The sequence below is a fragment of the Paraburkholderia sp. Cpub6 genome, from assembly GCF_014201065.1.
GTDB lineage: Bacteria > Pseudomonadota > Gammaproteobacteria > Burkholderiales > Burkholderiaceae > Paraburkholderia > Paraburkholderia tuberum.
The window spans coordinates 227631-455877 of record NZ_JACHDM010000002.1; the positions used below are offsets into that span (position 1 = coordinate 227631).

The 228247-nt window shown below is 64.2% G+C and carries 208 protein-coding genes, 3 tRNA genes and 5 pseudogenes (2 of these 216 only partly in view); 109 read left to right on the top strand and 107 right to left on the bottom strand.

Annotated features, from left to right (window positions below):
* On the bottom strand, nt 1-1169 hold the 5' portion of the coding sequence (dacB, locus tag HDG33_RS05820; RefSeq protein ID WP_409258972.1) for a D-alanyl-D-alanine carboxypeptidase/D-alanyl-D-alanine-endopeptidase. It extends 415 nt beyond the left edge of the window; the window shows 1169 of its 1584 coding nt (coding positions 1-1169); it begins with the start codon at nt 1167-1169; its stop codon lies beyond the left edge, outside the window.
* A 310-nt stretch (nt 1170-1479) separates the two neighbouring features.
* Here dacB and HDG33_RS05825 point away from each other — a divergent pair, with 310 nt between their 5' ends.
* From HDG33_RS05825 to HDG33_RS05850, 6 genes are all read left to right on the top strand, one after another.
* Complete coding sequence (locus tag HDG33_RS05825; protein WP_090801714.1) at nt 1480-2142, top strand: response regulator; 663 nt, start codon at nt 1480-1482, stop codon at nt 2140-2142.
* 4 nt (nt 2143-2146) lie between these two features.
* Entirely contained in the window at nt 2147-3445 is a 1299-nt protein-coding gene (locus HDG33_RS05830) for an ATP-binding protein (RefSeq protein WP_184023012.1), read from the top strand.
* 168 nt (nt 3446-3613) lie between these two features.
* Entirely contained in the window at nt 3614-5131 is a 1518-nt protein-coding gene (locus HDG33_RS05835; protein ID WP_184023013.1) for a DegQ family serine endoprotease, read from the top strand.
* Between the two features lie 278 nt (nt 5132-5409).
* Complete coding sequence (locus HDG33_RS05840; RefSeq protein WP_184023014.1) at nt 5410-5904, top strand: carboxypeptidase regulatory-like domain-containing protein; 495 nt, start codon at nt 5410-5412, stop codon at nt 5902-5904.
* Between the two features lie 147 nt (nt 5905-6051).
* Nucleotides 6052-6432 carry a DUF427 domain-containing protein gene (locus HDG33_RS05845; protein ID WP_184023015.1) on the top strand — a complete coding sequence of 127 codons (381 nt, stop codon included), beginning with the start codon at nt 6052-6054 and terminating at the stop codon, nt 6430-6432.
* 34 nt (nt 6433-6466) lie between these two features.
* Nucleotides 6467-7189 (top strand): CoxG family protein, encoded by a 723-nt coding sequence (locus tag HDG33_RS05850; RefSeq protein ID WP_018421687.1) that lies wholly within the window; start codon nt 6467-6469, stop codon nt 7187-7189.
* Between the two features lie 107 nt (nt 7190-7296).
* On the opposite strand, the gene HDG33_RS05855 is transcribed toward HDG33_RS05850, so the two are convergent.
* Nucleotides 7297-8292, bottom strand: coding sequence for a helix-turn-helix domain-containing protein (locus tag HDG33_RS05855; RefSeq protein ID WP_184023016.1), 996 nt, complete (start codon nt 8290-8292; stop codon nt 7297-7299).
* Between the two features lie 171 nt (nt 8293-8463).
* On the opposite strand from HDG33_RS05855, the gene HDG33_RS05860 reads away from it, so the two are divergent.
* A complete protein-coding gene (locus HDG33_RS05860; RefSeq protein WP_184023017.1) occupies nt 8464-9102 on the top strand; it encodes a cysteine hydrolase family protein in 639 nt (212 codons plus the stop codon).
* 92 nt (nt 9103-9194) lie between these two features.
* Here the strand turns inward: HDG33_RS05860 and HDG33_RS05865 are convergent, their stop codons facing one another.
* Nucleotides 9195-9836 (bottom strand): TetR family transcriptional regulator, encoded by a 642-nt coding sequence (locus HDG33_RS05865; protein WP_184023018.1) that lies wholly within the window; start codon nt 9834-9836, stop codon nt 9195-9197.
* A gap of 428 nt (nt 9837-10264) precedes the next feature.
* Between HDG33_RS05865 and HDG33_RS05870 the strand changes: the two genes are divergently transcribed.
* From HDG33_RS05870 to HDG33_RS05880, 3 genes are read left to right on the top strand one after another with little or no spacing between them, the layout of a single operon-like run.
* Nucleotides 10265-11488: an efflux RND transporter periplasmic adaptor subunit gene (locus tag HDG33_RS05870; RefSeq protein WP_184023019.1), complete on the top strand. Its 1224-nt coding sequence runs from the start codon at nt 10265-10267 to the stop codon at nt 11486-11488.
* An 18-nt stretch (nt 11489-11506) separates the two neighbouring features.
* Complete coding sequence (locus HDG33_RS05875) at nt 11507-14737, top strand: efflux RND transporter permease subunit (RefSeq protein WP_184023020.1); 3231 nt, start codon at nt 11507-11509, stop codon at nt 14735-14737.
* Between the two features lies 1 nt (nt 14738).
* Entirely contained in the window at nt 14739-16259 is a 1521-nt protein-coding gene (locus tag HDG33_RS05880; RefSeq protein ID WP_184023021.1) for an efflux transporter outer membrane subunit, read from the top strand.
* Nucleotides 16260-16374: 115 nt separating this feature from the next.
* Here the strand turns inward: HDG33_RS05880 and HDG33_RS05885 are convergent, their stop codons facing one another.
* Entirely contained in the window at nt 16375-17784 is a 1410-nt protein-coding gene (locus HDG33_RS05885; protein ID WP_184023022.1) for a nucleobase:cation symporter-2 family protein, read from the bottom strand.
* Nucleotides 17785-18250: 466 nt separating this feature from the next.
* Here HDG33_RS05885 and HDG33_RS05890 point away from each other — a divergent pair, with 466 nt between their 5' ends.
* The 3 genes from HDG33_RS05890 (at nt 18251) to fghA (ending at nt 21855) form a co-directional block, all read left to right on the top strand.
* Nucleotides 18251-19717 carry a xylulokinase gene (locus HDG33_RS05890; RefSeq protein WP_184023023.1) on the top strand — a complete coding sequence of 489 codons (1467 nt, stop codon included), beginning with the start codon at nt 18251-18253 and terminating at the stop codon, nt 19715-19717.
* Nucleotides 19718-19881: 164 nt separating this feature from the next.
* The gene (locus HDG33_RS05895) at nt 19882-20988 is read left to right on the top strand and encodes an S-(hydroxymethyl)glutathione dehydrogenase/class III alcohol dehydrogenase (RefSeq protein ID WP_184023024.1); all 1107 of its coding nucleotides are present in this window, start codon (nt 19882-19884) and stop codon (nt 20986-20988) included.
* A gap of 15 nt (nt 20989-21003) precedes the next feature.
* Nucleotides 21004-21855, top strand: a complete 852-nt coding sequence (fghA, locus tag HDG33_RS05900) for an S-formylglutathione hydrolase (RefSeq protein ID WP_184023025.1) — start codon at nt 21004-21006, stop codon at nt 21853-21855.
* 82 nt (nt 21856-21937) lie between these two features.
* Here fghA and HDG33_RS05905 read toward each other — a convergent pair whose 3' ends face one another.
* From HDG33_RS05905 to HDG33_RS05920, 4 genes are all read right to left on the bottom strand, one after another.
* A complete protein-coding gene (locus tag HDG33_RS05905; protein ID WP_090801692.1) occupies nt 21938-22720 on the bottom strand; it encodes a metal ABC transporter permease in 783 nt (260 codons plus the stop codon).
* Entirely contained in the window at nt 22713-23663 is a 951-nt protein-coding gene (locus tag HDG33_RS05910) for an ABC transporter ATP-binding protein (RefSeq protein WP_184023026.1), read from the bottom strand. The genes HDG33_RS05905 and HDG33_RS05910 overlap by 8 nt, the downstream gene beginning before the upstream one ends.
* Entirely contained in the window at nt 23660-24646 is a 987-nt protein-coding gene (locus tag HDG33_RS05915) for a metal ABC transporter solute-binding protein (protein WP_184023027.1), read from the bottom strand. Before HDG33_RS05915 ends, HDG33_RS05910 begins: the two co-directional genes overlap by 4 nt.
* A 91-nt stretch (nt 24647-24737) precedes the next feature.
* Entirely contained in the window at nt 24738-25235 is a 498-nt protein-coding gene (locus tag HDG33_RS05920; protein ID WP_184023028.1) for a Fur family transcriptional regulator, read from the bottom strand.
* Nucleotides 25236-25533: 298 nt separating this feature from the next.
* On the opposite strand from HDG33_RS05920, the gene HDG33_RS05925 reads away from it, so the two are divergent.
* The 6 genes from HDG33_RS05925 to HDG33_RS05950 all read left to right on the top strand — a co-directional run bounded on the left by HDG33_RS05925 (nt 25534) and on the right by HDG33_RS05950 (nt 31604).
* On the top strand, nt 25534-26313 hold the full coding sequence (locus tag HDG33_RS05925) for an L-iditol 2-dehydrogenase (protein WP_184023029.1): 780 nt from the start codon (nt 25534-25536) through the stop codon (nt 26311-26313).
* Between the two features lie 97 nt (nt 26314-26410).
* Nucleotides 26411-27733 (top strand): sugar ABC transporter substrate-binding protein, encoded by a 1323-nt coding sequence (locus HDG33_RS05930; RefSeq protein ID WP_184023030.1) that lies wholly within the window; start codon nt 26411-26413, stop codon nt 27731-27733.
* 168 nt (nt 27734-27901) lie between these two features.
* The gene (locus HDG33_RS05935) at nt 27902-28837 is read left to right on the top strand and encodes a carbohydrate ABC transporter permease (RefSeq protein ID WP_026226016.1); all 936 of its coding nucleotides are present in this window, start codon (nt 27902-27904) and stop codon (nt 28835-28837) included.
* The gene (locus HDG33_RS05940; RefSeq protein ID WP_090801681.1) at nt 28834-29709 is read left to right on the top strand and encodes a carbohydrate ABC transporter permease; all 876 of its coding nucleotides are present in this window, start codon (nt 28834-28836) and stop codon (nt 29707-29709) included. The genes HDG33_RS05935 and HDG33_RS05940 overlap by 4 nt, the downstream gene beginning before the upstream one ends.
* Nucleotides 29706-30407 carry an HAD family phosphatase gene (locus tag HDG33_RS05945; RefSeq protein ID WP_184023031.1) on the top strand — a complete coding sequence of 234 codons (702 nt, stop codon included), beginning with the start codon at nt 29706-29708 and terminating at the stop codon, nt 30405-30407. The genes HDG33_RS05940 and HDG33_RS05945 overlap by 4 nt, the downstream gene beginning before the upstream one ends.
* A gap of 87 nt (nt 30408-30494) precedes the next feature.
* On the top strand, nt 30495-31604 hold the full coding sequence (locus HDG33_RS05950) for an ABC transporter ATP-binding protein (protein ID WP_184023032.1): 1110 nt from the start codon (nt 30495-30497) through the stop codon (nt 31602-31604).
* Nucleotides 31605-31750: 146 nt separating this feature from the next.
* Here HDG33_RS05950 and HDG33_RS05955 read toward each other — a convergent pair whose 3' ends face one another.
* Together HDG33_RS05955 and HDG33_RS05960 are read right to left on the bottom strand one after the other, a co-directional pair.
* Nucleotides 31751-32038 carry a contact-dependent growth inhibition system immunity protein gene (locus HDG33_RS05955; RefSeq protein ID WP_184023033.1) on the bottom strand — a complete coding sequence of 96 codons (288 nt, stop codon included), beginning with the start codon at nt 32036-32038 and terminating at the stop codon, nt 31751-31753.
* A 9-nt stretch (nt 32039-32047) separates the two neighbouring features.
* A complete protein-coding gene (locus HDG33_RS05960) occupies nt 32048-32881 on the bottom strand; it encodes an RNase A-like domain-containing protein (RefSeq protein WP_184023034.1) in 834 nt (277 codons plus the stop codon).
* A gap of 294 nt (nt 32882-33175) precedes the next feature.
* On the opposite strand from HDG33_RS05960, the gene HDG33_RS05965 reads away from it, so the two are divergent.
* Genes HDG33_RS05965 through HDG33_RS05975 form a run of 3 tightly spaced genes read left to right on the top strand, consistent with a single transcriptional unit; the run spans nt 33176 to nt 34690 of the window.
* Nucleotides 33176-34006 carry an RNase A-like domain-containing protein gene (locus HDG33_RS05965; RefSeq protein ID WP_184023035.1) on the top strand — a complete coding sequence of 277 codons (831 nt, stop codon included), beginning with the start codon at nt 33176-33178 and terminating at the stop codon, nt 34004-34006.
* 15 nt (nt 34007-34021) lie between these two features.
* Nucleotides 34022-34432, top strand: a complete 411-nt coding sequence (locus tag HDG33_RS05970) for a hypothetical protein (RefSeq protein ID WP_143037119.1) — start codon at nt 34022-34024, stop codon at nt 34430-34432.
* 21 nt (nt 34433-34453) lie between these two features.
* Nucleotides 34454-34690 (top strand): contact-dependent growth inhibition system immunity protein, encoded by a 237-nt coding sequence (locus HDG33_RS05975; protein WP_184023036.1) that lies wholly within the window; start codon nt 34454-34456, stop codon nt 34688-34690.
* Between the two features lie 122 nt (nt 34691-34812).
* Here HDG33_RS05975 and HDG33_RS05980 read toward each other — a convergent pair whose 3' ends face one another.
* The 3 genes from HDG33_RS05980 to dalD form a co-directional block, all read right to left on the bottom strand.
* A complete protein-coding gene (locus tag HDG33_RS05980) occupies nt 34813-35760 on the bottom strand; it encodes a sugar-binding transcriptional regulator (protein ID WP_184023037.1) in 948 nt (315 codons plus the stop codon).
* Between the two features lie 77 nt (nt 35761-35837).
* Nucleotides 35838-37319 carry a xylulokinase gene (xylB, locus tag HDG33_RS05985; RefSeq protein ID WP_184023038.1) on the bottom strand — a complete coding sequence of 494 codons (1482 nt, stop codon included), beginning with the start codon at nt 37317-37319 and terminating at the stop codon, nt 35838-35840.
* A gap of 67 nt (nt 37320-37386) precedes the next feature.
* Entirely contained in the window at nt 37387-38808 is a 1422-nt protein-coding gene (gene dalD / locus HDG33_RS05990) for a D-arabinitol 4-dehydrogenase (RefSeq protein WP_184023039.1), read from the bottom strand.
* Nucleotides 38809-39186: 378 nt separating this feature from the next.
* On the opposite strand from dalD, the gene HDG33_RS05995 reads away from it, so the two are divergent.
* The 7 genes from HDG33_RS05995 (at nt 39187) to HDG33_RS06025 (ending at nt 47245) form a co-directional block, all read left to right on the top strand.
* A complete protein-coding gene (locus HDG33_RS05995; RefSeq protein WP_184023040.1) occupies nt 39187-40164 on the top strand; it encodes an AraC family transcriptional regulator in 978 nt (325 codons plus the stop codon).
* A 111-nt stretch (nt 40165-40275) separates the two neighbouring features.
* Complete coding sequence (locus HDG33_RS06000) at nt 40276-41229, top strand: substrate-binding domain-containing protein (protein WP_184023041.1); 954 nt, start codon at nt 40276-40278, stop codon at nt 41227-41229.
* A gap of 62 nt (nt 41230-41291) precedes the next feature.
* Entirely contained in the window at nt 41292-42812 is a 1521-nt protein-coding gene (locus HDG33_RS06005) for a sugar ABC transporter ATP-binding protein (protein ID WP_184023042.1), read from the top strand.
* Nucleotides 42799-43806, top strand: coding sequence for an ABC transporter permease (locus tag HDG33_RS06010; protein ID WP_184023043.1), 1008 nt, complete (start codon nt 42799-42801; stop codon nt 43804-43806). Before HDG33_RS06005 ends, HDG33_RS06010 begins: the two co-directional genes overlap by 14 nt.
* Before the next feature lie 40 nt (nt 43807-43846).
* A complete protein-coding gene (locus HDG33_RS06015; RefSeq protein ID WP_184023044.1) occupies nt 43847-44935 on the top strand; it encodes an alcohol dehydrogenase catalytic domain-containing protein in 1089 nt (362 codons plus the stop codon).
* 31 nt (nt 44936-44966) lie between these two features.
* Entirely contained in the window at nt 44967-46511 is a 1545-nt protein-coding gene (locus HDG33_RS06020; RefSeq protein WP_184023045.1) for an FGGY-family carbohydrate kinase, read from the top strand.
* Nucleotides 46508-47245, top strand: coding sequence for an SDR family oxidoreductase (locus HDG33_RS06025; RefSeq protein WP_184023046.1), 738 nt, complete (start codon nt 46508-46510; stop codon nt 47243-47245). Before HDG33_RS06020 ends, HDG33_RS06025 begins: the two co-directional genes overlap by 4 nt.
* Nucleotides 47246-47337: 92 nt before the next feature.
* Here the strand turns inward: HDG33_RS06025 and HDG33_RS06030 are convergent, their stop codons facing one another.
* The 5 genes from HDG33_RS06030 to kynB all read right to left on the bottom strand — a co-directional run bounded on the left by HDG33_RS06030 (nt 47338) and on the right by kynB (nt 51542).
* The gene (locus tag HDG33_RS06030; protein ID WP_184023047.1) at nt 47338-47622 is read right to left on the bottom strand and encodes a contact-dependent growth inhibition system immunity protein; all 285 of its coding nucleotides are present in this window, start codon (nt 47620-47622) and stop codon (nt 47338-47340) included.
* A gap of 20 nt (nt 47623-47642) precedes the next feature.
* Nucleotides 47643-48473, bottom strand: a complete 831-nt coding sequence (locus HDG33_RS06035) for an RNase A-like domain-containing protein (protein WP_184023048.1) — start codon at nt 48471-48473, stop codon at nt 47643-47645.
* A 190-nt stretch (nt 48474-48663) separates the two neighbouring features.
* Complete coding sequence (kynA, locus tag HDG33_RS06040; protein ID WP_184023049.1) at nt 48664-49590, bottom strand: tryptophan 2,3-dioxygenase; 927 nt, start codon at nt 49588-49590, stop codon at nt 48664-48666.
* 10 nt (nt 49591-49600) lie between these two features.
* On the bottom strand, nt 49601-50851 hold the full coding sequence (gene kynU / locus HDG33_RS06045; RefSeq protein WP_184023050.1) for a kynureninase: 1251 nt from the start codon (nt 50849-50851) through the stop codon (nt 49601-49603).
* Nucleotides 50838-51542 (bottom strand): arylformamidase, encoded by a 705-nt coding sequence (kynB, locus tag HDG33_RS06050; protein ID WP_184023051.1) that lies wholly within the window; start codon nt 51540-51542, stop codon nt 50838-50840. The genes kynU and kynB overlap by 14 nt, the downstream gene beginning before the upstream one ends.
* 130 nt (nt 51543-51672) lie before the next feature.
* Here kynB and HDG33_RS06055 point away from each other — a divergent pair, with 130 nt between their 5' ends.
* On the top strand, nt 51673-52188 hold the full coding sequence (locus tag HDG33_RS06055; protein WP_013090375.1) for an Lrp/AsnC family transcriptional regulator: 516 nt from the start codon (nt 51673-51675) through the stop codon (nt 52186-52188).
* A 79-nt stretch (nt 52189-52267) separates the two neighbouring features.
* Here HDG33_RS06055 and HDG33_RS06060 read toward each other — a convergent pair whose 3' ends face one another.
* Together HDG33_RS06060 and HDG33_RS06065 are read right to left on the bottom strand one after the other, a co-directional pair.
* A complete protein-coding gene (locus tag HDG33_RS06060) occupies nt 52268-52777 on the bottom strand; it encodes a flavin reductase family protein (protein WP_090801653.1) in 510 nt (169 codons plus the stop codon).
* A gap of 51 nt (nt 52778-52828) precedes the next feature.
* Entirely contained in the window at nt 52829-53077 is a 249-nt protein-coding gene (locus HDG33_RS06065; RefSeq protein WP_184023052.1) for a hypothetical protein, read from the bottom strand.
* A gap of 199 nt (nt 53078-53276) precedes the next feature.
* Between HDG33_RS06065 and msrA the strand changes: the two genes are divergently transcribed.
* A complete protein-coding gene (gene msrA, locus HDG33_RS06070; protein WP_184023053.1) occupies nt 53277-53816 on the top strand; it encodes a peptide-methionine (S)-S-oxide reductase MsrA in 540 nt (179 codons plus the stop codon).
* 63 nt (nt 53817-53879) lie between these two features.
* Here the strand turns inward: msrA and HDG33_RS06075 are convergent, their stop codons facing one another.
* From HDG33_RS06075 to pdxH, 3 genes are all read right to left on the bottom strand, one after another.
* A complete protein-coding gene (locus HDG33_RS06075) occupies nt 53880-55211 on the bottom strand; it encodes a DUF72 domain-containing protein (RefSeq protein ID WP_184023054.1) in 1332 nt (443 codons plus the stop codon).
* A 96-nt stretch (nt 55212-55307) separates the two neighbouring features.
* Nucleotides 55308-56522 (bottom strand): cyclopropane-fatty-acyl-phospholipid synthase family protein, encoded by a 1215-nt coding sequence (locus HDG33_RS06080; RefSeq protein WP_184023055.1) that lies wholly within the window; start codon nt 56520-56522, stop codon nt 55308-55310.
* Nucleotides 56523-56671: 149 nt separating this feature from the next.
* Entirely contained in the window at nt 56672-57313 is a 642-nt protein-coding gene (pdxH, locus tag HDG33_RS06085) for a pyridoxamine 5'-phosphate oxidase (protein WP_090801646.1), read from the bottom strand.
* A 266-nt stretch (nt 57314-57579) separates the two neighbouring features.
* Between pdxH and tcdA the strand changes: the two genes are divergently transcribed.
* Complete coding sequence (gene tcdA, locus HDG33_RS06090; protein WP_184023056.1) at nt 57580-58437, top strand: tRNA cyclic N6-threonylcarbamoyladenosine(37) synthase TcdA; 858 nt, start codon at nt 57580-57582, stop codon at nt 58435-58437.
* A 68-nt stretch (nt 58438-58505) separates the two neighbouring features.
* Here the strand turns inward: tcdA and trxA are convergent, their stop codons facing one another.
* Together trxA and HDG33_RS06100 are read right to left on the bottom strand one after the other, a co-directional pair.
* Nucleotides 58506-59354, bottom strand: a complete 849-nt coding sequence (trxA, locus tag HDG33_RS06095) for a thioredoxin (protein ID WP_090801643.1) — start codon at nt 59352-59354, stop codon at nt 58506-58508.
* Between the two features lie 88 nt (nt 59355-59442).
* Nucleotides 59443-60318, bottom strand: a complete 876-nt coding sequence (locus tag HDG33_RS06100; protein WP_184023057.1) for a pirin family protein — start codon at nt 60316-60318, stop codon at nt 59443-59445.
* 165 nt (nt 60319-60483) lie between these two features.
* Here HDG33_RS06100 and HDG33_RS06105 point away from each other — a divergent pair, with 165 nt between their 5' ends.
* The gene (locus tag HDG33_RS06105) at nt 60484-61365 is read left to right on the top strand and encodes an EamA family transporter (RefSeq protein WP_184023058.1); all 882 of its coding nucleotides are present in this window, start codon (nt 60484-60486) and stop codon (nt 61363-61365) included.
* Between the two features lie 82 nt (nt 61366-61447).
* On the opposite strand, the gene HDG33_RS06110 is transcribed toward HDG33_RS06105, so the two are convergent.
* Together HDG33_RS06110 and tsaE are read right to left on the bottom strand one after the other, a co-directional pair.
* Nucleotides 61448-63055: an N-acetylmuramoyl-L-alanine amidase gene (locus HDG33_RS06110; RefSeq protein ID WP_184023059.1), complete on the bottom strand. Its 1608-nt coding sequence runs from the start codon at nt 63053-63055 to the stop codon at nt 61448-61450.
* Nucleotides 63037-63633, bottom strand: a complete 597-nt coding sequence (tsaE, locus tag HDG33_RS06115; RefSeq protein ID WP_184023060.1) for a tRNA (adenosine(37)-N6)-threonylcarbamoyltransferase complex ATPase subunit type 1 TsaE — start codon at nt 63631-63633, stop codon at nt 63037-63039. Before tsaE ends, HDG33_RS06110 begins: the two co-directional genes overlap by 19 nt.
* 17 nt (nt 63634-63650) lie before the next feature.
* Between tsaE and queG the strand changes: the two genes are divergently transcribed.
* From queG to xerD, 3 genes are all read left to right on the top strand, one after another.
* Nucleotides 63651-64961: a tRNA epoxyqueuosine(34) reductase QueG gene (queG, locus tag HDG33_RS06120; RefSeq protein ID WP_409258973.1), complete on the top strand. Its 1311-nt coding sequence runs from the start codon at nt 63651-63653 to the stop codon at nt 64959-64961.
* A 261-nt stretch (nt 64962-65222) separates the two neighbouring features.
* Nucleotides 65223-65693, top strand: a complete 471-nt coding sequence (locus HDG33_RS06125; RefSeq protein WP_090801634.1) for a methylated-DNA--[protein]-cysteine S-methyltransferase — start codon at nt 65223-65225, stop codon at nt 65691-65693.
* Nucleotides 65690-66646, top strand: coding sequence for a site-specific tyrosine recombinase XerD (gene xerD, locus HDG33_RS06130; protein ID WP_184023062.1), 957 nt, complete (start codon nt 65690-65692; stop codon nt 66644-66646). The genes HDG33_RS06125 and xerD overlap by 4 nt, the downstream gene beginning before the upstream one ends.
* 33 nt (nt 66647-66679) lie before the next feature.
* Here xerD and HDG33_RS06135 read toward each other — a convergent pair whose 3' ends face one another.
* Nucleotides 66680-68242: a class I adenylate-forming enzyme family protein gene (locus HDG33_RS06135; RefSeq protein ID WP_184023063.1), complete on the bottom strand. Its 1563-nt coding sequence runs from the start codon at nt 68240-68242 to the stop codon at nt 66680-66682.
* Nucleotides 68243-68393: 151 nt separating this feature from the next.
* Between HDG33_RS06135 and ybaK the strand changes: the two genes are divergently transcribed.
* On the top strand, nt 68394-68885 hold the full coding sequence (ybaK, locus tag HDG33_RS06140) for a Cys-tRNA(Pro) deacylase (protein WP_090801630.1): 492 nt from the start codon (nt 68394-68396) through the stop codon (nt 68883-68885).
* Nucleotides 68886-69027: 142 nt separating this feature from the next.
* Nucleotides 69028-69663, top strand: coding sequence for a glycerol-3-phosphate 1-O-acyltransferase PlsY (gene plsY, locus HDG33_RS06145; protein ID WP_184023064.1), 636 nt, complete (start codon nt 69028-69030; stop codon nt 69661-69663).
* Between the two features lie 93 nt (nt 69664-69756).
* Here the strand turns inward: plsY and HDG33_RS06150 are convergent, their stop codons facing one another.
* Nucleotides 69757-70242, bottom strand: a complete 486-nt coding sequence (locus tag HDG33_RS06150; RefSeq protein WP_018421633.1) for a YajQ family cyclic di-GMP-binding protein — start codon at nt 70240-70242, stop codon at nt 69757-69759.
* A gap of 283 nt (nt 70243-70525) precedes the next feature.
* On the opposite strand from HDG33_RS06150, the gene murB reads away from it, so the two are divergent.
* Entirely contained in the window at nt 70526-71566 is a 1041-nt protein-coding gene (gene murB, locus HDG33_RS06155) for a UDP-N-acetylmuramate dehydrogenase (protein ID WP_184023065.1), read from the top strand.
* Between the two features lie 135 nt (nt 71567-71701).
* Here murB and argF read toward each other — a convergent pair whose 3' ends face one another.
* Nucleotides 71702-72631: an ornithine carbamoyltransferase gene (gene argF / locus HDG33_RS06160; protein ID WP_018421631.1), complete on the bottom strand. Its 930-nt coding sequence runs from the start codon at nt 72629-72631 to the stop codon at nt 71702-71704.
* A 505-nt stretch (nt 72632-73136) separates the two neighbouring features.
* Here argF and HDG33_RS06165 point away from each other — a divergent pair.
* Nucleotides 73137-73478: a DUF3579 domain-containing protein gene (locus HDG33_RS06165; RefSeq protein ID WP_184023066.1), complete on the top strand. Its 342-nt coding sequence runs from the start codon at nt 73137-73139 to the stop codon at nt 73476-73478.
* 156 nt (nt 73479-73634) lie between these two features.
* On the opposite strand, the gene rpsT is transcribed toward HDG33_RS06165, so the two are convergent.
* Nucleotides 73635-73913: a 30S ribosomal protein S20 gene (gene rpsT, locus HDG33_RS06170; protein ID WP_184023067.1), complete on the bottom strand. Its 279-nt coding sequence runs from the start codon at nt 73911-73913 to the stop codon at nt 73635-73637.
* Between the two features lie 508 nt (nt 73914-74421).
* On the opposite strand from rpsT, the gene murJ reads away from it, so the two are divergent.
* Complete coding sequence (murJ, locus tag HDG33_RS06175) at nt 74422-75972, top strand: murein biosynthesis integral membrane protein MurJ (RefSeq protein WP_184023068.1); 1551 nt, start codon at nt 74422-74424, stop codon at nt 75970-75972.
* Nucleotides 75973-75977: 5 nt separating this feature from the next.
* Nucleotides 75978-76820 (top strand): SirB1 family protein, encoded by an 843-nt coding sequence (locus HDG33_RS06180; RefSeq protein WP_184023308.1) that lies wholly within the window; start codon nt 75978-75980, stop codon nt 76818-76820.
* A 128-nt stretch (nt 76821-76948) separates the two neighbouring features.
* Here the strand turns inward: HDG33_RS06180 and HDG33_RS06185 are convergent, their stop codons facing one another.
* The 5 genes from HDG33_RS06185 to lpxK form a co-directional block, all read right to left on the bottom strand.
* Nucleotides 76949-77707, bottom strand: coding sequence for a 3-hydroxyacyl-CoA dehydrogenase (locus tag HDG33_RS06185; protein ID WP_184023069.1), 759 nt, complete (start codon nt 77705-77707; stop codon nt 76949-76951).
* Between the two features lie 259 nt (nt 77708-77966).
* Nucleotides 77967-78632, bottom strand: coding sequence for an adenylate kinase (gene adk / locus HDG33_RS06190; RefSeq protein ID WP_184023070.1), 666 nt, complete (start codon nt 78630-78632; stop codon nt 77967-77969).
* A gap of 211 nt (nt 78633-78843) precedes the next feature.
* The gene (kdsB, locus tag HDG33_RS06195) at nt 78844-79638 is read right to left on the bottom strand and encodes a 3-deoxy-manno-octulosonate cytidylyltransferase (protein WP_184023071.1); all 795 of its coding nucleotides are present in this window, start codon (nt 79636-79638) and stop codon (nt 78844-78846) included.
* Nucleotides 79639-79845: 207 nt separating this feature from the next.
* Nucleotides 79846-80049, bottom strand: a complete 204-nt coding sequence (locus HDG33_RS06200) for a Trm112 family protein (protein WP_007180583.1) — start codon at nt 80047-80049, stop codon at nt 79846-79848.
* Nucleotides 80030-81046, bottom strand: coding sequence for a tetraacyldisaccharide 4'-kinase (lpxK, locus tag HDG33_RS06205; protein WP_184023072.1), 1017 nt, complete (start codon nt 81044-81046; stop codon nt 80030-80032). Before lpxK ends, HDG33_RS06200 begins: the two co-directional genes overlap by 20 nt.
* Nucleotides 81047-81595: 549 nt before the next feature.
* On the opposite strand from lpxK, the gene xseA reads away from it, so the two are divergent.
* The 3 genes from xseA (at nt 81596) to HDG33_RS06220 (ending at nt 84939) form a co-directional block, all read left to right on the top strand.
* On the top strand, nt 81596-82975 hold the full coding sequence (gene xseA / locus HDG33_RS06210; RefSeq protein ID WP_184023073.1) for an exodeoxyribonuclease VII large subunit: 1380 nt from the start codon (nt 81596-81598) through the stop codon (nt 82973-82975).
* A gap of 215 nt (nt 82976-83190) precedes the next feature.
* Complete coding sequence (gene sodB, locus HDG33_RS06215) at nt 83191-83769, top strand: superoxide dismutase [Fe] (RefSeq protein WP_013090345.1); 579 nt, start codon at nt 83191-83193, stop codon at nt 83767-83769.
* 618 nt (nt 83770-84387) lie between these two features.
* Nucleotides 84388-84939 carry a glycine zipper family protein gene (locus tag HDG33_RS06220; RefSeq protein WP_184023074.1) on the top strand — a complete coding sequence of 184 codons (552 nt, stop codon included), beginning with the start codon at nt 84388-84390 and terminating at the stop codon, nt 84937-84939.
* A gap of 121 nt (nt 84940-85060) precedes the next feature.
* Here the strand turns inward: HDG33_RS06220 and HDG33_RS06225 are convergent, their stop codons facing one another.
* The 3 genes from HDG33_RS06225 to HDG33_RS06235 form a co-directional block, all read right to left on the bottom strand.
* Nucleotides 85061-86614 carry an NYN domain-containing protein gene (locus HDG33_RS06225; protein ID WP_184023075.1) on the bottom strand — a complete coding sequence of 518 codons (1554 nt, stop codon included), beginning with the start codon at nt 86612-86614 and terminating at the stop codon, nt 85061-85063.
* A gap of 164 nt (nt 86615-86778) precedes the next feature.
* Nucleotides 86779-87426, bottom strand: a complete 648-nt coding sequence (clpP, locus tag HDG33_RS06230; RefSeq protein ID WP_184023076.1) for an ATP-dependent Clp endopeptidase proteolytic subunit ClpP — start codon at nt 87424-87426, stop codon at nt 86779-86781.
* 90 nt (nt 87427-87516) lie between these two features.
* Nucleotides 87517-87663: a hypothetical protein gene (locus tag HDG33_RS06235; protein WP_184023077.1), complete on the bottom strand. Its 147-nt coding sequence runs from the start codon at nt 87661-87663 to the stop codon at nt 87517-87519.
* Nucleotides 87664-87687: 24 nt separating this feature from the next.
* Between HDG33_RS06235 and HDG33_RS06240 the strand changes: the two genes are divergently transcribed.
* Nucleotides 87688-88743, top strand: coding sequence for a sigma-70 family RNA polymerase sigma factor (locus HDG33_RS06240; RefSeq protein WP_184023078.1), 1056 nt, complete (start codon nt 87688-87690; stop codon nt 88741-88743).
* Here the strand turns inward: HDG33_RS06240 and HDG33_RS06245 are convergent.
* The 3 genes from HDG33_RS06245 to HDG33_RS06255 form a co-directional block, all read right to left on the bottom strand.
* Nucleotides 88699-89973, bottom strand: a complete 1275-nt coding sequence (locus HDG33_RS06245) for an EAL domain-containing protein (RefSeq protein WP_184023079.1) — start codon at nt 89971-89973, stop codon at nt 88699-88701. The genes HDG33_RS06240 and HDG33_RS06245 overlap by 45 nt on opposite strands.
* A 320-nt stretch (nt 89974-90293) precedes the next feature.
* Nucleotides 90294-91754, bottom strand: coding sequence for a multidrug transporter subunit MdtD (gene mdtD / locus HDG33_RS06250; protein WP_184023080.1), 1461 nt, complete (start codon nt 91752-91754; stop codon nt 90294-90296).
* Nucleotides 91755-91883: 129 nt separating this feature from the next.
* Nucleotides 91884-93302: a PLP-dependent aminotransferase family protein gene (locus tag HDG33_RS06255; protein WP_184023081.1), complete on the bottom strand. Its 1419-nt coding sequence runs from the start codon at nt 93300-93302 to the stop codon at nt 91884-91886.
* Between the two features lie 182 nt (nt 93303-93484).
* Here HDG33_RS06255 and HDG33_RS06260 point away from each other — a divergent pair, with 182 nt between their 5' ends.
* Complete coding sequence (locus HDG33_RS06260; protein ID WP_184023083.1) at nt 93485-93790, top strand: DUF2917 domain-containing protein; 306 nt, start codon at nt 93485-93487, stop codon at nt 93788-93790.
* Nucleotides 93791-93825: 35 nt separating this feature from the next.
* On the opposite strand, the gene HDG33_RS06265 is transcribed toward HDG33_RS06260, so the two are convergent.
* On the bottom strand, nt 93826-95067 hold the full coding sequence (locus HDG33_RS06265; RefSeq protein WP_184023085.1) for a citrate synthase family protein: 1242 nt from the start codon (nt 95065-95067) through the stop codon (nt 93826-93828).
* A gap of 126 nt (nt 95068-95193) precedes the next feature.
* Here HDG33_RS06265 and HDG33_RS06270 point away from each other — a divergent pair, with 126 nt between their 5' ends.
* Nucleotides 95194-96603, top strand: a complete 1410-nt coding sequence (locus HDG33_RS06270) for a CoA transferase (protein ID WP_184023087.1) — start codon at nt 95194-95196, stop codon at nt 96601-96603.
* A 66-nt stretch (nt 96604-96669) separates the two neighbouring features.
* Here the strand turns inward: HDG33_RS06270 and HDG33_RS06275 are convergent, their stop codons facing one another.
* Nucleotides 96670-97416, bottom strand: a complete 747-nt coding sequence (locus tag HDG33_RS06275; RefSeq protein ID WP_013090333.1) for a GntR family transcriptional regulator — start codon at nt 97414-97416, stop codon at nt 96670-96672.
* A gap of 195 nt (nt 97417-97611) precedes the next feature.
* Between HDG33_RS06275 and HDG33_RS06280 the strand changes: the two genes are divergently transcribed.
* Nucleotides 97612-98457 (top strand): aldo/keto reductase, encoded by an 846-nt coding sequence (locus HDG33_RS06280; protein WP_184023089.1) that lies wholly within the window; start codon nt 97612-97614, stop codon nt 98455-98457.
* 93 nt (nt 98458-98550) lie between these two features.
* Here the strand turns inward: HDG33_RS06280 and HDG33_RS06285 are convergent, their stop codons facing one another.
* The 6 genes from HDG33_RS06285 to HDG33_RS06310 form a co-directional block, all read right to left on the bottom strand.
* Nucleotides 98551-99012: a Rap1a/Tai family immunity protein gene (locus HDG33_RS06285; protein ID WP_184023091.1), complete on the bottom strand. Its 462-nt coding sequence runs from the start codon at nt 99010-99012 to the stop codon at nt 98551-98553.
* A gap of 326 nt (nt 99013-99338) precedes the next feature.
* On the bottom strand, nt 99339-100172 hold the full coding sequence (locus tag HDG33_RS06290; protein WP_184023093.1) for a hypothetical protein: 834 nt from the start codon (nt 100170-100172) through the stop codon (nt 99339-99341).
* Between the two features lie 418 nt (nt 100173-100590).
* On the bottom strand, nt 100591-102780 hold the full coding sequence (locus HDG33_RS06295) for an ABC transporter ATP-binding protein (protein WP_184023095.1): 2190 nt from the start codon (nt 102778-102780) through the stop codon (nt 100591-100593).
* Entirely contained in the window at nt 102777-103673 is an 897-nt protein-coding gene (locus HDG33_RS06300; protein WP_184023099.1) for an ABC transporter permease, read from the bottom strand. Before HDG33_RS06300 ends, HDG33_RS06295 begins: the two co-directional genes overlap by 4 nt.
* Nucleotides 103670-104698 (bottom strand): ABC transporter permease, encoded by a 1029-nt coding sequence (locus HDG33_RS06305; RefSeq protein ID WP_184023101.1) that lies wholly within the window; start codon nt 104696-104698, stop codon nt 103670-103672. Before HDG33_RS06305 ends, HDG33_RS06300 begins: the two co-directional genes overlap by 4 nt.
* Before the next feature lie 41 nt (nt 104699-104739).
* Nucleotides 104740-106413 carry an ABC transporter substrate-binding protein gene (locus HDG33_RS06310; protein WP_184023103.1) on the bottom strand — a complete coding sequence of 558 codons (1674 nt, stop codon included), beginning with the start codon at nt 106411-106413 and terminating at the stop codon, nt 104740-104742.
* 222 nt (nt 106414-106635) lie between these two features.
* Between HDG33_RS06310 and HDG33_RS06315 the strand changes: the two are divergent.
* Nucleotides 106636-106782: pseudogene (locus tag HDG33_RS06315) on the top strand (transposase); the annotation flags it as partial.
* Nucleotides 106783-106843: 61 nt separating this feature from the next.
* On the opposite strand, the gene HDG33_RS06320 reads toward HDG33_RS06315, so the two are convergent.
* The 6 genes from HDG33_RS06320 to HDG33_RS06345 form a co-directional block, all read right to left on the bottom strand.
* Complete coding sequence (locus tag HDG33_RS06320) at nt 106844-107863, bottom strand: HoxN/HupN/NixA family nickel/cobalt transporter (RefSeq protein ID WP_184023105.1); 1020 nt, start codon at nt 107861-107863, stop codon at nt 106844-106846.
* Nucleotides 107864-107901: 38 nt separating this feature from the next.
* Nucleotides 107902-108429 (bottom strand): cupin domain-containing protein, encoded by a 528-nt coding sequence (locus HDG33_RS06325; protein ID WP_184023118.1) that lies wholly within the window; start codon nt 108427-108429, stop codon nt 107902-107904.
* 203 nt (nt 108430-108632) lie between these two features.
* On the bottom strand, nt 108633-110738 hold the full coding sequence (gene fusA / locus HDG33_RS06330; protein WP_184023122.1) for an elongation factor G: 2106 nt from the start codon (nt 110736-110738) through the stop codon (nt 108633-108635).
* A 318-nt stretch (nt 110739-111056) separates the two neighbouring features.
* Complete coding sequence (locus HDG33_RS06335) at nt 111057-111572, bottom strand: DUF192 domain-containing protein (RefSeq protein WP_184023124.1); 516 nt, start codon at nt 111570-111572, stop codon at nt 111057-111059.
* A gap of 144 nt (nt 111573-111716) precedes the next feature.
* On the bottom strand, nt 111717-111905 hold the full coding sequence (locus HDG33_RS06340) for a hypothetical protein (RefSeq protein WP_018421598.1): 189 nt from the start codon (nt 111903-111905) through the stop codon (nt 111717-111719).
* Between the two features lie 495 nt (nt 111906-112400).
* Nucleotides 112401-112970, bottom strand: coding sequence for a pseudouridine synthase (locus HDG33_RS06345; RefSeq protein ID WP_018421597.1), 570 nt, complete (start codon nt 112968-112970; stop codon nt 112401-112403).
* A 261-nt stretch (nt 112971-113231) separates the two neighbouring features.
* Between HDG33_RS06345 and icd the strand changes: the two genes are divergently transcribed.
* Nucleotides 113232-114488, top strand: a complete 1257-nt coding sequence (gene icd / locus HDG33_RS06350) for an NADP-dependent isocitrate dehydrogenase (protein ID WP_090801579.1) — start codon at nt 113232-113234, stop codon at nt 114486-114488.
* A 182-nt stretch (nt 114489-114670) separates the two neighbouring features.
* On the opposite strand, the gene HDG33_RS06355 is transcribed toward icd, so the two are convergent.
* Nucleotides 114671-114877 carry a cold-shock protein gene (locus tag HDG33_RS06355; protein WP_007180614.1) on the bottom strand — a complete coding sequence of 69 codons (207 nt, stop codon included), beginning with the start codon at nt 114875-114877 and terminating at the stop codon, nt 114671-114673.
* A gap of 555 nt (nt 114878-115432) precedes the next feature.
* On the opposite strand from HDG33_RS06355, the gene clpS reads away from it, so the two are divergent.
* Both clpS and clpA read left to right on the top strand, forming a co-directional pair.
* Entirely contained in the window at nt 115433-115747 is a 315-nt protein-coding gene (gene clpS, locus HDG33_RS06360; RefSeq protein WP_008919570.1) for an ATP-dependent Clp protease adapter ClpS, read from the top strand.
* Nucleotides 115744-118041: an ATP-dependent Clp protease ATP-binding subunit ClpA gene (gene clpA / locus HDG33_RS06365; protein WP_090801577.1), complete on the top strand. Its 2298-nt coding sequence runs from the start codon at nt 115744-115746 to the stop codon at nt 118039-118041. The genes clpS and clpA overlap by 4 nt, the downstream gene beginning before the upstream one ends.
* A 143-nt stretch (nt 118042-118184) precedes the next feature.
* On the opposite strand, the gene dut is transcribed toward clpA, so the two are convergent.
* From dut to HDG33_RS06395, 6 genes are all read right to left on the bottom strand, one after another.
* Nucleotides 118185-118631, bottom strand: coding sequence for a dUTP diphosphatase (gene dut / locus HDG33_RS06370; RefSeq protein WP_018421593.1), 447 nt, complete (start codon nt 118629-118631; stop codon nt 118185-118187).
* Nucleotides 118632-118696: 65 nt separating this feature from the next.
* A complete protein-coding gene (locus tag HDG33_RS06375) occupies nt 118697-119713 on the bottom strand; it encodes an LLM class flavin-dependent oxidoreductase (protein ID WP_184023126.1) in 1017 nt (338 codons plus the stop codon).
* An 81-nt stretch (nt 119714-119794) separates the two neighbouring features.
* Complete coding sequence (gene coaBC, locus HDG33_RS06380) at nt 119795-121012, bottom strand: bifunctional phosphopantothenoylcysteine decarboxylase/phosphopantothenate--cysteine ligase CoaBC (protein ID WP_184023128.1); 1218 nt, start codon at nt 121010-121012, stop codon at nt 119795-119797.
* Nucleotides 121013-121136: 124 nt separating this feature from the next.
* The gene (lspA, locus tag HDG33_RS06385) at nt 121137-121643 is read right to left on the bottom strand and encodes a signal peptidase II (protein WP_090801573.1); all 507 of its coding nucleotides are present in this window, start codon (nt 121641-121643) and stop codon (nt 121137-121139) included.
* Nucleotides 121643-124480 (bottom strand): isoleucine--tRNA ligase, encoded by a 2838-nt coding sequence (gene ileS / locus HDG33_RS06390; RefSeq protein ID WP_184023130.1) that lies wholly within the window; start codon nt 124478-124480, stop codon nt 121643-121645. Before ileS ends, lspA begins: the two co-directional genes overlap by 1 nt.
* A 168-nt stretch (nt 124481-124648) precedes the next feature.
* The gene (locus tag HDG33_RS06395) at nt 124649-125644 is read right to left on the bottom strand and encodes a bifunctional riboflavin kinase/FAD synthetase (RefSeq protein WP_184023132.1); all 996 of its coding nucleotides are present in this window, start codon (nt 125642-125644) and stop codon (nt 124649-124651) included.
* 138 nt (nt 125645-125782) lie between these two features.
* Here HDG33_RS06395 and purN point away from each other — a divergent pair, with 138 nt between their 5' ends.
* The 6 genes and pseudogenes from purN (at nt 125783) to nadC (ending at nt 132548) form a co-directional block, all read left to right on the top strand.
* Nucleotides 125783-126436 (top strand): phosphoribosylglycinamide formyltransferase, encoded by a 654-nt coding sequence (purN, locus tag HDG33_RS06400; protein ID WP_184023135.1) that lies wholly within the window; start codon nt 125783-125785, stop codon nt 126434-126436.
* Complete coding sequence (locus HDG33_RS06405) at nt 126433-127692, top strand: RsmB/NOP family class I SAM-dependent RNA methyltransferase (RefSeq protein WP_184023137.1); 1260 nt, start codon at nt 126433-126435, stop codon at nt 127690-127692. Before purN ends, HDG33_RS06405 begins: the two co-directional genes overlap by 4 nt.
* A 90-nt stretch (nt 127693-127782) precedes the next feature.
* A pseudogene (locus HDG33_RS06410) lies at nt 127783-128958 on the top strand (mechanosensitive ion channel family protein).
* A gap of 200 nt (nt 128959-129158) precedes the next feature.
* Nucleotides 129159-130355 carry an acyl-CoA desaturase gene (locus HDG33_RS06415; protein WP_184023139.1) on the top strand — a complete coding sequence of 399 codons (1197 nt, stop codon included), beginning with the start codon at nt 129159-129161 and terminating at the stop codon, nt 130353-130355.
* Nucleotides 130356-130485: 130 nt separating this feature from the next.
* Nucleotides 130486-131625, top strand: a complete 1140-nt coding sequence (gene nadA / locus HDG33_RS06420) for a quinolinate synthase NadA (protein WP_184023309.1) — start codon at nt 130486-130488, stop codon at nt 131623-131625.
* Complete coding sequence (gene nadC / locus HDG33_RS06425) at nt 131625-132548, top strand: carboxylating nicotinate-nucleotide diphosphorylase (RefSeq protein ID WP_184023141.1); 924 nt, start codon at nt 131625-131627, stop codon at nt 132546-132548. The genes nadA and nadC overlap by 1 nt, the downstream gene beginning before the upstream one ends.
* Nucleotides 132549-132672: 124 nt before the next feature.
* Here the strand turns inward: nadC and nadB are convergent, their stop codons facing one another.
* The 4 genes from nadB to radC form a co-directional block, all read right to left on the bottom strand.
* Entirely contained in the window at nt 132673-134271 is a 1599-nt protein-coding gene (nadB, locus tag HDG33_RS06430; RefSeq protein ID WP_184023143.1) for an L-aspartate oxidase, read from the bottom strand.
* 226 nt (nt 134272-134497) lie between these two features.
* The gene (gene rpmG / locus HDG33_RS06435; protein WP_008919555.1) at nt 134498-134665 is read right to left on the bottom strand and encodes a 50S ribosomal protein L33; all 168 of its coding nucleotides are present in this window, start codon (nt 134663-134665) and stop codon (nt 134498-134500) included.
* 10 nt (nt 134666-134675) lie between these two features.
* A complete protein-coding gene (gene rpmB / locus HDG33_RS06440; RefSeq protein WP_007180631.1) occupies nt 134676-134909 on the bottom strand; it encodes a 50S ribosomal protein L28 in 234 nt (77 codons plus the stop codon).
* A 210-nt stretch (nt 134910-135119) separates the two neighbouring features.
* Nucleotides 135120-136034, bottom strand: a complete 915-nt coding sequence (gene radC, locus HDG33_RS06445) for a RadC family protein (protein ID WP_184023311.1) — start codon at nt 136032-136034, stop codon at nt 135120-135122.
* 206 nt (nt 136035-136240) lie between these two features.
* Here radC and HDG33_RS06450 point away from each other — a divergent pair, with 206 nt between their 5' ends.
* From HDG33_RS06450 to HDG33_RS06480, 7 genes are all read left to right on the top strand, one after another.
* The gene (locus tag HDG33_RS06450; RefSeq protein ID WP_090801560.1) at nt 136241-136696 is read left to right on the top strand and encodes a peptidylprolyl isomerase; all 456 of its coding nucleotides are present in this window, start codon (nt 136241-136243) and stop codon (nt 136694-136696) included.
* 2 nt (nt 136697-136698) lie between these two features.
* Nucleotides 136699-137658, top strand: a complete 960-nt coding sequence (gene ispH, locus HDG33_RS06455; protein WP_184006365.1) for a 4-hydroxy-3-methylbut-2-enyl diphosphate reductase — start codon at nt 136699-136701, stop codon at nt 137656-137658.
* A 543-nt stretch (nt 137659-138201) separates the two neighbouring features.
* A complete protein-coding gene (locus tag HDG33_RS06460; protein WP_184023145.1) occupies nt 138202-139404 on the top strand; it encodes a branched-chain amino acid ABC transporter substrate-binding protein in 1203 nt (400 codons plus the stop codon).
* 228 nt (nt 139405-139632) lie between these two features.
* Nucleotides 139633-140583 (top strand): branched-chain amino acid ABC transporter permease, encoded by a 951-nt coding sequence (locus HDG33_RS06465; RefSeq protein WP_184023147.1) that lies wholly within the window; start codon nt 139633-139635, stop codon nt 140581-140583.
* 26 nt (nt 140584-140609) lie between these two features.
* On the top strand, nt 140610-141779 hold the full coding sequence (locus HDG33_RS06470; RefSeq protein ID WP_184023149.1) for an ABC transporter permease subunit: 1170 nt from the start codon (nt 140610-140612) through the stop codon (nt 141777-141779).
* Nucleotides 141780-141799: 20 nt separating this feature from the next.
* Nucleotides 141800-142591, top strand: coding sequence for an ABC transporter ATP-binding protein (locus HDG33_RS06475; RefSeq protein ID WP_184023151.1), 792 nt, complete (start codon nt 141800-141802; stop codon nt 142589-142591).
* Between the two features lie 17 nt (nt 142592-142608).
* Complete coding sequence (locus HDG33_RS06480) at nt 142609-143313, top strand: ABC transporter ATP-binding protein (RefSeq protein ID WP_409258974.1); 705 nt, start codon at nt 142609-142611, stop codon at nt 143311-143313.
* Nucleotides 143314-143432: 119 nt separating this feature from the next.
* On the opposite strand, the gene HDG33_RS06485 is transcribed toward HDG33_RS06480, so the two are convergent.
* The 4 genes from HDG33_RS06485 to HDG33_RS06500 all read right to left on the bottom strand — a co-directional run bounded on the left by HDG33_RS06485 (nt 143433) and on the right by HDG33_RS06500 (nt 147011).
* Nucleotides 143433-143726 (bottom strand): GYD domain-containing protein, encoded by a 294-nt coding sequence (locus tag HDG33_RS06485; protein WP_018421572.1) that lies wholly within the window; start codon nt 143724-143726, stop codon nt 143433-143435.
* A gap of 262 nt (nt 143727-143988) precedes the next feature.
* Nucleotides 143989-144462 (bottom strand): GNAT family acetyltransferase, encoded by a 474-nt coding sequence (locus HDG33_RS06490; RefSeq protein ID WP_184023155.1) that lies wholly within the window; start codon nt 144460-144462, stop codon nt 143989-143991.
* A gap of 19 nt (nt 144463-144481) precedes the next feature.
* Nucleotides 144482-145666 carry an acetylornithine transaminase gene (locus HDG33_RS06495; RefSeq protein ID WP_184023157.1) on the bottom strand — a complete coding sequence of 395 codons (1185 nt, stop codon included), beginning with the start codon at nt 145664-145666 and terminating at the stop codon, nt 144482-144484.
* 313 nt (nt 145667-145979) lie between these two features.
* Nucleotides 145980-147011, bottom strand: coding sequence for a CDP-6-deoxy-delta-3,4-glucoseen reductase (locus HDG33_RS06500; RefSeq protein ID WP_184023160.1), 1032 nt, complete (start codon nt 147009-147011; stop codon nt 145980-145982).
* A 95-nt stretch (nt 147012-147106) separates the two neighbouring features.
* On the opposite strand from HDG33_RS06500, the gene HDG33_RS06505 reads away from it, so the two are divergent.
* Entirely contained in the window at nt 147107-148138 is a 1032-nt protein-coding gene (locus HDG33_RS06505) for an SDR family NAD(P)-dependent oxidoreductase (protein WP_184023162.1), read from the top strand.
* 112 nt (nt 148139-148250) lie between these two features.
* Here the strand turns inward: HDG33_RS06505 and HDG33_RS06510 are convergent, their stop codons facing one another.
* Both HDG33_RS06510 and HDG33_RS06515 read right to left on the bottom strand, forming a co-directional pair.
* The gene (locus tag HDG33_RS06510; protein WP_184023164.1) at nt 148251-148439 is read right to left on the bottom strand and encodes a hypothetical protein; all 189 of its coding nucleotides are present in this window, start codon (nt 148437-148439) and stop codon (nt 148251-148253) included.
* Between the two features lie 167 nt (nt 148440-148606).
* A complete protein-coding gene (locus HDG33_RS06515; RefSeq protein ID WP_184023167.1) occupies nt 148607-149317 on the bottom strand; it encodes a pseudouridine synthase in 711 nt (236 codons plus the stop codon).
* A 94-nt stretch (nt 149318-149411) separates the two neighbouring features.
* Between HDG33_RS06515 and HDG33_RS06520 the strand changes: the two genes are divergently transcribed.
* Nucleotides 149412-150680, top strand: a complete 1269-nt coding sequence (locus HDG33_RS06520) for an MFS transporter (RefSeq protein ID WP_184023169.1) — start codon at nt 149412-149414, stop codon at nt 150678-150680.
* A 533-nt stretch (nt 150681-151213) separates the two neighbouring features.
* Here the strand turns inward: HDG33_RS06520 and HDG33_RS06525 are convergent.
* Both HDG33_RS06525 and HDG33_RS06530 read right to left on the bottom strand, forming a co-directional pair.
* Complete coding sequence (locus tag HDG33_RS06525; RefSeq protein WP_221311306.1) at nt 151214-155290, bottom strand: autotransporter outer membrane beta-barrel domain-containing protein; 4077 nt, start codon at nt 155288-155290, stop codon at nt 151214-151216.
* A gap of 909 nt (nt 155291-156199) precedes the next feature.
* Nucleotides 156200-157207, bottom strand: coding sequence for a hypothetical protein (locus tag HDG33_RS06530; RefSeq protein WP_184023173.1), 1008 nt, complete (start codon nt 157205-157207; stop codon nt 156200-156202).
* 356 nt (nt 157208-157563) lie between these two features.
* Between HDG33_RS06530 and HDG33_RS06535 the strand changes: the two genes are divergently transcribed.
* From HDG33_RS06535 to HDG33_RS06570, 8 genes are all read left to right on the top strand, one after another.
* Entirely contained in the window at nt 157564-158655 is a 1092-nt protein-coding gene (locus tag HDG33_RS06535) for a MurR/RpiR family transcriptional regulator (protein ID WP_184023176.1), read from the top strand.
* Entirely contained in the window at nt 158652-159641 is a 990-nt protein-coding gene (locus HDG33_RS06540; RefSeq protein WP_184023178.1) for an isoaspartyl peptidase/L-asparaginase family protein, read from the top strand. The genes HDG33_RS06535 and HDG33_RS06540 overlap by 4 nt, the downstream gene beginning before the upstream one ends.
* A 70-nt stretch (nt 159642-159711) precedes the next feature.
* A complete protein-coding gene (locus HDG33_RS06545) occupies nt 159712-161634 on the top strand; it encodes a dipeptide ABC transporter ATP-binding protein (RefSeq protein WP_184023180.1) in 1923 nt (640 codons plus the stop codon).
* Between the two features lie 123 nt (nt 161635-161757).
* Nucleotides 161758-163320, top strand: coding sequence for a glutathione ABC transporter substrate-binding protein GsiB (gene gsiB / locus HDG33_RS06550; protein WP_184023182.1), 1563 nt, complete (start codon nt 161758-161760; stop codon nt 163318-163320).
* 116 nt (nt 163321-163436) lie between these two features.
* Nucleotides 163437-164357 (top strand): glutathione ABC transporter permease GsiC, encoded by a 921-nt coding sequence (gene gsiC, locus HDG33_RS06555; protein WP_184023184.1) that lies wholly within the window; start codon nt 163437-163439, stop codon nt 164355-164357.
* Between the two features lie 7 nt (nt 164358-164364).
* Nucleotides 164365-165270 carry a glutathione ABC transporter permease GsiD gene (gene gsiD / locus HDG33_RS06560; RefSeq protein WP_184023186.1) on the top strand — a complete coding sequence of 302 codons (906 nt, stop codon included), beginning with the start codon at nt 164365-164367 and terminating at the stop codon, nt 165268-165270.
* Nucleotides 165267-166382, top strand: coding sequence for a P1 family peptidase (locus HDG33_RS06565; RefSeq protein WP_184023188.1), 1116 nt, complete (start codon nt 165267-165269; stop codon nt 166380-166382). Before gsiD ends, HDG33_RS06565 begins: the two co-directional genes overlap by 4 nt.
* Complete coding sequence (locus HDG33_RS06570) at nt 166379-167212, top strand: M55 family metallopeptidase (RefSeq protein ID WP_184023190.1); 834 nt, start codon at nt 166379-166381, stop codon at nt 167210-167212. The genes HDG33_RS06565 and HDG33_RS06570 overlap by 4 nt, the downstream gene beginning before the upstream one ends.
* A gap of 24 nt (nt 167213-167236) precedes the next feature.
* Here the strand turns inward: HDG33_RS06570 and HDG33_RS06575 are convergent, their stop codons facing one another.
* A complete protein-coding gene (locus tag HDG33_RS06575) occupies nt 167237-168130 on the bottom strand; it encodes an alpha/beta fold hydrolase (RefSeq protein WP_184023192.1) in 894 nt (297 codons plus the stop codon).
* Nucleotides 168131-168357: 227 nt separating this feature from the next.
* Between HDG33_RS06575 and HDG33_RS06580 the strand changes: the two are divergent.
* Nucleotides 168358-168594 (top strand): annotated as a pseudogene (locus HDG33_RS06580) (aromatic amino acid transporter AroP); the annotation flags it as partial.
* 235 nt (nt 168595-168829) lie between these two features.
* Entirely contained in the window at nt 168830-170092 is a 1263-nt protein-coding gene (locus HDG33_RS06585) for a glycosyltransferase family 87 protein (protein ID WP_184023194.1), read from the top strand.
* Nucleotides 170093-170587: 495 nt separating this feature from the next.
* On the opposite strand, the gene HDG33_RS06590 is transcribed toward HDG33_RS06585, so the two are convergent.
* The 3 genes and pseudogenes from HDG33_RS06590 to HDG33_RS06600 all read right to left on the bottom strand — a co-directional run.
* Nucleotides 170588-172750: an EAL domain-containing protein gene (locus HDG33_RS06590; protein WP_184023196.1), complete on the bottom strand. Its 2163-nt coding sequence runs from the start codon at nt 172748-172750 to the stop codon at nt 170588-170590.
* 470 nt (nt 172751-173220) lie between these two features.
* Nucleotides 173221-173754: a GNAT family N-acetyltransferase gene (locus tag HDG33_RS06595; protein WP_184023198.1), complete on the bottom strand. Its 534-nt coding sequence runs from the start codon at nt 173752-173754 to the stop codon at nt 173221-173223.
* Between the two features lie 115 nt (nt 173755-173869).
* A pseudogene (locus tag HDG33_RS06600) lies at nt 173870-174268 on the bottom strand (tyrosine-type recombinase/integrase); the annotation flags it as partial.
* A gap of 300 nt (nt 174269-174568) precedes the next feature.
* Between HDG33_RS06600 and HDG33_RS06605 the strand changes: the two are divergent.
* Both HDG33_RS06605 and HDG33_RS06610 read left to right on the top strand, forming a co-directional pair.
* On the top strand, nt 174569-176332 hold the full coding sequence (locus HDG33_RS06605; RefSeq protein ID WP_184023200.1) for a serine hydrolase: 1764 nt from the start codon (nt 174569-174571) through the stop codon (nt 176330-176332).
* A gap of 251 nt (nt 176333-176583) precedes the next feature.
* Nucleotides 176584-177585, top strand: a complete 1002-nt coding sequence (locus HDG33_RS06610; RefSeq protein ID WP_184023202.1) for a hypothetical protein — start codon at nt 176584-176586, stop codon at nt 177583-177585.
* 197 nt (nt 177586-177782) lie between these two features.
* On the opposite strand, the gene HDG33_RS06615 is transcribed toward HDG33_RS06610, so the two are convergent.
* Nucleotides 177783-178640, bottom strand: a complete 858-nt coding sequence (locus tag HDG33_RS06615; RefSeq protein ID WP_184023204.1) for a PA4780 family RIO1-like protein kinase — start codon at nt 178638-178640, stop codon at nt 177783-177785.
* A gap of 631 nt (nt 178641-179271) precedes the next feature.
* Between HDG33_RS06615 and HDG33_RS06620 the strand changes: the two genes are divergently transcribed.
* A complete protein-coding gene (locus HDG33_RS06620; RefSeq protein ID WP_184023206.1) occupies nt 179272-180048 on the top strand; it encodes a hypothetical protein in 777 nt (258 codons plus the stop codon).
* A 10-nt stretch (nt 180049-180058) separates the two neighbouring features.
* Entirely contained in the window at nt 180059-180475 is a 417-nt protein-coding gene (locus HDG33_RS06625; RefSeq protein ID WP_184023210.1) for a DUF4279 domain-containing protein, read from the top strand.
* A gap of 239 nt (nt 180476-180714) precedes the next feature.
* Here the strand turns inward: HDG33_RS06625 and HDG33_RS06630 are convergent.
* From HDG33_RS06630 to hemN, 3 genes and pseudogenes are all read right to left on the bottom strand, one after another.
* A pseudogene (locus HDG33_RS06630) lies at nt 180715-181467 on the bottom strand (tyrosine-type recombinase/integrase); the annotation flags it as partial.
* Nucleotides 181468-181668: 201 nt separating this feature from the next.
* Nucleotides 181669-181753: transfer RNA gene (locus tag HDG33_RS06635), tRNA-Leu, on the bottom strand.
* A gap of 123 nt (nt 181754-181876) precedes the next feature.
* Entirely contained in the window at nt 181877-183262 is a 1386-nt protein-coding gene (gene hemN / locus HDG33_RS06640) for an oxygen-independent coproporphyrinogen III oxidase (protein WP_184023215.1), read from the bottom strand.
* 178 nt (nt 183263-183440) lie between these two features.
* Here hemN and HDG33_RS06645 point away from each other — a divergent pair, with 178 nt between their 5' ends.
* The 3 genes from HDG33_RS06645 to HDG33_RS06655 all read left to right on the top strand — a co-directional run bounded on the left by HDG33_RS06645 (nt 183441) and on the right by HDG33_RS06655 (nt 185348).
* Nucleotides 183441-183743 carry a YkgJ family cysteine cluster protein gene (locus HDG33_RS06645; RefSeq protein ID WP_184023217.1) on the top strand — a complete coding sequence of 101 codons (303 nt, stop codon included), beginning with the start codon at nt 183441-183443 and terminating at the stop codon, nt 183741-183743.
* Nucleotides 183744-183827: 84 nt separating this feature from the next.
* Nucleotides 183828-184421, top strand: a complete 594-nt coding sequence (locus HDG33_RS06650) for a DUF1439 domain-containing protein (RefSeq protein WP_184023219.1) — start codon at nt 183828-183830, stop codon at nt 184419-184421.
* A gap of 90 nt (nt 184422-184511) precedes the next feature.
* Nucleotides 184512-185348: an undecaprenyl-diphosphate phosphatase gene (locus tag HDG33_RS06655; RefSeq protein WP_184023221.1), complete on the top strand. Its 837-nt coding sequence runs from the start codon at nt 184512-184514 to the stop codon at nt 185346-185348.
* A 71-nt stretch (nt 185349-185419) separates the two neighbouring features.
* On the opposite strand, the gene trmB is transcribed toward HDG33_RS06655, so the two are convergent.
* Both trmB and HDG33_RS06665 read right to left on the bottom strand, forming a co-directional pair.
* A complete protein-coding gene (gene trmB, locus HDG33_RS06660; protein WP_184023223.1) occupies nt 185420-186226 on the bottom strand; it encodes a tRNA (guanosine(46)-N7)-methyltransferase TrmB in 807 nt (268 codons plus the stop codon).
* 126 nt (nt 186227-186352) lie between these two features.
* Nucleotides 186353-186426, bottom strand: a tRNA-Gly gene (locus HDG33_RS06665).
* A 224-nt stretch (nt 186427-186650) separates the two neighbouring features.
* On the opposite strand from HDG33_RS06665, the gene HDG33_RS06670 reads away from it, so the two are divergent.
* A complete protein-coding gene (locus HDG33_RS06670; RefSeq protein ID WP_184023225.1) occupies nt 186651-188234 on the top strand; it encodes a methyl-accepting chemotaxis protein in 1584 nt (527 codons plus the stop codon).
* 58 nt (nt 188235-188292) lie between these two features.
* On the opposite strand, the gene HDG33_RS06675 is transcribed toward HDG33_RS06670, so the two are convergent.
* From HDG33_RS06675 to HDG33_RS06685, 3 genes are all read right to left on the bottom strand, one after another.
* Entirely contained in the window at nt 188293-188856 is a 564-nt protein-coding gene (locus tag HDG33_RS06675) for a YggT family protein (RefSeq protein ID WP_018421532.1), read from the bottom strand.
* 157 nt (nt 188857-189013) lie between these two features.
* Nucleotides 189014-189334 (bottom strand): EthD family reductase, encoded by a 321-nt coding sequence (locus HDG33_RS06680; RefSeq protein WP_090801500.1) that lies wholly within the window; start codon nt 189332-189334, stop codon nt 189014-189016.
* Between the two features lie 85 nt (nt 189335-189419).
* Nucleotides 189420-190355 carry a Rossmann-like and DUF2520 domain-containing protein gene (locus tag HDG33_RS06685; RefSeq protein ID WP_184023227.1) on the bottom strand — a complete coding sequence of 312 codons (936 nt, stop codon included), beginning with the start codon at nt 190353-190355 and terminating at the stop codon, nt 189420-189422.
* A 276-nt stretch (nt 190356-190631) separates the two neighbouring features.
* On the opposite strand from HDG33_RS06685, the gene HDG33_RS06690 reads away from it, so the two are divergent.
* From HDG33_RS06690 to HDG33_RS06700, 3 genes are all read left to right on the top strand, one after another.
* Nucleotides 190632-190793 (top strand): hypothetical protein, encoded by a 162-nt coding sequence (locus HDG33_RS06690; RefSeq protein ID WP_167368604.1) that lies wholly within the window; start codon nt 190632-190634, stop codon nt 190791-190793.
* Nucleotides 190794-191180: 387 nt separating this feature from the next.
* Entirely contained in the window at nt 191181-191492 is a 312-nt protein-coding gene (locus HDG33_RS06695; RefSeq protein ID WP_184023229.1) for a hypothetical protein, read from the top strand.
* A gap of 206 nt (nt 191493-191698) precedes the next feature.
* On the top strand, nt 191699-192664 hold the full coding sequence (locus HDG33_RS06700; protein WP_184023231.1) for a threo-3-hydroxy-L-aspartate ammonia-lyase: 966 nt from the start codon (nt 191699-191701) through the stop codon (nt 192662-192664).
* 71 nt (nt 192665-192735) lie between these two features.
* Here HDG33_RS06700 and HDG33_RS06705 read toward each other — a convergent pair whose 3' ends face one another.
* Together HDG33_RS06705 and HDG33_RS06710 are read right to left on the bottom strand one after the other, a co-directional pair.
* On the bottom strand, nt 192736-193416 hold the full coding sequence (locus HDG33_RS06705; protein ID WP_184023233.1) for a LysE family translocator: 681 nt from the start codon (nt 193414-193416) through the stop codon (nt 192736-192738).
* Between the two features lie 46 nt (nt 193417-193462).
* The gene (locus HDG33_RS06710; protein WP_184023235.1) at nt 193463-195037 is read right to left on the bottom strand and encodes a UbiD family decarboxylase; all 1575 of its coding nucleotides are present in this window, start codon (nt 195035-195037) and stop codon (nt 193463-193465) included.
* 615 nt (nt 195038-195652) lie between these two features.
* Between HDG33_RS06710 and HDG33_RS06715 the strand changes: the two genes are divergently transcribed.
* Nucleotides 195653-196867, top strand: a complete 1215-nt coding sequence (locus HDG33_RS06715; protein ID WP_184023242.1) for a transglycosylase SLT domain-containing protein — start codon at nt 195653-195655, stop codon at nt 196865-196867.
* Between the two features lie 95 nt (nt 196868-196962).
* On the opposite strand, the gene HDG33_RS06720 is transcribed toward HDG33_RS06715, so the two are convergent.
* From HDG33_RS06720 to ribBA, 4 genes are all read right to left on the bottom strand, one after another.
* Nucleotides 196963-198159: a pyridoxal phosphate-dependent aminotransferase gene (locus HDG33_RS06720; RefSeq protein WP_184023244.1), complete on the bottom strand. Its 1197-nt coding sequence runs from the start codon at nt 198157-198159 to the stop codon at nt 196963-196965.
* Between the two features lie 159 nt (nt 198160-198318).
* Complete coding sequence (gene nusB, locus HDG33_RS06725; protein WP_184023246.1) at nt 198319-198753, bottom strand: transcription antitermination factor NusB; 435 nt, start codon at nt 198751-198753, stop codon at nt 198319-198321.
* Nucleotides 198750-199262: a 6,7-dimethyl-8-ribityllumazine synthase gene (gene ribH / locus HDG33_RS06730; RefSeq protein WP_013090228.1), complete on the bottom strand. Its 513-nt coding sequence runs from the start codon at nt 199260-199262 to the stop codon at nt 198750-198752. The genes nusB and ribH overlap by 4 nt, the downstream gene beginning before the upstream one ends.
* Nucleotides 199263-199310: 48 nt before the next feature.
* Complete coding sequence (ribBA, locus tag HDG33_RS06735; RefSeq protein ID WP_184023248.1) at nt 199311-200444, bottom strand: bifunctional 3,4-dihydroxy-2-butanone-4-phosphate synthase/GTP cyclohydrolase II; 1134 nt, start codon at nt 200442-200444, stop codon at nt 199311-199313.
* Between the two features lie 328 nt (nt 200445-200772).
* On the opposite strand from ribBA, the gene HDG33_RS06740 reads away from it, so the two are divergent.
* The 7 genes from HDG33_RS06740 (at nt 200773) to catA (ending at nt 208029) form a co-directional block, all read left to right on the top strand.
* On the top strand, nt 200773-201894 hold the full coding sequence (locus HDG33_RS06740; protein ID WP_184023250.1) for an enolase C-terminal domain-like protein: 1122 nt from the start codon (nt 200773-200775) through the stop codon (nt 201892-201894).
* Nucleotides 201895-201922: 28 nt separating this feature from the next.
* Entirely contained in the window at nt 201923-202960 is a 1038-nt protein-coding gene (locus HDG33_RS06745; RefSeq protein ID WP_184023252.1) for a hypothetical protein, read from the top strand.
* On the top strand, nt 202957-203622 hold the full coding sequence (locus tag HDG33_RS06750) for a gluconate 2-dehydrogenase subunit 3 family protein (RefSeq protein ID WP_184023254.1): 666 nt from the start codon (nt 202957-202959) through the stop codon (nt 203620-203622). The genes HDG33_RS06745 and HDG33_RS06750 overlap by 4 nt, the downstream gene beginning before the upstream one ends.
* Nucleotides 203612-205255 carry a GMC family oxidoreductase gene (locus tag HDG33_RS06755; protein ID WP_184023260.1) on the top strand — a complete coding sequence of 548 codons (1644 nt, stop codon included), beginning with the start codon at nt 203612-203614 and terminating at the stop codon, nt 205253-205255. Before HDG33_RS06750 ends, HDG33_RS06755 begins: the two co-directional genes overlap by 11 nt.
* A 305-nt stretch (nt 205256-205560) precedes the next feature.
* Complete coding sequence (locus HDG33_RS06760) at nt 205561-206697, top strand: muconate/chloromuconate family cycloisomerase (RefSeq protein WP_184023262.1); 1137 nt, start codon at nt 205561-205563, stop codon at nt 206695-206697.
* 27 nt (nt 206698-206724) lie between these two features.
* Nucleotides 206725-207015, top strand: coding sequence for a muconolactone Delta-isomerase (catC, locus tag HDG33_RS06765; protein WP_184023264.1), 291 nt, complete (start codon nt 206725-206727; stop codon nt 207013-207015).
* Nucleotides 207016-207093: 78 nt separating this feature from the next.
* A complete protein-coding gene (catA, locus tag HDG33_RS06770; RefSeq protein WP_184023266.1) occupies nt 207094-208029 on the top strand; it encodes a catechol 1,2-dioxygenase in 936 nt (311 codons plus the stop codon).
* Nucleotides 208030-208121: 92 nt separating this feature from the next.
* Here catA and HDG33_RS06775 read toward each other — a convergent pair whose 3' ends face one another.
* From HDG33_RS06775 to HDG33_RS06795, 5 genes are all read right to left on the bottom strand, one after another.
* Nucleotides 208122-209660, bottom strand: coding sequence for a TonB family protein (locus tag HDG33_RS06775; RefSeq protein WP_260330331.1), 1539 nt, complete (start codon nt 209658-209660; stop codon nt 208122-208124).
* A 155-nt stretch (nt 209661-209815) separates the two neighbouring features.
* A complete protein-coding gene (locus HDG33_RS06780; protein WP_184023270.1) occupies nt 209816-210451 on the bottom strand; it encodes a riboflavin synthase in 636 nt (211 codons plus the stop codon).
* A gap of 15 nt (nt 210452-210466) precedes the next feature.
* Nucleotides 210467-211618: a bifunctional diaminohydroxyphosphoribosylaminopyrimidine deaminase/5-amino-6-(5-phosphoribosylamino)uracil reductase RibD gene (ribD, locus tag HDG33_RS06785; protein ID WP_184023272.1), complete on the bottom strand. Its 1152-nt coding sequence runs from the start codon at nt 211616-211618 to the stop codon at nt 210467-210469.
* 63 nt (nt 211619-211681) lie between these two features.
* Nucleotides 211682-212965 carry a glutamate-1-semialdehyde 2,1-aminomutase gene (gene hemL / locus HDG33_RS06790; protein ID WP_184023276.1) on the bottom strand — a complete coding sequence of 428 codons (1284 nt, stop codon included), beginning with the start codon at nt 212963-212965 and terminating at the stop codon, nt 211682-211684.
* Nucleotides 212966-213122: 157 nt separating this feature from the next.
* Nucleotides 213123-213593 carry a hypothetical protein gene (locus tag HDG33_RS06795; protein WP_090801467.1) on the bottom strand — a complete coding sequence of 157 codons (471 nt, stop codon included), beginning with the start codon at nt 213591-213593 and terminating at the stop codon, nt 213123-213125.
* Between the two features lie 282 nt (nt 213594-213875).
* Here HDG33_RS06795 and HDG33_RS06800 point away from each other — a divergent pair, with 282 nt between their 5' ends.
* From HDG33_RS06800 to HDG33_RS06810, 3 genes are all read left to right on the top strand, one after another.
* Complete coding sequence (locus tag HDG33_RS06800) at nt 213876-215096, top strand: Bcr/CflA family multidrug efflux MFS transporter (RefSeq protein ID WP_090801465.1); 1221 nt, start codon at nt 213876-213878, stop codon at nt 215094-215096.
* A gap of 214 nt (nt 215097-215310) precedes the next feature.
* Nucleotides 215311-215541 (top strand): hypothetical protein, encoded by a 231-nt coding sequence (locus HDG33_RS06805; RefSeq protein ID WP_090805429.1) that lies wholly within the window; start codon nt 215311-215313, stop codon nt 215539-215541.
* A gap of 82 nt (nt 215542-215623) precedes the next feature.
* Nucleotides 215624-216028, top strand: coding sequence for a RidA family protein (locus HDG33_RS06810; RefSeq protein WP_184023278.1), 405 nt, complete (start codon nt 215624-215626; stop codon nt 216026-216028).
* A 146-nt stretch (nt 216029-216174) separates the two neighbouring features.
* On the opposite strand, the gene HDG33_RS06815 is transcribed toward HDG33_RS06810, so the two are convergent.
* Nucleotides 216175-216591, bottom strand: coding sequence for a DUF4279 domain-containing protein (locus HDG33_RS06815; RefSeq protein ID WP_184023280.1), 417 nt, complete (start codon nt 216589-216591; stop codon nt 216175-216177).
* Nucleotides 216592-216663: 72 nt separating this feature from the next.
* Between HDG33_RS06815 and HDG33_RS36905 the strand changes: the two genes are divergently transcribed.
* Nucleotides 216664-216903 (top strand): hypothetical protein, encoded by a 240-nt coding sequence (locus HDG33_RS36905; RefSeq protein WP_221311326.1) that lies wholly within the window; start codon nt 216664-216666, stop codon nt 216901-216903.
* A 181-nt stretch (nt 216904-217084) separates the two neighbouring features.
* On the opposite strand, the gene HDG33_RS06825 is transcribed toward HDG33_RS36905, so the two are convergent.
* The 3 genes from HDG33_RS06825 to HDG33_RS37160 all read right to left on the bottom strand — a co-directional run bounded on the left by HDG33_RS06825 (nt 217085) and on the right by HDG33_RS37160 (nt 218667).
* Nucleotides 217085-217504, bottom strand: a complete 420-nt coding sequence (locus HDG33_RS06825; RefSeq protein WP_090801462.1) for a DUF4279 domain-containing protein — start codon at nt 217502-217504, stop codon at nt 217085-217087.
* 11 nt (nt 217505-217515) lie between these two features.
* Nucleotides 217516-218292, bottom strand: coding sequence for a hypothetical protein (locus HDG33_RS06830; protein ID WP_184023282.1), 777 nt, complete (start codon nt 218290-218292; stop codon nt 217516-217518).
* A 240-nt stretch (nt 218293-218532) separates the two neighbouring features.
* Entirely contained in the window at nt 218533-218667 is a 135-nt protein-coding gene (locus HDG33_RS37160) for a hypothetical protein (protein WP_260330332.1), read from the bottom strand.
* Between the two features lie 15 nt (nt 218668-218682).
* On the opposite strand from HDG33_RS37160, the gene HDG33_RS06840 reads away from it, so the two are divergent.
* The 4 genes from HDG33_RS06840 to HDG33_RS06855 all read left to right on the top strand — a co-directional run bounded on the left by HDG33_RS06840 (nt 218683) and on the right by HDG33_RS06855 (nt 221861).
* Entirely contained in the window at nt 218683-219525 is an 843-nt protein-coding gene (locus tag HDG33_RS06840; protein WP_184023324.1) for a hypothetical protein, read from the top strand.
* Between the two features lie 4 nt (nt 219526-219529).
* A complete protein-coding gene (locus tag HDG33_RS06845) occupies nt 219530-219730 on the top strand; it encodes a hypothetical protein (protein WP_184023284.1) in 201 nt (66 codons plus the stop codon).
* Between the two features lie 211 nt (nt 219731-219941).
* Nucleotides 219942-220604: a hypothetical protein gene (locus HDG33_RS06850; protein ID WP_184023286.1), complete on the top strand. Its 663-nt coding sequence runs from the start codon at nt 219942-219944 to the stop codon at nt 220602-220604.
* Between the two features lie 921 nt (nt 220605-221525).
* Complete coding sequence (locus tag HDG33_RS06855; protein ID WP_184023288.1) at nt 221526-221861, top strand: hypothetical protein; 336 nt, start codon at nt 221526-221528, stop codon at nt 221859-221861.
* Between the two features lie 127 nt (nt 221862-221988).
* Here the strand turns inward: HDG33_RS06855 and HDG33_RS06860 are convergent.
* The 4 genes from HDG33_RS06860 to rph all read right to left on the bottom strand — a co-directional run bounded on the left by HDG33_RS06860 (nt 221989) and on the right by rph (nt 224756).
* A tRNA-Ser gene (locus tag HDG33_RS06860) sits at nt 221989-222078 on the bottom strand.
* Nucleotides 222079-222133: 55 nt separating this feature from the next.
* Complete coding sequence (hemW, locus tag HDG33_RS06865) at nt 222134-223363, bottom strand: radical SAM family heme chaperone HemW (protein WP_184023290.1); 1230 nt, start codon at nt 223361-223363, stop codon at nt 222134-222136.
* Nucleotides 223360-224022 (bottom strand): RdgB/HAM1 family non-canonical purine NTP pyrophosphatase, encoded by a 663-nt coding sequence (gene rdgB / locus HDG33_RS06870; protein WP_409258975.1) that lies wholly within the window; start codon nt 224020-224022, stop codon nt 223360-223362. Before rdgB ends, hemW begins: the two co-directional genes overlap by 4 nt.
* Entirely contained in the window at nt 224019-224756 is a 738-nt protein-coding gene (gene rph, locus HDG33_RS06875; RefSeq protein ID WP_090801456.1) for a ribonuclease PH, read from the bottom strand. The genes rdgB and rph overlap by 4 nt, the downstream gene beginning before the upstream one ends.
* A 199-nt stretch (nt 224757-224955) precedes the next feature.
* Between rph and HDG33_RS06880 the strand changes: the two genes are divergently transcribed.
* The 4 genes from HDG33_RS06880 to HDG33_RS06895 all read left to right on the top strand — a co-directional run.
* Nucleotides 224956-225879, top strand: a complete 924-nt coding sequence (locus HDG33_RS06880) for a YicC/YloC family endoribonuclease (RefSeq protein ID WP_184023292.1) — start codon at nt 224956-224958, stop codon at nt 225877-225879.
* Between the two features lie 19 nt (nt 225880-225898).
* Entirely contained in the window at nt 225899-226582 is a 684-nt protein-coding gene (gmk, locus tag HDG33_RS06885; RefSeq protein WP_090801453.1) for a guanylate kinase, read from the top strand.
* 60 nt (nt 226583-226642) lie between these two features.
* Nucleotides 226643-226846 (top strand): DNA-directed RNA polymerase subunit omega, encoded by a 204-nt coding sequence (gene rpoZ, locus HDG33_RS06890; protein WP_008921215.1) that lies wholly within the window; start codon nt 226643-226645, stop codon nt 226844-226846.
* 98 nt (nt 226847-226944) lie between these two features.
* A protein-coding gene (locus tag HDG33_RS06895) for a bifunctional (p)ppGpp synthetase/guanosine-3',5'-bis(diphosphate) 3'-pyrophosphohydrolase (protein ID WP_184023294.1) crosses the window boundary here: on the top strand, nt 226945-228247 show its 5' portion. Its footprint extends 1058 nt past the window's final position; the window shows 1303 of its 2361 coding nt (coding positions 1-1303); it begins with the start codon at nt 226945-226947; its stop codon lies off the right edge, out of view.

Below are 228247 nucleotides of genomic sequence, written 5' to 3' on the forward strand. Positions count from 1 at the left end.
GAGCCGTTATCGAGCGAAAGGTATTCGGTGTTCAGGCTGTCGCGCGTCAGGAAAGCTTCGACCGCGTGCGCGGCTTTCGCGGGCGTGGCGGGCGGCCTTTCTTCGGCGGCGCCGATTGTCAGGAACAGGTTGCGCGCCATCGTGTTGTTGCTGAACTTGTTGATGTCGCGAACGATGTCCGACAGCATCGGCCCCTCGTGCCTGGCGACGAGCTTCGCGCCGGGGGGCACTGCGCCTTCGCGGGTCGCGCCCGTGAATGTGCCGCCGGTTTGCTGCCACAGCGCGAGGAAGCCGCGCGCGAAGAACGTCGAGTGATCGAGCACGGCGACGTTTACCGTGCGCGCGTCGCAGCGCACCGGAAAGTCGCCGATGAACGACGCGACGAGCGTGCCGTCAGGCTCCGGCGTGACGGTCGGCGTCGGCAACTCGCCCCGGCATGGGCCGCTCGTCGCACGCAGCTGGTTGTCGATGCGCAGTTGCGCGAGCGCGGGCAGCACGTCGATCGCCACCGTGCCATCGGGCGACGGCGTCAGCGTAAAAGACAGCGATTTGAACGCGTACAGCAGCGGATCGGGGCCGACGTTGTACGGCGCGTTCACGTCGTCGTCGAACGCGGGCAGGTCGCGAGTCGACGGATCGAAGTAGCGCTTGTCGAGCACCAGCGCGCCGTCGATACCGTTGATGCCCGCCTTGTGAATCTTCTGCACGAGGTCGATCAGTTCTTCGGGCACGAGCTTCGGGTCGCCGGTGCCCTGGATGTACAGATTGCCGTGCAGCACGCCGCTCGCGTCGAGCGGGCCGTCCGCGTACGCGCTGGTGCGCCAGCGGTAACCGGGACCGAGGATCGACAGGGCCGAGTAGGTGGTGACGAGCTTCATGGTCGAGGCGGGCATCATCGGCTTGCCGGCGTTCAGCGCGAGGATCGGCGTGCGATCGCCGACCTTTTCGACGACCACGCTGATCGACGACAACGGCACGTGCGCGCGCTGCAGACCGACCATCACCGGCTGCGGCAGTACCGTCGTGACGTTGACGCTCGGATGCGTGGCCTTGACGCGTGCCTCCCCCGTCAGCGGCAGTAGCGTGCCTGCGCCGAGCGCGGCGGCGCAGAGCCAGACGGCTGCGCGCGGCACGACGCGGTTAGGCATGAAGGCTGCGCGATCGAACATACGGCGCGAGTGCAGCGCCATACGGCGTGCGACGGAAGACAGAAAAGCGTGCGTCATGAACGGGTGAACGGGTGAACGGACGAGCAGGATTTCAAGGTGTGCGGCGAGCGGCGTGCGAGGGACGATGGAACGGCAAGCTGGGCGCCTTGACGGCGCGGTAGCGCGTCGCGGTCTACCGGCCGTCGCGCGACGCAAAGCGCCCATTGTAGTGACATCCCGCGAGGCTGCGGTGAAAAAAGCGCCACACGCCGCACGGGTCGGAAGCGGGCGCTAGAATGCGGCATCATCGAATGTTTTGGAACGGACAACCATGCGCATCCTGCTAGTCGAAGATGACCGGATGATTGCCGAAGGCGTGCGCAAGGCGCTGCGCGGCGAAGGCTTCGCCGTCGATTGGGTCGAGGACGGCGAAGCGGCGCTGCGAGCGGCGGCGGCCCAGCCTTACGACCTCGCGTTGCTCGACCTCGGTCTGCCTAAGCGCGACGGTCTCGAGGTGCTGCGCGCACTGCGTGCGCGCGGCCATGCGCTGCCGGTGCTGATCGTCACCGCGCGCGACGCGGTCGCCGATCGTGTCAAGGGTCTCGACGCCGGCGCTGACGATTACCTTGTCAAACCTTTCGATCTCGACGAACTCGCTGCCCGGATGCGCGCGCTGATCCGGCGCCAGTCCGGCCGCAGCGATTCGACGATTCGCCACGGCAATTTGACCCTCGATCCCGCGTCGCACCAGGTGACGCTCGATGGCGCCCTGGTCGCGCTATCCGCGCGCGAATTCGCGCTGCTCGAGGCGCTGCTCGCGCGACCCGGCGCGGTGCTGTCCAAGAGCCAGCTAGAGGAAAAGATGTATGGCTGGGGCGAGGAGATCGGCAGCAATACCGTCGAGGTCTATATCCACGCGCTGCGCAAGAAGCTCGGCGCCGATCTGATCCGCAACGTCCGCGGGCTTGGCTACATGATCGCGAAGGACGCCTGAGCCGATGCGCTCGATTCGCCGACAACTGTTGTTCTGGCTGCTCGCGCTCGTGCTGCTCGGCGTCGGCATCGCGGGCTGGCTGATCTACCGGCAGGCACTCGCCGAAGCGAACGAGTTGTTCGACTACCAGCTCGAGCAGATCGCCGCGGCGCTGCCGGCGGAACCGTTCTCGCAGGTGCTCGGCCGCGACACCGGCGACGAGGGCATCGTGCTGCAAATCTGGAACCGCAACGGCATGCTGATGTATTACTCGCGGCCGCGTGCGCCGCTCGCGCCGCGCGCCGAACTCGGTTTTTCGACCGAGCGCACCGACCGCGGCGAATGGCGCGTATATGGCGCGATCGTCGGCGACAACGTCGTGCAGCTCGCGCAGCCGCTGTCGGTGCGCAACCGGCTCGCCGCCAATGTCGCGCTGCGCACGCTGTGGCCGCTGATCGTGCTGCTGCCGCTGCTCGGACTCGCGGTATGGGTGATCGTCGGTCGCGGGCTGCGGCCGCTGCGGCGCGTGACGAGCGCGCTCGATACCCGTCATCCCGAAGCGCTGGATCCATTGCCTGATCAGCGCCTGCCGCTCGAAGTGCGGCCGCTCGTGCGTGCGCTGAACGGGCTGCTGCAGCGGCTCGCGACCGCGCTCGATATCCAGAAGGCGTTCGTCGCCGATGCCGCGCACGAATTGCGCACGCCGCTTGCCGCGGTACAGATTCAGGCGCAACTGGTCGCGCGCGCGAAGGACGACACGGCCCGCAGCGAGGCGCTCGCCGATCTGCAGGCGGGTGTCACGCGCGCGACGCGCCTCGCCGAGCAACTGCTCGCGCTCGCGCGCGCCGAGCCGGACGGCGCCGCCGGCGCAGTGATGCTCGATCTGCGCGAGCTGCTGCAGGAGTGCGTCGCGACCTACGCGCCGCTCGCGATGAATCGCGGCGTCGACCTCGGCATCGAGGCGAGCGAGGCCGCCAGCGTGACCGGCGACGCCGAAGCGCTGCGCGTGATGTTCAACAACCTCGTCGACAACGCGACCAAGTACACGCCGCGTGGCGGCCGCGTCGACGTCAGCCTGCATGTCGAGGACGGCCATCCGGTCGTGCGGATCGCCGATAGCGGCCCCGGTATCGATCCCGCCGATCGCGAGCGCGTGTTCGACCGGTTCTATCGCGCGGGAGCGGGCGCGAATCGCGCGCGCACCGACGTGGCGGGCAGCGGCCTCGGTCTCGCGATCGTGCGTCGGATCGCCACCCAACATCATGCGCAAGTGTCGCTCGATGACTCGCCGGCCGGTGGTTTGCAGGTCGTCGTACGCTTCTGATCATGGTGATTTACTGTTCGGCCAACGCCGGCGTTCGTGCTGACGCGGCGGTCCGCAGCGGCCGGTCCGATAAGGTTCCCATGATCTGGCGCTGCTTAAGACTCTTTTAAGTGATGCCCCTTACGCTCCTCGACATCCAAAGTCACTTTGTCCAGTCAGGAGCTCATGATGAACGCGAAAACCTTGTCCCGCGGCGCCGTTGCGGTAGCTGTGGCCGCTGCGCTTTCAGCCGGCTATGTGGCGGGCCATCGCGACGTGCCAGCACCGCAGATCATCTCGCCGGCGCAAGCCGCCGCGATGATGCCAGCCGAAGCAGCCGCCAAAACCGGTATCCCCGATTTCTCCGGTCTCGTCGAAACCTACGGACCGGCCGTCGTCAACATCAGCGCGAAGCACGTGGTCAAGCAAACCGCGATGCGTGGTAATGGCGGCAACCTCAACGGCAACCAGCTGCCGATCGATCCGAACGATCCGTTCTATCAGTTCTACAAGCGGTTCTTCGGCGGCGTGCCCGGCATGCAGGGCGGCGATGGCGGAGACGCGCCCGACCAGCCGAGCGCGAGCCTCGGCTCGGGCTTCATCATCAGCAATGACGGCTACATTCTGACGAACGCGCACGTGGTCGATGGCGCGAACGTCGTCACCGTGAAGCTCACCGACAAGCGCGAATTCAAGGCGAAGGTGGTCGGCGCCGACAAGCAGTCCGACGTCGCCGTGCTGAAGATCAACGCGAGCGATCTGCCGACGGTGAAGATTGGCGATCCGCGCCAAAGCAAGGTTGGTCAGTGGGTCGTCGCGATCGGCTCACCGTACGGCTTCGACAACACCGTGACCTCGGGCATCATCAGCGCGAAGTCGCGTTCGCTGCCCAACGAGAACTACACGCCGTTCATCCAGACCGATGTGCCGGTGAACCCTGGCAACTCGGGCGGTCCACTCTTTAATCTGCAAGGCGAAGTGATCGGCATCAACTCGATGATCTACTCGCAGACGGGCGGCTTCCAGGGCCTGTCGTTCGCGATCCCGATCAACGAGGCGATCAAGGTCAAAGACGATCTCGTCAAGACCGGTCACGTGAGCCGCGGCCGCCTCGGCGTCGCAGTACAGGGCTTGAACCAGACGCTCGCCGAGTCGTTCGGCATGCAGAAGCCGCAAGGCGCGCTGGTCAGCTCGGTCGACGCCAACGGGCCAGCGGCCAAGGCTGGCTTGCAGCCGGGCGACGTGATCCTGTCGGTGAATGGCGACGAAGTGAGCGATTCGACGGATCTGCCGGCGAAGATCGCAGGTCTCGCGCCGGGCAGCTCGGCGACGCTGAAAGTGTGGCGCGATAAGGCCAGCAAGGACGTGAAGGTGACGATCGGCTCGTTCTCGGACGCAAAGGTTGCGTCGGCGAACAAGACCGATCAGCAGGCCCAGTTGCAAGGCCGTCTCGGCGTCGCGGTGCGGCCGCTGACGCCGGAAGAGAAGAGCAGCGCGTCGGTGTCGCACGGTCTGCTCGTACAGCAGGCAGGCGGCGCGGCGGCGAGCGCCGGCATCCAGGCGGGCGACGTGATTCTCGCGGTCAATGGCCGTCCGGTCACGAACATCGATCAGCTGAAGCAGATGATTTCGGGCGCAGGCAACAGCATTGCGCTGCTGATCCAGCGGGATAACGCGCAGATTTTCGTGCCCGTAGATCTCGGCTGATCCAGTATCCGGGCGGTTCGAGCGGATCGCCCACCCCAGTTTGAGCTGTAGCAGCGATTGCCGGTCCTTTGCATTTACTGCAAGGACCGGTTTTTTTTCGCCTGTCCGCACCGTGCTACGGCGAGCGGCGCGGACAGGGCGAAACGCGCCACGCGGCTTGTTGTCACGGTCGCGCATGTCCAGTCGACGCAACCGGATGGTTGGCACGCAGGTTGCTTCGACCTTGATTTGGGCCTGTTCGGGGACTGGGCAAGGACTGCAACAAGGAGAGCGAACCGATGAAAACCCAACGCAATCAGCAAAGGATCGTAGCCGTCGCGCTGTGCGCGGTGCTCGCGCTCGGACTGGCGGGCGGTGCGTACGCGCAGCAGGCGGGCGTGACCGGTGGCTCGACGACCGACAATACCAGCGCGGGCAACACCAAGGGCGGCGGTCTGCCGCAAGTCCAGCAGCAGGGCGACGTGTCGTACGTGTCGGGCGGCGTCGGCCTCGACGAATCGCGGGCGTTGCGACAAGCGCAAAGCCAGTGGCCACTGACGCTGCGCTTCACCGGACCCAACGCCGAGTTTCTCGCGGATGTGCACGTGCGTATCGTCGATGCCCATAACGGCGAAGTGCTGAACACGACATCGCGCGGACCGTTCATGCTGGTGCGCTTGAGCCCCGGCCGCTATACGGTGCACGCGAAATACAACGACAGCGAGCAAACCCGCTCGGTTAGCGTGCCGGCGCACGGCAACGTCAAATCCGCGTTCATCTGGAACGCGAAGTAACGGGTCGATCCGTCCGCCGCCGCGCAGCAAGCTTGCGCAATCGGCCGAAGTTTGGCCGATAATGAAGCCACGGGCAGTTCCCGTGGCTTTGCCGTTCCGGCGGCAACAGCCGGCAGTGCAGCACCCACCCCATCACGGAGCCTGGACATGAGCGATGCGTCGACATCTGCGGGACGGCTGGACGGCCATACCATCGTGATCCGCGACAACGGTCACCGCGTGCGCGTGATTCACGGCGGCGTGACGATGGCCGACACCCAGGCCGCGCTGACGCTATCGGAGACCGGCCTCGCCGACGTGTTCTATTTCCCGCGCGAGCACGTGAACATGGCCCGGCTCGAACGTTCGACGCACACGTCGCATTGCCCGTTCAAGGGCGACGCGTCGTACTTCCATCTGCGCACCGAAGATGGCGTGATCGAGAACGCGGTGTGGTGCTACGAGGCGCCGTTCGAGCAGGTCAGTCGCATCAAGGGCTATCTCGCTTTTTACGCATCGCGCGTCGACCGCATCGATCAGACGTCCTGATCCCGCAGTCGGCGCGTTCATCGGGGAGGTTGTCATGGAACTGAACGACGCGTTACGGATTCCGCTGGCGCCGTCCGAGGTCTGGGACGCGTTGCAGGACCTCGCGCTGTTGCGTGCCAGCCTCGACAACTGCGAGTCGTTCGTGCGTCTCGCCCACGGCGAATACGCGCTGACGATGACCGTGCCGCTCGGCCCGTTGCGCGCGCATTATCAGGCGCGCGCGCACGTCGCCGGCCAGGATTCCGGCCCGGCGGACGCGCAGCGCCGCACCATCAACTTCAAGGCCCTGGCCGAGGGCATCGGCGCGTTGCGCGGTCAGATCGAAGTGCGTTTGCGCGCGGACGAGGGGCGGGAGCGCGGCACGCGCATCGACTACACACTGTGGGCGACGTCGTCGGGACCGCTCGCCGAGCTGCCGACGCGCCAGCTCGAGAACGCCTTGCGTCAGATCGCCGACGATTTTTTCGCCGAGTTCGACGCGGTCGTGCGCGCCAAGCACGGCAAAGGGCCGAACCGTGCGCGTGGCACGGCGCCGCGTCGCCAGTACGTGTTTTTGCGGCCGATCACCCTCGGCGGCATCGCGCGGCGAGCGCGCATCGAGCACAGCCATGCGCTGTCGGGGCGCGCGGCGAGCGCGTCGCATAGCTGGTCGCATCACGAGCCCGGTCAGCATGTCGTGCCGTACTGGGCGTGGGCCGGGATGATCTTTCTGGTCGCACTATTGTTGTATGTCGCGCGCTGGTTCAGCGAGCATTGAGGCCGCGAGCCGCGCGCAGCCCCTGATGGAACGCGCGACAAACGTCCCGCGCGACTACGAAATCCCGGTGACGCACTACGAAATAGCGGTGCTCCCGCCGCCTTCATCTAATCCCCGCGAAACTCCCGCCGCCACGCGCTCGGCGACGTGCGAAACGCGTCCGCGAAATGCTGCCGCAGCGATGCGGCCGAGCCGAATCCGGCGCTCGCTGCGATCGCTTCGACCGACTCGTCGGTGCTTTCCAGCAGCTGTTGCGCACGCGCGAGCCGCTGCGCGAGCAGCCACGCGCCGACGGTGGTGCCGGTCGCGAGCAGGAAGCGCCGCGTGAAGGTGCGGCGGCTCATCAACGCGCGCTCGGCGAGCGTGTCGAGCGTATGCCGCGCGGCCAGGTTGCCGCTCACCCAGTCGAGCAGGCCGGACAGGCGATCGCCGCGCGGGTTCGGCGGCATCGGCTGCTGCACGTATTGCGCCTGGCCGCCTTGGCGATGCGGCGACACGACCAGCCGGCGCGCGACGTGGTTCGCCACCCGCGCGCCGCAGATCTTGCGCAGCACGTGCAGGCAGCAGTCGAGGCCGGCGGCGGTGCCGGCCGAGGTCAGCACGTTGCCGTCGTCGACGTACAGCACGTCGGCGTCGAGCCGCACGCGCGGGTAGCGGCGCGCGAAGTCGTCGGCCCAGGCCCAGTGCGTCGAAGCGGGCCGTCCATCGAGGATGCCCGCGGCGGCCAGCACGAAAGCGCCGAGGCACAGGCCGACGAGCAGCGCGCCGCGCGCATGCGCGGCCCTCAGCGCGTCGAGCAGCGCGGCGGGCGGGGTTTCGGCGGGATCGCGCCAGCTCGGCACGATGATCGTCTGCGCGTCGGCAAGCGCTTCGAGTCCGTGCGTGACCGCGATCGAAAAGCCCGCGGTCGTCGCGAGCGCGCCCGTCTCCGCGGCGCAGACGCGGAAGTCGAAGTCGGGAACACCGCCGCCGCGACGGTCCTCGCCGAACACGACGCACGGCACCGACAGATGGAACGGGCTGATGCGGTCGAACGCGACGACGGCGACGACGTGGCGCGGCGCCTGATCGGAGACGTCGTCGGAAGGTGCGAAGGTGGTCATGCCGGGCGCCTCATGAAAGCCATAGGTATGGCCCGATTCTAGCGAAGGTTGTCATTCGGGCCGCTGGTCGACAGGCGGGCAGCGGAGCAACAATGCCGTCATTGCCGTTGCGCCGCCGCCACCGCGCTGGGCGCGCACCATCGACCGCTTTTTCTGACAAGGAGCCTTGCCATGAGCACACCCGCGCCGCGCCGTGCGCTGATCGTCATCGACGTGCAGAACGAATACGTGAGCGGCGACCTGCCGATCGAATTTCCGGACGTGCGCACGTCGCTCGCCAACATCGGTCGCGCGATCGATGCAGCGCGCGCCGCCAGTGTGCCGGTCGTGGTCGTGCAGAACCTCGCGCCCGCCACCTCGCCGCTGTTCGCGCGCGGCAGCGCGGGCGCGGAACTGCACACGGTCGTGAGCTCGCGCGCTCATGATCATTTCGTCGAGAAGTCGCTGCCGAGCGCATTCGCTGGGACCGATCTGGCCGACTGGCTCGCCGCCCGGCAGATCGATACGCTGAGCGTCACCGGCTACATGACCCACAATTGCGATGCCTCGACGATCAACCACGCGGTGCATGCTGGCCTCGCCGTCGAGTTCCTGCACGACGCAACCGGCTCGGTGCCGTATGAAAACAGCGCGGGCTTCGCGAGCGCGGAGGAGATTCATCGCGTGTTCAGCGTGGTGCTGCAGTCGCGCTTCGCGGCGGTCGCGAGCACCGATCAATGGATCGCGGCGCTAAAGAGCGGCGCGCCGCTCGAGCGCGGCAACATCTATGCGTCGAATCAGGCGGCGCGAGCGCGCCGGGCGGTTGCCTGAACCCGGCGCAGGGGCGGTGGTCCGGTCCAAAAACAGAAACGGGCGGTTCACCGAACCGCCCGCTGTTCCAATCCGTCACCCTGGCGCGCCTCCTACGCCGCCTTCCTGCGCAACGCCGGACTCAGGCGCAAGGCGTCGAACATCGCTTCCACCATCTGCTGCGCTTGCGCGCCGAAGTCGGTCGCGTCGGGCAAAAACAGCATGTCGCGCAACGAGCCGCCGACGAACGCGTGGACCATCGCCGCGGCAAGCTTCGTGTCGAGGTCGGCGGGCATCTGGCCTTTGGAGATCGCATTGCGCAGACCGCCCTCGATCTTCGCGAGCCCCTCGCGCATATTGGTCTGATACCGTTCCATCACCGGCCCCATATCTTCGACCAGCTCGCACTTCAGAAACAGAATGTCGAACACGCGGCGGCGGCGCGGATCGTTGGCAGTGTCGCGCAGGCAGACCACGCAGACTTCAATCAGGCGCCCGAGCGGATCAGCTTCGTTGGGATCGAGCGACGCCGCCTTCAGTTCGTCGAGCGGCAGCAGCACGCGGTCGAACATTTCGGTGAACAGCTCGCTCTTATGCGCAAAATGCCAATAAATGGCGCCACGCGTGACGCCCGCGGCCTGCGCGATATCGGCCAGCGACGTGCGCGATACACCCTTCTCGAAGAAGACCTGTTCGGCCGCGTCGAGAATCCGGTTGCGCGTCTCCAGCGCCTCTTCTTTGGTTCTTCTGACCATATTGGTGTAGCCTGCGCTGATCCTGGGGTTTATGCGGACAGTTTTAAGTCAGTCTGATGACGCTTTGACTACTTCTGAAGCGAATTGCGACGCGAATCTGCAGTACCCCAGCCTCGGAAGATATGAATGCACTTTTACATGCATTCATGAATGTATATATAATAGCACCCCACGATCGGATAGCCCAAGCCGTGACGAGCGGTTAATATCCGTCACTGTTGCCTTTCGAAAGCGCTTTCGCGGCCGCCAAACGGCGGCGCTGCGTGGCATTCCCCGGTATGGCGCATTCGTAGCAGGGTGCCCCGCAGGCGCAGGTTTGCATCCATGGGCTTCCGGTCGAGCGTCGCGAGACGCTTGTGTGCGCTGTCGTCCCCGGGGTAGGGATGCGCGCACTTTTTCATTACTCAGTCTTTGACAGAGGTCGCTCCATGCGCGTCGAACGGGTTCCATTCCGCTTAATCAGTGCCGCGACGGCTGCCATCTTGCTGGCGGCGTGCGGACCAAAACAATCTGCCCCGCCGCCACAGACGCCCGAAGTCGGCGTCGTCACCCTCCAGCCGACGACCGTGCCCGTCGTCACCGAACTGCCCGGCCGTACCAGTGCCTTCCTCGTCGCGCAGGTGCGCGCGCGGGTCGACGGCATCGTGCTGCGCCGCGAGTTCACCGAGGGTAGTGAGGTCAAGGCCGGCCAGCGTCTGTACAAGATCGATCCGGCGCCGTACATCGCGTCGTTGAACAACGCGAAGGCATCGCTCGCGAAGGCGCAGGCGAACCTGGTGACGACCACCGCGCAGGCCAATCGCTACAAGGTGCTGGTCGCGGCGAACGCGGTCAGCAAGCAGGACTACGACAACGCGGTTGCCGCCGAAGGCCAGGCCGCCGCCGACGTCGCCGCGGGCAAGGCCGCGGTCGATACCGCGCAGATCAACCTCGGCTATACCGACGTGACCTCGCCCGTGACCGGTCGGATCGGCGTGTCGCAGGTCACGCCGGGCGCCTTCGTGCAGCAGAGCGCGGCCACGCTGATGGCCACGGTTCAGCAGCTCGACCCGGTGTACGCCGACCTCACGCAATCGAGCCTCGAGGGTCTGAAGCTGCGCCGCGACATGCAGGAAGGGCGTCTCAAGACGACCGGCCCGGGCGCCGCGCAGGTCACGCTGGTGCTGGAAGACGGCCGCGTCTACTCCGAGAAGGGCAAGCTGCAGTTCACCGACGTGACCGTCGACCAGGGCACCGGCTCGGTCACGGTGCGCGCGATCTTCAAGAACCCGAACCACGTGCTGCTGCCGGGCATGTTCGTGCGCGCGAAGATCGACGAGGGCGTCAACCAGAACGCGCTCATCGTGCCGCAAGTCGGCGTCACGCACGACCAGAAGGGTCAGCCCACCGCGCTCGTCGTCGGCAACGACAACAAGGTCGAGCTGCGTCAGCTCGTCACCTCAGGCACCTTCGGCTCGTACTGGGTGGTCTCGGACGGCCTGAAGGCGGGTGACCGCGTGATCGTCCAGGGCACCGACAAGGCGCGTCCCGGCCAGCAGGTCAAGCCCGTGCCGGCGCAGCTGCCCGGCAACCCGGCTTCCGACGCCGCCGCAAACGGCGCCCAGACAGGTCAACCCGCGGCTCAGCCTGCCTCCGCCGCTTCGGGCGCGTAATAACAGGGAGCCCGCCTCATGGCAAAGTTCTTTATTGATCGCCCGATTTTTGCATGGGTGATCGCCATCATCCTGATGCTCGCGGGTCTCGCGTCGGTGTTCACGCTGCCGATCGCGCAATACCCGACCATCGCGCCGCCGTCCATCCAGATCAGCGCAACCTATCCGGGTGCTTCGGCGAAGACGGTGGAGAACACCGTTACGCAGGTGATCGAGCAGCAGATGAGTGGTCTGGACCACCTGCTGTACCTCGCGTCGACCTCGGACGACACGGGCACGGCCACCATCACGCTGACGTTCGCGGCCGGCACCAACCCTGACATCGCGCAGGTGCAGGTGCAAAACAAGCTGCAACTCGCCACGCCGCTGCTGCCGCAAGCGGTGCAGCAGCTCGGCACCAAGGTCACGAAGTCGAGCAGCAGCTTCCTGCTGGTGATGGCGTTCGTGTCGACCGACGGCAGCATGAACAAGTACGACCTCGCGAACTACGTCGCGTCGAACATTCAGGATCCGATCAGCCGTATCGACGGCGTGGGCACGGTGACGCTGTTCGGCTCGCAGTACGCGATGCGCATCTGGCTCGACGCGAACAAGCTGAATAACTTCGGTCTGACGCCACTCGATGTCGAAACCGCGCTGCAGGCGCAGAACGTGCAGGTCGCGGGCGGCTCGCTCGGCGGCACGCCGTCGGTGCCGGGTCAGGTGCTGCAGGCCACGATCACGCAGGCCACGCTGCTCAATACGCCCGAGCAGTTCGGCAACATCCTGCTGAAGGTGAACCAGGACGGCTCGCAGGTGCGTCTGCGCGACGTGTCGCACGTCGAGCTCGGCGGCGAAAACTACAACTTCGACACCAAGTACAACGGTCAGCCGACGGCAGGCTTCGGTATCCAGCTCGCCACGGGCGCGAACGCGCTCGCCACCGCGAAGGCGGTGCGCACGAAGATCGCCGAACTGTCGAAGTACTTCCCGCACGGCCTGGTGGTGCAGTACCCGTACGACACGACGCCGTTCGTGCGCCTGTCGATCGAGGAAGTGGTCAAGACGCTGCTCGAAGGTATCGTGCTGGTGTTCCTCGTCATGTACCTGTTCCTGCAGAACCTGCGCGCCACGCTGATTCCGACGATCGCGGTGCCGGTGGTGCTGCTCGGTACGTTCGCGATCATGAACGTGGTCGGTTTCTCGATCAACACGCTGTCGATGTTCGGTCTCGTGCTCGCAATCGGCCTGCTGGTGGACGACGCGATCGTGGTGGTGGAAAACGTCGAGCGGGTGATGCAGGAGGAGGGCTTATCGCCTCGCGAGGCAACCCGCAAGGCGATGGACCAGATCACCGGCGCTCTCGTCGGCGTGGCGCTCGTGCTGTCGGCGGTGTTCGTGCCGGTGGCATTCTCGGGCGGCTCGGTCGGCGCGATCTACCGGCAGTTCTCGCTGACGATCGTCGCGGCGATGGTGTTGTCCGTGCTCGTCGCGTTGATTCTGACGCCGGCGCTGTGCGCGACGATCCTGAAGCCGATTCCGAAGGGTCATCACGAAAAAGCCACCGGCTTCTTCGGCTGGTTCAACCGTACCTTCAACACGAGCCGCGACAAGTACCACTCGGGCGTGCACCACGTGATCAAGCGCTCGGGCCGCTGGCTCATCATCTACATGGTGGTGATCTTCGCGGTGGGGCTGCTGTTCGTGCGTCTGCCGAAGTCGTTCCTGCCTGACGAAGACCAGGGCACGATGTTCGTGCTGGTGCAAACGCCGTCGGGTTCCACGCAGGAAACCACCGCGCGCGCCCTCAAGGACGTGTCGGACTACCTGCTGAACGAAGAGAAGGCGATCGTCGAATCGACCTTCACGGTGAACGGCTTCAGCTTCGCGGGTCGTGGCCAGAACGCGGGTCTCGTGTTCGTGCGGATGAAGGACTACGCGCAGCGCCAGCACGCGGACCAGAAGGTGCAAGCGCTGGTGGGCCGTCTCTACATGCACTTCAGCACCTACAAGAACGCGACGGTGTTCCCGGTCAATCCGCCGTCGATTCCTGAACTCGGCACGGCTGCGGGCTTCGACTTCCAGTTGCAGGATCGCGCGGGTATCGGTCACGCGAAGCTGATGGAAGCGCGCAACATGCTGCTCGGTCTGGCGGCGAAAGATCCGACGCTCGCGCAGGTGCGTCCGAACGGCCTGAACGATACGCCGCAGTTCAAGGTGAGCATCGACCACGAGAAGGCTTCCGCGCTCGGCGTGTCGCTCGCCTCGATCGACCAGACGTTCTCGATCGCATGGGCCTCGGCGTATGTGAACAACTTCCTCGACACCGACGGCCGGATCAAGAAGGTCTACCTGCAGGGCGACGCGCCGTTCCGGATGAAACCGGAAGACGTGAATGCCTGGTTCGTGCGCAACGGCGCGGGCGCGATGGTGCCGTTCTCGGCCTTCGCGAGCACCGAGTGGACCTTCGGTTCGCCGAAGCTCGAGCGCTACAACGGTATTTCGTCGGTGGAAATCCAGGGTGCGGCCGGGCCGGGCAAGTCGACCGGTCAGGCGATGGCGGCGATGGAACGGATCGTCACCAAGCTGCCGGCGGGAGTCGGCTACGAGTGGACGGGTCTGTCGCTGCAAGAGCGTCAGTCGGGTTCGCAGGCGCCGATCCTGTACGGCATCTCGATTCTCGTCGTGTTCCTGTGTCTCGCGGCGCTGTATGAAAGCTGGTCGATCCCGTTCTCGGTGATCATGGTGGTGCCGCTCGGCGTGATCGGCGCACTGCTGGCCGCGACGCTGCGTGGGCTCGAGAACGACGTGTTCTTCCAGGTCGGTCTGCTGACCACCGTGGGTCTGTCGGCGAAGAACGCGATTCTGATCGTGGAATTCGCGCGAGAACTGCAGCAGAGTGGAGGCATGGGACCGATCGAAGCCGCGCTCGAAGCGGCGCGTCTGCGGTTGCGTCCGATCCTGATGACCTCGCTCGCGTTTATTCTCGGCGTGCTGCCGCTCGCGATCAGTAACGGCGCGGGGTCGGCCAGCCAGCACGCGATCGGTACCGGCGTGATCGGCGGCATGTTGACGGCGACCTTCCTCGCGATCTTCATGATCCCGATGTTCTTCGTCGTGATTCGCGCGAAGTTCGGCGGTGAGAAGGAAGACCCGGATGAGGCGCTGCGCCACTATGAACAGCACCATCCGCACGATCCGCAAGGCGGCGCGGCGGGTGGCACGACCGACGGGTCGGATGGCAATGGCTCGGGCAAGGATGGGCATTGAGATGCAAAAACACTCTTTGATTGCAGTGGCGATCGCGCTGCTCGCCACGGGTTGCACGCTGGCGCCGCACTACCAGCGGCCCGCGGCGCCCGTGACGGCGACTTTCCCGACGGGCGGCGTGTACGACCAGCAACCGGGCGCGCAGGGCGCGCGCAGCGCGAACGGCCAGGCCGCCTCGGACATCGGCTGGCGCGACTTCTTCGTCGATCCGCGTCTGCAGCAGCTGATCGAAATCGCGCTGAAGAACAACCGCGATCTGCGTGTGTCAGTGCTGAACATGCAGGCGTCGGCGGCGCAGTACCGTATCGTGCGCGCGGGCCTGTTCCCGACGCTCGACGCCGCGGCTTCGCAAAGCCGGCAGCGCACGCCGCGCGATCTGCTGGCGTCGCCCAACGGCCCGACGATTACCAACACGTATTCGGTGGGCTTGAACGCGTCGTGGGAAATCGACTTCTTCGGGCGCGTGCAGAGCCTGAAGGATCAGGCGTTGGCCACGTACCTCGGCACCGCGCAGGCGCGCAAGTCCGCGGAAATCGCGCTGGTGTCGCAGGTGGCGAACCAGTACATGACGGTGCTCGAACTGGACGATCTGCTGAAGGTCACGCAGAACACGCTGAAGACGGCACAGGAGTCGTTTCGGATCACCAAGCTGCAGTTCGACAACGGCACCGGTTCGGAACTCGATCTGCGCCAGTCGCAAACGGTCGTCGAAACCGCGAGCGCGGACCTGCAGGCGCAGATGCGATTGCGGGCTCAGGCTGACAACGCGCTGGTGCTGCTGCTCGGCGAGCCGTTGCCGGCTGATCTTGAGCCAGGCCTGCCGCTGAGCGACCAGAGCCTGCTCACGGATATTCCGGCGGGCCTGCCGTCCGATCTGCTGACGCGCCGTCCCGACATCATGGAGGCCGAGGAAAATCTGCTCGCGGCCAACGCGAACATCGGCGCGGCGCGCGCGGCGTTCTTTCCGAAGGTCACGCTGACCGGCAGCGCCGGCACGCTGAGCCCGACGCTCGGCGGGCTGTTCAAGCCGGGTTCGGCGGCGTGGAGCTTCGCGCCGTCGATCACGCTGCCGATCTTCGAGGGCGGTCAGAACATGGCCAACCTCGATCTCGCCAACATCGAGAAGAACGTGCAGATCGCCACGTATGAAAAGGCGATCCAGACGGCCTTCCGCGAAGTGGCGGACGGACTGGCCGCGCGCGGCACGTACGACGAGCAGATCGCGGCGCTCGAGCGGGATGTCGCGGCCGAGCAGCGCCGGCTGGATCTGTCGACCCTCCGTTATACGAACGGTGTCGACAGCTATCTTTCGGTGCTGACCGCGCAGACCTCGTTGTACGTGGCTCAGCAGGCGCTGGTCACCGCGCGCATGGAACGTCTGCAGAACCTGGTCACGCTGTACCAGGCGCTCGGCGGCGGCTGGATCGAGCACAACGGCGACCATCCGCGTCCCGCCGACGCGCCGGTCGACTACGGTGCGGCGAGCGCACCGGTCGCGGCTTCGGCGGCGACGGCAGGGTAAGCGCTGCGGCTCGACGAACCGCTGAAGTAAAGCAAAAACGCCACGGCATGCCGTGGCGTTTTTGTTGATCCGCGGCGATCGGTGCCGCTCGCCGCATCATCGCTGCATCAAAAGCTCAATGCAGATCCGCCGCCCGCAGCATCTCGTTGCTCTGCGGTGCGCCGCCCGCGCTGGCGTCGAGATCGTGCCCGGCGCGGCGAAGCTCGCTCTTCGCCATCTTCTCGCCCTTCACGCCGTTGAAGATCAGGTTCAGCGCGACCGCCGACACCGACGCGAGCAGAATCCCGCTATGTAGCAGCGGCGACAACGCCGGCGGCAGTTGCGAGAAGAAGTGTGGCGAGACGACCGGCACGAGGCCGAGCCCGATGCTGACCGCGACGATGAAGAGGTTGTGCTGATTCCTCACGAAGTCGACGCGCGACAGCACCTTGATGCCGTTCGCCGCGACCATGCCGAACATCACGATGCCCGCGCCGCCGAGCACGAACGCCGGCACCGACGCGACCACCTGCGCCATCTTCGGGAAGAGGCCGAGCAGCACCAGGATCACGCCGCCCATCGCGCACACGAAGCGGCTCTTCACGCCGGTCACGCCGATCAACCCGACGTTCTGCGAGAACGACGTATGCGGGAACGAGTTGAAGATGCCGCCGATCAGCGTGCCGAGACCGTCGACGCGCAAGCCACGCACCAGCGTTTTCTGATCGACCGGACGATCGACCATGTCGCCGACCGCGAGAAACATGCCGGTCGATTCGATGAACGTGACGAACATCACGGTGACCATCGTCGCGATCGACAGCGGATCGAAGTGCGGCAGACCGAAGTGGAACGGCATCACGAAGCCGACCCACGGCGCGTGCATGACGCCGTCCAGGTTGACGCGGCCGAGCATCAGCGCGATCGCGAAGCCCGCGACGATGCCGAGCAGCACCGAGATATTGGCGACGAACCCCCTGGCAAACCTGTTGATCAGCAGGATCAGCGTCAGCACGAGCAGCGCCAGGCCGAGATATACCGGATTGCCGTAGTCGGGATTGCCGACACCGCCGGCCGCCCAGTTGATGCCGACCTCCATCAGCGACAGGCCGATCACCGAAATCACGACGCCGATCACGACCGGCGGGAAGAAGCGCAACAGCTTGCCGACCGCGGGCGCGAGCAGAATGCCGATCACGCCGGCCGCGATCGTCGAGCCGAAGATGTCGAGGATGCCGAGCGAAGGATTGGTGCCGATCGCGACCATCGGGCCGACGGCCGCGAACGTGCAGCCCATGATGACGGGCAGGCGGATGCCGAAGATCCACAGTCCGAGCGTCTGGATCAGCGTGGCGATGCCGCAGGAAAACAGATCGGCGCTGATCAGGAAGGCGACCTGGTCTTTCGGCAGCTTCAGCGCCGCGCCGATGATCAGCGGCACCGCGACCGCGCCAGCGTACATGACCAGCACGTGCTGGATGCCGAGAGTGAGCAACTGGCCCGCCGGTAGGCGCTCGTCGCACGGGTGAACCGTGTTCGCTTGCATATCGTCTGTCTCCACCATCTCGTTTTGGGATGACTCCAAGGTATCGGGGACGAAAAGTCGCAACAAGACCATACGTGGCTATTCCGGCATTCCCGGCGACGATATGCAGAGACCTGTTTTGAAAGGCAAATTAAAGCCACGAATGGGACGGATCGGCCGTCGGACGCCAAAGAATCCTATGCAGTGGGGGCCGCGGGCGGTACATGGCGTGCGCGGCGCGGGTTCGTCGCGCGAGGGGATATGTGTGAGAATCAATGACGTGTATCACGCTTCACGCATAGTCCTGTTTTGATGACGCTCGCAGCACGGCGGGGTTAACCCGCGAATGGTTTTTTTTCGCGTGTTTTCCGAGCTGTTTGTTCAACGTTCGCGGCGTCTGTGCAGCTTCGCCTTTGAGCTTCGCTTTCCCACTTCGTCGCCAGTCTCGCTGGCTCCTTCTTCACCTCGTTTCAACGTCCCTGCGCTCATGAGTTTTCTCGGCATCGATCTCGGCACCGGCTCCCTGAAAGCGGCAATCGTCGACGAACATGGACGCGAGCAGGCGGTATCGAGCGTCGCTTATGCGCTCGTTACGCCGCACGCGGGTTGGGCCGAAATCGACGTCGAGACCTGGTGGAGCGCGCTCGTCCATGCGATGGCGGGCCTGCCGCGCGAGCTGCGTGACGGCGTGCGCGCGATTGGCTTCTCTGGCCAGATGCACGGCGTCGTGCTGCTCGATGCAAACGGCGCAGCGGTGCGGCGCGCCATGCTGTGGCCGGACTCGCGCGCGCTCGCCATGCTCGACGCGTGGCCCGAGCCGCAACCGAATCCGGTCGCGCCCGGCATGGCCGGACCGCTGCTGCGCTGGCTCGTGCTGCAAGAGCCGGATGCCGCGCGCCGCACGCGCTGGGCGCTGCAGCCGAAGGACTGGCTGCGCGTCGCGCTCGGCGGCGCGTGCGTGACCGATGCGTCCGACGCGTGCGCGACCGCGCTCGCCGATCCCGCCGGCGCGTGGGACACGGCGCTGCTGCAACGCCTCGAGATTCCGCCTGAGTGGTTCGCGCCTGTGGCGCCGTCATATGCGGCGGCGGGCGCGCTGTCGCCGCAGGCCGCGCAGGCACTTGGCTTACGGGCCGGTATCGTGCTCGCAACCGGCGCCGCGGATACGCCGTGCGCGGCGCTCGGCAGCGGACTCGTGCGTGACGGCGACGCGCTGCTGACGACCGGCACCGGCGGACAGATCGTCGTGCTCGCGAACGACGAGCCTGCGCCGCTGAAGGGCTTGCATCGCTATCGCGCGGCGAGCGATCACTGGTATCGGATGGCGGCGATGCAGAACGTCGGCATCGCGCTGGAGCGGGTGCGCGGGTGGCTGTCGTTTGGGTGGGCGGAGGCTTACCGGGAGGCATTTGACGATGCGGCTGATGCAAGCGCTCATGCCGCCGCTGAAGTGGCGTCGACGCTGAGCTTCCTGCCGTACCTGACGGGCGAGCGCACGCCGTGGCTGAACCCGCAGGCGCGCGGCGGCTGGCTCGGTTTGTCGCTCGAGCATACGCGCGGCGCGATGATGCGTGCCGCGTTCGAGGGCGTCGCGTTCTCGTTGCGCGCGGGGCTCGACGCGATTCGCGCGAGCGGCGCGCCGGTGAGGGCGCTCAGGCTCGCGGGCGGCGGCTCCGTCGATGCGCGCTGGCGACAACTGCTTGCCGATGCGCTCGACGTCGACCTGCATGCGGTCGATTGCCCGAACGCGGCGCCGCGCGGCGCGGCGATCCTCGGCGGTCTCGCGTGCGGCCACTGGCAGACGCGCGATCTCGCCGCGCTCGCGCCGGGCGCGACGCGCGTCGCGGGTCCACGAGGCGATGCGGCGCTTGCTGAACGCTATGCGCGCTTCGTCGATCTGTATGTCCGGGTCGAGCCGTGGTTCGGTGGTAGCGCGCCGTGCGAAGCGCAGTGACAGCGACGGCGTTGAACACGGTGCCGAGCGCAGCCATCGGCGAGGCAGCCTTCACGCACTATGCAATACCATGACGCTTTTCGCGCGCAACGCCGTCGCCCGGCACGCGATACCATTTCGCATTCACGCACTCACGGACTCACAGACTCACAGGAGCATTGACGATGAAGACCAAAGCAGCAATCGCATGGAAAGCCGGCGCCCCGTTGACGATCGAGGAAGTCGATCTCGAAGGTCCGCGCGCCGGTGAAGTCCTGATCGAAGTGAAGGCGACGGGCATCTGCCACACCGACTACTACACGCTGTCGGGCGCCGATCCCGAAGGCATCTTCCCGGCGATTCTCGGCCACGAAGGCGCGGGCGTGATCGTCGATGTCGGGCCGGGCGTCGGCACGCTGAAGAAGGGCGATCACGTGATTCCGCTCTACACGCCCGAATGCCGTCAGTGCAAGTTCTGCCTGTCGCGCAAAACGAATCTCTGCCAGGCGATCCGCGCGACGCAGGGCAAAGGCCTGATGCCCGACGCGACCTCGCGCTTCTCGCTCGATGGCAAGCCGCTGTTTCACTACATGGGGACGTCGACGTTCTCGAACTACATCGTCGTGCCGGAGATCGCGGTCGCGAAGGTGCGTGAAGACGCGCCGTTCGACAAGATCTGCTACATCGGCTGCGGCGTGACGACCGGCGTCGGCGCGGTCGTGTATTCGGCGAAGGTCGAGGCGGGTGCGAACGTGGTGGTGTTCGGGCTCGGCGGTATCGGGCTGAACGTGATTCAAGGCGCGAAGATGGTCGGCGCGGACAAGATCATCGGTGTCGATCTCAACCCGGGCCGCGTCGAACTCGCGAAGAAGTTCGGCATGACGCACTTCATCAACCCGAACGAAGTCGAGAACGTCGTCGATCACATCGTGCAGCTGACCGACGGCGGCGCCGACTACTCGTTCGAATGCATCGGCAACGTGAAGGTGATGCGCCAGGCGCTCGAATGCACGCACAAGGGTTGGGGGCAGTCGTTCATCATCGGCGTCGCGGCGGCGGGCGAGGAGATCAGCACGCGGCCGTTCCAGCTGGTGACGGGCCGCGAGTGGAAGGGCTCGGCATTCGGCGGCGCGCGAGGCCGCACCGACGTGCCGAAGATCGTCGACTGGTACATGGAAGGCAAGATCAATATCGACGATCTGATTACGCACCGTCTGCCGCTCGAGCGCATCAACGAGGGCTTCGAGCTGATGAAGAAGGGCGAGTCGATCCGCTCGGTCGTGCTCTACTAAGCGAGGAGCGTCGCGATGCTCGAACTACTATCGTCGCACGCCTGCCACGGCGGCGAGCAGCGCTTTTACCGGCACGAGTCGCGCACCATCGGTCTGCCGATGCGCTTCTCGGTCTATCTGCCGCCGCAGGCGTTGCGGGGCAATGCGAAGGTGCCCGCGCTGTTCTACCTCGCGGGGCTGACCTGCACAGAAGAGACGTTCGCGATCAAGGCCGGCGCGCAGCGCTTCGCGGCCCGGCACGGCATCGCGCTGATCGCGCCGGATACGAGCCCTCGCGGCGCGGGCGTGCCAGGCGAGAGCGATGCGTGGGACTTCGGCGTCGGCGCGGGCTTTTATGTCGACGCGACCGAGCAGCCGTGGGCGCGGAACTACCGCATGTACTCGTACGTGCGCGACGAGCTGCGCGAAACGGCGCTTGCGAACCTGCCGATCGATGGCGCGCGTCTCGGCGTCTTCGGTCATTCGATGGGCGGCCACGGCGCGCTGATGCTCGCGCTGCGCAATCCGGACATTTACCGGTCGGTGTCGGCGTTCGCGCCGATCGCGGCGCCGATGCGTTGTCCCTGGGGCGAAAAGGCGTTTAGCGGTTATCTCGGCGAGAACCGTGAAGCGTGGAAGCAGTACGACGCGAGCGAGCTGGTTACGCGCGCGACGCACAAGTTCGCGGAAGGGATTCTTGTCGATCAGGGGCTCGCGGATCAGTTCCTGCCCACGCAGCTCAATCCCGACGTATTCGAAGCGGCGTGCAAGGCCGCGGGTCAGCCACTGACGTTGCGCCGGCATGCGGGTTACGACCACGGCTACTACTTCATCTCGACGTTCGTCGAGGATCATCTCGCGCATCACGCGAAGGTGTTGCTCGGCTGAACAACGTCGTAAAACGCGGGGCAAAAAAAACGGCGGCACTTCATGTGCCGCCGTTTTTTCGTGTGATCGGCGTAAGCGCCGCTCAATGCCGCTTCAACAGACTCCCGCCATACACCACCGCCGACAGCGCGGTGATCCAGAAGCTCGTCGGGCAATCGGTATAGAACGCGAGCGTCAGCCCGAGCCACGCCTGCGCGAGCGCGAACACGGCCGCGAGCACGAGACCCGTCGACAGCCGCGTGCTCAGGTTCTGCGCGGCGGCGGCCGGCCCCACCATCAGCGTGAACACGAGCAGCACGCCGACGATCTGCGTGCAAGCGGCGACGGCCAGCGCGGCGATCGCGAGAAACAGCACCGACACGCGGCGCAGCGACACGCCCTTCGCTTCGGCCAGCTCCGGCTGCAGCGACGCGAACAGCAGCGGCCGCATGATGGCCGCGAGCGCGGCCAGACTGACGACGCCCAACGCCGCGAGCACACCGAGCGTCGCTGCATTGACGCCGAGCACGTTGCCGAACAGCAGCGCCGTCACCTGTGTCGCGTAGGCGGTGAAGAAATGCAGAAACAGCAGCCCAAAGCCGAGCGACAAGGAAAGGATTACGCCGATCGCGACGTCGCGGCCGGCGAGCCGTTCGCCGAGCGCGCCCATGCCCACACCGGCCGCGAGCGTGAAGCCGATCATCCCCCAGATAGGCGAGATGCCGATCAGCACCGCGCCGGTCGCGCCGGTGAAGCCGACGTGCGACAGCGCGTGGCCCGCGAACGTCTGTCCGCGCATCACCAGAAAATAGCCGACCACGCCTGCCAGCACCGCGACGATCCCCGAGGCCGCGAATGCGTTCACCATGAAATCGTATTCAAACATCGTGCGTGTGTCCGTCGCGTAAGTCGTGCGGGTTTGGGCGACTGTGTGAGTGGCCGTGCGAATGCGTATGTCCGCCGTCCTCGTCGTGTTCGTGCTCGTGATCGTGCTTCTCGACTTCGACGCCGCCCGACATCACGAAGATGCGGCCGTTCACGCGCATCACGTCGATCGGCGAGCCGTACAGACGCGACAGCACCGGCCGCGTGATCACTTCGTCGACGGTGCCGAGCGCCGCGACGCCGCTGCCGAGATACAGCACGCGATCGATCGAGTTCAGCAGCGGATTGAGTTCGTGCGCGGAGAACAGCACCGCGATGCCGAGCTCCTGCTGCACGCGCCGCACCAGTTCGACGACGCTCTTCTGGTGATGCGGATCGAGACTGATCAACGGTTCATCGAGCAGCAGCAGTTTCGGATTGCCGAGCAGGCATTGCGCGAGCAGGAGCCGCTGCCGTTCGCCGCCCGACAACTCCGACAGTGGCCGCTTCGACAGATTCGTCCCGCCGACGAGTTCGAGCACCCGATCGACGTCCGCGCGCGTTTTTGCATCCGCATGCGGCAAGCCCCAGCGATGACCATCGGCTGCCATCGCGACCAGATCGCGGCCGCGCACGCGACGGCCGGCGAGCGCGCTGCGCGTCTGCGGCATATAGCCGATCGACGCGTTGCCGCGCTCGACCGTCTGCCCGAGCACGCGGATCGCGCCGCCCACGGCCGGCACGAGGCCGAGCACCGCGCGCATCAGCGTCGTCTTGCCCGCGCCGTTGGGCCCGAGCACGCCGATGAACTCGCCCTGGTTTACGACGAAGCTGGTGTCGCGCAGGATCGTGCGGCCGCCCAGATCGAGCGTCGCGTTGTCGAGTTCGAGCACAGGCCTGTCGCCGCGCGCGGTGGGTGCGCCTGATTGCGCACCTGCTGGCGTTTGATGGCCAGTCGGAATCATGGAGCCTTTCCTTGCGCGTTCGCGCTGGTCGCGCCAATCGCGCCGTTCGTGTCACCCGCCGCGAGCGCTTTCTGCAACGCATCGAGCTGCGTCAGCATCCACGTCTGATAGGTCTTGCCGGCCGGCAGGGTTTCGGTGACGCTCATCGTCGGTACCTTCGATTGTTGCGCGAGCTTCAGCATCCGTTGGGTCAGCGCCTCGGTGGCCTGGCTGTTATAGATCAGCACGCGCACGCGCCGCTCGCGCAGATCGCGTTCGAACGCGGCGATATCGGCCGCGCTCGCTTCGGTGTCGTTCATCGTGGCGAGCTGGAAGCGCTGGTTGCGCATGGCGAGGCCAATCGCGTCAGACATATAGCCGAACACCGGCTCCGTCGCCGTGACCGGCAAGCCCGCATAGCGGCCGTGCAGCTCGGCGACCTTCGCGTCGATCGGCTTCAGCGAATCGAGAAACTTCGCGAGGTCCGCATCGTACGCCGACTTGTGCGCCGGGTCAGCAGCGCTGAGTGCGTCGCAGACCGCGCGCGCGACTTTCGGCATCGTCGCCGGGTCGTACCACAGGTGCGGATTGTCGCCGCCTTTTTTGCCGACGAGGTCGGCCGCGACGATCACTGTGCGATGCGCGCCTTTCGACGCGGCCAGCAGCTTCGCCATCCACGGATCGTAGTCGGCGCCGTTGTAGACGACGAGGCTCGCGTGCTGCAACGCGCGCGCGGTGGCCGGGCTCGCTTCGAACAGATGCGGGTCCTGGTCCGGGTTGCTGAGGATGCTGGTCACGTCGACGCGATCGCCGCCGAGTTGCCGGACCACGTCGCCATAAAAGTTCTCCGCGGCGACGACCGGAATTTTCGCGTCGGCGGCGAACGCGTTGTGGCCGAAGCCGAGCGCCGCGATCGCGAGCAGACAGGTGCACAGGGTGCGCGCAGACGTCGAACGCTTCAGCGCGCGGTGCGCTCTGGACAACATCGAGCCGATTGTTTTCATCGTTGTTTCCTGCTGGGTGAGAGTTGAATCAGCCACTCGCGGTGGCAAGGCCAAATACGGGGTGGCGCTTAGCGCGGCGCCGCGCGCCTGATCACGACGAAGTGCCTGCTGCGCCGCCGGCGCCGCCAGGCTTCGCCGCTCGCGCACATGGCCCGCACAGTCCACTTAGCTCGATCACCTGACGATGCACCTCGAAGCCATGCGCGGGTGCGCTGTGCGACAGGCGGTCGGCGAGCTCGTCGCCGGGAATCTCGACGGTCGCGCCGCAACCGTCGCACATCAGGAACTGGCTGCGATGCGGCACGCCGATTTCGCAGCAGGCGACGAACGCGTTCTTCGATTCGATCCGGTGCACGAAGCCGTGCGCGACGAGGAAGTCGAGCGCGCGATAGACGGTGGTCGGCGGCATGCGACCGCGCTCGGGGGCGAGCGCGTCGAGCAACTCGTACGCGCCGACAGGCCGCTCGCTCGCGACGATCGCCGCGTACACCTGGCGGCGCAGCGGCGTCAGCGCGAGCCCCTGCGCCGCAGCGTGCGCGTCCGCATGCGCGAGCCGCATGGCGTGCTGTTCGGCGAGCGAGGTAGTCATCGGCGTGAATCTCCTGACATGGCGGCCCCCGAGCGGGCTGCAAGGTCGAAATGATATAACGTATCGCGGTTTTTTGTCAGCGGCGCGAATCTTCGCACGGCGGCACGCAGCGAACGCGTCGTGGCGACCCGTGGCGCAATGGGCTTGCTCCTGCCGCGCTGCACCATCGAAATCCGTCCGCGTGCCTTGACATGATCCGGTCCGTATCCGATCATTCGATCACTAGCCGAGCAATTGTTCGCGTGATGAGCGTTCGCTCACCGCGCGCCAACATGTAAAAACGAAGCGGAGACAGGCAGTGGCACGATTGCAGGACAAAGTCGCCATTCTGACGGGCGCGGCCAGCGGTATCGGTGAAGCGGTAGCCCTGCGCTATCTCGACGAGGGCGCGCGCTGCGTGCTGGTCGACGTGAAGCCGACCGACGGCCTCGGCGGCGCGCTGCGCGGCATCTACGGCGAGCGCGTGTTGAGCGTCAGCGCCGACGTCCGGCGCCGCGAGGACATCGAGCGCATCGTCACGAGCACGCTCGGCTGCTTCGGCCGGATCGACATCCTGTTCAACAATGCGGCGCTGTTCGACATGCGCCCGCTCCTCGACGAATCCTGGGACGTGTTCGACCGCCTGTTCGCGGTCAACGTGAAGGGCATGTTCTTCCTGATGCAGGCGGTCGCGCGGCAGATGGTCGAGCAGGGCCGCGGCGGCAAGATCATCAACATGTCGTCGCAGGCCGGGCGGCGCGGCGAGGCGCTCGTGTCGCACTACTGCGCGACCAAGGCGGCGGTGTTGAGCTATACGCAGTCCGCGGCGCTCGCGCTCGCGCCGCATAAGATCAATGTGAACGGCATCGCGCCGGGCGTCGTCGACACGCCGATGTGGAACGAGGTCGACGCGCTGTTCGCGCGCTACGAGAACCGGCCGCTCGGCGAGAAGAAGCGCCTCGTCGGCGAGGCCGTGCCGCTCGGCCGCATGGGCGTGCCCGATGACCTGACCGGCGCCGCGCTGTTCCTCGCGTCGGCCGATGCCGACTACATCACCGCGCAGACGCTGAACGTCGACGGCGGCAACTGGATGAGCTGAATAAAGAGCAGGGAGCGGGCACGTTGACTGCTCTGAGCGGCGCGTCATTCCGTCAAACGAACGCAGCATCACATAACGTACGAGAAAGGAGACAACGATGAAACCAGCTTTCAAATTCGCACTGAAGGCGGCCGGTGCCGGCGCGGCCACCTGCTTCGCGCTGAGCGCATCGGCGGCGACGGTGACGATCGCGACGCTGAACAATCCGGACATGATCGAGTTGAAGAAGCTGTCGCCCGCGTTCGAAAAAGCGAATCCGGACATCAAGCTGAACTGGGTGATCCTCGAGGAAAACGTGCTGCGTCAGCGCGCGACGACCGACATCACGACAGGCAGCGGCCAGTTCGACGTAATGACGATCGGCGCGTATGAAACCCCGCAATGGGGCAAGCGCGGCTGGCTCGCGCCGATCACGAACCTGCCGGCGAGCTATGACCTCAACGACGTCGTGAAGACGGCCCGCGACGGCCTGTCCGCTAACGGCCAGCTGTACGCGCTGCCGTTCTACGTCGAAAGCTCGATGACCTATTACCGCAAGGATCTGTTCGACAAGGCCGGTCTGAAGATGCCCGACCAGCCGACCTACGACCAGATCGGCCAATTCGCCGACAAGCTCACCGACAAGTCCAAGGAGCAATACGGCATCTGCCTGCGCGGCAAGGCGGGCTGGGGCGAGAACATGGCGTACGCCACGACGGTCGTGAACACCTTCGGCGGCCGCTGGTTCGACGAGAAGTGGAACGCGCAGCTGACGTCGCCGGAATGGAAGAAGGCGATAACGTTCTACGTCGATCTGCTGAGGAAGGACGGTCCTCCGGGAGCGAGCTCGAACGGCTTCAACGAAAACCTGACGCTGATGTCGTCGGGCAAGTGCGCGATGTGGATCGACGCGACGGTCGCGGCCGGCATGCTGTACAACAAGCAGCAGTCGCAGATCGCCGACAAGGTCGGCTTCGCGGCCGCGCCGATCGAGGTCACGCCGAAGGGCTCGCACTGGCTGTGGGCGTGGGCGCTCGCGATTCCGAAGTCGTCGAAGCAGCAAGATGCGGCGAAGAAGTTCATCGAGTGGGCGACCTCGAAGGAGTACATTGACATGGTCGCGAAGGATGAGGGCTGGGCCTCGGTGCCGCCGGGCACGCGCGAGTCCACCTACGCGCGCCCCGAGTACAAGCAGGCCGCGCCGTTCGGCGACTTCGTGCTAAAGGCGATCCAGACCGCCGACCCGGATCATCCGACCTTGAAGCCGGTCCCGTACACGGGTGTGCAGTTCGTCGGAATTCCCGAATTCCAGTCGTTCGGCACGGTGGTCGGGCAGAGCATCTCCGGCGCGATCGCCGGTCAGATGACGGTCGACCAGGCACTCGCGGCCGGCAACGCGGCCGCGAATCGCGCGGTCAAGCAGGCGGGTTATCAGAAGTAACCCGGCAGGGCCGCCGCATCGACCGATGCGGCTCATGCAGCAGGGCGGCCGTTCGTCTGCGCCCGATGCGATGCGGCGCGTGTCGTGCGCCATTCAGGCACGGCACGCCGCGTCGCACATACGCGGCTCCGGCGAACGCTCCGCGCATTACCGAACAGGTGGTCCATCATGCGTCCTTTGCGCCTACCTCTGATGCAAACCCATCCCCAGACAGAAAAAGAACGCGAGGAGCGTAAGGCCAATTCGGCCCGCTGGCTCGTGGCGCCGTCGGTCGGCGTGCTCGTGCTGTGGATGGTCATTCCGCTCGCGATGACGATCTGGTTCTCGTTCTCGCACTACAACCTGCTCAATCCCGATCTGCGCGGCTTCGCCGGCTTCGACAACTACCGCTATCTCGCGACCGATCCGTCGTTCGGTCCGTCGATCGCGCATACGATCGAGCTGATCGTGTGGGTGCTCGTGATCACCGTGGGCGGCGGCGTGCTGATGGCGATCCTGTTCGACCGCAAGTTCTACGGGCAGGGCGTGGCACGCCTGCTCGCGATCGGCCCGTTCTTCGTGATGCCGACGGTCAGCGCGCTGATCTGGAAGAACATGATCCTGCACCCGGTGTACGGCCTCGTCGCGCAGGGCATGCGCGCGCTCGGCATGCAGCCGATCGACTGGTTCGCCGACTATCCGCTGACCGCGGTGATCATGATCGTCGCGTGGCAGTGGCTGCCGTTCGCGTTCCTGATCCTGTTCACGTCGATCCAGTCGCTCGACCAGGAGCAGAAGGAAGCCGCGAAGATCGACGGCGCCGGTCCGTTCTCGATGTTCTTCTACATCACGCTGCCGCACCTGCGACGTGCGATCGCGGTCGTCGTGATGATGGAGACGATTTTCCTGCTGTCGATCTTCGCCGAGATCTATACGACCACGGGCGGCGGTCCGGGCAACGCGACCACCACCCTGTCGTACCTGATCTTCGCGCTGGGCCTGCAACAGTTCGACGTCGGTCTCGCCTCGGCGGGCGGTATTCTCGCGGTCGTGCTGGCCAACATCGTGTCGATCTTCCTCGTGCGGATGCTCGCGAAGAACCTGAAAGGGGAGTACGAAAAATGAGCCACGTTGCCTCCACTACGGCATCGACGACGCAGCCGGTCGCGGTGCCGACCAAATCGCCGTTCGACACGATTCGTCGCGGCATTCCCGGCGTGATCGCGTGGCTCGTCGCGCTGCTGCTGTTCTTCCCGATCTTCTGGATGACGATCACCGCGTTCAAGACCGAGCAGCAGGCCTATGCGTCGTCGCTGTTTTTCGTGCCGACGCTCGACAGCTTCCGCGAGGTGTTCGCGCGTAGCAACTACTTCGCGTTCGCGTGGAACTCGATACTGATCTCGGTCGGCGTCACACTGCTGTGCCTGATCCTCGCGGTGCCGTGCGCGTACGCGATGGCGTTTTTCCCGACGCGCCGCACGCAGAAAGTGCTGCTGTGGATGCTGTCGACGAAGATGATGCCGTCGGTCGGCGTGCTGGTGCCGATCTATCTGCTGTGGAAAAACACCGGCCTGCTGGATACCGTGTCGGGCCTGATCATTGTCTACACGCTGATCAATCTGCCGATCGCGGTCTGGATGGCGTTCACGTACTTCGCCGAGATTCCGCGCGACATTCTCGAAGCCGGGCGCATCGACGGCGCGGCGACGTGGCAGGAGATCGTCTATCTGCTGATGCCGATGGCGCTGCCCGGGCTCGCGTCGACCGCGCTGTTGCTCGTGATCCTGTCGTGGAACGAGGCGTTCTGGAGCATCAACCTGTCGAGCTCGAACGCGGCGCCGCTGACCGTGTTCATCGCGTCGTATTCGAGTCCTGAAGGTTTGTTCTGGGCCAAGTTGTCGGCCGCTTCGTTGCTGGCGGTCGCGCCGATCCTGATCGTCGGCTGGCTGTCGCAGAAGCAGTTGGTGCGCGGGCTCACGTTCGGGGCCGTCAAATGACGGCTGGCCCGGGCATGGTGCGCTATGCGTTGATCTGCGATTGCGACGGCGTGCTGATCGACAGCGAAGCGGTGGCCGCGCGTATGCTGGTGCGCGAACTCGAGGCGCGCTGGCCCGGCATCGACGTCGCGCCGGTCGTGCTGCCGCTGCTCGGGCTGCGCATCGAGCGCGTGTTGCAGGACACGGCGACTCAGCTCGGCAAACAGCTCGGCGCCGACGATATCGATGCGATCCGCCGCGCGGTCGAAGCGGCGGCGATCGAGGCGCCCGCCGTCGACGGCATCGAGATGGCGCTGACCCAGGTGCCGCTCGTCAAAGGCTGCGCGAGCAATAGCTTCCGGCCCTACGTCGAGACGGTGCTGGCGCGCACGGGCCTGAAGCGTTTCTTCGGCGAGCGGCTGTTCTGCGCCGACGCGGTGCCGAATCCGAAGCCCGCGCCGGACGTGTACCTGGCGGCGGCGCAAGGCTTCGGGCTCGCGCCGGGTGCGTGCCTCGTCGTCGAGGACAGCGTGACCGGCGTCACGGCGGCGGCCACGGCGGGCATGGCGGTGCTGGGGTTTATCGGCGGCGGTCATGCGAGCGATGCGCAGATCGATCGATTGCACGCGGCGGGCGCGCGTCATGTGTTCGAGGACATGCGGCAGTTGCCCGACCTCGTCGCGCAATGGACGCTCTCCGCGACGGCCGCGGCGCCATGAGCGCACGAAGGCGCGCGACGTGACACGGCATCAGGTAGCAGCATGAAGTAACGAGCAGCATCGAACGGCATTACACGGAGACACATCATGGCAAGCGTAACCTTGCGCAACATCAGAAAGGCCTACGACGAAAACGAAGTGATGCGCGACATCAATCTCGACATCGCCGATGGCGAGTTCGTCGTGTTCGTCGGGCCGAGCGGTTGCGGCAAATCGACCCTGATGCGGATGATCGCGGGCCTCGAGGACATCACGGGCGGCGATCTGAACATCGACGCCGTGCGCATGAACGACGTGCCGCCGGCCAAGCGCGGCATCGCGATGGTGTTCCAGTCGTACGCGCTGTATCCGCACATGACGCTGTACGACAACATGGCGTTCGGCCTGAAGCTTGCCGGCGCGAAGAAGCCGGAGATCGACTCAGCCGTGCGCAATGCGGCGAAGATCCTGCACATCGACCATCTGCTCGATCGCAAGCCGAAGCAGCTGTCGGGCGGGCAGCGTCAGCGCGTCGCGATCGGCCGCGCGATCACGCGCAAGCCGAAGGTGTTCCTGTTCGACGAGCCGCTGTCGAATCTCGACGCCGCGCTGCGCGTGAAGATGCGCCTCGAGTTCGCACGCCTGCACGACGAGCTGAAGACGACGATGATCTACGTGACGCACGACCAGGTCGAGGCGATGACTTTGGCCGACAAGATCGTCGTGTTGTCGGCGGGCAATCTGGAGCAGGTCGGCAGTCCGACGATGCTGTATCACGCGCCGGCGAACCGCTTCGTGGCCGGCTTCATCGGCTCGCCGAAGATGAACTTCATGGAAGGCGTCGTGCAGTCGGTGTCGCACGACGGCGTCTCGGTGCGTTACGAGACCGGCGAGACGCAGCGCGTGTTGGTCGAGCCGGGCGCGGCCAAGCAGGGCGACAAGGTGACGGTCGGCATCCGCCCCGAGCATCTGCACGTCAGCACGACCGAGGATGGTATCGAGGCACGCACGATGACGGTCGAATCGCTCGGCGATGCCGCGTATCTGTACGCGGAGTCGAGCGTCGCGCCCGATGGTTTGATCGCGCGGATTCCGCCGCTCGAACGGCATGCGAAGGGCAATACGCAGAAGCTGGGCGCGACGCCCGAGCATTGCCATCTGTTCGACAGCGAAGGTAAGGCGTTCCAGCGCAAGATTGTGGAGGTGCTGGCGGCGTGATCGCGCGATGACGCATTGCAGGAGCAGGCGGCGCACGCAAGGCGCTGTCCGTGGAAGGAGTTAGGCGCGTTCGCTTGCCAAGGTGAAACGAACGCGCGAAAAAACTACCGGACGGCGGGGAGTCGTCCGGTTCGGGGAAAACGAGGTTACTCGCTCATGAGACGCTTAAGTTCATTAAGAAAAGACTCGGTGGTGTGTCCCCACAGTGTCGGATCAAAACCCGCTCCATAGCCTGTTTCAAACGCAGAATCCAGATCGGTCGAGTGCTCATCCATGAACGAATTGATTTCACGAATCAAATCCGAATATGTGTGGGGACTGTCCTTCTTGTAACAAGCCACGATTTCGGCAATGGTTTCGCCAAACAGGTCAAAATCCTGACCAAAATACACGTGAAATATGCGGCGCATCGCCGGGTAGCGTTCGGGCGACATCGTTTCCCTTCAGTCAATGTAAGCGGTAAGCACGTAATATGACATGCCATTATAGGGTTCGTACTTTAGAAAGACTGTTACCCTGTTCATCGTCGTTAGCTTTCCTGTTGCCCTCGATATCCCATATCCAACGTCACCCGCGACGTGCTTAATCAGTGTGAGAGTAAAATCTCGCGTCGGATTCTGCGCCCACGTGCGGATTCTACCTACGTTTGAAGACATAACTTCCGATATAGCCCATTCCGCAGTCCCGCGGCTTGTGAACGACGACACGATTTTCCGCTTCGGCTCATTTACCAATCTTTCCCGCAACTGCGCTTCGGTCCGTCCGACATGTTTCAAGAGCGTATGTCCACCGATCCGGCTGCCCGCCTTCGCCTCATGCATGTCCAGGTTGATCCGGCCCATCGTGACGCGCGCAGCGCGTGCCGCCTTGATCGAGCCGGCAAAGCCGAATGGCACGGCGATATCGAGCGACAGGCCGATATTGTTCGCCATGTCGGGGCTCGCCTTCATCGCTTCAGCGAGTTTCGTCGTGCCCTGCTGGGTCAGCGTGGCCGTATCCTGACCAGTCCAGACCTGCCGCAAGCCAGCCGCCGCCGAGTCGGAGCCATGTACCCCGAACACGACACACCCGGCTTTGCTCGCCATCGTCGGGTCGGGCAAAACGCACAGCGCACCCGCACCGACCATTTCCAGCACGCCGCCGACGAGCTGTAACCCGCCCCAAAGCCGGTTGGAAAGCATCTCGGTCTGGCTGATCGACTGGCGGGATAGCACGGCCGCGAGTTGCGGAGCGCTCAGTACAACCTTCACTCCGTCGGCATTATCTGCACCGGGCATATCGAACCCCTCTGATGTTTTTATGGGGTTCCGATGCTGCCGTGCGGACCGTCTCTCAAGATTCGGAAGACTCCGAATTTTCCGTAGCTCGATGCACGGACCTGTTGTGCATCGGGCGGGACTAGGCGCAACATCACGCACGCCGCGATTTTCCGGTCATATCCTGTCCTGCATCACTACAGCGGGCCGCTACACCAGGCTTTCCCCTTCTCTCCGAATCATCCTTCGCCCATAGCCGGACAGTGAATCCACCGGTTAATGTGAAAGCCCGAGAAAAAAGAAGAGGACTTTCGCATGTCACAGGTGAATGAGTCAGACGGCGTCCGCGTCGTACTGAGCGCCCCGCAAATGGCGGCCGTTCTGGTTCGTCAGTCGATTAGCCAGACTGAGATGCTTTCGAACCGTTTATGGGGCGGTTTGCAGCTTGTCGGCGGAGTATTGGAAATGGTCGGCGCGGGTGCGTTATGCGTGCTGCCAGAGCCGACGATGGCAAGCAAGGCCGGGTGCATTGTGTTTGGCGTGCATGGCTCGGATACCGCAGCAGCAGGTCTGCGACAGGTTTGGACCGGGCGAGATTCCTCCACGCTGATCCAACGCGGTACGGCAAAGCTGGCCGAAACTATGAAGGCCAGCCCCGACATGGCCAACAATATCGGCCTGTCGCTCGATATCGCAGTGTCGGCAGGCGTGGCGGGATCGATCAAGGCGGTGCGGGCGTCCGAGATCACATTGGGCCGGATCAACTTGATGATGCACGAAGCGAAGGCGGGCAGCGGGATTGGCGGGCACACGCTGCTGAAACATGTGGGGCGCACTGAGGCACAATTGTCAGAGAGATTGTTGAAGGAACCGTGGCGAGATCGGGTCTCGTCATTTGCGAATATTGCTGCGGCGGAATGGGCCATCTCGGAGACGATGCAGGCGAACGCCATTGCGCTAAAGTCGTGGGTTGCTTCACCATCACGAGATTTGGCTTTAAAGAAAGATGTCGGGAAAAATGTTGGCTACACCTTGTTTAAAAAATCAGAAAAATTGATAAGTTCGAGCAAGGTCACTGTTATTCTTCGACATCAGGCATACAATGGAATGCCATACTATATTCTCACCGCTTATCTGGATGCCTAATTTAGGGAAATGAAAATGAGTTTAATCGCGGATATCCTCGCGGCGAGAGGCCCAACGATGGTTAGAATTTCCAATGTACTGGACTATTCAAATGACCTGTCCCTGGTACTGTCCAAATTCGGCCTGACTCAAGATGAGGCGATGCTTGTGCGCCATGATAGAGCCGGGGCCATTGCTATTCTCACGAACCTGCTATGGAAAGGGCAGGCTTATGATTGTGAATGCATGGGCAGGAGTAAAGCGGAAGAGCTTGCTGAAAAAATAATTTCTGAAAATGAATCAAAAGAAAGTAGGTATTTTTCAAACAAGGAATCACCGTCATCGGATTCGTGGAATGGTCTTACGGGCTCGACCTTTGACTCAGGTATTGTGATAAGTAGTGGGGATGGGCGATATTTCTGTATCTGGCTTGAAGATGAAGATTAATTTGACGTCTTCAGTTAAGTCATGAAAAACCAGTCAACTTATCCAGAGCTTGGTCATTTCTTCGGAGCCTACCTCAATCAGGATTACGACCTTTCAGGAGACACACTCGCGGAGGTCGTTGAATGCTACAAACAGGGGACGCCTGTGGACGCGCATGAAAGGATGCTGTCCGAGATAGAGCGATTCAAGGGCGAACATCCAGACCTGGACGAGGCATTTGAGGAGGCTTACGGCCAAGATTGTTCGCCAGACCTGTGAGGTCACACGACCGCCTCGCTTCTTATGGAGTTGAAGCAGATCCCGAGCGAGTAAGACTCTCGGCTACGCCAACTTACGGCGCGTCTACACCGATCGCGCCCGCTTCTTCTGCGGGCACCGTTTCACGCCTCCAACGCCGCCCGTGCACACAACTCATCGGTCACGAGCCCCGACAACCACCCCCCCTTGAGCACCGCGATCAGCGCCTCGCGCTTACGCAGCCCGCCCGCGAAGCCGATGGTCGGCCGGCGTGGCGGCGTGTCGAGCGCGATGCTCGTCACGCGTCGGCCGGTCGGCGATTCGACGTGCGCGCCGGCCGCATCGATCGGCAGGCCGAGCATTTCGGCGACCGCGCCGTTGTGCATCAACTCGTTCACCTCGCCTTCCGTGATGAAGCCGTCCTCGTGCAACGGACAGGTCATCCCAATGTTGCCGATGCCGACGAACGCGACATCGGCCTGCGCCGACAGCGATTCGACGATCCGGTACAGACGGTGATTGCACCACTGCGCGCGCTCGGCCTCGCTGTCGGCGAGCAGCGGCGCGGGCAGCAGAAAATGCTTGCCCCCGGTCTTTTCGGAAATGTGCAGCGCGACGTCGTAGCGGTTCGAGGAGCCGTCCTGCGCGATCGCGCCGACCATCGATACCAGCCGATGCTGCGGACGGTCTAGCTGCGCGATCTGATCGACCGCGGCCTTCAGCGTGCGGCCGCTGCTGACCGCGACGACCATCGGCTTTTCCTCGCTCAGATAGCGCTCCATCACCTGCGCGCCGGCCACCGCGAGCTTACGGTCGACTTCCTCGGAGGTATCGCCGTCGATCGGCACGATCTCGCACATGCTGAGGCCATAGCGCTTCGACAGCTGATCGGCGAGCGACAGGCAATCAGCGAGCTTGTGATCGACCCGCACGCGGATCAGGTTCTTTTCGACCGCGAACGCGACGAGCCGCTGCGCGACCGGCCGCGATACCTGCAGCTTCTCGGCAATTTCGTTCTGGGTATTGCCCGCGACGTAATAAAGCCACGCGGCGCGTGTGGCGAGATCGAGTTTTTCTGTGGACCTGGGCACGATGAGGTTTCGGTTGAAGTGCGCCGATGATAGCGGCCGGCGGCGCGTCTGTCGCGCGGGCCGGCCGCGGTTGACGCTCAGGCGAGCGGTGCGCGCGCGGGATCGAACAGCGGCCGTACGTGGCGATACAGCGCGCGATACGCTTCGAGCCGCGTGCGCAACTGCGCGTGGCGGCGCGGATTCGGCGTGAACTCCTTTTCGACAGGCGGCTTGGTCAGCACGGTGGCTGGCTCGCCACCGGCGGCGAGCCAGCCGAGACGCGCCGCGCCGAGCGCCGCGCCGGTTTCGCCGCCGCCGTGCTTGACGGTGACGGTGTCGAGCGCATCGGCGAGCAACTGGGCCCAGTAGTCGCTGCGTGCGCCGCCGCCGAGCAGCGACAACACCTTCGCCTCGGTGCCGGCCGCGCGCAGCGCGTCGAGGCCGTCGGTCAGCGCGAGCGTCACGCCTTCGAGCACCGCGTAGCCGAGCAGCGCGCGGTCGGTTGCGTGAGTCATGCCGAAGAATACGCCTTGCGCATAGGGGTCATTGTGCGGCGTGCGCTCGCCCGACAGATACGGCAAAAAGAGCGGCGCGGTGGGCAAGGCCTCGGCGGGCAGCGCCTCGATTTCGGCGAGCAGCGTCGGCTCGTCGGTCGACGTCAGCTTGCAGACCCAGCGCAAACAGCTCGCCGCCGACAGCACCACGCTCATCTGATGCCAGCGGTCCGGGATCGCATGACAGAACGCGTGCACGGCGGAGGCCGGGTTCGGGCGGAAGCTGTCGCCGACCACGCACAGCACGCCCGAGGTGCCCAACGACACGAAGCCGTCGCCCGGTTGCGTCGCGCCGATGCCGATCGCGCTGGTCGCGTTGTCGCCGCCGCCGGCCGCGACGATCACGTCGTCGCGCAGGCCGAATTCGCGCGCGAGTTCCGGCAGCAGCGTGCCGGCCGGCGCGCTGCCTTCGCGCAGCGCCGGCATCTGCGCGCGCGTCATGTTGCAGGCAGCGAGCAGCGAATCGGACCAATCGCGTTTCGCGACGTCGAGCCACAATGTGCCGGCCGCGTCCGATGGATCGGACACCTTGCCGCCCGTCAGTTGCAGGCGCAGATAGTCTTTCGGCAGCAGCACGCAGGCAGTCCTCGCGAAAATCTCCGGCTCGTGACGCGCGACCCACAGCAGCTTCGGCGCCGTGAAACCGGGCATCGCCAGATTGCCGGCGACGCTGTGCAGTTCCGGCGCGCGCTCGGTCAGCTCCGCGCACTCCTTGTCGCTGCGCATGTCGTTCCACAGGATCGCGGGCCGCAGCACGCGGTTTTCCGCGTCGAGCAGCACCGCGCCGTGCATCTGCCCCGACAGGCCGATGCCGCGAATCTGCGCAAATTCGTCGGGATGACGCGCGCGCAACGCGGCGAGCGCCGTGCGCGTGCCGGCCCACCAGTCTTCGGGATTCTGCTCGGCCCAGCGCTGGTGCGGACGCGAAACGGTGAACGGCGAGCCTGCGGTGCCGATCACGCGGCCGTCGGAGGCGAGCAGCAGAACTTTCACTTCGGACGTGCCGAGGTCGATGCCTAGGTACATGGGAGCGAAACCTTCGTCGTTGGGGATGCGCTACTTTAGCGGTTCATCGCGCGCGCTGTCATGCGCATTAAGCCTGGCTAGTCGCGCCGCGTTCGGCGAGCCATGCGTCGACCCGCGCGAGCGCGCCCGCGAGCGCCGCTTCGAGCTCGGGCGTCTGCGCCATGCCGCCCCACAGCAGCCGGTCGGCCGCGAACGCGCGCAGCGGATCGGGCGCCGTGAAAAAGGCGTGCGCGACGCGCTCTTCCATCACGCCGTCCTGATACGCGTAGGGCAGCTTGCCCGTGTGCCAGCGTTCCAGAAAGCGGAAGAACAACGCGGGCAGCATCGCGCTCGCCGCCGGCGTGACGCCGCGCTCGAAGCATTCGGCGAGTGTCGGCGCGATGAAGCCGGGCAACTTCGAGAAGCCATCGGCGGCGACGCGCTGGTTCGTGTCGAGGATATGCGGGTTGCTGAAGCGCTCGAGCACGACGTCGCGATAGCGTTCGAGATCGAGCGGACTCGGTGTCAGACACGGGATCACGTCCTCGGTCACGTAGTCGTACGCGATCTGGCGGATGTCGGCATCGAGCGTGCCTTCGTGGATGTAGTTCAGGCCGACCAGCGTGCCCGCCCACGCGATGCAGCTATGCGTCGCGTTGAGAATGCGGATCTTCGCTTCCTCGTACGGCAGCACCGAATCGACGAGTTCCGCGCCGACCTTCTCCCAGGCCGGCCGTCCCGCGATGAAGCGGTCTTCGATCACCCACTGGATGAACGCCTCGCCCATCACCGGACTCGCGTCGTCGACGCCGGTCGCGGCCTTCACGCGCTCGCGCACGTCGGGCGTCGGACGCGGCGTGATGCGATCGACCATCGAACACGGGCATGACGTGTTGTCGTCGAACCATTGCGCGAGTTCGTTCGCGCCGCGTCGTTCGAGAAACTCGCTCATGCCCGCATGAAAGCGCTCGCCGTTGCTGCGCAGGTTGTCGCAGGTCTGCAGCGTGACGGGTCCCGCGCCGCGCTTCACGCGCGCGTCGAGAATCGCCGCGAGCGCGCCGTAGATCGTCGTGTGGCCGCCGGCGAGGTCGGCGGCGAGATCGGCATTCGCGGTGTCGAGCCGGTCGTGTTCGTCGAGGTAATAGCCGCCTTCGGTCACGGTGAACGCGATGATCTTGCAAGCCGGATCGGCGCCCGCTTCGATCAGTCCGTCGAGGCTTTCGCTCCACGGCAGCACGCGCTCGATCGAGCGGATCGTCTCGTAGGCGCGCTCGCCTTGCGGCGTGACGGTTTCGAGCGTGTAGACGCCGTTCTGCGCGGCGAGCGCTTCGAGCACCGGGTTCATGTCGCCGCGGATATTGCCCACGCTCAGCGACCAGCGCGGCTCGCCGGCCGTGCTCGCCTCGTTCAGCCGGTGCAGATACCACGCCTGATGCGCGCGATGAAACGATCCCGCGCCGATGTGCAGGATCACGTGTGCGGCCGCGCCGCTGCCTTGCCCGCTGTTCATGTTGTGTCTCCAAAAACTTGTCCGCGGCGCTCGCGGCGCGCGTTCTGTGCGTGCAGAGCATTTGCTCTGTATGTGAGCGAATGATCGTACCCGGAGAAACGAAAGTCAAGGCAAGGGGGCGGGCTTTTGATGGCGCAGCGCGGCATGGGCGATGCGCCGGCGGGAGCGAGGAGCGCCCGAGGCGAGAAAACGGGTCGCGCCACTCCTATTGCATTGCATCAAATTTGACCGCGCACGCGTCGGGGCTAACCCGAATACAAAAAAGTATCGGTCCGCGGTTTCTTTTAAAGTGGTCGCCAACGCGTTTGGCGGTTACTTTTCGCTTTACAAGATCAAGATCGGCGGCGCCTCCCGCGCGCCGCTTCATGGAGGCAGACAGTGCAACCTGATCTCGAAATCGTGGCCGTACGCCACGACGAATCGTTCAAAGTGTGGTCGCATGGCTATCCGTATCGCACGGTGCGCTGGCACTTTCATCCGGAGTACGAAATCCATCTGATCGTCGCGACGACCGGCAAGATGTTCGTCGGCGATCACATCGGCAGCTTCGCGCCCGGCAACCTCGTGCTGATGGGGCCGAACCTGCCGCACAACTGGGTCAGCGACGTGCCCGAAGGCGAGAGCGTCGCGCAGCGCAATCTGGTCGTGCAATTCGGCCAGGAGTTCGTATCGAACTGTCTCGAGAGTTTTCCGGAGTGGCGTCAGGTCGAGGCGCTGCTAGCCGATGCGCGTCGCGGCCTGTCGTTCGGTCTGGAGACATCCGCGCAGATCAAGCCGCTCTTTCTCGAACTGCTCGCGGCGCGCGGGCTGCGCCGGCTCGTGCTGTTCATGTCGATGCTCGAGATCCTGATCAACGCGCCGGATCGCGACACGCTCGCGAGTCCCGCTTATCAGGCCGATCCGACCAGCTTCGCGGCGACCCGCATCAACCACGTGCTCGCGTATATCGGCAAGAACCTCGCGAACGAGTTGCGCGAGTCGGAGCTTGCGCAACTCGCCGGCCAGAGCGTCAGCGCGTTTTCGCGATATTTCCGCCGCCATACCGGGCTGCCGTTCGTGCAGTACGTGAACCGCATGCGCATCAATCTCGCGTGCCAGTTGCTGACCGATGACGAACTGAGCGTGACCGACATCTGCTTCAAGGCGGGCTTCAACAACCTGTCGAATTTCAACCGGCAGTTTCTAGCGATGAAGGGCATGGCGCCGTCGACGTTTCGCCGTTATCAGCAACTGAACGATGCGAGCCGCGATGCTTCCGAGCAAGCGGCCGCGCATGGCAGGGGCATCGACAACGCGCCGGCGATCGTGCTCGCGCCGGGCTTGCCGCGTAGCGGCGTCGCGTACCCGGTCACATAGTGCCCGCCCGGTAGTTCACCACTTTATTCCACTCGCGTTTCAACACGCATCGATCGCGCTGTGCGCCCACAGCGCGAGGGGGCGTGCTCACTTCAAAAAATGGAGACAACCATGAAGCCGTCTACTCTTTCGCTCAACCCTTCGATGATGTTCGCGCGCCGCGTCGCCGCGCTCGCGTTCGGTTTGTCGCTAGTCGCTGTGTCGGCAGCGCAGACCGCGCAGGCCGCGCCGCTGAAAATCGGCATGACGTTCCAGGAACTGAACAACCCGTACTTCGTGACGATGCAGAAAGCGCTGAACGACGCGGCCGCGTCGACTGGCGCGACGGTCGTCGTCACCGACGCGCATCACGACGTCAGCAAGCAGGTCAGCGACGTCGAAGACATGCTGCAAAAGAAGATCGACATCCTGCTCGTCAATCCGACCGACTCGACCGGCATCCAGTCGGCGGTCACGTCGGCGAAGAAGGCGGGCGTCGTCGTGGTCGCGGTCGATGCGAACGCGAACGGTCCGGTCGATTCGTTCGTCGGCTCGAAGAACTACGACGCGGGTGTGATGGCGTGCGACTACCTCGCGAAGTCGATCGGCGGCAGCGGCGAAGTGGCGATTCTCGACGGCATTCCGGTCGTGCCGATTCTCGAACGCGTGCGCGGCTGCAAGGCGGCGCTCGCGAAGTCGCCGGGCGTGAAGCTCGTCGATACGCAGAACGGCAAGCAGGAACGCGCGACCGCGTTGTCCGTCACCGAGAACATGATCCAGGCGCATCCGAATCTGAAGGGCGTGTTCAGCGTGAACGACGGCGGCTCGATGGGCGCGCTGTCGGCGATCGAATCGTCGGGCAAGGACATCAAGCTGACGAGCGTCGACGGCGCACCGGAAGCGATCGCCGCGATCCAGAAGCCGAATTCGAAATTCGTCGAGACGTCTGCGCAATTCCCGGCCGACCAGGTGCGCATCGCGCTCGGCATCGCGCTCGCGAAGAAGTGGGGCGCCAATGTGCCGAAAGCGATTCCGGTCGACGTGAAGATGATCGACAAGAGCAACGCCAAGGGCTTCAGCTGGTAACGCAAGCGCAGGCCGCCGCGCGTGCGGATCATGCGCGGCGGCGCGCGGCACAGGAACATGCGATGGACACGATTCTGAAGCTCGACAACATCAGCAAGAGCTTTCCCGGCGTGAAGGCGCTGCAAGGCATTCACCTCGAGATCGCGCGCGGCGAGATTCACGCGCTGCTCGGCGAGAACGGCGCGGGCAAGTCGACGCTGATGAAGATTCTGTGCGGTATCTACCAGCCGGACGAAGGCACGATCACGCTCGACGGCGAGCAACGCCACTTCGCGAACTATCACGACGCGGTGGCCGCGGGCGTCGCTATCGTGTTTCAGGAGTTCAGCCTGATTCCGTATCTGAACGCGGTGGAGAACATGTTTCTCGGCCGTGAATTGCGCAATCGCTTCGGTCTGCTCGAACGCGGCAGAATGCGGCGCGCGGCGGCGCGGATTTTTGAGCGGCTTGGCGTAGCGATCGATCTGTCGGTGCCGATCCGGGAACTGTCGGTAGCGCAGCAGCAGTTCGTCGAAATCGGCAAGGCGTTGTCGCTCGATGCGCGCGTGCTGATTCTCGACGAACCGACCGCGACGCTGACGCCCGCCGAGGCCGCGCATCTGTTCACGATCATGCGCGAGCTGAAGCAGCAGGGCGTCGCGATGATCTTCATCTCGCACCACCTCGAAGAGATTTTCGAGGTGTGCGACCGCATCACGGTGCTGCGCGACGGCCAGTACGTCGGCACGACCGAGGTCGCGCAATCCGACGTGAGCCGGCTCGTGCAGATGATGGTGGGACGCCGCATCGAAAGCAGTTTTCCGCCGAAGCCGCCGCCGCGCGCCGACGCGAAGGTCGTGCTCGACGTCGCGCGCTTGCAGCTGTTCAAAGACAGCCCCGAGCTGAGCTTCACGCTGCGCGAGGGCGAGATTCTCGGCTTCGCGGGACTCGTCGGTTCGGGGCGCACCGAGACCGCGCTCGCGGTGATCGGCGCGGACCGTGCGTACGCGAAGGACATTCGCGTCAACGGCGCGGCCGCGAAGCTCGCCGATCCGGCCGATGCGCTGCGCGCGGGCGTCGGCATTCTGCCCGAGAGCCGCAAGACCGAAGGGCTCATTACCGAGTTCTCGATCAAGCAGAACATCTCGATCAACAACCTCGGCAAGTACCGGTCGCTACGTTTCTTCATCGACCAACGTAGCGAAGCGCGCGCGACCGCCGACATCATGAAGCGCGTCGGCGTGAAGGCCCCAACCATGCACACTGAAGTCGCGACGCTGTCGGGCGGCAATCAGCAGAAGGTCGTGATCGCGCGCTGGCTCAATCACCACACCAACATCCTGATCTTCGACGAACCGACACGCGGCATCGACGTCGGCGCGAAGGCCGAAATCTATCTGCTGATGCGCGAACTGACCGCGCGCGGCTACTCGATCATCATGATCTCGTCCGAGTTGCCGGAGATCGTCGGCATGTGCGACCGCGTCGCCGTATTCCGGCAGGGCCGCATCGAAGCGCTGCTCGAAGGCGACGCGATCGAATCGAATGCCGTGATGACCTATGCGACCGCCGGTTCGCTCGGAGCCTCTCATGAACATGCCTAATCCTTTCTCTTCGCCGAAAACATCGAGTGTCAACAGCGACACGCCGGGCGCGCCGGTGCGCTTCACGTGGGCCGCGCTGAAGCGCTCGACGCTGTTCTATCCGTTCATCGGCCTGCTGGTCGTCTGCATCGTGATGGTGTTCGCGAGCGACAGCTTTCTGTCGGCCGCGAACATCGAGAACGTGCTGCGCCAGGTGTCGATCAACGCGATCATCGCGGTCGGCATGACCTGCGTGATCCTGACGGGCGGCATCGATCTGTCGGTCGGCTCGGTGATGGCGCTCTCGGGCACGCTGTCGGCCGGGCTGATGGTCGCCGGCATGAATGGGGTGGCCGCGCTTGCGGTCGGCCTCGCGGTCGGTCTCGGCTTCGGCGCGGCCAACGGCTTTTTCGTCGCGTTCGCCGGCATGCCGCCGATCATCGTCACACTCGCGACGATGGGTATCGCGCGCGGCCTCGCACTGATCTACACGGGCGGCTACCCGATCGACGGTCTGCCCGACTGGGTCAGCTTCTTCGGCAGCGGCAAGATTCTCGGCGTCCAGGCACCGGTCGTGATCATGGCGGTGATCTATCTGATCGCGTGGGTGCTGCTCGAACGGATGCCGTTTGGCCGCTATGTGTATGCGATCGGCGGTAACGAGCAGGCGACGCGATTGTCCGGCGTGCGTGTGGCGCGCGTGAAGCTGATCGTCTACACGATCGCGGGTTTGACGTCCGCGTTCGCCGCGATCGTGCTGACCGCGCGCCTGATGAGCGGCCAGCCGAACGCGGGCGTCGGTTTCGAACTCGACGCGATCGCCGCCGTCGTGATGGGCGGCACGTCGATCTCCGGTGGACGCGGCTCGATCATCGGCACGCTGATCGGCGCGCTGTTACTCGGCGTCCTGAATAACGGCCTGAACATGGTCGGCGTGAATCCGTACGTGCAGAACGTGATCAAGGGCGGAATCATTCTGCTCGCGATCTATATCAGCCGCGAGCGCAGAAAGTAACGCTGTCTTCCCCACATCCCTCTTTTCGCAGGACCATGCAATGACGACTCAATCCGACCAGCAGAACATGACCGCCATCGTCTGTCATGCACCGAAAGACTATCGCGTCGAGCAGGTTCAGAAACCACGCGCGCGCGCGCACGAACTCGTGATCCGGATCGCCGCGTGCGGTATCTGCGCGAGCGACTGCAAATGCCATTCGGGCGCGAAGATGTTCTGGGGCGGCCCGAGCCCGTGGGTCAAGGCGCCGGTGATTCCGGGCCACGAGTTCTTCGGCTATGTCGAGGAACTGGGCGAAGGCGCGGCCGAGCATTTCGGCGTGCAGAAGGGCGAGCGCGTGATCGCCGAGCAGATCGTACCGTGCGGCAAGTGCCGCTATTGCAAGTCCGGCCAGTACTGGATGTGCGAAGTGCACAACATCTTCGGCTTTCAGCGCGAAGTCGCGGACGGTGGCATGGCCGAGTACATGCGCATTCCGCCGACCGCGATCGTCCACAAGATTCCCGACGGCATCTCGCTCGAAGACGCCGCGATCATCGAGCCGCTCGCGTGTGCGATTCACACGGTCAATCGCGGCGATCTGCAACTCGACGACGTGGTCGTGATCGCGGGCGCGGGGCCGCTCGGTCTGATGATGACGCAGGTCGCGCATCTGAAGACGCCGAAGCAGCTCGTCGTGATCGATCTGGTCGAAGAACGGCTCGCACTCGCGCGCGAATATGGCGCGGACGTGACGATCAATCCCCGGAAGGACGACGCGCTCGCGATCATCCATTCACTGACGGACGGCTACGGCTGCGACGTCTATATCGAAACGACGGGTGCGCCGATTGGGGTGAATCAGGGGATGGACCTGATCCGCAAGCTCGGGCGCTTCGTCGAATTCTCGGTGTTCGGCGCGGATACGACGCTCGACTGGTCGGTGATCGGCGATCGCAAGGAACTCGACGTGCGCGGCGCGCATCTTGGGCCCTATTGCTATCCGATCGCGATCGATCTGCTCGCGCGCGGACTCGTCACGTCGAAGGGCATCGTCACGCACGGCTTTTCGTTGGAAGAATGGGACGAAGCGATCAGGATCGCGAACTCGCTCGATTCCATCAAAGTGCTGATGAAGCCGCGCGCGTGAATCTGGGGCACGGCGTTTCAACGGAGACTCTATGAACTACGTCATCGGCGTCGATATCGGCACGCAGAGCACGAAGGCGCTGCTGGTCGACGAGCACGGCGCGATCGTCGCGCAGCATGCGTCGAGCTATCAGCCCGATACGCCGAAGCCATTGTGGGCCGAGCAGTGGCCCGCGGTGTGGCTGAAGGCCGTGGTCGAATGCGTGGCCGCGTGCGTCAGCGAGGCGAAGGCGGCCGGCATCGCGCCGGGCGCGATCAAGGCGCTGTGCGTGAGTAGCCTGTACGGCGGCTCGGGCATTGCGGTCGACAACGACATGCGGCCGCTCGCGCCGTGCCTGATCTGGATGGACCGGCGCGCGACCGCGCAGGTCGACTGGGTGCGCGAGAACGTCGATCTCGAACGGCTCCATACGATCACCGGCAACGGGGTGGACAGCTACTACGGTTATACGAAGATGCTGTGGCTGCGCGAGAACGAGCCGGACGTGTGGGCGCATACGCGCTATTTTTTGCCGCCGAACGCATACGTGATCTACATGCTGACCGGCGAGGTCGCCGTCGATCACAGCTCGGCCGGCAATATCGGCGGCGTCTACGATATCGCGCGGCGCGACTGGTCGGACGAAGCGCTCGACATGCTCGGCATTCCCGCGACGATGATGCCGGAGCGGCTCGTCGAATCGTCGGAGGTGGTGGGCGGGCTGTTGTCGCAATGGACCGCGCAGCTCGGGCTCGACGCGGGCACCGCGATCGTCGCGGGTGGCGTCGATGCGGCGACGGCGACGTTCGCGGCCGGCGTCACGCGCGCGGGGCAGCACGTCGCGATGATCGGCACCAGCATGTGCTGGGGTTACATCAATCAGCGTGTCGACGCACGGCACGGTTTGATCAGCATGCCGCACGTTTTCAACGGGCAGCACGACATCTACATATTCGGCGGTGCGATTACCGCGGGCGCGTCGGTCACTTGGTATCGCGAGCAGTTCTGTCACGCGGAGATCGAGGCCGCGCGCGCGACACCGCATGGCGATCCGCATCGGCTACTCGAAGAGAGCGCCGCGCAAGTGCCGGCCGGCGCCGACGGCGTGCTGTTCCTGCCGTATCTGATGGGCGAGCGCAGCCCGGTGTGGGATGCGAAAGCGAGCGGCGCGTTCGTCGGGTTGTCGCTGTTTCATACGCGCGCGCATCTGTATCGCGCGGTGCTCGAAGGCGTGTCGTTCGCGCTGAAGCACAACATCGAGGCGGGGCGCAAAGGCGCGCAATCGCTCGACGACAAGCTGATCGTGGTCGGCGGCGCCGCGCATTCGGACCTGTGGATGCAGATCATCGCCGACGTCACCGGCTATCCTGTCTACACGATCGAGCAGGACGTCGAAGCCGCGATGGGCGCCGCGCTGCTCGCCGCGCTCGGCGTCGGCCTCGTGTCGCGCGAAGCGGCGCAAGGCGGCTGGGTCACGCTGATCGAGCGCGCGCAGCCCGAGGCACGGCGCATGGCGCTATACAAAGAGCGCTTCGGCGTGTACACGGACCTCTATCCGGCGTTGAAGCCGGTCATGCATCGCTTGCAATCATCATGAACGCTACTTTCGATTTTTCCGGCCGCTCGATTCTGGTGACGGGCGCCTCCAGCGGCATCGGCCGTGCGACGGTCGAGGCGCTGTGCGCGAGCGGCGCGTCGGTCGTCGCGGCCGCGCGCAACGTGAACGAGCTCGCGCGGCTCGCCGAGGAAACCGGCTGCGAGCCGTTGAGGCTCGACATCAGCGACGAAGCCGTGATCGACGAAGCAATGGCCTCGCTCGAACCGTTCGACGGTCTGGTGAATTGCGCGGGCATCGCGTTGCTCGAACGCGCGGTGGAAACGACGGCCGCAAGCTTCGATCGCGTGATGGCGGTGAATGCGCGCGGGGCGGTGCTGGTCGCGAAGCACGTCGCGCGTGGCATGCTCGACGCGGGGCGCGCGGGCAGCATCGTCAACGTGTCGAGCCAGGCCGCGCTCGTCGCGCTCGACGATCATCTGAGCTATTCGGCGTCGAAGGCCGCGCTCGATGCAGTCACGCGCGCGTTGTGCATCGAGCTGGGGCCGTACGGAATTCGCGTGAACAGCGTGAACCCGACGGTCACGCTGACGCCGATGGCGGTGCTGGCGTGGAGCGATCCTGTCAAACGCGATCCCGCTTTGCAGGCGATTCCGCTCAGGCGCTTTGCCGAATCCGACGAAGTTGCCGCGCCGATTCTGTTTCTGTTGAGCGACGCGGCGTCGATGATCAGCGGGGTGTGTTTGCCGATCGATGGGGGTTATACGGCGCGTTAGAGGGTGTCTGGCTTTGTCGGTTGCGGGGTGAAATGAAAGTAAGCGGGGCCCCACCAGACGGTGTGGGGCCGTTCGGTGCTAGGAAACGTAGGCTACTCGCTCAGAAGAAGACGCTTCAGTTCGTCAAGAAAAGACTCCGCTGTATGGCCCCACAGTGCCGGGTCGAACTGCCCGCCAAAATTCTCCTCAAAGGCTGCGTCAAGATTTCCAGCATGATCGCTCTTGAATTGGTCTATCTCGGCCACCGTGGCGTTAATCATTTCTGGCGTGCCTCCGCTTGCACAAGCCCGGACCAACTCTTCAATTGTGTTTCCCCAGTAGTCGAAATCTTCATTGAAGTAACCACCGATCAATTGATCGAGATTAAAGTATTTCATATATCAATATCCGCGCGAAATCAGTCACTGAGCATAGCCGTGAGGATGTAGTACGGCATTCCGTTATACGGTCCATACTTCAAGACAACCTCCACTTTACTGCTATCTACCAACCTGTCGGTCTTCCTGACCAATGCGTAACCTACTCTTCTTCCAACGTCCTTTCTCAGCGTCAAAACCCAGTTTGGTGCTTTTGTCCATGTGTTAATCAGCAAGGCATTTGCGTGTATCGTTTCCGATATGGCCCACTCCGCCTCCTCAAGATTGACGAAAGACGAGACTACTTTCTTTCCCGGCTCCAGCCTGAGCCTTTCACGCAACTGCGCTTCAGTCCGTCCGACATGTTTTAAAAGCGTATGTCCACCAATCGAGCTTCCCGCCTTCGCCTCGTGCATTTGCAGGTTAATCCGGCCCATCGTGACACGTGCAGCGCGTGCCGCCTTGATCGAGCCAGCGAAGCTGAATGGCACGGCGATATCAAGCGACAGGCCGATATTGTTCGCCATATCGGGGCTCGCCTTCATCGCTTCAGCGAGTTTCGTCGTGCCCTGCTGGGTTAGCGTGGCCGTGTCCTTACCCGTCCAGACCTGTCGCAGGCCCGCCGCCGCCGAGTCGGAGCCATGTACCCCGAACAAGATACATCCGGCTTTGCTCGCCATCGTCGGATCCGGCAAAACGCATAGCGCACCCGCACCGACCATTTCCAGCACGCCGCCGACGACCTGTAACCCGCCCCAAAGCCGGTTGGAAAGCATTTCCGTCTGGCTGATCGACTGGCGGGATAGCACGGCCGCGAGTTGCGGAGCACTCAGTACAACCTTCACACCGTCCGTGTTATCGGAACCGGGCATATCGAAACCCTCTTATGTTTTTCTGGGGTTCCGATGCTGCCTTGCTGACCGCTCCTGAAGACTCGGATAACTCCGAATCTTTCGATGCCTGATGCACGAAACCTGTTCTGCATCGAGCGGGAATAGCCGCAGCAATACGCTCGCTCGGGGTCTCCGAACGTCAGGAAAGCGAGCTTATGCGAGCTAACCGTTACAGCACCGTCCGCACGTGCCACAGCTCGGGAAACAGCACCACGTCGAGCATCTTGCGCAGATACTGCGCGCCGCTGGTGCCGCCGGTGCCCTGCTTGAAGCCGATGATGCGCTCGACCGTCGTCACGTGGCGGAAGCGCCACTGGCGGAACGCATCCTCCAGATCGACGAGTTCCTCGGCCATCTCGTACAGATCCCAATGCTCGGACGGATTGCGATACACCTCGAGCCACGCCGCTTCGACCGATGCATCATGTTCGGTCGGCTTCGTCCAGTCGCGTTCGAGCCGCGCGGGCGAAATCCTGAAGCCGCGGCGCGCGAGCAGCCTCACCACTTCGTCGTAGAACGACGGCGCTTCGAGTGATGCCTTCACTTGCGCGTACACGTCGGCGCGATGCTCGTGCGGCTTCAGCATCTGCTCGTTCTTGTTGCCGAGCAGGAATTCGATCTGCCGGTACTGATACGACTGAAAGCCCGACGAACTGCCGAGGTACGGCCGCATCGCCGTGTATTCGGACGGCGTCATCGTCGCGAGCACGCTCCACGCCTGCACCAGCTGCTCCATGATTCGCGACACGCGCGCAAGCATCTTGAACGCGGGCGGCAGGTCGTCGCGATGTACGGCCACGAGCGCCGCGCGCAGTTCGTACAGCGCGAGCTTCATCCAAAGCTCGCTCGTCTGATGCTGGATGATGAACAGCATCTCGTTGTGATCCGGCGACAACGGATGCTGCGCGTCCAGCACCGTGCCGAGCGACAGATAATCGCCGTAGCTCATCGACTCCGAGAAGTCGAGCTGCGCGTCGTGCCAGCCGCTGTCGGCCGCGCTCGCGGACGGCGCCGACGCCCTCCGTCCGTGCCCGAACGGGCAGCCTTGTGCCGCCGGTTCTTCTGGCAAGCCCGGCGTGTGCATGTGATCGGTCATTCTGTCGTCCTCAGGTAACGGCGCCGCGCTGGGCGAATTCAGGGGCCCGCCAGGCCTCGCGGGTGAGCACGTCGCGCAAGATTTCGACGGCGTCCCATACGTCGACGAAGCGCGTGTACAGCGGCGTGAAGCCGAAGCGCAGCACGTGCGGCTCGCGATAGTCGCCGATCACGCCGTGCGAGATCAGCGCCTGCATCACCTCGTAGCCGTGCGGATGTTCGAAGCTCGCGTGCGAGCCGCGCTGCGCATGCTCACGCGGCGTCACGAGCTTCAGTGGAAATTCGCTGCAACGTGTCTCGACGAGTTCGATGAACAGATCGGTCAGCGCGAGCGACTTCTGGCGGACCGCCTGCATGGACGTTTGCAGGAACACGTCGAGCCCGCATTCGACGAGCGCCATCGACACCATCGGCTGCGTGCCGCACAGGTAGCGGCCCACGCCGTTGTCGGGCTGATACGTCGGGTTCATCTCGAACGGCGCGCGATGCCCCCACCAGCCCGACAGCGGCTGCGCAAACTCGTTCTGGTGACGTCGGGGCACCCACACGAACGCGGGCGAACCGGGACCGCCGTTCAGATACTTGTACGTGCAGCCGACCGCGTAGTCGGCACCGACGCCGTTCAGATCGACCGGCACCGCGCCCGCCGAATGCGCGAGATCCCACAGCGCGAGCGCGCCCCTGTGGTGAATCAGCTTCGTCAGCGCGGCCATGTCGTGCATGTAGCCGGTGCGGTAGTTCACGTGCGTGATCATCGCGATCGCGGTGTCCTCGCCGATCGCGTCGGGCAGTTCGGACGGATCGTCGACGAGGCGCAGCTCGTAGCCGCGATCGAGCTGCTCGATCAGGCCCTGCGCGATATACAGATCGCTCGGGAAGTTCGAGCGCTCGGACACGATCACGCGACGCTTCGGATCGCGCGCATTGGCGAGCCGCACGGCGGCCGACAGCAGCTTGAACAGGTTGATCGAGATCGTGTCGGTAATCACGACTTCGTCTTCGGCCGCGCCGATCAGCGGCGCGAGCTTGTTGCCGAGTCGGCGCGGCAGCGCGAACCAGCGGGCATTGTTCCAGCTGCGGATCAGTCCTTCGCCCCATTCGGCGGCGATCACGGTCTGCGCGCGCTGCGCGGCGGCGGCCGGCGGCACGCCGAGCGAGTTGCCGTCGAGATAGATGGTCGTCGGCGACAGCGCGAACTGGTCACGCAGCGCTGCGAGCGGTTCGGCGCTGTCGAGCGCCACGGCTTCATCACGATGGTTCATGGTGGTTCGATGGGTTGGGTTGTCGGGTAGATCGCTCGCCGGGGAGCGTGGCTGAGCGCGTGCCGGGCAGTGCACGCAGCACCGCGCGCACCGGGCTCGCGTCGAGCGTGGTCAGCTTCAGCGGCAGCGCGATCAGTTCGTAGTCGCCGGGTTCGACCGCGTCGAGCACGATGCCCTCGAGAATCGCCATCCGGTGCGCGCGAATGCGGTGATGCGCATCCATCGTCTTCGATTCCTGCGGATCGAGCGACGGCGTGTCGATGCCGAGCAGCGTCACGCCGCGCGCGGCGAGCAGGTCGACGGTCTCGGGCGCGACCGCGCAGAACGCACTATCCCACTCGCGCGTCGGCGCTTTTCTGTAAGTGTGCAGTAAGACTCGCGGCGGCAAATCGTCGAGCGAGCTGGCCAGATGTTGTGGCGTCACAACAGGCGACGCGCCGATACAGTCAATCACTCTGCATAAACCGAGATATGCGTCGAGCGGCACGTTGCCGATCGCGGCGCCGTCGGCGTCGTAGTGCAGCGGCGCATCGGTATGCGCGCCGGTGTGCGGCGAGATCGTCAGACGCGCGACATTGACCGGCGAGCCAGCCTCCATGCGCCAGACGCGCTCGATGCCGACCGGCGTGTCGCCCGGCCAGACGGGCGTGGCGGTATCGACGGCGGGGGTGATGTCCCAGAGTGCTCGCATGACGGTGTCGACGGTTGGTAACTATCTCTAAATGATAGAGGTCAAGCTGTGAAATGTGATTGCGAAAAAATCTCCTTACCAGCCGTGTCTTGGAACATAATTTGAGTCAAACCGGAAAGGGAGACCGAATATGAACGCGATCTCGCTCGACGCCACCGATTGCCGTATCTTGACGGTGCTTCAGCAGGAAGGACGGATCAGCAATCTCGACCTGGCGGAGCGCATCTCGCTCTCGCCATCGGCCTGTCTGCGACGCCTGCGTCTGCTGGAAGAGCAGGGCGTCATCGAACACTACCGAGCGTGCCTGAACCGCGAAGTTTTGGGGTTCGAGCTGGAAGCGTTCGTGCAGGTATCGATGCGCAACGACCAGCAGAACTGGCACGAGCGCTTTGCCGAAGCGCTGCGCGACTGGCCCGAAGTGGTCGGCGCTTTCGTCGTGACCGGCGAAACCCACTATCTGCTGCGCGTGCTCGCGCACAACCTCAAACACTATTCGGACTTCGTGCTCAATCGCCTGTACAAGGCGCCGGGGGTGATGGACATCCGCTCGAACATCGTGCTCGAAACGCTGAAGGAAGATTCGGGCGTGCCGGTGTCGCTCGTGAAGAAGAACAGTGGGCACGGAGCCACGCATAGCGACCGTTGAGGATGATGAGGGCGGGGCGCGCCGTTTTCGACGCGTCCGACCGACAGGCGCTACAGACGCCAGGGAAGCGCCGCGCCGCTCAAAGCGGCTTCAGGCCGTGGAACTGCGCGCTCTGGAACACGAGCGGCAGCATGTCCGCGGCATTTTCGTGCACACCGCAGCGCTCCACTTCGCCGACGAAAATCACGTGGTCGCCCTCCTCGTAGCGGCTGCGGTTATGGCATTCGAACCACGCGAGTGCGCCGTCGAGCACCGGCATGCCGCTGTCGCCCGCCGCGTGCGACACGCCCTCGAAGCGGTCGCCCTTCACGGTCGCGAAGCGCTTGCACAGATCGAGCTGCGTCGAGGCCAACACATTGATCACATAGTGACTGTTGGCGCGGAACACCGGCATCGACGCGGAGCGCGTCGCGAGACTCCACAGCACGAGCGGCGGAGAAAGCGACACCGAGTTGAACGAACTGGCCGTGATGCCGATCAGTTGGCCGGACGCGGCGCGCGTCGTAATCACGGTGACGCCGGTCGCGAACTGGCTGAGCGCCTGTTTGAACGCGGACGGGTCGAAGTTGGGTGGGCTCGCGCGCTTCATCGGGGCGAGGCCCCCGTCGCGCGCCGTGTGAAAGACCGACTGCAGCGCGAATCAAGGCGCGAATTGAAGCGTATACCCGCGCGGCGGGAAGCGGATGTTTCGAAAGTCATGGTGAAAATCGTTGATTTCCGCCAATTTTAACTGCAATCGCCGCGCGCGCCGCACCACGATTCGTGCGGTGCGCGGCAGCCGGGCGGCTGCATCGGCGATCTCCTCGAAAGGCTGCACCCGAAAATTTGCCGATCGTGCTGGATCGAGGCGCGGGCGCGGCGCTTGCGTGTGTGAGGCACGGTTATTCACACGTCGCGTGCCGGCGTTTCTATACTCGATATCTGCACGGCCGGATTTGCGGTCATTGCGCGACGGGTGCCTGACTCGTGCCTGACTGCGCCTTTCGGAACGCGTTTTCGGCCATATATTCGGATGCGGTGGCAGATACGGCGGCGCTACGCAGGCCGGCTGCCGATCATTGTGCGAATCTGATCCTGGGGTGAAGCTTATGAACGAGACAGCAACGCTCGGCGGTGGATGTTTCTGGTGCCTCGAAGCGGTGTATCTGGGCGTCGAGGGCGTCAATGCGGTGGAGTCGGGTTATGCGGGCGGTCACACGCGCCATCCGAGCTACGAGCAGGTCTGCGACGGCGACACCGGTCACGCGGAAGTGGTCAAGGTCGACTTCGATCCGGCCAAGATCAGCTATCGCGAGATTCTCGACATCTTTTTCGCGATCCACGATCCAACCCAGCTGAACCGGCAGGGCAACGACGTCGGCACGCAATACCGCTCGGTGATCTTCACGGATTCCGACGCGCAGCGCGAAACCGCGCTGCAGGCGATTCGCGAGATCGGCGAACAGCGCATCTACGACGGCAAGCTCGTGACCGAGGTGCTTCCGCTCGGCGACAACTACTGGCCCGCCGAGGCCTACCACCAGAACTATTTCGCGCAGCATCCGAATCAGGGCTACTGCTCGTTCGTGGTAGCGCCGAAAGTCGCGAAATTCCGCCAGAAGTTCGCGCATCGGATCAAGGCGGGTTAACGGCGCAGCGCGGGGATTGGAGTCGGCAACGGGCGGATGCGTGAGACCGCCCGCTGCTGTTCGTCACTGCGGTTCCTGTGCTCGCGATGGCACCTCGTCGCCGTTATCGCCGCGTCCCTGCGTGACACGCACGCAGGCTTCGACGATTTCTCCGGCCAGTTTCACGCAGCTGAGCGGCGCCGATCCCTCCGCCTTGTTGTTGACCGCGATCACGACCGGCTGACCAGCGAGCGCGTAACGCGCGGCCAGTTCGGCGAGCGACGCGCGCGTCGCCGGATCTTCGTCGACGAGCCGGTTGAACGGCTCGTACTTCGCCTTCGCCTGTTCGTACTTGAAACCGCCGTGCAGGCTCCAGCGCACGATCAGCGGACCGGCCGGCTCGCCATCGAGCAGCGCGAGCGCCGCGGCCTGGCGCAGCGGATCGGGCATCCGCGCATGAATGCCGACGCAGTAGCGCACGCCAGCCGTCTTCAGCATGCGGATGAAGCGCGGCGTGAGCAGGCTCGCGTCGCGAATCTCGACCGCGTAGCAACTGCCGTCGGGCAGCGTGGGCAGCGCGTCGAAAAACTCTCCCAGTCGTTCGATGAATACCGCCGGCTGCGCGAGCATCTGATCCGGCAGCGGCGAGAACTGGAACACCAGCGCGCCGGCCTTTGCGCCGAGGCCTTCGAGGCAGGGCGTGACGAAATCGTCGAGCGCCATCCGCGCGTTCAGGAAGCACGGGTTCAGCGACACCGGCTCGCCGCGCTCGGCGCGCACGGTGGCGTCGGTGATCGTCATCGGCGCCTTGACGATGAAGCGGAAGTGCTCGGGCACCTGCTGCGCATAGCGCAGGTATTCGGTGACCGTCAACGCCTGGTAGAACGAGCGGTCGATGCTGACCGTCTTCAGCAGCGGATGTGCGCCGTACGCACTCAAGCCCTCGCGCGACAGTTTGCTGTTGCTGTAGTCGTCGCCGTAGACGATGCCTGTCCAACCCGGGAACGACCATGTCGACGTGCCGAGGTGGATCTGCGGCGGCAATTGCGCCGCGAGCGCGAGCAGCTCCGGCGACGGCGGTGCAGCGAGCACGGCGCGGCTGCGGCGCTTTTTCGGGGCGTCGGCGGAGACCGGGGCGCAGTCTGGTTCAGGAGCGGGGCTGTCGGGCGGGGTGCCGGCTTCGAACAGCGACGCGTTGGATACTGCGGTCTTCGGCGTGCGCTTGTGCTCTGGCTGCGCGGCAGCGCTTGCGGCCGAATCGGCTTCACGTGCGGACATGGCCGGCGCTTCTGCCGCGGCCTCCACCGGCATCCCGAACAGATCGAACTGCTGCGTGGCCTGATGCGCCGCATCGTCCGCGCTGCCGTCCTTGCCGTTCAACGGCTCTTCAACGTCATTCGTCCTGCTCTGGTCCATCAATGTCCGGCCTGCTGTTCATCAGAATTGCGCCGCGGCGCGCGCTCCATGCACGCCGCCGCGGCGCGACCGGTCACAACCCAGGTCACAGCCGGGTTACAGCGGTTTTTCGTACATGTAGCGGCGCGACCACGGCAGGGTTTTCGCGCTGCGGCCGGCTTTGCGGCACACGACCTGGAAAATCGACACGTCGTCGTTTTCGAACGCATACGCGCAGCCGGCCAGATACACGCGCCAGATGCGGAATTTTTCGTCGTCGACGAGCTTGCGCGCCTGGTCTGCGTGGGCTTCGAAATTTTCCGCCCAGATGTCGAGCGTGTGCGCATAGTGACGGCGCAGGCTTTCGACGTCAACCGGTTCGAGCCCGCCGCGCTGCATCGATTCGAGCGCGAGGCCGATGTGCGGCAGCTCGCCGTCCGGGAACACGAAGCGGTCGATGAACTCACCGCCGCCGAGCGCGGTTTCGCCGCTATCGGCGTCGCTCGACGTGATGCCGTGGTTCATCGCGATGCCGTCGTCGGCGAGCAGATCGTGCATCTTCTGGAAATAGCCGGGCAGGTTCTTGCGGCCGACGTGCTCGAACATGCCGACGCTCGTGATGCGGTCGAACTGCCCCTTGATGTCGCGATAGTCCTGCAGGCGGATATCGATCTGGTTTTCGAGGCCCGCCGCTTTCACGCGCGCGGTGGCGAGATCGAACTGGTTCTGCGACAGCGTGACGCCGACGCACTTCGCGCCGAACTTCTGCGCGGCGCGCAGCACGAGCGCGCCCCAGCCGCAGCCGATGTCGAGCAGACGCTGCCCGGGCTGCAGCTGGATTTTGGTCAGAATGTGATCGATTTTCTTCAGCTGCGCGGTCGCGAGGTCTTCGGTGCCGGTCTCGAAGTACGCGCAGGAGTAGACCATGTTCTCGTCGAGCCACAACTTGTAGAACTCGTTCGACACGTCGTAGTGATACTGGATCGCTTTCTTATCCGACGTCTTCGAGTGATTGAAGTAGCGCCGCACGCGCGCGAGCTTGCCGGCGCTCGTCACGGTGCTGCGCGCGAGCTGATAGCCGATATTGATGATGTCCGACAGCTTGCCCTCGATGTCGATCTTGCCTTTGACATAGGCTTCGCCAAGATTGTCGAGGCTCGGTTCGAGCAGATAGGGCAGCGCGGTTGCGCTCTTCACGTGTAGCGTGACCCGGGGCGCGGCGAACTGCCCGAAGTCGTGTTGCTGACCGTCCCACAGCACGAGGCGTGCGGGCAGGTTAGCTGTGGTTTTGACATCTTCAACCCACTGCGCCAGCTTTTTCTCCCAGAACATGTGATCTCTCCGTGTTCGTTGATTTAAAGCAAAGCTATGTGGATCGCGATACGGCGCGGCGCATTCCGCGGGCCGCGCAACGCAATCCCGCCGACGCGCGCCGCTACGCTGGCGCCGCCGCCGGCCTCATTCGTCCGGTCATCGACCGGTCAGGGCGACAGGCGTGCGATCAGCCAGTTGGCGCTTTCTTCCGCGCGCGTGTAAAGCAGACGATCGTGCAGCCGAGACGGCCGCCCCTGCCAGAATTCGATCGCGTCGGGCACCAGACGGTAGCCACCCCAGTGCGGCGGACGCGGAGGATTTTCGCCATATTGCAGGCTGATTTCGCGTTCGCGTACTTCGAGCTGCGAACGGCTTTCAATCACCTGACTCTGATTCGATGCCCATGCGCCGATCCGCGAGCCGAGCGGACGAGACGCGAAATACGCGTCACTGTCTGCCTCGCTCGTTTTGACGACGCGGCCCTCGATGCGCACCTGGCGTTCGAGTTCGATCCAGTGAAACAGCAGGCTCGCGTAGGGGTTCACGTTCAGTTCGCGGCCCTTGCGGCTTTCATAGTTGGTGAAGAATACGAAACCGCGCTCGTCGACGCCCTTGATGAGCACGATGCGTGCCGAAGGCCGGCCGCGCGCGTCGACCGTGGCCAGCGTCATTGCATTCGGCTCGGGCAGCTTGGCGTCGATGGCCTGCTGGAACCACGTGTCGAATTGACGGAACGGATCGTGGTTGACGTCGGCAACGTCCAGTGAGCCCAGCGAGTAGTTTTTTCGAAGCTCGGCGAGTGAGATCATGTTCTTATGCGAACGCTACAGTGTGGGCCAAGTATAGCTAAGGCGTCAGGTTTTTGCGCGCGAGCGGAGCAACGTATGGCGCGGCGCATGTTGCGCCAGCGCAAGCCTGCAACATTGCGTCGCTGCTCGTGGTCCTGCGCGGCTGTTTTCACGTGTTCAGGCAAAATACGGGCTGCGCGCCCCATTTGCCAAAGCAATTTGCCCAGGCGATTTGCCAGAGCGACGCCGCTTGCTTTGTTCCGCCTGTGTTTTCGAGCCCTGCCATCATGTCCAGCACCACCGCGCAATCCGATCTTACTACCAGCCTCGACGCGAACGAAACCGCCGACCGCGCGCGCCGTTTCGGCGGCATCGCCCGTCTGTATGGCGCGCCCGCGCTCGCCGCATTCGAGGGTGCGCACGTCGCGGTGATCGGCATCGGCGGGGTGGGGTCGTGGGTCGCGGAGGCGCTTGCGCGCAGCGCGCTCGGCACGCTGACGCTGATCGATCTCGACAACGTCGCGGAAAGCAACACGAACCGGCAGATTCACGCGCTCGACGGCAACTACGGAAAACCGAAGGTCGAAGCGATGGCCGAACGCATCGCGGCAATCAATCCGTACTGCGAGGTGCGGCTGATCGAGGACTTCGTCGAGCCGGACAATTTCGCGGCCACGCTCGGCGGCGGCTTCGACTATGTGATCGACGCGATCGACAGCGTGCGCACGAAGACCGCGCTGATCGCATGGTGCGTCGAGCGCAAGCAGCCGCTGATCACGGTCGGCGGCGCGGGCGGTCAGCTCGACCCGACGCGGATCCGCATCGACGATCTCGCGCTGACGATCCAGGACCCGCTGCTGTCGAAGGTGCGCGGGCAGTTGCGCAAGCAGCATGGCTTTCCGCGCGGGCCGAAGGCGAAGTTCAAGGTGAACGCCGTGTATTCCGACGAGCCGCTGGTCTATCCGGAAGCGGCCGTCTGCGATATCGATGAAGAAGCCGAGCACGTGAGCACGTCGCCGGGGCATACGGGGCCGGTCGGCTTGAACTGCGCGGGGTTTGGCTCCAGCGTGTGCGTGACCGCGAGCTTTGGTTTTGCGGCCGCGGCGTACGTGTTGCGGGAGCTGGCGAAGAAGGCGACGGTTTAGGTGGCAGCCCGGGCGGCGGTTTCAACCGCGCTGACCCAGGCTGCCATCGGGCAAAACATCACAATCGATCAATACAACGACGCGCTCAGCCTGCGCCGCCACTGCGACACCAGCTCCGGCTGATGCGCGGCCAGATCGAACACCGACAACATCGTCTTGCGGCCGATATCGTCGCGGAACGCGCGGTCGCGTTGCACGATCGCGAGCAGATGTTCGAGCGCCTGCGCGTATTTGCGTCGCGCGATAAACGCATTCGCAAGATCGAAGCGTGCTTCGAGATCGTCGGGGTGGCCGGCGACGCGCGCTTCGAGCGCATCGGTGGGCGGCAGGTCCGCGGCGGCGTCCACCGCGTCGAGCCGCGTCTTGATCGCGTTGAAACGCGCGTCGATGCCTTGCGTGGTTTTCGGCGACAGCAGATCGACTTCGTTGCGCGCCTCATCGATGCGGTTGTCTTCGAGCAGTAACTCGATGCGGTCCATGCGCGCGTCGTCGAAGCCCGGGTCGTAAGCGAGCGCCGCTTGCAGCAGGTCGTAGGCGTCGTCGCGGCGGCCTTCGGCGAGCGCGGTCTGCGCTTCGATGCGCGCGGCCGGCGCCCCTTGCGGCACGAGCCGGTCGAGGAACTCGCGCAGCTGTCCTTCCGTCAGCACGCCGACGAACTGATCGACGGCCTGGCCGTCGGCGAACGCGATCACGTGCGGAATGCTGCGCACCTGGAAGTGCGCGGCCAGCTCGTGGTTCTCGTCCACGTTGACCTTCACGAGCTTCCATTTGCCGGCGGCTTCGGCTTCGAGCTTTTCGAGCATCGGGCCGAGACTCTTGCAGGGGCCGCACCACGGCGCCCAGAAATCGACCAGCACGGGGGCCAGCATCGACGCCTTGATGACGTCCTGTTCGAAAGTGGCCAGAGTGGTGTCCATTGCGTCCTCGTCGATAGAAACGGTTTGTGCTTAGCTGGGGCCGAATCGCACGAATTCAATGCCCACCCTGGCGTGCGGGCCGGCGCGGTTACTTGCGCTGCGGCAGCGGAATCCATTCGGTTTCGCCGGGCACATGGCCCATTTCCTGATTGGTCCACGCGAGCTTCGCGGCTTCGATCTTCTCGCGCGAGCTCGCGACGAAATTCCATTCGATGAAGCGCTCGCCGTCGAGCTTCTCGCCGCCGAGCAGCATCGCGCGCGCGCCGTGCGTGCTCGCGAGCGTGACGGTTTCGTCGAGCGCGAGCACGGCCATCTGGCCCGCTTCGAGCGGCGTGCCGTCGATCTCCAGATCGCCTTCCACCAGATATACACCGCGCTCCTCGTGCTCCGGTTCGAGCGCGAACGCGCTGCCCGGCGTGAAGTCGGCGGCGACGTACAGCGTGCCCGAAAACGTCGCGACCGGCGACATCGCGCCGAACGCGGTGCCCGCGATCACGCGCAGCGTCACGCCGTTGCGCTCGACGACCGGCAAGGTCGCCGCCGCATGATGCGCGAACGACGGCTCGGCGTCTTCATCGGCGAGCGGCAGCGCGACCCAGGTCTGGATGCCGTGAATCGTCTGGCCGCGCGCGCGGTCTTCCGGCGGCGTTCGCTCCGAATGGACGATGCCGCGCCCGGCCGTCATCCAGTTGACGTCGCCGGGGACGATCTTCTGCTCGGAGCCGAGGCTGTCGCGATGCATGATCGCGCCGTCGAACAGATAGGTGACGGTCGCGAGGCCGATATGCGGATGCGGGCGCACGTCGAGGCCGCTGCCGGGTTCGAGGGTCGCGGGGCCCATGTGGTCGAAGAAAATGAACGGGCCGACGAGGCGCGCCGCCATCGCAGGCAGCACGCGCCGCACGGTCAGATTGCCGATGTCGCGTAAGTGCGGTTTGAGGACGGCTTTGATCGAGGAAGTCATGGGCAGGCTCGACGGGAAAGTGAAGGAGAAGGCTCGAATGGTCGATTCTACTGCGCGTCGCGCGCGGCCGAGGCATCGGCGCACGCTCGCCATGAGCGGGCGCACCGAAGCGAATTTGCGGCCTCCGTTACACTGCCAGACCGAACCATTTCTTTGGAGACCCGGATGTCGCCCAGGGACTTGCTGCTCGCGCTCATCGTCGTGCTCGCGTGGGGCGTCAATTTCGTCGTGATCAAGGTCGGCCTGCACGGCGTGCCGCCGATGCTGCTCGGCGCGCTGCGCTTTACGCTCGCTGCGGTCCCGGCGGTGTTTTTCGTCAAGCGGCCGCAGATGCCGTGGCGGTGGCTGTTCGCCTACGGCGCGACGATCTCGTTCGGGCAATTCGCGTTCCTGTTCTCGGCGATGTACGTCGGCATGCCGGCGGGGCTTGCATCGCTGGTGCTTCAGGCGCAGGCGTTTTTCACGCTGATCTTGGCGGCGCTGTTTCTGCACGAGCGCTTCCGTTTGCCGAACGTCGCGGGTCTGCTGATCGCCGCGGCGGGGCTTGCGGTGATCGGCCTGCAAGGCGGCCATACGATGTCCGTCGCTGGTTTCCTGCTGACGCTGTGCGCCGCGTGCATGTGGGCACTCGGCAACATCGTTACGAAGAAGGTCGGCAAGGTCGATCTGGTCGGACTCGTTGTGTGGGGGAGCCTGATTCCGCCGCTGCCGTTTTTCGCGGCGTCGTTCGTGTTCGAAGGGCCGCGCGAGATCGCCGCCGCGCTGACCGGTATCAGCGCGCTGTCGATCTTCGCGATCGTCTATCTGGCGTTTATCGCGACGCTGCTCGGCTATGGCTTGTGGAGCCGTCTGCTGTCGCGCTATCCGGCGAGCCAGGTCGCGCCATTCTCGCTGCTGGTGCCAATCGTCGGACTCGCGTCGGCGTCGCTACTGCTCGGCGAGCAACTGTCTGCGATGCAGGTGGCGGGCGCGTTGCTCGTGATGGCGGGGCTCGCGGTCAACGTGTTCGGCGGGTGGGTCGTGCAGCGCTTGATACCGGCACGCTGAGCAACCGTTGCGCCACGGGTTGCGAGCGTGAATAACAAAACGGCCGCGAGGCCGTTTTGTTATTGCTTCGTGCGTGCCGACATCACGTCATGCGGCCCTTTGCGAGCGGCGGATTCGCCGCGAAATAGCGCTTGATGCCGGTCAGGATCGCGCTGGCCATCTTGTCGCGATACGCGTCGTCGTTGAGGCGGCGCTCTTCGTCCGGATTGCTGATGAACGCGGTCTCGACGAGGATCGACGGAATGTCCGGCGCCTTCAGCACCGCGAAGCCGGCCTGCTCGACCGAGCCCTTGTGCAGCTTGTTGATGTCGCCGATCTCTTTGAGCACGAAGTTGCCGTAGCGCATCGAGTCGCGAATCTGCGCGGTGGTCGACATGTCGAACAGTGCGCGGTTCACGGTGGCGTCGGCGGACTTGATGTTGATGCCGCCGATCAGATCCGACGAGTTCTCCTTGTTCGCCATCCAGCGCGCGGCCGCGCTCGACGCGCCGTGCTCCGACAGCGCGAACACCGAGGAGCCCTTCGCCTCGGGGGTCGTGAACGCGTCCGCGTGGATCGACACGAACAGGTCCGCGCCAACGCGGCGCGCTTTCTGCACGCGCACGTTCAGCGGCACGAAGAAGTCGGCGTCGCGCGTCATCATCGCGCGCATGTTCGGCTGCGCGTCGATCTTCGCGCGCAGCTTCTTCGCGATGTCGAGCGCGACGTGCTTCTCATAGGTGCCTGCGCCGCCGATCGCGCCCGGGTCCTCGCCGCCATGACCCGGATCGATTGCGACGGTGAGCAGTCGCACGGTGTTGCTGCGGCTCGACTTCGGTGTGGTGAATGCGTAGGTGTCGCCGCTGTCGCCGAGGTTGTCGTTGTTGCTGTCGAGACCGCGTGCGGTGCTGTTGCTGTTGGCGTTGCCACCCTTGTTGCGCGCCAGTGCGGCAGGCGGCGCGGAGGGCGCGGACGGCGCCGCCTGCCTGCCGGCAATGACCGGCGCGGACGGCGCCGTCGTGCCATGCGTGGGCGGATGCGGTACGCCCGCGGCGCCATTGCCCGCGCCACCGTTCTGCGCGTAGTGCTCGAAGAACGCTTCGCTGTTGTCGACCGGCGGCGCCGTGCCGGGGCCGGCAAGCGTCGCGGGCGGCGCGCTGTTTTCTTCGTTGAGCGCCTGCTGCTTGCGCTCGGTCTGCGCGAGCAGGTCCATCAACGGATCGGGCGCGACAGCCGGATACAGGTCGAACACGAGCCGGTACTTGTACGCGCCGACCGGCGGCAGCGCGAACACCTGCGGCTTCACCGAGCCTTTCAGGTCGAAAACCATGCGCACCACGTGCGGCTGATACTGCCCGACCCGCACCGACGAAATCTGCGGATCGTTTGGTGTGATCTTCGAGACCAGCTCCTTCAGCGCCTGATCGAGGTCGAGGCCGTTCAGATCGACGACGAGCCGGTCCGGTCCCTGCAGCAGTTGCTGCGTGTTCTGCAGCGGCTGATCGGATTCGATCGTCACGCGCGTGTAGTCGCGCGCGGGCCACACGCGCACGCCGAGCACCGAGCTCGCAAACGCGAGACGCGGGGCGACGAGGCCGAGCACCAGCGTCGACGCACCGGCGCGCAGGATCTGCCGGCGCCGCCAGTTATGCGTTGCGCCCGCCGCCGATTCGATCGAATGGAATGGTTTGATTAACATCTTTCGAGACATGCCTTTCCTGATTCGCTATAAGCGCGTGCGACGAGTACGCGTGCGTCCGCGTTTGCGTCTGTGTTGCCGACGAGCCCGAGCGAGAAGACGAGATCCGGCACGCCGAGCAGCGGTCCCGCGCGTTGCGGCCATTCGACGAGGCAGACCGCGCCGCTGTCGAAATATTCGCGAAAGCCCGCGTCGGCCCATTCGGCCGGATCGGTGAATCTGTACAGATCGAAGTGATAGAGCGCGAGTTCCCCGGCGGGCCGCTCGAGGACATACGGCTCGACGAGCGTGTAGGTCGGACTGCGCACGCGGCCGGTGTGGCCGAGGCCGCGCAAGGTCGCGCGCACGAGCGTGGTTTTGCCGGCGCCGAGGTCGCCGACCAGTTGGACTTGCAGGCCGTGGAACGCGAGGCTGCTTACAGCGCCAGGTTGGGCTGGCTGTGCCTGATGCGAGGCCGCGCGCACGCTTTCGATCGCCTGTGCGAAGCGCGCGCCGAACGCCTGCGTGGCGGCTTCGTCCGCGAGCGCGACAGAGCGTTCGAGCAGCACGGGAGCGGACGGTAGGGGCGCGTGATCGGGATTGACAGGCATTCTCGTAAAATGGCGTGATGAACCGAAGTCCGAAGTCCCCTGTTTTCTGCACGCCCGCATCGGCCGATGATGCCATGCGAGCTTCTGGCGCAACGTCCCGTTTCGACGAGGCGGCGCTTCGTGCGCTCGCGCTCGACATCAAGACGTGGGGCCGTGAACTCGGTTTCGGGGCGATCGGCATTAGCGATACCGATCTGTCGGCCGCCGAAGCGCCGCTTGCAGCGTGGCTCGAAGCGGGTTGCCACGGCGAGATGGATTATATGGCCAAACACGGCATGAAACGCGCGCGGCCGGCCGAGCTTGTGGCCGGCACGCGACGCGTGATCACCGCGCGCATCGCCTATTTGCCTGCGCAGACGCTGGAAGCAGAGGCGGCTGAAGGGGCGCATGAAGGGGGACATGAAAGCGCGCCTGAAAGCATGCCGCAAGACGTAACGCAACCCGTCTCACGCGCGACACCCTGCGCGCGCGACTGGCGCGCGGCCGAGCACGCGCGGCTCGCGGACCCGTCGACGGCGGTCGTGTCGATCTACGCGCGCGGCCGCGACTATCACAAGGTGATGCGCCAGCGCCTGCAACAACTGGCCGACCGGATCGAAGCGGTGATCGGGCCGTTCGGCTATCGCGTGTTCACCGATTCGGCGCCGGTGCTCGAAGTCGAGCTTGCGCAGAAGGCCGGCATCGGCTGGCGCGGCAAGCACACATTGCTGCTGCAGCGCGACGCCGGCTCGCTGTTTTTCCTCGGCGAGATCTATGTCGACGTCCCGCTGCCGACCGACGCCGAAACCTCACCCGAGGCCGCGCCCGAAACGCCGGGCTCGCATTGCGGCAGCTGCGCGCGCTGCATCGGCGCCTGTCCGACAGGCGCGATCGTCGCGCCGTACAAGGTCGACGCGCGGCGTTGCATCTCGTATCTGACGATCGAGCTGAAGGGCAGTATTCCGCTCGAGCTGCGGCCGCTGATCGGCAATCGGGTGTACGGCTGTGACGATTGCCAGCTCGTGTGTCCCTGGAACAAGTTCGCGCAGGCCGCACCGGTCGCCGATTTCGACGTGCGGCACGGGCTCGATCGCGCGTCGCTGGTCGAACTGTTCGCGTGGAGCGCCGAGGAGTTCGATACACGCATGCAGGGCAGCGCGATTCGCCGCATCGGCTACGAGAGCTGGCTGCGCAATCTCGCGGTCGGCATGGGTAACGCGTTGCGCGCCGCGCCAGGAAGTCTCGACCTCGACGCTCGTGGCGCGATCGTGCTGGCTTTGAGGCAGCGAGCCGACGATCCGTCGGCGGTCGTGCGCGAGCATGTGGAGTGGGCGCTCGAAGCGGCGTAAAGTCGTGGCAATTCGGTGCCGGCAATCTGGCACGCTAGGGTCTGTTTACATATGGAACGCACCCCATTACCTGATTTCATTCCAGGGGAATGCCCGCTATCGGCCGCATGGCGGCGTCGCGCGTCGCTCACGTGGCGCGGCCACGCAGCGCTCCTTGCTCCTTGCCCTGCGCCCCGAAGGAAGTCCCCTTGGGGGACGGCCGATAGCGGGCATTCGCACGTGCGTTCCATATGTAAACAGACCCTAGAGGAGCAGGCAATCATGTTCAACGCAGTGATCGATGCGCCGTTCGGCAAGATCGGCATCCGGCTCGAAGGCGAAGCCGTGCGCGAGATCGTCTATCTGCCCGACTCGACGCCCAACGTCGCGCCCGACACGCCGCTCGCACGCGAGGTGGCCGAACAGATCGAGCGTTATTTCGAGCACGCGTCAGCGAAATTCGAGCTGCCGCTCGCCGAGTGCGGCACCGCGTTCCAGCGGCGCGTGTGGCAGGCGATCAGCGACATCCCGCCCGGCGTCGTGCTGACTTACGGACAACTCGCGAAGCAGCTCGGCAGCGTGCCGCGCGCGGTCGGCCAGGCGTGCGGGGCCAATTTCTTTCCGATCGTGATTCCGTGTCACCGCGTGGTGAGTTCGAGCGGCATCGGCGGCTTCGCGCATGATGGCGGCGACGGCTTCTTCCGCAACGTGAAGCGCTGGTTGCTCGCGCATGAAGGTGTGCCGTACGTATGAGCACGAGCACCACCACCAATACCGCTGTACACGTCGAAGACACGGCCGCCGCATCACCGCTGCTGCTGACCAGCTCCGCATCGATCGACGCCTTCTGCGACGCGCTGTGGCTCGAGCATGGCCTGTCGCGCAACACGCTCGACGCGTATCGCCGCGACTTGCGGCTCTTCTGCGAATGGCTCGCGCACGCGCGCAACGCTTCGCTCGACACCGCGAGCGAAGCCGACCTGAGCGCCTACAGCGCGGCGCGGCAAAAGGACAAGGCGACCTCGGCGAACCGCCGGCTGTCGGTGTTTCGCCGCTATTACGCGTGGGCGGTGCGCGAGCATCGCGCGGCCGCCGATCCGACCTTGCGCATCCGCTCGGCGAAGCAGCCGCCACGATTTCCTTCGACGTTGAGCGAGGTCCAGGTCGAAGCGTTGCTCGGCGCACCCGACATCGACACGCCGCTCGGCTTGCGCGATCGCACGATGCTCGAGTTGATGTACGCGAGCGGCTTGCGCGTGACCGAACTGGTCACACTGAAAACCGTCGAGGTGGGACTCAACGAAGGCGTCGTGCGCGTCACTGGCAAGGGCTCGAAGGAGCGGCTGGTTCCGTTCGGCGAAGAGGCGCACGCGTGGATCGAGCGCTATCTGCGCGAGGCGCGCCCGGCGCTCCTCGGCCCGCGCGCGGCCGATGCGCTATTCGTGACGACACGCGCGGAAGGCATGACGCGCCAGCAGTTCTGGAACATCATCAAGCGACACGCGCAGGCCGCGGGCGTCCATGCGCCGTTGTCGCCGCACACGCTGCGGCACGCGTTCGCGACCCATCTGCTCAATCACGGCGCGGATCTGCGCGTCGTCCAATTGCTGCTCGGTCACACCGATATTTCGACGACGCAGATCTACACGCACGTCGCGCGAGAGCGGCTGAAATCGCTGCATGCGCAGCATCATCCGCGCGGGTGAGCACGACGTGAAGCGCGCGGGTGCCCGCGCGCTTCACACGAACTCGCGTAACCGGTGCTTGAGAATCTTGCCGGTCGATGCGGCCGGCAGCGCCGCGAGCACCTTCAGCTCGGCTGGCCGCTTATACGGCGCGAGCCGCTCGCCGCACCACGCGATCAACTCCGCGGGCGTGACCGTCGCGCCGGAAACCAGTTCGACGAACGCGATCACCTCCTCGTTGCCCTCGACCGCGCGTCCGATCACCGCCGACTGCACGACCTGCGGATGCGCGTTCAGCACGTGCTCGACCTCGGCTGGATACACGTTGAAGCCCGAGCGGATGATCAGCTCCTTGCTGCGCCCGACGATATGCAACGCGCCGTCCGCGGCCTGCCGCGCGAGGTCGCCGGTCTTCAGCCAGCCATCCTCGGTGACGCTCGCGCGGGTCTGCTCGGGGTTGCGGTAATAGCCGAGCATCACGTTCGGCCCGCGCACCCATAGCTCGCCGATCTCGCCCGGCGCGGCTTCGGCGCCGTCGAGCCCGACGAACTTCACTTCGACGCCCGGAATGACCTCGCCGACCGAGCAGTCGACGCGTGGCGCGTCGACCATCGTCTGCGACACGGTCGGGCTGCTTTCGGTCATGCCGTAGCCGTTGTGCAGCGGCAGACCGTACACGGCTTCGACCTGCGCCTTCAGCGCGGCGTCGAGCGGCGAGCCGCCCGAGTACGCGAAGCGCAGTCGCGGCGCGGACCATGCGTGGCCGTGCGTGTGCAGATGTTCGAGCAGCTTCGCGTGCATCGCCGGCACGCCCTGGAAGATCGAGACGTGCTCGGTGGCGAGGGCGAGGCGCACCGCTTCCGGCACGAAGCGCGGCGCGAGCCGCAACGTCGCGCCCGCATGCAGGCTGCCGAGGCACACCGACGCGAAGCCGTACACATGCGAGATCGGCAGCACCGCATAGACGACGTCGTCGGGCCCGACCTGGCGCAGCCGGCTCGACACGGCCGCGATGTACAGCAGATTGCGATGCGACAGCATCACGCCTTTCGGCGTGCCGGTGGTGCCGGTCGTGTAGATCAGCGCCGCGCATTGGCGGTCGCTGGCGGCTTCGACGGCTTCGGCTTGCACGCTGCTGTCCACCGCATACGACCATGCGCCGATGTCCGCCAACAGCCTGGGTGCGTGCGTCGCTCGATGCCGCTCGGCATGCTGGCGCGCGTCGGACGAGCTTTCGAGCGCATACGCGACGACGCGCGGTTGCGCATGCGCGCGGATCGAATCGAGTTCGGCGGCCGACAGTCGGGCGTTCGACACGAGCGCCCACGCATCGAGCTTCGCGGTCGCGAACAGCAGCACGATTTGCGCGATGCTGTTCTCCGCGACGATCATCACGCGATCGCCGCCGCGCACGCCCCAGTCGCGCAGCAGCGCGGCGGCCGCATCGACGGCCTCGCGCAGTTGCGCGTTGGTGAGGCGGCGCGCATCTTCGATCAGCGCGACATGCCGCGGATCGCGTGCGGCGGCGAGCGCCGGAATGTCGCCGATGCGCGCGGGCAGGGCGGCGAGCAGCACGGGGATATCGATCGTGGAACGGATGGATGAAGCCTGCTTCAACACTGTCTCCTCTTTACCAATTCGTAGCCCTGCGCGCAGTATCTCGCACCGCGCCGGCATATTTTCGAACGATCGTGCCACAAGTGTCGAACCCGCACAATTGGCCATCCGGCAAATAGCCGTTGTGCAAACTCGCCATTACAATGCGCCGATGAGCAAATCCAGACATGTGTCGGAAACACCCGCCACGCAGCTGCTGCGCCGTCACGGCGTCACGTTCGGCGAGCATCCTTACGACTACGTCGAGCATGGCGGCACCGCGGAATCGTCGTGCCAGCTCGGCGTCGACGAGCATCACGTCGTGAAGACGCTGGTGATGGAAGACGAGCACGCGAAGCCGTTGATCGTGCTGATGCACGGCGATCGCACCGTCAGCACCAAGAACCTCGCGCGGCAGATCGGCGCGAAGCGCGTCGAGCCGTGCAAGCCCGAGGTCGCGAACCGGCATTCGGGTTATCTGATCGGCGGCACGTCGCCGTTCGGCACGCGCAAGCAGATGCCGGTGTATGTCGAGTCGACCATTCTCGAGATGGACAAAATCTGGTTGAACGGCGGGCGGCGCGGCTTTCTCGTCAGCATCGAGCCGAAGGTGCTCACCGATCTGCTCGCGGCAAAGCCGGTGCAATGCGCGAGCGTGGACTGACGCCGATGAGCGGGTTGACGTTTGCCTGAATGTTTTTCGCGCGGACGCCTTCGGTAAAATGTGCGCCGCCCTGATTCGACGGGCATGCCCTGTTGCGGTTGGGGTATCGAATGTCAGACCGCGATCCTTATAAGAGTCCCAGATGCAAAACCTGATCGTCGCTGTCGTTGCCTATCTGATCGGTTCGTTGTCGTTTGCCGTGATCGTGAGCGCCGCGATGGGTCTCGACGACCCGCGCTCGTACGGCTCGGGCAACCCGGGCGCCACCAACGTGCTGCGCAGCGGCAGCAAGAAGGCCGCGATTCTGACGCTGATCGGCGACGCCTTCAAGGGCTGGCTGCCGGTATGGCTGGTCGTGCATTTCGGCGCGCGTTACGGGCTCGACGAGCGCGCGATCGCGATTGCGTCGCTTGCGGTGTTTCTCGGTCACCTGTATCCGATTTTCTTCCGCTTCAAGGGCGGCAAAGGCGTCGCGACCGCCGCGGGCGTGCTGCTCGCGATCAACCCGACGCTCGGCGTCGCGACCTTGCTAACCTGGCTGATCGTCGCGTTCTTTACGCGCTACTCGTCGCTCGCGGCGCTGTGCTCGGCGCTGTTCGCGCCGCTGTTCTACGTGTTTCTGTTCGGGCCGCGCATCGTCGCGCTCGCGGTTCTGGTGATGAGCCTGCTGCTCGTGTGGCGGCATCGCGGCAATATTGCGAAGCTGATGCGGGGGCAGGAGAGCCGTATCGGCGACAAAAAGAAGGCAGCCGGTCCGGCGGCGGGCAACGATCTTTGAAGTGGGCTGAGCGCTTCGCCCGGCCCGATGGCCCGATGCGAAGCGCTTCCGGGTCCGCGTGAGGCTGGTTGCAAGCCAGGCGCGTCGTGCCGCTTAGTCGCGGAAGTTGTTGAAGTCGAGCGGCGTGTCGGTCACGTCCTTGCGCAGCATCGCGATCACGCTTTGCAGATCATCGCGCTTCGCACCGGTGATGCGCACCGCATCGCCCTGAATGCTCGCCTGCACCTTGATCTTGCTGTCCTTCACCAGACGCACGATTTTCTTCGACAGATCGCCCGAGACGCCCTTCTTGATCTTGATGACCTGCTTGACCTTGTCGCCGCCGATCTTCTCGATCTTGCCGTAGTCGAGGAAGCGCACGTCGACGTTGCGCTTGGCCATTTTCGACAGCAACACGTCCTTCACCTGGCCGAGCTTGAAGTCGTCGTCGGCGTACGCGGTGATTTCGTTTTCCTTGTGTTCGACGCGCGCGTCGGACCCCTTGAAGTCGAAACGCGTCGAAATTTCCTTGTTGGACTGCTCGATCGCGTTCTTGACTTCGATCATGTTCGCTTCGCAGACGACGTCAAACGATGGCATTGCTTTCTCCCAATAGTGCGGCAGTGCGCGACACAGCCGGTCGGCTGAGCGCGAGGCACTCGCTATAATCACGGACCGGACGTCATTTTACCGATGCCGCTCTCTTTTGCCCAAGGCCGCCGCGCGGCGTCGCGACGGCGCGCGATCCCGCGTCGGGCGGCGCCGCTCGTGTCGTCAGGCGCGTCATGGGTTGTTTTTGTCGTTTCCTGTTGCTTCCCGTCGTTGCCCTGTTGCCATTCCGATGTCCCAATCCGCTCTTGCCGCTCCCGCCGTCGCATCCCTCATGGCCGGCTATCCGCTGAAGGCCCACAACACGTTCGGCTTCGACGTACGCGCGCAGTTCGCGTGCCTGATCGAGCGTGAGGAACAGTTGCTCGCCGCGGTGCGCGATCCGCGCGTCGAGGGCCTGCCGCGCCTCGTGCTGGGCGGTGGCAGCAACGTCATGCTGACCGGCGACTTCGCCGGGCTCGTGCTGCTGGTGGCGCTGCGCGGGCGCCGCGTGGTGCGCGAGGATCAGGATGCGTGGTATGTCGAGGCGGCTGGCGGCGAGCCGTGGCACGAGTTCGTCGCGTGGACGCTGGCGCAGGGCATGCCCGGCCTCGAGAATCTCGCGCTGATACCTGGCACGGTCGGCGCGGCGCCAATCCAGAACATCGGCGCGTACGGGCTCGAAATGTGCGAACGCTTCGCGTCGCTGCGGGCGATCGAGCTCGCGACCGGCGAGGCCCTCGAACTCGACGGCGATGCGTGCCGGTTCGGCTATCGCGACAGCCTTTTCAAGCGGGAAGGGCGCGAGCGCTTCGTGATTGCGTCGGTGACGTTCCGTTTGCCGAAGGCGTGGCAGCCGCGCGCGGGCTACGCGGATCTCGCGCGCGAGCTGGCGGCGCGCGGTCATGCGGCGAGCGCTGGCCAGGCCGAGGGTGCGGCCGCGCAGCCGACCGCGCAAGCCATTTTCGATGCGGTCGTCGCCGTGCGGCGTGCGAAGCTGCCCGATCCGCTCGAACTGGGCAACGCGGGGAGCTTCTTCAAGAATCCGGTAATCGATGCCGCCCAGTTCGAGGCGCTGAAGCGTCGCGAGCCGGAAGTCGTGTCGTATGTGCAAGCAGATGGGCGGGTGAAGCTGGCGGCCGGCTGGCTGATCGACCGATGCGGCTGGAAGGGCCGCGCGATGGGCGCGGCGGCCGTGCATGAGCGACAGGCGCTGGTGCTGGTGAATCGCGGTGGCGCTAGCGGCACGGAAGTGTTGGCGCTGGCACGGGCGATCCAGCACGACGTGTTCGAGCGATTTGGCGTGGAACTGGAGGCGGAGCCAGTTTGCCTGTGAGCGACAGTTCTCTCTTTTCGCGCTGAGTTGCCCCGCGGAGCGTCGCCGCCGACGAATGCAAAAGGCGCCGGGAGTTTCCTCCCGGCGCCTTTTTTGTGCCCGCGGTTCCGGCGCGTGTATGGACCAGCGGCTCGCTCAGTGATTGAGCTTGCCGAGCAGCAGGTATTCCATCAACGCCTTCTGCACGTGCAGGCGGTTTTCCGCCTCATCCCACACGACGCTCTGCGGTCCGTCGATCACTTCCGCGCTGACTTCTTCGCCGCGATGCGCGGGTAGGCAGTGCATGAAGAGCGCGTCGGGATTCGCGCGCGCCATCATGTCGGCGTCGACGCACCAGTCTGCGAAGGCCTTCTTGCGCGCTTCGTTCTCGGCCTCGAAGCCCATGCTGGTCCACACGTCGGTGGTGACGAGATCGGCGCCCGTGCAGGCTTCGTTCGGGTCGTCGAATTCCTCGTAGAACGACGCGCTTTCCGCCGCGACGAGCGCACGGTCGAGCTTGTAGCCGGGCGGCGTGGACAGGCGCAGCCTGAAGCCGAGAATCTGCGCGGCTTCGATCCACGTGTACAGCATGTTATTCGCGTCGCCGACCCACGCGACCGTCTTGTCGCGAATTGGACCGCGATGCTCGAAGTACGTGAAGATGTCTGCGAGCACCTGACACGGGTGGTATTCGTTCGTGAGCCCGTTGATCACCGGCACGCGCGAATTCTCGGCGAAGCGCTGGATGATGTCCTGGCCGAACGTGCGGATCATGATGATGTCGACCATGCGCGAGATGACCTGCGCGGCGTCTTCGATCGGCTCGCCGCGGCCGAGCTGCGTGTCGCGCGTGCTCATGAACACGGCGTGGCCGCCCAGCTGGAAGATGCCGGCTTCGAACGACAGGCGCGTGCGTGTCGAATTCTTTTCGAAGATCATCGCCAGCGTGCGGTCATGCAGCGGGTGATAGGTCTCGTAGTTCTTGAATTTGCGTTTCAGGATGCGCGCGCGCTCCAGCACGTACTCGTAGTCTTCCAGCGAGAAGTCCTTGAACTGCAGGTAGTGGCGAATTTTCTTGGCGGTCATGAAACAAATACGGCGGTCTCACCCGGCAGGGTTGCCGGACTGCGCCGCCGTCGGTTTGGTGGTAACTCCATGCAGCATAAAGGATTTCGCCTCGTTTGACGAGTCGGCGGGAAGGCGCCGCAAGCGATTCGAAAGCGTCGTATCGGGCTTCGCGGGGTCATCGGAAGGCGCTTGTGTGCGCTGCGGAAAAGGGCCCGCTGCGCTATAATCTGCGGGTTATCCCAAAGCCCAGCAGGCCGGCGTTTCGCATGAAGAAACGCGGCTCGCGCGGCGCGGAAAGCCTGTCAAGGCGTGGCCGTCATGACAGACGCCAGAGCGGTTCAGCCGGTTCGCCGCAGCGGTTCTCGTGGTGCGGTTCGTCATTGTTGCGTTAGCGCCAGATCCCACGCACGTCGCAGGTGGCTGCAAGCGCTTGCCGCACATGCCGCTTGCGGTGAGTTCGAGCGTACAACTGGCGTCGCCGGTTGGTCGTCATTCCGCTGGGCAGTCACACAGGTATTTCTACATGGCCGAAGCAGCTCCAATCGAATATTTCATTCAGGGCATTACGTCGACCGGAAAAAGATTTCGGCCGAGCGACTGGTCGGAGCGGCTCGCGGGCGTCATGTCGTCGTTCGGGCCCGGCGTGAGGAAGGGGCCGAACGCCTATATGCAGTACTCGCTGTACGTGCGGCCGACCATGATCGGCGACCTCAAATGCGTGATTCTCGATTCGCGGCTGCGCGACATCGAACCAATGGCCTTCGATTTCGTTATGAACTTCGCGAAAGACAACGACCTGCTGGTCACCGAGGCGTGTGAACTGGAGCTCGCGCCTGCGCCGCAAGCCAAACGGCACGTCATCTGATGTAAGTCGACCAGATCGGCAAAAGCAAAAAAACAAAAACCCGCAAGCAGCGGGTTTTTTTGTGGCTGGCAATTCAACCAAACAAAAAAGCCCGCAAAAGCGGGCTTCTTGTGCAGCGGAAACAGGAGGTAGCCCGCCGAAGCGGGCCGACCGGAATTACTGCGCTGCGGGCGCTTGCAGACCCTTGACGGCTGCAGCGAGGCGGCTCTTGTTGCGAGCTGCCTTGTTCTTGTGAACGATGTTCTTGTCGGCGATGATGTCGATGGTCTTCGACGATGCCTTGAAGATTTCGGCGGCCTTAGTGTGATCGCCTGCGTCGATTGCCTTGCGGACAGCCTTGATAGCCGTGCGGAACTTCGAGCGCAGTGCCGAGTTGTGCGAGTTTGCCTTCGCGGCCTGGCGGGCGCGCTTGCGTGCTTGTGCGGAGTTAGCCATGACGGTTCCTTATCCTGTTCCTGTTTCCAGTACCCGGCCTTCAATGATGAGGCGAGGTGCTGCTTCTCGATCCGAACCCTTGGAAGCGATTGCCCAAGGGCGCAAAAGTGTCGAAAAAATCGATCGAACTACGCGAAGGCGGGCCCGTGTTTCAAGGCATCCGGATGTATTGACAGGCGGCGCTGCGCCAACCTGAGAACCGCGTCCGAAGACCATTCGAAAACTGAGCAAGCTTCGAAACCGACGATTATAGCAACAAAATCAGGCACGTGACAACGGAAAACACGCGCCGGCGCCACAATGACCGGAGCGGCGTCATGTCGGCGCGTATGTGCTGGCCCTCCTGCGAGGGCGCCGATGGAAGGCGAGGGCACTGCCGGGAAGACCGCAGAAAACACAAAGAATCGCGCTTTCCAGCCGATCGCGGCGAACGTCCGCGTGGCAAATCGGTCCGAATCGCGTTCTGGCTCGTCGCCCGCATTGGCGGGACCCGTATAATAAGCGCCCCATGAATCTATTACGAGCCCTGCTGACGGTCAGCGGCTTCACGCTGCTGTCGCGCGTGACCGGACTGGCCCGTGAAACGCTGATCGCCCGTGCGTTCGGCGCCAGTCAATACACCGACGCTTTCTACGTCGCCTTTCGCATTCCGAACCTGCTGCGTCGCATTTCCGCCGAAGGCGCGTTCTCGCAGGCCTTCGTGCCGATCCTCGCGGAGTTCAAGAACCAGCAAGGCCACGACGCCACCAAGGCGCTCGTCGACGCCACCTCGACCGTGCTCGCGTGGGCGCTCGCCGTGCTGTCAGTGATCGGCGTGGTCGGCGCGTCGGGCGTCGTGTTCGTCGTCGCGTCGGGCCTCGCGCACGAGGGCCACGCGTACCAGCTTGCGGTCGCGATGACGCGCATCATGTTCCCATACATCATTTTCATCTCGCTGACCTCGCTGGCGTCGGGCGTGCTGAATACGTACAAGAACTTTTCGTTGCCCGCGTTCGCGCCCGTGCTGCTGAACGTCGCGTTCATCGTCTCCGCCGTATTCCTCGCGCCGCGCCTGCAAACGCCGGTCTATGCGCTCGCCTGGGCAGTGATCGTCGGCGGCGTGCTGCAATTCGTCGTGCAGCTGCCGGGCCTCAAGAAGATCGACATGGTGCCGCTCATCGGCCTGAACCCGCTGCGCGCGCTCGCGCATCGCGGCGTAAAGCGGGTGCTCGCGAAGATGGTGCCGGCGATGTTCGCGGTGTCGGTCGCGCAGATCAGCCTGATCATCAACACCAATATCGCGTCGCACATCGGCCCCGGCGCGGTGTCGTGGATCAACTACGCCGACCGGCTGATGGAGTTTCCGACCGCGCTGCTCGGCGTCGCGCTGGGCACGATCCTGCTGCCGAGCCTGTCGAAGGCGCACGTCGATGCCGACTCGCATGAGTATTCGTCGTTGCTCGACTGGGGACTGCGCGTCACGTTCCTGCTCGCCGCGCCGAGCGCGATCGCGCTGTTCTTTTTCGCCCAGCCGCTGACAGCGGTGCTGTTCAACTACGGCAAGTTCGACGGCAATGCGGTCGTGATGGTGAGCCGCGCGCTCGCCGCCTACGGAGTCGGCCTGATCGGCCTGATCCTGATCAAGATCCTCGCGCCGGGCTTTTACGCGAAGCAGGACATCAAGACGCCAGTGAAGATCGGCATCGGCGTGCTGGTCGTCACGCAGTTGAGCAACTACGTGTTCGTGCCGGTGTTCGCGCATGCGGGTCTCACGCTGAGCGTCGGGCTCGGCGCTTGCGTCAATGCGTTGCTGCTATTCATTGGTCTGCGCAAACGTGGCATTTATATGCCGTCGAGCGGCTGGCTCAAGTTTTTCGTGCAGTTGCTCGGGGCGTGCCTCGTGCTCGCCGGCGTGATGCGCTGGCTCGCGATCAGCTTCGACTGGATCGGCATGCATACCCAGCCGGTCAGCCGCATGGTGTTGCTCGGTGCATGTCTCGTGCTGTTCGCCGCGCTGTATTTCGGTATGCTTTGGCTGATGGGCTTCAAGTACGCGTATTTCAGAAGGCGAGTGAAGTGATCACCATGTCGCGGGTTCTCGATTATTTCAGTACGCTCGTCGCCGAAGACGAGAGCCTGCCGCTGACCGAGACGGCGCTCTCGATCGCGCAGGATGCCTATCCCGACCTCGATCTGCAGTCGGTGCTCGCCGAGATCGACGAGCTGGTGCTGCGGCTGCGGCGCCGCATGCCCGACGATGCCGACATCCGTCAGAAGGTTGGCATCCTCAACCGTTTCTTTTTCCGCGAACTCGGTTTCGCGAGCAACCTGAACGATTACTATGACCCCGACAACAGCCATCTGAACGTCGTACTCAAACGTCGCCGCGGCATTCCGATTTCGCTCGCGGTGCTCTATCTGGAGATGGCCGAGCAATTCGGCGTTCCTGTGCGTGGGGTGTCGTTTCCAGGCCACTTCCTGCTGCGCGTGACGATGCCCGACGGCGACGTGATGCTCGATCCGACCACCGGTCATTCGCTGTCCGAAGCGCAGATGGTCGAGATGCTCGAGCCGTACGTCGCGTCGGCTGGCGATTCGGTCGGGCGCGCGCTACGCATGCTGCTGCAACCGGCCACGCATCGCGAGATCGTCGCGCGGATGTTGCGCAACCTGAAGGCGATCTATCTGCAGACCGAGCGTTGGCAACGTCTGCTCGCGGTGCAGCAACGGCTCGTCATTCTGCTGCCGGACAATATCGAGGAAGTGCGGGATCGCGGTTTCGCGTATGCGCGGCTCGATTATCTGCGGCCCGCGCTCGAGGACCTCGAAAGCTATCTCGGCGATCGCCCCGATGCGGAAGATGCCACCGTGGTCGAGTCGCAGTTGCATGAATTGCGGCAGCGCACGCGGCATGATGGCGGCGAATAGCGACGCGCGTTTTCACGCTGCATAAAACACAAACGCCTGCACATGTCGCACATGCACAGGCGTTTTTTTTATCGCCGTATGCCGGCCTTGGCCTGGCATCGGCGACCAGATCGATCGCTAAGCGATCCTCACTTCGGCTGCATGCGGATCGCGCCGTCCAGCCGGATCACCTCGCCGTTCAGCATCGGATTGTCGAAGATCTGCCTGGCGAGCATCGCGTATTCGGCCGGTTTGCCGAGGCGCGGCGGGAACGGCACCATCGCACCGAGCGCGTCCTGCACTTCCTGCGGCATGCCGAGCAGCATCGGCGTTTCGAAGAGGCCGGGGGCGATCGTCATCACGCGGATCGCGTTGCGCGACAGGTCTCGCGCGATTGGCAGCGTCATACCGACCACGCCGGCCTTCGACGCGGAGTAGGCCGCCTGGCCGATCTGGCCGTCGAACGCGGCGACCGATGCGGTGTTGATGATCACGCCGCGCTCGCCGTTGGCGTTCGGCTCGTTCTTCGACATTTGCACCGCGGCGAGCCGGATCATGTTGAACGTGCCGATCAGATTGATCGAGATCGTGCGCGTGAACAGATCGAGCGCATGGGGGCCATCCTTGCCGACGGTCTTCGCGGCCGGCGCGACGCCCGCGCAGTTGACGAGGCCGCGCAGCGTACCGAGCTTCGTCGCGGCTTCGACGGCCTGTTGCGCGTCCTCTTCCCGGCTCACGTCGCATTTGACAAAAGCGCCGCCGAGTTCCTTTGCGAGCGCCTCGCCCGCGTCCAGATTCAGGTCGGCGAGGACGACTTTGCCGCCGTTCTCGACGAGCAGGCGCGCGGTGGCAGCGCCGAGCCCTGATGCGCCGCCGGTGATCAGGAACACGTTGTCACGAATTTCCATGTCTTCTCCTTTGCTACGGTTGTTCAGTGCGGTCTCGAGCGAAGCATTTTTCGACGACGATCGATTGTAGCGGCTGTGCTGCGCTGCGGAAAGCGAAGCGGGCGGCGGCATGCAAGCGCTATGGAAACCTAACTGGTTCCGCTGGGCGTTCCCCACCGCTTGCCGCTTTTGGTTTGCACCGAGCCAAATAAAAAAACCCGCCCAACGTGGGCGGGTTTTGGTCAAACGGAAACAGCGGTAATGTTTGGACCAAGCCGGCTTACTTCAGCGCGTCGAACGCGCGGGCGCGAATTTCATCGACGCTGCCGAGGCCCGAAATGCGGCGATATTGGGGCGCCTTCACCGAGCTCGACGTATCGCCGTTCTTCGCCCAGCCGTTGTAGTACTCGATCAGCGGCTTGGTTTGCGATTCGTACACTTCCAGACGCTTCTTGACCGTTTCTTCCTTGTCGTCGTCGCGCTGGATCAGCGGCTCGCCGGTCACGTCGTCGACGCCCTCGACCTTCGGCGGATTGAACGTCACGTGATAGGTGCGGCCCGACGCGGGGTGCGAGCGACGGCCGCTCATGCGCACGATGATCTCGTCGAACGGCACGTCGATTTCGAGCACGTAGTCGATCGCGACACCGGCCTGCTTCATTGCTTCGGCTTGCGGAATCGTGCGCGGGAAGCCGTCGAACAGATAGCCGTTCGCGCAGTCCGGCTGCCGGAGACGTTCCTTCACGAGGTTGATGATCAGCTCATCCGTGACGAGCTCGCCGGCGTCCATGAAGCGCTTTGCTTCGACGCCGAGCGGCGTGCCGGCCTTGACGGCCGCGCGCAGCATGTCGCCGGTCGAAATTTGCGGGATGCCGAACTTTTCCTTGATGAAGTTGGCCTGAGTGCCTTTGCCGGCACCCGGTGCACCCAACAGGATCAAACGCATGGATATCTCCAGATCTATGTGAATTCTTTGTTGACGCGGCATGCTTCCCGGCGATTCTCGCAGGTTCCGCATCGGCTACCGTTGGCTACCTCGCGCTGCACGTCGAATACGACGGCGCTGCAAGATCCGCACGGCGCGACCGGGATAACCCGAGTGTCGCCTGCGCTGGGAGGCGCGCATAACCGTTCGATTATGCCACGGCTTCCCGCGCTCAAGACCCGAATAAGGCCCGTACGCGCGCGAGATCGGCGGGGGTATCGACCCCCGCCAACGGTACGTCTTGCGTGACGAGGACAGCGATGCGCTCGCCATGCCACATCGCGCGCAGTTGTTCGAGCGCTTCGACCTGCTCGATCGGCGAGATCGCGAGGCTCGGGTACGTGCGCAGAAATTTCGCGCGATACGCGTACAGGCCGATGTGCCGGTATACGACGGCGGGCGCGGCCGGCGTCGGCATCGACGCGACGTTGGGCCAGTGCGGTTGCCATGCGTCGCGCGCCCACGGGATCGGCGCGCGCGAGAAATACAGCGCGACGCCGCGCGCATCGGGCACGACCTTGACGACATTCGGATTGAAAATTTCGGCGGGATCGGTGATCGGATGCGCGGCCGTCGCGATCGCGCAGTCGCTCGTCGTTGCCAGATGCGCGGCGACGCCGCGCACGAGCGCCGGGTCGATCAGCGGCTCGTCGCCCTGCACGTTGACGACGATCGTGTCGTCGCTCCAGCCGAAACGCGTTGCCACTTCCGCGAGACGGTCGGTGCCCGACGGATGGTCGGCGCGCGTGAGTACCGCGTCGAAGCCGTGGTCTCGCGCCGCGTCGAGCACTTCCTGCGCGTCCGACGCGACCAGCACCTGTTGCGCGCCCGATTCGCGCGCGCGCTCCGCGACGCGCACGACCATCGGTTTGCCGCCGATGTCCGCGAGCGGCTTGTTGGGCAGACGCGTCGACGCGAGGCGGGCCGGCACGACGGCGATAAACGGATGAGGGGTGGTGTGGATCATCGGATCAGGAACGGACGGCGATCAGGCCGGAGGAAGAGGCTGCGCGCGCGACGCTCACGCAGGGTCGGACATGAGCCGGAGCGGCGAAGACGGCTGCGGATCGATATTGGAGCGCATGCAGGGAGGGGGCCGGTGGCATCGATGAAGCCTGCCTTGACCCGCGCGCGAGCGAGACGTCGCGGCGCCTCGGTGCCGCGACGCGGCGGGTCAGGCGACCGAGCCTGGATTCAGATCGACCGGCGTGCCTTCGACGGTCTGCCGCGCTTCGTCGACGAGCATCACGGGAATGCCGTCGCGGATCGGATAGGCGAGCTTGTCCGCGTTGCAGATCAGTTCCTGCGCGGCGCGGTCGTAGCTGAGCGGGCCCTTGCAGATCGGGCAAACGAGGATTTCAAGCAGGCGAGCGTCCACGGACTTTCTCCACAACTAATGCAGTGAGGCGGTGATCAAGCGCGGCTTCGACCGGGACTACCCAGATGCGCGCGTCGTGCCAGGCCCCCAATTTTACCGCATCCTTTTCCGTAATCAGGATCGCGTCGGCGTCGACGTCGGTGAACGGATTGCGCTCGAACGCGTAGTGGTCGGGCAGCGCGCGCGTCGTGGGCGCGAGGCCGGCCGCGCGCACTGTCGCGAAAAAGCGTTCCGGCGCGCCGATGCCGGCCGCGGCCAGCACGCGTTGACCGGCGAATTGCGCAAGCGGGCGGCGCAGTGCGGGATTGTCGAGATGCCACGCGTCGGCAGGGGCGAGCTGAAGTGCGAACGTGTTCGGCCACGCGGGCAGCGTGCGCGCGTATGGATCGTTGATCAGCGTCGCGTCGCGGCGGCGCGACAGCGGCTCGCGCAGCGGCCCGGCCGGTAGCAGGAAACCGTTGCCGCCGAGCCGGTGATCGAACACGACGAGTTCGACATCGCGCGCGAGGCGATAGTGCTGCAAGCCGTCGTCGCTGACGATCACGTCGACGTCGCGATGCGCGGCGCACAGCGCCTGCGCGGCGGCGACGCGGTCCGGACAGACCCACACGGGTGCGCCGGTGCGGCGCGCGATCAGCAACGGCTCGTCTCCGCCGACCCGTGCCGACGAACCGGGCGTGACCTGGGTCGGGGTGCTCACGCGCGCGCCGTAGCCGCGCGACACGATGCCGGGCGTTAAGCCCGCGGCGCGCAACGCTTCGACGAGCGCGATGACGGTCGGCGTCTTGCCAGTACCCCCGACCGTCACGTTGCCGACCACCACCACCGGCACGCCGACGCGCACCGATTTGAGCCAGCTAAGCGAAAACGCGGCGCGGCGCGCGGCCGCGACTGCGCCGAACACGCAGGCGAGCGGCGTCAGCGCCCAGGCGAGCGGTCCACGCTGCTGCCATTCGCGCGAGAGGCGCGCTCCAAGACGGTCGCTGAGTTCGCTCATGGGCGGGTTGCGTGCACGGACTGCGCGCCGTGCGCACTACGCGGGGTCAACATCAACGCGGTTCTCCGGGCAATCGAATGCGGATACGGGTCGAAAAATGAGGTGCGAGCGGCGCGGCGAAAGGGCCCGCGCCCAGTGGCCTCGGGCCGGGCAAGCTCTCCGCCGCGCTGCGCGATCGACATACCGTCGAACCCGGCACTGTAGCGCGCGGGCGTCCCGCCCGGCAAGTCGCGTAAGGTCCAACGCACGCCGCTCCACGCTATGTGCGGTTGCTCACAGTCTGTGGATAACTTTGTGGAGAACCTGCTGTCCGATCGTCCCGAAGGGCCATTCCGTGCGCTTTGGATCGTAGTACTCGCTCGCTATCGAGATGCAAACGCCATATAAATCAAGGCTCTGCCAGGAATTTATTGACGTTGGCGGGCGTTCTGGCGGAATTCGTCAGGCGGTTCCCGCCATGTGGACACTTTTAACAATCCTGCGATTCCGGCTGGACGCCGCTCTTCGCTCGGTCTATCGTCTGTCCGGCCAGCGCTATTAAATCCTTGCATGAACCCCGAAAATCCTTTTGCTTCTGCGGCCACACCTGGCGGTGAGGTCGTCGTTCCCGTCTCCGCGCTCAATCGCGCGATCGGCACGATGCTCGAACGCTCGTTTCCACTCGTTTGGGTCGCGGGTGAAGTGTCGAACTTCACGCGCGCCGCGAGCGGCCATTGGTACTTCTCGATCAAGGACGCGCAGGCGCAGATGCGCTGCGTGATGTTCCGCGGTCGAGCTCAGTACGCCGAATTCATGCCGCGCGAAGGCGATCGCATCGAAGTGCGCGCCCTCGTCACGATGTACGAGCCGCGCGGCGAACTGCAGCTAAATGTCGAAGCGGTGCGCCGCACCGGCCAGGGGCGTCTGTACGAAGCGTTTCTGCGGTTGAAGGCGCAACTCGAGGCCGAGGGGCTGTTCGCCGCCGAGCGCAAGCGCGCGCTGCCGACGCATCCGCGCGCGATCGGTATCGTCACGTCGTTGCAGGCGGCCGCATTGCGCGATGTGCTGACGACGCTGTCGCGTCGCGCGCCGCATATTCCGGTGATCGTTTATCCGGCGCCGGTGCAGGGCGCGGGCGTCAGCGCGAAGCTCGCGGCGATGGTCGAGGCGGCTGGCGCGCGCCGCGAGGTAGACGTGCTGATCGTGTGTCGCGGCGGCGGCTCGATCGAAGATCTGTGGGCGTTCAACGAAGAAGTGCTCGCGCGCGCGATTGCGGAAAGCGTCATACCCGTGGTGAGCGGCGTCGGTCACGAGACCGATTTCACGATTGCCGATTTCGCCGCCGACGTACGCGCACCGACGCCGACCGGTGCCGCCGAACTCGTCAGTCCACAGCGCGCCATGCTGCTGCGCGAACTTGATCATCGGCACGCGACGCTCGCGCGCGCGTTCGGCCGCATGATGGAGCGGCGCGCGCAGCAGCTCGACTGGCTGGCGCGCCGGCTCGTGTCGCCCGCCGAGCGGCTCGCTCGGCAGCGCACGCATATGCAGCAGTTGCGCGTTCGGCTCGCGTCGGCGGGCGGCCGGCCGGTGCGCGACGCTCGTGCGCGATTTTCGCTGCTGCAGATGCGCTGGCAACGCTGGCGTCCGGATCTCGCGGCCGAGCGCACGCGCGTCAACGTGCTGGCGCAGCGTCTGAATGCGGCGCTATCGCGCCGGCATGAACGACAGGTCGCGCGCATCGACATGCTCAGCGCGCGACTCGAAGTGCTGAGTCCACAGCGCACGCTTGAGCGCGGTTATGCGGTCGTGCTCGATGCGCAAAGCGGTCGGGCGATTCGCACGCCGTCGTCGTTGAAGCCTGGACGTCGTCTGACGATGCATCTCGCCGAAGGCTCGGCCGATGTCGCGCTTGCCGACGTGCAGGCGCGTCTGACCGACGGTTTCTGACGTTTCGCCGGTGGGCGCGTGGCGCCCGTTTACTGTCTTCCGACGAGCCGGGCACGCGCCGTGCGCGCCCTTCTCAAGGGCCTTGCGCACGGCGTGTTCGACATGCCGGACATAAAGGCCGTTGGTTTGCGGGGTTATTCCAACTCGCCTACAATCGAGTGCTCGATAGCGTCATCCGCAGACTCCCCACAACAGATACAGAGAAGGAAAGCACCATGGAACATACGCTCCCGCCGCTGCCGTTTGCGAAAAACGCGCTCGCTCCGCACATGTCGGAAGAGACGCTCGAGTTTCACTATGGCAAGCATCACCAGACCTATGTGACCAACCTGAACAATCTGATCAAGGGCACCGAGTTCGAGAACCTGTCGCTGGAAGAGATCGTCAAGAAGTCCTCGGGCGGTATCTTCAACAATTCGGCTCAGGTGTGGAATCACACGTTCTTCTGGAACAGCCTGTCGCCGCAAGGTGGCGGCGCACCGACCGGCGCGCTGGCTGACGCCATCAACGCGAAGTGGGGTTCGTTCGACAAGTTCAAGGAAGAGTTTGCGAAGACCGCGGTCGGCACGTTCGGCTCGGGCTGGGCATGGCTCGTGAAGAAGGCTGATGGTTCGCTCGACCTCGTGTCGACGAGCAACGCCGCCACGCCGCTCACCACCGACGCGAAGGCTCTGCTGACGATCGACGTGTGGGAGCACGCTTACTACATCGACTATCGCAATGCGCGTCCGAAGTTCGTCGAGGCGTACTGGAACATCGTCAACTGGGACTTCGCAGCGAAAAACTTCGCTTGAGATTGCCGGTTGCTGCTCGCCGTCTGATGTCGTGATCCTTGCGGTCGCGATTGAAGATGGTAGCCAGAGAAGAAAGCCCTCCATCGCGAGGGCTTTTTCTTTCCGGAGGCGATTGGAAGGGGAGGGATTGCATTGCTTACCACCGAGGGATGCCCTACTTACGCGCTTCTGAAAGAAGTTTGTCACAGTTGGTAACTGCGGTTTGGCGGGGCGCGGCCCTAAGTGAAATTGCCCTGCGGCTAATCGTCGGGGCCAGAATTCGTGGACATCTGTCGATGCCGATGAGCCCGATCCCCGCCCGTCGACTTCGCCGAACTGGCCGGGGGCGGGCACTGGCGGGGGATGGTTCATGTACTGGAAGTTCTGCGCGTTCGCGGCGCTCGGGAAGGTCGTCGTGCCCGGTTGCTGGAGTACGACGTCCGGCGCGGCCGGCGTCGTGTCAATCGATTGCCAGCTCATCTACAAGCATTACTTGATATAACGTACCAATCGCCGCAGCGACTCGCAGCAAGGTCGAGGCCAGCCAGCCGGGCAAAAAACTTTCTGTAACTGAGCCGTAACCACGGAATTTCGCGACTAGCCTAACGTTTGAATTCCAATCCTCCGAAGTGCACCACCATGATTCCCAGCAATAAAACGATCAGCCTGGCGATTCCCGCCGCCGTCATCGCGCTCGCGCTAGGCGGTTGCGCAGTGGCGCCACCGAGCGGCCCGAGCATAGCCGCGATGCCGCGCAGCGGCGAGCCGCTCAGCCAGTTCCAGCAGAACGACTACGCGTGCCGCGACTACGCAAATCAATCGACGAATCCGTCCGGCGCTGCGCAGGCGGCCACCACGAACAGCGTGAACAGCGCGGCGCTCGGCACGCTCGGCGGCGCGGCGATCGGCGCGCTGTTCGGCGCCGCGGCGGGCAACGCCGGCGCGGGCGCGGCGATCGGCGCCGGCAGCGGTCTGCTGATCGGGGGCGCGAACGGCGCGAATGGCGCCCAGTATTCGGCGGCCGGCATGCAGGCGCGCTACGACACCGCCTACGCCCAGTGCATGACCTCGAAGGGCGAGACGATCGTTCAGCCGCAGCCTTACTATTCGACGCAGCCGGTGTACGTCGCGCCCCATCCTTATTACGCGCCGCCTCCGCCCGTCATGTACGCGCCTTATCCGGCTTACTGAGCGGTGATAGCTGAGGCCGGCCGGCTTGCTTGTCTTGCATTGTCGGCCGGTACTGCGTTTCAACTCCGAAGGACGGTTGGGTGGTAGCTTCTAGCGACGATCGTCGAATCCGTGCCGCTCCTTATTCCGCGCTGTCGGTTGATGCCGCTTTGCGCGGGCGACGGCTCCGGGACGCCGTTTTACGGGCTGCTGCCTTCCTGGCGGCCTCAGACCCTTCTTCCGAGTTGATTGCTGGAGGAGGGGGCGCGGCCGGCGCTGCGATCTCAGGTACCTCCTCGATCGTGCCTGGCGTGCTTTTCTTCACCTTCTTCGCGGCCGTTTTGCGCGATGCGCGCTTTTTGGCGCTCTGACGCTGCGCCGATTGGTCGCTGTCGGTGGAATGGTCGGTTCCTTGGCCGAAAACGACTTGTTCAGCGGCTGTATCCGCTTTCGCTGTTACAGCGCGAGCTTTGGACTCTTCAGCTATCGGTTCAGTGACGAGCTCATGTGGGAGCGGCTCGTGTTCACGCGGTTCCTGCCGCTCGACCTCTTCGGCGGGTTCCGCGTGTTCGGTGAGAGCCGGAGCGGTAGCCGCATGCTCTTCATCAGCCGTTTCGTGGTGACCGCGCTTGCCGTGCGCGGCCTCCTGCTGACCCCGCCCCAGCTTGCGGTTGTTGCGCTCCTTGCGCCGCGACTTGTGCTTGCCGCCCGACTCGGACGCGGCCGCTTGCGCCGCCTGCGCTTCATACGAATGTTCGGCCGCCTGTTCGGCCGATACCGCTTCAGCCGACCCCGTTTCGGCAGACTCCGCCGCGGTTTCGCCGATGGTTTCACTTGCCGCTTCACTCGCAACGTTCACGGCTGTGCTTCGATAGACGTACGCGCCTGACTTTTCATCGCGGCCGAATTCGAGCAGCCCGCGCGCCTGCGCTTCTTCCAGCAGATTGCCGAAAGCACGAAACCCGTAATACGTCTCGTTGAAATCCGGTTTGCGCCGTTTGATCGCGTTCTTCAGCACGGACGCCCAGATCTTGCCGCTGTCGCCACGTTCGGAAGCGAGCGCGTCGAATGTCTGCACCGCAATTTCAACGGCCTTGCTGCGGCGCTTCTCCAGATCTTCCTTGGGCGGAGCCTTCTCTTCATCAGGCGCACGTTTGGCTGCCTGCTGGGTGTTCTGCTGCTGACGCGACGATTCGGGCCTCGCGACTGCGCGCTGACTTTCGCGTACAAGATCGTCGTAAAAGAAGAACTCGTCGCAATTCGCAATCAGCAGATCCGAGGTGGACTGTTGCACACCGACGCCGATGACCTGTTTGGCGTTCTCGCGCAGCTTCGACACGAGCGGCGAGAAATCCGAATCACCACTGATGATGACGAACGTATTGACGTGCGATTTCGTATAACAGAGATCGAGCGCATCGACGACGAGCCGGATGTCGGCGGAATTCTTGCCCGATTGGCGCACGTGCGGAATTTCGATCAACTCGAAATTGGCCTCGTGCATCGCGCCTTTGAAGCTCTTGTAACGATCCCAGTCGCAATACGCTTTCTTGACGACGATGCTGCCCTTCAGCAGCAGGCGCTCGAGCACCAGCTTGATGTCGAACTTGTCGTACTTCGCGTCGCGCACGCCAAGCGCGACATTCTCGAAGTCGCAGAACAGCGCCATGCTGACGTTTTCGTTGGATGACGCCATGTGTATCTCCATTGAAGCGGTCGTCGAAGTCGACGAATCGCGACATGATAGCGATTCCAGCGAAGGTGAGCAGCTTTTGTGGTGCGCTCGCACCGATCGGTACGTGGGAATTTGCAGCCAGCGGTCCAACCGGTGGTCCAGCGGGCGGCTCGATGTCAGTTCCGTTACAGGGTGTCGCGACGGCCTGCGTTGTTCCATGTCGCGCGAGCTTCCAGCACGTCATCGATCAATCCGTATTCCCTCGCTTCGAGCGCCGACATGAAGTTGTCGCGGTCGGTATCGCGCGCGATTTCTTCGATGCTGCGTCCGGTCCGCTCGGCCATCATCGCATTGAGACGCGCTCGTACATACAGCACCTCCTTGGCCTGGATTTCGATGTCCGCCGCGGTGCCCTGACCGCCGCCCGACGGCTGGTGAATCATGATGCGCGCATTGGGTAGCGCATACCGTTTGCCGCGTTGACCCGCGGTGAGCAGAAAGGTGCCCATGCTCGCGGCAAAACCCGTGCACAAGGTCGAGACCTCCGGCGTGATGAACTGCATGGTGTCGTAAATCGCGAGGCCGTCATACACGGAGCCGCCGGGCGAGTTGATGTAAAAAGAAATATCCTTGTCGGGGTTCTCCGATTCGAGAAACAGCAATTGCGCGACGATCAGACTGGCTGACTGCTCGTTCACGGGCCCGACAAGAAAGACGATGCGCTCGCGCAGCAGGCGGGAGTAGATGTCATAGGCACGTTCGCCCCGGCCGGACTGTTCGATCACCGTGGGCACAAGGCCGAGGCCGGAGACAGACGGGTAACTGGAAGGCATGGATTCCTCGTTCAGGATGGATGGCGCGGGCATTCCGGGATGCGCAGGCCGCCGCGGATCAGAAGCCGCGTGACATGCGCCGGTTGTTGCTCATTTGACGAAGCAGCCGCTGGCGTTGTGACAGAGAATTTTTTTGCGCCGCGCTGTCACATCACCGGTTGCCCATGCGTCAAGCTCAGGAATACCGAGCATGACGCGCGCCTGAGCCATGCCACCGGTATGCAGCCGCTTTTTCACCACGCACCATCGGGAGGTCTACGCATGACGGAACAGGGAATCGACAAGGCATCCAGTTTCGAGGCCGCGCGCGCCCGTCTGCTGGCACTCGCATATCGGATGCTCGGCAGTCGCGCGGAGGCGGAAGACGTGGTGCAGGATGTCTGGCTCAAATGGCACCTGGCCGATACGCAGGCGGTGCAAACGCCGGTCGCGTGGCTCACCACGCTCACCACGCGCACGGCGATCGACCGTCTGCGTCATGCACGGCGCGAGCGTGCGTCACAGGCTAGCGGCTGGTTGCCGGAGCCGTGGCTCGACGAGGTCGCACCATCGGCGGAGGAGTTGGCGTTGCGAGCGGCAGATATGTCGTACGGCGTGATGCTGCTTCTCGAACATCTGAAGCCAGACGAACGTGCGGCGCTCGTCCTGCATGAAGCGTTTGAGTGTGGTTATGCGGAAATCGCCTCGATTCTCGAGCGCACACCGGCCGCTTGCCGGCAAATGGTTCATCGCGCCAAGGAGCGTCTGAGACGTGCGGGGGCGCCGTTGGAGCGGCCCGATCCGGCGGTGCATGGGCGAATCGTCGAGCGTTTGCGCGCGGCGCTCGAAGCGCAAGACCGGGCGGGCCTGCTACAGCTTTTCAGCGATGCGCCGCAACTGATCAGCGACGTACCTTTGTACGCTCCGCCCCCTCGGTTCCCCACAGCCAACCCGGCCCTTCGAGCACAAGGGCCAACGCCTGAAACCGAAGCGCAACGCGACCGCGAACCGGGTTCAGGTCCGAAGTGGATGGCTGTAGTCACATCGCTCGCGCAACAGGCGAGCCATGCCGAGGTGGTGTCGATGGCGGGTGCGGTGTGCATCGCACTGTTCTGCGACGGCGACATCGTCGGGTTAATCGACGTGGTGACGGATGGCAAAACGGACCTTTCGGCGAAAATCGTCTCGCTGCGCATCCTGACCAGCGCCGCGCATCTGCAGGCGGCCAACCGGATGCTGGGCCGTGATGCGGTCACGGAACTGCTTGCCCGCATCAAGGACCATACGGCGGCGTCAGTTACGGTGAGCCGCGACTTCCCAGTTGATGTCGACGCATAGCACCTGCGTACCATGCGACGTGTGCGCGGCAATCGAGGCGGTCACGCACAGATGCGCTTCGTTGATCGACAGATACGGCGGCGTCAGATGAACCCGCCCCGGTTGACGCATCGCCTGAATGAAGTACGGGCGGCGCTCCCAACTCGCGCCTTCGGAATGCAGCAGCGGGCTGAAGCGCTTTGCGCGTTGCGATGTGCGCCCCGGCGGCAGCACGTTGTCGCCGATCTGCCGCCCCGAACCGTCCAAAACAAAGCAGCGCGCCGTTTCTCCGAGCGCGAGCAGAGGTGCGGTCGCCTGCGTGATCGATTCCCCGGCAACCAACTGCGCGGCGGCTGCCTCGAGCGCCGTGACATACGGCGCGAGCCGCGCGGATTGCGCTTTCTCTCGAGCGGCAACGCGTTCGCGCAGCGAAGCGGAGAGCGAATCCATCAGGCCAGCGGCAACTTGCGGCTTCACGGGTTCGACGCTCGGACCCGCGAAAAATGCGCCCTGGACGAAGTCGACATTGCATTCGAGCGCGATCAGCGCATCACGTTCGGTGCTCAGACCGCCCATCAGCACCAGTTGCCCAGACTCGTGCAACAGAGAGACGAGGCCCGGCAACACGCGCTCGATATGCGAGTGTTCGCTCGCTTGCGCGAGGATGCAGCGGTCGAGCGTGACGATGTCCGGCCGCAGATTCCACACCCGGTCGATGTTCGAATGCTTGGCGCCAAAGCCGTCGAGCGCGATCAGGAAACCGGACTTGCGCAGCGAATCGACGATTTCGGCGAAGCGCGTGGTTTCGCCGCCAGCCTGTTCGGATACTTCGAGCACCACGCGCTGCGGCGGCAGCCCGAGCGCCTTCAGGCTGGCAAGCAGCGCGTCGCCGTAGCTGGTGTCCATCAGTGCGGCCGGATGCAGGCTGAGGAAGAGCCATTCGTCGTGGCTGTCGAATGCGTTGAAGTTGCCGAGGTGCAGCGATTCGGCCAGCCGTCCGAGTTCCAGCAGATCGCCGCGTCGCGCGGCCTGCGTAAAGACTTCGTGCGAGGGCACTTGCCGCTCATGCTCGTCGTGCACGCGCAGCGACGCGTGATACCCGATCGCGCGCCGGTGCGATACCGAAAAGACCGGCTGAAACACGCTGAAAACGGTGTAGCCGCCATAGAGAACGGTACGCCGGGAGCCTTCGTCGCCGGCCATCGGGCGTGGTGGCTGGAAGCCGGGAGGATCGAGTTCGATCATGCTCATCGTGTCAGTCGTGTGGAAATGGCGGCGCTTGCTGGGCCAGGCAGGAGTTCGCGCGCGCAGACCAAGAGTTTACAGGATAGACGAGCAAGAACTATGCGCGTGTTCGAACAAAGCTCGAGCGTCCACCAGCAATGCTCCGAGGAAATCATTGTGTGCCCGCCGCGGTACGAAGGCGATAACGCGCACTTCGCTGGTGCGGGACGCGCCCTGTTGCGGGTCGGCGACGCTGTGCGAGGGTGCTGCGTGCGGCGCGCGTGGAGCGATGCCCGGAAATCCGTTCGCGAGTGCACGAGGATGCGTCGTCCTGGCTCGTGCGGCTTTCAAGCACGCTCCGAAGGATCGGTCTTTTTCGCGGGCGTGCGAATCTCCGGCGACAACTGCGCAAAGATCCATGACGAGCATGCGGTGATGATGCCGACACAGAGGAACGTCGCATGAAACGCGGGCAGCGAATTGGCGCCGGTCACGCGTTGCATGATGCCGGTAAAGGTTGTCAGCAACGCACCGGCCACCGTCACGCCGAGACTCATCGAAAGCATCTGCACGAGCGAAAACAGGCTATTGCCGCTGCTGGCGCCGCCGGTGCCGAGGTCCTTCAACGTCAACGTGTTCATCGCGGTGAACTGCATCGAGTTTACGCCGCCGAAGATCGCCAATTGCACGAGCCGCAGCCACAGCGGCTGATGCGTGCTCGTGAGCGCGAAACTCGCCATCATCAGGCCGACCAGAATCGTGTTCGCCATCAGCACGCGCCGGTAGCTGTACTTCAGAATCAGCTTCGTCACGAGGCGCTTCGTCGCCATGCCCGTGGCCGCCACGGGCAGCATCATCAGCCCGGCTTCGAATGCGCTATAGCCGAGGCTCACCTGCAACAGCAGTGGAATCAGGTAGGGCATCGAGCCGCTGCCGATCCGCGCGAACAGATTACCGAGCAGCCCAACGCTAAACGTGTGGATCTTGAACAGATCGAGCGGGAAGATCGGCGCGGGCTCGCGCACCGCGTGCAGCCCATACGCAACGAAGCACGCCATGCTCAGAATCAGCAGCACCAGCACCGTCGCATGTTGAATGCCGAACTCGGTGCGGCCGTCGAGCGCGAACGAAATCGCCACCATGCCCACCACCAGCAACAGGTAGCCGCCAAGGTCGAATTTGCCCGTGTGTTCGTTGCGGCTATCCGGCATGAAGATAAACGTCGCGATGCAGCCCACGATGCCCACCGGCACGTTGATCAGAAAGATCCAGTGCCACGACGCGATCTTGACGAGCCAGCCACCGAGCGTCGGTCCGATCAACGGTCCGATCAGCCCCGGAATCGCCACGAACGACAACGCCGGCAGATAGCGCTCAGCCGGAAAGGTTCGCAGCACCGCGAGCCGCCCAACCGGCAGAAGCATCGCGCCGCCCACGCCTTGCAGAACACGAAAGAGCACCAGTTGGTTCAGCGTATGCGCGTTCGCGCACAGCAACGAGCCCACCGCGAACACGAGGATCGCACTGAAGAACACGCGCCGCGTGCCGAGTCTGTCGGCGAGCCAACCGGACACGGGGATCATCACCGCCATCGTCAGCGAGTAGGCGATCACCACCGATTGCATGCGCAGCGGCAGCTCGCCGAGGCTTGTCGCCATCGCGGGCAGCGCGGTGTTGACGATCGTCGAATCGAGCGTCTGCATGAAGAAGCCGGTGGCGACCAGCCACAGCATCACGGTCAGCGAGCGGGGCGAAGGACCCGAGGGAATATCGGGAGCGAGGGCGGGCGGAGGCGGCGTCGTGGACATATGAGGCGGCTGGGCGCGCTCGGTCGGGCTGGGACTCGCTATTCTAGGGAAAAGCGGGTCCCGGTGCAGCGGGCGGCGCAGCGTTGCGCGGGTATCGGCGCTGCGCCACGGCCGCGCTCCGCGCCGTGTTCACGCATCAGGTGGCAACTGCGCTGCCGCATGAAAAAACGCCTGTGCCCATGGCTCGTTGCCAAACGCCACATGAATCCTGATCCACGGGCTCACCTCCCGGTTCGGCCTGAAGTGTTGGCCAGGCAGCACCGTCACTCCGAGGGGCACGCCGCATTCAACGAGCCGCTCGGCGTCCGCGACATGCGGCACGCGTGCCCACACGAACTTGCCGCCCGCTGGTTCTTCGAAGATCTCCCAGCCGGCATCTTCGAGTGTCTGGACGGTCGAGCCGAGCGCGCCGCGCATCTGGCGGCGCAGTCGCTCCAGATATTTGCGATATGCGCCGCGCTCCAGCATCGACACCGCCACCGCTTCGGCAAAGCGCGAACAGCCGATGCTCGTCAGCATCTTGATGTCGACCAGGTCCTTGATGATCGCGTGACTCGCCACCACGCAGCCGACCCGTAGCGAAGACGACAGCGTTTTCGACAATCCGCCGATGTAGATCACCTGTTCGAGTTGGTCGAGGGTGGCCAGGCGGTCGGTGAGCTCGGTCTGAAAATCCGCGTAGATATCGTCCTCGATGATCTGGAAGCCATGCTCTCGCGCCATTTGCAGCAAACGGAATGCGACCTGCGGTGCGACCGTGGTGCCGGTCGGATTGTGGAACACGGTGTTGACGAGCAGCAATCTGGGCCGGTGCAGCTTCAGTTGCGCCTGCATCGCGTCGAGGTCGGGACCATTGCCGGTGCGTGGAATGCCGATCAGCTTCATGCCGTGCAGGCGCAACAGGCCGTACAGGTTGTAGTAACCGGGGTCCTCGACAAAAATCGTGTCGCCTGGCTTGAGCATGTAGCGCACCAGCAGATCGAACGCCTGGCTCGCGCCATTGGTGATCAGAATCTGCGATGCGTCTGCCTGGATGCCCAACTGGCCAATGCGGCCGCGCAACTGTTCGCGCAAGACCGGGTTGCCGAGCGGCGTCGCGTACTCGACCATGCTAGCCGGATCGGTTCGCGACACGTGGCGGATCGCCTGCGCAATGCCATCGATGTCGCGCCAGCTTTCGGGGATGAAACCGGTGCTGAGCTTCAGCGTCTCGCCCGGAAAGTTGAATTGCTCGAGCAGATGGTCCGACTCGACATCGGCGCGGCGCGGGTCCGAAGTGCCCTGGCAGCGCATGTCGGTCGGTTGGCGATCGGCGACGTAAAAGCCGGAGCCGTGGCGCGAGTCGACATAGCCGAGCGACACCAACCGGTCGTATGCCTCGATCACCGGAAAGCGGCTTACGGCGAAGTCGGCGGCGAACTGGCGGATCGACGGCAGCTTTGAGCCAGGATGCGCATTGCGCGAGCGGATCCACGCCGAGACGCCCGCGACGATCTGCTCGGTCAGCGGCACGCCGTTGTCCCGATCGAGCTGGATTTCGAGTTTCATACGCTTGCCTTCTGTCGCCGGCCTGCGAACGCGAAAGTTTTAAACCTGCGCCGCACGAGCCATGCCAACTGTTCGGTTTTTTGACTGAACAGTTCCGATGAAAGTGTTCGGAACTGTGCATGGGTCTCCGATCATCGCACGTCAATAATCGGTACAACAGAAGTTCATCGAGGAGAACGGCGATGCGAGAAGTGCGAGTTTTCGAGCTGGAACATGGCGAGCCCGTCACGGCCTGGCGCGTTGCGCGTCCGACGATTTTCAAGGTGATCAGCGGCAACGTCTGGCTGACCGTCGAGGGCGAGCATGAGGATCACTGGCTGGCGGCGGGGCAGTCGATCGAGTTGGCGCGTGGATCGGTGGCATGGATCAGCGCCGGGCGGGCCGGGGCGCGTTTTGCGCTGGCGAGCGGCTCGGAACGCAGGTTGCCGACGCTGCTATTCGGCTGGCCGATGCCGGCTTGGCTGGCGCGTCGGCCGGGCGTGGTCTGATGCAGGGCGAACGGCGAGCCGCCTCTTCCTGGCCCCTAAGCAGCACCTCCCGCCTCATACTCCCCGATATACCGCGCCCGCGGCCGGATCAACCGGCCATCGCGCGCCTGCTCCATCGCGTGCGCGATCCAGCCGACCACCCGCCCGAGCGCGAACAGCGTGAACGCGGCCCCGCTCGGCAAGCCGAGCACGCGCTCGATCGCGGCAAGCGCGAAATCCACCGTCGGCTCCGCGCCGGTCGTGTCGCGCACCGCTCGCGCGACCTGCAGCACCTCGCTGAGCGGCGAGCGGGCTGGCGCGCAGTCGGCGAGCATCGTCAGCAATAGCCGCGCGCGCGGATCACCGTCCGGATAGAGCGGATGACCGAAGCCCGACAGCACCGGCCCTTGCGCGCCGTGCTCGTAGCGCGCGAGACGGTTCGCCAGATAGCGGTCCAGCTCGGGCGAGCGCGACGCCTCATCGAGCAGCGCGGCGATGCGCACGGTTTCGCCGCCGTGACGCGGCCCGGAAAGCGCCGCGAGCCCGCCCGCGACCGCACCGAACAGGTGCGTGCCCGTCGACGTGATACAACGGACCGTGAACGTCGACGCGTTCAGCTCGTGATCCGCGCAGGCGACCAGGGCCGCGCGCAGCAGTCCGCTTTGCTGACGGCTGCGCACCCGCCAGGCCGTCGCGATCTGCCGATGCAGCGGTTCGTTCGACGGCGCCGCCGGCAGCATCGCGGCGGCCAGCAGCCGCATCACGGCGCACGCGGTGTCGAGCTGCGCATCGCGGCCGAGCGCCCACACGCGCGGCATCTGCGCGGCGGCGGCCGGCAGCAGCACCAGCGCGCGATCGAGCGGCGTGCTGTCACTCCACAGCTTGAGCCACGCGGCCCATTGCGCGGGGGCGAGCGGCACGATGGGCGCATCGGCGATGCGCCGCGCGCTGCATTCCCACAACAGCGCCGCGACGTCTTCGAGTGACGCACTGCGCGCGAGCTCGATCGCATCGTGCCCGCGATACAGCAGCCGACCGTCCGCGACCAGCGTGATCGACGATTCGAGCACCGGTACGCCCCAGTCGAGCACCTTCTGCGCGACCTTGCCGGTGCGTTTGCCGTCCGCCTTGCGACGCGCGAGGCGGCGCACCTCGGCGGCATCGTAGAGCCGATGCCTGCCTTGCGCATCCGGCGACGAGCCGAGCATGCCTCGGCTCACATACGCGTACAGCGTTGGCAAGCTGACGCCGAGCGTTGCGGCCGCTTCGGCGGCGCTCAGGTAAATCGGGGCTGGCATAAAAGTGCGTATAAACCGAAGAAATCAATATATGTTGATTATCATAATCAAGATTGATTGCGGCAAGGCGCAAATTTAGACTCGGTGTACCTGCTTCCTGTCCGCGCGGCCAGCGCGCCCGATCTCATGACGCCCGAACTCGCCCTCAAGCACATCTGGACCCTCGCCGGCTGCGATCCGGTCGCGCTGCACGCCGTGTCGCTCGCCGGCGCGGATCCCGGCTTGCCGTCGGTCTACCGTGTCGGCAGCCTCGCGGCGTCGACCATCGCCGCGACGGGCCTCGCCGCCGCCGAATACTGGCGCTTGCGCAGCGCTCGCCTGCAACAGGTGTCGGTGCAGATGCGTCGCGCGCTGGCGGCGTTTCGCAGCGAACGCTATTTGCGGATCGACGATGGGCCGCCGCCCGCGCTGCGCGATCCGGTCACCGGCTTCTATGAAACGGGCGACGGCCGCTGGATCCAGCTGCATACGAATTTCGCGCATCACCTGAAGGGCGTGCTCGAGGTGCTCGGCTGTGACAATGGGCGGCACTCGGTGGCGGCCGCAATTCGCGGCTGGGAGGGCGCGACGCTCGATCAAACGCTCGCCGACGCGGGCCTGTGCGCCGCCTTGATTCGCACGCCCGACGAATGGGCCGCGCTCGAGCAGGCCAAAGCGATCGCGCGCTTGCCGCTGTTCGAGATCGAGCGCATCGGCGACGCCCCAGCCGAGCCGCCGCGCCTCGCCGCCGCTGACGTTGACTCCGGCATCGACCGCCCGCTCGCGGGTGTGCGGGTGCTGGATCTGTCGCGGATCATCGCGGGACCGGTGGCCGGCCGCGCGCTCGCGCATCATGGCGCGGACGTGTTGACGATCAACGGGCCGCATCTGCCGAACATCGCGCCGCTCGTGATCGACAACGGCCGCGGCAAGCGTTCGGCAATCGTCGATCTGCGCGAGGCGGCAGGCTGCGACACGTTGCGCGGACTAGCGCGCGATGCCGACGTGTTCCTGCAGGCCTATCGTCCGGGCGCGCTCGAGGCGCGCGGCTTTGGGCCGGACGAGCTTGCGCGGCTGCGGCCCGGCATCGTCTATGTTTCGGTGTGCGCGTACGGGCACACAGGGCCGTGGGCGGAGCGACGCGGCTTCGATAGTCTGGTGCAGTCGGCGAGCGGCATCGCGTGGACCGAGCGCGCGGCGGCGGGTTCGGCCGAGCCGCGGCATCTGCCGTGTCAGGCGCTCGATCACGCGACCGGCTATCTGGCCGCGTTCGGCGCGATGGTCGCGCTCGCGCGGCGCGCTCGCGAGGGCGGCAGCTGGCATGTGAAGGTGTCTCTTGCGCAGACGGGGCGTTGGCTGCGGTCGTTCGGGCTGCTGGCCGATGGGCAGCAGGCGCCCGAGGTGTCGCTCGACGATGTGCGCGATTGCGTCGCGAGCGTGCAATCGGAGTTCGGGCGTGTGCTTGGCGTGCTGCCGGCGGAGGAACTGGAGCAGACGCCTGCGTTTTATGCGCTGCCGCCAGCGCGCATCGGCGCGCACGAAGCCCGGTGGCCGTGACGGTTGGAGCGGGCGGCGCGTTCAGGTTGGGAACGCGGCGTACCTAACCGCCCACCGTGGCGCAGCTTACTTTCGCAACTCCGCCACGAAGTCGTAGTAATCGTTGCGGCAGTACGTGTCCGTCAGTTCGATCGCCCGCTGATCCGCCGTATATCCGACGCGCGTGATCAACAGCAACGCCTCGTTCGGCGCGATGCTCATCTGCTGCGCGATCTCGTCGCTCGCGTTGACCGCGCGGAAGTGCTGCAACGCGCGCACGATCGTCAGTCCGCGATTCTCCAGATACGTGTACAGCGAGTCGCCGATTGCCTGTGGATCGGGAATCACCGCGGCCGGAAACGTCGAATTCTCGACCGCCATCACGATGCCGTCGGCGAGCCGCAGCCGCCGCAGCCGCGTGACCGCTGCGGCCGGCGACAGACCCAGTTGGATCACCTCGTCGCGATTGGCCGGCGAGATTTCGCGCGACAGCCACTTCGAACTCGGCGTGAAGCCGCGCCGCCGCAGCATTTCGCTGAAGCTCGACAGACGCGACAACGGATCTTCGTAGCGCGGCGTGATGAAGCTGCCCGCGCCTTGAGTGCGGCGGATCAAACCCTGCTCCACGAGCAGCGCGATCGCCTTGCGCGACGTGATGCGCGACACGCCGAGCGCCTCCGACAGCACGCGCTCCGAAGGCAGCGCCTCGCCGGCGTTCCAGCGGTTTTCGTGGATCGCGCTGCCGAGCTTGCGGGCAAGTTGCAGATAGAGCGGCGTGTCGTTTTCCGGGTCCGGGCGCAGGTCGCGCCAGCGGTCTTCCGAGGCAGAGGTCATGGGGCTCACGCAGGATGGGCAAGCGGCAATTTTAAAACATCGGCGCGTCCCGTTATAGCGGGCTTTTGCCAGGCGCGCCGTTGCGAGGCCGCGGAACCGCTAAACTCATCGCCAGGTTTTTCGTAGCATGCGTTGCGTGATGAGGCGGCGGGCCAGCGCATCGCATCTGGATCGAGGCACTTTCGAGGAGTCAGCATGACGAGCGAGATCGCAAGCGTGAGCCTACCGGGCGGCGAGCGCATGCCAGCACTGGGGCAGGGCACGTGGGAGATGGGCGAGCAGCGGGCACGACGCGCGGCGGAAATCGATGCGCTGCGCTGCGGCATCGAACTCGGCATGACGCTGATCGATACCGCCGAAATGTACGGCGACGGCGCGACCGAGTCGCTGCTCGGCGAAGCGCTCGCGGGTTTGCGCGACAAGGTGTTTCTGGTCAGCAAGGTGTATCCGCACAACGCCAGCCGGCGCGGCGTGATCGCCGCGTGCGAGCAGAGCCTGAAGCGTCTGAAAACGGACCGGCTCGATCTGTATCTGCTGCACTGGCGTGGCTCGGTGCCGCTCGCGGACACCGTCGACGGCTTCGAGGCGCTGCGGCGCGCGGGCAAGATCCGTCACTGGGGCGTCAGCAACTTCGATACCGACGACATGGAAGAACTTGTCGCGACGCCAGGCGGCGACGCGTGCGCGACCAACCAGATTCTGTATAACGTGGCGCGGCGCGGGCCGGAGTTCGATCTGTTGCCGTGGCTCGCCGCGCGCGGCATGCCGGCGATGGCGTATAGCCCGGTCGATCATGCGCGGCTGCCGAAACGCTCGCCGCTCGACGATATCGCCGACGCGCGCGGCGTCTCGGTGTTTCAGGTGGCGCTCGCGTGGGTGCTGGGCAAGCCCAATGTGTGCGCGATTCCGAAGGCGGCCCGCGTCGAGCATGTGCGCGACAACCATCGCGCGTCGCAACTGGTGCTGGAAGCCGGCGAACTCGCCGCGCTCGACGCGTACTTCAAGCCGCCGCGCGGCAAGCGTGCGCTGGAGATGTTGTAAGCGCCGGCGCGGCCGCCGTCCGTTGCGCAACGGCGGCGCGCGAGGCTCGAAGCGCTGTGGGCGTCGATGACGCCGCTCGCGCTGACGCGGCGCTCAGGTGCAGGGATGGTGCTGATGCACGGAGCCGAGCACGGCGACTTCGGCGGGGGTGTGCTGCAGCGCGTCGTCCGGCACCTGGGCGGCATCGGCGAGGAAGTCGTCGACGATCGACGACACCGCCACGTCGCGCAGGCATAGCGACACGCGCTGCGTTTCGTTGGCGGGGAGGGTTGCTCGTTGCGAGAGGAACAGCACGCCGTATTGATAACCGTGGATGATGCCGCGGATCGCGCCGACGCATTGCCCTTGCGCGACGTTGTCGTGGCGCTGTTTGCAGCTCTGGACGAGCGAGTAGGCGGAGAAGCTCGGGTCGACCGGTGGTGCCGCTTGCGACAAGGTTTGCGCCATTGGCTGCGCGGGTGTTTGCGCATTGGCGAGCGATGCGAGGCCCAGGGCGGCAGCGGTCAGCACGGCGGCTGCCGTGCGGGTCGCGGAGGGGGGGACGCTTCTATGCATGTTGTGGGCCCTCATATCGAACGATGAATTTGATATGAGGCGGTCGTCTCGGATTGGTTCCATAACACTCGCACGCAATGGAGGTTGTGTTCCCGTCGCTCGCGGTGCGGTTCGCGCGATGGCGCGAGGCGCGGCGCGCGCTCTCCGAGCCATTCCGTCAGCGCGCGCCGAAGGCGGGCGGGCCGCTCCGACCGGCCTCCGGCGGTGACGCCCGACCGGGGGATCGGGACATCACCGCCGTTGCCAGCGGATAGCGGACAGCGTGCCGGGACATGTCGCCGGCGGGTAGGGCGCGGGGGCTCCCTACCCGGGGCAACGGGCGACGCCTAGTGCCCGTTCCCGCCACCGTTGCCACTGCCGCCACCCTTGCCTCCGTGACCGCCGCCGAAGCCTCCGCCAAAGCCTCCGCCGAACCCGCCACCGAAGCCACCACCGAAGCCACCACCGAAGCCACCACCGAAGCCACCACCGAAGCCACCACCGAAGCCACCACCGAAGCCACCACCATTCGCACCGCCGAAACCACCGCTAGGGCCACCGCCAAAGCCACCACCTGGGCCACCGCTGGAGCCTCCGCAACCGCAGCCGCCGCTCCCGCTGCCGCCGCTGCTTCCGCCTCCACCGCTGCCTCCTCCGCCGCTGCCTCCTCCGCCGCCGCCACCGCCGCTTCCACCTCCGCTTCCTCCGCCGCCACCACTACCGCTATTTCCCTTACCGCCCGTGCCCGCACCGCCACTCCCACTTCCGCTCCCTGAACCCGCCGCCCCGGCGCCGCTGTTGCCGCTTGCGCCAGCACCGCTATTGCTCGAACCCGCCGCGCCGCCATTACCGCTGCCGTTGCCACTGCCGCCGCCGAGCCGCCCGCAGCCCGGACCGCCGAGCCCGCCGCAGCCGCCCGGCGCGAACACCGAGGCGGTGTCGTCGGCGGCTGTGGCCGTGCCAGCCTCGGCGCCGGTCGCCGCGCCGTCGTTCTGCGCGAGCAGCAGCGGCGTTGAATCGTCGGGTTGCGCCCGCGACGCGTCGGCCAGCACAATCGAGCGAGGGATCACGTCCGTCGACGCCCCGTACGCGGTCCCGCCCGCCAACACCGCGACCCCCGCGAGGACCACCGCGCCGCGCATCATTGCACAGTAGTAGTGATCTGATTTTCCGGTCTTCATCGCGCGTCTCCAGAGCGAAGGACGGTACCTCGCTGCCGCCTTCGCGAGCTGCCCAGCGCCGGCCGACCTGTCTGCACGCGGTTCTTGTCGAACCCCCGGTCCGTTGTGTCGAAGTTGTCCGTGCGTCGCTGCCGTGCTGATCGCGCGAGGTCGCGCCATCGCGTGGTGACGCTCGTCGTGCGGATATGCGCGGCGTTGCGCGCCCGGTTTGGCTTCGAATCTCTGGCCGCTAATTTAGCGATATCCATGCCACGCGCCGCAAAGCCTTGAAGCGACACGGGCGATATCGGGATGTGCGATGCGCACGCCGGAAAAACGCCTCAAAACGTTGCGACGATGAAACGCGCGGACGCAAAAGCGTGTTCCGACGCGGGATTCGTTAAGAGAGGGGTGTGCGTCGATGAGGTTCGAGTCGACGCTAGCTGGCGTTTTCCGACGCATCGTCGGCGTTGCCGCCATTCGTCGGGTCGCTCGCGTTGTCGTCGCGCGGCTCGCTTTGCAGCTCGCGAAGTGTGGCGACCGGAATATGGCAGCGAATCCGGTGCGCGGAAGACGGATCGGCGGCGCCGTCCGCGTCGAGAAACGGCGGGTCCTGCTGCTCGCAGATCGCGCCGAGCTTGCGCGGACAGCGCGTGTGAAACACGCAGCCCGACGGCATCGCGCCGGGCCCGGGCAACTCGCCGGTGAGACGGATACGCGTACGTTGATGCACCTCGCCGCACGCGCCGTCGCCCGGCAGCGTCGGCACGGCGGACAGCAGCGCCTCGGTATAGGGATGCTGCGGTCCATCGAACACGGCCGCCGCCGGGCCGATTTCGAGCAGCCGGCCGAGGTAGAGCACCGCGATGCGATCCGACACATAGCGGACCACGTGCAGATCGTGCGAGATGAACACGTAGCTGACGCCGCGCTCGCGCTGCAGATCGGCGAGCAGGTTCAGAATCGCGGCCTGCACCGACACGTCGAGCGATGAAGTCGGCTCATCGCACACGACGACACGTGGTTCGCCGGCGAACGCGCGCGCAATCGCGACGCGCTGCTTGAGCCCACCCGAAAGCTGGCGTGAACGTGCGTCCAGATAGCGCTCGGGCAGCCGCACGGCGTCCGTCAGCGTGGCGAGCCGTGCGTCGATCTCGGGCCCGCGCAGCGCGGTGAAGCGCGCGAGCGCACGGCCGATCAGCCGCTTGACGGAATGCGCGCGATTGAGCGCCGAGTCCGGATTCTGGAACACGATCTGCAGCGATTTCAGCTGCTCGTCGCTGCGTCGCGTGACGCGCGCGGCGAGCGGGGCGCCGTCGAGTTCGAGCGCGCTGCCGGCATCGGGTGCGAGCAGGCCGAGCAGCAGCCGCGCGAGCGTTGTCTTGCCGCTGCCCGATTCGCCGACGAGGCCGAGCGTCTCGCCGCTCGCGAGTTCGAGCGACACGTCGTCGACCGCGCGCAGCGGGACGCCCGATACGTGGAATGTTTTCGACAGGTTCCGGGCGCGCAAGACCGGCGCAGAGGGCACGCGCGGCGCCGCGTTGGATGATGCGGCCGCCACCGGCGCCGCGCTCGATGTCGCACGCGGCAGTTCGATCGCACGCTCGTGATAGTGGCAGCGCGCCATCTGATCGCCATGCCGGGCGCCGAGGCGATAGGGCGGCGGCGCGTCGCGGCGGCAGCGCTCGTCGGCGAGACGGCAGCGCTCCGCATAGATGCAGCCCTGCGTGACCGAGCCCGGCAGAGGCAGGCCGCCCGCGATCGTATCGAGCCGCTCGCTGTCCTTGCTGCGTCCGGCCGTCGGCAGGCAGCGCAGCAATCCGACCGTGTACGGATGACGCGGCCGCGCGAACACGTCCTGGGTCGCGCCTTCCTCGACCAGTTTGCCCGCGTACAGCACGCCGACGCGTTCGCACATGCGGCCGATCACCGCGAGGTTGTGGCTGATGAACAGCACCGCGGTGCCGAGTTCCTCGCGCGCCTGTGCGACGAGGTCGAGCACTTCCGCTTCGACGGTCGCATCGAGGCCGGTAGTCGGTTCGTCGAGAATCAGCAGCGCGGGGTTCGACGCGAGCGCCATCGCGATCACCACGCGCTGCTGCATGCCGCCCGACAATTGATGCGGATAGCTGTTCATCACGCGCTCGGGCGCCGCGATGCGGACGCGTTTGAGTATCTCGAGCGTGCGTTGCAGCGCCTCGTCGCGCGCGACGCCGGCCGCCTCGAATGCTTCGGAAACCTGACGGGCGATCGTCAGCGATGGATTCAGTGCGCGCCCCGGGTCCTGGTAGACCATCGAGACGGTCGTCGCACGCATGCTGCGCAGCGCGTCGGCACCCAGCTTCTGCACGTCCTCACCGGCGATTACGATCTTGCCGGCCTTCACCTTGCCATTGCGCGGCAGATAGCGCAGCGTCGCCATTGCCACGGTCGACTTGCCGCAACCGGATTCGCCGACGAGCCCATACGCCTCGCCGCGTCGCACGCGAAACGATACGTCCTGCAGCACTTCGCGATCGCGTCCGCGGATCCGGTAGGTGACCGTCAGGCCGACCACGGTCAGCGCATCGGTGCGATCGCTTTTCGACACGTCGAACGCGGCGAACGAGGAGGGCGGTGGGCCGTTCATTGGTCGAGCACTCCCTGCACGCCGTCGGCGATCAGATTGACGCCGACCACCAGTGACGCGATCGCGCCCGCCGCGAACACGACGGTCCACCACGCGCCGCCCGCCATCAACGTGTACGACTCGGACAGCGCGAGCCCCCAGTCGGCCGACGGCGGCTGGATGCCGAAGCCGAGGAACGACAGCGTCGCGACCGCGAAGATCGCATAGCCGAGCCGCACCGTTGCTTCGACGACGATCGGCGGCAGCACGTTCGGCAGGATCTCCGCGAACATGATGTACGGCGCGCGTTCGCCGCGCAGCTGCGCGGCGGCCACATAGTCGAGATGCCGCTCTGCGAACACGGCGGCGCGCACGGTGCGGGCTGTTATCGGCGTGAAGGTGGTGCCGATCACGAGAATCACCGTGAAGTTCGACGCACCGACCGCGGCGAGCGCGAGCAGCGCGACGATTACGAGCGGCAGCGCGAGCACCGCGTCGATCATGCGGCCGATCACGTCGTCGACCCAGCCGTCGAAGTAGCCGACCACCAGGCCGAGCGCGGTGCCCGCCGCGGTGCCGAGCAGTGTCGCGAGCGGCGCGATCGTCAGGATGTCGCGCGCGCCGACGATCACGCGCGAGAATACGTCGCGGCCGAGCTGATCGGTGCCGAACCAGTGCGTGCGATCGGGCGGCGTCAGCGAATTGAGCGGATCGGACGCGTACGGATCGAGATGCACGAACCACGGCCCGGCGATCGCGCAGACGATCCACCACGCGACGATCAGCGCGCCCACGATGAAGGTCGGCGAACCGAGGAGCAGGAGGAGGCGCGGGAAACGCGGCTCGGAGACCGGCGCGCCTGGCGCGGGCGAGCCTGGTGGCGTCGATGAAGCCGGCGGCACGGTCGTATTCATTCGGCGGTCCTCACCCGCAGTCGCGGATTGAGCAGCACGTGCAGCGCATCGGCGACCAGATTCGCGAGCGTATAGACGACGCCGATCGTCAGTACGCCCGCTTCGAGCATTGGAAAGTCCTTCGCCTTGGCGGCGTTGTAGATCAGCGAGCCGATGCCCTGGTAGCGGAACAGCGTCTCGACCACCACGAGTCCGCCGATCATGTAGCCGAGTTGGGTGGCGGCGACCGTGATCGTCGGCAGCAGTGCATTGCGCAGCACGTGCCGCCAGATCACGACGTGGCGCGGCAGGCCCTTGAGGATGGCGGTGCGCGTGTAGTCGGCGTCGAGCGCTTCGACGGTGCCCGCGCGTGCCATTCGCGCGATGTAGCCGAAGAACACGAGGACGAGCGGCAGCACCGGCAGCACCAGATGCCGCAGCTGTTCGAGCACGCTCGCATCGGGCGGATATGAGGCCTCGATGGGCAGCCAGCGCAGCCACACGCCGAACACGAGAATCAGCACGATCGACGACACGAACTCCGGCACCACGGTCGCCGACAAACCGGCGATGCTGATTGTGCGATCGAGCCAGCGCCCCGCATGCATCGCCGACCACACGCCGCCTGCGATGCCGAGCGGCACGACGACGATGAACGCGAGCAGGCCGAGCTTCGCCGAATGCCCGAGCGCATCGGCGATGAACGGCCTGACCGGTTCGCGATATGCGTACGACAGCCCCATGTTGCCGCGCACGAAATGCGTGATCCAGTCGATGTATTGCGTGAGCAGCGGCCGGTCGGCGCCGAGCTGATGATCGAGCGCGGCGACCGCGCGCGCATCGGCGAGCGGCCCGAGCACCGCGCGGCCGATATCGCCGGGCAGCAACTGGCCGCCCGCGAACACGATCACCGACAGCAGCCACAAGGTGATCAGCGAAAGACCCGCGCGCGTCGCGAGAAAACGCGCGACGCGGCCCGCGTTGCCGTTCGTCGCGCGCGGCGGACGCGATGTATTCGAGGCGGGAGAGGGCACCGGAGCCGACATCGGGAGTTCTCCTGCGAAAAGCGAGGCGGACAGCGCGCTGCTTACGCGCTGAGCGTCGCGCGATCGAAATACAGTTGGGCGAGCGCAGTGAAGCGCACGCCGTTCACGCCCTTGCGCATCGCGATCAGCTGATCGTAGAAGAACGGGATGATCAGCGGCGTTTCGTCGAGCAGTAGCGTCTGGATCTGCCCGGAGATTTTCTTTTGCGTGGCGAGATCGATCGCCGCGACGAACTGCGCGACCAGTTGATCGTATTGCGGATTCTTGAAGTGCGCGGCGTTCCATGTGCCGTTGCTCGTCAGCGTCGCGTTGAGGAACACGTTCGGCACGCCGCGATGGCCGTAATCGGTGATGCCGAGCGGCGAGTCGAGCCAGTCGGATTTGCCCGGCGTGCCCGCGCCGTAGTAGAGCGATTGGCTCTCGACCTTCAGATTGATGCGCACGCCGATCGCCTTCGCGGCGTTCTGCACGACGACCGCGAGGTCGGGGATCTCCATGTATTTTTCGGTGGTCAGCGTGACGTCGAAACCGTTCGGCACACCGGCCTGCGCGAGCAGCTGCTTCGCCTTCGCGACGTCGATCTTGCGTTGCGGCACGCCCGCATCCGACGATGGAAACACCGGCGCGAACGGGCTGTCGTTGCCGAGTTGTGCGCGACCCTTGAAGAGACCCCGCACGATCACGTCGCGATCGAGCGACAACGCGAGTGCCTGACGCACGCGCTTGTCCTTGAAGAGCGGGCTGTCGTTGCGCATGTGAATCTGGCGGTGCGCGCTCGACTTGACGCCGACCGCCTTGTAGTCCGGATTGTTCAGGATGGCCGCGCCGCCCTGCACGGTGAACGTGCCCATCACGTCGGCCTGATGGCCTTGCAACGCGAGCAGTTGAGCCTGCTCGTCGGCGTAGAACGAAAACTGTACGCGTTGCGGTAACGCTTTTTCGCCCCAGTAGTCGGGATTGCGCACGAACGACGCGCCAACCTTCGGCTGATACTTTTCGAATTTGAACGGACCCGTGCCGATGAAACTCTTTTCGTAGTTGCCCGCGAAGTTCGCGGGCAGGATCACCGCGTTGTAATTATCCGAGGAAACGTAGTACGGGAAATTGCCGGTCGGCGCGTCGAGATGAAACTCCACCGTGTGTTCGTCGACGACCTTCGCGCCGCCTTTCGACAGCACGCCCTTTAGTACCGATAGCGCGGCCGAGCCGCTCGCGGGATCGGCGAGACGGTCGAAGGTCGCGACTACATCTTTCGCGCCGAAGCTCTGGCCGTCGTGGAATTTCACGTTGGGGCGCAACTTGAAGGTCCACACGTCGCCCTTGTCGTTCGGCTTCCACGACAGCGCGAGCGCGGGCTTCAGCATCAGCTTCTCGCCGTCGTCGTCGATCAGGAATTCGCCGGTCTGGTTCAGCAGCGCGAGACTCGCGGCGTCAGTCACCGTCAGCGGATCGACGGCGCCCGCCGGCGTCAGATGCGCGACGCGGATCGTCTGGTTCGACGTGGGCGGTGCACCTTGCGCCCGCGCTCGCGGCGCGCCGAGCAGGCCGCCACCCGCAAGCGACAGACCGATCATGCTCGCATGTCGTAGCAGCTCGCGGCGCGTGATGCGGCCGGCGACAAACTCGTCGAGGGCGTGGTTGCCGTAGGCGTCGGCTGTGAGGCGGGCTGCGTCCAATGCGTCAGGTGCGAGAAATCGGTCCGCTGGCGTTTTCATCGATGGCGTGTCCAACCCGTTCTGTTGCTGGTTCGGAGGCGTCGCGCGAGCCGCGCGACGGCGCGAGGGGCAGCGCGCCTTCCGATGGGCGATGGGATGTGGTGGGGCCGCTATCGCGAAAGGGCAACGCTGTGCAGAGCGGTCTCAGTGTAAGCGATTGCTCGCGGCTCTGGCGCACCGGGGGCGCGCCGCGCTAGTCGATCGGCCGATAAATGACGCGCGGTGTGTCGTCGTCACAACGGTTACCGGACGCGTGCTCGCGAGGGGCGGCCGCGATTGTGCGTTGAGGTGCCGCGCGACCGGGATGGCAGCTTCGAACCGATGCTGATGCGCAAGCACGACCGACGCTTCACATGCTTCGACGACAGGACCAATGAAAGTCCGCGGAAGACGCTGAACTACGAAACGTCAGCCGAACGGTTCCGGCCACTTATCGTGCCGCCGTATCCGGCCGTCTCCAGCGATGAAACAGCACCGAGCCGATCCAGCACGCCATGAAGGCCGCGACGATCGCATAGCCGAGCGCGCCGAAATGATCGTTGATTCCGACGATCGCATCCGACACCCCGCCGCTCCAGCCGAAGCGATCCGACAGCAGCCCCAGCGCCTCGACGCCGCCAATCACGATCGCGACCATCGCCGACACGAACGTGATGCTCGCGTTGTAGTAAAGCTTGCGCTTCGGGTCGTCCATCGCCCAGCCGTACGCGTGCACCATCAGCACGTTGTCGGTCGAATCGACAAGCGTCATGCCGGCCGTGAAGAGCGCCGGGAACACGAGGATCGAATAGAGCGGCAGGCCAGTGCTGGCCTGCGACGCAGCGATCGCGAGCAGGCCGATCTCGGTCGCGGTGTCGAAGCCGAGACCGAACAGCACGCCGACCGGATACATGTGCCAGCTTTTCGTGACCAGCCGAAACAGCGGCCGCAATGCGCGCGACAGCAGCCCGGCTGGGGCGAGCGCATCGGCTGACGCTCTGGTCGCAACGTCGCCGCGTTGCGTGTGCCGGTAGCGGCGCCACACGTCGCGCAGGACCACGAGATTGACCGCTGCGAGCACCAGCAGGAACGACGCGGAAACCAGTGTCCCGAGCGTGCCACCAACTTCCTTGAAGCTTTCGAAGCGCCCATTCAGCGAATGCGTGGTCCAGGCGATGCCGATCGTCGCCGCAATCACGATCGTCGAATGACCGAGCGAAAACGCGAGCCCGATCCCGACCGGTCGCATGCCGGTTTGCATCAGCTTGCGCGTAACGGCGTCGATCGCCGCGATGTGGTCGGCGTCGACCGCATGACGCAGACCGAAGCCATACGCGAGCAGTGCGGTGCCGAGCAGCAGCGGGTAGTGGCGAAACGCGATTAGCGCCCACAGCCATGCGCCGAGGTTGGCGGCGAGCAGCACCGCGTAGAGCGCGACGAGGCGAGGGCGCAGCGAGGCGTTAGGCGTCATGTGGCACGAGCGGATGAATGGATGGGTTGATGAGCGGCTTAGTGATCGTGCGGATGCTTGTGGATCGGATCGACCCAGTAGACGGTTTCCGGCTGCTCCACCGCGTCGATGTTCAAATTGACGACGACCGCTTCGTTGTCGCTGCGCACGAGCACGCATTCGAGCGGCTCGTCGGTGCTCGCGTTGATCTCCTGATGCGGCACATAGGGCGGCACGAAGATGAAGTCGCCGGGACCGGCCTCGGCGGTGAATTCCAGATGCTCGCCCCAGCGCATGCGCGCCTGGCCGCGCACAACGTAGATCACGCTTTCGAGCGCGCCATGATGATGCGCGCCGGTCTTCGCATTCGGATGGATCGTCACGGTGCCGGCCCAGATTTTCTGCGCGCCGACGCGCGCCGCGTTGATCGCGGCCGCGCGGTTCATGCCCGGCGTTTGCGCGGTGTTGGTGTCGAGCTGATCGCCGCGGATGACCTTCACGCCGTGTTCGCGCCAGTCGATCTGCTGGCTGGGTTCGGCGGCTTCGTGCTCGGCCCGGTAATGCGGATGTTCGTGATCCTGGCTCATCGTGTCTCCTCCTCGGCTGGCGTGCCGCGTTCGAGTCGTTCGCTTCGGTCTTACGATTCAGGCGCGTGCCGCATGGCTGATCAACATTCTGGCACGTTCAAAAAACGGGTGCGTGGCTCGACGATGCAAACGGCGCCATAAAAAAAAGCCTGCTCACAGGGAGCAGGCTTCGGCTTGTCGCGCTCAACGCCGCCGCGTCAGCGTCATTGCTTCTTCGCGTTGATCACGGCCTCGGCGACATTGCTCGGCGTCTCGGCGTAATGCTTGAACTCCATCGTGTAGGTCGCGCGGCCCTGGGTGGCCGAGCGCAGCGACGTCGAATAGCCGAACATCTCGGCGAGCGGCACCTCCGCGCGCACCAGCTTGCCGCCGCCGCCCGCGATGTCTTCCATGCCCTGCACCATGCCGCGGCGGCTCGACAGGTCGCCCATCACGTTGCCCATGAAGTCCTCGGGCGTTTCCACCTCCACGGCCATCATCGGTTCGAGCAGGATGGGCTTCGCCTTGCGCATCGCTTCCTTGAACGCTATCGAGCCGGCCATGCGGAACGCGTTTTCGTTCGAGTCGACGTCGTGGTACGAACCGAAGGTCAGCGTGACCTTCACGTCTACGACCGGATAGCCCGCGAGCACGCCGGCTTTCAGCGTTTCCACGATGCCCTTGTCGACCGCGGGGATGAATTCGCGCGGAATCACGCCGCCCTTGATCGCATCTACGAATTCGTAGCCCTTGCCCTGCTCGGACGGCTCCAGCGTAATCACCGCGTGGCCATACTGACCGCGGCCGCCCGACTGCTTGACGAACTTGCCTTCGACGCCCTCGACCTTATTGCGCACCGTTTCGCGATACGCGACCTGCGGCTTGCCGACGGTCGCTTCCACGCCGAACTCGCGCTTCATCCGGTCGACCAGAATTTCGAGGTGCAACTCGCCCATGCCGGAGATGATCGTCTGTCCGGATTCCTCATCGGTCTGCACGCGGAACGACGGGTCTTCCTGCGCGAGACGGTTCAGCGCGATGCCCATCTTTTCCTGGTCGGCCTTGGTCTTCGGTTCGACGGCCTGCGAGATCACCGGGTCCGGGAAGATCATCTTTTCAAGGATGATCACATGATCAGGATCGCAGAGCGTGTCGCCGGTGGTCGCTTCCTTCAGGCCGACGGCCGCGGCGATGTCGCCCGCGTAGACCTCCTTGATTTCCTTGCGCTCGTTCGCGTGCATCTGCAGGATCCGGCCGAGGCGTTCCTTCTTTTCCTTGACCGCGTTGTAGACCGTGTCGCCCGAGTTGACGACGCCCGAGTACACGCGGAAGAAGATCAGCTGACCGACGAACGGGTCGGTCATGATCTTGAAGGCGAGCGCCGAGAACGGATCGTCGTCGTTGGGATGACGCTCGATTTCCTTGTCGTGCTCGTCGTGACCGGTGATCGCGGGCACGTCGACCGGCGACGGCAGATAGTCGATCACCGCGTCGAGCATCGCCTGCACGCCCTTGTTCTTGAACGCGCTGCCGCACAACATCGGCACGATCTCGTTGGCGATCGTGCGCGCGCGGATGCCGTGCTTGATTTCGGCTTCGCTCAGCGGTTCGCCGCCGAGGTACTTCTCCAGCAGTTCCTCGTTCGCCTCGGCCGCGGCCTCGACCATCTTGTCGTGCCATTCCTTCGCGGTGGCCGCGAGTTCAGCCGGGATGTCGCGGTACTCGAACTTGATGCCCTGGCTGTCGTCGTCCCAGTAGATCGCCTTCATCTTGACGAGGTCGACCACGCCCTGGAAGTGCTCTTCCGCGCCGATCGGAATCTGGATCGGCACGGCGACCCCCTTCAGACGATCGCCGATCTGCCGCTGCACGCGGAAGAAGTCCGCGCCGACGCGGTCCATCTTGTTGACGAATGCGATGCGCGGCACCTTGTACTTGTTCGCCTGGCGCCACACGGTTTCCGATTGCGGCTGCACGCCGCCGACCGAGTCGTACACCATGCAGGCGCCGTCGAGCACGCGCATCGAGCGCTCGACTTCGATCGTGAAGTCGACGTGCCCGGGGGTGTCGATGATGTTGATGCGATGCTCGGGATAGTTGCCGGCCATGCCTTTCCAGAACGCGGTCGTGGCCGCCGACGTGATCGTGATGCCGCGCTCCTGCTCCTGTTCCATCCAGTCCATCGTCGCCGCACCGTCGTGAACCTCGCCGATCTTGTGGGTCACGCCGGTGTAGAACAGGATCCGTTCGGTGGTGGTGGTTTTGCCGGCATCGATGTGAGCGCTGATGCCGATATTCCGGTAGCGCTCGATGGGAGTCTTGCGGGGCACGTGAATCTCCTTGTAATGGCGCGCCTGAAACGCATGCCGGGCGACCGCGTGGGCCGCCCGGGGAGTCTGAGTGGTGCTTTATCTGGCGTTACCTTATCGAGATTACAAGGATAGCGCGTCGATTGGTCTTTTGCATGAATCCTGCCAGCCGGCGCGAAGGCTGGTGGCGCGGGCCTGAGCGGGCGAAAAAAAAGCCGGCGCCTCGGGTCGAGACGCCGGCTTTTCGCGGGACAGCGTGGCGGGACGGTGCCCCCGCTCAGAGGCCGCTCCGGGGCCATTTACGGGGCTGCACGGACACGCGGCCCGGCGGTGAGGGTCTTACTGCGTGACACCCGGCACCGGCGGTAAGCCCTGGATCTGCATGCCCGGCTTGATGCCCTTCGCCGAGAACCAGCCCTTGGGCATTTCCAGCGCGAACACGCCGTTGTGCGTCGGGCAGTGGTTGTTGGTGGTCTCGGCCTGCATCTCGTCGATGTCGGTGATCGTGCCGTCGGCGCGCATGAATGCGATCGACAGCGGGATCAGCGTGTTCTTCATCCAGAAGCAGTGGCCCGCGTTCTCGTTGAACACGAACAGCATCCCTTCGTTCGGCGCTAGCTTCGTGCGATACATCAAGCCCTGTTCGCGGTCCGGGTCGTTGGCGGCGACGGCCGCGTCGATCACGAACATGCCAGCGGTCAGCTTGACGCGCGGAAACTCGCCCGGCTGCTTGGCGCCCGGCGGCATCTGCTGCGCCTGGGCGGGAGCCGTGGTGACGACGAACGACAGCGCCGCGAGCGGCAGTGCTACGGCAATGGCGAAACGCGCCATCGACGAGCGCATGGAAAATCGCACGGCAAGACTCCTTGCTGAAATTGACTCGCGCATGTTACGCGAGCGCGTCAAAAACAAAAAGGCAGATCGCCTTGCGGTGATCTGCCTTACAACGCCGTAAGAACGGCAATGAAGCTAGTTCTTTACTGCGTTTTTACAAGCAACTTACTCCGAAGCTGCCGAAGCTGCAGCTGCTGCCTTCTTGTGCGACTTCTTGTGAGCGTGCTTGGTGGTCTTCTTTGCCGACGAAGCTGCTGCTGCCGGAGCTGCCGAAGCTGCTTCCGGTGCCGATGCTTGTGCGAATGCTGCCGTTGCGAAGAGGCCAGCGACCAGAGCGGCGATCAGTTTGTTCATTTTGTGAATCCTCAGCTTGAGTTAATTAACCAAATGACCCGGCATATGTAGAGTCATGTCGGTAAACGTGCCATCCACCTTTCGGTTGACAGCCGCATCGAACAAATTTTTCGACGCGTCTGCTAGCGTTCGGACTTTCGTACTCGCCGCGAAAACGGCGTATGCAAATGTCTTTAAGGCTGAATGCCGGATAGCTTCGGCGGCATCTGCGTCGGATAACGCGTGGAGTTGTACGGCGGTTGACGCGAATTGCGCGGAAATTTTGATCGTGATGACACGCGATCAAACCGCGTGGCGCAGGCTCGCGGCGAGCCCACTTGTTTCACGCATTTCGGGTCTACGTTTCACGCATTATTTTACGTGCTGCTACAACGAGTTAGCTTGATTGTCACAGCCGTGAAACGGGTTTGGAGTGAGCACGTGCAGGCTGATTCGCGCGTGCGTGAGTTCGGCACGCGGTGTTGCGGCGATGAACGAACAATCGTCAAATCATGTTCAGGCGACGCCATCCCATGGCGCGTTCGCTCGCAACTCCGTGCTCTGTCCAGGTTGCAGTCCGAGTGAAAAAATGTCAAGCGCACCAATGCCGACGCGCACGAGACGCAACGTCGGAAAACCCACCGCCGCCGTCATGCGACGCACCTGACGGTTCTTGCCTTCGGTGATCGACAGCTCGATCCATGTGGTCGGGATCGCGGCGCGATAGCGGATCGGCGGCGTGCGCGCCCACAGCGAGCTGGACGGTTCAACATAGGTCGCCTGACATGGGCGTGTCACGTAGTCGCCGAGATCGACGCCGCGCGCGAGCTTTTTCAACGCGGCGTCGTCGAGCGCGCCTTCGACTTGCGCCCAATAGCGTTTGACGAGCTTGTGACGCGGCTCGGCGATGCGCGCCTGCAGCGCGCCGTCGTCGGTGAGCAGCAGCAGGCCTTCGCTATCGGAGTCGAGCCGGCCGGCCGGATAGACGCCGGGTAGCTTGACCCAGTCGGCAAGCGACGTCCGCGTCTCGTGTGGCGAAAATTGACAGATGGTGCCGAACGGCTTGTTGAGGGCGAGAAGGCGCATAGGAGAGCGATACGGCAGAGCGATACGGCGCGATGATAATGCATAAACCGGGACGCAGATTCTTCTATCTTATAGAGGAGCGTGGCGCGTTCGAGAGGCCGTCTATGTTGGAAAACCCGGAGCGAGGGGCGGCCGCGTCGCGCGTGGGACGTGGGCTAGAATAGCGGCCAGGCCGCTCGCGGCGGTTCGGCATTGCGCGGCGAGGGCGTCTCTTTCGCAGTCTCCCATCAGCTTTTGCACAGCTTTCACTGGAGTCCGATCATGCCGTATCAGCACATCAAGATTCCGACAGGTGGCGATAAGATCACCGTCAACGCCGACTTCTCGCTCAACGTTTCCGACGAGCCGATCATCCCGTACATCGAAGGCGACGGCACTGGTCTGGACATCACGCCGGTCATGCTCAAGGTCGTGGATGCGGCGGTCGAAAAGGCGTACGGCGGCAAGAAGAAAATCCACTGGATGGAAATCTACGCGGGCGAGAAGGCGACCCGGGTGTACGGCCCGGACGTATGGCTGCCGGACGAAACGCTGCAGGCGGTCAAGGAATACATCGTGTCGATCAAGGGGCCGCTCACCACGCCAGTCGGGGGCGGCATCCGCTCGCTGAACGTCGCGTTGCGCCAGGAACTGGACCTCTATGTGTGCCTGCGCCCGGTGCGATATTTGAAGGGCGTGCCCTCGCCGGTGCGCGAGCCCGAGAAGACCAACATGGTGATCTTCCGCGAGAACTCGGAAGACATCTACGCGGGCATCGAATGGCCGGCTGAGTCCGAACAGGCGAAGAAGATCATCAAGTTCTTGCGCGAAGAAATGGGCGTGAAGAAGATCCGCTTTCCGGATTCGTCGGGGATCGGCATCAAGCCGGTGTCGCGCGAAGGTACCGAGCGTCTGGTGCGCAAGGCGATCCAGTACGCGATCGACAATGAACGCCGCTCGGTCACGCTGGTGCACAAGGGCAACATCATGAAGTACACCGAAGGCGCGTTTCGCGACTACGGCTACGCGCTCGCGCAGAAGGAGTTCAACGCGGAGCTGATCGACGGCGGTCCCTGGATGAAAGTCAGGAATCCGAAGACCGGCGGCGATGTCGTCGTGAAGGACGTGATTGCCGACGCGTTCCTGCAGCAGATCCTGCTGCGCCCGGCCGAATACGACGTGATCGCCACGCTGAACCTGAACGGCGACTACATCTCGGACGCGCTCGCCGCGCAGGTCGGCGGAATCGGAATCGCGCCGGGCGCGAACCTGTCGGATTCGGTTGCGATGTTCGAAGCGACGCACGGCACGGCGCCGAAATACGCGGGCAAGGATTACGTGAATCCCGGCTCGGAAATCCTGTCAGCGGAAATGATGCTGCGCCACCTGGGCTGGTTCGAGGCGGCGGATCTGATAATCAGCTCGATGGAAAAATCGATCCTGCAAAAGCGCGTTACTTACGATTTTGCCCGCCTGATGGAAGGCGCGACCCAGGTGTCGTGCTCGGCATTTGGGCAAGTGATGATCGAAAATATGTAATTGACGCGCCGGGATTATGCGGTTCGCATAAAAACCCCGGCGCCAGCAAACGGCAGGGGTATTTTTTTACCCGGAATTTTCGCGTGGCTTTCCGGCCGGAAAATCCGTTGCAATAGAAAGCTGCCGCAAAAAAGAAACCCGGCGCGGAGCCGGGTTTCAAAAAGGACGGGTATCGAAACGTTTCAGGCTGGCGCCTGAATGTTCGATGCCTGTTTGCCTTTCGGGCCTTGCACGACTTCGAAGGTGACCTTCTGGCCTTCCTTCAGCGTCTTGAAGCCATTCATCTGGATGGCCGAGAAGTGTGCAAACAGATCCTCGCCGCCCTCGTCGGGCGTGATGAATCCGAAACCCTTTGCGTCGTTAAACCATTTGACCGTACCAGTTGCCATTCCAACTTCCCCTGTAACTCATGTCACTACCACGAGCCCTCGAAAAGCCACGACCACGCGAGGCAGTCGTTCCCTCCTCACAAGCTCACCATCGGCATTTTTTCGAAATTATGGCTTGGTGAAAAAAGTGCCAGCTTGATTGTTGGGGCTCTTTATTCGAGTGTCAAGAAAATTTTGAGACGTCGTTGTCGCGTTGCAAACAGGCCGCTTTCCAGGGTTTTTACCGCTTCCGTATGTGCGGTGGCGCAAGCGGCGTGGCTTGAAAAGTCGCATAATCCACTCACATGCTGACTGTGCCCGCGGCGCCGACGCCCAGCGCGGCGAGCGCTCGCAGCCAGTACCGGCAGGTTGTGCGATACTCGATCCGACCGCGGTGCAGCACGCGCCGCGCATGACAGGATCGGGGCCGGCACCGCAATCGGCCCGTCGAAAACGCGCAGGCCCGGCCGAACATGACAGCGTCGTGACCGCCGGGTGGCAGCGAACGGGCTCATCGGCCGGGCGGCCGGGTTCTGACAGGATTGCGGGCCTGTCCTAGTTGTTTAGAATGGGTGTATGGCGATTATCCCGGACAAGCAGGACGGCACCGTACTGGAGCGGCAGGAGCAGAAACTCAAGCCGCCGTCCATGTACAAGGTGGTGCTGCTGAATGACGACTTCACGCCGATGGAATTTGTCGTGATGATCGTGCAGGAATATTTCAATAAGGATCGTGAAACCGCAACGCAGGTCATGTTGAAGGTGCATCGCGAGGGCAGGGGAGTTTGTGGGGTCTATACGCGGGACATCGCGTCGACCAAAGTCGAGCAAGTCGTTACCCACGCACGGCAGGCCGGGCATCCGCTGCAGTGTGTGATGGAGGAAGCATGATTGCCCAGGAACTGGAAGTCAGCCTGCATATGGCGTTCATGGAAGCGCGCCAGGCAAGGCACGAGTTCATAACGGTCGAACATCTTTTGCTCGCGCTGTTGGATAACCCGACGGCGGCAGAGGTACTGCGCGCATGCGCGGCCAATATCGAGGATCTGCGCCAGAACCTGCGCAACTTCATTCATGACAACACGCCGACCGTGCCGGGCACGGACGACGTCGACACGCAGCCCACGCTCGGTTTCCAGCGTGTGATCCAGCGCGCGATCATGCATGTGCAGTCCACCTCGAACGGCAAGAAGGAAGTGACCGGCGCGAACGTGCTGGTCGCGATCTTCGGTGAGAAGGACTCGCATGCGGTGTACTACCTGCAGCAGCAGGGCGTCACGCGTCTGGACGTAGTCAATTTCATCTCGCACGGCATCGCCAAGACGAGCAGTTCGGACGCCGCGAAGGCGAGCGATGCGAATGCCGAGTCCGACGAAGCCGCCGCGCAGAAGGAAACGCCGCTCGCCCAGTTCACGCAGAACCTGAACCAGATGGCGAAGGACGGCCGCATCGATCCGCTGATCGGACGTGAGTCGGAAGTCGAGCGTGTGGTGCAGGTGCTGTGTCGCCGCCGCAAGAACAATCCGCTGCTGGTCGGCGAGGCCGGTGTCGGCAAGACCGCGATCGCCGAAGGGCTCGCATGGCGCATCACGCGCGGCGAAGTGCCGGACATCCTGGCCGATGCCCAGGTGTATTCGCTCGACATGGGCGCGCTGCTCGCGGGCACCAAGTATCGCGGCGACTTCGAGCAGCGTCTGAAGACGGTGCTGAAGGAACTGAAGGAGCGTCCGCACGCCATTCTCTTCATCGACGAAATCCATACGCTGATCGGCGCGGGCGCCGCGTCGGGCGGCACGCTGGACGCGTCGAACCTGCTGAAACCGGCGCTCTCGTCGGGCACGCTGAAGTGCATCGGCGCAACCACCTTCACCGAATATCGCGGCATCTTCGAAAAGGACGCGGCGCTGTCGCGTCGTTTCCAGAAGATCGACGTGACCGAGCCGACCGTCGAGCAGACGGTCGCGATCCTGCGCGGGCTGAAGTCGCGCTTCGAAGAGCACCACGGCGTCAAGTATTCGTCGGGTGCGCTGTCGGCGGCGGCTGAGTTGTCGGCGCGCTTCATCACCGATCGTCATTTGCCAGACAAGGCGATCGACGTGATCGACGAAGCGGGCGCGGCGCAGCGCATTCTGCCGAAGTCGAAGCAGAAGAAGACGATCGGCAAGAACGAGATCGAGGAAATCATCTCGAAGATCGCGCGCGTGCCGGCGCAAAGCGTGTCGCAGGACGATCGCAGCAAGCTGCAGACGCTCGACCGCGATCTGAAGAGCGTCGTGTTTGGTCAAGATCCGGCTATCGACGCACTGTCGGCCGCGATCAAGATGGCGCGCGCGGGCCTCGGCAAGCTAGACAAGCCGATCGGCGCATTCCTGTTCTCGGGTCCGACCGGCGTCGGCAAGACCGAGGTCGCGAAGCAGCTCGCGTTCACGCTCGGCATCGAGCTGATCCGCTTCGACATGTCGGAGTACATGGAGCGTCACGCGGTGAGCCGGTTGATCGGCGCGCCGCCGGGCTACGTCGGTTTCGACCAGGGTGGCCTGCTGACCGAGGCGATCACGAAGAAGCCGCATTGCGTGCTGCTGCTCGATGAAATCGAAAAGGCGCATCCGGACATCTTCAACGTGCTGCTGCAGGTGATGGACCACGGCACGCTGACGGACAACAACGGGCGTAAGGCGGACTTCCGCAACGTCATCATCATCATGACGACGAACGCGGGCGCCGAGGCGATGGGCAAGTCGGTGATCGGCTTCACGAACCGCCGCGAGGCGGGCGACGAGATGGTCGACATCAAGCGCATGTTCACGCCGGAGTTCCGCAACCGTCTGGACGCGACGATCAGCTTCCGTTCGCTCGATGAGGAAATCATCATGCGCGTGGTCGACAAATTCCTGATGCAGCTGGAAGATCAGCTGCACGAGAAGAAGGTCGATGCGCTGTTCACCGATGCGCTGCGCAAGCATCTGGCGAAGCACGGTTTCGATCCGCTGATGGGCGCGCGGCCAATGCAGCGCCTGATCCAGGACACGATCCGTCGTGCGCTCGCCGACGAGCTGCTGTTCGGCAAGCTGATGAACGGCGGCCGCGTGACGGTTGACGTCGATGCCGACGACAAGGTGCAGTTGACCTTCGACGAGCATCCGGCGCCGCGCAATCCGAATCCGGAGGCGGTGGAAGTCGAGTGATGTCAGTCAGGCCGACGTTGCGTTGAGCTGGCCGGACACCAAAGGCAGAACGGCGCGGGTTTTATCCCGCGCCGTTTTTTTATGCTCTGGTTTTTTCTCACGGCGTGCGCTGAAGGCGCCAGCCGCCGCGTCGCAGCAATCGATCAATGCTTGCCGGTGCTACCAAACCCGCCCGCGCCGCGCACGCTTTCCTCGAAGTCATCGACGATATTGAACCCGGCCTGCACGACGGGCACGATCACCAGTTGCGCGAGGCGTTCCATCGGATTCAGCACGAATGTCGTCTCGCCGCGATTCCACGTCGAAATCATCAGTTGGCCCTGGTAATCGGAATCGATCAGGCCGACCAGATTGCCGAGCACGATCCCATGCTTATGGCCGAGACCCGAGCGCGGCAGAATCAACGCCGCATAACCGGGGTCGCCGACGTGGATCGCGAGTCCGGTCGGCACCAGCGCGGTTTCGCCGGGTTTCAGTGTCAGCGGTTCGTCGAGGCAGGCGCGCAGATCGAGGCCGGCGCTACCGGTCGTCGCGTAAGCGGGGAGCTGTTCGCGCATGCGCTGATCGAGAATCTTCAGGTCGAGTTTCATTCAGGTTCGATAGTTGGGGTGAGATTGGTGAAGGGGCACGCGGCTGACTGGCAACGCCCTTGCGATCAAGCCGCCTCGTCCGAGCCGAGCTGAAACGCGTCGGCGAGCAGTTCGTAGGAGCGCAAGCGCGCACGATAGCTGCCGGCGACGGTCAGCACCATCAGCTCGTCGGCCTGGAACTGCTGCTGTAAATCCGTGAGCCGTTCGGTCACGCGCTCAGGCGTGCCGATGATGCTGCGCGGCTTTTCTCGGTCGATCACGAGCTGTTCGCGCTCGCCATATTCCTGCGCGATGCCTTGCTCGATCGAGGGTATCGGTTCGTTCAGACCATACGCCATCTGCACGCGACGCAGATCGACGGCTTTTTCGAGGTCCGCGGCTTCCTGCTCGGTATCCGCGCAGATCACGAAGACCGCGGCCGCCAGATACGGCCGCGACGCGTCGTTGCCAGGCTGGAAGCGCTCGCGATACGCCAGCGCGACCTGTTTGCCGAAATGCGCGTTGATGAAATGCGCGAATGAAAAGCGGATGCCGAGCTGCGCCGCGAGCAACCCGCCGAAGTCGCTCGAGCCGAGCATCCACAGCTGCGGGCGCGTATCGATCTGCGGCTGCAGCAGCACGCCCTGCGCGAGATGATCGTCGGGCAGCGCGCCGTGCATGAGGCCGAGCAACTCGGCGACCTGCTGCGGAAAATGCTCGCCGCGATTGTAAGCGCCGGCGGCGACCGCCTGCGCGGTGCGCATGTCGCCACCCGGCGCGCGTCCGACGCCGAGATCGACGCGATTCGGAAACAGCGCCTCGAGCATCATGAACTGCTCGGCGACCTTGAACGGGCTGTAGTACGGCAGCATGATGCCGCCCGAGCCGATGCGGATGCGTTTGGTCACGCTGCCGAGGCGCGCCAGCATCACTTCAGGGCAGGGATTCGACACGCCGCGCAGACCGTGGTGCTCGGCGCACCAGTAGCGCGTGTAGCCGAGGTCGTCGGCGAGTTGCGCGAGTTCGACGGTCGCGGCGATCGCGTCCGCCACCGAATGGCCGGCGATCACCGGTGTTTGATCGAGCACGGAGAGTAGCGTCATGGCAGTAGTGCTCCAGGTGATTCCGGTCGGCTAACCGCGCAAAGATGGCAGGGCCACACGGGCCCAGGGCCGCTCGCTCGTTCAGCCAACCGGACTGATGCCGGGCGGCAGACGCTTCGCGATTTCCGCGATCAGCGCGCGCGCCAGCGTCTGCTTGTCGGCGCGTGGCAGCTTCGTCGCGCGGCCTGCTTCGAACAGAATCACTTCGTTGTCGTCGAGCCCGAACGTTTGCGGCCCCAAATTGCCGATCAGTAGCGGCACGTTCTTGCGGGCGCGCTTTTCCTCGCCGTGGACTTCGAGGTTGTCGCTTTCGGCGGCGAAGCCGACCGCGAACGGCGGCTTCGGCCGCCCGGCGACCGCGGCGAGGATGTCTGGATTCTCGACGAATGAAAAGCTCGGCAGCGCGTGCTCGGCGGTCTTCTTGATCTTCTGATCGCTGACGTGGTCGACGCGCCAGTCGGCCACCGCCGCGACGCCGATGAAAATGTCCGCCTCCGCGACCGCGCGCATCACCGCGTCGTGCATCTGCTGCGCGGTCTGCACGTCCTCGCGCAAGACGCCCCACGGCGTTTCCAGCGCGACCGGACCGGCCACCAGATGCACGTCGGCGCCGGCCTGCTGCGCGGCGCGCGCGAGCGCGAAGCCCATCTTGCCGCTCGAACGATTGGTGATGCCGCGCACCGGGTCGAGCGGTTCGAAGGTCGGCCCGGCGGTCAGCAGCACGCGCCGGCCGGACAGGATTTTCGGCGCGAAGAACGACGCGACCGCCTCGTAGGTCGCGGCCGCTTCGAGCATGCGTCCATCGCCGATTTCGCCGCAGGCCTGCGGGCCCGAATCGGGGCCGAGCACCTCGACGCCGTCCGCGCGCAGTTGCGCGACGTTGCGTTGCGTGGCCGGGTTCTGCCACATCTGCCGGTTCATCGCCGGCACGACTAGCAGCGGGCAGTCGCGTGCGATGCAAAGCGTCGACAGCAGATCGTCGGCCATGCCGTGCGCGAGCTTGGCGAGGAAGTCGGTCGACGCCGGCGCGATCACGATCGCATCGGCTTCGCGCGATAGATCGATGTGCGCCATGTTGTTCGACACGCGACCGTCCCACTGGCTCGTGAAGACCGGCCGCCCCGACAGCGCCTGCATCGTGACGGGGGTGATGAACTGGGTGGCCGCTTCGGTCATGACGACCTGCACGGTCGCGCCTGCTTTGGTCAGCAGACGCGTGAGTTCGGCGATCTTGTAGCAGGCGATGCCGCCCGTCATACCGAGGACGAGGTGTTTGCCTGCGAGTTCTGCGGTTGCCAACGAAAGCCTCCGACAAAGCGTGATCGCGCGGCGGCGCGAGGGCGTTGCCCGTCGTCGCCGCGCGCTTCAAACCGGACCTGATGCACGGCTCGCGCAGCCGCGACCGTGCATCACGTCGGCGACGTTAGCGTGTGCCGCGTACCCGCCGCAGCTCGTCGATCACGAGCAGGATCGCGCCGATCGTGATCGCGCTGTCGGCGAGATTGAACGCCGGCCAGTGCCAGCCGCCCACGTGGAAATCGAGGAAGTCGATCACGTGGCCGTACGCCAGCCGGTCGATCACATTGCCGAGCGCGCCGCCGAGAATCAGCGCGAGCGCCGTGCAGAACATTTTCTGCCCGCTATGCCGCTTGAGCAGATAGCAGATCACGAGCGCCGCGACCACGCCGAGCGCGGTGAACGCCCAGCGCTGCCAGCCGCCCGCCATCGCGAGGAAGCTGAACGCGGCGCCGCGGTTGAACACGAGAATCAGGTTGAAGAACGGCGTGACCTCGTGCGGCACACCGTAGGCGAACACCTTGCGCACGGCGATTTTCGTCAGCTGGTCGAACAGGATGACGATCAGCGCGATGCCGAGCCAGGGTGCGAGCGAACTGCTTCCGGTGCGCGTTTTCGACATGGTTCTCGCCATTATGCCGCGCTCCTCGATTCGCCACTGCCGAACAGGTTGCTGAAGCAGCGGCCGCACAGCGACGGATGCTCGGCGTTCGCGCCGACGTCCGCGCGGTAGTGCCAGCAGCGCTCGCACTTCAGGTACTTCGACGCGATCACTTCGACGCCTTCATCGGCTTCGCTGTCGACCTTGACGACGTTCGCCGCCGACGTGATCAGCACGAACTTCAGGTCGTCGCCGAGGCTCGCGAGTGCGTCGTAACGCGCGCCGCTCGCGCGGATTTCGACTTCCGCCTGCAGCGACGAGCCGATCAGGTTCGCGACCCGCGCCTCTTCGAGCGCCTTGGTCACGTCGCCGCGCACCGCGCGCAGCAGCGTCCACTTGTCGAGCAGCGCGCCCGCGTCCGGCACGGCCGGGTACGCGTGGTACGTCTCGGTGAAGATCGTCTCGCTATTGGGCTGGAACACCTTCCACGCTTCTTCCGCGGTGAACGACAGGAACGGGGCCATCACGCGCAGCAGCCCGTGCGCGATGTGGTAGAGCGCGGTCTGCGCCGAGCGGCGGGCGACCGAATCCGCCGCGGTCGTGTAGAGGCGGTCCTTCAGCACGTCGAGGTAGAAGCCGCCCAGGTCTTCCGAGCAGAACGTCTGCAACTTGGCGACGACCGGGTGGAACTCGTACTTCTCGTAGTGCGCGAGGATATCGTTCTGCAGATTCGCCGACAGCATCACCGCGTAACGGTCGATTTCGAGCCAGTCTTCGACCGGACGCGCGTGCTGCGCGAAGTCGAAGTCCGACAGGTTCGCGAGCAGGAAGCGCAGCGTATTGCGGATGCGGCGATAGCCTTCCGTCACGCGCTTCAGGATTTCCTCGGAGATCGCGAGCTCGCCCGAGTAGTCGGTCGACGCGATCCACAGGCGGATGATTTCCGCGCCGAGGCGGTTTGCGACTTCATGCGGATCGATGCCGTTGCCGAGCGACTTGCTCATCTTGCGGCCTTCGCCGTCGACGGTGAAGCCGTGCGTGAGCAGCGCGTTGTAGGGCGGGCGGCCGTCGAGCATCGACGCGGTCAACAGCGACGAATGGAACCAGCCGCGATGCTGGTCCGAGCCTTCGAGGTACAGGTCGGCCGGAAACTGCAGCTCGTCCTTGTGCGAGCCGCGCAGCACGTGCCAGTGCGTGGTGCCCGAATCGAACCACACGTCGAGCGTGTCGCGGTTCTTTTCGTACAGGTTGGCGTCCTCGCCGATCAGCTCTCGCGGATCGACCGTCTGCCATGCCTCGATGCCTTCCTTCTCGACGCGCTGCGCGACCTGTTCGAGCAACTCCGGCGTGCGCGGATGCAGCTCGCCGGTTTCCTTGTGCACGAAGAACGCCATCGGCACGCCCCACTGGCGCTGCCGCGACAGCGTCCAGTCCGGGCGGTTCGCGATCATGCTGAAGAGGCGCTGCTTGCCCCACGACGGATAGAACGCCGTGTTCTCGATGCCTTCGAGTGCGGTCTCGCGCAGCGTCTTGTCGCCGTCGTTGGGCTTCACGTCCATGCCGGCGAACCACTGCGAAGTGGCGCGGTAGATGATCGGCGTCTTGTGGCGCCAGCAGTGCATATAGCTGTGCGTGTACTTCTCGGTGCGCAGCAGCGAGCCGGCGCCTTGCAGCGCCTCGACGATCTGCGGATTGGCCGCCCAGATCGACAGGCCGCCGAACAGCGCGAGCGATTCGATGTAGCGGCCGTCGCCCATCACCGGGTTGATGATGTCCGAGTCGGCCATGCCGTGCGCCTTGCACGACACGAAGTCTTCCACGCCGTACGCCGGCGACGAGTGCACGATGCCGGTGCCGGTTTCGGTCGTCACGTAGTCGCCGAGGTAGACCGGCGCGGTGCGCTTGTAGCCCGGATGCGCGGACGCGAGCGGGTGGTTGAAGCGCAGGTTCACGAGCTTTTCGCCCGGCGTCGTCGCGACGACAGTGCCTTCGAGGCCGTACAGCTTCAGGCACGCCTCGACGCGTTCCTCGGCGAGGATCAGCAGGCCGCGCGGCGTGTCGACGAGCGCGTAGACGAGTTCCGGATGCAGGTTCAGCGCCTGGTTGGCGGGGATCGTCCACGGCGTAGTGGTCCAGATCACGATGCCGCCTTCGTTGCGCGGCAGCGCGGCGAGGCCGAACGCCTGCGCGGTCTTCTCTGGTTCGGCGAAGCTGAACAGCACGTCGATGGTCGGATCGGTCTTGTCCTTGTACTCGACTTCCGCTTCGGCGAGCGCCGAGCCGCAGTCGAAACACCAGTTGACCGGCTTCAGGCCGCGGAATACGTAGCCCTTTTCCATGATTTTCGCGAGCGCGCGGATTTCGCCGGCTTCATTCGCGAAGTTCATCGTCTTGTACGGATTGTCCCAGTCGCCGAGCACGCCCAGACGGCGGAAGCCCGCCTTCTGCTTCTCGATCTGCTCGGTCGCGTAGGCGCGCGCCTTCTGCATCACTTCGGCCGCCGGCAGCGACTTGCCGAACTGCTTTTCGATCTGGATTTCGATCGGCATGCCGTGACAGTCCCAGCCCGGCACGTAGACCGCGTCGAAGCCCGCCAGATTGCGCGCCTTGACGATCATGTCCTTCAGGATTTTGTTCACCGCGTGACCGAGGTGGATGTCGCCGTTCGCATACGGCGGGCCGTCGTGCAGGATGAACTTCGTGCGGCCCCTGGAGGCGGCGCGGATCTTGTCGTACACCTTGCGTTCCTGCCAGTCCTTGACCCATTGCGGCTCGCGCTTGGGCAGGTCGCCGCGCATCGGGAACGGTGTGTCGAGCAGGTTGACCGGGTAGCGGGACTGCGGTTTCGAATCAGCTTTCTTGTTGCTCATGATGTGGGTGGCGGTGAATTCGTTTCTATGCGTAGCGGCGCGCGGATTGCGCGCTGCGCGAGGAGCGTGGGACGCGCCCGGCAGGCGGCTCCGCGTGAAGCGCGGACGCCCTTCGATGCGCGCGGCGACGGTTCGTGCGGCGCGGCGCGCCGGCCCGAACCGCGGTGGTTATCTAATTCGGTCGGTGGCCGAGGTGGCGAAACCGGTGGAACGGCTGCCCGGCGTGCCGGCGCCGACCGCAGCGAACCATGCGCGCGCATTGGCGACGTCGCGCGCGATCGCGGCGGTCAGCGTTTCGAGATCGACGAACTTCTCCTCGTCGCGCAGCTTCTTCAGAAATTCGACGCGCACGAGTTTGCCATACGCGTCGCCGTGCCAATCGAGCAGGTGCACTTCGAGCAGCACACGGCCGGAATCGTCGACGGTGGGGCGCAGGCCGAGGCTCGCGACGCCCGGCAGCGGTTGCTCGGCGATGCCGTGCACCTGTACGACGAAGATGCCGGCCAGTGCCGGACGCTTGTGCGCGATCGGCAGATTGAGCGTCGGAAAGCCGAGATCGCGGCCGAGCTTCATGCCATGGGTGACGTGGCCGCTGATCAGATAGTCGCGGCCGAGCGCTGCGCGCGCCGAGTCGAGGTCGCCCGCGACCAGCGCCGCGCGCACGCCCGAGCTCGAGATGCGCGCGCCCGACGGATCGGCGACCGTCGCCATCTGTTCGACTTCGAAACCGTACTGCTTGCCGGCCGCCTGCAGCGACGCGAAATCGCCGGCGCGCTTCGCGCCGTAGCGGAAGTCGTCGCCGATCATGATCCAGCGCGTGTGCAAGCCGTTGACGATGATCCGCTCGACGAACGCATCTGGCGACTGGCTCGCGAACGTGTGATTGAAGTGCTCGACGACGACCCGGTCGACCCCGTTGGTGCGCAGCGCCTCGAGCTTGTCACGCAGCATCGCGATGCGCGGCGGCGCGCCGGCCGGGTTGAAGAACTCGCGCGGGTGCGGCTCGAAGGTCATCACGCAGACGGGCAGGCCACGCGCGTTCGCGGCCGCGCGCACGTGGGCGAGCAGAGCCTGGTGGCCGCGGTGGACACCGTCGAAGTTGCCGATGGTCAGCGCGCACGGCGCGCGGCTCTCGGCATTGGGAAGGCCGCGGAAGACTCTCACGATAGCGGGTTGCAGGCGTTGCTGCGATTGCAATAGGGGCGCGGGCGGGGTGCCGCAAAACAATCGATTATAAACGCTTGGCGCAACAGACGGCTGCGCGGTCGCGGTCCGGCGATTGCCGAATGATAAAATCCGCGCATGAAAAAACTCGTCATCCTGATTTCCGGGCGGGGTAGCAACATGGAAGCCATCGTGCGCGCCTGCGCGAGCGAGGGCTGGCCGGCGCGGGTCGCCGCCGTGATTGCTAACCGTCCCGATGCCGCGGGGCTCGCGTTCGCGGCGTCGCATGGCATCGCCACGGCGGTGGTCGACCACCGCCAGTATCCGGATCGCGACAGCTTCGACGCGGCACTCGCCGAGCAGATCGACGCGTTCGCGCCGGACCTCGTCGCGCTCGCGGGCTTCATGCGCGTGCTGACCGAGCGCTTCGTCGACCACTACGCAGCGCGCATGCTGAACGTGCACCCGTCATTGCTGCCGAGCTTTCCGGGTCTGAAGACCCATCAGCAGGCGCTCGACGCCGGCGTGCGGTTCCACGGCGCGTCGGTGCATTTTGTCACATCAAAGCTGGATCACGGGCCGATCGTCTTGCAGTCGGCGGTGCCTGTCGAGGCGGGCGATACCGCACAGACGCTCGCCGCACGCGTGCTCGCCACCGAGCACATCATTTATCCACGCGCGGTGCGCTGGTTCGTCGAAGGGCGTCTCGCTCTGGACGGCTCGCGCGTCACGCTTACGCCGTCGGAGCCGCAATGGCTCTTTGCCGGTCACACCGCCGGAGAGGGCGCATGAGATTGCATGGTTTCCTGATTGGACAAACTGAAACGCTGCTGGCCGAAGTGCTGCGGCTGAACGGCCCCGCCGACGCCACCACGAGCCGCTTCTTCCGCGCGCATCCGAAGCTCGGGCACGCCGAGCGCGGCGTGATCGCCGAGGCGGTGTTCGCCGTGCTGCGCCGCCGGATGGAGTTCGCGCATCTGGCCGAAAGCGGCACTGGCAGCCCCGCGCGCCGCATGGCGCTGCTGGGCCTGATGCAGACGGCCGGACGCTCGGCGCTCAAGCCGTTCGTCACGGAGGCCGAGGCGACTTGGCTCGAACACGTGGCGAAGATCGACCCGGAAAGCCTGCCGCTGCGGATTCGCCTGAACCTGCCCGACTGGATCAGCCAGGCGCTCAGCTCGCGCTTCGAGGCCGCCGAGCTCGCGCAGCTGGCCGCCGCGCTGAACTACCCGGCGCCGCTCGATCTGCGCGCGAACCCGATCAAGGCGAGCCGCGACGACGTGCTGGGTGCGCTGTCGAAGGCGGGCATCGAGGCGGGCGCGACGCCGTTCGCGCCGCTCGGGGTGCGCGTGGTCGGCAAGCCGGCGCTCACCAAGCTCGACGCGTTCCAGCAGGGCTGGCTCGAAGTGCAGGACGAGGGCAGCCAGCTGCTGTGCTCGGTGGTCGCGCCTCGGCGCGGCGAGATGATCGTCGATTTCTGTGCGGGCGCTGGCGGCAAGACGCTGGCGCTCGGCGCGGCAATGCGCTCGACCGGCCGGCTCTACGCGTTCGATATCTCCGAGCGGCGTCTCGCGAAGCTGAAACCGCGTCTCGCGCGCAGCGGCCTGTCGAACGTGAACCCGGTGCTGATCGACAGCGAACACGACGCGAAGATCAAGCGTCTGGCTGGCAAGATCGACCGCGTGCTCGTCGATGCACCGTGCAGCGGCCTCGGGACGCTGCGCCGCAACCCGGATCTGAAGTGGCGCCAGTCGCCGGAGTCGATCGCCGAGCTGGCGCCGAAGCAGGCGTCGATTCTCACGAGCGCGGCGCGTCTCGTGAAGAAGGGCGGCCGGCTCGTCTATGCTACGTGCTCGATTCTCGAAGCCGAAAACGAGGCGGTGGTGCAGCGGTTCCTCGCCGATCACCCTGATTTCGCGCTGGTGCCGGTGCGCGACGTCCTTGCCGAGCAGCGTATCGAGCTGGAGATGGGCGACTACCTGTCGCTGTGGCCGCACCGCCACGCGACCGACGGCTTTTTCGCCGCCGTGCTCGAGCGCCAGAGCTAGGCAACCGGCTGCAGGCCGGCGCGCGGATTGGCGGATGAATCCGCGCGCGCCGGCCATTCCGGCGACATCCATGCATACGACTTTACCCACATGTTCAGCGACATCGCGCGCGACTTCGGTCAGCGCGTGATGCTGTGGCAGGTCGCGATCCTGCTTGCGACGCTGCTCGTCGCGTGGCTGCTCGCGCGGACGCTGCGCCGCCGCATCAAGCGGTGGCAATCGACGCGCTACGAGAGCCTGCGTTTCGGCATGGAAAGCCTCGACCGGGCGGCTTTTCCGCTGAGGGGCGCGGCACTGGTGTGGCTCGCGCGGGCGATCGCCGGCCAGTTCATGGACACCGCGCTGCTCGATCTGGCGCTGGTGCCGCTCGCCGGCATTGGACTGATTGACGCTGCTGTCGCTGATCACGGGGCTGTTGTGGGTCGCCGTCACGTTGATCGTCGCGATGTGGCTCGGCTCGTGGTTCGAAGATCGCCTGATGCGCACGAAGACGCTCGACGCGAATCTGAAGGTCGTGGTCGCGCGCGTCGACCGAGCGGCCTTCGTGCTGGCGGCGATCCTGATCAGCCTGTCGATCGTCGGCATCGACATCACGGTGCTCGGCGTGTTCGGCGGCGCGCTCGGCGTCGGGCTCGGCTTCGGCATGCAGAAGATCGCGAGCAACTATGTATCGGGCTTCATCACCCTTCTCGATCGCTCGTTGCGGATCGGCGACACGATCAACGTGAGCGGCCTGCAGGGCCGCGTCACGCAGATCCGCACACGCTATACCGTGGTGCGCGGACTCGACGGCATCGAGACGCTGATTCCGAACGAAAAGCTGATCACCGACGTCGTGCAGAACCAGTCGTCGTATCTGCCCCGCGGCTATGCGCGGGCGGCCGTGCAGATGCCTACACATTCGACGTCGAGCCGGCGATGACGCTGCTCGCCCAGGCCGCCGCCGTGCCGCGGGTGTTGCGCGAACCGGGGCCGACGCCATTTCTGGTCGGCTTTGGCCGGGACGGCATCAATCTCGAGTTGGGTTTCTGGATCGAAGATGCGGCGAGCGGCACGCGTGGCGTGCTCTCAACCGTCAACTGGAATATCTGGCGTCTCTTTTCCGAGCACGGCATCACTATTGCGCTCCCGCAACGCGAGGTACGCATCGTCGGTCAGACAAGCGGCCCAATGCCGCACCCGGTGGCGATGACCGATCCGGTTTCCGACACCACGTCCGATCCCGCGCTCAGGCCCGCCAATCGTGCCGCCAACGATGGCCGTTAAGCCCCATTTCGCGCCGCGGCAAGGCATGCGCCTGTGCCCAGGCAATCGCTATCGACTTGATTGCGCACAAAAAATCCCTATTTGTTACAAACACTTGGAACCGTTCAAGTAGAATATCGTCCTATCCCGCTGTATGCTTTCACTTTCATGACACGCGCGCCGCGTGTGCTTCGTATCTTTCGTTCTGCAGGTAACTTACCTTGTTGAATTCTTTGCTCGATTTCCTTGCCCACGGGCTGCTGCATTTCTCGTGGTGGCAACTCGTCGTGTACACGCTGATCGTGACGCACATCACGATTATCGGCGTGACCGTCTATCTGCATCGCTGCCAGGCGCATCGCGCGCTGGATCTGCACCCGATCGCCAGTCATTTTTTCCGCTTCTGGCTGTGGATGACCACCGGCATGCTGACCGGCCAGTGGGCCGCGATTCACCGCAAGCACCACGCGAAATGCGAGACCGAAGAGGATCCGCACAGCCCGCAGACGCGCGGCATCTGGAAGGTGCTGCTCGAAGGCGCCGAGCTCTATCGCACCGAAGCGAAAAACGAAGAAACGATGCGCAAGTTCAGTCACGGTACACCGAACGACTGGATGGAGCGCAACGTCTACACGAAGTACCCGATTCTTGGCGTGAGCCTCATGATGGTGATCAACGTCGCGCTGTTCGGCGTCGTCGGCCTGACCATCTGGGCCGTGCAGATGGTGTGGATCCCTTTCTGGGCCGCGGGCGTGGTCAACGGCCTCGCGCACTTCTGGGGCTATCGCAACTTCAATTCGTCGGATGCGAGCACCAACATTTTCCCGTGGGGCATCATCATCGGTGGCGAAGAGCTGCATAACAATCACCACACGTATGCGACGTCGGCGAAGCTGTCGAACAAGTGGTACGAGTTCGACATTGGCTGGATGTACATCCGCATCATGCAGGCGTTTCGTCTGGCCAAAGTGAAGAAGGTCGCACCGACGCCGCGGCTGACCACCGGCAAGCTCGTGCTCGATCAGGACACGCTGCAGGCCGTGCTCGCGAACCGCTACGAAGTGATGGCGCGTTACGCGAAAGCGATCAAGCGCGCATACCGCCAGGAGCTCGCGCATCTGAAGGAAGTTGGCGCGCGCGAAAAGTATCAGGTGATGCGTGGTGCGCGCAGCTGGTTCCACAAGGAAGAGGCGGGCCTGAACGAGCCGCAGAAGCTCCAGCTGCCGCAGATTTTCGCGAACAGCCAGAAGCTGAAGACCTACATCGACATGCGCAACGAACTGGCGGCAATGTGGGAGCGCTCCAACGCGTCGCGCGAGCAATTGCTGGTGCAATTGCAGGACTGGTGCCATCGCGCAGAGCAGAGCGGTATCAAGGCGCTGCAAGACTTCGCGATGCGACTGCGTCGCTATGCCTGAAATCCATTAAAATTTCAGGACGTCACAAAACCCCGCGCTGGCGGGGTTTTGCATTTTTGGGCCGTGGAAATGCATTGCGCGTGTAGCGCGATCGGCAAGCCGCGGCGGCCAGGTGAGGGCAGAGGAGATGATGAAGCAGCAGGCGATCAGGACCGTCGAATTCGATCGGCCTCAGGCGCAGGGCACGACCTGCGGGATCGGGCAGGCGTGGGCGAAGGTGCCCGAGACGCCGTCGGCGGAAGAAAAGCGGGCGCTGAAGGCGCGCATTCGCGAATTACTCAAGCGCGAGAAAGCAGTGCTGGTCGCGCACTATTATGTCGACGCCGAATTGCAGGAACTCGCCGACGAAACCGGCGGTTGCGTGGCCGATTCGCTGGAAATGGCGCGCTTCGGCCGCGATCACGAGGCGCAGACGCTGGTGGTCGCGGGCGTGCGCTTCATGGGCGAGACCGCAAAAATCCTCAGTCCAGACAAGCGCATTCTGATGCCGGATCTGGATGCGACCTGTTCGCTCGACCTCGGTTGTCCGGTCGACGAGTTCTCGGCGTTCTGCGACGCACACCCGGACCGCACGGTGGTCGTGTACGCGAACACGAGCGCGGCCGTGAAGGCGCGCGCGGACTGGATGGTGACGTCGTCGATCGGGTTGGAGATCGTCGCCGATCTGCATGCGCGCGGCGAGAAGATCATCTGGGCGCCGGACCGTCATCTCGGCAGCTTCATCCAGGGCAAGACCGGCGCGGACATGCTGATGTGGCAGGGCTCGTGCCTCGTGCACGACGAATTCAAGGGCATCGAACTCGATCTGCTGCGCGCCGAGTATCCGCACGCGAAGGTGCTCGTGCATCCGGAGTCGCCGGCCAACGTGGTCGCCCAGGCGGACGTGGTCGGCTCGACCACGCAGTTGATCGACGCCGCGCGGAAGCTCGACGCGACGCACTTCATCGTCGCGACCGACCTCGGCATCCTGCACAAGATGCAACTCGCCGCGCCCGGCAAGACGCTAATTGCCGCGCCGACGGCCGGCAACAGCGCGACCTGCAAGAGCTGCGCGCATTGCCCGTGGATGGCGATGAACGGACTCGCCAATCTGGCCGATGTGCTCGAGCGCGGCCACAACGAAATCTTCGTCGAGCCTGGGATCGGCGAGCGTGCGCGTCTACCTATCGATCGCATGCTCGATTTCGCGGCGCGTCACAAGAAGCGCGTGCAGGCGAGCGGCGATCTCGCGCGCGACGCGCAACTGTATTCGAATGTGGGGGCAGCGTAATGAAGGTGGTGGAGAAGGCGCCTGAGCAGGTAGTGGCGCGCGAAGGGGCCGACGCAGTGTCGCCGCTTTTCGCGGCGATTCACGCGCAATATGGCGTGGCGTTCGACGCGGCGCTCGCACGCAATGTCGCCGATGCACTCGCCGAAGATATCGGCACCGGCGATCAGACCGGCCGCCTCGTGCCTGCCGATGACGTTCGCGACGCGCGCATCATCGTGCGCGAGGAAGCGGTACTGTGCGGCGTGCCGTGGTTCGACGCGGTGATGCGCGCGGTCGATCCTCGCATCGTAGTTCAATGGCGTTACCGCGAGGGCGACCGCATGAGCGCCGACACGACGGTCTGCGATCTTCGCGGGCCGGTGCGCGCGCTGCTGACCGCCGAGCGCAACGCGGTGAATTTCCTGCAGCTGCTGTCGGGCGTGGCGAGCGCGACGCGCCGCTATGTCGACGCGATTGCTCACACGCACGCGCGCGTTCTCGATACGCGCAAGACGCTCCCGGGCTTGCGGCTCGCGCAGAAGTACGCGGTGCGCATCGGCGGCGGTGCGAACCAGCGGCTCGCGCTGTACGACGGCATTCTGATCAAGGAAAACCATATCGCCGCGGCCGGCGGCTTGGGCGCGGCGATGGACGCGGCGCTCGCGTTGAATGCGGGCGTGCCGATCCAGATCGAAGTCGAAACGCTCGAACAACTGGAAACTGCGCTCGCGCATGGCGCGCAGTCGATCCTGCTCGACAACTTCTCGTTCGACATGATGCGCGACGCGGTTCGCATCACGGCCGGGCGCGCGGTGCTCGAAGTGTCCGGCGGTGTGAATTTCGAGACCGTGCGCACAATCGCGGAGACTGGCGTGGACCGCGTGTCGATTGGCGCACTGACCAAAGACGTGCGCGCGACCGACTACTCGATGCGGATCGTTTGAGCGCCGCGCGTTTTAGCGCGACAGTCGACGCTCGTGACGACTTAACAAGGCCATTGCCGGAGCTTACCGGCAATGGCCTTGTCGTTTGTGGCGTCGTTCCAGCGTGTATTTCGGCCCAAGGCTGTCAGGTATTCGGCCTGCGTACATACTTCGGCGTGAGCACCGTCGGTAGCGCCTTGGGTAATGTGGACGGCCAGTCGCGGCTGAAATGCAGGCCGCGGCTTTCGCGCCGCGAGCGCGCGCTGTCCACGATCAGCGATGCCACATCGACCAGATTGCGCAGTTCCAGCAGATCGCGGCTCACCTTGAAGTTCGCGTAGTACTCGTGGATCTCGTCGCGCAGCAACGCGAGCCGATGCTTCGCGCGCTCGAGTCGCTTGTCGGTGCGCACGATACCGACGTAGTTCCACATCAGCCGGCGCAGTTCGTCCCAGTTGTGCGCGACCACGACCTCCTCGTCCGGATCGGACACGCGGCTTTCGTCCCAGGCCGGCAGCGGCGCGTGAACGGCGGCAGCGAAGCCTTCTGCTTCGATCGCCTTGGCGGCGGAGCGGCCGGTCACGAGGCATTCGAGCAGCGAATTGCTGGCAAGTCGGTTCGCGCCGTGCAGGCCGGTGCAGGACGTTTCGCCGACTGCGTAGAGACCCGCGAGATCGGTGCGGCCCGCCAGATCGGTGACGACGCCGCCGCACGTGTAATGTGCGGCCGGTACCACTGGAATCGGCTCTTTCGTGATGTCGATGCCGAACTCGAGGCAGCGTGCCAGGATCGTCGGGAAATGCTCGTGCAGGAACGCGGCCGGCTGGTGGCTGATGTCGAGGTACACGCAATCGATGCCGCGTTTCTTGATCTCGAAGTCGATCGCCCGCGCGACGATGTCGCGCGGCGCAAGCTCCGCGCGCTCGTCGTGATTGGGCATGAAGCGCGTGCCATCCGGCAGTTTCAGAATGCCGCCTTCGCCGCGCACTGCTTCCGAAATCAGGAACGACTTCGCGTATGGGTGAAACAGGCACGTTGGGTGGAACTGGATGAATTCCATGTTCGACACGCGGCAGCCGGCGCGCCATGCCATCGCGATGCCGTCGCCGGTCGCGGTGTCGGGGTTGGTCGTGTACAGGTAGACCTTGCCGGCGCCGCCGGTCGCGAGCACCGTATGCGGCGCTTCGATCGTAACGGTGCGGCCGCTTTGCAGATCGAGCGCATACAGACCATGGCAGCGGCGGCCAGGCAGGCCGAGGCGTTCGGACGTGATCAGGTCGATTGCGTGATGGTCTTCGAACAGCGTGATGTTCGGATGCTGGCGCACCTGCTCGCTGAGCGTGGCGACGACCGCATGGCCGGTCGCGTCGGCCGCGTGAATGATCCGGCGATGGCTATGGCCGCCTTCGCGCGTCAAATGAAAGCCCAGTTCGGCGGCCTCGTCTTTCGTGAACGGCACGCCCTGTCCGATCAGCCATTCGATCGCGGCGCGCCCATGCTCGACGATAAAGCGTGTCGCCGCCTCGTCGCACAGGCCGCCGCCTGCGGTCAGCGTATCGCGCACGTGATTCTCGACGCTGTCCGCCGAATCGAGCACCGCGGCGATGCCGCCTTGCGCCCAGTCGCTCGCGCCTTCGGTCAGCGATCGCTTGGCGATCACAGCAACGCGCCGTGTCTGCGCGAGATTGAGCGCGACGCTCAAACCAGCCAGACCGCTACCGACAATCGCCACATCGAATTCCATTGCCCACATCTCCGTCTTTCGTTTTGCGATGACGGCGCGCGAACCGCACGCCGCGAAAACGACAAAGGATACGCGCCGCATCGCCCTTGCGAAAGCTGGCCGAACGGAATAGGGCGATTCGCGCGCGCCTTGCGGAGCTATCGCGAGGTCCGTGCAAAAACAAAAAAGCCTCGCACGAATGCGAGGCTTTTCATGTTTTTGCCTTCGTCAGGCTGGAGAGCCAAGATTACTTGATCTTGGTTTCCTTGTAGTCAACGTGCTTGCGGATGACCGGATCAAATTTCTTGATCAGCATCTTTTCCGGCATGTTGCGTTTGTTCTTCGTGGTCGTGTAGAAGTGACCCGTGCCTGCGGTCGATTCCAGCTTGATCTTGTCGCGTGCGCCTTTCGCCATGATTTACTCCTTAGGCTTCACCGCGTGCGCGCAAATCTGCGAGCACAGCGTCGATACCGTTCTTGTCGATCAGGCGCAGGCCGGCGTTCGAAACGCGCAGACGCACCCAACGGTTTTCGCTTTCCACCCAGATACGGCGGTTTTGCAGGTTCGGCAGGAACCGGCGCTTGGTCTTGTTGTTCGCGTGGGAAACGTTGTTGCCGCTCATCGGCGCTTTCCCAGTTACTTGGCATACGCGTGCCATGAGAGCACTCCTAATACGCTAATTCTGAGTTCGAACGCCGTGAAAGTTTCCCGAAAAGAGCCGCGCTGAAAGTGTGCGAAGTTGCGCCGAATTTGCATCGAGACACTTCGCTACCACAGCTGCCTGACCTTTGCGGAACGCCTTGATGGCTTCGGAACAGGGGGTTGGAAATAGGCAAACCGGAATTCTAGCAGAAAAAAAGCCGCAAAATCAAACCTTATTTGCGATGCGGGACGCTGCGCCGTACGGCGGCCATTCCGCTTCCCGCGCTCGGGCGGGCTTGCGCGCGAGCCCCGGCCAGCCGGCGCGGGCGAACGAATATACGGTGTCCGCGCCGATCACCAGATGATCGATCAACTGCACATCGACGAGCGCGAGCGCGTCGCGCAGCGTCTGCGTGAGGCGGCAGTCGCTGGCACTCGGCTCGACGGCGCCGGACGGATGATTATGCGCGACGATCAGGCTGGCCGCGTTCGCGGCGAGCGCCCGCCGCACGATCTCGCGCGGATACACGGCCATGCGCGTGAGCGAGCCGCGCGCGCTTTCCTCGCAGCGGATCAGCCGATGCCGGGCGTCGAGAAACAGCGACACGAACACCTCCTGCGGCTGTCCGCCGATCAGAAGGCGAAGATAACTTTCGACCGCTTCGGGCGAATTCATTAGCGGGCGCTTGCGCATCTTGTCGACCAGCGAGCGACGCGCCATTTCCATGATCGCGAGTAATTGCGCTTTTTTCGCGGGGCCGATGCCGCGAATGCCGTCGAAGTCCGCATAAGTCGCGTCGAGCATCGCGCGCAGGGAGCCGAAGCGATCCAGCAGCGCCCGCGCGACGCTGAACACGTCGTGACCGGGCAGGCCAGAGCCGAGCACGAGCGCGATCATTTCGGTGTCCGACAGCACGTCGGGGCCCTGCTCGATCAGTCGCTCGCGCGGCATGTCGCGCCGGAGCCATTTACCCCGAAACAGTTGCCGCCGGCAGCGGGCGGTGGAGTCGGCGGCTTCTGACGGGGCCTCGGCCGACCGATTCGCGGCGGCTTTCACGCCGCCTCCGGCGCGTGCCGGCGCCTTCGGTCGTCGCAGCGTTGGCGCAGGTGTTTCGTCGATTGTGCTGTCGAAATCAGCCATATATATAGAGTCCTCCGCGTAAGGTTGACGGCGCACGCGGCGCAATGCGCCGCCGGGCCGTGCCGCCCTCGCGCGCGACGGACTCAAGCCGGCGCCCGCTAGGTGGCTTACAATAGACACTTTGCGCACGGCACGCCGACGGTTTGCCACACGCGTCGACTGCCCCGCGGCGCACGCGTGCAGCGCTTCGACTGAGCGAGCATTGCATGAGCATCATCGATATTTCCGAGGTGAAACCCGGTTCACACGTCACGCTGCATTACCGGCTTTCCCTTGCCGATGGCGCCGAAGTGATCAACACGTTCAACGACAAGCCGGCCACGCTGCTGCTCGGCGCCGGTCAACTGGCGCCGCCGCTGGAAGATATTTTGCTGGGTTTGAAGGTGGGCCGCCATTCGACCTTTCAGCTAGCGCCGGGCCAGGCGTTCGGCCCGCGCAATCCGGATCTGATCCAGCGCGTGTCCCTCGCCACGCTGCGGGAGAACAGCATGATCGGCGAGGATTTTTCCCCGGGTGACCTGGTCGAATTCAACGCGCCGGGCGGCGGGCGCTATGCCGGCGTACTGAAGGAAGTTGGCGAAACGTCGGCCCTATTCGATTTCAATCACCCGCTTGCCGGCCAGGCGCTGGCGTTTGAAGTGAAAATCATCGGGATTCTGTAAACATGAGCATCACGGATACGACTCTTGCCGAAGCGGAGATCCTGCTGGCCCAGCCGCGCGGGTTCTGCGCCGGCGTCGACCGGGCGATCGAGATCGTCGAGCGGGCCATCAAGCTGTATGGCTCGCCGATCTACGTGCGTCACGAAATCGTCCATAACGCCTATGTGGTCGAAGACCTTCGCAAGAAGGGAGCGATTTTCATCGAGAACCTGGACGAAGTGCCGGCGGGCAACACGGTGATCTTCAGCGCGCATGGCGTGTCGAAGGCCGTGCGCTCGGAGGCGGAGTCGCGCGGGCTGCGGGTGTACGACGCCACCTGTCCGCTCGTGACCAAGGTGCATATCGAAGTCGCGAAGATGCGCCAGGACGGTTTCGACATCGTGATGATCGGCCACAAGGGCCACCCGGAAGTCGAAGGCACGATGGGCCAGGCGGCCGAGGGGATGCATCTGGTCGAGGACATCGAGGATGTGCAGGCGTTGCAGCTCGCCGATCCGGAGCGGATCGCCTTCGTCACGCAAACCACGCTGTCGGTCGACGACGCCGCCGAAATCATCGGCGCGCTGAAGGCCAAGTACCCGTCCATCCGTGAGCCGAAGAAGCAGGACATCTGCTACGCCACGCAGAATCGCCAGGACGCAGTGAAGTTCATGGCGCCGCAGTGCGACGTCGTGATCGTCGTCGGCAGTCCGAACAGCTCGAATTCGAACCGCTTGCGCGAGCTCGCCGAGAAGCTCGGCGTGCCAGCCTATATGGTCGATTCGCCCGATCAGATCGATCCGGTTTGGGTCGAGGGCAAGCGCCGCATTGGCGTGACCGCCGGTGCGTCGGCGCCGGAGGTGCTGGCGCAGGCGGTGATCGCGCGTTTGCGCGAACTGGGTGTGCGCAACGTGCGCGCGCTCGAGGGCATCGAGGAAAACATCGCGTTTCCGCTGCCACGCGGGCTCGGTCTGCCAGCCTGACAATCCGTTAGCTACACTGAAAGGAAAGCGCGCCCGTGGGCGCGCTTTTTTTATGCCCGTGCCCGACGAACCTCTGATTAAATTAAGTGCCACATCGAATGAGCGGTCAACCTTCGGTGGTCTCGCGCACAAATTATTTTGAATTGTGATCGGGGCTTTTATCGATTTTGGCGCGATGCGTCCCCGTTTTAAGCTCGTCAAAGCCTTAAGACAGATTGATCGTGCACTGAATTGGTGCAATTTACCGAGCGCGCGCTAAATGGTCATACCCGACGCAAAGCCCGGCCTACCCGGGATTCGCGCCGATCGCCCGCAACACTTGATGCCAGCGGGTTCGGCGCCGGTGCAACTGGTGCACGAAAACGGATCGCAACCAGGTTGCGCCTTTTAACGGATTTCGCTCTCAAAATCAGGTTGCAATGCAGGAAAACCCCACCGGTTCAACAATATTGCCACCCGCATAATTGGAGTTACAATGCGCGCGTTCTCAAGGCCTTGAGGTCCTGGACAGTGGATTTTGCAAGGCGCAGGAGACCTTACTTGATGCGAGTCAAATTTGCTTACGCCGTGTCCATCGCGGCCACGGTTGCGATGCTGACCGCGTGCGGCAAGAAACAGGATGGCGAAGCGGGAACGGGCGCATCGGGGGCCTCGGCCGCGGCGGTTGCCGCCGCGAGCGAAGCGACTATCGTGAAGATCGGTCATGCGGCTCCGTTGACGGGCGGCATCGCGCACCTGGGCAAGGACAACGAAAATGGGGCGCGCCTCGCGGTCGAAGAAATCAATGCGCAGGGTTTGACGATCGACGGTCGCAAGATCCAGCTGCAACTCGACGCGCAGGACGATGCGGCGGACCCGAAAACCGGCACCGCCGTCGCGCAGAAGCTGGTCGACGATCACGTGGTCGCGGTGATCGGACACCTGAACTCCGGGGTCTCGATTCCGGCGTCGAAGATCTATAGCGACGCGAGCATCGTCGAGATCTCGCCGTCGTCGACGAATCCGGCCTATACGCAGCAAGGGTTCAAGACGACCTATCGGGTGGTCGCGACCGACGCGCAGCAGGGTCCGGCGCTCGCCAATTACGCGACGAAGGCGCTGGGCGCCAAACGCATCGCGGTCGTGGACGATGCGACCGCTTACGGCAAAGGTCTCGCGGACGAGTTCACGAAGACCGCCGAGGCGAGCGGCGCGAAGATCGTCGCGCGGGAGGCGACGAGCGACAAGGCCACGGATTTCCGGGCCATTCTCACGAAGATCAAGAGTGTTCAGCCGGACGCCATCATGTTCGGCGGCATGGACGCGACGGGCGGGCCGTTTACGAAGCAGGCGGCGGCGCTCGGTATCAGGGCAAAAATCCTTGGCGGCGACGGTGTGTGTACCGACAAGGTAGGTGAGCTGGCGGGTACCGCCGTGCAAAACCTGGTCTGTTCGGAAGCAGGACTCGCGCTTTCGAAAATGACCAATGGAGCGGACTTCGAAAAGAAGTACGAGGACCGTTTCCACACGCCGGTGCAGATTTACGCGCCGTTCACGTATGACGCTGTGTACGTGATCGTCGATGCAATGAAGCGCGCTAATTCTATCGAGGCGCCCAAGGTGCTGGCTGCGATGCCTTCGACCGATTACAACGGGGTAATCGGCCACATCGCGTTCGACGACAAGGGTGATTTGAAAGAGGGCGCCATTACGCTTTACGACTTCAAGGACGGCAAGAAAGCAGTGCTCGACGTCGTAAAGATGTGATGACGGGAAGTTCGGCCTGACGGCACCGACACCATCCAACGGTGCCGTTTTTGCATCCGCCCAAGGTGAGCTCGCGACCGCATCACGGTCGTCAGGGCAAGCCGGCAACGGATAACCCTTACCGGTCTTTTACATCAGTACCCGCAGTGCCGTTGAGATTCGTAGCGCATCACCGCCCACCGGCAGATGAAAAACGCGAATCCAGTCGCACGGGCTAAGGAGCATTAAATGGATATCTTCATCCAGCAGATCCTGAATGGACTGGTGCTTGGCAGTGTCTACGCCATCATCGCACTGGGCTATACGATGGTTTACGGCATTCTGGGCATCATCAACTTCGCCCACGGCGACGTGTTGATGGTGGGCGCGATGGTTGCGCTCTCCGCCATAGGTGTGCTGCAGAACCACTTCCCCGGCCTCGGCAACGTGCTGACGCTCGTGATCGCGTTGATCATCGCGGCGGCGGTCTGCGCGGTGGTCGGCTACACGATCGAGCGGGTCGCCTACCGGCCGTTGCGGCGTGCGCCGCGTCTCGCGCCGCTGATCACCGCGATCGGTGTATCGATTCTGCTGCAGACGCTCGCGATGATGATCTGGTCGCGCAATCCGCTGCCCTTCCCGCAGTTGTTGCCCACCGACCCGCTCAACGTGATCAAGGCCACCGACACGACGCCCGGCGCCGTGATCTCGATGACTGAAATCGTGATCATCGTGGCGGCGTTCCTCGTGATGGGCGGCCTCCTGCTGCTCGTGCACAAGACCAGGCTCGGCCGTGCGATGCGCGCGATCGCCGAGAACCCGAACGTCGCGAGTCTGATGGGTGTGAACCCGAACTTCGTGATTTCGGCGACCTTCATGATCGGCTCCGCGCTGGCTGCGCTCGCCGGCGTGATGATCGCGTCCGAGTACGGCAACGCGCACTTCTACATGGGCTTCATCCCTGGCCTGAAGGCCTTTACCGCGGCGGTGCTCGGCGGTATCGGCAATCTCGGGGGCGCGATGGTCGGCGGCGTGCTCCTCGGCCTGATCGAGCAGTTGGGTGCCGGCTATATCGGCGACCTCACGGGCGGCGTGTTCGGCAGTAACTACCAGGACGTGTTCGCGTTCATCGTGCTGATCGTCGTGCTGGTGTTCCGTCCGTCGGGCCTGCTCGGCGAACGTGTCGCGGATCGCGCCTGATCCCGGGCCACAAGGAGTCAACAATCATGACCTCAATTCAACCGATCGAGCCGTCCACGACGCTCATCCCCGAAAAGAACCGCACGAAGACGCTGACTATCGGTATTCTCACGGCGATCTTCGTGATCGCGGCGCCGATGGTCATCGGCGCCGCGGGCGGCAACTACTGGGTCCGCGTGCTCGACTTCGCGATGCTGTACGTGATGCTCGCGCTGGGCCTGAACGTGGTGGTCGGCTTTGCCGGCCTGCTGGACTTGGGCTACATCGCGTTCTACGCGATCGGCGCCTACACGGCCGCGCTGCTGAGCTCACCGCACCTCGCGACGCAATTCGCGTGGATCGCGCATCTCGCGCCGAACGGCATCCACGTGCCGATCTGGATCATCGCGCCGATCGCGATGGCGCTCGCCGCGATGTTCGGGATTCTGCTCGGTGCGCCGACACTGCGTCTGCGGGGCGACTACCTCGCGATCGTGACCCTCGGCTTCGGGGAAATCGTGCGGATCTTCATGAACAACCTCGACCGTCCGGTGAACATCACCAACGGCCCGAAGGGGATCACCGGGATCGATCCGGTGTCCGTCGGCGGCTTCAGCCTCGCGCAGACACACTCGCTGTTCGGCATGCAGTTTCCGTCGGTGTACCTGTACTACTACCTGTTCGTGCTGTGCGCGCTGTTCGTGATCTGGACCTGTACGCGTCTGCAGCATTCGCGGATCGGCCGCGCGTGGGCCGCGATCCGCGAAGACGAAATCGCCGCCAAGGCGATGGGCATCAATACCCGTAACGTGAAGCTGCTTGCGTTCGCAATGGGCGCGTCGTTCGGCGGCCTGTCGGGCGCCATGTTCGGCTCGTTCCAGGGTTTCGTGTCGCCGGAATCGTTCACGTTCTGGGAATCGGTCGTGGTGCTCGCCTGCGTGGTGCTCGGCGGCATGGGCCACATTCCGGGCGTGATCCTCGGCGCGGTGCTGCTCGCGGTGTTCCCCGAGTTCCTGCGCTCGACGATGGGTCCGCTGCAGAACATGATCTTCGGCCATGAAATCGTCGATACCGAAGTGATCCGTCAGTTGCTGTACGGCCTCGCGATGGTCGTGATCATGCTGTACCGCTCGGAAGGCCTGTGGCCCGCGCCGAAGCACGAAGACAGGATTGCGAAGCTGGCGAAGCGTGGCGGCAAGAAGCCGGTGCGCGCATAAGGTCCGGTGGAGAAAAAGACATGAGCGATAACGTAAGCAACAACGCGACGACCCGGCTGTCGGTGAAGGGCGTCAACAAGCGCTTCGGCGGCCTTCAGGCGCTTTCCGAGGTCGGCCTGCAGATCCGCGCGGGCGAGATCTACGGCCTGATCGGCCCGAACGGCGCCGGCAAGACCACCTTCTTCAATGTGATCACGGGTCTGTACACGCCGGATTCAGGCGAGTTCAAGCTCGACGGCGAGAGCTACACGCCGACCGCGGTCTATCAGGTCGCGAAGGCGGGCATTGCGCGCACGTTCCAGAACATCCGTCTGTTCGGCGGCATGACCGCGCTCGAAAACGTGATGGTCGGCCGTCATGTGCGCACGAAGCACGGTCTGCTCGGCGCGGTGTTCCAGACGCCGGCCGAACGCCAGGAAGAGCGCGAGATCAAGGAGCGCGCGCTCGAACTGCTCGACTACGTCGGCATTACGCAGTACGCGGACTATACGTCGCGCAACCTGTCGTATGGCCACCAGCGGCGGCTCGAAATCGCGCGTGCGCTGGCGACCGATCCGAAGCTGCTCGCGCTCGACGAACCGGCGGCCGGCATGAACGCCACCGAGAAGGTCGAGCTGACCAGGCTGCTCGACAAGATCCGTGCGGACGGCAAGACGATTCTGCTGATCGAACACGACGTGAAGCTCGTGATGGGTCTGTGCAATCAGATGACGGTGCTCGACTACGGCAAGGTGATTGCGCAAGGTTTGCCGCAGGACGTGCAGAAGGATGCGAAGGTGATCGAAGCTTATCTGGGTGCGGGGGTCCACTGATGTCCACGACGCAAGCAATGTTGAAAATCAAGGGCCTGCAGGTCAACTACGGTGGCATCCAGGCGGTCAAGGGTGTCGACCTCGAGGTCGGGCAGGGCGAACTCGTCACGCTGATCGGCGCGAACGGCGCGGGCAAAACCACGACGATGAAGGCGATCACCGGCCTGAAGGCGTATGCGGCCGGCGACATCGAGTACATGGGTCAGTCGATCAAGGGCCTGCCCGCGCATGAGCTTCTGAAGCGCGGTCTCGCGATGGTGCCGGAAGGGCGCGGCATTTTCGCGCGCATGTCGATCGTCGAGAACATGCAGATGGGTGCGTATCTGCGCAACGATGTCGATGGCATCAAGTCGGACGTCGAGCGCATGTTCGGCTTCTTTCCGCGTCTGAAGGAGCGTGCATCGCAATACGCGGGCACGCTGTCGGGCGGCGAGCAGCAGATGCTCGCGATGGCACGCGCGATCATCTCGCGGCCCAAACTGCTGCTGCTCGACGAACCGTCGATGGGTCTGTCGCCGATCATGGTCGAGAAGATCTTCGAAGTGGTGCGCCTGATTTCCTCTGAAGGCATGACCGTGCTGCTCGTCGAGCAGAACGCGCGGCTCGCGCTGCAGGCGGCGAATCGCGGCTACGTGATGGACTCCGGTCTGATCACGATGTCGGGCGACGCGAAGCAGATGCTCGACGATCCGAAGGTTCGGGCCGCCTATCTGGGTGAATGAGTGGGTGAATGAGTGAGTGAATAGTTGGACGTATGCCCTTTGCGCACACGTCCGGCTTGCAACGCGCCCCGCGATGCAATGTCGCGGGGCACGTTTTATTTTTCTGGTTGGGACGTGAATTAAGGGAGTCGCCCGATAACCGAACTGATTTCGTCTTTTGTGAACGCACGCAGCGTTTGCGAGCGGACATTGCCGGCCGAGCCGAGTGCGAAGCCGAAGGCGAGGAAGCTCTGCTCGTCTGCCGCTTCGACGACCGAGACAACGTCGTATGCCCCTAACGTCCAGTAGATCTGCTTCATCTCGCAGCCAAAAGATTTCGCCATTTCCGCCGCCTGCCCGGCTCGCTCTGCACTGTTCTTGATCGTGCGGATACCCTGATCCGTAAATTGCAGGAGCACCACATAAGTCGCCATGAAGATTCCCCTTAGGATTCCAACGCGTTGGGACTCAGACGCATGAGCCGCCCCCGGGGGGAAGGGTCGCGATTCGCCGCAAACCTGTCTTTCCAGCGCCGGCGTCGTCTCGTGCGTAAACGATTTTAGGCAATCCGACTGCTCGCCATCTGCTATTTGTCCGAATCCGCCGATATGTGCGCTGCTTGCGGGAGAACCATTGAAAAAGCCGCATGCGTCAAGCAACGCAAGCGGCTTTCTTTAATCAGGCGTACGACGCGAATCAACTGGCCGGGGCCGCGTCGGCGTATTGGCCGAGCCGCTTGCCGAAGCTGATCACCGCATCGGTGCGATACCCGAGCGCATCGTAGAACGCCCGTATTTCAGCCGTTGCCGACGACAGTACCTGCAGGTTCAGCTTCGGACAACCAAGCTTCGTCAACTCGCTCTCGACGTGCGCGACGAGCCGCGTGCCGATGCCATGACGTCGCAGCGATGCGTCGACCGCGAGCGAATACAGCCAGCCGCGGTGTCCATCATAGCCGCCCATTACGGTGCCGACGATGCGTCCATCGAGCACCGCGACGAAGAACAGCTCCGGTTGCGTCGCGAGCTTGTTGGCGATCGACAGACGCGGGTTGCGCTGCGGTCGCGTCACGTCGCGATACTCGGGAAACACCTCCTGCCATAGCGCAATCACGGCTTCGGTATCGGTCGCGTCGAAGCGGCGGATCGACAGCGTCGTGTTCGTCGTCATCGGTGCGCTCCGTGGTTGATTACAGCGAGTCGAGAACCGAGCGCAGCATCGCCAGCATCTGGTCGATTTCTTCGGTCGTCACGTTAAGCGCCGGCATGAAGCGCAGCAGGTTCGGACGCGCGGCGTTCAGCAGCACGCCGTCGGGTTGCATGTCGCGCGCCTTCTCGACAATCTGGTTGCCGATGTCCTTGCCGAGCAGCAGCGCGCGCAGCAGACCCTCGCCGCGCTCGCCCTTGAAGCCGCGCTCCTCGGACAGCTCGAGCAGCTTCGTGCGCAGATATTCGCCGCGCGAGCGCACGCCTTCGAGGAAGCCCGGCGCCGTCAGCTGCGAGATCACCGAGTAGCCGACCGCGGTCATCAGCGGATTGCCGTTGTAGGTGCCGCCCTGATCGCCCGCTTCGAACACGGCGATTTCCGCCTTCGACAGCAGCGCTGCGAGCGGCACGCCGCCGCCGATGCCTTTGCCGAGCGTCATGATGTCCGGCTCGATGCCCGACAGCTGATACGCGAACAGCGTGCCGGCGCGTCCACAGCCGCTTTGCACTTCGTCGACGATCAGCAAGATGTTGTGTTTTTTCGTCAGCTCGCGCAGTTGCTGCATGAACTCGCGGGTTGCGGGGATCACGCCGCCTTCGCCCTGGATCGGCTCGAGCATCACCGCGACGGTCTTCGCGTTGATCAGTTTTTCCACCGACGCGATGTCGTTCAGGTCCGCCTTCGGGAAGCCCGGCACCTGCGGCGCGTAGATCGTGTCCCAGCCCGGCTTGCCGCTGGCCGACATCGTCGCGAGCGTGCGGCCGTGGAAGCTGTGGTCGAACGTGACGATCTCGAACGCGCCGTCCTTGAACTTCCTGCCCCACTTGCGCGCGAGCTTGATCGCGCCTTCGTTCGCCTCGGCGCCGCTGTTCGCGAAGAACACCTTGTCGAAGCAGCTGTGCTGCGTGAGCAGGCCCGCGAGCTTCGCCATCGGCTCGTTGTAGAACGCCGGCGACGGGTTGATCAGCAGCTTGGCCTGCTGGTTCAGCGCTTCGATCATGCCGTCGTTGCAGTGGCCGAGGCTATTGACCGCCCAGCCCTGAATGAAATCCAGGTAGCGCTTGCCGTTGTTGTCGTAAATCCACGAGCCTTTGCCGTGCGTGAAAACGATTTCAGGCCGGTTCGTGATGTACATCAGCGAATCGATTGGATACTCATTGAAATTCATGACGGCAGGCTCCAGGCAAAAGGGTAAGAGCAGGGTGAAGAAACGGTGACGGTTTGGCCAATAAAAACGGCGGCCGGAAAAACAGAAAAGCCACGGCATGCCGTGGCTTTCATGATTCGAACAGCTTGCGCCCAGGTTTTGTGTGGCGCGAGTCCGTGACGAAGCCAGCGGCGTCCCTAAGGGAGCGGCGAGCGGCGACGTCGGAATTCGGACTGGATGCGGTTCATGCGCGAAAGAATACGATAAGAAAAGCGCTGGTGTAAACCATGAATTTGCACTGGTGCTGCTTCGGGGGGAATTTGCCGCCGTGCAATCAGACCGCGTTCGCGAGATCGGCCGCGCTGGTGAACGAGTCCGCGTAGAACTCGTCTTCCGGCAACTGGTGATGCTGCGTGAAGTCGCGCAGCGCCGATTCGACCATCACCGGCGCGCCGCATGCATATACCTGGTAGGCCGACAGATCGGGCAGATCCTCGATCACCGCCCGATGCACGAAGCCCGTGCGGCCCGTCCATGCGTCGCCCGCATCGGGCTCGGAGAGCACCGGCACGAACTTGAAGTTCGGAATCTCGCGCGCCCATTGCTCGGCGAGTTCGAGCAGATACAGGTCTTTCTTGCGGCGCGCGCCCCAGTAGAGCGTCATGGGGCGCGTCATGCTCTTGAACACCGCATGCTCGACGATCGCCTTCAGCGGCGCGAAGCCGGTGCCCGACGCGAGCAGCACGATCGGCTTGTCCGAGTCTTCGCGCAGGAAGAACGTGCCGAGCGGCGCTTCGAAGCGCAGGATGTCGCGCTCCTTCATCGTGTTGAACACATGGTCGGTGAACGCGCCGCCGGGCATGTGGCGGATGTGCAGCTCAACCGGGCCTTCGACGTGCGGCGCGCTCGCCATCGAATAGCTGCGGCGCTTGCCGTCCTTCAGGATGAATTCGAGGTACTGGCCGGCCAGATATTGCAGACGTTCGTTGGCGGGCAGTTGCAGCTTCACGACGATCACGTCGTCGGCCTTGCGCTCGATCGCGTTCACGCGGCACGGCAGCTTCTTGACCTGCACATCGCCGACGCCGGCCACTTCGCGGATGTCGACTTCGAGATCGGAGCACGCGGTCGCGCAGCACAGGAGCGCCATGCCGCGCGTCTTTTCGTCGTTCGACAGCGCCGACGACGAGTGCGCGCGCTGTTCGACCTCGCCGCTCACGACCGTGCCTTTGCACGAACCGCACGCGCCGTTCTTGCAGCCGTACGGCAGGCCGATGCCTTGACGCAGCGCTGCGGAGAGCACCGGTTCGTCCTGTTCTACCTGAAACTGCCGGCCGGTTTGCCGGAGCGTGACGTTAAATGCCATAAAGTGTTCGGAATCGAAAATTCGGAATCGTAATGGGGACCCGCCGGATCAACCGCGCGGTACCTGTTGCGTGTGACCGCTACAATGCGCCCACCATGAAAGCGACACGAAACTTCCGCCGGCCGCGCGTGCTGATCGTAGGATGCGGCGACGTCGGCATGCGCTGCGTGTCCCTGTTGCGGCCGCGCGCGCGTATCTTCGCGTTGACGAGCCATGCCGCGCGCTGCGATGAGTTGCGCGCCGCGGGCGTGATGCCGCTCGTCGGCGATCTCGACGCGCGCGGCAGCCTCAAACGGCTCGCGCGCCTCGCGCCGACGGTGCTGCATCTCGCGCCGCCGCAGAAGTCCGGCGACGACGATCGACGCACTCGCGCGCTGCTTGCGACGTTAGGTGCCGCAGGCCGCATGAACGCTTGCGCGGCGAGGTCGTCCGTCGCGCCGATCGCGCGGTTGCGCCGTGCGCGCGCTTCAGGTCTGGACGCTGAAACACCCGATATTGTACCCGACGGGGTGCGCCGGACCGGCGCTTCGCGCGCACCGGTGCGCATCGTTTACGCGAGCACGACAGGCGTCTACGGCGATTGCGGCGGCGCGTGGATCGACGAAACGCGCGCGCCGCGGCCCGCGAATGCGCGCGCCAAACGTCGCGTGTCGGCCGAGCGGCAGTTGCGGCGCGCGACGGCGCGCGGCAGCGTCGCCACGAGCATCGCGCGGATTCCGGGCATCTATGCGCGCAATCGTCTGCCGCTCGCGCGGCTCGAAAGAGGCACGCCGGCGCTCGTCGATGCCGACGACGTCTACACGAATCACATCCACGCCGACGACCTCGCCGCGATCCTCGTGCGTCTCGCCACGCATGGCCGGCCCGCGCGCGCACTGCACGCGTCCGACGATTCGTCGCTGAAAATGGGGGAGTATTTCGACGCGGTCGCCGATGCGTTCGGGCTCGCGCGCCCGCCGCGCATCACGAGAGAGCAGGCGGAGCAGCAGATCGATCCGATGCTGCTGTCGTTTATGCGCGAGTCGCGCCGGCTCGTGAACCGGCGTCTGAAGGAGGAATTGCGGGTACGTCTGCGCTATCCGAGCGTCGAGGATTTTTTGCGCGAGGCGAATGGGAAACGCGGCTAGGCCGGCAGCAGAAACAAAATATCGCCTCGCGAGGGCGGAGTTGCCCCGCAAAGCGTATCCGCCGCACCGCATCAATGCGCCGCGCAACACGAACTGCGCGGTCCAACCGGCATCAGCTCAGCGCAGGCAGCACTTCCAGCAACAGGAAGCACAGCATCCCGCCGATCAATGCGCCGATCAGATTCGGATGGTAGTTGTGCCGCAGCCGCATGATGACCAGCAATCCGCCGACCAGCAGCAGCGCAAGGCAGATAAACGCGGTCATCGCGTGCGGAAACGCCATCGTGCCGTCGATTTGCATGACGCCCCTCCCTGAAACCTTTGTAGTCGTTTGTTTAGACGAGTATAGGGCGACATGTAAGCAACGGCATGCTGCAACGCAACGGCCTATGTTCGGTGCACCGCAATGCGCGCGGGCTTTCTCCGGCGCATCAAGGGCTTAGGCGGGCGCTCGTTGGGGCTAGTCGTTTACCCGGCCCGCAGCGCGGCAAGAGCCGCTGCGTCGAGCCATTGCCATGCGCCGGGCGCGAGCGCCGCGGGAAGCGCGAGCTCACCGATCCGTTCGCGATGCAGCGCCTCGCAGCGGTTGCCCGAGGCCGCGATCATCCGCTTGACCTGGTGGTATTTGCCTTCGAGCACGGTGAGCGCAAGCGTGTGAGTGTCGCGCGCCTGGGCGTCGAGCGCGGCGCTGGGTTTCGTTTCGCCGCGCAGCAGCACGCCGTCGCGCAGCGCGGCGAGCTGCGCGTCGTCGAGCGGATGGCGCGTGGTTGCGACGTAGAGCTTCGGCACCTTGCGTTTCGGCGACGTGAACTGATGCACGAACTTGCCGTCGTCGGAGAGCAGCAGGAGGCCCGTGGTGTCCTGATCGAGACGGCCGACGCACTGCACGCCGCGCTCGGCGAACTGCGGCGGCAGCAGGCTGAACACGCTCAGATGATGCTGCGGATCGCGCGAGCATTCGTAGCCGATGGGCTTGTTCAGCAGCAGATACGCGTGCTCGCGATACGGCCATTCGACGTTGTCGACGCTAAAGCGCAACGCGCCGCCATCAATAGCGAAATCGGCGTCGGCATCGGTGCAAATCGCACCGTCGACGCTGACGCGGCCGTCGCCGATCAGCGCACGGCATTGGCGGCGCGAACCGAAACCTTGAGTAAAGAGAATGCTTTCGAGATTCATGGCGAGCGAAGAATAACACCGCAAGAACCGGAGCGCCCCGCAGGCCCTGAGCGCCGACGATGAATGCCTCACGTCAAATCTCGGGAGTGCATCGATGTCCGCCACGTCTTCCCCTTCGTCGTCTTCGCCGTCCAATGCTCAACGTCTGCCCCGCGCATTCCAGCGCCTCGCCTGGTCGAACCTGTGCGCGCAATCGGCGGAGCAGATCAGCCTCGCCGCCGCGCCGCTCGTCGCGGTGTTCGCGCTCGGCGCCGACGCGCGCGATACCGGTCTGCTGCAAACCGCGCAGACGCTGCCGTTCCTGTTGCTGTCGATGCCGCTCGGCGTTTGGGCCGACCGCCGCTCGCGCCGCGTGCTGATGACGCTCGCCGAGAGCGTGCGGGTCTGCGCGATGCTGTGCGTGCTGCTGCTGGTGCTCACGCATGCGCTGAACCTGCCGCTGCTCGCCGCGCTCGGCTTCGTCGCCGCGACGGGTACGGTCGCCTACAACGTTGCGGCGCCGTCGCTGGTGCCGTCGATCGTGCCGCGCGACGCCTATGCGAGCGCGAACGGCCGGCTCGAACTCGCGCGCAGCGTCGCGTATTCGGCGGGGCCGGCGCTGGGCGGCGTGCTGGTCGGCTGGATCGGCGCGGGTTGGGCGTATGGCGGCGCGGCGATGTTGTCGGCGTTCGCGGTCGCGTTGCTGGCGGGATTGCGCGAGCCGCCGCGCGCGGCCGCGCCGCGGCGGCACTTCATGCTGGAGCTGCGCGACGGCACGCGCTTCGTGCTGCGCGATCCGTTGCTGCTGCCGATGCTGCTGACCGCCGTGTTCTTCAATCTCGGCTTCTTCATCCTGCAGGCGGTCTATGTGCCTTACGCGGTGCATCGGCTGGGGCTCAATGCCTCGGCGGTCGGCGTGACGCTCGGCGCGTACGGGGTCGGCATGGTCTGCGGCGCGCTCGCCGCGCCCGCGGTCGCGCGGCGTCTCGCATTCGGCCGTCTGCTGATCGTCGGACCGTCGTGCGGCCTGCTCGCGTCGCTCGTGATGGTGGCGACACTGATCGTCCCATCGTTCTGGCTCGCGCTCGCGAGCTTCTTCCTGCTCGGCGCGGGACCAATCCTGTGGGTCGTCGGCTCGACCACGCTGCGTCAGGCGATCACGCCCGAACGGATGATCGGCCGCGTGTCCGCGCTGATCAGCACCGCCACCTACGGCGCGCGGCCGGTGGGCGCGTTGCTCGGCGCCGCGCTCAGCGCGCGCTGGAGCATCGACGTGTGTCTGGTCGCGGCGTCGCTCGCGTTCGTCGTGCAGGCGCTGATCATCGTGATGTCGCCGGCGGCGCGGCTCCTGGGCATTCCCGAACAGAGCGCGGCGACGTGCTGAGCGGCGGAGCGCGGCACGCGGTGAAGCCACCCATCGCCCCGATGAAAATGGATTTTCATCGGGGTGCAACAGGGCTCGGCTGCCGAACCCCCTTGTCTGAAGGGCCGTAGGCCGCCCCAGTTATTGGGATGTCGCACACTGAACATCAAGGGCCTACGCGTAGCCGCGCCACATGTGCCAGAGTGGGTGCGACAAAGTTCGTGCGACTGGCCTACGTTCGCGCCAAAGTTGTAGCATGTCTCCGGCCGCGATCGGCCGGAGCCGACCCGTTGCGGGCATCCGCCTCGCCGAGCGCGAGCGTCGGTTTTGTGGTGCGAAGCGGTTATTGGAATCCCCATTGAAGGCGAATGCGAACGGTAGTGGCCAGCCGTCCGACGCGGCACACGCGGCCAACACACCCCGCAACGGCCGATCGGTGGAAGTGCCCGAGTGACTTATCGACGGTCCGAAACTGAACCGCACGCACCGAGCATTGTGATCATTCACCTCAACGCGTATATCGCTGCCCGTTGTGAGAATTGGCGAAGAATGCGTTACCACAGGTAGCGCAGCCCAATGTCGCCCCAGACCCCCTTGCGGCTGCCGGTCGCCGAACTGTTGATCGAGAACTGATAGCCGAACTGGCCGTACAGGCTCATGCGTGCGTCGAGCTTTGCGGTCACGCCGGCAGCAAAGTCCATGCGCGTGAATTGCTGCGCGAGTGGTACCTGCTCCACGCCAGAGTAAGTCGTCGTTGCTTGCGCGCCCCAATCCCGCCAGATGTTGGCGCGAAGGTACGGCTGCCACACTTCCCCATTCGCGCGCTCGATGCTCCACTGCCCACGCACCCCGAGCCGCCCAGTCACGCCTGACGTCGAACCAGGATCGACCGAACCCAGCCCGTCATTCTCCTCGCTCAACCCGATATGCTGCCAGATGACCTGCGCCTGAGGCTCGAGCACGAAGCCTGGTCCAAGCGGCAGGTGAAACGGATAGCCCACTTCCAGCGAAGTGGCAAACCCTGAACCGGAGATGGGCAACCGTGCAAACTGTGTCGTCGCGTCGCCGTCGTAGTGGGTGCCCTGCAGGACCGCGTCGATATACCACCCGCCGGGGCCATAGTGAGTCCAGTACGCGCCGCCCGAATACGCGTTGAGGTTGACCGAGCCGGTGTGACTCAGCACATAGGCCGTCGCGTCCGCATTGGTGATGAGACCGTCCACGTCGACGTTGCTGTTGCCGTACGCGAAATAGACGCCGGTTGCATCGTGATGGCCGGGCAGAAAGCTGCCGCGCCAGAGATCGACGCCGGCCTGTACGCCGACCATCCGGCCATTGGCACGCGAATCGGTGTAGGTCTGGTAGTGATTGTCGATCTGCTGTCCGAACACCCGCACCCAGGCCGAGTTGGCTATGCCTGCGCTGCTGGTGCCGCCCCCGGTATCGGTGAGCGTATCGCCGATGCGTTCGTGCATCGTGCCGAGCATGGTGAGGCCCAGTTGTCTCGCGAGCGGCTGCACCACCGAGTAGGTGGCAATTTCCGGCCCGATAATCGGGTATTCGCCCGGGGGCAGTTCGGCCGGAGGCGGATCTAAGGGCAGGACGTCACCATTGGGGATGCCTGGCTCCTCCGATGGCGGGACTTCGCCGGGGGGGAGGTCCGGCTCCTCGGACGGCCCGACCTGGAAATCCGAGCGCAGGAACCAGTCATCGGGGTTGCTGCCGTTGTGTCCGCCCCGGAACAGGTCGTAAGTAAATGCCCCGCCGCGCACCTCGCCAGCTAGCCCGAAGGCCCCGGCCGCGGTGGTTCCCCCATCGATCGCTTCCACCACCGGAATGCCGTTCGCGACGGTCAGCGCACCGGCGCCGCCGGCGTTGGTGACATGCACCAGCGTATTGCCGGTCGCGGTGCCACCTATGATCACCAGCCTGTCCGACGGAGAATTATCGCCCGCGAGCACCGTATTGATGTTCATCCTGCCGCCAGCCCCGGCATAGTTGCCATTCGACACTGACAGTACGTTGCCGACGATCGGATCCGAAGCCAGGTTGACCGTTCCTCGATTGAGCAGGTTGCCGATGACGGTGAAGGTGCCCGCCGGTGACGTGCCAAACCCTGGCGTGCCGTTGCCGGCCGCTACCGTACCGTCATTGGTCACCGCCCCGGTGACAGTACCGAAACCGCCCAGCGTGGCGCCCGATTCCACCATGACCGGCCCGCCCCCCGACAGCGCCGCAGACGGATGTGCGGGGTCGCCGACGACGAGCGTGCCGGCGTTGACCGTGGTGCCACCTGCGTAGGGATTGCTGTTGGTCAGGATTGTCGTGCCGGAGCCGATCTGCGCGAGGTCACCGGTGCCCGAAATCTCGCCGGCAAAGGTGACCGTATCGCTGCGGTTGAAGGCCAATGTGCCGTTGTCGGTGACGTTGCCCACGATGCCACCACTGGTGCCCCCGTTACCGAGTTGCAGCGTACCGGCGCTGATCGTGGTGCCGCCGGTGTAAGTGTTGCCGCCTGTGAGCACTACCGTGCCGCCATCCACGCCGTCCTGCGTGAGGTTTCCGCTGCCAGTGATCGCTCCTGGAACAAGCACCGTATCGCTGCGATGGAAGACCAGCGCACCATTGTCGAGAATCGCGCCGCTACCGACGCTGCCGGTCGAGCCACCATCGCCAACCTGTAGCGTGCCGGCGGAGATCGTCGTGCCACCGGAGTAGCTGTTGTCCGCAGCCAGCACCAACGTACCTGGGGCCTGCATCGCGAGCGTGCCAGCCGAGGTGCCGTCGGAGATGGTGCCTGACAGCGTCTGCACTGTGCCCGAGGGTGGCGTGAAGTTGCCAGTGCCGGTGATAGCAATGTTGTTGCCGACCGTGAAGTTGCCGTTGGTGAAGGACAGCGTCGTCCCGTTGGCCATCCTTAAGGTGGACTGAGATGCATTGCCGAGCGCCGAGTCGTTGCCGACGCTGATCGTACCTTCGCCAAGAAGCGTATCGCCAACATAGGTGTTGCTGCCGGTCAAAACCAGTGTGCCGAGGCCGAGCTTGGTTAGCTGGCCGCCACTCTCGAGGTTCTGGGAGACCGTGAATACATTGGCACCGTCTGCGACGTCGAACCCGCCACCGTTCGCGGCCCAGGTAATCCCTCGCGTAGGCTCGATCGCTATGTAGCCTGTGCCTGTAACCTGGAGGATGCCGCCGTTGAAAGTCAGTCCGCTGTTCGCTGGGGTGCCGAGACTAACGCCGCTTGCGACCGACAGCTCACCGCCGAGCAATGTCCACGGTGTACCAGCCTGCACAGGCGTGCCGGTAAGCGTCCAGACGCTGGAGCCAGTTTTCACGAACTCGGTGAAGCCCTGGTACTGCGCAGGGGCGCCAACGCTCGACGCACTGAAGCTTCCATTGTTGCTGCCGCCAAGCGCCAGCGTGCCTGATGCGCCCGATTGGACGACCACATTTCCGCCGATAACGAAGCCCTGACGTAGCTCCAGATAATTGGCGCCACCGGTGAAGGTGATGGCATTGACCTGCGACGGGCTGACACCGCCCGGCACGTTCCCTCCGGTGAACCCGCCAATAATATTCCCGCTGTTATAGATCGTCAGATTGTCGCCGACGATCCCAACCCCACCGCTGCTCGTCGCGCTGCTGCCGGCACGTAACGTGGCGCCGCCGTTGCCGCCTTGAATCGTGCCGCCGCTGTTGTTGGTGACGGTGAGGCTGGAGCCGCTGATGCCAGCGCCGCCATTGCCGCCAATGGTGATAGCGCCTGGCGTCGGCAGGGATGCGTCGCCGCCATTGCCGCCGCGAATCGTGCCGCTGTTCTCGATGCTGAAGGTATTGATCGGGGTGGCGTTCACCGCGGTTGCCCTGATCCCGGCGCTGCCGTTACCGCCCTCCGTAAAATTTCCGTTTCCGCTGTTTCCGCCGCGGCCTCCCTGGATCGTGCCGGTATTGGTTAGCCCGACCCCGGTGGCGTTGAGATTGACGAAAACGCCAAAACCGCCGTCGCCGCCTTCGCCAGCCGATCCCTGAATGCTGCCGCTTCCGGTCACCCCGCCGTTTCCGCCGGTCCCGCCGGCTCCGCCGTTGATCTGCCCGTTGTTGGTGAGACTGACTCCGCTGTTGATCACGAGGCCATAACCGCCAGCGCCGGCGCCGCCGCCGCCGATCGACGCTGCCCCGCTCGGCACGCCACCATTGCCACCATTACCGCCGTTTCCACCGGCGATCACGCCGCCTGCGGGGTTCTCCAGTGACGACGGCAGGACCCCATGGGCGCCGGCGCCACCGCCGCCGCCACCACTGTTGGGGCCGCCGTTGTTGCCGTTGGCACCCTGGCTTCCGCCGCTGCCGCCGGCAGTTCCGCCACCAGCGCCACCAGTGCCACCGGCGGTTCCGGCGCCGGCGCCGCCTCCGCCTCCGGAACCGCCGCTCGTGGTCGCAGCACCAGAGCCGTTCGTGCCTGCTCCAAGCGGATTGCTGGCACCGCCGGTGCTTGGCGTATTACCCGTCGTGGCACCACCGCCATAGCCACCGCAGCCGTCGATCTCCTCCGCAACAAAGGCGCCGGTTGAGTCAATGCAGGGAGGCTGCGCCATCGCGCGTTCCGACGGTTGCAGGGCGGCGAGCACGGCGAGGTTCAGCAGAATGAGCGCGGATGCGTGAAGCCTCCGGCCTGGAGCGACCGGCCTGCCACGGCGCGCCGGGCCAGGTCGGCTAGCCAGATCGCAGGAGAGCGCGCAATGGGGGGCTTCCAGCGCAAGCCATGTAGCGAGAGGCAGCGCAGCCAGTCCCGGCAACTGGCCGGGTTGCCTTATCGCGACATTCAGGAACGATGTTATTGGCAATAGGACTGAAATATCTGACGAAGCGCCTGTGCACCGGATTCGCCTGCTCGGTACAAACGGGATTCTTTTCAGTTGCCTATGCTTCACCATTTCCCCCTTAGACCAGGTCGACTTCTGTCGAAACGGGAATGCGCGGGACGTCGGCGATATGCCACCGACAGTTCGAAAAGCTGGCGAAAAAATCACTCAACAAATATAGACACTTTCAACGGGGAGCGGGGCGCGAATATGTGATTGCGACGTGAGACCCACCGTGAAACTATCGAGACGCAAATTCTCGCTGGTCCCAAGGTTAGCGAACATTAAAAAGCCTTCCGCTATAGAGGGATCGGCAAGACGCACCGAGCAAGCTGCGATGAATCAGCGACACGCTTGCAGGTGTGCCTGCCATGTTTCCAGGAACTGCAGTCCGTGAACGGCTTTAACGTCATACCGTCGCGCCTGCCACATAGCCGTGAATGTCGGCTACCCTGACCGGAGCGGGCGTTCGAGTGTCCGGGGGACACGCCGGCGAATGGCAGAAGGTGGCCGAACCCTGTCCGATAGCTGAATTGAGAACCGCTTGCCGGCGCGCAGCGGATGATCGTCGCAAGTCGGACCCACAACGGCCAATTAGCTGTATTAGCCGACCGACCGAGGCGTCTACCTCCTGTTCTGAAACGGACGGCCGCAGTCCTCTCCGTCATGCAGGCGTTACCAAGGCGGGTAGAAAGTATTGCCGAAACGCACTGGCATTCGCTGGCGTGCAGCAAGTCCATCCAACGCTGCTTGCCTCAACTCAACATATTGGCCCGCTATACCGTCAGTGGCGATCAACAGAGCGCACCCCATGACAGTCCCGGCGATCGTGGGAAACGATCCTGCACCGTGTAACGAACTATTTCGCCAATCGGCCAAAGCATCTGGCCCAGGCTTGTCCTCCAATTGCACTAGGCGACCGAATATTTCATCCAGATATCGCCCAGCCGCCTCCCCGGCAACCCTTGCTCGATAGAGCATCAGCAAGTCTCGGATGCTATTGCATTGCCCATTGCCGCGCTGCTCGGGGCGGTACGCCCTCAATCGTCCCGACTCCCCGCCACGCCTCGGTACCTCAAACTCCGCCAAAACGCGCCCGCTCATGTCGACGAATTCCGTGCACTTCAACTTGATGAGCCCCTCCAGCACGGGAAACGCGAGATACGTAAGCGTCAACAACGAATTCGCAGTCAACTCTTGTACATGTACGCTTTGAATCTGCGTGATCAAGGCTTCTCGATGCCAATCGCTCGGACGCAAGCCCGGATTTCGAGCTGTTACCAATGCACAGTGGATTGCCGTCGACAGCAGTTCACGAAGCTCGGACTGTTCAGGCTGAAACACGTCAGCACGGCGACATAAGAGAACCTCCGCGCACCACGACCACAGTAGCTGATGGTCCGCGTCGACAACCGTAGTGAGTCCTGGCAATAACACGACCTTAGTCAAGCCCACAATCGCCGCGCACAGCGCGTCAAACTCTATCTCATGAAAGTTGACGCCATTTTTGTGAAGGCGGAAACGTTCGGATGCGCCGCCAATGGCCATCCCACCGCCCGGTTGCGTTACTGCCGCCAACCAGTCATCGCATAGCCGTGTGATTTGCTCTGCCGTTGCGGGCATACCACTAGCCTCATGTTTTTTGATGTTCCATCTTCTCAAGGACAGCCAAAGTTTTGACACGGCCAGCGACCTTTCGGTTGCGACTGTTGCGGCGAGGGGCCGATAGGCTTTCGTGAAGAGACCGCCGGGAACTAGGTGCGACTGACCGTCCGTGGCCGACCTCTGCCTTCCGACAATCGGTACTCGCACCCAGGGGTCCTTTGACCCAATGCGCGCTCAGCGGTGGCTTTCAACAGTGCGGCGCCCGTGCGACCGCGGCGCCAAAACGATAGGCCAGTCGCACTTACTCTGGCGCCCTACGAGGGCTTCGGTCGGTGAAAACCCTCGAAATAATGAAAATGAATTTTTTCGGCGCGTGTTTCATGTAAATATAATTTCATCCCATTCGCATAGAACAACCGCGCCTGTCCGCTCGCATGATCCATCACCCGTCCGCTGTGTCGAACCCCGCCGAGCAGGCCATTGCCGCGCGCATCACCGCCGCGATGCCGACGCTCACGCCAATCCACCAGCGCATGGGCGAGTACGTGCTGGCCCATCTGTTCCGCGCGGCGACGATGCGTATCGACGAGCTCGCGAGCGTGGTCGGCGCGTCGGTCGCGAGCGCGAATCGCTTTGCGCGCGCGCTCGGCTTCGACGGTTATCCGCAGTTTCGCGAGGCGCTCGTGCGTGGCTTCGAGGCGACGCTCGCGCCGGTCGAGCGGCTGCGCAGCGCGCAGGAAACGCTCGCGGCCGGTGACGATCTGATCGACGCGTCGCTCGAGCAGGCCGCCAACAATCTGCACGCAACGCGTACGTCGATCGATCGCGCGATCGCCGACGCCGCCGTCGACGCGATCATCGCCGCGCGTCGCGTATTCGTGATCGGCTTCGGCGCCAGCGCGTTTCTCGCGAGCCTGATGGAGCACGGACTGCTGCCGTATCACGACAACGTGCATTCGCTGGCGCTGAGCGGCGGGCCGTCGCATGCGGCGCGGCACCTCGTGGGTTCGGGCCCGGGCGATCTCGTGATCGGCATCGCGTTTCCGCGCTATGTCGAGGACACGATCGAGCTCGCGCGCCGCGCCTCCGAACGCGGCGCGCGCGTGCTCGCGCTCACCGACGGTCCGCGCTCGCCGCTCGTGCGGTTCGCGGACCTGGCGCTGTATGTCCGCACCGACCGGCGTCTCGCGTCGAATGCCGATTCGGCCGTGCTCGCGGTCATCGAGGCGTTGTGCGACGCGGTCGCGTATCGCGCGCAACGCTCGGTCAAGGCGGCCGCCGAGGTCAGCGAGTTCGTGCTGCCGTGGCTGTTCGATCCGCAGTCGGGCGCGGCCGGCGCTGCGCAGGAGCCGGCGCGCGCCCTGAGCAAAGCCGCGCGCGCGAAGGCCGCAAGGCTAAAACACAACGACGGCGCAAAGGCCGACAGCACCCAAGCCGGAAGCACGAAAGCCAGGGATGCCGAAGCAAAAGCCATCTCAGCACCCCGCACTCCCCGAACCACCCGCACTCCACGATCCAGACGATGAACTCCAACGCAGTCATTGCCATTCACGGCGGGGCAGGGACGATCCTGCGCACGTCGATGTCGGCCAGCGCCGAAACCGGATATCACGCGGCGCTCAACGCGGTGCTGAGCGCTGGCCAGCGCGTGCTCGCCGACGGCGGCAGCGCGCTCGACGCGGTCAGCGAAGCGGTGCGGCTGCTCGAAGACTGCGCGCTCTTCAATGCGGGCCACGGCGCGGTCTACACGGCGGCCGGCACGCACGAGCTCGACGCCGCGATCATGGACGGCCGCACACTCGACGCGGGCGCGATCTGTTGCGTGAAGCGCGTGCGCAATCCGATTCTCGCCGCGCGCCGCGTGCTCGAGCGCAGCGACCACGTGCTGTTCACCGGTGAAGGCGCGGAAGCGTTCGCGGCCGCGCAGGGGCTCGAGTTCGTCGACAACAGCTACTTCGACACCGACGCGCGCTATCGCCAATGGCAACTGGCGCGTGAGCAGCAGCGTCCGATGCTCGATCACGACGCCGCGACGCTCGCGTCCACGGCTTCGAGCAGCGACGACCCGACGCCGCACGAGCCGATCGATCCGAATCGCAAGTTCGGCACCGTCGGCGCAGTCGCGCTCGACCGCCACGGGCATCTCGCCGCGGCGACCTCGACGGGCGGCGTGACCAACAAGCAGGTGGGCCGCGTCGGCGATACACCGCTGATCGGCGCGGGCTGCTACGCGGACGACGCGACCTGCGCGGTATCGACCACCGGCGCGGGCGAAATGTTCATGCGCATGGTCGCCGCCTACGACGTGGCCGCGCAGATGGCCTATCGCCAGGTCTCGCTCGAAGAAGCCGCGCACGAAGTCGTGATGAACCGCTTGCCGAAGATCGACGGACGCGGCGGCCTCGTCGCCGTCGACGCGCGGGGCAACGTCACGCTGCCGTTCAATACCGAGGGTATGTACCGCGGTTTCGCGCGGCTCGGCGAAGCGCCCGTGACGGCGATCTATCGCTAGCCGCTGGCGCGTGTCGCCACATGCCTGAGGCCCCGTTAGCCGCGTTCGAATTCAAAGCAAAGGAACCACCGTGCCGACTTCCTCGCACACCGCCAGCCCGCTTATCGAGACCCTGCCGCCGCAGCGCGTGCTCGCGGTCGACGATCTGACGGTCGCGTTCCGCCGCGGCGACTCGACCTTCAACGCGGTGCGCAATCTGTCGTTCACGGTCGAGCGCGGCGAGACGCTCGCGATCGTCGGCGAATCGGGCTCGGGCAAGTCGGTCACGTCGCTGGCGCTGATGCGGCTGATCGAGCATGGCGGCGGCCGTCTTGCCGGCGGCAGCATCGCCTTCCGGCGGCGCGACGGCAGCGTGCTCGATCTCGCGAAGGCGTCGTCCGGCACGATGCGCACGGTGCGCGGCGCCGACATCGCGATGATCTTCCAGGAGCCGATGACCTCGCTCAATCCGGTCTTCACGGTCGGCGATCAGATCAGCGAGGCGATCGCGCTGCACCAGGGCAAGAGCCGCGAGGCCGCGCGCGCCGAAACCTTGCGTCTGCTCGAGATCGTGCGGATACCCGAGGCAAGGCGCGTCGCGGCGCGTTACCCCCATCAGCTGTCGGGCGGCATGCGCCAGCGCGTGATGATTGCGATGGCGTTGTCTTGCAAGCCCGCGCTGCTGATCGCCGATGAACCGACCACCGCGCTCGACGTGACGATCCAGGCGCAGATCCTGCAACTGATTCGCGGCTTGCAGGACGAGATGAACATGGGCGTGATCTTCATCACGCACGACATGGGTGTGGTTGCCGAAGTGGCCGACCGCGTGCTCGTGATGTATCGCGGCGAGAAGGTCGAGGAGGGCGCGTCGGACGCGCTGTTCGCCGCGCCGTCGCATCCGTACACGAAGGCGCTGCTCGCGGCGGTGCCTCGTCTCGGCTCGATGCAGGGCACCGATCAGCCCGCGCGCTTTCCGATCCTGAGCGTCGAGCAGGCCGGCGCGAACGGCGCCGATGCCGCGGTGCAGCCGGCGGCGGCTGTCGCCGAAGAAGCGCAGCCGCTGGTGCGCGACGACACGCCGCCGATCCTGCGCGTGCGCGATCTGGTCACGCGCTTTGCGGTCCGTAGCGGCCTGTTCGGCCGTATGACGGGCCGTGTGCATGCGGTCGAAAAAGTCAGCTTCGATTTGCGGCCCGGCGAAACGCTCGCGCTGGTCGGCGAGTCGGGCTGCGGCAAGTCGACCACGGGCCGCTCGCTGCTGAGACTCGTCGAAAGTCAGAGTGGCTCGATCGAATTCGCTGGCAAGGAAATCAGCTCGCTGACCGGGCCCGCGTTGCAGGCGCTGCGCCGCGATATCCAGTTTATTTTCCAGGACCCGTTCGCGTCGTTGAATCCGCGCTTGACCGTCGGCTTCTCGATCATGGAGCCGCTGCTCGTGCATGGCGTCGCGCGGGGTGGGCAAGCGCAGGCGCGCGTCGCGTGGCTGCTAGAGAAAGTCGGTTTGCCGGCCGAGGCCGCGCGCCGCTATCCGCATGAGTTTTCGGGCGGGCAGCGTCAGCGTATCGCGATTGCTCGCGCGCTCGCGCTGAATCCGAAGGTCGTGATCGCCGATGAATCGGTGTCCGCGCTCGACGTCTCGGTGCAGGCGCAGATCGTCAATCTGATGCTCGACCTGCAGCGCGAGCTCGGCGTCGCGTATCTGTTCATTTCGCACGACATGGCGGTGGTCGAGCGGGTCAGCCATCGCGTCGCGGTGATGTATCTCGGCCAGATCGTCGAGATCGGTCCGCGTCGCGCGGTGTTCGAGGCGCCCCAGCATCCGTACACGAAGAAGCTGATGAGCGCGGTGCCGGTCGCCGATCCCGCGCGCCGTCACGCGCAACGAATGCTCGCCGCCGACGATATTCCGAGCCCGATTCGCGCGCTGCACGACGAGCCGGTCGTCGCGCCGCTCGTCGCGGTGGGCCCGGATCATTTCGTCGCGCAGCATCGCGTCGGCGGTGCTTATTGAGCGAAGCGCCGCATCGCGTTAAAGCAAAAAGTTCCGAAGCAAAACCCGCAGCACCCGCAGCCGAAGCACAAGCCAACCATAACGACCCTGTCACACCCTTAACTCGCAGCCTGGAGCAACCTCATGAACCTGCTGTTCCCGTCCTCTCCGTTTCGTTTGCGCGCGCTCGTCAGCGGCGGCGCGGTGGTGTTCGCGACGCTCGCGGGCAATCTGGCGCACGCCGAAACGACGGCCGTGATGGCCGTCGCGTCGACCTTCACGTCGCTCGATCCGTACGACGCGAACGACACGCTGTCGCAGGCGGTCGCGAAATCGTTCTATCAGGGGCTGTTCGGCTTCGACAAGGACATGAAGCTCGTCAACGTGCTCGCCGACAGCTATGAGGCGAGCCCCGACGCGCGCGTCTATACGATCAAGCTGCGCCATGGCGTGAAGTTCCAGGACGGCACCGACTTCAATGCGGCCGCCGTGAAGGCGAACTTCGACCGCGTGACCGATCCGGCCAACAAGCTGAAGCGCTACAACATGTTCAGCCGCATCGAGAAAACGGAAGTGGTCGATCCGTACACGGTGCGCGTCACGCTGAAAACGCCGTTCTCGGCGTTCATCAACGTGCTCGCGCATCCGTCTGCGGTGATGATCTCGCCGGACGCGCTGAAGAAGTACGGCAAGAACATCGCGTTTCATCCGGTCGGCACGGGCCCGTTCGAACTCGTGAAGTGGGATCCGGCCGGCGACCTGACCGTGAAGAAGTTCGCCGGCTACTGGAAGAAGGGTTATCCGAAGATCGATGCGATCGACTGGAAGCCGGTCGTCGACAACAACACGCGCGCCGCGCTGATGCGCACCGGCGAAGCGGACTTCGCGTTCCAGGTGCCGTTCGAGCAGGCCGCGCAACTGCAGTCGAGCCCGAAGCTCGATCTGATCGCGGCGCCGTCGATCATCCAGCGCTACATCAGCCTGAACATGAACCAGAAGCCCTTCGACAACCCGAAGGTGCGTGAGGCGCTGAATTACGCGGTCAACAAGGAAGCGCTGACGAAGGTCGCGTTCGCCGGGTACGCGACGCCGGCCGACGGCGTCGTGCCGCAGGGCGTCGACTATGCGGTCAAGCTCGGGCCCTGGCCGTACGATCCCGCGAAGGCGCGCGAACTGCTGAAGGAAGCGGGCTATCCGAACGGCTTCGAAACGACGCTGTGGTCCGCGTATAACTACTCGACTGCGCAGAAGGTGATCCAGTTCGTGCAGCAGCAGCTCGCGCAGGTCGGCATCAAGGCCAGCGTCGAGGCGCTCGAAGCGGGTCAGCGCGTCGCCAAGGTAGAAAGCGCGCAGGACCCGGCGACCGCGCCGGTGCGGATGTACTACGCGGGCTGGTCGTCGTCGACCGGCGAGGCGGACTGGGCGATCAGCCCGCTGCTCGCGGGCTACTCGATTCCGCCGAAGATGGTCAACACGTCGTACTACAAGAACGACGCGGTCGACAACGATCTGAAGCAGGCGCTCGAGACGACCGACCGCACGCAGAAGGCCGCGCTCTACACCGACGCGCAGAAGCGCATCTGGGCCGACGCGCCGTGGATCTTCCTCGTCAAGGAGAAGGTCGTGTATGCGCGCAGCAAGCGTCTGTCGGGCGCTTACGTCGCGCCGGACGGCTCGTTCAACTTCGACGAGATCGCGATCAAGTGATGAGCTGACGAGGCGGCATGCGCAGGCGGCGGTTCACCCAGCCCGCCGCCGCGCCGCCGCCGCACACGAGTCCTCGTTGCCCGCCTGATTTGCCGCTCATTTGCCGGACTGGTTTCATGCTGAACTTCCTCGTCAAACGTCTGCTAGGCCTGCTGCCGACGCTCTTCATCGTCGCCGTGCTGGTGTTCCTGTTCGTGCATCTGCTGCCGGGCGATCCGGCGCGGCTCGCCGCTGGTCCTGAAGCGGACGAGGCGACCGTGGCGCTCGTGCGCTCCGACCTCGGGCTCGACAAGCCGCTGCCGCGGCAGTTCGTCCGTTTCTTCTGGCGGATGGCGCATGGCGACTTCGGCGTTTCGACGCGAAGCAAGCGGCCGGTGAGCCAGGAGATCGCGGAACGCTTCTTCCCGACGTTGTGGCTGACGATCGCGAGCATGGTGTGGGCGGTCGTGATCGGCATGGCGATCGGCATCGCCTCGGCGGTGTGGCGCAACCGCTGGCCGGACCGCCTGGGCATGACGCTCGCGGTGTCGGGCATTTCGTTTCCGGCGTTCGCGCTCGGCATGCTGCTGATGCAGATTTTCTCGGTGCAGCTCGGCTGGCTGCCGATCGTCGGCGACGGTTCGTGGCGCAGCTACGTGCTGCCGTCGCTGACGCTCGGCGCGGCGGTCGCGGCCGTGATGGCGCGCTTCACGCGGGCCTCGTTCGTCGAAGTGCTGCACGAGGACTTCGTGCGCACCGCGCGCGCGAAGGGCGTGCCCGAGCGGCTCGTGATCATCAAGCACTGCCTGCGCAACGCGCTGATTCCCGTCGTCACGATGATGGGGTTGCAGTTCGGCTTTCTGCTCGGCGGCTCGATCGTCGTCGAAGTGGTGTTCAACTGGCCGGGCCTCGGCCGTTTGCTCGTCGATGCCGTGTCGATGCGCGACTATCCGATCATTCAGGCCGAGGTGCTGTTGTTCTCGCTCGAATTCATCATCATCAACCTGATCGTCGACGTGCTGTACGCGGTGATCAACCCGACCATCCGTTTCAAGTGAGGCCCGCATGAGCACCACCGCCACCGGGCCGAATGCGGCCACTCCCGTTGCCTCCGAACGCGCGATCCGCACACCGTGGAGCGAATTCTGGCGCAAGTTCCGCAAGCAGCATGTCGCGCTGGCCGCCGGCGTGTTCGTGCTGCTCCTGATCGTGGTCGCGATCATCGCGCCGCATATCGTGCCGTACGACCCCGAGAACTTCTTCGACTACGACGCGCTGAACGCGGGGCCGTCGGCCGCGCACTGGTTCGGCGTCGATTCGCTGGGCCGCGATATCTTCAGCCGCATCCTCGTCGGCTCGCGTATTTCGCTCGAGGCAGGCTTTCTGTCCGTTGCGATCGGCGCGGTGATCGGCACGTTCTTCGGTCTGCTTGCCGGTTACTACGAGGGCTGGTGGGATCGCATCACGATGCGCGTGGCCGACGTGCTGTTCGCGTTCCCCGGCATTCTGCTCGCGATCGGCGTGGTCGCGATTCTCGGCAACGGCATGATCAACGTGATCTGCGCCGTGGCGATCTTCAGCATTCCGGCATTCGCGCGGCTCGTGCGCGGCAATACCCTGATGCTCAAGCAGCTCACCTATATCGAGGCGGCGCGCAGCATCGGCGCGTCGGACTGGACGATCATGGCGCGGCACATTCTGCCGGGCACGATTTCGTCGGTCCTCGTGTACCTGACGATGCGCATCGGCACGTCGATCATCACGGCGGCGAGCCTGTCGTTTCTCGGCTTGGGCGCGCAGCCGCCGACGCCCGAGTGGGGCGCGATGCTCAACGAAGCTCGCGCCGACATGGTGACCGCGCCGCATATCGCGCTGTTTCCGAGCCTCGCTATCTTCCTGACCGTGCTCGCGTTCAATCTGCTCGGCGACGGTCTGCGCGATGCGCTCGATCCGAAGCTGGATCGGCCATGAGCATGAGCAACCATCATTCGGCTGAGCGCGCGCCGCATCTCGGCACGTTGCCGGCCGGAGCGCTCGGCACGATCGCCGACGTGGACGGCGTCAGCGTCGGTCATTGCACGCTTGCCGAAGGCGCGCTGCAAACCGGCGTGACCGTGATCCGGCCGCATCGCGGCGATCCGTTCGTCGACAAGGTGCCGGCCGCCGCGTCGGTGATCAACGGCTTCGGCAAGAGCATCGGGCTCGTGCAGCTCGACGAACTCGGCACGCTGGAGACGCCAATCGCGCTGACCAACACCTTCGGCGTCGGTACGGTCGCGCAGGCGCAGATCCGCGCGGCGATTCGCGCGAATCCGCTCATCGGCCGCGAATGGTCGACGGTCAATCCGCTCGTGTTTGAATGCAACGACGGCTACCTGAACGACATTCAGGCGCTTGCCGTGACCGAACGGCATTTCAACGAAGCATTCGACGCGGCAAGCGCCGATGTCGCGAGCGGTGCGCTCGGCGCGGGGCGCGGCATGTCGTGTTTCGATCTGAAGGGCGGCATCGGCACTGCGTCGCGCGTGTTCAGTGCGGCGGGCCGCGACTACACCGTTGGCGCGCTCGTGCTTGCCAACTTCGGCCGTCTGCCGATGCTGACGATCGACGGCACGCCGCTCGGCCGCATGCTGGCCGAACGCGCGGCCGTCGCTGAGGCGGCGAATGCTGCCAGTGCCGCTGCTCACGCGACCCCCGAGCAACCCGAGCAAGGCTCGATCATCATGATCGTCGCGACCGATGCGCCGCTCGACGCGCGCCAGCTAAAACGCCTGTCGTTGCGCGCGGCGGCCGGTCTCGCGCGCACCGGCTCGGTGTACGGCCACGGCAGCGGCGATATCGCGCTGGCGTTTTCGACCGCGTACACGGTGCCGCACGGCGCGGACTTCGTCGCGCTGCCGCCGCTGGTCGCGGATCACTGTATGGACCCGCTGTTTCGCGCCTGTGCCGACAGCGTCGAGCAGGCGATCGTCGATGCATTGTGGAGCGCCGAGTCGGTCACCGGTCGCGACGGCCATCGGCGGCTGTCGCTGCGCGACAGCGTGCCGGACCTTGCCCACCTGCTGAGGAATTCCGCGCGATGAAAGTCCTGATCTCCACCGACATCGAAGGCATCGCCGGCGTGTTCCATGCCGAGCAGACGCGCGCGGGCAACGGCGAATACGAAGCCGCGCGACGCTGGATGACGCTCGAAGCCAACGCGGCCGTCGAAGGCGCGTTCGCGGGCGGCGCGACCGACGTGTGGGTCAATGATTCGCACGGCGGCTTTCGCAACCTGCTGCCCGATCTTCTCGATCCGCGCGCCCAGCTCGTGCTCGGCAAGCCGCGCACGCTCGGCATGATGTCCGGGCTCGAATACGGTGCGGCGCTGGTCTTCATGCTCGGCTATCACGCGAAGGCGCAAACGCGCGGCATCCTCGCGCACACGATCAACAGCTTCGCGTTCGCGCGCGTGGCGTTCAACGGCGTGGAGCTGGGCGAAGCGGGGCTGTACGGTGCGCTCGCCGAAGAATATGGCGCGCGTGTGGTGCTTTTATCGGGTGACGACGTGTTCGCCGAGGAAACCGCGCCGCGTTTTCCCGGCGCGCGTTTCGTCGTCACGAAGACCGCGACCGGGCAAGCAAGCGGCGTCACGCGGTCGCCCGCGAGCGTGCGCGAGGCGCTGCGGGCCGCCGCGCGCGACGTGGTCCGTCAGCATGTCGAAGCGGGCCGCGCGCCTGCCGCGACGCGCGCGGAGCCGCGAACGATCGAGTGCGAACTGCGCGTGCAAACGAGCGGGCTCGCCGATCTGTTCTGCCAATGGCCGACGCTTACGCGCGTCGATGGCGTGACGTTGCGCTTCAGTGCGGCGTCGGCCGAGCATGCGGTGCGGATGCTGAACTGTCTGTCGGCGATGTCGTTCATGCTGCGCTGAGCCGCGCGGCGTCGAGCCACCGGCTTACTGCTGCTGCCGGCTCAACTCGCGCGCCGCGTGATCGATCGCCTCCGCCACCGCCCCGGCGTGCGACACCGGCGCGAGATGGCTCGACGCGACCGGCACCACCTTCGCGCCGATGCGCGCGGCGATCATTCTCTGCAGATCGGGCGACACCGCGTGGTCTTTCGTCGTCAGCACGTACCACGACGGTTTGTCCTTCCAGCCGACCTGATCGACCGGTTCGTCGAATGCGCTCGCGGCGATCGGCACCTGCGCGGCGGCGAGCACGCGTGCGACGGTCTCGGGCACGTCGGCGGCGAGATCGGCGTGATAGCGCGCGCGGTCGATCCACAAAAACCCGCTCGCGTCCTTGCTGATGCTCTGGCCGGCCGGCATCGGCCCGCCGGCCTTCATCACGTCCATCGCCGATTCGTGCAGTTGCGGCGCAAGCGCGGCGACATACACGAGCCCGGCGACGTTCGGCGCATTCGCGGCGACCTCGGTGATCACGACGCCGCCCCACGAGTGCCCGACCAGCAGCACCGGACCGTTCTCGCGATCGAGCACGCGGCGGGTCGCGGCGACGTCGTCGGCGAGCGAGGTCAGCGGGTTCTGCACCGAGCTCACGTGATAACCCTTTTGCTGCAGCTTCGCGACCACGCCGTTCCAGCTCGATCCGTCGACGAACGCGCCATGCACGAGCACGATGTTGCGCACCGGGCCGCCGAGCGCGGCGGCAGGCGGCTTGCTGGCAGTAGCGGGGGCAGGCGCTGGCGCAGGCTGGCCGCTTGCCTGCGACGCGGCGTCATCGGCCGTTTGCTGGGCGGCGGGCACCGTCTGCGCGAGCGCGGACGTACTGACGCCCGCGAAACAGAGGCACAACACGGCGGCGCAAAGCAGACGTTTGGGCAACATAGTGAAGCTCCGCGGCATGAAAAGTGGACTTCGGCAACATACCCAGGCGCCATCCCCGTGACAATCACAATCCGCGCGCTTAAGTGCGGCGCAGAACGAAGCGGGCGGCTCCGAATGTCAGAGGAATATCGGTCGGGGTAGAGTTAAGGGTTTTGCCAGACCGGACCGTACGGTCCAGCCGTGCAATCTGCCACAGCGCTGCCTTCGACAGCGTTCTACGCCCAGCGGCGACACGCGGCAGCCCGTTCGTGATGGTCTTCTCGCAGATGGGCTCGTCGCTGACCGCCAACGTGCTGACCGCGGCGCTGTCGGTGTACAACAGCGGCGTCTACGCGAATAGCCGCATGCTGTACGGCCTCGCCGAACAGGGCAACGCGCCGCGCGCGCTGCTGAAGCTCGACCGGCGAGGCGTGCCGTATCTGGCGATCGGTCTGTCGGCGCTCGCGAGGTTCGCGTGCGTGATCGATCTTCGCGCGCCGAAGTTCCCGACATAGGTCGGTCTCGTGTGGGCGAGCGCACAGATCGATTTTTGCGAATCGGTAATCTCTGTCCGGTCGTCCGGCACGAAGCCGGCATGGCTGGCCATGCCGGCCATCCCCGGACCGTACCGGCGACATGGTCTGCTGGTTCGCCCCCGCTAGCGCGGGTCTCATGGGCGCAGCAACTCCCACGTTGATTGACGTACCGCGGAGAGACACCATGTTCAACGCAGGCGCCGTACGGACCAGGTCGAACTTCGGCGCGGGTGCCGCGCTCCTTTTGCTGATTGCGGTAGCCTGCCTCGCGCTGCGTATCCTGCACGTCGTCGCGAAGTTTCGTGGCAACGTCCCTGACGCCTTCGGCGATTTCAATTTCTACCTGTACGCCTTCAACGTCGTGCTGCATGACCCGGCGCGCCTGTACGACCACGACGCGCTCATCGCGTTTTTGCAGGGCATCGGCGCGCGCTCGACGGGCGACGACATCTTCTACGCCTACCCGCCGCAGTTCGCGCTGGTGTTTGCGCCGCTCGCGTTGTTGACGCCGCTCGCCGCGAAAATCGTCTGGGTGAGTGCGTCGATCGTGTTGTTCTCGGTGGCTTTGTATCTCGTCGTCACGATGGCGTACCGCGGCGCGGAGCGCAGCGTGAACCTGCTGCTGGTGGCGGTCGCGCTGCTGAGCTTTCCGCTCGTCGAAGATACCTACGACGGCCAATCGAACGAACTGCTGTTCTTCCTGTTGATTGCGACTTTCGCGCTGATCGAGCGTGGCAAAGGTTATGCCGCTGGACTCTTTCTTGGCTTTGCGATCGCGATCAAGCTCACGCCCCTGGCCGTCGCCGGCCTGCTGTTGCTGCGTCGCGAATGGCGGACGTTCGTGATGGCGAGCGTCGTTGCGATTGCGTTGACGTTGATCACCGGAGCGCGCCTCGGCTTCGACGTTTTGTGGCACTACTTCGTGTCGGACATGCCGCGCCTGAACGGCATGGCACTGGCGATGAGCGGTGGCGGCGCGCCGATGAACAATGCCGTGAGGGGCGCGCTGCAGACGCTAGCGGCGACGATCGGCATGCCGGTGTCCGGTACGTTGCTGTCGATTGCTTCGCATGCGTTGGTGCTGGCTGCTTGCCTGCTGTCCGCGTATCTGGTGTTTCGCCGCCATCGGGACAGCCGCATCGACTACGCGCTCGCTTCGATGACGATGCTCGTGGCTTATCCGATCCTCGAGCCGATCCACATGGTGCTCGCGTTGATCCCGTTGCTGATTTTGCTGGGGACCGCCTTCGAAGCGCGCGGCGGGCAGCTGTCGGCGCTTGGTCCGAGACTGGAGATGCTGCTGGCCGCGATCGTCGTAGTCTTGCTGTTCTTTGCGGCGCGATTCGTGTCCTACACGGTCGCGGCGCTGATCATTTACGGGCTCTGTGTCGCAAGGTACTTTCCACCGTCGGTGAGGCGGCGAGGGCGTGCTTACCAGCCTGGATGAGTGATCCCGGTGTGGCTAAAGGGTTGGGTTTTTGATGGGAGATGCGACTGGCGATGTCTTCCGGACGATTGGGAATCGGGAAGATTGTTTGATGGCAGGGCCGGAATGAAAAAATTCCTGCTATCGCTTTGCTTTAGCGGGTTTGAGGAATTTTGCCGGTACGGATACCACCAACAATACCAACGGGCGTGCGTATTTGCCAGAATGAGCGAGCGAAAGCTTATCGGCGAACCGGGCATATTACAGTCGGCAGAGTTCGACCCTTTTCGGCCGGTTAAGGCATCACAAACCCAAGGGCAGCTTTCGAGTTCTGATTTGTCGTCACTTGTGCCCGAGCGCCTTCAGCCAACGAGTCTCGTGGCAACTGAGTTCTCGCGGGCGGAATGGCAACTGTTTCAAACGTGGAAAGCATCGATGAGGACCGTTGACATCCATTGCACGGTGTGCGGATCGGTAGTGGCGGCATGCGATATCTCTCGATCGCTGGCAAACAAGTCAAGAGTTTGCAATCCGCCCCACCAACTCTCGACGCAATCGTAAATACTGTGGACTTTGAACACCATGACGGCTCAAAGCCGAGACGAGAGCGGTTCGCAGAGTGGCGCCAATGAACTCGACTGGAAGTCGAATCGATAGTTCTTCCAGCAGTGCATCCATGCGGTGGTCGACGGCCTCGCCACCCTCAGAAAGATTGAATTCGGACTGCTGGATCAATTTCGTATTGTGCGAGCCCCGGCGACCGATCGATGACACCTTTCGGGGATCTGACATGGTGCTGGCGAGCATATTCATGCTCTCCTCCCAGACGAGCAACTGTGCAAGCTTGCCCAAGCGGCTTGACGGGCGGGTGATATCGGGTAGCGAAGGCTGCCGGCCGTCAGATAGCCAATGCGTGAGTTGCAGAGCTGACATGGGCCTGGCAATGCCGAAACCTTGGGCGAGGTCGGCGCCAAGTATTGCCGCGGCTTCCAGCAAGGCAATATCCTCGACACCCTCCACGGTGACGGATTTTCCCAATGAGTGGCCGAGCCGTGTCAGCTGATAGACGAACTTCAGCATCTCCGTCGCGTCGTTATCGGCCAGTGACACGATCCCCCTGTCGATCTTGATGGAATCGGCCGGTAAACTCCGCAATCGTGCAAGACTACTGTAACCGGCACCAAGATCATCCTGTGCAAGCCGAACACCGAGTCTCTTGTACTTGGTCAGCTCTTCGTGGATGTTCACGCTACCGGGTATGTCGTCAGTTTCCAATATCTCCAACGTCAATGCTTGGGGTGGGAAGGAATAGGCCCTCAGTGCGTGGAGCGTGTGATCGAAATACCTGGTATCAGCCAAGGCGCTAGGCGGCAAGTTGATCGCCATGTTCAGCGCGAATCCCATCGCCATCCATCCGGATACCTGCTCCATTGCCTGTCGAAGTCCCCCGAAGAAGAGCGCGAGAAGGTCATCGGACGTCAGCACTGGGAGAAACTCGCCTGGCGCAATTAGCCTGTCGCCGTCACGCAGGCGAGCGAGGGCTTCGATGCCTGAAGTCGCACCCGTCCTTAGATCTAGAATCGGCTGATAATGCATTTCAAGACAATCTGACCGCAACAGTGCCGCCCATCTCTTTCTGGTTAAATACGGAATCGTGTGACTGCGTCCCTTTCTGTTTTCGATACGCTCGATAGCAAACGCTAGAAGCGATTGCAACTGCTCGGCAAAGACGCGCTGCTCTGCGGAATACCCTCCAGGCAAACCGCTATACAGGGTGAGAATGGCCCGCGGCTCCTCCGTGGGTGTGCACAGAGGAAGCGCTACGCTGGAGCGAAATCCAGCAGCTAGTGCGCTCGATCGCCACGGCGCCACTTTTGGATCGGTGCCGATATTGAGGCACCGCTCGATTCGGCGATTGATCCACGCCAGACCGGTGGGGCCCTTTCCTTGCGGTTCATCCCCCGCCTTGATCTGCTGCTCGGCGTCTCGTTCCAGCCCGGTGAGATAGATTTCGGTATTGGCTCCGAAAACCGACTCGAACCGAAAAACGCCGTGTGAATCCGGGCGTCCCACCGAACAGCCTGCCACTTCGTCGTGTGCACCCAGGATCGGCATGACCTCGCTGATCAAATTCGTATAACTATCTGCTGTCCACGCTAGACGGGTGACCTGCTTCAGTACTTCGCTACGTGAGCTCTGCAATTGGTCGTATGCCTGCAATCGTAGCGTCAGATCGCGTATCATCCGCCGACTCAGAAGGGACAGCGCGACGGCGTGCTGCACGATATCCACGTTGTGGCGAAGTGACGCGAGAAGGATTTCAAAGCTTCTCGCAATGTCTTCGCGACCAAGTCCGATCATGGCATTGCGACGCCCGTTTCGATGAGCTATGTTGAGGTGACCCTCTGCCGTAAGATGAGGGTCCGCAATAGCAATGAGATTGCCGGACAACATGGACTTCAGTTCCAAGACATCCAATTCGGACAGGCTGTGGATCAGCGACATCAAATTCGGAAGCTCGCAGAGGCGCTGATAAGCCAGATCAATGACCTGGCGAATCGTTTCTTGCGTGGCGCTTTGAAGGGCCGCCATCTGCATCCTGCCGTTGGGGCTGTAAAGCTGAGAAGCCTCTTGAAAGCGCTCACCATCATCTATCAGCACGTCTAGTGGGGTGGGCATTGTGACGGAATCTCACTCTGAGAGAATATTTGTTGTTACGCCTGAACCTGGTCTTCTACGGAAAGAGCGAGTTCGGGTGAACGAGGACAAACCCTGGGGTACGTCATGGCATAGGCGAGAGTGACTGTTCCATTCACTCTTGATTACCCGCAGCCGACCGTTGGGACGTAATGTCGCTTTAGCAGCACGTATGGCACAGCGATATCGAAATCAAACGTTTGCAGGACGCCAATGGTGGCCGAACCCGATACAGGCCATCGGTCAGTAGACTTGCCTGGATTAGAACGCTACTCAGAAAAATCTGGTGACTCGTAAATTGAAAATTGCGACAGACTGTCGTGTGCATCCCGGAAATATCGGCATCTTCCGATCATATCTTTAGCTCGAGGCTACGCCGGCTACTGAAGTGAGAGAGTTGCTGCCGATGGTCCGAGAACGCGTGACGAAAGCCAGTCCACAGGCAGAATCACCTATACCTCGCTTGCGACTGGCTGGCGAGGAATTCTGTAAACCACAGACTTGTACTTTGGCGTCGCGCGGCTTTCCACAATGACGCCGCCTAGCGATTCGGCGATGCGCCGGCTGGGACGGTTCTCTTCGGCAACCGGATAGGTAAAGCTTTCACAACCAATGGTTCGCGTTGCCCAGTGTGCAACAAGGGTCACAGCTTCACAACCAAACCCATTTCGATGCCGATCTTCACGAATCCAGATACCGAGTTCCGGGCTCTCGGTGCGGACGCGGTGAAGCCCGGCTAACCCAAGGAAACTCCCGTCGGCGCGTTGACGTATCGCGAACACATAGTCTGACCCATCGTCAATCGACGGTACCCAGGACCGCCAAACACCATCAAAATCCTGCCGGGATGCTGGCGGCTCCCACGCCATGTGACGGGTGAGCGAAGGGGTGATGAACGAGAACGCAGCATCCGCGTCGTTGGCCGAGAACGGTTTGATCAAGAGCCGGGTTGATTCAATTTGGATTTCTGTCGGCCGCAGCATCATCTCAAGTCTTCCGTCGAGGTTTGTCTATATTCACCGATTGTCGACGAATCAGAAACATGTGTCGAATGTCTCATCCTGACCGGACAGCGTCCGATTGCTGTCCGGCGATCACCACTCAGTCTTCCGTCTGTTCGGCCATCTCAAGCGCGTCGTCAACCTCGATGCCAAGATATCTGACGGTACTTTCAAGCTTCGTATGACCAGGCAAAAGCTGTACGGCTCTGAGATGCTTCGTATGGCGATAGATCAACGAGACCTTCGTCCGACGCATCGTGTGCGTGCCATAGGCGGAGTCGTCGAGCCCGATCGATTTTATCCAGCGATGGACGATCCGTGCGTACTGACGGGTCGAAAGATGGGGCGACGCGTGTATTCGCCCCGGGAACAGGAAATCTGAAGGACACAGAGCTGCTGCCTTGATCCAGCTTCCCACGCTATCCCGCGTTTGCTCGGTGATCTCGAATTGCACCGGCCGCTGCGTTTTGCGCCAACCTCGATGGGCGATACCCGACCCGCGAGGGTCGTTCAATTTTCTCCATAACGGCCGTTCGTTCAGGAACGCAGTCGTGGCATTAGCGTTCACTAGTCGAATACTTTTTTATTGTTCCCTGTAGAATTTCTTGCGGTTTTTGACTTGCTCCAGTCTTCACTGCTTCACATCGAAAAGCCATACCGTTCAAGACAGGGTGTGTGCCTCCAAAAAGGCTTCCTGAGTATCCTTTGGCAAATGAGCGCGACGGATTTTGCTCGGCGGCCTCAAATCTGAAGTGCAACCTCTCTCTCGACAATTGACCTTCGAATCAAAGGACGGTAGATGCTAAGCGATCTGGGCGATTTCGACGATTACATAAAAGCACAGGTGCATGAATGGAATGCGCCCGGCATAGGCGTCAGTATTGTAAAAGACGAAAAAGTCATCTTCACGAGAGGCTACGGTTATCGTGACTATGCAAACAGACTGCCGTTTTTATCGTCAACTTTGTTTCCTATCGCGTCGAACACCAAGTTATTTACGGCCATTGCCGCCGGCATTTTGGTCGAAAAGGGCGCGCTGACCTTCGATCAGCCGATCCGCGATGTTGTCCCGAGTTTGCGCTTTTACGACAAGTCGCTCGATGCCGCGGTGACACTACGCGATATGCTCGGCCATCGTACCGGCGTGCCCCGGTACGACATGATCCTGCATAGAGCCGAGTTCTCAAAGAAGGAACTATTCGACCGGATCCGATTCATGAAGCCTATCGCTCCATTTCGATCGAAGCTTATCTACAACAATATGATGTACGAGGCTGTGGGCCACATCATCGAGTTGCTAAGCGGCAAGTCGTGGGATCAATTCGTCCGCGACGAGGTTCTGAGTCCTGTGGGTATGCCCCAGACTGCTTTCACCATTGCCGACATGCTGGCTCATCCGAACCACGCGGTACCGTTCACGGAGAGGCGCGATAGTGAGGCGCTCTGGCAGACACCGTATCCAGAGTTGAACTGGTCGAGTCCAGCGGGGAGCATCGTCTCTAGCCTCGATGATATGAGTCGCTGGCTGGCCGTGTTGATCAACAACGGGGTGATGGCTGGAAAGAAGGTGATTCCGGAGCAGATACTGCAGGCTACTTTGGCGCCTGGGCTCGCATTTCCGGACCCGCTGGGCGACGTCCTTGGTTTTGAGCCGGAGATTAATTCAATCTATGGGATGGGCCGGCAAACCTCTTCGTATCGGGGACATCTGCTTGCGAGTCATGGTGGCGATCTCCGCGCCTTCCATTCGCAGGTCTCGTATTTGCCGCGCGAGAAATTGGGCGTAGTCGTGTTCGTGATCGGGGACCACTGCTCGATGCTGCGAAACGCCGTCGGCTACAACGTCTACGACCGCCTGCTGGGACTGGGGGAGTCGGGTTCGATGGACGCATTGCGCGAGTTCCATTTGAAAGCAAAGCAGAACATGCGCGAGTCGCGCGAACGGGTAAGGCCAAGCGCAATTCCAGACACGCGGCCCTCACACGATCTCGCAGACTACGTCGGTCGCTACGAGCATCCTGCCTACGGGCAACTACATATCTCACTCGACGATTTCCAGCTTCAGTTTCGTTTCCGTCAAACGAAGCTGCCATTGCATCATTACCACTACGACCGGTTCGATACCGACGATGACGAGGCCGAAGGCGCGTGGTCCATGTCGTTTCTGACCAGTCCACTCGGCGATATCGACCGCGTCAGTTTGTGGCTCGACGCGACGGATGCCGTGTTCGTCCGGATTCCGGACGCGCCTGCGCCAGGTGTGCTCAAGCAGCTTACCGGCACGTACCAGGCTGCTTTCGGCGCCAAGTGCGCGATCAAGCTGCGGCGCGACAACCAGCTCATGCTGCACTTTCCAGAGGCTCCTGCGGAAGTTTTAACTCCGCTCAAGGGTCTTCAGTTTCGCAACCCGAAATGGCCACAAAGGACATTCGAGTTCGTGATGGAAAACGGGCGCGTGGCCGCATTGAGGCACTGGAACTCGGTCGCCGAGTTCGTTTTGACTCGGGTCGAGAATGCTGATTCCGCCGATACGATGGAGCATGAAGAGCCGATCGCCGATTAAACCGGGCGGCCCATTATCATCGACAGGAGCTGTATTGGGGAATGCACTGGCGGGTGAGATCGGGAGGGCGCGTTCGAGCTGACTTTCGCTTAAGGCATCCGGCTCATGTCGACCCACAAGGGAAGGTCGCGTTGATTGGACCCAGACACCCAACCAAATGCATCACGCAGAACCCTGCCGCCTGTCCGACCGTCATAAATGCCTGGTCAACGATTCGTAACGTTCGCCGCCAGAGTGATGGAGCCCACACGATGACAATAGCTGCAAGTCCGATTGATCCGATCGCCGCTATTCTTGACGCTTTCAAATCCCACAATGTCGTCGCGCTTTGCGACGGCGGCCACGGCTGTGAGCAAGCATATGCTTTTCGGGTTTCGCTGATCCGGGACCCCCGATTTGCTTACATCGTGAACGACATCGTAGTTGAAAGTGGCAATTCTCTTTATCAGGAGATGATGGACCGGTTCGTTGCGGGGGAAGACATCCCCGAAAATCAACTCCGCCAAGCTTGGCAAAACACTACGCAGCCCCACGATGTGTGGGATCGTCCTGTCTTTGAAGGGCTTTTTCGTGAAGTCCGCGAAGTGAATGCCTTGCTCCCTAAAGACCGTCAGATTCGCATCTTGTTAGGCGATCCGCCGATAGATTGGTCGAAAATCAATAGCGCTGACGATCTCGATAAGGCTTGGAAAGCCATGGGCGACCGCAACACCTGTGCGGTTGAAATTATCCAACGTGAAGTGCTGGCCAGGCAGCGCCGTGCTTTGGTCGTCTATGGCGGCATGCACCTTTTGCGCAAGAACCTGTACTGGCAATTGAAATTCCCAGAGAAGGCAGAGAAACGATTCAACCCGTTGCCGAACACCATCGTTTCGTTGCTGGAAAGCCAAGGCGTCAAAGTCTATTCTGTTTGGACCCCGGTGTTTGGTGATCCGGCGACTTTACAGTCCGACGTCAGCTCCTGGCTGACGCCAAGTCTTGCGCTCATTCTCGGCACTCCGCTCGGAGAGGCGAGCTTTCGATCGTATTATCCGCACGCCATGTTCACTAGGCACGACGACGTCATGGTGGAGATATATGTCGATCCTGTCCGCTCTCCTGTGATGCAGGAGCAGTTCGACGCCATCCTTTATCTTGGGCCGCCTTCCGAGTTAACCTGGAGTGAACTCTCTCCCGCGCTGTCCTCTGATCCGGAATACATCAAAATGCGGTCAGACAGGCTCGCATGGGCCCGCATGGGCGACGGTCGCTAACGCACCGATGGCTGTTTAATTAGATTCGGGACGAATCATGGACGGATTTGCGGTGGCGCGGCAACCGAACGCGACGCTCGGTCCAGCGACGGAAACTGGCCGAACTCGACTATTCTGACGGTGCGCAACCGGTTTCCGGTGCAACATTCGTCGAAGACCTTGTTTCGGGGCACCTTCCGGAGTACATCGAGCACGGGTTATCCGTTCGCGCTCAGTTCCTGCTGTCGCCGCACTCGCGCGTCTTCGTCAAGACGTGTCTCTTCGAGTTCCTGCAGCACGCTATCGAGGTCGACTGGTCGCGTGTCGAGCTCGATGCGGCCGGTCAATTTGACATCGACTTTCAGCTCGCCTGCTTCGAACAGCGCCCAGATCTCCGTTCCGTAATCCGCGCCGAGAATTTGCGGTGCAAACCGTCCGAAGTACGCAGCGAGGTTGTCGACGTCACGCTTGAGCATCGAGGCGGCTTCGTTGTTGGCGGCGGCGTCGATGGCCTGAGGCAGATCGATGATCACCGGTCCATCAGCCGCCAGCAGGATGTTGTATTCGGACAGGTCGCCGTGAATCACACCCGCGCAGAGCATGCGGACAACCTGGTTGAGCAGCAGGGCGTGCAGTTCAAGGGCGCGCGCTTCAGTCAGCTGGACGTCGTTGAGGCGTGGCGCGACGTCACCCGTTGCGTCGACCACCAGTTCCATCAGTAACACCCCATCGGTACAGATATAGGGTTGCGGCACTCGCACGCCCCCGTCGGCAAGTCGGAACAGTGCGTCGACTTCGGCGTTTTGCCACAACTCCTCCTGCATCTGGCGCCCATAGCGAGTACCTTTTTCCATCGCACGCGCCTGCCGGCTGTTCTTGACCTTGCGGCCGTCCCGATACGATGCGGCTTGCCGGAAACTGCGCTGCTTTGCGTCCTTGTAGACCTTTGCACACCGCATCGAGTCGCCGCTGCGCACGACATAGACGGTCGCTTCCTTGCCGCTCATCAACTGGCCGATCACTTCGTCGATGAGTCCTTCGTCAAGAAGCGGTGCAAGCCGTTTGGGTATTTTCATACGACCGACCAGTACGGCTCGTGGCGCGTGCGTTCAAAATGCGTGGAAGGCGAATGGGTCGCTGAGGTGTGCGGAATCGGCGAACCGATGAATCGCGTGGGCGGTTCCGCTCGTCGGGTTGCTGCATGGGGAGTGGAGGAAGTCATGCCGGATTATAAAGGGAGCGAGGGGGAGGCGACTCAAATCAAATCTACTGGCGACTGCGCAGATGCATTGCCGCCGCTCCTGGCCGCTGGCTACTCGCCACGACGGGCAGCGCCCGACCCACAACAAGCATTCGACTTTCTCCAAAGCGGCAACGGTTGCGCAGGTGTCGATTTTTGGTCTCTTCGAGGATGCGCTCGCGGACGTACGCGCCGTATTGGCGCGATCAGCGGCTTCGGGCGAACGATCTGCTGCGCGAGTGCCGCCAGCGGCTGGAAAGGTCATAGACCAGCGGTACGGTCGCTGCCCGCGAGCATCCGCGCTACGGGCGCGAAAAACCGCAATGTTCCTGCTGGCGCTTATTTCCGTTTCATCGAGAGCCGTGGAGATTTTGGGCTGTCGCCCATGTACGGACTGCCTGTCGCACGGTAATTATCTGACTGCTGTCAACCCCGGCAGCGACTTCAGATAGACCATCGACACACCTATGTCCCTGTCCGTATTTGAAATGCACTCCGTGGAGCTGTTCTGCCAGCGGCCACCGGGTGCCTGTTATGTCATCTGCGACGAATGGCACTATAAAGCGTGTCTCGGCAAGGCCGCAGACCTTCAGAGGGCCAGTGCGGAGACCCGGGAATTTCTTGACATTGCCCAACTGAATCACGGGAAGTGGGAGGAGGACCGGAAACTGGTCAGGAATCTCATTGGCGGTCACTGGCTGTTTTTTCATGATGTACGGGACCGGAACCCTGACACCGATGGCTGGTGGGTCATCCTTGCGCTTCTCGAAGAGGTGCGCCGCGGTGCCCTGCTTGCCATTAAAGGCCCTCGCGATAGCCTGTTTCCGTCACCCTACAGCAGCACGCCGTTGAGGGATATCGCAGCGAGGGCCGGTAATCGCCCGGACGGCGAACCTGTGCTGTCTGTCCAGTATGATCCGGCTACCTTGCAAACGCGGCTGAACGCTGCGCGCGCAGTCAGGGCTGGCGATAGAGGCGCATCAACGCTGCTCGGCGACGCGCAGCCGTTTGAGTATGTGCCTGATGCGTTGAGCGGCGATGTCGTTGAACTCGCCGCGAGCACGAACAATCCAAACTACGCGGCGAAGATGCTGGGGTATGACCGCGACACGTTTGGCGACATGGTCCATGCGATGAAATATGACCTCAAGCTGCGAGGCGATGACAATGTCATTTGGCACGATAGTGGGGACGTTGAATTTAGAAAAAACATCATCGGCAATATGCACGACTATGCAAACTGATCTTCATACGATGAACGCACATCAACTCGCACATGCATCATTTTCAATAGCCGGGGATGATTTAGATCCCGAGGTTTGGACCAGATATTTCGGCGTTCCGCCCGACACGGCGATAGTCAAGGGGAAGCGGTTTATGACTCCGTCGGGGCGATTGAGCAGCATGCCGGGGCGTACCGGCGTGTGGGGGGTGAGAAGCAAAGCCGCCGTTCATAGCGACTCGCTGGAACCGCATCTCCGCTATCTTATTGATCGCCTGAATTTGCCGCGAGACGACTTGCGCCAGCTACTCGCAGACAAGGGCGCACAGATGCGTTTCTTCTGTTATTGGGACAACGAGAGCGGCGACCGCGTGCCTGATGTGCCCGACGATATTCGCACCATGATGGAAGCCATGGGCGGCACGGTTGAGATTGATGAATATCGATAGAGCCTCGCTCGAATGCACAAGCCGATCCTCGCGAGTCGGCTTTTTTGTGCGAGCTTGTAAGGCACAGCGCAAGTGTTATGGGCCGCACTTCTGAACTAATCCTCTATGCCGCAAACATGCACGGCCCACGCTTCCATCATCGGGCGGCGCTGTTCCAAATGGTTGTCACGCTGAGGTAGTCAGGCGACCGTCCCGCCTTTGATCGGAATGACTTCGGCCCCGGCCTTGATCCGGTCAAGGTAATCGGCCCACTCCTGCATCATCTCGCGGCGCTCGCGAATGAATTTTGTGCGGTTGAGCGCACACAAAACCGGGAACGTGTCGGAAAAGGCATCGACGGCCCGCGACATCTCCGCGACCTTGGCGGGCTCGGTGATCGAGGCGAAATGCGTTGTCTGTGCAGGCGGTATTGCGCCAACCAGATCGCGTGCCGGATCGGTTTTGCAATAGCCCTCCTTGATCGCGAAACGGAACACGCGGCTTGTTTCGCTGCGCAGACGGTGAGCCGTAAAGCGAGCGCCCCGGCTATCCACGCGTTTAAGGACCGCCAGAATCTCGGGTGCGTCAATTTCCGCGATGGGTCGCTTGCCAAGCCAAGGAAACGCGTCATTCCTGAAACGCGCAAGCGTTTTTTCACACTGCCCGCTTTCAACGGACTGACCGCGCTCTTCCATCCAGGCGAGCGCAACGGCTTCGAATGAATTGGCAGCAGCAAGGCGGGCGGCGCGTTTCCCGGCCTTTTTGGCTTCCCCCGGATCAATGTTTGCTGCCAGTTTTTCGCAGGCGTCGTCCCGACGCTTGCGGGCATCGGCAAGCGGCACGTCTGGATAGACGCCAAGTGCGAGGCTCTTTTCCTTTCCGGCAAAACGGTACTTGAACATCCATCGCTTGCTGCCTGTTGGCGTGACAAGCAGCAGGCCGCCACCGTCGTACAGCTTCTGCTGTTTTTCACCCGGCTTCGTGTTACGGATCGTGACATCGGTCAGCGCCATGTTTGCGTCTCCGGTTGTCGCGCCGCTGCTGGGGGCGTTTTCCATCCGACGGGCGCTTGAATCGTGGCAACCCCCGAAACGACCCCCTGGTGGGGGTTGTAATCGCTGGTGAACCCTTGGAGACCATAGCAAACAAAAGCCCCGCTCAGCGCTAGCTGTCGGGGCTTCGTGGTCAACCGTTGAAACCGGTTGAAGAGTGTTTGGTGCCCAGGGCCGGAATCGAACCGGCACGCCTTGCGGCGGGGGATTTTGAGTCCCCTGCGTCTACCAATTTCACCACCTGGGCAGATACTGCAGCGCGCGCATCGGGAGTTCAGCGCGCGAGGAAGACGCAGATTATGGCCGAAAATCGGTAGACGGGCAAGTCGATTGCCTTCACCCGCCACAGCGCGTTCGCGGCGAGCGGTGCTCAGACCGTGCGCGAGAATCGTGTGAGCGTCTGCTCGCCCAGATAGCGGTCAAATACCATCGCGAGATTGCGCACGAGCATGCGGCCGGCCATTTGCACTTCGAGCTTGCGTGCGCCGAGCGAGATCAGCCCGTCGTCCTCGAACGAACGCAGGCGCGCGAGTTCCGGCGCGAACGTGTCGGCGAAGTGGATGCCGTACGCCGCTTCGAATTCGTCGAAGCGCAGTTCGAGGTTGCACATCAGCTGCGTGATCACGTCGCGCCGCAGACGGTCGTCGGCGGACAGGCGGATGCCGCGCGCGATCGCGAGCCGGCCCGCATCGATCGAGTCGGTGTAAGCGGGCAGCTCTCGCGCGTTCTGCGCGTACACGTCGCCGACCTTGCCGATCGACGAGGCGCCAAAACCGATCAGATCGCACTCGGCCCGCGTGCTATAGCCCTGGAAATTGCGATGCAGCGTGCGCTGCGCCTGCGCGCGAGCGAGCTCGTCGGTGGGCAGCGCGAAGTGATCCATGCCGATGTACACATAACCCGCTTCAGTCAGCCGTTCGACGACCCGTTGCAGCAGAGCCAGCCGCTCCTCGCTCGACGGCAGCGTCGCGGGATCCATCTGGCGCTGCATCTTGAAGAGCTGCGGCATGTGCGCATACGCGAACACCGACAGCCGGTCCGGCGCCAGTTCGAGCATCGTGTCGAGCGTGCGGCTGAAGCTCGCGACGGTTTGATGCGGCAGCCCGTAAATCAGATCGACACCGATCGAATGAAAACCGTACGTGCGCGCCGCCTGCATCACCGATGCGGTCATCTCGAACGGCTGGATGCGATTGATAGCCTGCTGCACGCGCGGATCGAAGTCCTGCACGCCCAGGCTCAGCCGGTTGAAGCCGAGGCGGCGCAGAAGCGCGACCGTGTCGGGCGACGCCTCGCGCGGATCGACCTCGATCGAATATTCGGCTCGATCGTCGGGCAGAAGTTTGAAGTGCTCGCGCGTCGCGGCCATCAGCTCGGCCATCTCGTCATGCGACAAAAACGTCGGCGTGCCGCCGCCCCAATGCAATTGCGAGACGGGCCGCTGCGTATCGAAACACGCGGCCTGCAAACCGATTTCGCGTTTGAGCCGCTCAAGGTACGGGCGCGCATGCGCGCGATTTCTCGTCACGACCTTGTTGCAGCCGCAGTAGAAGCACACGGTGTCGCAAAACGGAATGTGGAAGTACAGAGACAGATCGGTCGACGCGGCACCCGGGTCGGCGGCGGCGCGGTGATAGTCGGCGGTGTCGAACGATTCGCGGAATTGCGGCGCGGTCGGATAGGACGTATACCGGGGACCGTTCGCGCTGTAGCGCGCGAGCAGGTCGGGGCGGAACAGGGTGTCGGTTTGGGGCATGAGCGGTGTCGGACGGTGGGCGGCTCTCGCAGCGTGCCGCGTGTCATGGTCAGTCAGCAGCTTCGAGTTTACGTGCGTGCCCACGGGACCCGATTGTGTAAAAGGGTCGCACGGACAGGCAGTGGCACAATGCGGGTCTGGCAACACGTTGCCAAGGTTTGAGTTCAGGAAAGATGACGTGGATCAAAGGTTGAACAGTGCACGGGTGGACGCTCACGCGTGCCGTCCCGATTGCGGCGCGTGCTGTATCGCGCCGTCGATTTCGAGCCCGATTCCGGGAATGCCGAACGGCAAGCCGGCGGGCGTGCGCTGCGTGCAACTCGGCGACGATCTGCGCTGCGCGATCTTCGGCCGGCCGGAGCGGCCCGCATGCTGCTCGGGTCTGCAGCCGCAACTCGAGATGTGCGGCGCGAATCGCGGCGAAGCGCTCGCGTGGCTCACGCAACTCGAGGCGCAAACACAACCGGCATCCCATCCATGACGCGCGGCATGCGGTAAACGCCGTCGCTGACCACCCCCGTCAACGCAAGCCGATGTCCGCAAGGGCTTCCACAGGAGATTTCGCATGACTCGACCCGCAGCGCCGGCCCGGCGCCGCTTTCTGCGCGCTGCGCTGACCGGCTGCAGCGCGCTTGGCATCACTGTGTCGCTCGCGGCTTGCGCGAGCCCGACGTTTCCGTTCATGCCGTCGCACTACACGTTCTCGCAGAAGCAGGTGCAGGAGGCCGTGCAGCGCAAGTTCCCGTATCAGCGCACGGTGTCGCAGGTGTTCGATGTCGCGCTGAGCAATCCGGTGGTGGGCATGCTGCCCGATGCGAACCGCGTGCAGGTGAAGCTCGACGCGCGTTTCGCGAGTCCGTTCCTGCAGCAGCCGGTCGATGGCGTGTTCACGCTGTCGAGTGAACTTGCATACGACGGGGCGAGCCGTTCGGTGATCCTCAAGTCGCCGAGTGTCGACAACGTCAGCGTGAGCGGCGAGGCGCAGATGTACACGCAGCAGATCAACGCGGCCGCGGCGCTGCTCGCGACCCAATTGCTGACCAACTATCCGATCTACACGTTCAAGCCCGAGCAACTGCAATTTGCCGGCGTCAACTACGAACCCGGTACAATCACGATCCTTACAAACGGCATACGCGTGCAGATCGTCGAAAGATGACTGGCACGCGCGGCCACGTGGGCCGCGCATGCCAGTCATGACCGTGCGGGCCCATTTCGTTGCGACAACCTACCGCGATAAGGGGCACGGATGGACTGGTTACTGGCTTGCAAGGCGCTGATTCTCGGCGTGGTCGAGGGTTTGACGGAGTTCTTGCCGGTGTCGAGCACCGGGCATCTGATCGTCGTCGGCAGTCTGCTGGATTTCTCCGACGAGCACGCGAAGACCTTCGATGTCGTGATCCAGCTCGGCGCGATTCTCGCCGTGTGCTGGGAGTTTCGCCGGCGCCTCGGCGACGTGATCGTGGGGCTGCCGAGCCGGCCCGAGGCGCGCCGCTTCGCGCTGAACGTGATCATTGCGACGATTCCGGCAGTCGTGCTCGGCCTGCTGTTCGAGAAGTCGATCAAGGAGGCGCTGTTTTCACCGGTGCCGGTCGCGTTTGCGCTGGTCGCGGGCGGCGTCGTGATCCTGTGGGCGGAGGCGCGTCAGCGCGCGCGCGGCGACGCGGCGGTGCGGGTGCGCAGCATCGACGATCTGAGCCCGCTCGATGCGTTGAAAGTCGGCCTCGCACAGTGCTTCGCGCTGATTCCGGGGACCTCGCGCTCGGGCTCGACGATCATCGGCGGCATGCTGTTCGGCATCGAGCGCCGCGCCGCGACCGAGTTTTCATTCTTTCTCGCGATTCCGATCATCTTCGGCGCGACGGCCTATGAGCTGTACAAGGACTGGCACCTGCTCACCACCGACGCGCTCGGCAGCTTCGCGCTCGGCTTCGCGGCCGCGTTCGTCAGTGCGTTCGTCTGCATCCGCTGGCTGCTGCGCTATGTCGCGTCGCACGACTTCACGGTGTTCGCGTGGTATCGGATCGGCTTTGGCCTGCTGATCCTGCTGATCGGTTATAGCGGCGGGTTGAGCTGGGCCGATTGAGATTTGCCGTGCGATGAAAAAAATTCCGCGTATGTGCGGACCTTTTTTCGTTGGCTTGCCGTCTCGTCGCGTTACGCGGCGCCGCGCTTGCGGAACACGAGGTCCCACACGCCGTGGCCGAGCCGCAGGCCACGCCGTTCGAACTTCGTCACCGGACGATAGTCGGGCCGCGGCGCGTAGGTGTCGGCGGTGTTTTCGAGCAGCGGATCGGCGCCGAGCACTTCGAGCATCTGTTCAGCGTAGTTCTGCCAGTCGGTCGCGCAATGCAGATACGCATCCGGCTTCAGACGCGACACGAGCAGCGCGACGAACTTCGGCTGGATCAGCCGGCGCTTGTGATGGCGCGCCTTGTGCCACGGGTCGGGGAAAAAGATGTGCACGCCGTCGAGGCTGTCGGGCGCGATCATGTGCTGGAGCACTTCGACCGCGTCGTGCTGGATGATGCGGATGTTCGTCAGCGACTGCTCGCCGATCAGCTTCAGCAACGCGCCGACGCCGGGCTCGTGGACTTCGATGCCCAGGAAGTCGTCGTCGGGACGCTGCGCGGCGATCTCCGCGGTGGTGGCGCCCATGCCGAAGCCGATCTCCAGCACGCGCGGCGCTTCGCGGCCGAACACGCCGGTCCAGTCGGGTTGTTGTGGTGCATACGGCACGACGAAGCGCGGGCCGAACTCATCGAGCGCGCGGCGCTGGCCGGTCGACACGCGACCCGCGCGCGTGACGAAGCTGCGGATGCGGCGGTGATGAAGCGTGTCTGCCGGCGTTGCACCCGGCGTGCCGTCGAGGTCGTTCGTCTCGTTGCCGGCGGGCTGGTCGGCTGCGCTCGTGGGGGGCGGGGCGTCGTCCGGGAGACCGGAGTCGTTTGGATCGTGGATCATCGTCGATGCTGCTGCAAGGGTGAGGGCTGCGCGGCTTGCGCGCTGTGCCGGGCCGTTGCCACTACAAAAAAGCCGCCTTCAGGGAGGCGGCTCTTGCTGGATTCCGCTGAACACTCAGCGGGAAAGTGGAGCGGGCGATGGGAATCGAACCCACGGCTCTAGCTTGGGAAGCTAGGGTATTACCATTATACGACGCCCGCAGAACTCGCGATTTTACAGGCTTTTGGGCCGTTTGGGCAGGGGTATGGCTCGCGCGCACGAGCAGCCGACCTGTCTTTTCGCTTCTGCGGTTCGAACGGCGCGAGCCTTCAGACTTTGTCTGCGCCTGCCGTTAATCCGGATACTGCCCAACACCGTACGCTTGCGCACCCGCAAGCCGGCACGAACCCGGCGCTTCCCATCCCGATCAAGAGATTTTCCCAAGATGCAGTGGCTTTCCAATCTGAAACTGAGCCAGAAGCTTGTCGGCTCGTTGATGCTGTGCGCGTTCGTAACGGCCATCGTCGGCACGGTCGGTGTGCTGAAGGTGCGCGAAGTCGCGACGATGCAAACCGAAATGTACGACCGCGAATTCGTGCCTGTGCGCGACGACGGCACCGCCGCGTGGCAGGCCGCTTCGCACTTCCGGCGCCTCTATTCGTACATCCTGAATCCGGAGCCGGCAGGCCGCGCCGATACGGTGCGCCTGAATCACGGCGGTGAAGCGGCGATCCTGTCGGCATTCGACTACGAGCGCAAGCATGCGACCACCGACGCGCAGAAGCAATTGCTGAGCGACTTCGACGCCGCCTATCCGGCCTATATGAGTTCGGTCGCGAAGGTGATGGCGCTGGCCGATCAGGGCGATCAGACCGGCGCGCTCGCCGAGCTCAAATCGACCACCGACCCGCTGCACGTCAAGCTGCGCACGCTGATGATCAAGCTGTCCGACGTGCGGGATGAGTTGGCCAGGCAGCGTGTCGCGAACGGCGTCGAGATGGTTCGCTCGGTGACGTGGTGGATCGCGAGCTGCGCGGTCGTCGGCGTCGCGGTTGCGATCGGCCTGGGGCTGCTGGTGACGCGCGCGGTCGTGCGGCAGATCGGCGGCGAACCGGCCGAAGTCGCGAAGGTCGTCGAGCAGATCGCGGGCGGCGACTTGAGCCAGCGACTGCACACCGGCGCCGCCGACGACGGCAGCATCTTGCGCGCGGTCGCGCACATGCAGGAGCGTCTCGCGGCGACGATCGGTTCGATTCGCGAAAGCGCCGAGTCGGTCAGCATCGCTTCGCAGCAGATCGCGAGCGGCAACATCGATCTGTCCGCTCGCACCGAAGAGCAGGCCGCTTCGCTCGAACAGACCGCGGCGAGCATGTCGGAATTGACGCAGACCGTCACCCGCAACAGCGACAACGCGCGCAACGCGAGCGCGCTCGCGACTGAGGCTGCACAGGTCGCCAACACCGGCAACACTGCCGTCGAGGGCATGGTGCGCACCATCGGTGATATCAGCGGCAGTTCGACGAAAATCTCGGAGATCACCGGCGTGATCGAGGGCATCGCGTTCCAAACCAATATTCTCGCGTTGAACGCGGCGGTCGAGGCCGCGCGCGCGGGCGAGCAGGGGCGCGGTTTCGCGGTGGTCGCGAGCGAGGTGCGCAACCTCGCGCAGCGCTCGGCGAGCGCGGCCAAGGAGATCAAGGAGATGATCACGACGTCGGTCGCGATCATCGAAGGCGGCACGCAGCAGGCAGCCGAAGTCAGCACGACGATGGCGGATATCAAGGCCGCGATTCATCGCGTGTCGGATATCGTCAGCGAGATCGCAACGGCCTCCGAAGAGCAGAACCGCAGCATTCACCAGGTCGGTCAGGCCGTCACGCAGATGGACGAGACCACGCAGCGGAACGCGGCGCTCGTCGAACAGGCCGCGGCGGCCGCGCAATCGCTCGAGACGCAGGCGCGCAAGATGAAGCAGACGGTGTCGGTGTTCCGGACGGGGGAGAGCCGCGGTTTCGCAGCAGCCGTGTAGAAGCCGCGCCGACTCAAGCGGCCGCCGCGCGTGAGCCCAACTTTCCCGCGCAATCAGCTCAGATCACAAAATAAGTCAGCTGAACCGCCGCGCGCGTGACGACCATCTGCAGCACCTGCACGATCACGAACAGCAGGATCGGCGACAGATCGATACCGCCGAATTTCGGCAGCACGCGACGCAACGGATTCAGAAACGGCGCGGTCAGCTGATACAGAATCGGCATCGCGGGAGAACGCGGATTGAGCCACGACAGCAGCGCCATCAGGATCGTCATCCAGATGATCAGATTGAGCGCCCACTTGATCGCGGTGAGCACCGCGACGATCAGCAGCGTCGGCACGAGCGTCAGCGGATCCGCGCCCGTCAGCACGATCATCAGGACGACGTAGATGATCGCGGCGATCAGCGTCGCGACCACGCTCGCCCAGTCGATGTTGCGCGTGCTCGGCAGGATGCGTCGCAGCGGCAGCACGATCCAGTTGGTCGCCTGCAGCACGGCGTTCGAGACCGGGTTGTACGGCGGCAGGCGCACAACCTGCAGCCACGCGCGCAACAGCAGCGCAGCGCCAAACAGCGTGAAAACGGTATTGAGCAGAAAACGGGCGATATCGCCAAACATCTCGTGTCCTTATGCTTCTGATGACGGCCGCTGACCGGCCGCGGGCTGCCGGCGTCGCCCGATCGGTGCGTGCCGGCGGTTTTCTGGATTTACCCGGTTAGCCAACCGGAGGTTCGACGTCATTGCGCGCCGCCTCCCGATGGCTGTCTGTCCGGCATCACACGGAAATCCGGACCTCGCTGATCAGGATTGTGCCGTTGCCGCCGTCGGTGTAGTTCGGGATATCCGCTAATAGTTGCTCGGACGCGGGCTTGAACACTTTATAGAAGTCGTCCGCGCTATCGAACAGGAAGTGTCCCGCGGCCACGTAAGGCGGTGGCGTGCCGGGCGGCCCGGCGTTCAGGCCCGCGTCGACCGACCAGCCTTTCAGCGCCGGCCCGAACAGCTTCGCCGCGAGCGGCATATGGGTCGCGCAGTAGTAGTCCATGTCGAAGCGGCCGTTTTCCCGGTACGGGTAGAGGATGCTGACCTTGATCATTGTGCGTTCTCGTCTGTTGGTCCCGAAGCGCGGCGCGGGTCGTCGCGTGGTTCGCCCGGCGTGCCGGACGTCACATTATCACGGCTTACTTGACCCTTGCACCTGCCGCGGCCTGATTCAGCGAGCGGCCCAGCGATTCTTCCACAGCTTCGGAGATCGCTTCAATCGTCGCGGCCGGCGTTGCACGACGTCGGGCGAGGTTGACGGCGCGGCGCGTCAGCAGACCATACAGCGCGGCATGGTCGCCGCCGAAGCCTTCGAGCAGCGCGAGCTGCTTCTCGACGACACCCGTGTCGCCGCGCGATACCGGCCCCGCGAGCGCGTTCGGCAGGCCTTTGTCGCGCGCGGTTTCGATCGTGCCGGCGAGCATCGGCAGCAGCGCGCGCAGCGCGTCGTCTTCGGCGAAGCCGAGCGTGCGCCACAACGCCACGCATTCGGCGAGGCTGCAGAGCGCGAAGCTCGCCGCGTAGTGCGCGGCGGCGTGATACAGCATGCGGCCGCCCGGCGGAATCGACAGCGGATGGCAGCGCAGCGCGAGCGCGAGCGCGGTCAGCGTCTCCTTCAGTTCGCCGTCGGCTTCGATCGTCACCGAGCAGCCGACGATACGCTCGAGATCGGCGAGCTCGCCGCTAAATAGATACAACGGATGAAAGCCGCCGATCGCCGCGCCCTGATCGCGCGCCGGCGCGAGCAGTTCGACCGGCGAGGCGCCGCTGCAGTGCACGAGCGCTTTGCCGGGGTGGCTTGCCGCATCGCCCCCAAAGCGGAGTGTGTGCGCTGTCGTACCGATGCTGTCGTCAGGAACGGCTAAAAAAACGATATCGGCGGCGTCGACGGCCTGTTGCGGGTCGTCAGTGACCGCGCAGTGTGCGATCTGGTCGGCGAGCCGGCGCGCGGAATCGGCCGAGCGGCTCGCCACCGCGGTGACCGGATAGCCGGCGCGCGCAAACGCGAGCGCGAGACAACGCGCGAGCCGCCCCGCGCCGATGAAGCCGACGCGCGGCAAGGAAGACTGGGACATGGTCACCTGCTCCAGACGGATCGTGTGAACGGGAAAACAGCAGTATCTCGCATCCGGCGAAGCGCGGCCGCGATCCGGCCCCTTGCACGGTTCGACAGCGGTCGTCGGATGAGTTTGCGGGCGATATGGTGCCAACGGTCGGTCATCGGGCGGCGTGACGCCCACGGTTGTGAAAACTGCTCACAATCGTACATGACAGGAACAGTGGTCGATGAGCCGGTTTGCCGGTCGTATTTTCCGTACTTCGTTCGCAGTCAGAAATTCGGGAGGGTCGAGATGAGTATTTTTTCTTACCGAAAGCACTTGCGGTTCCTGACGCGCGCCCAGCGCCGTCGCTGGTGGGATCAGAAAAAGCGCCTTACGCCGCGCGTGCGGATCAGCGGCGCATACGTGCCGCCCAACGTGTCCCGCGAATTCGTGTACGTGAAGGTCGGCTAGTCGCGCGGTCTTCGCAGATGAGAAAAAGCCCGGCCTCGAGCAATTGAGCCGGGCATTTTTTGTTGGGAATTTTCTTTCGGCTGTCAGGATTGAAGCGAATTTGTAATTAAAGATTACCGATGCGCGAACTCAAAACCCTGCGCTCGATCAGACCTGTGACGCGCGGCCCGTCGCCCGCGTGCAACCCCTTGATTCCCGGCTGATTTCGCTTTGGTCGCGGCGGCGCGTAGGCGCGCTCGCGCCGCGCTCGGCAAAACGCTTCGGCTCGCCCTTGCAATTTGCAACAAATGTGAACATTTCGGCCGGGGCTTTTTAGATACATTGATTTCACAGCATGCGAGGCATGCGCAGTCGGCGACCTTTGCAGGCCGCGCTAGGAGAATAGAAGTGAAAAAGATCGTTCCGTTTGTCGTTGCAGCCGCACTCGGCTTGGGACTTGCCGGCGCCGCTGAGGCAGGTGTTTCCGTCGGTATCGGCCTTGGGGTGCCGATCGCGCCGGCCTATCCGGTCTATGCGGCGCCGCCGCCTGTCTATTACGCCCCGCCGCCTCCGCCGGTGTACGCGCCGCCGGTTGTGTTCGCACCGGCTCCGGTGGTGGTCGGAGGCTATTACGGCTATGGCCGCCCTTACTATCGTGGCTACTACCACGGCTACCATGGCTACTATCGCGGTTACGGGCACTCGTACTATCGTCATTAAGAAGTGCGGGCGCGCTTGACGCGCGTGGGAACGTCGACGGCGTAACGCCGGCTTGTGCCGGGTTACGTCGTTTCTTTTTGTGTCGCTGGTTTTTGCTTTCCGCAGCGTTCCTGGCCGGTGTCGCGCGCTCGCGCGAGCGCCGTTCCAAAGCATAGAGGAAGCTGGGAGAATGGCTGCTTCGCCACCGCTCCAGGAGAGTTTCGCCGATGCAAGCGCTTCCCGCTCCCACCTTCGATGACGTCCTCGACGCCGCCGCGCGTCTCGAAGGCGTCGCGCACCGCACCCCCGTTCTGACATCGAGCACGTTCGACGAGCGCACTGGCGCGTCGGTGTTCTTCAAGTGCGAAAACTTCCAGCGCATGGGCGCGTTCAAGTTCCGCGGCGCGTACAACGCGATTTCGCATTTCGACGCGGAGCAGCGCAAGGCGGGCGTGCTGACCTATTCGTCGGGCAATCACGCGCAGGCGATCGCGCTGTCGGCGCGCCTCGCCGGCATTCACGCGACGATCGTGATGCCGCACGACGCACCCGAGGCCAAGGTCGCCGCGACCAAAGGCTACGGCGGCGAAGTGATCACCTACGACCGCTACAAGGAAAATCGCGAGGAAATCGGCCGCCGGCTTGCCGAAGAGCGCGGCATGACGCTGATCCCGCCGTACGATCATCCGCACGTGATCGCCGGGCAGGGCACCGCGGTCAAAGAACTGATCGACGAAACCGGCCCGCTCGACATGTTGTTCGTGTGCCTTGGCGGCGGCGGGTTGATCAGCGGCAGCGCATTGTCGGCGGCCGCGCTGAGCCCGGCCTGCACGGTGATCGGCATCGAGCCCGAGGCGGGCAACGACGGCCAGCAGTCGCTCGCACGCGGCGAGATCGTTCATATCGACGCGCCGCGCACGATTGCCGATGGCGCCGCCTCGACGCATCTGGGCCACTACACGTTCGCGGTCATCCGCCGGCTGGTCGCGCGAATCGAAACGGTCAGCGATGCACAACTGATCGAGACGATGCGCTTTTTCGCGCAGCGCATGAAGATCGTCGTCGAACCGACTGGTTGTCTCGCGGCGGCGGCGGTGCTGAACGGCGTCGTGCCGGTGAAGGGCAAGCGCGTCGGCGTGGTGGTGAGCGGTGGCAATGTCGATCTGCCGAAGCTCGCGCAGTACCTCGCATGAGCGGCTCACGTCGAGTCGCATGAAGAAAAACGGCTCGCCGATGCGAGCCGTTTTTTTGTTCGCGAGCCGCTTCAGCTTGCCACTTGCGCGGTGCTCTGCACGATCAGATCGCGATACCCGTTGACGATCACGCTGTATGAGAAATAGGCGAACAGCAGCGCCGACAGAACGTGACACGCGCGCAGCAGACCGGCGCCCGCGCGCTTGCGTCCCTGGCTGCCGAGCCCGCAGATGAACAGCGTCCAGCACAGGCCGCCCAGAAAGAATCCGCCGAGGAAGATCAGCGCGGTTGTCGGGCTCGTTGCGCCGGCCTTCGCGATCAGCGCGCCGCCGACCGCCGCGAACCACAGGATCGCCGACGGCGACGACACCGCGAGCAGCACGCCGCGCAGAAACCCGCGCCATGCCGACTGATGCGGCGCAGCCGCGTCGCCTTCGCCGGCAACAGCTTGCGCCGTGGCCGGGAACATCGCTTCACGCGCCATCTTCCAGGTGAGAAACAGGAGGATCGCCGCGCCGCCGATCCATACGACCCAGCGCACCGATTCGAACTGCAGCAGCGCGGCCATGCCCGCGAGCGCGAGCGTCGCGTAAATGAGATCGCCGACGCACGAGCCGAGGCCGAGCCAGAAGCCCGGCCGAAAGCCGTGCGACAGCGTCAGCGAAATGATCGCGACGTTGACGAGACCGATATCGAGGCACAGCGACAAGGACAGAAAAAAGCCGTCCGACATCATTGAAAAAGCGTGCATCCGCGCGAGCGCTCCATCCGTTATTGATTGTGTTGTCCCGCGCGCGTTACAGGCCGAGGCCCAACTCGTTCCACAAGCTATCGATACGCTCTTTGACCGCGTCGTCCATCACGATCGGGCGGCCCCATTCGCGGTCGGTTTCGCCCGGCCACTTGTTGGTTGCGTCGAGCCCCATCTTCGAGCCGAGGCCGGCTACCGGCGACGCGAAATCGAGATAGTCGATCGGCGTGCGGTCGACGAGCACCGTGTCGCGCGTCGGGTCCACTCGCGTGGTGATCGCCCAGATCACTTCCTTCCAGTCCCGGATATTGACGTCCTCATCGACGACGACGATGAACTTCGTATACATGAACTGCCGCAGGAAGCTCCACACGCCGAACATCACGCGTTTCGCGTGGCCGGGGTAGCTCTTCTTCATTTGCACGATCGCCATGCGGTAACTGCAGCCTTCGGGCGGCAGATAGAAGTCCGTGATCTCGGTGAACTGCTTCTGCAGCAAAGGTACGAACACTTCGTTCAGCGCGACGCCGAGCACCGCCGGCTCGTCGGGCGGTCTGCCGGTGTAGGTGGAGTGATAGATCGCGTCGCGGCGCATCGTGATGCGCTCGACCGTGAAGACCGGGAACCACTCCTGTTCGTTGTAGTAGCCGGTGTGATCGCCATACGGGCCTTCGAGCGCGTGTTCGTACGTGGCCGACGCACCCTTCGACGGACGCGGCGGTGCGCCGGCCGGGGCGGGCGAGGGTGCGCCTTCCTGCGGATAGATGAAGCCCTCGAGCACGATCTCGGCGCGCGCGGGGACCTGCAGACCGTCGACGCCCGGTGTGACGCATTTCGCGAGCTCGGTGCGCCCGCCGCGCAGCAGGCCGGCGAACTGGTATTCGGACAGCGTGTCGGGTACCGGCGTGACCGCGCCGAGAATCGTCGCCGGGTCCGCACCGAGCACGACGGCCACCGGATACGGCTTGCCGGGATTTTTAAGCGCGAACTCACGAAAATCGAGCGCGCCGCCGCGATGCGCCAGCCAGCGCATGATCAGCTTGTTACGCCCGATCAGTTGCTGGCGATAGATACCCAGGTTTTGTCGACTCTTGTTCGGCCCTTTCGTGACGGTCAGACCCCAGGTGATCAACGGCCCGGCATCGCCGGGCCAGCAGGTCTGAATGGGCAATCTGGCAAGGTCGACGTCATTGCCTTCCCAGACGATTTCCTGGCAGGGCGGTGCGTTGACCGTCTTCGGCGCCATGTCCCACACGGCCTTCGCTAGCGACAGCAGCTTGCCGGCGTCCTTGAGCCCTTTCGGCGGCTCGGGTTCCTTCAACGCGGAGAGTAGCCGACCGACATCGCGCAGCGATTCGAGCGCCGCCTGGTCGCCCGCGCCCGCTTCGGCATCGATGCCCATGCCAAGCGCGACGCGGCGCGGCGTGCCGAACAGATTGCCGAGCACCGGGAACGCGTGCCGCTCGGTGTTCTCGAACAACAGAGCCGGGCCGCCCGCGCGGAGCACACGGTCGCAAAGTTCGGTCATTTCGAGATTCGGCGACACTTTTTGCGAAATTCGGCGCAATTCACCGATCGCCTCGAGGCGGCCGATGAAATCGCGTAAGTCTTTGTATTTCATCTGTGACGGTTCAGGGCCGCATGCACGGCGCATAAGACGGGGAGGGCAGGAGGAACGGCGTTGGTACCTATCTGACGCAAAAAACGATTGTCGATTTTACCTGCGTTAGCCACCGCACGTAGATCAACCAAATGGTCTAGTCCAAACAGCCAGGGTCGGATCGCCCGAAACGCGCATTGAGCGCGGTTCTCGGGTGACTGAACACTGTTCATAATTACAAAAAGTTATCATTCTTGAATTCTATAGTGTTGACGATCTATAAAACCGTGCATAGAATCCGTCCACATTGGTTGCAGGGCGTTAACCTTTTTACCGTCGCCCCGGTCCTCAGACGCAACGCGTCACCGTTTTGCTTCCCTGCAGGGTAGAACGGCATTATTGAAGTCCCTCACCAGCGTCCACCAACGCTGGTTTTTCGCGTGGGAGCCAAGCCCGATACACATCGAGTATGGGTGGGCTGTTTTTGAGATGGCTCCCAAAACGGTATATGTTGCCGTTTTCCCGACGTCGCTGCTGCCCGACCAGAGAGCACGCGATGTCTTGACTCTGCGAGCGCGCCGTACCGCCTGATTTGTCCCGGCGGAGTTCGCGGATCATGCAAGATGGGAGATCTGAATGAACGCCTGGTTATCGTGGCGTCCCGATGAGCGTATTGCGCAGGTTGTGCGCGGTGCGCTGCGCAGCGGGACGCGACTGAGTCATCACCTATTCAGCATTGTCGGCGGGATCGCCGTGGTGCTGGCTCTCGCACTGTGGCTGATGCCGACCTGGCGCGGCGCGCTCGCCGCGCGTCTGATGCCGGTCATTTCCGCCGCCGTGCAAGCGGGCCCCGCCCGCCTGCTGCAAGGCAATCCGCTGCCCGCCATCGGACCGACCAGAAACGCCGACGCATCCTCCGACGAATCGCTGTCGGCCAATTCGCCGAACATGCTGACCACGCCGAGTCCCACCGATGGCTCGAACGACGGCAGCATGACCCTCACCGCGGCCACCACCGGCTTCGACGGCGCGTTCGACGGCGCCGGCACGTCGGGCACGAGCGCCACCGCGCTCAACGGCCTCGATCCGCGCACGATGCAGGGCGTCAGCGCGCTCGCACGTCTGATTCCGCAGCAGCGCGTGTCCGCCGATGCACGCGATGACCGCGTGCTCGTGTCGAGCCACGAGCAGGACCTGGTCGCGTCGTACCTCGCGCGGCGTTATCGCGTCGCTCAGGAGCCCGTCGGCGAGCTCGTAAAAGCCGCGTTCGACACCGGCCGCGAAGTCGGCCTCGATCCGCTGCTGCTGCTGTCAGTGATGGCGATCGAATCGGGCTTCAATCCGTACGCCGAGAGCGGCGTCGGCGCACAGGGCCTGATGCAGGTGATGTCGAAGGTGCATTCGGACAAATTCCAGTATTTCGGCGGCCAAAGCGCGGCGCTCGAACCGCTCGCGAACATCAAGGTCGGCGCGCTCGTGCTGAAGGATTGCATCGCGCGTGGCGGCTCGCTGCCGGGCGGTCTGCGTCTGTACGTCGGCTCGACCACGCCGGATGACGGCGGGTACGGCGCGAAGGTGATGGCCGAGCGCGGTCGTCTGCGCGACGTCGCGCGCGGCCGTAAGGTGCCGATCAATGCGCCGCAAGCTCCGGTGCTGACCGCGTCGGCCACGCCGGCGCCAGCCGCGGCGACGAGTGGTGGCAACGGCAAGCGCGTTCAGGTGACGCTGCAAGGCGGTCACGCGCTGAGCCCGGCGACGTCGGCGGTGCACACGCAGCCGGCCGATCAGGACGACGCGAACGCCAATTCGACGACGCGCCACGTGGCGTCGGCGTCGGAGCTGGGGGCTTGAGTTAGACGTTGCCGTGCCGCATGAAAACAAGGACACCCTCGGGTGTCCTTTTTTGCGTCTGGCAGGCTGGTTGCTGCCGAATCAATCCCGATGCGTCAATGCCGCCCGAACAGCGTTGCCAGCCGCTCGACCGCCTCTTCGAGCTTTGGATACGCGGTCGCATACGACAGCCGGATGTAGTCCTTCGGCGCGTGCGTGCCGAAGTCCATGCCCGGCACCAGCACGACCCCGGCATCGTGCAGCATCGCCTTCGTGAGCGCCGCGCTGTCGCCGGCCGCCGGATGCGCGACGCCTCGGCAGTCCGCGTACACGTAGAACGCGCCGTCCGGCATCACCGGCACGGAGAAGCCGAGCGATTCGAGCGCCGGCGCGATGAAGTCGCGGCGTCGCTTGAATTCGAGGCGCCGCGCTTCGTAGATCGCGATCGTCTCCGGCTCGAAACAGGCGAGCGCCGCGTGCTGCGCGAGCGCCGACGCGCAGATGAACAGGTTCTGCGCGAGCTTTTCGAACGCGCTGATCATCGCGGGCGGCACGACGAGCCAGCCGAGGCGCCAGCCGGTCATGTTGAAGTACTTCGAGAAGCTGTTGACGGTGACCACGTCGTCGCCGAAAGACAGCGCCGACACCGGCTTGGCGTCGTAGCTGAGGCCCTGGTAGATCTCGTCGACGATCGTGAAGCCGCCGCGCGCGCGCACGACCTTGACGATGCGCTCGAGTTCGGGCGGCTCGATCGACGTGCCGGTCGGATTCGACGGCGACGCGAGCAGCACGCCGCGGGTGCGCTCGCCCCACAGGCGTTCGACGTCGGCGGCGGTCAGCTGGAAGCGCTCGGCCGGCCCGCTCGGCACCATCACCGGCTTGCCTTCGGCGGCGATCACGAAATGGCGGTTGCACGGATAGCACGGGTCGGGCATCAATACTTCGTCGTCGCGATCGACGAGCGCCGCGCACGCCAGCAAGAGCGCGGCCGATGCGCCCGCCGTCACCACGATCCGCGCCGGATCGACGTCGATGCCGTAGAACTCGGCGTAATGCGCGGAAATCGCATCGCGCAGCGCGTGCACGCCGAGCGCGCTGGTGTACTGCGTGACGCCTCGGCGCAGCGCGCTCGCGGCCGCCTCGATGACCGGCTCGGGCGCCGTGAAATCCGGCTCGCCGATGCCCATGTGAATGATGTCGCGCCCCGCGCGTTCGAGCAGCACGGCCTCCTTGGCCAGTTCCATCACGTAGAAAGGCTGGATGGCATCGACGCGCGCGGCAAGCCGCACGAGAGGTTCGGTCACGGAGTTCATACGGTCAGTCCAGTTCAGAAGCAGGACGGCGCCTACCCATCAAATGATGCGCTCATCGATGCGCGCAGCGCCGTCCTTGCGGGCGATCGAGGTGCTTCGCCCTGTGCAGTGCGACGTGGCAGGGAGCCGATGCGCGGCATGGCCCCACCGGCGCCGCGCTCAGCTCTTGCGAGCCGCCTGCGTCTCGGTGGCGCGCAGTTGCGCCGAGAGCTTGTCGAGCACGCCGTTCACGTACTTGTAGCCGTCCGAGCCGCCGAACGTCTTGGTCAGCTCGACCGCTTCGTTGATGACCACGCGATACGGAATGTCGACGTGATTCTTCAGTTCGAACGCGGCGACCAGCAGCACCGCGCGTTCGACCGGCGACAGTTGATCGATCGGACGGTCGAGGCACGGCGCGATCGCGGCGGAAAGTGCTTCGGAATCGCGCATCACGCCATGCAGGATCGCGTCCAGGTGCTCGTGATCGGCCTTGTCGTAACCTTGCGCGCCGCGTAGTTGCGCGTCGATCTCAACGCCGGGCGAGCCCGACAGCAGCCACTGGTAAAGCCCCTGCGTGGCCAGTTCGCGGGAGCGTCGGCGTGCGCTCTTCATGCCTCTTCCTCGTCGTCTTCGTCTTCATCTTCGTCGTCATCGCCGCCGAGCTGCTCGAGCGCGACCGCGAGGTTCGCCATTTCGACAGCCACGCGCGCGGCGTCGCGACCCTTCTCGGTCATGCGCGCGACGGCTTGCTCGTCGTTCTCGGTGGTCAGCACCGCGTTCGCGACCGGAATGCCGAAGTCGAGGCCGATGCGCGTGATGCCCGCGCCGCTTTCGTTCGAAACCAGCTCGAAGTGGTAGGTCTCGCCGCGGATCACCGCGCCGAGCGCGATCAGCGCGTCGAATTGCGCGCTTTCCGCGAGCTTTTGCAGCGCGAGCGGGATTTCCAGCGCGCCCGGCACCGTGACGAGCAGCACGTCTTCGCCGGTCACGCCGAGGCGTTCGAGTTCTTCGATGCAGGAGTCGGCGAGGCCGTTGCAGACGGGTTCGTTAAAGCGCGCCTGGACGATGCCGATGCGCAGTCCGTCGCCGTCGAGATTCGGTTGGTATTGTCCGATTTCCATATGAATTCCGTAGTGTTTGAGTGGGCGCGAGGCGCGTGAGTGGCCGGATCAGAGTTGCGGGGCTTGCGTTTTGCTGCCGGGCATCGGAATGAAGCCCGTGACTTCGAGACCATAACCCGACATGCTGCCGAGCTTGCGTGGGTTCGACAGCACCTGCATCTTGCCGACGCCGAGTTCGCGCAGAATCTGCGCGCCGATGCCGTAGGTCTTGAAGTCGACCGGCCGGCGCTTCAGCGCGTCCGCTTTTTCCTTCGAGTCGAACGCCTTGAAGACGTCGATCAGATGGTCTTTCGAGTCGCCGCAGTTCAGCAGTACGACCACGCCGAGATCGCGTTCTGCGATTTCCTGGATGGCCGCGTCCAGCGTCCACGAATGGGTGGATTCGCCGACTTCGAGCAGATCCAGCACCGACAGCGGCTCGTGCACGCGCACCGGCGTGTCGCGATCGGGCATCGGCGTGCCGCGCACCAGCGCGATGTGCGGCTGGCCGCTCGGCTGATCGAGATACATGACCGCGCGGAACGCGCCGTGCGCGGTTTGCATCGTACGTTCGCAAACACGCTCGACGATCGACTCGGTGCGGCTGCGATAGTGAATCAGATCGGCGATCGTGCCGGTCTTCAGGCCGTGCTCCTTGCCGAACTCGAGCAGGTCCGGCAGACGCGCCATCGTGCCGTCGTCCTTGATCACTTCGCAGATCACCGCGGCAGGCGTGAGGCCCGCGAGCCTCGTGAAGTCGCAGCCGGCCTCGGTATGGCCGGCGCGCACCAGCACGCCGCCCGGCTGCGCCATGATCGGGAAGATATGGCCCGGCTGCACGATGTGCTCGGCCTTGGCGTCCGGCGCGACCGCGGCCGCGATCGTGCGGGCCCGGTCGGCCGCCGAGATGCCGGTCGTCACGCCTTCGGCCGCTTCGATGCTGACCGTGAACGCGGTGCCGTACTGCGTGCCGTTGCGGTAGGTCATCAACGGCAGGTTCAGCTGCTGGCAGCGATCCTGGGTCAGCGTCAGGCAGATCAGGCCGCGGCCGTAGCGAGCCATGAAATTGATCGCTTCCGGAGTGACAAACTCGGCGGCGATCACGAGGTCGCCCTCGTTTTCGCGGTCTTCTTCGTCGACGAGGATCACCATCCTGCCGGCTTTCAGTTCGGCAATGATCTCTTGGGTGGAGGCGAGCGTCATGTTGGCGAGTTTTTCGGGAAAGCGCGTATTTTACGCCACGCGCGAGCCCAAGTCGCCTCCGCCAGACGACATAGGCCGTTTGGCCGACTGTGACGAGCCGGGCGGGGTTGCCATGCTCGTCGAAACGGTGGGCGCGCGCGCGAGTGGCGTTGGCGGCAACGCGAAGTGTGCTCCAGCCCGGCCCGCTTTACGGATTGCAATAGTGCGGAACGGTACTTGCGACGCAGCAGGCAGCTTCGTCTCACTACCACCTGGAGACCGGAATGTCGGGGACCGTCGGCTGTTGCATCGATGAAGGGCGTCACGCGTGCGTGCAAGGAGCGCGTCGATGAAGCGCGGCGCCACGAGCGGGGGCTCGTCGCAAGCGCCCGTGAGCGCGCTGCGCGCGAGCGCGTACCGCATTCCGACCGACGCGCCGGAGGCCGACGGCACGTTCGCGTGGGACGCGACCACGCTGGTCGTCGTCGAGGTCGACGCGGGCGGCCATACCGGCATCGGCTACACGTACAGCGATGCCTGCATCGTCGCGCTGATCCAGGGCGCGCTCGCCGCCTGCGTGCTGAATCACGACGGATTGGACGTCGGCGCGCATTGGCAACGGTTGCAACGCCAGGTGCGCAATCTCGGCCGCGCGGGACTGGCCGCGACAGCCATTTCGGCAATCGACTGCGCGCTGTGGGACCTGAAGGCGAAGCTGCTCGGCGTGCCGCTCGTCGGGCTGCTCGGCGCATTGCGCCCGGCCGTGCCGGCTTACGGCAGCGGCGGCTTCACCACGTATACGAACCAGCGCTTGCAGCAGCAGTTCGCCGGCTGGGTCGCGCAGGACGGCTGCCGGTGGGTAAAGATGAAAATCGGCAGCGAGCCGGACAAGGACCCGGCGCGCGTCGCGGCGGCGCGCGCGGCGATCGGCGGCGCGGGCCTGTTCGTCGACGCGAACGGCGCGTTCACGCCGCAACGGGCGCTGTACTACGCGCAACGTTTCGCCGAGCACCAGGTGAGCTGGTTCGAGGAGCCCGTGTCTTCGGACGACGAAGCGGGCCTGCGCGGCGTACGCGAGCGCGTGCCGGCCGGCATGGAGATCGCCGCCGGCGAATACGGCTACACGCTCGACGACTTCCGCCACCTGCTCGCGGCGGGGGCCGTCGACGTGCTGCAGGCCGACGCGAGCCGTTGCAGCGGCATCACCGGCTTCCTGCAGGCCGCCGCGCTGTGCGACGCGTATCACGTGCCGCTGTCCGCGCATTGCGCACCGGCGTTGCATCTGCACGTCGCGTGCGCGGCGCCGCGCTTGCGCCATCAGGAGTGGTTCCATGACCACGCCCGGATCGAAGCCATGCTGTTCGACGGTGCGCCGCGGTTGCGCGACGGCCAGATGGAGCCCGATCTGTCGCGGCCCGGTTGCGGGCTCGAGTTCAAGCATGGTGACGCCGAGCGCTACCTCATCAAATAAAGCAGGCCACGATAAGGAAGCGATATCGATGGGCTCTTCACGCGTACCCGGATTGCTGTACACGGCGGCGGCGGTGACGGCCGTCGCGGCGTTGGCCGCGCGCGGCGCGGGAAGACCTGAGTCGCATCGCGAACGGCGTGAGAGCGGCCCGCAACACCACGAGCGTCGGGCATCCGTGACGTTCCCGACGTGTGCCGCCCGCAGCCATCAGCGCGCGCCGGCGCGCGTGCACGCGCGCGAACCCACCGCCGAGGTGGAGGCACACGTCGAAGCGGCCCGCACCTTCAACCACAGCTCCGCGCTGCTCGCGCTGTCGGTGCTTGCCGACAGCGCGATGGAGCATTACCGCGGCTCGTTCGACAACCCCGCGATGTTCACGCCACTCGTCAGCGCGAGTCTGTCGCTCGCCGCGGGCCTGCATGGTGGCGCGGATCGTCGCGGCCAGACGCATCGCGCGCGCCATGCGATCTATCTGACCGCGGCGGCGACGGGCATCGCCGGCACGGGCTTCCATTTCTACAACGTGATGAAGCGGCCGGGCGGCTGGAGCTGGAACAACCTGTTTCACGCGGCACCGCTCGGCGCGCCGAGCGCGTTGCTGCTGTCAGGCGCGCTCGGTGCCGTCGCCGAACGCTTGCGCGACGAGCCCGCAGACGACCCGCAACTGCTCGGCATGCCGGCCGGTCAGGCGCTCGGTCTGCTGGTCGCGGCGGGTCTCGTCGGCACGGTGGGGGAGGCCGCGCTGCTGCATTTTCGTGGCGCGTTTCAGCATCGCGCGATGTACGCGCCGGTCAGCATTCCGCCGATCACCGCCGCGCTGCTCGCGCATGCCGCGCTGTCCGCTCCGCGCGAGCGCTGGTACACGCGGCTCTGGTTACGCATCACGACCGTGCTCGGCTTTGTCGGCGCGGGTTTTCACGCGCGCGGGATCGCGCGTCGTCAGGGCGGCTGGCGCAACTGGAGCCAGAATCTGTTCGACGGGCCGCCGCTGCCCGCGCCGCCGAGCTTTTCCGCGCTGGCGCTCGCCGGGCTCGCCGCACTGCGTCTGCGGGAGACAGAAAAATGACCAACCGACCACGCTCGACCCGAGCCACCCGCTATCCCGGCTACGACGTGCTCGACAAACGCACGACGCCGTCGTGGGACGCGCACACCCGAGCGGTGATCGCCGAACGCCTCGCGACACCGCTCGAGCCGCGCTTTTTCAACGCGGTCGAATGGCTCGCGGTCACGTCGCTGTGCGCCCGCATCGTGCCGCAAGCGAATGCGCAACCGGTGGTGCCGCTCGCCGCCCTGCTCGACGCGCGGCTCGCCGGCGATGGCAACGACGGCTACCGCGACGCCCGTTTGCCGCCGATGCGCGACGCCTGGCGCATCGGCCTCGCCGCGCTCGATGCCGAGTGCCGCGAGCGCGGCGGCCTGCCGTTCGCGAGCCTCGCGGAGGACACGCAGATCGCGCTGCTCGGCGAGATGCAGCGCGGCGAACTGACGAACCCCGCGTGGCGCGGCATGCCGTCGAAGCTGTTCTTCGGCGAGCGCCTGCTGCACGACATCTGCGGCCTCTACTACTCGCACCCGCACGCGTGGAGCGAGATCGGCTTCGGCGGCCCGGCGAATCCGCGCGGCTATGTGCGCATGTACTTGAATCGCCGCGATCCGTGGGAGGCGGTCGAAGCGACGCCCGACACCCATGAGCAGGCCGCGAAGGAGAACCGCCGTGTCCGATGACGCGCAGCAACGGCCGCGCGGCAAGGACGGCCGCGCACCCGACGTGTTCCAGCGCGGCGGCTGGGTGCCGATGCGCGCGTACGCTGACGGCGAGGAGGTCGATTTCGCGATCGTCGGCACCGGCGCCGGCGGTGGCACGCTTGCGTGCCGGCTTGCGGAAAAAGGCTTCAAGGTCGTCGCGTTCGATGCCGGCGCGTGGTGGCGTCCGCTCGAAGAGTTCGCGTCTGACGAAGCGCATCAGGAAAAACTGTTCTGGACCGACGAGCGCATCTGCGACGGCGACAATCCGCTGAAGCTCGGCAACAACAACAGCGGCAAGGCGGTGGGCGGCAGCACGGTCCATTTCGCGATGGTGTCGCTGCGCTTTCGGCCCGAGTGGTTCAAGTCGCGCAGCGTGCTCGGCTATGGCGCCGACTGGCCGCTCGACTGGCGCGAGATGTGGCACTACTACGGCGAGGTCGAGGACGCGCTGAAAATCTCCGGACCGGTGAACTATCCGTGGGGGCCGAAGCGGCCGCGCTATCCGTATCGCGCGCATGAGCTGAACGCGGCGGCGCTGGTGCTCGCGCGCGGCGCCGAGGCGCTCGGCATCGGCTGGAGCCCGACGCCGCTCGCGACCCTCTCCGCGCCGCGTGGCCGCGCGCATCCGTGCGCGTACCGCGGCTTCTGCGTGTCCGGCTGCGCGACCAACGCGAAGCAAAGCGCGCTCGTCGTGTGGATCCCGCGTGCGCTGCGAGCCGGCGCCGAGGTGCGCGATCTGGCGATGGTCGGCCGCGTCGTCACCAACGACGCGGGGCTCGCCACCGGCGTCGAATATCTGCGCGAAGGACGCTGGCGATTCCAGCGCGCGAAGCACGTGGTGGTGGCCGGCTACGCGATCGAAACGCCGCGCTTGATGCTGATGTCGGCCAACAGCCGCTTTCCCGACGGACTCGCGAACAGTTCGGGACTCGTAGGCAAAAACCTGATGGCGCAGTCGAATCAGGCCGTCTACGGCACCTTCGATGAAGACATCCGCTGGTACAAGGGGCCGCCGTCGCTCGCGCTCACCGAGCACTGGAACTACGAAGACAAGGGCAAAGATTTTTTCGGCGGCTACTGCTACATGAGCCAGGGGCCGCTGCCGAACGGATGGGTCGCGGTGCAGAATGGCCGCGGCTTGTGGGGCGACGCGCTCGGCGCGGAGATGCTCAAGTACAACCACCAGGCGGGGCTGAAGATCGTCGGCGAGATGCTGCCGCAGCAGCGCAACCGCGTGACGCTTGCCGACGAGAAGGACCAGTACGGGCTGCCGATTGCGCGCGTCACCTATTCATGGTGCGACAACGACAAGCGGCTCATCGCGCATTCGCTCGACTTCATGGAGCAGGCGCTCGCGGCCGCCGGCGGCAAGGAGATCTGGCGCGAGACCGACGACACCTGCCACCTGAACGGCACCGCGCGCATGGGTGACGATCCGTCGACGAGCGTCGTCGACGCGGACTGCCGCAGTTGGGACATCCGCAACCTGTGGGTGTGCGACGGCTCGGTGTTTCCGACCGTGGGCGGCGTGAATCCGTCGCTGACGATTCAGGCGATCGCGTGTCGCACCGCCGAGCGCATCGCCGCGCTGGCCGCCCGCGGCGAGTTGTAGGGGCAGTGTTGCCCACGTGCATGAACCGCAGTCCGAAACGATGGAGTACTCACTGCGCGACCCGGATGGTTACACAACATGCTCTCCATGCATCGAACATTGACCCAAGTCATGTTTCAGGCGCAAAAACGGCCTCTTTTTCGATGCCCCACCTGCATGGTGCAATGCAAAATCCCTAGAAAGGCCGGGCTTGCTGGCCTCACCATACCCTGCAGGTATGAAAAAGGACAGGAAAAGTATTGGACGGGCCAAACGGGCGAAGGGTATAAAAACATCCAATGAACTCACTTCCCGCCGCAGCCGCCATGACCCAAGCGACCATCGAACGTATCGAAACCCGCCTCGTCGATCTGCCGACGATCCGTCCTCACAAGCTGTCGGTCGCCACGATGTACGGGCAGACGCTGATGCTGGTCAAGGTCTACTGCAGCGACGGCATCGTCGGGATTGGCGAAGGCACCACGATCGCCGGCATGGCCTACGGCCCGGAAAGCCCCGAAACAATGAAGCTAGCGATCGACGCCTACTTCGCCCCGGCGATGATCGGCAAGGACGCGACGCAGATCCAGGCGCTGATGGCGCACCTCGGCAAGCTGGTCAAGGTCAATCATTTCTCGAAGAGCGCGCTCGAAACCGCGCTGCTCGACGCGCAAGGCAAACGTCTCGGCGTGCCGGTGAGCGAACTGCTCGGCGGCCGTCGCCGTGAGCGCCTGCCGGTTGCGTGGACGCTCGCGTCGGGCGATACCGCGAAGGACATCGCCGAAGCCGAGCACATGCTCGACGTGCGCCGACACAAGGTCTTCAAGCTGAAGATCGGCGCGAAGGAACTGAAGACCGACATCAAGCACGTCGCCGAGATCAAGAAAGCGGTCGGCGAGCGCGCCGCGGTGCGCGTCGACGTGAACATGGCGTGGAGCGAGACCCAGGCCGCCTGGGCGATTCCGGCGCTGGCCGACGCGGGCTGCGATCTGGTCGAGCAGCCGGTCGCGTCCGCCGCGGCGCTCGCGCGACTGATGCGCCGCTTCCCGGTCGCGCTGATGGCCGACGAAGTCCTGCAAGGCCCGGACAGCGCGTTCGAGATCGCGAAGAACGGCGGTGCCGATGTGTTCGCGATCAAGATCGAACAGAGCGGTGGTCTGTTCGCCGCGCAGCGCGTGGCCGCGATCGCAGATGCCGCCGGCATCGAGCTGTACGGCGGCACGATGCTCGAAGGCGCGTTCAGCACGGTGGCGTCGGCGCATCTGTTCGCGAGCTTCGCGAATCTGCAATGGGGCACCGAGCTGTTCGGGCCGCTGCTGATCACTGAAGAAATTCTGACCACGCCGCTCGACTACAGCGACTTCGAACTGACCGTGCCGAACGGCCCGGGTCTCGGCATCGAACTCGACGAGGCGAAGGTCAAGCGATTCACGCGAGACGGGCTGATGAAGGTCACCCGCTAAACGGATTTAGATCAGGAGGATTCAACGATGCTTTTCCATGTGCGAATGGACGTGCACCTGCCGGTCGACATGCCGGCCGAAGTGGCGAACGAAATCAAGACCCGCGAGAAGGCTTACTCGCAGGAGCTCCAGCGTAGCGGCAAGTGGCGTCATATCTGGCGCCTCGTTGGCGAGTACGCGAATTACAGCGTCTTCGATGTAGAGAGCAATGCCGAACTACACGACATTCTGTCCGGCTTGCCTCTGTTCCCGTACATGAAGATTTCGGTGACGCCTCTGTGTCGTCACCCGTCGTCGATTCGGGACGGCGACATCTGAGCCCAGGGGCCAGGCGCTTTTGACGGCGAGCGCATCCAAAGCCATCTTTTCCCCCTATACCAACTGGAGACAGTCATCGTGAGCGTCAAAGTATTTGAAACCAAAGAAGTGCAGGATCTGCTGAAAGCCGCTTCCAACGTCGATGCCGGGAATGGCAACGCGCGTTTCCAGCAGATCGTTTTCCGTCTGCTGGGCGACCTGTTCAAGGCAATCGATGACCTCGACATCACGCCCGACGAAGTCTGGGCCGGCGTCAACTATCTGAACAAGCTCGGTCAGGACGGCGAAGCGGCGCTGCTCGCGGCCGGCCTCGGTCTCGAGAAGTATCTCGACATCCGCATGGACGCCGAGGACAAGAAGATCGGTCTCGAAGGCGGCACGCCGCGTACGATCGAAGGCCCGCTGTACGTCGCCGGCGCGACGGTGCGCGAGGGCGTCTCGAAGATCGACATCAACCCGGACGAAGACGCGGGCCCGCTCGTGATTCGCGGCACGGTCAAGGATCTGGACGGCAAGCCGGTCGCCGGCGCGGTCGTCGAGTGCTGGCACGCGAACTCGAAGGGCTTCTACTCGCACTTCGATCCGACCGGCGCGCAGAGCGACTTCAACCTGCGCGGCGCGGTGAAGACCGGCGCCGACGGCAAGTACGAGGTCCGCACGCTGATGCCGGTAGGCTACGGCTGCCCGCCGCACGGCTCGACGCAGCAGCTGCTGAACGTGCTGGGCCGTCACGGCAACCGTCCGGCGCACGTGCACTTCTTCGTCAGCAGCGACGGCCATCGCAAGCTGACCACGCAGTTCAACATCGAAGGCGATCCGCTGATCTGGGACGACTTCGCGTATGCAACGCGCGAAGAGCTGATTCCGCCGGTCGTCGAGAAATCCGGTGGCGCGGCGCTGGGCCTGAAGGCCGATACGTACAAGGAGATCGAGTTCAACTTCACGATCACGCCGCTGGTCCAGGGTAAGGACAATCAGCTCGTCCATCGTCTGCGCGCTTCGGCCGAAGCGTAATCGCACGAGGCGGCGCCGTGGCGACACGGCCGCCGCCTTTCGTTGCCAACGGCCGGCGGTCCTGCCGGCCGAATTCCTGAAGCCTCAGCCCTTCAAACGCCAGGCCTCAGCGTGATCGTGAACGACCGTGGTGTCTCACCGCTTTCATCGCGCGGCATCGGGTCGGAGCGCTTGACCGCCTCGATGGCGGCCTTGTCCCACGCCCGATCGCCACTCGATCGAACGATCTTTACCGATTCGAGGCTGCCAGACGACGTGCAGTGCACTTCGACCACGGTTTCGCGATGCCCGGTCTTGCCATTCCAGACGATATTGGGCTGCACTCGTTGCCGGACGAGTTCTGCGTAGTCGAATACTTTCGGCGCGGACGCCGGTTGTCGAGGCGCCGCCGAAGCGAAATTTTTCAGCGCCGAGATTAGTGACGCCGCCGAATGTCTGCTGCTGTCGAGTTCCGCTAGCGTGATCCATTCGCGCGCCGGTTGTGGCGTTTTATCGAACGCCTGGCGGTAAAAGCGCATGGCCTTGCACCACGCCTCGGGCGAAAGCTCGCCTTGGCGGCCGCTCGTCAACAGCCCCAGATCATCGGCCTCGGAAGGGTCGCGATTCAGCGCGTCAGCGAGCGACGCCGACAGCGCCAGTTGCCCGCGCAGCCGTTGTCCTGGCGTGACTTGCGGCAGCGGCGTGGTTTGCGTCGACTGTTTGACGAGGTTGAACATCGCCTGCAGTTGCGCCTGCAGTTCCGCGTCGGTCTCCTTATCCATCGACAGATAGCGCGACGTGATCAGCTGCAGATTCTTGAGCCCGCCGCAATCGGGCGGTGCGTTGTTCAGCGCGCGCGTCGTCAGGCTCGTCAACTGTTCGCGGTCCTGCTGCGAGATACGCGCCATGCCGTCCAGCACGCCTAGCGCGCGAGCGAGCACAGCGGGACCCGCCGTCGCCGCTTTGCTATCGGACGAAAAGTAGTAGCGCTGAATGTCCGGATCGGCTGTCAGTTTCTGCGCCCAGTCCGCGAGCAGCTTCGCTTTGGACGAGCCGGCCGGGATGCCTAAGCGGTTGGCCAGTTCCGCGGCATCGAGCGGTTGGCCGGGTAGAAGCGGCAAGGCGGTCGACAGCAGCGAAGAACCGGTCGCGCCCGCGGGAGAAGACGGCGGTCGTGTGGAGTCCGCGTTGCTCGTGGCCGCCGCGACGCCTGCGCCGGAGCGAGCCGTATCGCCGCTCGCGTGCGATAGATTGAAAACGAAATTCGTTTCGACCGCCACAGGCTGATTGTCCATGCCCGTGAGGGGGCTGCACTGGGCACGCCGCGATGCCTGAAGGGCGAGGTTGTCGAACGCCGGATTGCCGGACGAGACTTCGACAACCGCGTCGCTGATCTGTCCACGTTCGTCGACCCATGCACGCACGATCGCATTGGGACGCGGCGCCTGCGCGACCGCAGCGCCGGCGGACTTCAGATCGTCGTTGGACAAACCGTAGGTGCAGGCCAGGCTCTGCGCGGACACGAAGTGCGGTGCCGACGTGATCGTGGCACTGGCTGCGCCCGTACCGACGATGCAGGCAAGGATCAGCGACGCTTTCGTCAGGTGCACACGCAGCGGATTCCAGCGACGGAGCAGGTGCGGCTCTTTCATTGTGTTTGTCAGCTTCGGATCGTGCACGCGCGCTGGGTCACGGCCCCGGATTCGCCTCGCCCAAACCGGCTTGCTGCGCAGATCGATCGCTTTGCCGATACGCACCGAGCATGCGCTCCTGGTATCGCGTAACGGTCTCGAGGGAAGTGTCCAGGTTACGTCGAGGATGGATCGCCATCGCGCGGCGCATTGAGCATCCGTTCCACATAGCGCGCAATCAGATCGATCTCCAGATTCACTTTTACCCCGTCGTGCAGATGCTTGAGCGCCGTCACCTGCACGGTATGCGGAATCAGATTGATCGAAAACTCGCAGCCGTCGTCGCGATCAACGACGGAGTTCACGGTCAGGCTCACGCCATTGACCGTAATCGATCCCTTGTACGCGAGATAACGACCGATGTCGCGCGGCGCGAGAATGCGCAGCTCGTGCGATTCGCCGACCGGCGCGAAACGCGTGACGATACCGAGCCCGTCGACGTGTCCGGACACGATATGTCCACCGAGCCGGTCATGCGCGCGCAGCGCTTTCTCGAGATTGACCTCGCCGGTTTCGCCGAGACCGGCCGTGCGGTTCAGGCTCTCGCGCGACACGTCGACCTCGAACGAATGAGCGGTCTTCGCGACCACCGTCATGCAGGCGCCCTGGATCGTGATGCTGTCGCCGAGCTGCACATCGGCGAGGTCGAGCCCGCCCGCCTCGACGTTCAGGCGCACGCCCGCGTCGCCGCCCGTGCCGAGCGGCGTGACTGATTCGATGCGGCCCACTGCCGCGACGATTCCTGTAAACATCGTGCTAGTCCTTGATCATTTCGAAACGGTGGGAGACACGGTGTCGGTCCCGGGTAAGGCTGTCGGCGCGAAACGCGCGAGGATCCGCAGATCGTCGCCGATCCGCTCGACCGTGTGGAAATTCAGCTTCACGCGGTCTTCGAGCTGGTCGGGCGCGTCCAGATTGAACATGCTCATCGAGTCCACGCCGAGCAGGCTCGGCGCGAGATAGACCAGCAGTTCATCGACGCAGCCTTCGCGCAGCAGCGAACCGTTCAGCTTGTAGCCGGCTTCGACGTGCAGCTCGTTGACGTGACGCTCGCCGAGCACGCTCAGCATGCGCGGGAGATCCACCTTGCCGAACGCGTTCGGCAGCGGCACGATCTCGGCGCCGCGCTCGCGCAGCGCGCTCGCGCGTTCTTCGAGACGCGCGTCGAGCTCGCCGCAGAAGATCAGCGTCGGCGCGCCGGCCAGGATCTGCGCGTCGAGCGGCACGTCGAGCTGGCTGTCGATCAGCACGCGGTGCGGTTGGCGCGGTGTATCGACCGCGCGCACGGTCATGCGCGGATTGTCCTCGCGCACAGTGCCGATGCCGGTCAGGATCGCCGACGCGCGCGCACGCCACGCATGACCGTCGGCCCGCGCGGCCGCGCTCGTGATCCACTGGCTCTCACCCGACGGCAAGCCGGTGCGGCCATCGAGCGACGCCGCCACTTTCATGCGCACCCACGGACGGCCGCGCGTCATGCGCGACACGAAGCCGATGTTCAGCTCCCGCGCTTCGTTCGCGAGCAGCCCGCAGCGCACTTCGATACCGGCTTCGCGCAGCATCGCGAGACCGCGGCCGGAGACCTGCGGGTTGGGATCTTCCATCGCCGCGATCACGCGGCCGATCTGCGCTTCGATCAGCGCGTTCGCGCACGGCGGCGTGCGGCCGAAATGGCTGCACGGTTCGAGCGTCACGTAGGCGGTCGCGTCGCGCAGGTCGTGGCCGCGCGAGCGCGCGTCCTTCAGCGCGCGAATTTCGGCGTGATCCTGGCCGGCCGGCTGCGTGAAGCCTTCGCCGATCACCTCGCCGTTTCTGACGAGCACGCAACCGACCCGCGGATTCGGGTCGGCCGTGTACATGCCGCGCTTCGCGAGCGCGAGCGCGCGTTCCATGTGGACGAAATCGGTTTGCGAGAACATCGGTGTCCGTTGTGGTGCGGTGTCTGGGTCGTGCGAGTTGCGGCCTTTGCTTCGGGCCCGGCTTCAGCCTTTCAACGCTGCGAACGCGCCGCGCGCGGCGTCGATCGTCGCGTCGATCACCGCGTCGTCGTGCGCGCTCGACACGAAGCCGGCCTCATACGCGGACGGCGCGAAGTACACGCCCGCGTCGAGCATCTTGTGGAAGAACGCGTTGAAGCGCGGCACATCGCTCTTCGTGACGGCGGCGAAGCTCGTCGGGATCGATTCGCGAAAGTAGATGCCGAACATGCCGCCGAGCGCATCGGCCGCGAACGGGACGTCCGCTTCGCGTGCCGCCCGCGCGAGCCCTTGCGCGAGACGCGTGGTGCGCGCGGCGAGCGTGTCGTAGAAGCCGGGCGCCTGGATCAGCTGAAGCGTCTTCAGGCCGGCTGCGACCGCGATCGGATTGCCTGACAGCGTGCCCGCCTGATAGACGCCGCCGAGCGGCGCGAGGTGAGCCATGATGTCGCGCCGGCCGCCGAACGCCGCCGCTGGCATGCCGCCGCCGATTACCTTGCCGAGGCAGGTGAGGTCGGGCGTGATGCCGTAGAGTTGCTGCGCGCCGCCGAGCGCGACGCGGAAGCCGCACATCACTTCGTCGAAAATCAGCACCGCGCCGTACTCGGTGCACAGGCGCCGCAGCGTCTGCAGGAATTCAGGGGTCGCGCGCACGAGGTTCATGTTGCCAGCGACCGGCTCGACGATCACCGAGGCGATCTCGTTGCCGAACGCCTTGAACGCTTCTTCGAGCTCGGCGACGTTGTTGTATTCGAGCACGGTGGTGTGCTTCGCGATATCGACCGGCACGCCCGCCGAGGTCGGATTGCCGAAGGTCAGGAGGCCCGAGCCGGCCTTCACGAGCAGGCTGTCCGCGTGGCCGTGATAGCAGCCTTCGAACTTGACGATGCGGCTGCGGTTCGTGAAGCCGCGCGCGAGACGCAGCGCGCTCATCGTCGCCTCGGTGCCGCTCGACACCATGCGCACCTGTTCGATCGACGGCACCAGCTTGCAGATTTCCTCGGCGATCTCGACTTCCGACTCGGTCGGCGCGCCGAACGAAAAGCCTTTCACGAGCACGCGCTGCACGGCTTCCAGCACTTCGGGATGAACGTGGCCGAGGATCATGGGGCCCCACGAGCCGATGTAGTCGGTATAGCGCTGGCCGTCCGCGTCCCAGAAGTACGGGCCTTGCGCGCGCTCGATGAAACGCGGTGTGCCGCCGACGGAACGGAAAGCGCGCACCGGCGAATTCACGCCGCCGGGGATCGTGCGTTGCGCGCGTTCGAAGAGGGTTTCGTTTCTGGACATGGCGATGGGTGGAATAGGGAGCAGGGGTTGCGCAGCGGCGCAAAGGGCCTCGGACGATTCCCGCGGACACTTCGCGCGATGCTGGGATGGATCGAGAAATTGTACCGGAGTCGGCGCCGGCGGGCTGTGCGGGCGGGCGCGGCGGCGCGTGTTTCGCCTAGCTGCCCGGTGCGGGTATCGTCGGCGGCTTGCGCCTGCCGGTCAATTCGGCCCAGCGCTTCTCCAGCGCGCCTTCGGCGATCGGCTTGATGATCGTGCCCGAGCTTTGCGCATCCCACGTCTGCACCGAGAACGGATGCACACGCAGCTGATCGCGCGTGATGACCGGCGCGTGATGCGCATCGACGAGCCAGTCGTAGACGAAATCGATGCACAGCCGGTAGCCACGTTTGGTCGACGCGTCGGGGACTTCGTAGGGCGCGCGCGTCACGTAGCCCGAACCGAAGATGCCCTTCGGCTCCTGCGCGACGCGATGGAGGAACACGCGATCGCCGGGCAGGATGCCGCGCGCAAAGCCGCAGCCCCACACGTCGGCCACCGCGTCGCCGGCCGCCACGCGTTTCGCGATGTCGGGCAACTCGGGCCACGGCCATTTTTTGGGGCTCCAGATCAGCAGGAAGGCGGTCATCGCGGGTTCGAACGGGATCAGGGGAAGGGCGTTGCGCGAGGTCGAGCTTTTATGTCGGGCCGTCAAGCTGCGCATACGGAAGCGCGTTGGACAAGCAGGCGGCAGCTTAACCGATCGAGGCCGATTGCGCCGCGCGGCGCTGTCGCGCAACGTCCACGCAGCGGGCCACGAGCGCCGTCAGCGGATTAACCGTCGCGTACAATCGAGCCGGTCAACTGATGGCCGTTCCCGCTTCACCCGTTCCGCTGCCGATGCCGGCGCGGCGTTTCATCCGGATTTCCCATGTCTCACGTCGTCAGACGCCGGCCCGATGGCCGGCTGATCCTGTTGCTCGGCGCGCTGGCCGCGTGCGGGCCGATTTCCATCGACATGTATCTGCCGAGCCTGCCGACCATCGCGCAGGCCTTCGCGGTCGGCACGGGCGCCGCGCAATCGACGCTCACGAGCTTCATGTTCGGCTTTTCGATCGGCATGCTGCTGTACGGTCCGCTGTCCGATACGTATGGCCGTCGGCCGATCCTGCTTGGCGGCATCATCATGTATGCGCTCGCGAGCATCGCCTGCTCGCTGTCGGTCTCGATCGGCTCGCTGGTCGGTTTCCGCTTCGTGCAGGCGTTGGGCGCGGGCGCGGCGTCGGTGCTGGCTCGCGCGATCGCGCGCGACGCGCACGAGCCGGGCGACGCGGCGCGCGTCCTGTCGATGATCGCGATCGTCACGGCGATCGGTCCACTGCTCGCGCCGCTGATCGGCGGACAGTTGCTGCTGCTGGGCGGCTGGCGCGCCGTGTTCGTCGCGCTGACGCTGTTCGGTTCCGTGTGCGCGGTGACCGCATTCCTGAAGGTGCCGGAGACGTGGCCGCGCGAGATGCGCGCGCAGTCGGCGCTGCTGAAGTCGTTCGGCGCGTATGGCACGCTGCTGCGCGATCCGGTCGCGTGGGGACACATGTTGTGCGGCGGCATGGCGTTCGCGTCGATGTTCGCGTACATCACGGCGACGCCGTTTGTATACATCGAGTATTTCCACGTGTCCGCGCAGCACTATGGATTCCTGTTCGCGCTGAACATCGTCGGCATCATGTTCGGCAATTACCTGAACACGCGGCTCGTCGGCCGGCTCGGGCCGGTGCCGATCATCTCGTTCGCGGCGACCGTGAGCTTCGTCGCGTCGCTGTTCGTGTCCGTCGTGTCGCTGACGGGGTGGGGCGGCTTATGGTCGATCGTGTTCGGGCTGTTCTTCGTCGTCAGCGTGGTGGGCGTGTTGTCCGCCAACTGCACGACCGATCTGATGCATCGCTATCCCGCCAACGCGGGCGCCGCGGCGGCCGTGTTCGGCGCGGTGCAGCTCGCGCTCGGCGCACTGTCGAGCCTCGCGGTCGGACTGTGGCAGGACGGCACGCCGAAGGGCATGGGTATCGTGGTCGGCGTGGCGGGCTGTCTATGCTTTGTCGGACGCATGCTCGTGATGCGTTGGCACGGGACGAAGTCGCCGGTTGCGGCTGTGTGAGCGTGTTGTCCGGATATCGAGGGTGAGCACTGCGCGAGCGCTGTGAAAACGGCGTGAAAACTGGATGACGATCGTGCTATTGCGGCTGTGGGCATCGGCCGACGCGTGAGTTCATCGGACGCGTCTCCGGAAAACACCTGGTGTTGCGCGCGCACCACCGTGCGTCGCGGTTTGCATTGCTATGATGAAGTCACTGTTCCTCGGAGCGGCACTCATGGCGATCAAAGACCTGATGAACGGCGAACGGCAATTTGCCGCATTCGCCGAAGCGCAACGGCTGGCCGACAGCGGCGCTTATTACGATTACACCGACATCGAATACGTCTTGCGCTTTGATCACGGTTTGACGGATGTATCGGCTCTGCTCGATAGCCAGTTGATGCATCGCGATCTGAATCGTCGTTGCGCGGATGCGCGCGAAAAGCTCGAGATGGCGGACGCGTGATGCGTGTTGCGCCGTGCGCGGGTTCGTGCCGAATGAAGCACGGCGATGAATCGCTCCGAGATTTTCACTTCTGGAGTGGTTGATGACCGATAGCCCGCACGCCTCACGTTTGCCCCACACCGACAATCCGGCCGCGCTGGCGAAACCCGGCGGCCACTACAGTCATGTCGCGGTCGCGAATGGCTTCGTCTTCGTGTCCGGGCAATTGCCGATCAACGCGCAAGGCGAAAAGCTCGCCGATGGGTCGTTCGACGCGCAGGCCGAACAGGTTCTGGCCAATGTGAAGGCGGCGCTCGAAAGCGTCGGCAGCAGCGTCGCGCAACTGGTGCAGGTGCGCGTGTATGTCGTCGATGTCGAACATTGGGCGAGCTTCAATCAGATCTATGCGGGCTGGGCCGGCGAGGCAAGGCCGGCTCGCTCGGTCGTGCCGGTGCCGCAGTTGCACTATGGGTTCAAGATCGAGGTTGAGGCGGTGGCGGTGGTTTAGGTCGTGATGGTGGGTACGGGGGCCGTGCATGTTTGCGACATAGAGGATTAATTCAGAAGTGCGGCCCATAACACTCGCGCTGTGCCTTACAAGGTCGCACAAAAAAGCCGACTCGCGAGGATCGGCTTGTGAATTCGAGCGAGGCTCTATCGATATTCATCGATCTCAACGGTGCCGCCCATGGTTTCCATCATGGTGCGAATATCGTCGGGCACATCAGGCACGCGGTCGCCGCTCTCGTTGTCCCAATAACAGAAGAAACGCATCTGTGCGCCCTTGTCTGCGAGTAGCTGGCGCAAGTCATCTCGCGGCAAGTTCAGGCGATCAATAAGATAGCGGAGATGCGGTTCCAGCGAGTCGCTACGAACGGCGGCTTTGCTTCTCACCCCCCATACGCCGGTACGCCCCGGAACGCTGCTCAGTCGCCCCGACGGAGTCATAAACCGCTCCCCTTTGACTATCGCCGTATCCGGTGTAACGCCGAAATATCGGGTCCAGACTTCGGGATCTAAATCATCCCCGGCTATCGAAAATGATGCATGTGCGAGTTGATGTGCGTTCATCGTATGAAGATCAGTTTGCATAGTCCTGCATATTGCCGATGATGTTTTTTCTAGATTCGTCGCCGAGCAGCGTTGACGCGCCTCTATTGCCAGCCCTGGCTGCGCGCGCAGCGCCCGCAATCCGCGAGCGCATCCTCGAAGAGACCAAAATCGACAATTGCGCAGCCTGTGAAGGCGAACAGCAACACGCCGGGGCGCACGGCGACATTGCACGGCTTCCGTTCAAGCTCCCGCGATTGGGCCAGCGAACAGGGCTATGCGCGCGACCTTGCCGAGCGGGCGCTTGCCCATACCGTGTCGGACAAGATTTAGGCGGCTTATCACCGCACCGATTTGATGGAACAGCGCCGGCCGATGATGGAAGTGTGGGCCGTGCCTGTTTGCAGCATAGAGGATTAATTCAGAGGTGCGGCCCATAACACTCGCGCTGTGCCTTGCAGGGTTGCAAAAAAAGCCAATTCCCGAGCATCGGCTTGTGCATTCGAGCGAGGCTCTATCGATATTCATCGATCTCGACCGTGCCGCCCATGGCTTCCATCATGGTGCGAATATCGTCGGGCACGTCAGGCACGCGGTCGCCGCTCTCGTTGTCCCAATAGCAGAAGAAGCGCATCTGCGCGCAAGTGCGCTCGATGAGTTCTCGCAAATCGGCACGGGGTAGCCCGAGGTGGCCCACCAGATAGCGAAGATGAGGCGTCAGATCGTCGCTCATTATTGCCTCCGCGCTCGAAACGATCCATGTGCCTTGCCGCCAAGGAATGCTGCTCATCATGCCGGACGGCATTAACCTGGGCTGCCCTTTGGCTCCCGCGCGAGATGGTGATACGCCAAAATAGTTCGTCCAGAATTCGGGCGGCTCGGTGTCCTGATAGATCGTGAACGCTGCGTGGGCGAGTTTGTGTTCGGGTGCCATCTCTGTTTCTCTCAGGGTGCCCAGCTATGCATGTTGTCGATGATCGCGCCTCTGAACTCGACATTCCCATCGTCGTGCCAAATAACGTTGTCGTCCCCGCGCATTCGATTGTCTTCTTTCATCATATGGATCATCCTGCCGAAGGTCTTGCGGTCATACCCCAGCATCTTCGCCGCGTAGTTTGGGTTGATCGTGCTCTCGGCGAGTTCAACCACATCGCCGCTCAACGCATCAGGCACATACTCAAACGGCTGCGCGTCGCCGAGCAGCGTTGATGAGCCTCTATCGCCAGCCCTGGCTGCCCGCGCAGCGTTCAACCGGGTTTGCCAGGTGGCCGGATCATACTGGACGGACAAAATGGGTTCGCCGTCTGGGTGACTGCCTGTCCTCGCTACGGGATTCATTAACGGCGTGCTGCTGTACGGTGACGGAAACAGGCCATTACGCGGACCTTTAACGGCAAGCAGTTTGCCCCGGCGAACCTCTTCGAGAAGAGCAACGATCACCCACCAGCCATCGGTATCAGGGTTGCGGTCCCGTACATCATGAAAAAACAGCCAGTGACTGCCAATGAGATTCCTAATCAGTTTCCGGTCCTCCTCCCACTTCCTGCGATTCAGTGCGGCGATAGCAAGAAATTCCCGGGTCTCCGCCCTGGCCCTCTGAAGGTCTGCGGCCTTGCCGAGGCACGCTTTATAGTGCCATTCGTCGCAGATGACATAACAGGCACCCGGTGGCCGCTGGCAGAACAGCTCCACGGAGTGCATTTCAAATACGGACAGGGACATGGGTGTGTCGATGGTCTATCTGAAGTCGCTGCCGGAGTTGACAGCAGTCAGATAATTACCGTGCGACAGGCAGTCCGTACATGGGCGACCGCCCAAAATCTCGACGGCTCTCGACGAAACGGAAAAAAGCGCCCGCACGAACATTGCGGCTTTTCGCGCCCGTAGCGCGGATGCTCGCGGGCAGCGACCGTACCGCTGGTCTATGACCTTTCCAGCCGCTGGTGGCACTCGCGCAGCAGATCATTCGCCCGAAACCGCTGTTCGCGCCAATACGGCGCGTACGCCCGCCAGCGCATCCTCGAAGAGACCAAAAATCGACACCTGCGCAACCGTTGAAAGAGGGGAGAACTGCTCCGCTACCTCTTCCAGGCTCAACAGCCCTGCCAGTGCGTGCAATTGATCGACGCGGATATCGCCGCAGCTATCAGCGGCTTCACTACGTGGCGCGCGAATGCAAACGCGCGGCGGATGCTTGGAATGCAGCTCGAAGACGCCGCGAAACAATCTGAGGCCAAGCGCAGGATGGACCTGAGACGGGACGTATTCTTGCCGGCCCTCCAGGAGGCAGCCAAAGCGTCAAACGTTCTCGGAGAGATGACAGGAGCGGAAACCGATCCCGCGAAAGCCAACGAACAAATGAAGGCCGTGATCGCCGCGCTTGCGGGAATCCATGCAGTCGGATCGGCAGAGACAGTTACGGCTACATTCCATCTTGCTCAGTTTGTGGGGGAGATCTTCGCGGAGCTCGCAATTAGGCGAGCCGAGTCAGTAGCGGAGTTCACGTTAGTGACCCAATTGGCGCTGCTAATCGACAAGGAGCTTGCCAATGGAAACGCACTGACTGAAATGATGAAGGCCTGCAATCTCCAGGGAGGAGATGCAGTCCAATTTGGACGCGTGATGCAGCAATGGGAAGGGCACCAAAAACTGCTTGCCACAATGATGGAGGACCGCGACAAAGCAACCCTGCGATATCGACAGTCAATTGCTCGATCTATCGAGTACTTAGCCAAAAATTTGTCGAAATTGACCGAATTGCAGTCAGGGGCAATCCTTGCAATGCGTCGAGAACTCGATCTGTCGATTGACGAAGAAGTCGTGAAGCGCATCGCAAGCGAGGCCGCAGCGCATGGCGCGAAATCGCTAGATAAATTGACCCGCTTTCTTCAGCGAAACGATCTCGATTCCCCCTCCGGCCAACCGTTTGCTTCTGAGTCAGCAGGACAGGGGTAACGCATTGGCCGAAGTCTCGATTCGCAAATTCGCTCGCCGTGAAGGCGGCTCTGAAGGCACCGTGCGCCAGGCGATCAAGGCCGGGCGGCTCGCCGCAGCGCTGGCCGACGGCTCGCTCGACCCCGGCCTGATTCGTGGCGTGCGCCGTATGCAACTGCCGCGGACCACGGGTACGCACCCACGCCCCTGCTCGGCCTGCCCATAGTCGTGCGCCGCCACGAACACCCCGGCGGGCCTCGGATGTATGTGGGCCTGATCGCGCGTGCGGACCGCGATGGCGCGGTGGATATCGTCGCGCTCCCTTCGGCGGATCGCCACTGGCGCTAGAGCGCGTGCCGCTCCTCGATGGTCCGCCCGACGATGAGCGCCGGCTGGCCGCGTGGCTGGCCGGATGACAACGCAACGACTCGCGTTGCATGGAATATTGCTGGCCGCACCGGCGGCCGCCACGTAGTATTGGCCGCTTTGCATCCGAAGACTTTGTGGCCGTGGACATAATTCAAGCTGTGCTCAATTGGACCAACAACAACGCCGGCCTGTCGGGTTGGGTCCAGGCAATCGGGAGCATTCTGGCCGTGGTCTCAGCCTTCATGTTTCCTTGGCTTCAGTCTCGCAAAGACCGGCGGTTACGCGAAAGCGAGCGCCGAACGTCCAATCTCGCTCTGGCCGCCACCGTTCGCGCAATAGCTGACGAAGCCGACGAGGCGCTCCGCGACCTGACACGCACTTTTGACCATTCGCCTGAGGTCTTTTTGCCAGAGGACTTCCGAGCAACTTTTCACCGTATGGAGTGGCCCAATCACCCGCGCGCCACAATGTTCCGTCGGACGATGGACGATCTCCTCGAGCGCATATCTGCGTTGAGCCAGCGTCCTAGCATTAGCGACGGACAGCTCAGTGAACTCGTGGAGATTCGTCGTTGCCTTAAGGACGCCTGGCTACTGTTCGATGGTGTCCAAAATCCCTATCGAGAGTTCGATACGAAGGACAAGAACCAGTGCTATGCGATTCTGAATCGCGCATCGATTGTTAGAGGCGCCACGTCGGCGGCCTACGATGCCCTGACCGAAACCGAGTGACTTCGGCGCAGAGTGCAAGCCGATGTCGACGCACCGAAGAGCAGGCCCCCGGCGCCACCCACCGTGCCCGATGGACTGAAAGCCTTGAGGGTTGCAGTTCTCGCGTCGGTTACCGCGCCGATTGCCACTGGAAACTAGCCATCAACCCGGCGAAAGGCCCGTCAGCAGCGGCCGAGCGGCCGGTTACCGCGCGCGAGGTTGCCACACAGGTTGCCACGGAAACCGCCCATCTAACGGGGCTGGCGCCGGATACCACTTGTTCGGTTACCACGCAGAGGGGAGTTTTTTTCCCTTATTAAAAGGAGTGGAACGGGAAAGAAACGCCGTGAGCGCCCTACACACCGGGCTTCCCGGACGCAATCCGAGCTACGCAAACCAGGGGCGCTGACGGAAAAAACCCGGACTCCACCACGCGGGCGCGGGCCGCAAAGTGTCGAGGTGCAGAGTGCGGACGACCCGGCAATGTCGGCATAAGGCCGAACGAATGCACGAATAGGTGCAAGCGGGAGACGTCCGCAAAGCCCTGTCGCGCAAGCCCGTGCGCGGTTAGTCGCTGCTGCGAAAGTTCGCACGAAACACCACCCGTTTGTACCGGGTAGTTAATGCGGGCCGACTTTCTTCAGTCCATCACGCGCGCGCGAGACGGGGTTTTTTCCGTCTATTAAAAGGGGCGGCGGGCGGCATCAACCGTCGCTCGAAGGGCGCCACGCAATCACACAGACGCGCCGCCAGCATTCCGCTCGGGGCGTCGACCTGGCAGCCGGGAAAGACCGGCACGCCGACCGCTCACCAGGGCGGTTTTGCGTTTCTGGCGGGCGGCTCGCGATGAGATGGGCTGACCTATGCCAGTTGGCGTGAGACCGGACACGGCGGCGGTAAACGATAGAATCGGCGCACGTCAACTACCCCGGACGTCCCACCATGAACCTGCTGAAAAAGCGCATCGCCGCGACAGACGCGAAGCTCGATGAGATGAAGGCGACACGCAAGGCCGCGCAGAAGGCGAGCCGCCAGGCGTACAAGCAGACGAAGGCCGACCGCGAGCGCAGGGTGATGCTCGTTGGCGAGGCGGTGCTGCGGCGCGTGGATCGCGGCGAATGGAATGAGGCCGAGTTCAGGCAGATGATGGACGAGGCGTTACCCGGCCCGCTGACCGGGCGCTGTTCGATCTGGGGTGATCTCACCGCCGCGAACTTCATTCATCGCAGGAGCATGGCGCAGGGAACGTGTCGACGGTCGCCGGCGCGCATTTATTGAGACTTCAACCGCGCTGCCGTCGCGTCAAACAGTATCAGCGCCGATCAAATAGCCTCAAAGCTTTGGGCGGGTAGGTGGGCGGGTTTTGATTTTCGCCGCCGGGAAACCCTTGTCACGCGGGCATGTATGGCGGAGGCGGTGAGATTCGAACTCACGGAAGGATTGCTCCTTCGCCGGTTTTCAAGACCGGTGCCTTAAACCACTCGGCCACACCTCCAAGCCGCAAATTGTAACCTGAAAAGACTTCGCTGCCGAGTCCAGGCGACCCGCCATCACTGCGGATCTTTCAGGAACAGCGCCTGCAGGTCGTTCAGGAACGCCTGGCCGAGCGGCGTCGGCGCGATCCGTTCGTGGTCGCGTGTGATCAGCTTGCGCTGTTCCGCTTCCTGCAACGCCGGCTCGATCGTCGTGATCGACAGGCCCGTGCGCTCGATGAACCGATGCACCGGAAATCCTTCTACCAGGCGCAGCGCGTTCAGCATGAACTCGAACGGCAGATCGCGCGGCCCGACCTCATGCTCTTCCTGCACGCTTGCACCAACCCTGGCCTGCTCGATGAACGTGGTCGGATGTTTGTAGCGCGCCTGGCGCACGATGCGATTAGGAAACGACAGCTTCGTATGCGCGCCCGCGCCGATGCCGAGATAGTCGCCGAAGCGCCAGTAGTTCAGATTGTGTTTGCTCTGCCGATGCGGCTGCGCATACGCGGACACCTCGTAGCGCCCGTAGCCGGCCTCGGCGGTGCGTTGATGAATCCAGTCCTGCATGTCTGCGGACGCGTCATCGTCGGGCAACGCGGGCGGAAACCTGGCGAATAGCGTGTTCGGTTCGAGCGTCAGGTGATACAGCGACAGATGCGGCGGGGCAAACGACAACGCCGTTTCCACGTCGGCCTCACATTCGGCGAGCGTTTGCCTGGCCAGTGCGAACATCAGGTCGAGGTTGAAGTTGTCGAACGTGGTCGCGGCGACTTCGACCGCGTGGCGTGCCTGCGCCGCGTCGTGAATGCGGCCGAGCGCCTTCAGATGCGTTTCGTTGAAACTCTGGATGCCTACCGACAGCCGGTTCACGCCGCTCGCGCGAAACTGCGCGAACTTGTCGGCTTCGAACGTGCCGGGGTTCGCTTCGAGCGTGATTTCCGCGTCGGCGTCGAGCGGCAGCAGCGCGCGAATATCCGACAGCATGCGATCGAGCCCCGCCGCCGACAGCAAACTAGGCGTGCCGCCGCCGATGAACACCGTATGCACCTGGCGGCCCCAGATCAGTGGCAAGGCCATTTCCAGGTCGGCGCGCAACGCGTCGAGGTAGTCGTTCTCCGGGAACGTCTCGCCTTTCCACTCGTGCGAATTGAAGTCGCAGTACGGGCACTTGCGCACGCACCACGGGAAATGTACGTACAGCGCAAGTGGCGGCAGCGACGTCAAACGGATGCTGCCCGGCGACGTGAACGCACTGACGACACCCTTGCCGATGTCCGCCGGCGTCGATCGGATCGGAATCACGCTTCCTCCGACAGACGCGCGAGCAGTTGCCGCAGCGCGATCGCGCGATGGCTGCTCGCGTTCTTGACCGCCGGCTCGAGTTCGGCGGCGCTCGCGTTCAGCGACGGCAGATAGAAGTACGGGTCGTAACCGAAGCCATGCTCGCCGCGCGGCGCGTCCAGGATTTCGCCATGCCAGCGGCCTTCGGCGATCAGCGGTTCGGGATCGTCCGCGTGACGCACGAGTGCGAGCACGCAGTAGTAATAGCCGCGGCGGTCGCTCACGTCCCGCAGTTCGTCGACGAGGCGCGCGTTGTTCGCCGCGTCGCTTTTCTCGCCGCCGGCGAGTTGTGCGAAGCGGGCCGAGTAGACGCCCGGCGCGCCGCGCAGCGCGCGCACGCAAAGACCCGAGTCATCGGCGAGCGCGGGCAGGCCGGTGAGCCGCGCAGCGTGACGGGCCTTCGTCAGCGCGTTTTCGACGAAGGTGGGATGCGGTTCTTCCGCTTCCGGCACGTTGAGCTCGCCCTGCGCGATCAACTCGATGCCGGCCGCGCCGAGCAGCGCCGCAAATTCGCGCAGCTTGCCCGCGTTGTTCGACGCGAGCACCACCTTTTTCAGCGGCATTCCCGACGTTACGCCGTGAGCATTGTTCCCGCCACCGTCCTGACGAACCTCATTCACTGCTGCACTCCCAGCGCCTCTTTCTGCTTCGCGATCAGCGTGCTGATGCCGTCGCTCGCGAGATCGAGCAGCGCATTCATTTCTTCGCGCGAGAACGGCACGCCTTCCGCGGTGCCCTGAATTTCGACGAAGCCGCCCGCTCCCGTCATTACGACGTTCATGTCGGTGTCACACTGCGAGTCTTCGTCGTAGTCGAGGTCGAGCACCGGCACGCCGTCGTACACGCCGACCGAAATCGCGGCGACGTAATCCAGGATCGGCGAGCTTTCGATGCGGCCCGTGGCAAGCAATCTGGCGACCGCATCATGCGCGGCGACGAACGCGCCGGTAATGCTCGCGGTGCGTGTGCCGCCATCGGCCTGGATCACGTCGCAGTCGAGATTGAGCGTGCGCGCGCCGAGCTTCTCGAGATCGAACACCGAGCGCAGCGCGCGGCCGATCAGCCGCTGGATTTCCTGCGTGCGGCCGGTTTGTTTGCCGCGCGCGGCTTCACGGTCGCTGCGGGTATGCGTGGCGCGCGGCAGCATGCCGTATTCGGCGGTGAGCCAGCCCTGGCCGCGATCGCGCAGAAACGGCGGTACGCTCTCGCTGACGCTCGCGGTGCAGATCACCTTGGTGTCGCCGAATTCGACCAGCACCGAGCCCTCCGCATGCTTCGTGTAGTGACGCGTGATGCGCACGTCGCGCAACTGGTGGGGCTGGCGGCCGCTGGGGCGTTGGGTGTCGTTGCTCATGTCGGAATGGTCGGGATAGGCTGGAGGAGGGCGGAGGAAAAACCCTGATTTTACCGCCGATCGGATAGGGCGGTTGCCCATGCGGATGGCTGCGACAAAAATGGGATAATGCCGATTCCCCGCCCCGCGTCTCGTACACGCCGGGCGATCCGCTTCTCAGGCCATCGTCTACCGCATGGCCCCAATCGCGAGAAATACGATGATCTACAGCATGACTGGCTATGCGAGCGCCACGCGCGAACTCGTGGCAGCCTCGGGCACGGGTGGCGTCAGCGTGTCGGTCGAATTGCGCACGGTGAACTCGCGCTTTCTCGATCTGAACTTCCGCATGCCGGAAGACGTGCGCGTCGTCGAACCGACGCTGCGCGAGATGCTGATGAACAAGCTGTCGCGCGGCAAGGTCGACATTCGCGTGAATCTGCAGCGCAGCGAGCAGTCGGCGAACGCGGGCGCGATCAACCGCGACGCGCTCGCGCAACTCGCGCAGCTGGAACGCACGGTGCTCGGCACGTTTCCTGAAGCCGGCCGTCTGCGCACCGGCGAAATTCTGCGCTGGCCGGGCGTGCTCGCCGAAAGCGGCATCGCGCCCGAGACGCTGCGCGAAGCGGTGCTCGGATGCGGCAAGCAGGCGATCGCGGACCTGATCGACGTGCGCGCGCGTGAAGGCGCGCAACTCGCGACGATGCTGCTCGCCAACGTCGCCGAAATGGAGACGATCGTCGTGAAGATCACCCCGCTCGTGCCCGAGCTGATTGCGCGACATCAGCAGAAAATCGTCGAGCGTCTGCAGGAAGCGCTCGGCATCGCCGCGCCGGATGCGGCCGTGACGATCGTGTCGCGCGAAGAGATCAACGAGCGGATTCGCCAGGAAGTGACGATGTACGGCATTCGCATCGACATCGCCGAAGAGCTGTCGCGCCTCACCGCGCACCTGAACGAAACGCGTCACGTGATCGAGAAGGGCGGCAAGGTCGGCAAGCGGCTCGACTTCATGATGCAGGAGCTGAACCGCGAAGCGAACACGCTCGGTTCGAAGGCGGCGGCGAAGGAACTCGCGGATTCGTCGATGACGCTGAAGCTCTTGATCGAACAGATGCGCGAGCAGGTACAGAATCTCGAATAAGGCTGGAGCACCCCACATCATGACCGACCACCATCCACGCGAAACCGGCGCGGCGCGCCATTCGTACGCCGGCGCTTATCCCGGCAACCTGTTCATGGTCGTCGCGCCGTCGGGCGCGGGCAAGTCGACGCTCGTGAACGCGCTGCTCGCGAGCGACGACGCGATCCGTCTGTCGATCTCCTACACGACGCGCCCGCCGCGTCCGAAGGAGCAGGACGGCGAGCACTATCACTTCACGAGCGTCGAAGATTTCATGCAGCGTCACGACGCGGGCGAGTTTCTCGAAAGCGCGGAAGTGCACGGCAACTATTACGGCACGTCGCGCGTGTGGATCGAGGAGCAGATGAAAAACGGCCATGACGTGCTGCTCGAAATCGACTGGCAGGGTGCGCAGCAGGTGAAGAAGCAATTCAACAACGCGGTGGAGATTTTCATTCTGCCACCGTCGCTCGAAGCGCTCGAAGAGCGTCTGAAAAAGCGCGGCCAGGACGAGCCGAACGTAATCACGCGACGCTTGCTCGCGGCGGGCGGCGAGATCGCGCACGCGGCCGAAGCGGAGTACGTCGTGATCAACGAGAACTTCGATCGCGCGCTGGCGGAGTTGCAGTGCCTCGTCGGCGCGACGCGCTCGCGCTTCGCGTCGCAGTACGCGCGTCACACGCAGCTTTTCATGCAGCTCGGCATCCACCTGCCGCACGCGTGAGCGCGGCGTGGTGTCAAGCACATAAGGTAGAATAAGCAACATACTGAGAAGGAACCCAACATGGCCCGCATTACCGTCGAAGACTGCCTCAAACAGATCCCGAACCGTTTCGAACTCGCGCTTGCCGCAACCTATCGCGCGCGTCAGCTCGCTCAAGGCCACACGCCGAAAATCGAAAGCCGCGACAAGCCCACCGTCCTCGCGCTGCGTGAAATCGCATCGGGTCAGGTCGGCGTCGAAATGCTGAAGAAGGTGCCGGTCTAAGGCCCACGGATTTTCGTTTTCGACTTGCCGGTATTCGCCACACCGGATTGCTCAACGTGCAGAACTGCGTCCAACCCTGACCGCTACCGGAGGCGACCATGAGTGCTACCCCGCCCACCGCCACGGAAGCGGAGCACGACACCGACTCGCCGTCCTCTGCACGCAAGTACATCGACGCGGTCCTCGAGCAATCGTTTCGCCATCTGTTCGGGCCGACCGCCACGCCGGAGCAGCCGCGCCGGCATGACGTCGTCTCCATCGCCAATCTGACGTCTGCGCTGTCCGGCTATCTGCAGCCGGAAGAGATCAAGGACATCAAGGCGGCGTTCCACTTCAGCGATGAAGCCCACCTCGGCCAGTATCGCCAGAGCGGCGAGCCCTACATCACGCATCCGGTCGCCGTCGCGGAAATCTGCGCGGGCTGGAATCTCGACGCCCAGGCGATCATGGCGGCGCTGCTGCACGACGTGATGGAAGACCAGGGCGTGACCAAGGCGGAGCTCGCCGAGCGCTTCGGCGCGAAGGTCGCGGAGCTGGTCGACGGGTTGTCCAAGCTGGACAAGATGGAGTTTCGCAATCGCGAGGAAGCGCAAGCGGAGAACTTCCGCAAGATGCTGCTCGCGATGGCGCGCGACGTGCGCGTGATCCTCGTGAAGCTCGCCGACCGGCTGCACAACATGCGCACGCTCGGCGCGGTGCCGTCGGAGAAACGTCGCCGTGTCGCGCGCGAAACGCTAGACATTTACGCGCCGATCGCTCACCGGCTCGGCCTGAATAATACCTATCGCGAGCTGCAGGACCTGAGTTTCGCGAACTTCAACCCGCACCGTTACGCGACACTCGAAAAAGCCGTGAAGGCGGCGCGCGGCAATCGTCGCGAGGTGGTCGGCAAGATTCTCGAATCGGTGCAGCGCGCGATTGCGGACGCGAAGCTCGACGCCGAAGTCACCGGTCGCGAGAAAACCATCTTCAGCATTTACAAGAAGATGCGCGACAAGCAGCTGTCGTTTTCGCAGGTGCTCGACGTGTATGGTTTTCGCGTGGTCGTCGAGAGCGCGCTCGAGTGTTATACCTGCATCGGCGCGTTGCATGCGCTTTTCAAGCCTGTTCCGGGCAAGTTCAAGGATTACATCGCGATCCCGAAGGTGAACGGCTATCAGTCGCTGCACACCACGCTCGTCGGCCCGTTCGGCGCACCGATCGAGTTTCAGGTGCGCACGCGCAAGATGCACGAGATCGCCGAGGCGGGCGTCGCCGCGCACTGGCTGTACAAGAACGGCAGCGCGGATCTGAACGACGTGCAGATGCGTGCGCACCAGTGGCTGAAGTCGCTGCTCGACATTCAGAGCGAGGCGGGCGATTCGAGCGAATTCCTCGAGCACGTGAAGATCGACCTGTTCC

Bases quoted from the DNA above. Each gene is read 5' to 3' on its own strand.
- HDG33_RS05825 (WP_090801714.1), top strand. From the start codon at position 1,480: ATGCGCATCCTGCTAGTCGAAGATGACCGGATGATTGCCGAAGGCGTG.
- HDG33_RS05830 (WP_184023012.1), top strand. From the start codon at position 2,147: ATGCGCTCGATTCGCCGACAACTGTTGTTCTGGCTGCTCGCGCTCGTG.
- HDG33_RS05835 (WP_184023013.1), top strand. From the start codon at position 3,614: ATGAACGCGAAAACCTTGTCCCGCGGCGCCGTTGCGGTAGCTGTGGCC.
- HDG33_RS05840 (WP_184023014.1), top strand. From the start codon at position 5,410: ATGAAAACCCAACGCAATCAGCAAAGGATCGTAGCCGTCGCGCTGTGC.
- HDG33_RS05845 (WP_184023015.1), top strand. From the start codon at position 6,052: ATGAGCGATGCGTCGACATCTGCGGGACGGCTGGACGGCCATACCATC.
- HDG33_RS05850 (WP_018421687.1), top strand. From the start codon at position 6,467: ATGGAACTGAACGACGCGTTACGGATTCCGCTGGCGCCGTCCGAGGTC.
- HDG33_RS05855 (WP_184023016.1), bottom strand. From the start codon at position 8,292: ATGACCACCTTCGCACCTTCCGACGACGTCTCCGATCAGGCGCCGCGC.
- HDG33_RS05860 (WP_184023017.1), top strand. From the start codon at position 8,464: ATGAGCACACCCGCGCCGCGCCGTGCGCTGATCGTCATCGACGTGCAG.
- HDG33_RS05865 (WP_184023018.1), bottom strand. From the start codon at position 9,836: ATGGTCAGAAGAACCAAAGAAGAGGCGCTGGAGACGCGCAACCGGATT.
- HDG33_RS05870 (WP_184023019.1), top strand. From the start codon at position 10,265: ATGCGCGTCGAACGGGTTCCATTCCGCTTAATCAGTGCCGCGACGGCT.
- HDG33_RS05875 (WP_184023020.1), top strand. From the start codon at position 11,507: ATGGCAAAGTTCTTTATTGATCGCCCGATTTTTGCATGGGTGATCGCC.
- HDG33_RS05880 (WP_184023021.1), top strand. From the start codon at position 14,739: ATGCAAAAACACTCTTTGATTGCAGTGGCGATCGCGCTGCTCGCCACG.
- HDG33_RS05885 (WP_184023022.1), bottom strand. From the start codon at position 17,784: ATGCAAGCGAACACGGTTCACCCGTGCGACGAGCGCCTACCGGCGGGC.
- HDG33_RS05890 (WP_184023023.1), top strand. From the start codon at position 18,251: ATGAGTTTTCTCGGCATCGATCTCGGCACCGGCTCCCTGAAAGCGGCA.
- HDG33_RS05895 (WP_184023024.1), top strand. From the start codon at position 19,882: ATGAAGACCAAAGCAGCAATCGCATGGAAAGCCGGCGCCCCGTTGACG.
- fghA (WP_184023025.1), top strand. From the start codon at position 21,004: ATGCTCGAACTACTATCGTCGCACGCCTGCCACGGCGGCGAGCAGCGC.
- HDG33_RS05905 (WP_090801692.1), bottom strand. From the start codon at position 22,720: ATGTTTGAATACGATTTCATGGTGAACGCATTCGCGGCCTCGGGGATC.
- HDG33_RS05910 (WP_184023026.1), bottom strand. From the start codon at position 23,663: ATGATTCCGACTGGCCATCAAACGCCAGCAGGTGCGCAATCAGGCGCA.
- HDG33_RS05915 (WP_184023027.1), bottom strand. From the start codon at position 24,646: ATGAAAACAATCGGCTCGATGTTGTCCAGAGCGCACCGCGCGCTGAAG.
- HDG33_RS05920 (WP_184023028.1), bottom strand. From the start codon at position 25,235: ATGACTACCTCGCTCGCCGAACAGCACGCCATGCGGCTCGCGCATGCG.
- HDG33_RS05930 (WP_184023030.1), top strand. From the start codon at position 26,411: ATGAAACCAGCTTTCAAATTCGCACTGAAGGCGGCCGGTGCCGGCGCG.
- HDG33_RS05935 (WP_026226016.1), top strand. From the start codon at position 27,902: ATGCGTCCTTTGCGCCTACCTCTGATGCAAACCCATCCCCAGACAGAA.
- HDG33_RS05940 (WP_090801681.1), top strand. From the start codon at position 28,834: ATGAGCCACGTTGCCTCCACTACGGCATCGACGACGCAGCCGGTCGCG.
- HDG33_RS05945 (WP_184023031.1), top strand. From the start codon at position 29,706: ATGACGGCTGGCCCGGGCATGGTGCGCTATGCGTTGATCTGCGATTGC.
- HDG33_RS05950 (WP_184023032.1), top strand. From the start codon at position 30,495: ATGGCAAGCGTAACCTTGCGCAACATCAGAAAGGCCTACGACGAAAAC.
- HDG33_RS05955 (WP_184023033.1), bottom strand. From the start codon at position 32,038: ATGTCGCCCGAACGCTACCCGGCGATGCGCCGCATATTTCACGTGTAT.
- HDG33_RS05960 (WP_184023034.1), bottom strand. From the start codon at position 32,881: ATGCCCGGTGCAGATAATGCCGACGGAGTGAAGGTTGTACTGAGCGCT.
- HDG33_RS05965 (WP_184023035.1), top strand. From the start codon at position 33,176: ATGTCACAGGTGAATGAGTCAGACGGCGTCCGCGTCGTACTGAGCGCC.
- HDG33_RS05970 (WP_143037119.1), top strand. From the start codon at position 34,022: ATGAGTTTAATCGCGGATATCCTCGCGGCGAGAGGCCCAACGATGGTT.
- HDG33_RS05975 (WP_184023036.1), top strand. From the start codon at position 34,454: ATGAAAAACCAGTCAACTTATCCAGAGCTTGGTCATTTCTTCGGAGCC.
- xylB (WP_184023038.1), bottom strand. From the start codon at position 37,319: ATGTACCTAGGCATCGACCTCGGCACGTCCGAAGTGAAAGTTCTGCTG.
- dalD (WP_184023039.1), bottom strand. From the start codon at position 38,808: ATGAACAGCGGGCAAGGCAGCGGCGCGGCCGCACACGTGATCCTGCAC.
- HDG33_RS06000 (WP_184023041.1), top strand. From the start codon at position 40,276: ATGAAGCCGTCTACTCTTTCGCTCAACCCTTCGATGATGTTCGCGCGC.
- HDG33_RS06005 (WP_184023042.1), top strand. From the start codon at position 41,292: ATGGACACGATTCTGAAGCTCGACAACATCAGCAAGAGCTTTCCCGGC.
- HDG33_RS06010 (WP_184023043.1), top strand. From the start codon at position 42,799: ATGAACATGCCTAATCCTTTCTCTTCGCCGAAAACATCGAGTGTCAAC.
- HDG33_RS06015 (WP_184023044.1), top strand. From the start codon at position 43,847: ATGACGACTCAATCCGACCAGCAGAACATGACCGCCATCGTCTGTCAT.
- HDG33_RS06020 (WP_184023045.1), top strand. From the start codon at position 44,967: ATGAACTACGTCATCGGCGTCGATATCGGCACGCAGAGCACGAAGGCG.
- HDG33_RS06025 (WP_184023046.1), top strand. From the start codon at position 46,508: ATGAACGCTACTTTCGATTTTTCCGGCCGCTCGATTCTGGTGACGGGC.
- HDG33_RS06030 (WP_184023047.1), bottom strand. From the start codon at position 47,622: ATGAAATACTTTAATCTCGATCAATTGATCGGTGGTTACTTCAATGAA.
- HDG33_RS06035 (WP_184023048.1), bottom strand. From the start codon at position 48,473: ATGCCCGGTTCCGATAACACGGACGGTGTGAAGGTTGTACTGAGTGCT.
- kynA (WP_184023049.1), bottom strand. From the start codon at position 49,590: ATGACCGATCACATGCACACGCCGGGCTTGCCAGAAGAACCGGCGGCA.
- kynU (WP_184023050.1), bottom strand. From the start codon at position 50,851: ATGAACCATCGTGATGAAGCCGTGGCGCTCGACAGCGCCGAACCGCTC.
- kynB (WP_184023051.1), bottom strand. From the start codon at position 51,542: ATGCGAGCACTCTGGGACATCACCCCCGCCGTCGATACCGCCACGCCC.
- HDG33_RS06055 (WP_013090375.1), top strand. From the start codon at position 51,673: ATGAACGCGATCTCGCTCGACGCCACCGATTGCCGTATCTTGACGGTG.
- HDG33_RS06060 (WP_090801653.1), bottom strand. From the start codon at position 52,777: ATGAAGCGCGCGAGCCCACCCAACTTCGACCCGTCCGCGTTCAAACAG.
- msrA (WP_184023053.1), top strand. From the start codon at position 53,277: ATGAACGAGACAGCAACGCTCGGCGGTGGATGTTTCTGGTGCCTCGAA.
- HDG33_RS06075 (WP_184023054.1), bottom strand. From the start codon at position 55,211: ATGGACCAGAGCAGGACGAATGACGTTGAAGAGCCGTTGAACGGCAAG.
- HDG33_RS06080 (WP_184023055.1), bottom strand. From the start codon at position 56,522: ATGTTCTGGGAGAAAAAGCTGGCGCAGTGGGTTGAAGATGTCAAAACC.
- pdxH (WP_090801646.1), bottom strand. From the start codon at position 57,313: ATGATCTCACTCGCCGAGCTTCGAAAAAACTACTCGCTGGGCTCACTG.
- tcdA (WP_184023056.1), top strand. From the start codon at position 57,580: ATGTCCAGCACCACCGCGCAATCCGATCTTACTACCAGCCTCGACGCG.
- trxA (WP_090801643.1), bottom strand. From the start codon at position 59,354: ATGGACACCACTCTGGCCACTTTCGAACAGGACGTCATCAAGGCGTCG.
- HDG33_RS06100 (WP_184023057.1), bottom strand. From the start codon at position 60,318: ATGACTTCCTCGATCAAAGCCGTCCTCAAACCGCACTTACGCGACATC.
- HDG33_RS06105 (WP_184023058.1), top strand. From the start codon at position 60,484: ATGTCGCCCAGGGACTTGCTGCTCGCGCTCATCGTCGTGCTCGCGTGG.
- HDG33_RS06110 (WP_184023059.1), bottom strand. From the start codon at position 63,055: ATGTCTCGAAAGATGTTAATCAAACCATTCCATTCGATCGAATCGGCG.
- tsaE (WP_184023060.1), bottom strand. From the start codon at position 63,633: ATGCCTGTCAATCCCGATCACGCGCCCCTACCGTCCGCTCCCGTGCTG.
- queG (WP_409258973.1), top strand. From the start codon at position 63,651: ATGAACCGAAGTCCGAAGTCCCCTGTTTTCTGCACGCCCGCATCGGCC.
- HDG33_RS06125 (WP_090801634.1), top strand. From the start codon at position 65,223: ATGTTCAACGCAGTGATCGATGCGCCGTTCGGCAAGATCGGCATCCGG.
- xerD (WP_184023062.1), top strand. From the start codon at position 65,690: ATGAGCACGAGCACCACCACCAATACCGCTGTACACGTCGAAGACACG.
- ybaK (WP_090801630.1), top strand. From the start codon at position 68,394: ATGAGCAAATCCAGACATGTGTCGGAAACACCCGCCACGCAGCTGCTG.
- plsY (WP_184023064.1), top strand. From the start codon at position 69,028: ATGCAAAACCTGATCGTCGCTGTCGTTGCCTATCTGATCGGTTCGTTG.
- HDG33_RS06150 (WP_018421633.1), bottom strand. From the start codon at position 70,242: ATGCCATCGTTTGACGTCGTCTGCGAAGCGAACATGATCGAAGTCAAG.
- murB (WP_184023065.1), top strand. From the start codon at position 70,526: ATGGCCGGCTATCCGCTGAAGGCCCACAACACGTTCGGCTTCGACGTA.
- argF (WP_018421631.1), bottom strand. From the start codon at position 72,631: ATGACCGCCAAGAAAATTCGCCACTACCTGCAGTTCAAGGACTTCTCG.
- HDG33_RS06165 (WP_184023066.1), top strand. From the start codon at position 73,137: ATGGCCGAAGCAGCTCCAATCGAATATTTCATTCAGGGCATTACGTCG.
- rpsT (WP_184023067.1), bottom strand. From the start codon at position 73,913: ATGGCTAACTCCGCACAAGCACGCAAGCGCGCCCGCCAGGCCGCGAAG.
- murJ (WP_184023068.1), top strand. From the start codon at position 74,422: ATGAATCTATTACGAGCCCTGCTGACGGTCAGCGGCTTCACGCTGCTG.
- HDG33_RS06180 (WP_184023308.1), top strand. From the start codon at position 75,978: ATGTCGCGGGTTCTCGATTATTTCAGTACGCTCGTCGCCGAAGACGAG.
- HDG33_RS06185 (WP_184023069.1), bottom strand. From the start codon at position 77,707: ATGGAAATTCGTGACAACGTGTTCCTGATCACCGGCGGCGCATCAGGG.
- adk (WP_184023070.1), bottom strand. From the start codon at position 78,632: ATGCGTTTGATCCTGTTGGGTGCACCGGGTGCCGGCAAAGGCACTCAG.
- kdsB (WP_184023071.1), bottom strand. From the start codon at position 79,638: ATGATCCACACCACCCCTCATCCGTTTATCGCCGTCGTGCCGGCCCGC.
- lpxK (WP_184023072.1), bottom strand. From the start codon at position 81,046: ATGAGCGAACTCAGCGACCGTCTTGGAGCGCGCCTCTCGCGCGAATGG.
- xseA (WP_184023073.1), top strand. From the start codon at position 81,596: ATGAACCCCGAAAATCCTTTTGCTTCTGCGGCCACACCTGGCGGTGAG.
- sodB (WP_013090345.1), top strand. From the start codon at position 83,191: ATGGAACATACGCTCCCGCCGCTGCCGTTTGCGAAAAACGCGCTCGCT.
- HDG33_RS06220 (WP_184023074.1), top strand. From the start codon at position 84,388: ATGATTCCCAGCAATAAAACGATCAGCCTGGCGATTCCCGCCGCCGTC.
- HDG33_RS06225 (WP_184023075.1), bottom strand. From the start codon at position 86,614: ATGGCGTCATCCAACGAAAACGTCAGCATGGCGCTGTTCTGCGACTTC.
- clpP (WP_184023076.1), bottom strand. From the start codon at position 87,426: ATGCCTTCCAGTTACCCGTCTGTCTCCGGCCTCGGCCTTGTGCCCACG.
- HDG33_RS06240 (WP_184023078.1), top strand. From the start codon at position 87,688: ATGACGGAACAGGGAATCGACAAGGCATCCAGTTTCGAGGCCGCGCGC.
- HDG33_RS06245 (WP_184023079.1), bottom strand. From the start codon at position 89,973: ATGAGCATGATCGAACTCGATCCTCCCGGCTTCCAGCCACCACGCCCG.
- mdtD (WP_184023080.1), bottom strand. From the start codon at position 91,754: ATGTCCACGACGCCGCCTCCGCCCGCCCTCGCTCCCGATATTCCCTCG.
- HDG33_RS06255 (WP_184023081.1), bottom strand. From the start codon at position 93,302: ATGAAACTCGAAATCCAGCTCGATCGGGACAACGGCGTGCCGCTGACC.
- HDG33_RS06260 (WP_184023083.1), top strand. From the start codon at position 93,485: ATGCGAGAAGTGCGAGTTTTCGAGCTGGAACATGGCGAGCCCGTCACG.
- HDG33_RS06265 (WP_184023085.1), bottom strand. From the start codon at position 95,067: ATGCCAGCCCCGATTTACCTGAGCGCCGCCGAAGCGGCCGCAACGCTC.
- HDG33_RS06270 (WP_184023087.1), top strand. From the start codon at position 95,194: ATGACGCCCGAACTCGCCCTCAAGCACATCTGGACCCTCGCCGGCTGC.
- HDG33_RS06275 (WP_013090333.1), bottom strand. From the start codon at position 97,416: ATGACCTCTGCCTCGGAAGACCGCTGGCGCGACCTGCGCCCGGACCCG.
- HDG33_RS06280 (WP_184023089.1), top strand. From the start codon at position 97,612: ATGACGAGCGAGATCGCAAGCGTGAGCCTACCGGGCGGCGAGCGCATG.
- HDG33_RS06285 (WP_184023091.1), bottom strand. From the start codon at position 99,012: ATGCATAGAAGCGTCCCCCCCTCCGCGACCCGCACGGCAGCCGCCGTG.
- HDG33_RS06290 (WP_184023093.1), bottom strand. From the start codon at position 100,172: ATGAAGACCGGAAAATCAGATCACTACTACTGTGCAATGATGCGCGGC.
- HDG33_RS06295 (WP_184023095.1), bottom strand. From the start codon at position 102,780: ATGAACGGCCCACCGCCCTCCTCGTTCGCCGCGTTCGACGTGTCGAAA.
- HDG33_RS06300 (WP_184023099.1), bottom strand. From the start codon at position 103,673: ATGAATACGACCGTGCCGCCGGCTTCATCGACGCCACCAGGCTCGCCC.
- HDG33_RS06305 (WP_184023101.1), bottom strand. From the start codon at position 104,698: ATGTCGGCTCCGGTGCCCTCTCCCGCCTCGAATACATCGCGTCCGCCG.
- HDG33_RS06310 (WP_184023103.1), bottom strand. From the start codon at position 106,413: ATGAAAACGCCAGCGGACCGATTTCTCGCACCTGACGCATTGGACGCA.
- HDG33_RS06320 (WP_184023105.1), bottom strand. From the start codon at position 107,863: ATGACGCCTAACGCCTCGCTGCGCCCTCGCCTCGTCGCGCTCTACGCG.
- HDG33_RS06325 (WP_184023118.1), bottom strand. From the start codon at position 108,429: ATGAGCCAGGATCACGAACATCCGCATTACCGGGCCGAGCACGAAGCC.
- HDG33_RS06340 (WP_018421598.1), bottom strand. From the start codon at position 111,905: ATGAACAAACTGATCGCCGCTCTGGTCGCTGGCCTCTTCGCAACGGCA.
- HDG33_RS06345 (WP_018421597.1), bottom strand. From the start codon at position 112,970: ATGCGCCTTCTCGCCCTCAACAAGCCGTTCGGCACCATCTGTCAATTT.
- icd (WP_090801579.1), top strand. From the start codon at position 113,232: ATGCCGTATCAGCACATCAAGATTCCGACAGGTGGCGATAAGATCACC.
- HDG33_RS06355 (WP_007180614.1), bottom strand. From the start codon at position 114,877: ATGGCAACTGGTACGGTCAAATGGTTTAACGACGCAAAGGGTTTCGGA.
- clpS (WP_008919570.1), top strand. From the start codon at position 115,433: ATGGCGATTATCCCGGACAAGCAGGACGGCACCGTACTGGAGCGGCAG.
- clpA (WP_090801577.1), top strand. From the start codon at position 115,744: ATGATTGCCCAGGAACTGGAAGTCAGCCTGCATATGGCGTTCATGGAA.
- dut (WP_018421593.1), bottom strand. From the start codon at position 118,631: ATGAAACTCGACCTGAAGATTCTCGATCAGCGCATGCGCGAACAGCTC.
- HDG33_RS06375 (WP_184023126.1), bottom strand. From the start codon at position 119,713: ATGACGCTACTCTCCGTGCTCGATCAAACACCGGTGATCGCCGGCCAT.
- lspA (WP_090801573.1), bottom strand. From the start codon at position 121,643: ATGGCGAGAACCATGTCGAAAACGCGCACCGGAAGCAGTTCGCTCGCA.
- ileS (WP_184023130.1), bottom strand. From the start codon at position 124,480: ATGAGCAACAAGAAAGCTGATTCGAAACCGCAGTCCCGCTACCCGGTC.
- purN (WP_184023135.1), top strand. From the start codon at position 125,783: ATGAAAAAACTCGTCATCCTGATTTCCGGGCGGGGTAGCAACATGGAA.
- HDG33_RS06405 (WP_184023137.1), top strand. From the start codon at position 126,433: ATGAGATTGCATGGTTTCCTGATTGGACAAACTGAAACGCTGCTGGCC.
- nadA (WP_184023309.1), top strand. From the start codon at position 130,486: ATGAAGCAGCAGGCGATCAGGACCGTCGAATTCGATCGGCCTCAGGCG.
- nadC (WP_184023141.1), top strand. From the start codon at position 131,625: ATGAAGGTGGTGGAGAAGGCGCCTGAGCAGGTAGTGGCGCGCGAAGGG.
- nadB (WP_184023143.1), bottom strand. From the start codon at position 134,271: ATGGAATTCGATGTGGCGATTGTCGGTAGCGGTCTGGCTGGTTTGAGC.
- rpmG (WP_008919555.1), bottom strand. From the start codon at position 134,665: ATGGCGAAAGGCGCACGCGACAAGATCAAGCTGGAATCGACCGCAGGC.
- rpmB (WP_007180631.1), bottom strand. From the start codon at position 134,909: ATGGCACGCGTATGCCAAGTAACTGGGAAAGCGCCGATGAGCGGCAAC.
- radC (WP_184023311.1), bottom strand. From the start codon at position 136,034: ATGGCTGATTTCGACAGCACAATCGACGAAACACCTGCGCCAACGCTG.
- HDG33_RS06450 (WP_090801560.1), top strand. From the start codon at position 136,241: ATGAGCATCATCGATATTTCCGAGGTGAAACCCGGTTCACACGTCACG.
- ispH (WP_184006365.1), top strand. From the start codon at position 136,699: ATGAGCATCACGGATACGACTCTTGCCGAAGCGGAGATCCTGCTGGCC.
- HDG33_RS06460 (WP_184023145.1), top strand. From the start codon at position 138,202: ATGCGAGTCAAATTTGCTTACGCCGTGTCCATCGCGGCCACGGTTGCG.
- HDG33_RS06465 (WP_184023147.1), top strand. From the start codon at position 139,633: ATGGATATCTTCATCCAGCAGATCCTGAATGGACTGGTGCTTGGCAGT.
- HDG33_RS06470 (WP_184023149.1), top strand. From the start codon at position 140,610: ATGACCTCAATTCAACCGATCGAGCCGTCCACGACGCTCATCCCCGAA.
- HDG33_RS06475 (WP_184023151.1), top strand. From the start codon at position 141,800: ATGAGCGATAACGTAAGCAACAACGCGACGACCCGGCTGTCGGTGAAG.
- HDG33_RS06480 (WP_409258974.1), top strand. From the start codon at position 142,609: ATGTTGAAAATCAAGGGCCTGCAGGTCAACTACGGTGGCATCCAGGCG.
- HDG33_RS06485 (WP_018421572.1), bottom strand. From the start codon at position 143,726: ATGGCGACTTATGTGGTGCTCCTGCAATTTACGGATCAGGGTATCCGC.
- HDG33_RS06490 (WP_184023155.1), bottom strand. From the start codon at position 144,462: ATGACGACGAACACGACGCTGTCGATCCGCCGCTTCGACGCGACCGAT.
- HDG33_RS06495 (WP_184023157.1), bottom strand. From the start codon at position 145,666: ATGAATTTCAATGAGTATCCAATCGATTCGCTGATGTACATCACGAAC.
- HDG33_RS06500 (WP_184023160.1), bottom strand. From the start codon at position 147,011: ATGGCATTTAACGTCACGCTCCGGCAAACCGGCCGGCAGTTTCAGGTA.
- HDG33_RS06505 (WP_184023162.1), top strand. From the start codon at position 147,107: ATGAAAGCGACACGAAACTTCCGCCGGCCGCGCGTGCTGATCGTAGGA.
- HDG33_RS06510 (WP_184023164.1), bottom strand. From the start codon at position 148,439: ATGCAAATCGACGGCACGATGGCGTTTCCGCACGCGATGACCGCGTTT.
- HDG33_RS06515 (WP_184023167.1), bottom strand. From the start codon at position 149,317: ATGAATCTCGAAAGCATTCTCTTTACTCAAGGTTTCGGTTCGCGCCGC.
- HDG33_RS06520 (WP_184023169.1), top strand. From the start codon at position 149,412: ATGTCCGCCACGTCTTCCCCTTCGTCGTCTTCGCCGTCCAATGCTCAA.
- HDG33_RS06535 (WP_184023176.1), top strand. From the start codon at position 157,564: ATGATCCATCACCCGTCCGCTGTGTCGAACCCCGCCGAGCAGGCCATT.
- HDG33_RS06540 (WP_184023178.1), top strand. From the start codon at position 158,652: ATGAACTCCAACGCAGTCATTGCCATTCACGGCGGGGCAGGGACGATC.
- gsiB (WP_184023182.1), top strand. From the start codon at position 161,758: ATGAACCTGCTGTTCCCGTCCTCTCCGTTTCGTTTGCGCGCGCTCGTC.
- gsiC (WP_184023184.1), top strand. From the start codon at position 163,437: ATGCTGAACTTCCTCGTCAAACGTCTGCTAGGCCTGCTGCCGACGCTC.
- gsiD (WP_184023186.1), top strand. From the start codon at position 164,365: ATGAGCACCACCGCCACCGGGCCGAATGCGGCCACTCCCGTTGCCTCC.
- HDG33_RS06565 (WP_184023188.1), top strand. From the start codon at position 165,267: ATGAGCATGAGCAACCATCATTCGGCTGAGCGCGCGCCGCATCTCGGC.
- HDG33_RS06570 (WP_184023190.1), top strand. From the start codon at position 166,379: ATGAAAGTCCTGATCTCCACCGACATCGAAGGCATCGCCGGCGTGTTC.
- HDG33_RS06575 (WP_184023192.1), bottom strand. From the start codon at position 168,130: ATGTTGCCCAAACGTCTGCTTTGCGCCGCCGTGTTGTGCCTCTGTTTC.
- HDG33_RS06585 (WP_184023194.1), top strand. From the start codon at position 168,830: ATGTTCAACGCAGGCGCCGTACGGACCAGGTCGAACTTCGGCGCGGGT.
- HDG33_RS06590 (WP_184023196.1), bottom strand. From the start codon at position 172,750: ATGCCCACCCCACTAGACGTGCTGATAGATGATGGTGAGCGCTTTCAA.
- HDG33_RS06595 (WP_184023198.1), bottom strand. From the start codon at position 173,754: ATGATGCTGCGGCCGACAGAAATCCAAATTGAATCAACCCGGCTCTTG.
- HDG33_RS06605 (WP_184023200.1), top strand. From the start codon at position 174,569: ATGCTAAGCGATCTGGGCGATTTCGACGATTACATAAAAGCACAGGTG.
- HDG33_RS06610 (WP_184023202.1), top strand. From the start codon at position 176,584: ATGACAATAGCTGCAAGTCCGATTGATCCGATCGCCGCTATTCTTGAC.
- HDG33_RS06615 (WP_184023204.1), bottom strand. From the start codon at position 178,640: ATGAAAATACCCAAACGGCTTGCACCGCTTCTTGACGAAGGACTCATC.
- HDG33_RS06620 (WP_184023206.1), top strand. From the start codon at position 179,272: ATGTCCCTGTCCGTATTTGAAATGCACTCCGTGGAGCTGTTCTGCCAG.
- HDG33_RS06625 (WP_184023210.1), top strand. From the start codon at position 180,059: ATGAACGCACATCAACTCGCACATGCATCATTTTCAATAGCCGGGGAT.
- hemN (WP_184023215.1), bottom strand. From the start codon at position 183,262: ATGCCCCAAACCGACACCCTGTTCCGCCCCGACCTGCTCGCGCGCTAC.
- HDG33_RS06650 (WP_184023219.1), top strand. From the start codon at position 183,828: ATGACTCGACCCGCAGCGCCGGCCCGGCGCCGCTTTCTGCGCGCTGCG.
- HDG33_RS06655 (WP_184023221.1), top strand. From the start codon at position 184,512: ATGGACTGGTTACTGGCTTGCAAGGCGCTGATTCTCGGCGTGGTCGAG.
- trmB (WP_184023223.1), bottom strand. From the start codon at position 186,226: ATGATCCACGATCCAAACGACTCCGGTCTCCCGGACGACGCCCCGCCC.
- HDG33_RS06670 (WP_184023225.1), top strand. From the start codon at position 186,651: ATGCAGTGGCTTTCCAATCTGAAACTGAGCCAGAAGCTTGTCGGCTCG.
- HDG33_RS06675 (WP_018421532.1), bottom strand. From the start codon at position 188,856: ATGTTTGGCGATATCGCCCGTTTTCTGCTCAATACCGTTTTCACGCTG.
- HDG33_RS06680 (WP_090801500.1), bottom strand. From the start codon at position 189,334: ATGATCAAGGTCAGCATCCTCTACCCGTACCGGGAAAACGGCCGCTTC.
- HDG33_RS06685 (WP_184023227.1), bottom strand. From the start codon at position 190,355: ATGTCCCAGTCTTCCTTGCCGCGCGTCGGCTTCATCGGCGCGGGGCGG.
- HDG33_RS06690 (WP_167368604.1), top strand. From the start codon at position 190,632: ATGAGTATTTTTTCTTACCGAAAGCACTTGCGGTTCCTGACGCGCGCC.
- HDG33_RS06700 (WP_184023231.1), top strand. From the start codon at position 191,699: ATGCAAGCGCTTCCCGCTCCCACCTTCGATGACGTCCTCGACGCCGCC.
- HDG33_RS06705 (WP_184023233.1), bottom strand. From the start codon at position 193,416: ATGCACGCTTTTTCAATGATGTCGGACGGCTTTTTTCTGTCCTTGTCG.
- HDG33_RS06710 (WP_184023235.1), bottom strand. From the start codon at position 195,037: ATGAAATACAAAGACTTACGCGATTTCATCGGCCGCCTCGAGGCGATC.
- HDG33_RS06715 (WP_184023242.1), top strand. From the start codon at position 195,653: ATGAACGCCTGGTTATCGTGGCGTCCCGATGAGCGTATTGCGCAGGTT.
- HDG33_RS06720 (WP_184023244.1), bottom strand. From the start codon at position 198,159: ATGAACTCCGTGACCGAACCTCTCGTGCGGCTTGCCGCGCGCGTCGAT.
- nusB (WP_184023246.1), bottom strand. From the start codon at position 198,753: ATGAAGAGCGCACGCCGACGCTCCCGCGAACTGGCCACGCAGGGGCTT.
- ribH (WP_013090228.1), bottom strand. From the start codon at position 199,262: ATGGAAATCGGACAATACCAACCGAATCTCGACGGCGACGGACTGCGC.
- ribBA (WP_184023248.1), bottom strand. From the start codon at position 200,444: ATGACGCTCGCCTCCACCCAAGAGATCATTGCCGAACTGAAAGCCGGC.
- HDG33_RS06740 (WP_184023250.1), top strand. From the start codon at position 200,773: ATGAAGCGCGGCGCCACGAGCGGGGGCTCGTCGCAAGCGCCCGTGAGC.
- HDG33_RS06745 (WP_184023252.1), top strand. From the start codon at position 201,923: ATGGGCTCTTCACGCGTACCCGGATTGCTGTACACGGCGGCGGCGGTG.
- HDG33_RS06750 (WP_184023254.1), top strand. From the start codon at position 202,957: ATGACCAACCGACCACGCTCGACCCGAGCCACCCGCTATCCCGGCTAC.
- HDG33_RS06760 (WP_184023262.1), top strand. From the start codon at position 205,561: ATGACCCAAGCGACCATCGAACGTATCGAAACCCGCCTCGTCGATCTG.
- catC (WP_184023264.1), top strand. From the start codon at position 206,725: ATGCTTTTCCATGTGCGAATGGACGTGCACCTGCCGGTCGACATGCCG.
- HDG33_RS06775 (WP_260330331.1), bottom strand. From the start codon at position 209,660: ATGAAAGAGCCGCACCTGCTCCGTCGCTGGAATCCGCTGCGTGTGCAC.
- HDG33_RS06780 (WP_184023270.1), bottom strand. From the start codon at position 210,451: ATGTTTACAGGAATCGTCGCGGCAGTGGGCCGCATCGAATCAGTCACG.
- ribD (WP_184023272.1), bottom strand. From the start codon at position 211,618: ATGTTCTCGCAAACCGATTTCGTCCACATGGAACGCGCGCTCGCGCTC.
- hemL (WP_184023276.1), bottom strand. From the start codon at position 212,965: ATGTCCAGAAACGAAACCCTCTTCGAACGCGCGCAACGCACGATCCCC.
- HDG33_RS06795 (WP_090801467.1), bottom strand. From the start codon at position 213,593: ATGACCGCCTTCCTGCTGATCTGGAGCCCCAAAAAATGGCCGTGGCCC.
- HDG33_RS06800 (WP_090801465.1), top strand. From the start codon at position 213,876: ATGTCTCACGTCGTCAGACGCCGGCCCGATGGCCGGCTGATCCTGTTG.
- HDG33_RS06805 (WP_090805429.1), top strand. From the start codon at position 215,311: ATGGCGATCAAAGACCTGATGAACGGCGAACGGCAATTTGCCGCATTC.
- HDG33_RS06810 (WP_184023278.1), top strand. From the start codon at position 215,624: ATGACCGATAGCCCGCACGCCTCACGTTTGCCCCACACCGACAATCCG.
- HDG33_RS06815 (WP_184023280.1), bottom strand. From the start codon at position 216,591: ATGAACGCACATCAACTCGCACATGCATCATTTTCGATAGCCGGGGAT.
- HDG33_RS06825 (WP_090801462.1), bottom strand. From the start codon at position 217,504: ATGGCACCCGAACACAAACTCGCCCACGCAGCGTTCACGATCTATCAG.
- HDG33_RS06830 (WP_184023282.1), bottom strand. From the start codon at position 218,292: ATGTCCCTGTCCGTATTTGAAATGCACTCCGTGGAGCTGTTCTGCCAG.
- HDG33_RS06850 (WP_184023286.1), top strand. From the start codon at position 219,942: ATGGAATATTGCTGGCCGCACCGGCGGCCGCCACGTAGTATTGGCCGC.
- HDG33_RS06855 (WP_184023288.1), top strand. From the start codon at position 221,526: ATGAACCTGCTGAAAAAGCGCATCGCCGCGACAGACGCGAAGCTCGAT.
- rph (WP_090801456.1), bottom strand. From the start codon at position 224,756: ATGAGCAACGACACCCAACGCCCCAGCGGCCGCCAGCCCCACCAGTTG.
- HDG33_RS06880 (WP_184023292.1), top strand. From the start codon at position 224,956: ATGATCTACAGCATGACTGGCTATGCGAGCGCCACGCGCGAACTCGTG.
- gmk (WP_090801453.1), top strand. From the start codon at position 225,899: ATGACCGACCACCATCCACGCGAAACCGGCGCGGCGCGCCATTCGTAC.
- rpoZ (WP_008921215.1), top strand. From the start codon at position 226,643: ATGGCCCGCATTACCGTCGAAGACTGCCTCAAACAGATCCCGAACCGT.